198 protein-coding genes, 12 pseudogenes and 1 riboswitch (2 of these 211 cut by a window edge) are annotated in these 225,947 nt (G+C 65.2%); of the genes and pseudogenes, 88 read left to right on the top strand and 122 right to left on the bottom strand.

Annotation, left to right across the window (positions count from 1 at the left end; translation table 11 throughout):
• Positions 1-408: the 5' end (the start) of a LysR family transcriptional regulator gene (locus ABIA45_RS03410; protein ID WP_404651070.1), read on the bottom strand. The gene continues 735 nt to the left of window position 1, outside the view; the window shows 408 of its 1,143 coding nt (coding positions 1-408); it begins with the start codon at positions 406-408; the stop codon falls past the left edge of the window.
• Between ABIA45_RS03410 and ABIA45_RS03405 the strand changes: the two are divergent.
• Positions 344-1,167, top strand: a pseudogene (locus ABIA45_RS03405) (oxaloacetate decarboxylase). The gene ABIA45_RS03410 and the pseudogene ABIA45_RS03405 sit on opposite strands and share 65 nt — an antisense overlap.
• Here the strand turns inward: ABIA45_RS03405 and cynS are convergent.
• The 4 genes and pseudogenes from cynS to ABIA45_RS03385 form a co-directional block, all read right to left on the bottom strand.
• A complete protein-coding gene (gene cynS / locus ABIA45_RS03400; protein ID WP_025037304.1) occupies positions 1,154-1,642 on the bottom strand; it encodes a cyanase in 489 nt (162 codons plus the stop codon). The pseudogene ABIA45_RS03405 and the gene cynS sit on opposite strands and share 14 nt — an antisense overlap.
• Before the next feature lie 12 nt (positions 1,643-1,654).
• Complete coding sequence (locus ABIA45_RS03395) at positions 1,655-2,578, bottom strand: ABC transporter ATP-binding protein (protein WP_404539871.1); 924 nt, start codon at positions 2,576-2,578, stop codon at positions 1,655-1,657.
• Between the two features lie 5 nt (positions 2,579-2,583).
• A pseudogene (gene ntrB, locus ABIA45_RS03390) lies at positions 2,584-3,424 on the bottom strand (nitrate ABC transporter permease).
• 148 nt (positions 3,425-3,572) lie between these two features.
• Positions 3,573-4,952 carry a CmpA/NrtA family ABC transporter substrate-binding protein gene (locus ABIA45_RS03385; RefSeq protein WP_404651069.1) on the bottom strand — a complete coding sequence of 460 codons (1,380 nt, stop codon included), beginning with the start codon at positions 4,950-4,952 and terminating at the stop codon, positions 3,573-3,575.
• A 160-nt stretch (positions 4,953-5,112) separates the two neighbouring features.
• Here ABIA45_RS03385 and ABIA45_RS03380 point away from each other — a divergent pair, with 160 nt between their 5' ends.
• Positions 5,113-7,059 carry a sigma 54-interacting transcriptional regulator gene (locus ABIA45_RS03380; RefSeq protein ID WP_404651068.1) on the top strand — a complete coding sequence of 649 codons (1,947 nt, stop codon included), beginning with the start codon at positions 5,113-5,115 and terminating at the stop codon, positions 7,057-7,059.
• 117 nt (positions 7,060-7,176) lie between these two features.
• On the opposite strand, the gene ABIA45_RS03375 is transcribed toward ABIA45_RS03380, so the two are convergent.
• From ABIA45_RS03375 to ABIA45_RS03365, 3 genes are read right to left on the bottom strand one after another with little or no spacing between them, the layout of a single operon-like run.
• Complete coding sequence (locus ABIA45_RS03375; RefSeq protein ID WP_404651067.1) at positions 7,177-8,055, bottom strand: sulfurtransferase; 879 nt, start codon at positions 8,053-8,055, stop codon at positions 7,177-7,179.
• A gap of 41 nt (positions 8,056-8,096) precedes the next feature.
• Complete coding sequence (locus ABIA45_RS03370; protein WP_404651066.1) at positions 8,097-9,230, bottom strand: acyl-CoA dehydrogenase family protein; 1,134 nt, start codon at positions 9,228-9,230, stop codon at positions 8,097-8,099.
• A gap of 35 nt (positions 9,231-9,265) precedes the next feature.
• On the bottom strand, positions 9,266-9,808 hold the full coding sequence (locus tag ABIA45_RS03365; RefSeq protein WP_027576569.1) for an OsmC family protein: 543 nt from the start codon (positions 9,806-9,808) through the stop codon (positions 9,266-9,268).
• A 247-nt stretch (positions 9,809-10,055) separates the two neighbouring features.
• Between ABIA45_RS03365 and ABIA45_RS03360 the strand changes: the two are divergent.
• Positions 10,056-10,705 (top strand): annotated as a pseudogene (locus tag ABIA45_RS03360) (TetR/AcrR family transcriptional regulator).
• Between the two features lie 191 nt (positions 10,706-10,896).
• Here the strand turns inward: ABIA45_RS03360 and ABIA45_RS03355 are convergent.
• Positions 10,897-12,096: a TrmJ/YjtD family RNA methyltransferase gene (locus ABIA45_RS03355; RefSeq protein WP_404651065.1), complete on the bottom strand. Its 1,200-nt coding sequence runs from the start codon at positions 12,094-12,096 to the stop codon at positions 10,897-10,899.
• A 287-nt stretch (positions 12,097-12,383) separates the two neighbouring features.
• Between ABIA45_RS03355 and ABIA45_RS03350 the strand changes: the two genes are divergently transcribed.
• The 3 genes from ABIA45_RS03350 to ABIA45_RS03340 all read left to right on the top strand — a co-directional run bounded on the left by ABIA45_RS03350 (position 12,384) and on the right by ABIA45_RS03340 (position 14,867).
• Entirely contained in the window at positions 12,384-12,944 is a 561-nt protein-coding gene (locus ABIA45_RS03350; protein ID WP_271544996.1) for a hypothetical protein, read from the top strand.
• Between the two features lie 115 nt (positions 12,945-13,059).
• Entirely contained in the window at positions 13,060-14,274 is a 1,215-nt protein-coding gene (locus ABIA45_RS03345) for an NADP-dependent isocitrate dehydrogenase (protein WP_036043844.1), read from the top strand.
• Positions 14,275-14,372: 98 nt separating this feature from the next.
• Positions 14,373-14,867: a DUF3455 domain-containing protein gene (locus tag ABIA45_RS03340; RefSeq protein ID WP_157280762.1), complete on the top strand. Its 495-nt coding sequence runs from the start codon at positions 14,373-14,375 to the stop codon at positions 14,865-14,867.
• A 66-nt stretch (positions 14,868-14,933) separates the two neighbouring features.
• Here the strand turns inward: ABIA45_RS03340 and alaS are convergent, their stop codons facing one another.
• The gene (gene alaS / locus ABIA45_RS03335; RefSeq protein ID WP_271545002.1) at positions 14,934-17,615 is read right to left on the bottom strand and encodes an alanine--tRNA ligase; all 2,682 of its coding nucleotides are present in this window, start codon (positions 17,613-17,615) and stop codon (positions 14,934-14,936) included.
• 310 nt (positions 17,616-17,925) lie between these two features.
• Positions 17,926-18,017, top strand: a riboswitch (glycine riboswitch).
• Positions 18,018-18,162: 145 nt separating this feature from the next.
• On the opposite strand from alaS, the gene gcvT reads away from it, so the two are divergent.
• From gcvT to gcvP, 3 genes are all read left to right on the top strand, one after another.
• Complete coding sequence (gcvT, locus tag ABIA45_RS03330; RefSeq protein WP_271545004.1) at positions 18,163-19,308, top strand: glycine cleavage system aminomethyltransferase GcvT; 1,146 nt, start codon at positions 18,163-18,165, stop codon at positions 19,306-19,308.
• Positions 19,309-19,317: 9 nt separating this feature from the next.
• Positions 19,318-19,686: a glycine cleavage system protein GcvH gene (gene gcvH, locus ABIA45_RS03325; protein WP_271545006.1), complete on the top strand. Its 369-nt coding sequence runs from the start codon at positions 19,318-19,320 to the stop codon at positions 19,684-19,686.
• Positions 19,687-19,840: 154 nt separating this feature from the next.
• Positions 19,841-22,705, top strand: coding sequence for an aminomethyl-transferring glycine dehydrogenase (gcvP, locus tag ABIA45_RS03320; RefSeq protein WP_404655605.1), 2,865 nt, complete (start codon positions 19,841-19,843; stop codon positions 22,703-22,705).
• 130 nt (positions 22,706-22,835) lie between these two features.
• Here the strand turns inward: gcvP and ABIA45_RS03315 are convergent, their stop codons facing one another.
• Together ABIA45_RS03315 and recA are read right to left on the bottom strand one after the other, a co-directional pair.
• Positions 22,836-23,768: a hypothetical protein gene (locus tag ABIA45_RS03315; RefSeq protein WP_275502172.1), complete on the bottom strand. Its 933-nt coding sequence runs from the start codon at positions 23,766-23,768 to the stop codon at positions 22,836-22,838.
• Between the two features lie 106 nt (positions 23,769-23,874).
• Positions 23,875-24,963: a recombinase RecA gene (gene recA / locus ABIA45_RS03310; protein WP_027577058.1), complete on the bottom strand. Its 1,089-nt coding sequence runs from the start codon at positions 24,961-24,963 to the stop codon at positions 23,875-23,877.
• Between the two features lie 323 nt (positions 24,964-25,286).
• On the opposite strand from recA, the gene ABIA45_RS03305 reads away from it, so the two are divergent.
• Together ABIA45_RS03305 and ABIA45_RS03300 are read left to right on the top strand one after the other, a co-directional pair.
• Positions 25,287-25,487: a hypothetical protein gene (locus ABIA45_RS03305; RefSeq protein ID WP_157280767.1), complete on the top strand. Its 201-nt coding sequence runs from the start codon at positions 25,287-25,289 to the stop codon at positions 25,485-25,487.
• 158 nt (positions 25,488-25,645) lie between these two features.
• Entirely contained in the window at positions 25,646-25,816 is a 171-nt protein-coding gene (locus ABIA45_RS03300) for a hypothetical protein (protein ID WP_404651064.1), read from the top strand.
• A gap of 558 nt (positions 25,817-26,374) precedes the next feature.
• Here ABIA45_RS03300 and ABIA45_RS03295 read toward each other — a convergent pair.
• Positions 26,375-26,627: pseudogene (locus ABIA45_RS03295) on the bottom strand (DUF2798 domain-containing protein).
• A gap of 236 nt (positions 26,628-26,863) precedes the next feature.
• Here ABIA45_RS03295 and ABIA45_RS03290 point away from each other — a divergent pair.
• A complete protein-coding gene (locus tag ABIA45_RS03290) occupies positions 26,864-27,076 on the top strand; it encodes a hypothetical protein (RefSeq protein ID WP_404651063.1) in 213 nt (70 codons plus the stop codon).
• Positions 27,077-27,082: 6 nt separating this feature from the next.
• Here ABIA45_RS03290 and ABIA45_RS03285 read toward each other — a convergent pair whose 3' ends face one another.
• On the bottom strand, positions 27,083-27,337 hold the full coding sequence (locus ABIA45_RS03285; protein ID WP_036013009.1) for a hypothetical protein: 255 nt from the start codon (positions 27,335-27,337) through the stop codon (positions 27,083-27,085).
• A 99-nt stretch (positions 27,338-27,436) separates the two neighbouring features.
• Positions 27,437-27,733 (bottom strand): hypothetical protein, encoded by a 297-nt coding sequence (locus ABIA45_RS03280; protein ID WP_109145724.1) that lies wholly within the window; start codon positions 27,731-27,733, stop codon positions 27,437-27,439.
• A 361-nt stretch (positions 27,734-28,094) separates the two neighbouring features.
• Between ABIA45_RS03280 and ABIA45_RS03275 the strand changes: the two genes are divergently transcribed.
• Positions 28,095-28,559: a PaaI family thioesterase gene (locus ABIA45_RS03275; protein WP_404651062.1), complete on the top strand. Its 465-nt coding sequence runs from the start codon at positions 28,095-28,097 to the stop codon at positions 28,557-28,559.
• Positions 28,560-28,673: 114 nt separating this feature from the next.
• On the opposite strand, the gene ABIA45_RS03270 is transcribed toward ABIA45_RS03275, so the two are convergent.
• Entirely contained in the window at positions 28,674-28,967 is a 294-nt protein-coding gene (locus tag ABIA45_RS03270; protein WP_225128886.1) for an HdeA family protein, read from the bottom strand.
• Positions 28,968-29,168: 201 nt separating this feature from the next.
• Here ABIA45_RS03270 and ABIA45_RS03265 point away from each other — a divergent pair, with 201 nt between their 5' ends.
• The 3 genes from ABIA45_RS03265 to ABIA45_RS03255 all read left to right on the top strand — a co-directional run bounded on the left by ABIA45_RS03265 (position 29,169) and on the right by ABIA45_RS03255 (position 30,745).
• Positions 29,169-29,411, top strand: coding sequence for a PilZ domain-containing protein (locus tag ABIA45_RS03265; protein WP_404539828.1), 243 nt, complete (start codon positions 29,169-29,171; stop codon positions 29,409-29,411).
• Positions 29,412-29,904: 493 nt separating this feature from the next.
• Positions 29,905-30,309, top strand: a complete 405-nt coding sequence (locus ABIA45_RS03260) for a hypothetical protein (protein WP_157280773.1) — start codon at positions 29,905-29,907, stop codon at positions 30,307-30,309.
• A 103-nt stretch (positions 30,310-30,412) separates the two neighbouring features.
• On the top strand, positions 30,413-30,745 hold the full coding sequence (locus tag ABIA45_RS03255; RefSeq protein ID WP_042336798.1) for a hypothetical protein: 333 nt from the start codon (positions 30,413-30,415) through the stop codon (positions 30,743-30,745).
• A 56-nt stretch (positions 30,746-30,801) separates the two neighbouring features.
• Here the strand turns inward: ABIA45_RS03255 and ABIA45_RS03250 are convergent, their stop codons facing one another.
• Positions 30,802-31,269 carry a DUF6691 family protein gene (locus ABIA45_RS03250; protein ID WP_271545026.1) on the bottom strand — a complete coding sequence of 156 codons (468 nt, stop codon included), beginning with the start codon at positions 31,267-31,269 and terminating at the stop codon, positions 30,802-30,804.
• A gap of 5 nt (positions 31,270-31,274) precedes the next feature.
• Positions 31,275-31,703, bottom strand: coding sequence for a YeeE/YedE family protein (locus ABIA45_RS03245; RefSeq protein WP_271545028.1), 429 nt, complete (start codon positions 31,701-31,703; stop codon positions 31,275-31,277).
• 231 nt (positions 31,704-31,934) lie between these two features.
• On the opposite strand from ABIA45_RS03245, the pseudogene ccoG reads away from it, so the two are divergent.
• Both ccoG and ABIA45_RS03235 read left to right on the top strand, forming a co-directional pair.
• Positions 31,935-33,370 (top strand): annotated as a pseudogene (gene ccoG, locus ABIA45_RS03240) (cytochrome c oxidase accessory protein CcoG).
• 153 nt (positions 33,371-33,523) lie between these two features.
• Entirely contained in the window at positions 33,524-34,693 is a 1,170-nt protein-coding gene (locus ABIA45_RS03235; protein ID WP_404651061.1) for a GNAT family N-acetyltransferase, read from the top strand.
• Between the two features lie 6 nt (positions 34,694-34,699).
• Here ABIA45_RS03235 and ABIA45_RS03230 read toward each other — a convergent pair whose 3' ends face one another.
• Positions 34,700-35,365, bottom strand: a complete 666-nt coding sequence (locus tag ABIA45_RS03230) for a DsbA family oxidoreductase (RefSeq protein WP_036043828.1) — start codon at positions 35,363-35,365, stop codon at positions 34,700-34,702.
• Between the two features lie 171 nt (positions 35,366-35,536).
• Between ABIA45_RS03230 and ABIA45_RS03225 the strand changes: the two genes are divergently transcribed.
• Entirely contained in the window at positions 35,537-36,337 is an 801-nt protein-coding gene (locus tag ABIA45_RS03225) for a thioesterase family protein (RefSeq protein ID WP_404651060.1), read from the top strand.
• On the opposite strand, the gene ABIA45_RS03220 is transcribed toward ABIA45_RS03225, so the two are convergent.
• Together ABIA45_RS03220 and ABIA45_RS03215 are read right to left on the bottom strand one after the other, a co-directional pair.
• Entirely contained in the window at positions 36,325-37,149 is an 825-nt protein-coding gene (locus ABIA45_RS03220; RefSeq protein WP_404651059.1) for a helix-turn-helix domain-containing protein, read from the bottom strand. The genes ABIA45_RS03225 and ABIA45_RS03220 overlap by 13 nt on opposite strands.
• A 40-nt stretch (positions 37,150-37,189) precedes the next feature.
• Entirely contained in the window at positions 37,190-38,011 is an 822-nt protein-coding gene (locus ABIA45_RS03215; RefSeq protein ID WP_404651058.1) for a helix-turn-helix domain-containing protein, read from the bottom strand.
• 100 nt (positions 38,012-38,111) lie between these two features.
• On the opposite strand from ABIA45_RS03215, the gene ABIA45_RS03210 reads away from it, so the two are divergent.
• The 3 genes from ABIA45_RS03210 (at position 38,112) to ABIA45_RS03200 (ending at position 39,845) form a co-directional block, all read left to right on the top strand.
• The gene (locus ABIA45_RS03210; protein WP_197424487.1) at positions 38,112-38,342 is read left to right on the top strand and encodes a hypothetical protein; all 231 of its coding nucleotides are present in this window, start codon (positions 38,112-38,114) and stop codon (positions 38,340-38,342) included.
• A gap of 34 nt (positions 38,343-38,376) precedes the next feature.
• Positions 38,377-38,775 (top strand): hypothetical protein, encoded by a 399-nt coding sequence (locus tag ABIA45_RS03205; protein ID WP_157280781.1) that lies wholly within the window; start codon positions 38,377-38,379, stop codon positions 38,773-38,775.
• A gap of 821 nt (positions 38,776-39,596) precedes the next feature.
• The gene (locus ABIA45_RS03200; RefSeq protein ID WP_404651057.1) at positions 39,597-39,845 is read left to right on the top strand and encodes a hypothetical protein; all 249 of its coding nucleotides are present in this window, start codon (positions 39,597-39,599) and stop codon (positions 39,843-39,845) included.
• Between the two features lie 45 nt (positions 39,846-39,890).
• On the opposite strand, the pseudogene ABIA45_RS03195 reads toward ABIA45_RS03200, so the two are convergent.
• Positions 39,891-40,455, bottom strand: a pseudogene (locus ABIA45_RS03195) (SET domain-containing protein).
• 162 nt (positions 40,456-40,617) lie between these two features.
• Between ABIA45_RS03195 and ABIA45_RS03190 the strand changes: the two are divergent.
• A complete protein-coding gene (locus ABIA45_RS03190; protein WP_404651056.1) occupies positions 40,618-41,223 on the top strand; it encodes a hypothetical protein in 606 nt (201 codons plus the stop codon).
• Between the two features lie 10 nt (positions 41,224-41,233).
• Here the strand turns inward: ABIA45_RS03190 and ABIA45_RS03185 are convergent, their stop codons facing one another.
• Positions 41,234-41,965, bottom strand: a complete 732-nt coding sequence (locus ABIA45_RS03185; protein ID WP_404539803.1) for a TetR/AcrR family transcriptional regulator — start codon at positions 41,963-41,965, stop codon at positions 41,234-41,236.
• 106 nt (positions 41,966-42,071) lie between these two features.
• On the opposite strand from ABIA45_RS03185, the gene ABIA45_RS03180 reads away from it, so the two are divergent.
• The 5 genes from ABIA45_RS03180 (at position 42,072) to ABIA45_RS03160 (ending at position 45,926) form a co-directional block, all read left to right on the top strand.
• Positions 42,072-43,469, top strand: coding sequence for a carotenoid oxygenase family protein (locus tag ABIA45_RS03180; protein WP_338122548.1), 1,398 nt, complete (start codon positions 42,072-42,074; stop codon positions 43,467-43,469).
• 56 nt (positions 43,470-43,525) lie between these two features.
• Entirely contained in the window at positions 43,526-43,744 is a 219-nt protein-coding gene (locus tag ABIA45_RS03175; RefSeq protein WP_404651055.1) for a hypothetical protein, read from the top strand.
• 287 nt (positions 43,745-44,031) lie between these two features.
• Positions 44,032-44,586, top strand: a complete 555-nt coding sequence (locus ABIA45_RS03170) for an inner membrane-spanning protein YciB (protein ID WP_157280912.1) — start codon at positions 44,032-44,034, stop codon at positions 44,584-44,586.
• Between the two features lie 105 nt (positions 44,587-44,691).
• The gene (locus ABIA45_RS03165) at positions 44,692-44,988 is read left to right on the top strand and encodes a hypothetical protein (protein ID WP_036013050.1); all 297 of its coding nucleotides are present in this window, start codon (positions 44,692-44,694) and stop codon (positions 44,986-44,988) included.
• 17 nt (positions 44,989-45,005) lie between these two features.
• Positions 45,006-45,926 carry an SH3 domain-containing protein gene (locus ABIA45_RS03160; protein WP_404651054.1) on the top strand — a complete coding sequence of 307 codons (921 nt, stop codon included), beginning with the start codon at positions 45,006-45,008 and terminating at the stop codon, positions 45,924-45,926.
• Positions 45,927-46,074: 148 nt separating this feature from the next.
• Here ABIA45_RS03160 and ABIA45_RS03155 read toward each other — a convergent pair whose 3' ends face one another.
• Entirely contained in the window at positions 46,075-47,730 is a 1,656-nt protein-coding gene (locus ABIA45_RS03155; RefSeq protein ID WP_404539797.1) for a fumarate hydratase, read from the bottom strand.
• A gap of 212 nt (positions 47,731-47,942) precedes the next feature.
• On the opposite strand from ABIA45_RS03155, the gene ABIA45_RS03150 reads away from it, so the two are divergent.
• The 3 genes from ABIA45_RS03150 (at position 47,943) to ABIA45_RS03140 (ending at position 49,689) form a co-directional block, all read left to right on the top strand.
• Positions 47,943-48,416 (top strand): hypothetical protein, encoded by a 474-nt coding sequence (locus ABIA45_RS03150; RefSeq protein ID WP_404539794.1) that lies wholly within the window; start codon positions 47,943-47,945, stop codon positions 48,414-48,416.
• A gap of 308 nt (positions 48,417-48,724) precedes the next feature.
• Complete coding sequence (locus ABIA45_RS03145) at positions 48,725-48,898, top strand: hypothetical protein (protein WP_167361693.1); 174 nt, start codon at positions 48,725-48,727, stop codon at positions 48,896-48,898.
• Between the two features lie 116 nt (positions 48,899-49,014).
• Positions 49,015-49,689: an isoprenylcysteine carboxylmethyltransferase family protein gene (locus ABIA45_RS03140; RefSeq protein ID WP_271545061.1), complete on the top strand. Its 675-nt coding sequence runs from the start codon at positions 49,015-49,017 to the stop codon at positions 49,687-49,689.
• 22 nt (positions 49,690-49,711) lie between these two features.
• Here ABIA45_RS03140 and ABIA45_RS03135 read toward each other — a convergent pair whose 3' ends face one another.
• The 10 genes from ABIA45_RS03135 to flgB form a co-directional block, all read right to left on the bottom strand.
• Positions 49,712-50,419 carry a glutathione S-transferase gene (locus tag ABIA45_RS03135; RefSeq protein WP_057030310.1) on the bottom strand — a complete coding sequence of 236 codons (708 nt, stop codon included), beginning with the start codon at positions 50,417-50,419 and terminating at the stop codon, positions 49,712-49,714.
• A gap of 204 nt (positions 50,420-50,623) precedes the next feature.
• Positions 50,624-51,304 (bottom strand): lectin, encoded by a 681-nt coding sequence (locus ABIA45_RS03130; RefSeq protein ID WP_404651053.1) that lies wholly within the window; start codon positions 51,302-51,304, stop codon positions 50,624-50,626.
• A gap of 145 nt (positions 51,305-51,449) precedes the next feature.
• Entirely contained in the window at positions 51,450-52,451 is a 1,002-nt protein-coding gene (locus tag ABIA45_RS03125; RefSeq protein ID WP_404651052.1) for a Tim44 domain-containing protein, read from the bottom strand.
• A gap of 229 nt (positions 52,452-52,680) precedes the next feature.
• Positions 52,681-55,269 (bottom strand): cell cycle histidine kinase CckA, encoded by a 2,589-nt coding sequence (gene cckA / locus ABIA45_RS03120; RefSeq protein ID WP_404651051.1) that lies wholly within the window; start codon positions 55,267-55,269, stop codon positions 52,681-52,683.
• A 155-nt stretch (positions 55,270-55,424) separates the two neighbouring features.
• A complete protein-coding gene (flhB, locus tag ABIA45_RS03115; protein WP_404651050.1) occupies positions 55,425-56,504 on the bottom strand; it encodes a flagellar biosynthesis protein FlhB in 1,080 nt (359 codons plus the stop codon).
• 13 nt (positions 56,505-56,517) lie between these two features.
• Positions 56,518-57,288, bottom strand: a complete 771-nt coding sequence (fliR, locus tag ABIA45_RS03110; protein ID WP_157280795.1) for a flagellar biosynthetic protein FliR — start codon at positions 57,286-57,288, stop codon at positions 56,518-56,520.
• 17 nt (positions 57,289-57,305) lie between these two features.
• A complete protein-coding gene (gene fliQ, locus ABIA45_RS03105; RefSeq protein WP_025037372.1) occupies positions 57,306-57,569 on the bottom strand; it encodes a flagellar biosynthesis protein FliQ in 264 nt (87 codons plus the stop codon).
• 107 nt (positions 57,570-57,676) lie between these two features.
• Entirely contained in the window at positions 57,677-57,985 is a 309-nt protein-coding gene (gene fliE / locus ABIA45_RS03100; protein WP_036043790.1) for a flagellar hook-basal body complex protein FliE, read from the bottom strand.
• Between the two features lie 16 nt (positions 57,986-58,001).
• Entirely contained in the window at positions 58,002-58,427 is a 426-nt protein-coding gene (flgC, locus tag ABIA45_RS03095; protein WP_036013073.1) for a flagellar basal body rod protein FlgC, read from the bottom strand.
• A 19-nt stretch (positions 58,428-58,446) separates the two neighbouring features.
• A complete protein-coding gene (gene flgB / locus ABIA45_RS03090; protein ID WP_404651049.1) occupies positions 58,447-58,851 on the bottom strand; it encodes a flagellar basal body rod protein FlgB in 405 nt (134 codons plus the stop codon).
• Between the two features lie 351 nt (positions 58,852-59,202).
• On the opposite strand from flgB, the gene ABIA45_RS03085 reads away from it, so the two are divergent.
• Both ABIA45_RS03085 and fliP read left to right on the top strand, forming a co-directional pair.
• Complete coding sequence (locus tag ABIA45_RS03085) at positions 59,203-60,177, top strand: flagellar biosynthetic protein FliO (RefSeq protein WP_157280797.1); 975 nt, start codon at positions 59,203-59,205, stop codon at positions 60,175-60,177.
• The gene (gene fliP / locus ABIA45_RS03080; protein ID WP_036013079.1) at positions 60,174-60,932 is read left to right on the top strand and encodes a flagellar type III secretion system pore protein FliP; all 759 of its coding nucleotides are present in this window, start codon (positions 60,174-60,176) and stop codon (positions 60,930-60,932) included. The genes ABIA45_RS03085 and fliP overlap by 4 nt, the downstream gene beginning before the upstream one ends.
• 189 nt (positions 60,933-61,121) lie before the next feature.
• Here fliP and ABIA45_RS03075 read toward each other — a convergent pair whose 3' ends face one another.
• The 3 genes from ABIA45_RS03075 to ABIA45_RS03065 all read right to left on the bottom strand — a co-directional run bounded on the left by ABIA45_RS03075 (position 61,122) and on the right by ABIA45_RS03065 (position 66,679).
• Positions 61,122-64,844 (bottom strand): tetratricopeptide repeat protein, encoded by a 3,723-nt coding sequence (locus ABIA45_RS03075; RefSeq protein WP_404651048.1) that lies wholly within the window; start codon positions 64,842-64,844, stop codon positions 61,122-61,124.
• A gap of 214 nt (positions 64,845-65,058) precedes the next feature.
• Entirely contained in the window at positions 65,059-65,964 is a 906-nt protein-coding gene (locus ABIA45_RS03070; protein WP_275511341.1) for a tetratricopeptide repeat protein, read from the bottom strand.
• A 64-nt stretch (positions 65,965-66,028) separates the two neighbouring features.
• Positions 66,029-66,679 carry a FecR domain-containing protein gene (locus ABIA45_RS03065; RefSeq protein WP_157280800.1) on the bottom strand — a complete coding sequence of 217 codons (651 nt, stop codon included), beginning with the start codon at positions 66,677-66,679 and terminating at the stop codon, positions 66,029-66,031.
• Positions 66,680-67,048: 369 nt separating this feature from the next.
• On the opposite strand from ABIA45_RS03065, the gene ABIA45_RS03060 reads away from it, so the two are divergent.
• Positions 67,049-71,137: a VCBS domain-containing protein gene (locus ABIA45_RS03060; protein WP_404651047.1), complete on the top strand. Its 4,089-nt coding sequence runs from the start codon at positions 67,049-67,051 to the stop codon at positions 71,135-71,137.
• A 21-nt stretch (positions 71,138-71,158) separates the two neighbouring features.
• Here the strand turns inward: ABIA45_RS03060 and ABIA45_RS03055 are convergent, their stop codons facing one another.
• The 5 genes from ABIA45_RS03055 to fliL all read right to left on the bottom strand — a co-directional run bounded on the left by ABIA45_RS03055 (position 71,159) and on the right by fliL (position 74,887).
• Positions 71,159-71,356, bottom strand: coding sequence for a hypothetical protein (locus tag ABIA45_RS03055; protein WP_157280801.1), 198 nt, complete (start codon positions 71,354-71,356; stop codon positions 71,159-71,161).
• 597 nt (positions 71,357-71,953) lie between these two features.
• Positions 71,954-72,715, bottom strand: coding sequence for a MotE family protein (locus tag ABIA45_RS03050; RefSeq protein WP_036013086.1), 762 nt, complete (start codon positions 72,713-72,715; stop codon positions 71,954-71,956).
• Between the two features lie 9 nt (positions 72,716-72,724).
• Positions 72,725-73,171 (bottom strand): DUF6468 domain-containing protein, encoded by a 447-nt coding sequence (locus tag ABIA45_RS03045; RefSeq protein WP_128264478.1) that lies wholly within the window; start codon positions 73,169-73,171, stop codon positions 72,725-72,727.
• A complete protein-coding gene (gene fliM, locus ABIA45_RS03040) occupies positions 73,168-74,370 on the bottom strand; it encodes a flagellar motor switch protein FliM (RefSeq protein WP_404651046.1) in 1,203 nt (400 codons plus the stop codon). Before fliM ends, ABIA45_RS03045 begins: the two co-directional genes overlap by 4 nt.
• 19 nt (positions 74,371-74,389) lie before the next feature.
• Entirely contained in the window at positions 74,390-74,887 is a 498-nt protein-coding gene (gene fliL, locus ABIA45_RS03035; protein ID WP_157280803.1) for a flagellar basal body-associated protein FliL, read from the bottom strand.
• Positions 74,888-75,269: 382 nt separating this feature from the next.
• Here fliL and flgF point away from each other — a divergent pair, with 382 nt between their 5' ends.
• Genes flgF through flgH form a run of 4 tightly spaced genes read left to right on the top strand, consistent with a single transcriptional unit; the run spans position 75,270 to position 78,746 of the window.
• Positions 75,270-76,031 carry a flagellar basal-body rod protein FlgF gene (gene flgF, locus ABIA45_RS03030; protein ID WP_128264476.1) on the top strand — a complete coding sequence of 254 codons (762 nt, stop codon included), beginning with the start codon at positions 75,270-75,272 and terminating at the stop codon, positions 76,029-76,031.
• 16 nt (positions 76,032-76,047) lie between these two features.
• Positions 76,048-76,836 carry a flagellar basal-body rod protein FlgG gene (flgG, locus tag ABIA45_RS03025; RefSeq protein WP_036013098.1) on the top strand — a complete coding sequence of 263 codons (789 nt, stop codon included), beginning with the start codon at positions 76,048-76,050 and terminating at the stop codon, positions 76,834-76,836.
• A 10-nt stretch (positions 76,837-76,846) separates the two neighbouring features.
• Complete coding sequence (flgA, locus tag ABIA45_RS03020; RefSeq protein WP_404651045.1) at positions 76,847-77,977, top strand: flagellar basal body P-ring formation chaperone FlgA; 1,131 nt, start codon at positions 76,847-76,849, stop codon at positions 77,975-77,977.
• A 4-nt stretch (positions 77,978-77,981) separates the two neighbouring features.
• Entirely contained in the window at positions 77,982-78,746 is a 765-nt protein-coding gene (flgH, locus tag ABIA45_RS03015; protein WP_404651044.1) for a flagellar basal body L-ring protein FlgH, read from the top strand.
• A 134-nt stretch (positions 78,747-78,880) separates the two neighbouring features.
• Here the strand turns inward: flgH and ABIA45_RS03010 are convergent, their stop codons facing one another.
• The 3 genes and pseudogenes from ABIA45_RS03010 to ABIA45_RS03000 all read right to left on the bottom strand — a co-directional run bounded on the left by ABIA45_RS03010 (position 78,881) and on the right by ABIA45_RS03000 (position 82,263).
• The gene (locus tag ABIA45_RS03010) at positions 78,881-80,047 is read right to left on the bottom strand and encodes a PcfJ domain-containing protein (RefSeq protein ID WP_404651043.1); all 1,167 of its coding nucleotides are present in this window, start codon (positions 80,045-80,047) and stop codon (positions 78,881-78,883) included.
• Between the two features lie 322 nt (positions 80,048-80,369).
• Positions 80,370-81,119, bottom strand: coding sequence for a 2-keto-4-pentenoate hydratase (locus tag ABIA45_RS03005; protein ID WP_404655604.1), 750 nt, complete (start codon positions 81,117-81,119; stop codon positions 80,370-80,372).
• A gap of 114 nt (positions 81,120-81,233) precedes the next feature.
• A pseudogene (locus ABIA45_RS03000) lies at positions 81,234-82,263 on the bottom strand (SDR family oxidoreductase).
• A 15-nt stretch (positions 82,264-82,278) separates the two neighbouring features.
• On the opposite strand from ABIA45_RS03000, the pseudogene ABIA45_RS02995 reads away from it, so the two are divergent.
• Positions 82,279-82,553 (top strand): annotated as a pseudogene (locus ABIA45_RS02995) (winged helix-turn-helix transcriptional regulator); the annotation flags it as partial.
• Positions 82,554-82,837: 284 nt separating this feature from the next.
• Here the strand turns inward: ABIA45_RS02995 and dksA are convergent.
• On the bottom strand, positions 82,838-83,203 hold the full coding sequence (gene dksA / locus ABIA45_RS02990) for an RNA polymerase-binding protein DksA (protein ID WP_085966600.1): 366 nt from the start codon (positions 83,201-83,203) through the stop codon (positions 82,838-82,840).
• Between the two features lie 217 nt (positions 83,204-83,420).
• On the bottom strand, positions 83,421-84,032 hold the full coding sequence (locus tag ABIA45_RS02985; RefSeq protein ID WP_404651042.1) for an NAD(P)-dependent oxidoreductase: 612 nt from the start codon (positions 84,030-84,032) through the stop codon (positions 83,421-83,423).
• Between the two features lie 163 nt (positions 84,033-84,195).
• Between ABIA45_RS02985 and ABIA45_RS02980 the strand changes: the two genes are divergently transcribed.
• Complete coding sequence (locus ABIA45_RS02980; protein ID WP_025037390.1) at positions 84,196-84,567, top strand: helix-turn-helix domain-containing protein; 372 nt, start codon at positions 84,196-84,198, stop codon at positions 84,565-84,567.
• Between the two features lie 14 nt (positions 84,568-84,581).
• On the opposite strand, the gene ABIA45_RS02975 is transcribed toward ABIA45_RS02980, so the two are convergent.
• Positions 84,582-84,995, bottom strand: coding sequence for a flagellar assembly protein FliX (locus ABIA45_RS02975; RefSeq protein WP_157280810.1), 414 nt, complete (start codon positions 84,993-84,995; stop codon positions 84,582-84,584).
• A gap of 283 nt (positions 84,996-85,278) precedes the next feature.
• On the opposite strand from ABIA45_RS02975, the gene ABIA45_RS02970 reads away from it, so the two are divergent.
• The 4 genes from ABIA45_RS02970 (at position 85,279) to ABIA45_RS02955 (ending at position 87,798) form a co-directional block, all read left to right on the top strand.
• Complete coding sequence (locus tag ABIA45_RS02970; RefSeq protein ID WP_036027924.1) at positions 85,279-86,403, top strand: flagellar basal body P-ring protein FlgI; 1,125 nt, start codon at positions 85,279-85,281, stop codon at positions 86,401-86,403.
• Positions 86,403-86,771 carry a flagellar assembly peptidoglycan hydrolase FlgJ gene (flgJ, locus tag ABIA45_RS02965; RefSeq protein ID WP_036013115.1) on the top strand — a complete coding sequence of 123 codons (369 nt, stop codon included), beginning with the start codon at positions 86,403-86,405 and terminating at the stop codon, positions 86,769-86,771. The genes ABIA45_RS02970 and flgJ overlap by 1 nt, the downstream gene beginning before the upstream one ends.
• An 11-nt stretch (positions 86,772-86,782) precedes the next feature.
• Complete coding sequence (locus tag ABIA45_RS02960) at positions 86,783-87,280, top strand: hypothetical protein (RefSeq protein ID WP_157280811.1); 498 nt, start codon at positions 86,783-86,785, stop codon at positions 87,278-87,280.
• 158 nt (positions 87,281-87,438) lie between these two features.
• On the top strand, positions 87,439-87,798 hold the full coding sequence (locus ABIA45_RS02955) for a hypothetical protein (RefSeq protein ID WP_036027927.1): 360 nt from the start codon (positions 87,439-87,441) through the stop codon (positions 87,796-87,798).
• 157 nt (positions 87,799-87,955) lie between these two features.
• Here ABIA45_RS02955 and flaF read toward each other — a convergent pair whose 3' ends face one another.
• The 5 genes from flaF to ABIA45_RS02930 form a co-directional block, all read right to left on the bottom strand.
• A complete protein-coding gene (gene flaF, locus ABIA45_RS02950) occupies positions 87,956-88,324 on the bottom strand; it encodes a flagellar biosynthesis regulator FlaF (protein ID WP_018642830.1) in 369 nt (122 codons plus the stop codon).
• A gap of 294 nt (positions 88,325-88,618) precedes the next feature.
• The gene (locus ABIA45_RS02945; RefSeq protein ID WP_157280812.1) at positions 88,619-90,913 is read right to left on the bottom strand and encodes a DUF1522 domain-containing protein; all 2,295 of its coding nucleotides are present in this window, start codon (positions 90,911-90,913) and stop codon (positions 88,619-88,621) included.
• Positions 90,914-91,133: 220 nt separating this feature from the next.
• Entirely contained in the window at positions 91,134-93,413 is a 2,280-nt protein-coding gene (locus ABIA45_RS02940) for a DUF1522 domain-containing protein (protein ID WP_404539741.1), read from the bottom strand.
• A gap of 316 nt (positions 93,414-93,729) precedes the next feature.
• Positions 93,730-96,009, bottom strand: coding sequence for a DUF1522 domain-containing protein (locus ABIA45_RS02935; protein WP_404539738.1), 2,280 nt, complete (start codon positions 96,007-96,009; stop codon positions 93,730-93,732).
• A 357-nt stretch (positions 96,010-96,366) separates the two neighbouring features.
• On the bottom strand, positions 96,367-98,646 hold the full coding sequence (locus ABIA45_RS02930; RefSeq protein WP_404539735.1) for a DUF1522 domain-containing protein: 2,280 nt from the start codon (positions 98,644-98,646) through the stop codon (positions 96,367-96,369).
• Positions 98,647-98,965: 319 nt separating this feature from the next.
• Between ABIA45_RS02930 and flbT the strand changes: the two genes are divergently transcribed.
• Positions 98,966-99,409, top strand: a complete 444-nt coding sequence (flbT, locus tag ABIA45_RS02925) for a flagellar biosynthesis repressor FlbT (protein WP_271540496.1) — start codon at positions 98,966-98,968, stop codon at positions 99,407-99,409.
• A 74-nt stretch (positions 99,410-99,483) separates the two neighbouring features.
• Here flbT and ABIA45_RS02920 read toward each other — a convergent pair whose 3' ends face one another.
• The 9 genes from ABIA45_RS02920 to ABIA45_RS02880 form a co-directional block, all read right to left on the bottom strand.
• Positions 99,484-100,980 (bottom strand): aspartate aminotransferase family protein, encoded by a 1,497-nt coding sequence (locus ABIA45_RS02920; RefSeq protein WP_271540498.1) that lies wholly within the window; start codon positions 100,978-100,980, stop codon positions 99,484-99,486.
• On the bottom strand, positions 100,977-102,230 hold the full coding sequence (locus ABIA45_RS02915; protein WP_404651041.1) for a RimK family alpha-L-glutamate ligase: 1,254 nt from the start codon (positions 102,228-102,230) through the stop codon (positions 100,977-100,979). Before ABIA45_RS02915 ends, ABIA45_RS02920 begins: the two co-directional genes overlap by 4 nt.
• 1 nt (position 102,231) lies before the next feature.
• Positions 102,232-103,860, bottom strand: a complete 1,629-nt coding sequence (locus ABIA45_RS02910) for a hypothetical protein (protein WP_404651040.1) — start codon at positions 103,858-103,860, stop codon at positions 102,232-102,234.
• Between the two features lie 10 nt (positions 103,861-103,870).
• Positions 103,871-104,656 carry a hypothetical protein gene (locus ABIA45_RS02905; protein WP_271540503.1) on the bottom strand — a complete coding sequence of 262 codons (786 nt, stop codon included), beginning with the start codon at positions 104,654-104,656 and terminating at the stop codon, positions 103,871-103,873.
• Positions 104,657-104,729: 73 nt separating this feature from the next.
• Complete coding sequence (locus tag ABIA45_RS02900) at positions 104,730-106,613, bottom strand: flagellar protein (RefSeq protein ID WP_404651039.1); 1,884 nt, start codon at positions 106,611-106,613, stop codon at positions 104,730-104,732.
• Between the two features lie 21 nt (positions 106,614-106,634).
• Positions 106,635-108,518 carry a flagellar hook-associated protein FlgK gene (flgK, locus tag ABIA45_RS02895; RefSeq protein WP_275502469.1) on the bottom strand — a complete coding sequence of 628 codons (1,884 nt, stop codon included), beginning with the start codon at positions 108,516-108,518 and terminating at the stop codon, positions 106,635-106,637.
• Positions 108,519-108,552: 34 nt separating this feature from the next.
• Positions 108,553-110,805 (bottom strand): flagellar hook-basal body complex protein, encoded by a 2,253-nt coding sequence (locus tag ABIA45_RS02890; RefSeq protein WP_157280822.1) that lies wholly within the window; start codon positions 110,803-110,805, stop codon positions 108,553-108,555.
• A 437-nt stretch (positions 110,806-111,242) separates the two neighbouring features.
• Positions 111,243-111,755: a peptide-methionine (R)-S-oxide reductase MsrB gene (gene msrB, locus ABIA45_RS02885; RefSeq protein WP_036015643.1), complete on the bottom strand. Its 513-nt coding sequence runs from the start codon at positions 111,753-111,755 to the stop codon at positions 111,243-111,245.
• 87 nt (positions 111,756-111,842) lie between these two features.
• The gene (locus ABIA45_RS02880) at positions 111,843-113,300 is read right to left on the bottom strand and encodes an NAD(P)/FAD-dependent oxidoreductase (protein WP_404651038.1); all 1,458 of its coding nucleotides are present in this window, start codon (positions 113,298-113,300) and stop codon (positions 111,843-111,845) included.
• 92 nt (positions 113,301-113,392) lie between these two features.
• On the opposite strand from ABIA45_RS02880, the gene ABIA45_RS02875 reads away from it, so the two are divergent.
• Positions 113,393-113,929 (top strand): histidine phosphatase family protein, encoded by a 537-nt coding sequence (locus tag ABIA45_RS02875; RefSeq protein ID WP_157280824.1) that lies wholly within the window; start codon positions 113,393-113,395, stop codon positions 113,927-113,929.
• Positions 113,930-113,985: 56 nt separating this feature from the next.
• The gene (locus ABIA45_RS02870) at positions 113,986-114,411 is read left to right on the top strand and encodes a universal stress protein (RefSeq protein WP_036015633.1); all 426 of its coding nucleotides are present in this window, start codon (positions 113,986-113,988) and stop codon (positions 114,409-114,411) included.
• A 174-nt stretch (positions 114,412-114,585) separates the two neighbouring features.
• On the opposite strand, the gene ABIA45_RS02865 is transcribed toward ABIA45_RS02870, so the two are convergent.
• Complete coding sequence (locus ABIA45_RS02865; RefSeq protein WP_036015631.1) at positions 114,586-114,822, bottom strand: DUF1127 domain-containing protein; 237 nt, start codon at positions 114,820-114,822, stop codon at positions 114,586-114,588.
• Between the two features lie 186 nt (positions 114,823-115,008).
• Between ABIA45_RS02865 and ABIA45_RS02860 the strand changes: the two genes are divergently transcribed.
• Positions 115,009-116,358 carry a PLP-dependent aminotransferase family protein gene (locus tag ABIA45_RS02860; protein WP_404651037.1) on the top strand — a complete coding sequence of 450 codons (1,350 nt, stop codon included), beginning with the start codon at positions 115,009-115,011 and terminating at the stop codon, positions 116,356-116,358.
• 59 nt (positions 116,359-116,417) lie between these two features.
• On the opposite strand, the gene ABIA45_RS02855 is transcribed toward ABIA45_RS02860, so the two are convergent.
• On the bottom strand, positions 116,418-116,999 hold the full coding sequence (locus ABIA45_RS02855) for a hypothetical protein (RefSeq protein WP_036015625.1): 582 nt from the start codon (positions 116,997-116,999) through the stop codon (positions 116,418-116,420).
• 76 nt (positions 117,000-117,075) lie between these two features.
• Between ABIA45_RS02855 and ABIA45_RS02850 the strand changes: the two genes are divergently transcribed.
• Positions 117,076-117,510, top strand: a complete 435-nt coding sequence (locus tag ABIA45_RS02850; protein ID WP_275511895.1) for a hypothetical protein — start codon at positions 117,076-117,078, stop codon at positions 117,508-117,510.
• A 4-nt stretch (positions 117,511-117,514) separates the two neighbouring features.
• Here ABIA45_RS02850 and ABIA45_RS02845 read toward each other — a convergent pair whose 3' ends face one another.
• Positions 117,515-119,914, bottom strand: coding sequence for an EAL domain-containing protein (locus tag ABIA45_RS02845; protein WP_404651036.1), 2,400 nt, complete (start codon positions 119,912-119,914; stop codon positions 117,515-117,517).
• Positions 119,915-120,123: 209 nt separating this feature from the next.
• A complete protein-coding gene (locus ABIA45_RS02840) occupies positions 120,124-120,630 on the bottom strand; it encodes a ferritin-like domain-containing protein (protein ID WP_036015620.1) in 507 nt (168 codons plus the stop codon).
• Between the two features lie 427 nt (positions 120,631-121,057).
• Here ABIA45_RS02840 and ABIA45_RS02835 point away from each other — a divergent pair, with 427 nt between their 5' ends.
• From ABIA45_RS02835 to garD, 7 genes are all read left to right on the top strand, one after another.
• Positions 121,058-122,140, top strand: coding sequence for a YbhN family protein (locus ABIA45_RS02835; protein ID WP_271540529.1), 1,083 nt, complete (start codon positions 121,058-121,060; stop codon positions 122,138-122,140).
• Positions 122,141-122,238: 98 nt separating this feature from the next.
• On the top strand, positions 122,239-124,185 hold the full coding sequence (locus tag ABIA45_RS02830) for a hypothetical protein (protein WP_404651035.1): 1,947 nt from the start codon (positions 122,239-122,241) through the stop codon (positions 124,183-124,185).
• 473 nt (positions 124,186-124,658) lie between these two features.
• A complete protein-coding gene (locus tag ABIA45_RS02825) occupies positions 124,659-125,564 on the top strand; it encodes a LysR substrate-binding domain-containing protein (protein WP_109143167.1) in 906 nt (301 codons plus the stop codon).
• 123 nt (positions 125,565-125,687) lie between these two features.
• Entirely contained in the window at positions 125,688-126,632 is a 945-nt protein-coding gene (gene kdgD / locus ABIA45_RS02820; protein ID WP_404651034.1) for a 5-dehydro-4-deoxyglucarate dehydratase, read from the top strand.
• Between the two features lie 24 nt (positions 126,633-126,656).
• Entirely contained in the window at positions 126,657-128,015 is a 1,359-nt protein-coding gene (gudD, locus tag ABIA45_RS02815) for a glucarate dehydratase (protein WP_157280832.1), read from the top strand.
• A 23-nt stretch (positions 128,016-128,038) separates the two neighbouring features.
• Positions 128,039-129,487: an aldehyde dehydrogenase family protein gene (locus tag ABIA45_RS02810; RefSeq protein WP_404651033.1), complete on the top strand. Its 1,449-nt coding sequence runs from the start codon at positions 128,039-128,041 to the stop codon at positions 129,485-129,487.
• A 144-nt stretch (positions 129,488-129,631) separates the two neighbouring features.
• The gene (gene garD, locus ABIA45_RS02805) at positions 129,632-131,173 is read left to right on the top strand and encodes a galactarate dehydratase (RefSeq protein WP_225150666.1); all 1,542 of its coding nucleotides are present in this window, start codon (positions 129,632-129,634) and stop codon (positions 131,171-131,173) included.
• Positions 131,174-131,215: 42 nt separating this feature from the next.
• Here the strand turns inward: garD and ABIA45_RS02800 are convergent, their stop codons facing one another.
• Complete coding sequence (locus ABIA45_RS02800; RefSeq protein WP_275511902.1) at positions 131,216-131,956, bottom strand: hypothetical protein; 741 nt, start codon at positions 131,954-131,956, stop codon at positions 131,216-131,218.
• A gap of 3 nt (positions 131,957-131,959) precedes the next feature.
• On the bottom strand, positions 131,960-132,847 hold the full coding sequence (locus ABIA45_RS02795; protein ID WP_404651032.1) for a MipA/OmpV family protein: 888 nt from the start codon (positions 132,845-132,847) through the stop codon (positions 131,960-131,962).
• A 355-nt stretch (positions 132,848-133,202) separates the two neighbouring features.
• Here ABIA45_RS02795 and ABIA45_RS02790 point away from each other — a divergent pair, with 355 nt between their 5' ends.
• From ABIA45_RS02790 to ABIA45_RS02780, 3 genes are all read left to right on the top strand, one after another.
• Positions 133,203-133,883, top strand: a complete 681-nt coding sequence (locus tag ABIA45_RS02790; RefSeq protein ID WP_404651031.1) for a response regulator transcription factor — start codon at positions 133,203-133,205, stop codon at positions 133,881-133,883.
• The gene (locus ABIA45_RS02785) at positions 133,880-135,244 is read left to right on the top strand and encodes a sensor histidine kinase (protein WP_404651030.1); all 1,365 of its coding nucleotides are present in this window, start codon (positions 133,880-133,882) and stop codon (positions 135,242-135,244) included. The genes ABIA45_RS02790 and ABIA45_RS02785 overlap by 4 nt, the downstream gene beginning before the upstream one ends.
• A 192-nt stretch (positions 135,245-135,436) precedes the next feature.
• The gene (locus tag ABIA45_RS02780; RefSeq protein WP_271540550.1) at positions 135,437-135,706 is read left to right on the top strand and encodes a hypothetical protein; all 270 of its coding nucleotides are present in this window, start codon (positions 135,437-135,439) and stop codon (positions 135,704-135,706) included.
• 56 nt (positions 135,707-135,762) lie between these two features.
• Here ABIA45_RS02780 and ABIA45_RS02775 read toward each other — a convergent pair whose 3' ends face one another.
• The 3 genes from ABIA45_RS02775 to ABIA45_RS02765 all read right to left on the bottom strand — a co-directional run bounded on the left by ABIA45_RS02775 (position 135,763) and on the right by ABIA45_RS02765 (position 138,169).
• On the bottom strand, positions 135,763-136,116 hold the full coding sequence (locus tag ABIA45_RS02775) for a hypothetical protein (protein WP_271540552.1): 354 nt from the start codon (positions 136,114-136,116) through the stop codon (positions 135,763-135,765).
• A gap of 257 nt (positions 136,117-136,373) precedes the next feature.
• Positions 136,374-136,967 carry a DUF2147 domain-containing protein gene (locus tag ABIA45_RS02770; RefSeq protein WP_157280838.1) on the bottom strand — a complete coding sequence of 198 codons (594 nt, stop codon included), beginning with the start codon at positions 136,965-136,967 and terminating at the stop codon, positions 136,374-136,376.
• A 173-nt stretch (positions 136,968-137,140) separates the two neighbouring features.
• Positions 137,141-138,169, bottom strand: a complete 1,029-nt coding sequence (locus ABIA45_RS02765) for an NAD(P)/FAD-dependent oxidoreductase (protein WP_271540555.1) — start codon at positions 138,167-138,169, stop codon at positions 137,141-137,143.
• A 182-nt stretch (positions 138,170-138,351) separates the two neighbouring features.
• Between ABIA45_RS02765 and ABIA45_RS02760 the strand changes: the two genes are divergently transcribed.
• Positions 138,352-138,819, top strand: coding sequence for a thioesterase family protein (locus ABIA45_RS02760; protein WP_225114188.1), 468 nt, complete (start codon positions 138,352-138,354; stop codon positions 138,817-138,819).
• A 28-nt stretch (positions 138,820-138,847) separates the two neighbouring features.
• Here the strand turns inward: ABIA45_RS02760 and ABIA45_RS02755 are convergent, their stop codons facing one another.
• On the bottom strand, positions 138,848-139,168 hold the full coding sequence (locus ABIA45_RS02755; RefSeq protein ID WP_008143731.1) for a 2Fe-2S iron-sulfur cluster-binding protein: 321 nt from the start codon (positions 139,166-139,168) through the stop codon (positions 138,848-138,850).
• Positions 139,169-139,333: 165 nt separating this feature from the next.
• Positions 139,334-139,678, bottom strand: a complete 345-nt coding sequence (locus ABIA45_RS02750; protein ID WP_404651029.1) for an Hpt domain-containing protein — start codon at positions 139,676-139,678, stop codon at positions 139,334-139,336.
• A 426-nt stretch (positions 139,679-140,104) separates the two neighbouring features.
• Between ABIA45_RS02750 and ABIA45_RS02745 the strand changes: the two genes are divergently transcribed.
• The gene (locus ABIA45_RS02745; protein ID WP_404651028.1) at positions 140,105-145,807 is read left to right on the top strand and encodes a negative regulator of septation ring formation; all 5,703 of its coding nucleotides are present in this window, start codon (positions 140,105-140,107) and stop codon (positions 145,805-145,807) included.
• 143 nt (positions 145,808-145,950) lie between these two features.
• Here ABIA45_RS02745 and ABIA45_RS02740 read toward each other — a convergent pair whose 3' ends face one another.
• The 3 genes from ABIA45_RS02740 to ABIA45_RS02730 are packed head-to-tail and all read right to left on the bottom strand — an operon-like array spanning position 145,951 to position 148,764.
• Positions 145,951-146,817, bottom strand: a complete 867-nt coding sequence (locus tag ABIA45_RS02740) for an MlaD family protein (RefSeq protein ID WP_057028765.1) — start codon at positions 146,815-146,817, stop codon at positions 145,951-145,953.
• A gap of 28 nt (positions 146,818-146,845) precedes the next feature.
• Positions 146,846-147,628 carry an ABC transporter ATP-binding protein gene (locus ABIA45_RS02735; protein ID WP_271537463.1) on the bottom strand — a complete coding sequence of 261 codons (783 nt, stop codon included), beginning with the start codon at positions 147,626-147,628 and terminating at the stop codon, positions 146,846-146,848.
• A 2-nt stretch (positions 147,629-147,630) separates the two neighbouring features.
• On the bottom strand, positions 147,631-148,764 hold the full coding sequence (locus tag ABIA45_RS02730) for an ABC transporter permease (RefSeq protein ID WP_157280843.1): 1,134 nt from the start codon (positions 148,762-148,764) through the stop codon (positions 147,631-147,633).
• Between the two features lie 131 nt (positions 148,765-148,895).
• Here ABIA45_RS02730 and dgcA point away from each other — a divergent pair, with 131 nt between their 5' ends.
• On the top strand, positions 148,896-149,891 hold the full coding sequence (gene dgcA, locus ABIA45_RS02725; RefSeq protein ID WP_271537461.1) for an N-acetyl-D-Glu racemase DgcA: 996 nt from the start codon (positions 148,896-148,898) through the stop codon (positions 149,889-149,891).
• Here dgcA and ABIA45_RS02720 read toward each other — a convergent pair.
• Positions 149,861-151,057 carry an MFS transporter gene (locus tag ABIA45_RS02720; RefSeq protein WP_404651027.1) on the bottom strand — a complete coding sequence of 399 codons (1,197 nt, stop codon included), beginning with the start codon at positions 151,055-151,057 and terminating at the stop codon, positions 149,861-149,863. The genes dgcA and ABIA45_RS02720 overlap by 31 nt on opposite strands.
• A gap of 75 nt (positions 151,058-151,132) precedes the next feature.
• On the opposite strand from ABIA45_RS02720, the gene ABIA45_RS02715 reads away from it, so the two are divergent.
• Positions 151,133-152,557, top strand: coding sequence for a hypothetical protein (locus ABIA45_RS02715; protein WP_271537456.1), 1,425 nt, complete (start codon positions 151,133-151,135; stop codon positions 152,555-152,557).
• A gap of 127 nt (positions 152,558-152,684) precedes the next feature.
• Positions 152,685-153,038, top strand: a complete 354-nt coding sequence (locus tag ABIA45_RS02710) for an ADP-ribosylation/crystallin J1 (RefSeq protein ID WP_271537479.1) — start codon at positions 152,685-152,687, stop codon at positions 153,036-153,038.
• A gap of 12 nt (positions 153,039-153,050) precedes the next feature.
• Here the strand turns inward: ABIA45_RS02710 and ABIA45_RS02705 are convergent, their stop codons facing one another.
• The 3 genes from ABIA45_RS02705 to ABIA45_RS02695 form a co-directional block, all read right to left on the bottom strand.
• Positions 153,051-153,410, bottom strand: a complete 360-nt coding sequence (locus ABIA45_RS02705; RefSeq protein ID WP_271537454.1) for a hypothetical protein — start codon at positions 153,408-153,410, stop codon at positions 153,051-153,053.
• Positions 153,411-153,612: 202 nt separating this feature from the next.
• Positions 153,613-154,146 carry an AAA family ATPase gene (locus ABIA45_RS02700; RefSeq protein WP_404651026.1) on the bottom strand — a complete coding sequence of 178 codons (534 nt, stop codon included), beginning with the start codon at positions 154,144-154,146 and terminating at the stop codon, positions 153,613-153,615.
• Positions 154,147-154,153: 7 nt separating this feature from the next.
• On the bottom strand, positions 154,154-154,597 hold the full coding sequence (locus tag ABIA45_RS02695; protein WP_157280848.1) for an RbsD/FucU family protein: 444 nt from the start codon (positions 154,595-154,597) through the stop codon (positions 154,154-154,156).
• 165 nt (positions 154,598-154,762) lie between these two features.
• On the opposite strand from ABIA45_RS02695, the gene ABIA45_RS02690 reads away from it, so the two are divergent.
• Complete coding sequence (locus ABIA45_RS02690; RefSeq protein WP_404651025.1) at positions 154,763-156,586, top strand: caspase family protein; 1,824 nt, start codon at positions 154,763-154,765, stop codon at positions 156,584-156,586.
• 249 nt (positions 156,587-156,835) lie between these two features.
• On the opposite strand, the gene ABIA45_RS02685 is transcribed toward ABIA45_RS02690, so the two are convergent.
• The 4 genes from ABIA45_RS02685 to thiD all read right to left on the bottom strand — a co-directional run bounded on the left by ABIA45_RS02685 (position 156,836) and on the right by thiD (position 160,835).
• Entirely contained in the window at positions 156,836-157,819 is a 984-nt protein-coding gene (locus ABIA45_RS02685; RefSeq protein WP_404651024.1) for a threonine/serine dehydratase, read from the bottom strand.
• 157 nt (positions 157,820-157,976) lie between these two features.
• Positions 157,977-159,020, bottom strand: coding sequence for a glycosyltransferase family 4 protein (locus tag ABIA45_RS02680; protein WP_404651023.1), 1,044 nt, complete (start codon positions 159,018-159,020; stop codon positions 157,977-157,979).
• A gap of 13 nt (positions 159,021-159,033) precedes the next feature.
• Complete coding sequence (locus tag ABIA45_RS02675; protein WP_128264429.1) at positions 159,034-159,846, bottom strand: UDP-2,3-diacylglucosamine diphosphatase; 813 nt, start codon at positions 159,844-159,846, stop codon at positions 159,034-159,036.
• 188 nt (positions 159,847-160,034) lie between these two features.
• Positions 160,035-160,835 (bottom strand): bifunctional hydroxymethylpyrimidine kinase/phosphomethylpyrimidine kinase, encoded by an 801-nt coding sequence (gene thiD, locus ABIA45_RS02670; protein WP_404651022.1) that lies wholly within the window; start codon positions 160,833-160,835, stop codon positions 160,035-160,037.
• A 357-nt stretch (positions 160,836-161,192) separates the two neighbouring features.
• Between thiD and ABIA45_RS02665 the strand changes: the two genes are divergently transcribed.
• Positions 161,193-163,136: a PAS domain S-box protein gene (locus ABIA45_RS02665; protein ID WP_404651021.1), complete on the top strand. Its 1,944-nt coding sequence runs from the start codon at positions 161,193-161,195 to the stop codon at positions 163,134-163,136.
• Positions 163,137-163,237: 101 nt separating this feature from the next.
• Positions 163,238-163,483 (top strand): Lrp/AsnC family transcriptional regulator, encoded by a 246-nt coding sequence (locus ABIA45_RS02660; RefSeq protein ID WP_018642903.1) that lies wholly within the window; start codon positions 163,238-163,240, stop codon positions 163,481-163,483.
• A gap of 137 nt (positions 163,484-163,620) precedes the next feature.
• On the opposite strand, the gene ABIA45_RS02655 is transcribed toward ABIA45_RS02660, so the two are convergent.
• The gene (locus tag ABIA45_RS02655) at positions 163,621-164,544 is read right to left on the bottom strand and encodes a c-type cytochrome (protein WP_404651020.1); all 924 of its coding nucleotides are present in this window, start codon (positions 164,542-164,544) and stop codon (positions 163,621-163,623) included.
• Between the two features lie 148 nt (positions 164,545-164,692).
• On the opposite strand from ABIA45_RS02655, the gene ABIA45_RS02650 reads away from it, so the two are divergent.
• Entirely contained in the window at positions 164,693-165,112 is a 420-nt protein-coding gene (locus ABIA45_RS02650; RefSeq protein ID WP_157280854.1) for a CHRD domain-containing protein, read from the top strand.
• A 212-nt stretch (positions 165,113-165,324) separates the two neighbouring features.
• Here ABIA45_RS02650 and ABIA45_RS02645 read toward each other — a convergent pair whose 3' ends face one another.
• From ABIA45_RS02645 to ABIA45_RS02630, 4 genes are all read right to left on the bottom strand, one after another.
• A complete protein-coding gene (locus ABIA45_RS02645; protein WP_404651019.1) occupies positions 165,325-166,608 on the bottom strand; it encodes a cystathionine gamma-synthase family protein in 1,284 nt (427 codons plus the stop codon).
• A gap of 225 nt (positions 166,609-166,833) precedes the next feature.
• Positions 166,834-167,283 carry a cytochrome c gene (locus tag ABIA45_RS02640; RefSeq protein ID WP_271537432.1) on the bottom strand — a complete coding sequence of 150 codons (450 nt, stop codon included), beginning with the start codon at positions 167,281-167,283 and terminating at the stop codon, positions 166,834-166,836.
• A 128-nt stretch (positions 167,284-167,411) separates the two neighbouring features.
• Positions 167,412-169,721 (bottom strand): xanthine dehydrogenase family protein molybdopterin-binding subunit, encoded by a 2,310-nt coding sequence (locus tag ABIA45_RS02635; protein ID WP_404651018.1) that lies wholly within the window; start codon positions 169,719-169,721, stop codon positions 167,412-167,414.
• A 181-nt stretch (positions 169,722-169,902) separates the two neighbouring features.
• Entirely contained in the window at positions 169,903-170,184 is a 282-nt protein-coding gene (locus tag ABIA45_RS02630; RefSeq protein ID WP_271537428.1) for a hypothetical protein, read from the bottom strand.
• Positions 170,185-170,452: 268 nt separating this feature from the next.
• Between ABIA45_RS02630 and ABIA45_RS02625 the strand changes: the two genes are divergently transcribed.
• The gene (locus ABIA45_RS02625; RefSeq protein ID WP_271537426.1) at positions 170,453-170,917 is read left to right on the top strand and encodes a hypothetical protein; all 465 of its coding nucleotides are present in this window, start codon (positions 170,453-170,455) and stop codon (positions 170,915-170,917) included.
• Positions 170,918-170,931: 14 nt separating this feature from the next.
• Here ABIA45_RS02625 and ABIA45_RS02620 read toward each other — a convergent pair whose 3' ends face one another.
• The 6 genes from ABIA45_RS02620 to ABIA45_RS02595 all read right to left on the bottom strand — a co-directional run bounded on the left by ABIA45_RS02620 (position 170,932) and on the right by ABIA45_RS02595 (position 178,134).
• Positions 170,932-171,276 carry a hypothetical protein gene (locus ABIA45_RS02620; RefSeq protein ID WP_404651017.1) on the bottom strand — a complete coding sequence of 115 codons (345 nt, stop codon included), beginning with the start codon at positions 171,274-171,276 and terminating at the stop codon, positions 170,932-170,934.
• A 307-nt stretch (positions 171,277-171,583) separates the two neighbouring features.
• Positions 171,584-173,110 (bottom strand): murein biosynthesis integral membrane protein MurJ, encoded by a 1,527-nt coding sequence (gene murJ, locus ABIA45_RS02615; RefSeq protein WP_271537423.1) that lies wholly within the window; start codon positions 173,108-173,110, stop codon positions 171,584-171,586.
• A 225-nt stretch (positions 173,111-173,335) separates the two neighbouring features.
• Positions 173,336-174,487 carry a DegT/DnrJ/EryC1/StrS aminotransferase family protein gene (locus ABIA45_RS02610; RefSeq protein WP_198399622.1) on the bottom strand — a complete coding sequence of 384 codons (1,152 nt, stop codon included), beginning with the start codon at positions 174,485-174,487 and terminating at the stop codon, positions 173,336-173,338.
• Positions 174,488-174,537: 50 nt separating this feature from the next.
• Positions 174,538-175,542 carry a Gfo/Idh/MocA family protein gene (locus ABIA45_RS02605; protein ID WP_157280863.1) on the bottom strand — a complete coding sequence of 335 codons (1,005 nt, stop codon included), beginning with the start codon at positions 175,540-175,542 and terminating at the stop codon, positions 174,538-174,540.
• 182 nt (positions 175,543-175,724) lie between these two features.
• The gene (locus ABIA45_RS02600) at positions 175,725-177,137 is read right to left on the bottom strand and encodes a mannose-1-phosphate guanylyltransferase/mannose-6-phosphate isomerase (protein WP_404539639.1); all 1,413 of its coding nucleotides are present in this window, start codon (positions 177,135-177,137) and stop codon (positions 175,725-175,727) included.
• 7 nt (positions 177,138-177,144) lie between these two features.
• A complete protein-coding gene (locus ABIA45_RS02595; protein WP_271537419.1) occupies positions 177,145-178,134 on the bottom strand; it encodes an SDR family NAD(P)-dependent oxidoreductase in 990 nt (329 codons plus the stop codon).
• A gap of 211 nt (positions 178,135-178,345) precedes the next feature.
• Between ABIA45_RS02595 and ABIA45_RS02590 the strand changes: the two genes are divergently transcribed.
• Both ABIA45_RS02590 and ABIA45_RS02585 read left to right on the top strand, forming a co-directional pair.
• A complete protein-coding gene (locus tag ABIA45_RS02590; RefSeq protein ID WP_404651016.1) occupies positions 178,346-179,305 on the top strand; it encodes a lysylphosphatidylglycerol synthase transmembrane domain-containing protein in 960 nt (319 codons plus the stop codon).
• Positions 179,302-180,321 (top strand): glycosyltransferase family 4 protein, encoded by a 1,020-nt coding sequence (locus ABIA45_RS02585; protein WP_275502418.1) that lies wholly within the window; start codon positions 179,302-179,304, stop codon positions 180,319-180,321. Before ABIA45_RS02590 ends, ABIA45_RS02585 begins: the two co-directional genes overlap by 4 nt.
• Here ABIA45_RS02585 and ABIA45_RS02580 read toward each other — a convergent pair.
• From ABIA45_RS02580 to rfaD, 5 genes are all read right to left on the bottom strand, one after another.
• Entirely contained in the window at positions 180,309-181,256 is a 948-nt protein-coding gene (locus ABIA45_RS02580; protein ID WP_404651015.1) for an NAD-dependent epimerase/dehydratase family protein, read from the bottom strand. The two genes, ABIA45_RS02585 and ABIA45_RS02580, sit on opposite strands and share 13 nt — an antisense overlap.
• Before the next feature lie 35 nt (positions 181,257-181,291).
• Complete coding sequence (locus ABIA45_RS02575) at positions 181,292-183,205, bottom strand: SDR family NAD(P)-dependent oxidoreductase (RefSeq protein ID WP_198400047.1); 1,914 nt, start codon at positions 183,203-183,205, stop codon at positions 181,292-181,294.
• An 84-nt stretch (positions 183,206-183,289) separates the two neighbouring features.
• Positions 183,290-184,576 carry an O-antigen ligase family protein gene (locus ABIA45_RS02570; protein ID WP_404651014.1) on the bottom strand — a complete coding sequence of 429 codons (1,287 nt, stop codon included), beginning with the start codon at positions 184,574-184,576 and terminating at the stop codon, positions 183,290-183,292.
• Positions 184,573-186,057: a D-glycero-beta-D-manno-heptose-7-phosphate kinase gene (gene rfaE1 / locus ABIA45_RS02565; RefSeq protein WP_271537408.1), complete on the bottom strand. Its 1,485-nt coding sequence runs from the start codon at positions 186,055-186,057 to the stop codon at positions 184,573-184,575. Before rfaE1 ends, ABIA45_RS02570 begins: the two co-directional genes overlap by 4 nt.
• Before the next feature lie 13 nt (positions 186,058-186,070).
• The gene (rfaD, locus tag ABIA45_RS02560) at positions 186,071-187,051 is read right to left on the bottom strand and encodes an ADP-glyceromanno-heptose 6-epimerase (protein ID WP_275511930.1); all 981 of its coding nucleotides are present in this window, start codon (positions 187,049-187,051) and stop codon (positions 186,071-186,073) included.
• Positions 187,052-187,210: 159 nt separating this feature from the next.
• On the opposite strand from rfaD, the gene waaF reads away from it, so the two are divergent.
• Complete coding sequence (gene waaF, locus ABIA45_RS02555) at positions 187,211-188,275, top strand: lipopolysaccharide heptosyltransferase II (protein ID WP_404651013.1); 1,065 nt, start codon at positions 187,211-187,213, stop codon at positions 188,273-188,275.
• A 183-nt stretch (positions 188,276-188,458) separates the two neighbouring features.
• On the opposite strand, the gene ABIA45_RS02550 is transcribed toward waaF, so the two are convergent.
• Positions 188,459-189,496, bottom strand: a complete 1,038-nt coding sequence (locus tag ABIA45_RS02550) for a glycosyltransferase family 4 protein (protein WP_404651012.1) — start codon at positions 189,494-189,496, stop codon at positions 188,459-188,461.
• Positions 189,497-189,622: 126 nt separating this feature from the next.
• Between ABIA45_RS02550 and galE the strand changes: the two genes are divergently transcribed.
• The 3 genes and pseudogenes from galE to ABIA45_RS02535 all read left to right on the top strand — a co-directional run bounded on the left by galE (position 189,623) and on the right by ABIA45_RS02535 (position 193,293).
• Complete coding sequence (gene galE / locus ABIA45_RS02545) at positions 189,623-190,636, top strand: UDP-glucose 4-epimerase GalE (RefSeq protein WP_271537404.1); 1,014 nt, start codon at positions 189,623-189,625, stop codon at positions 190,634-190,636.
• A gap of 118 nt (positions 190,637-190,754) precedes the next feature.
• Positions 190,755-192,558: pseudogene (locus ABIA45_RS02540) on the top strand (ABC transporter ATP-binding protein).
• Positions 192,559-192,591: 33 nt separating this feature from the next.
• Entirely contained in the window at positions 192,592-193,293 is a 702-nt protein-coding gene (locus ABIA45_RS02535; RefSeq protein ID WP_157288072.1) for a fumarylacetoacetate hydrolase family protein, read from the top strand.
• A gap of 72 nt (positions 193,294-193,365) precedes the next feature.
• Here ABIA45_RS02535 and ABIA45_RS02530 read toward each other — a convergent pair whose 3' ends face one another.
• The gene (locus ABIA45_RS02530; RefSeq protein WP_404539617.1) at positions 193,366-193,824 is read right to left on the bottom strand and encodes a YybH family protein; all 459 of its coding nucleotides are present in this window, start codon (positions 193,822-193,824) and stop codon (positions 193,366-193,368) included.
• Between the two features lie 165 nt (positions 193,825-193,989).
• Here ABIA45_RS02530 and ABIA45_RS02525 point away from each other — a divergent pair, with 165 nt between their 5' ends.
• Positions 193,990-194,538 (top strand): Spy/CpxP family protein refolding chaperone, encoded by a 549-nt coding sequence (locus tag ABIA45_RS02525; RefSeq protein ID WP_404651011.1) that lies wholly within the window; start codon positions 193,990-193,992, stop codon positions 194,536-194,538.
• 113 nt (positions 194,539-194,651) lie between these two features.
• Here the strand turns inward: ABIA45_RS02525 and ABIA45_RS02520 are convergent.
• The 3 genes and pseudogenes from ABIA45_RS02520 to ABIA45_RS02510 form a co-directional block, all read right to left on the bottom strand.
• Positions 194,652-195,563 (bottom strand): annotated as a pseudogene (locus ABIA45_RS02520) (aspartyl/asparaginyl beta-hydroxylase domain-containing protein); the annotation flags it as partial.
• A 142-nt stretch (positions 195,564-195,705) separates the two neighbouring features.
• Positions 195,706-195,861: a hypothetical protein gene (locus ABIA45_RS02515; protein ID WP_007612486.1), complete on the bottom strand. Its 156-nt coding sequence runs from the start codon at positions 195,859-195,861 to the stop codon at positions 195,706-195,708.
• A gap of 146 nt (positions 195,862-196,007) precedes the next feature.
• Entirely contained in the window at positions 196,008-196,931 is a 924-nt protein-coding gene (locus tag ABIA45_RS02510; RefSeq protein WP_271537400.1) for a LysR family transcriptional regulator, read from the bottom strand.
• 213 nt (positions 196,932-197,144) lie between these two features.
• On the opposite strand from ABIA45_RS02510, the gene ABIA45_RS02505 reads away from it, so the two are divergent.
• From ABIA45_RS02505 to ABIA45_RS02495, 3 genes and pseudogenes are all read left to right on the top strand, one after another.
• Positions 197,145-197,855 carry an SDR family NAD(P)-dependent oxidoreductase gene (locus tag ABIA45_RS02505; RefSeq protein WP_271537399.1) on the top strand — a complete coding sequence of 237 codons (711 nt, stop codon included), beginning with the start codon at positions 197,145-197,147 and terminating at the stop codon, positions 197,853-197,855.
• A 16-nt stretch (positions 197,856-197,871) separates the two neighbouring features.
• Positions 197,872-198,108, top strand: coding sequence for a 4-oxalocrotonate tautomerase family protein (locus tag ABIA45_RS02500; protein WP_404539607.1), 237 nt, complete (start codon positions 197,872-197,874; stop codon positions 198,106-198,108).
• Between the two features lie 29 nt (positions 198,109-198,137).
• Positions 198,138-198,568 (top strand): annotated as a pseudogene (locus tag ABIA45_RS02495) (YbfB/YjiJ family MFS transporter); the annotation flags it as partial.
• A gap of 25 nt (positions 198,569-198,593) precedes the next feature.
• Here the strand turns inward: ABIA45_RS02495 and ABIA45_RS02490 are convergent.
• The 12 genes and pseudogenes from ABIA45_RS02490 to ABIA45_RS02435 all read right to left on the bottom strand — a co-directional run bounded on the left by ABIA45_RS02490 (position 198,594) and on the right by ABIA45_RS02435 (position 212,354).
• Complete coding sequence (locus ABIA45_RS02490) at positions 198,594-199,217, bottom strand: phasin family protein (protein WP_404651010.1); 624 nt, start codon at positions 199,215-199,217, stop codon at positions 198,594-198,596.
• Entirely contained in the window at positions 199,186-199,848 is a 663-nt protein-coding gene (locus ABIA45_RS02485) for an AAA family ATPase (protein WP_404651009.1), read from the bottom strand. Before ABIA45_RS02485 ends, ABIA45_RS02490 begins: the two co-directional genes overlap by 32 nt.
• 142 nt (positions 199,849-199,990) lie before the next feature.
• A complete protein-coding gene (locus ABIA45_RS02480) occupies positions 199,991-201,451 on the bottom strand; it encodes a flavin-containing monooxygenase (RefSeq protein ID WP_404651008.1) in 1,461 nt (486 codons plus the stop codon).
• 159 nt (positions 201,452-201,610) lie between these two features.
• Positions 201,611-203,032 (bottom strand): adenosylhomocysteinase, encoded by a 1,422-nt coding sequence (gene ahcY / locus ABIA45_RS02475; protein WP_157285529.1) that lies wholly within the window; start codon positions 203,030-203,032, stop codon positions 201,611-201,613.
• A 199-nt stretch (positions 203,033-203,231) separates the two neighbouring features.
• Entirely contained in the window at positions 203,232-204,428 is a 1,197-nt protein-coding gene (metK, locus tag ABIA45_RS02470; protein WP_271537390.1) for a methionine adenosyltransferase, read from the bottom strand.
• 60 nt (positions 204,429-204,488) lie between these two features.
• Positions 204,489-205,844 carry a hypothetical protein gene (locus ABIA45_RS02465; protein WP_275511955.1) on the bottom strand — a complete coding sequence of 452 codons (1,356 nt, stop codon included), beginning with the start codon at positions 205,842-205,844 and terminating at the stop codon, positions 204,489-204,491.
• Positions 205,845-206,470: 626 nt separating this feature from the next.
• On the bottom strand, positions 206,471-207,589 hold the full coding sequence (locus ABIA45_RS02460; protein WP_404651007.1) for a cobalamin-independent methionine synthase II family protein: 1,119 nt from the start codon (positions 207,587-207,589) through the stop codon (positions 206,471-206,473).
• 19 nt (positions 207,590-207,608) lie between these two features.
• A complete protein-coding gene (locus tag ABIA45_RS02455) occupies positions 207,609-208,325 on the bottom strand; it encodes an ABC transporter ATP-binding protein (protein WP_404539593.1) in 717 nt (238 codons plus the stop codon).
• Positions 208,318-209,073, bottom strand: coding sequence for an ABC transporter ATP-binding protein (locus ABIA45_RS02450; protein WP_271537381.1), 756 nt, complete (start codon positions 209,071-209,073; stop codon positions 208,318-208,320). Before ABIA45_RS02450 ends, ABIA45_RS02455 begins: the two co-directional genes overlap by 8 nt.
• Positions 209,070-210,098, bottom strand: a complete 1,029-nt coding sequence (locus ABIA45_RS02445; protein ID WP_128266401.1) for a branched-chain amino acid ABC transporter permease — start codon at positions 210,096-210,098, stop codon at positions 209,070-209,072. Before ABIA45_RS02445 ends, ABIA45_RS02450 begins: the two co-directional genes overlap by 4 nt.
• Positions 210,099-210,106: 8 nt before the next feature.
• Positions 210,107-210,977: pseudogene (locus ABIA45_RS02440) on the bottom strand (branched-chain amino acid ABC transporter permease).
• A 198-nt stretch (positions 210,978-211,175) separates the two neighbouring features.
• Positions 211,176-212,354, bottom strand: a complete 1,179-nt coding sequence (locus ABIA45_RS02435; protein WP_271537378.1) for an ABC transporter substrate-binding protein — start codon at positions 212,352-212,354, stop codon at positions 211,176-211,178.
• Positions 212,355-212,930: 576 nt separating this feature from the next.
• On the opposite strand from ABIA45_RS02435, the gene ABIA45_RS02430 reads away from it, so the two are divergent.
• Positions 212,931-213,212, top strand: a complete 282-nt coding sequence (locus ABIA45_RS02430) for a hypothetical protein (RefSeq protein ID WP_271537376.1) — start codon at positions 212,931-212,933, stop codon at positions 213,210-213,212.
• A 76-nt stretch (positions 213,213-213,288) separates the two neighbouring features.
• Here ABIA45_RS02430 and purU read toward each other — a convergent pair whose 3' ends face one another.
• Positions 213,289-214,152, bottom strand: a complete 864-nt coding sequence (gene purU / locus ABIA45_RS02425) for a formyltetrahydrofolate deformylase (RefSeq protein WP_036015720.1) — start codon at positions 214,150-214,152, stop codon at positions 213,289-213,291.
• A 141-nt stretch (positions 214,153-214,293) separates the two neighbouring features.
• Between purU and ABIA45_RS02420 the strand changes: the two genes are divergently transcribed.
• Together ABIA45_RS02420 and ABIA45_RS02415 are read left to right on the top strand one after the other, a co-directional pair.
• Entirely contained in the window at positions 214,294-215,136 is an 843-nt protein-coding gene (locus tag ABIA45_RS02420) for a uroporphyrinogen-III synthase (protein ID WP_404651006.1), read from the top strand.
• Positions 215,137-215,260: 124 nt separating this feature from the next.
• Positions 215,261-216,523, top strand: coding sequence for an MFS transporter (locus tag ABIA45_RS02415; RefSeq protein WP_404651005.1), 1,263 nt, complete (start codon positions 215,261-215,263; stop codon positions 216,521-216,523).
• Positions 216,524-216,542: 19 nt separating this feature from the next.
• Here the strand turns inward: ABIA45_RS02415 and ABIA45_RS02410 are convergent, their stop codons facing one another.
• From ABIA45_RS02410 to ABIA45_RS02395, 4 genes are all read right to left on the bottom strand, one after another.
• Entirely contained in the window at positions 216,543-216,944 is a 402-nt protein-coding gene (locus ABIA45_RS02410) for a DoxX family protein (RefSeq protein WP_404651004.1), read from the bottom strand.
• A gap of 10 nt (positions 216,945-216,954) precedes the next feature.
• Positions 216,955-217,173, bottom strand: a complete 219-nt coding sequence (locus ABIA45_RS02405) for a DUF4287 domain-containing protein (protein WP_036015710.1) — start codon at positions 217,171-217,173, stop codon at positions 216,955-216,957.
• 61 nt (positions 217,174-217,234) lie between these two features.
• A complete protein-coding gene (locus ABIA45_RS02400) occupies positions 217,235-217,981 on the bottom strand; it encodes a helix-turn-helix domain-containing protein (RefSeq protein ID WP_404651003.1) in 747 nt (248 codons plus the stop codon).
• Positions 217,965-218,645, bottom strand: coding sequence for a Crp/Fnr family transcriptional regulator (locus ABIA45_RS02395; protein WP_036015705.1), 681 nt, complete (start codon positions 218,643-218,645; stop codon positions 217,965-217,967). The genes ABIA45_RS02400 and ABIA45_RS02395 overlap by 17 nt, the downstream gene beginning before the upstream one ends.
• Positions 218,646-218,980: 335 nt before the next feature.
• Between ABIA45_RS02395 and ABIA45_RS02390 the strand changes: the two genes are divergently transcribed.
• The 6 genes from ABIA45_RS02390 to ABIA45_RS02365 all read left to right on the top strand — a co-directional run.
• Positions 218,981-219,802 carry an ABC transporter ATP-binding protein gene (locus tag ABIA45_RS02390; protein WP_128266395.1) on the top strand — a complete coding sequence of 274 codons (822 nt, stop codon included), beginning with the start codon at positions 218,981-218,983 and terminating at the stop codon, positions 219,800-219,802.
• Complete coding sequence (locus tag ABIA45_RS02385; protein ID WP_404651002.1) at positions 219,799-221,730, top strand: long-chain fatty acid--CoA ligase; 1,932 nt, start codon at positions 219,799-219,801, stop codon at positions 221,728-221,730. The genes ABIA45_RS02390 and ABIA45_RS02385 overlap by 4 nt, the downstream gene beginning before the upstream one ends.
• Before the next feature lie 118 nt (positions 221,731-221,848).
• Positions 221,849-222,742, top strand: coding sequence for a branched-chain amino acid ABC transporter permease (locus ABIA45_RS02380; protein WP_036029874.1), 894 nt, complete (start codon positions 221,849-221,851; stop codon positions 222,740-222,742).
• Positions 222,743-222,745: 3 nt separating this feature from the next.
• Positions 222,746-223,819: a branched-chain amino acid ABC transporter permease gene (locus ABIA45_RS02375; RefSeq protein ID WP_157285543.1), complete on the top strand. Its 1,074-nt coding sequence runs from the start codon at positions 222,746-222,748 to the stop codon at positions 223,817-223,819.
• A 42-nt stretch (positions 223,820-223,861) separates the two neighbouring features.
• Positions 223,862-225,145, top strand: a complete 1,284-nt coding sequence (locus ABIA45_RS02370; RefSeq protein ID WP_036015698.1) for an ABC transporter substrate-binding protein — start codon at positions 223,862-223,864, stop codon at positions 225,143-225,145.
• A gap of 160 nt (positions 225,146-225,305) precedes the next feature.
• Positions 225,306-225,947: the 5' portion of an ABC transporter ATP-binding protein gene (locus ABIA45_RS02365; protein ID WP_036043328.1), read on the top strand. The gene runs 198 nt beyond the window's last position; only the first 642 of its 840 coding nucleotides appear in the window; its start codon is at positions 225,306-225,308; its stop codon lies off the right edge, out of view.

Raw genomic sequence — 225,947 nt, 5'->3', positions numbered from 1 at the left:
CTGTTCGGCATCCTGCGCCGCGGCCACTGCGCGCTCGGCATAGGGGATCAGCACGCGCCCGGCGTCGCTGAGCCGGGTGCGGCCTGCCACCCGCTCGAACAGGGGAACGCCGAGCTCCTGCTCCAATAGAGCGATGCGGCGCGAAATCGCCGGCTGCGAGCGGTGCAGGAATTTCGCGGCATGCGAAATCCCGCCTCTGCGATGAACCGCCAGGAAGGTGTTGAGGGCGTCACTGTCCATCGCGACCTCATGCAGAAAGCTGATGATATCTGACAGAATAACAAATTTGGCGGATGACGGAAGTGCGCCTAAAGCTCGTTGGGACAGACAATGGAGACGAGCCATGACGAGCCAGTTGGACAAGGCGAGAGCGTTTCGCGCGTTGCACGAGCGGCCCGGTGCCTTCATCATTCCTAATCCTTGGGATGTCGGCACCGCCAAGCTGCTCGCGGCGATGGGCTTCGAAGCCCTGGCCACGACGAGCCTCGGGGTCGCCAATATGTTCGGCAGCAGCGGCGTCAGCCTCGACGTCATCCTCGCCAACGCGCGCGCGATCGTCGAAGCCACCGACCTTCCCGTCAGCGTCGACCTCGAGAATTGCGGCGCACATGAGCCGAGAGGCGCCGCCGAAGCTATTCGGCGTGCCGCAGACACCGGCGCGGTGGGCGGCTCGATCGAGGATTTCAGCGGCGATCGCGATCGCCCGATCTACGACTTCGCCCACGCCGTCGAGCGCGTCCAGGCCGCGGTAGAGGTGGCACGCGCGCTGCCCATTCCGTTCACGCTGACGGCGCGGGCCGAGAACTTCCTGCACGGCCGCAAGGACATCGACGATACGATCCGCCGCTGCAGGCCTTCGAGGCCGCTGGCGCCGACGTCCTCTATGCGCCGGGCCTGTACGATCTCGCCACGATCAGGACGGTGGCGTCCTCGCTGGGCAAGCCGTTCAACCACGTGATGGGCTTTGCCGACCCGACGCTAACCGTCGAGCAATTGTCCGCCGCCGGCGTCAAGCGCATCAGCGTCGGCGGAGCCATGTCGCGCTACGCGCTCGCAGCGTTCCTGAACTGCGCGCGCGAGATGAAGGACAAGGGGTCCTTCACCTACATCCGCGAGATGGCGTCGGTCGGCGAGCTGCGCGCCTTCGCCGCGGTCACTCCTCCTTGAAGCCGTACTCCGGCACGTTGCCGCTGGCGCCGTAATATTTATACGGCAGGAACTTGCCGCTCATGGTGATCTTGACGCGGTCGCCTTTGGGGTTGGCGACGCGTTCGATTCCCATGTCGAAGTCGATCGCCGACATGATGCCGTCGCCGAACTCCTCCTCGATCAGCGCCTTCCAGGCCGGACCGTTCACCATCACCATCTCGTAGAAGCGGTAGATCAGCGGGTCGGTCGGCGGCATCGGCGTGCCGGTGCCGCGCATCGGCACCTCGTTGAGCATCGCAACTTCCGCCTTCGACAGGCCGAACAGCTCGCCGGCATTGGCAGCCTGGGGCTTCGTCAGCTTCATCTGGCCCATGATCGCCCCGACGATCAGCACTTCGGAATAGCCGCCGATCTTTTCGCAGATGTGTTTCCAGCTCCAGCCCTTCTCGCGCTTGATGTCGAGCAGCTTCTCGGTGAGGTCTTCGCGTTTCATTAGGGTCTCCTGTTAGGCGGTGAGTCCGGGACTGGGCCCGGGTATCCAGGTCTGTCTTTGCTCCTCGCCGTTCGAGGCGATCGTCAGTCCGGGCTTGCCGATCTGGATCAGCGGCACGTTGCGCGGATCGTGGCCGGGCGTCTCGGCGGCAAAGGTCTTGCTGCGCGTCACCAGGAAATCGATGATGTGGTTGCGCAGCGCGTAGTACAGCGGATGCCGGTGCAGATCGGTGCGGCCGCGATCCCGCGGCAGCGGGTTCTCGACCACCTCCGCCAGCACCGCGCCGGGACCGTTCGTCATCAGAAAGATCTTGTCGGCGAGATAGATCGCCTCGTCGACGTCGTGGGTGATCATGAACGCGGTCTGCCCGGTCTCCAGGCAAATGCGCCGCACCTCGTCCTGCAGCGTGCCGCGCGTCAGCGCGTCCAGCGCCGAGAACGGCTCGTCCATCAGCATCATCTTCGGCGTGATCGACAGTGCCCGTGCGATGCCAACGCGCTGCTTCATGCCGCCCGACAGCTCCGAGGGACGCTTGTGCTCGGCGCCGGAGAGGCCGACCAGATCGATGAACTTCTGCGCATGCGCCCTTACCTTGGCGCGGTCCCAGCTGCGCCATTTCGAGCTAACGGCATAGGCGACGTTGCCGAGCACCGTGCGCCAGGGCAGCAGCGCATGGCTCTGGAAGATCACGGCGCGGTCGAGGCTGGTGCCCGAGATCGCCTGACCGTCGACGATGACCGCGCCCACGCTCGGCGCATCGAGCCCGGCGAGGATGTTTAGCACCGTGGTCTTGCCGCAGCCGGAATGGCCGATCACGCAAGCGAACTCGCCGCGCGCCATCGAGAGCCAGAGGTTCTCGAAGATGGTGGTCGTCGCGCCGCCCGTGCCGGGATAGCGCTTGGCGATGCCTTCGATCGAGATGAACTTGTCGGTCATCGCCTCTACTCCGGAAACGTGACCATGCGCGTGAAGCGCGCGAGGATCTGGTCGAGCAGCCATGCCGACGATCCCGATCAGGAGGATCGCGATGATGACGTTGGTGATCGACAAATTATTCCACTCGTTCCAGACGAAATAACCGATGCCGGTGCCGCCGACGAGCATCTCGGCGGCGACGATCACCAGCCAGGCGATGCCGATCGAGATGCGCATGCCCGTCAGGATCGTCGGCGCCGCCGCGGGCAGGATCACTGTGAAGGCGCGCCTGACGGTGCCGACCTCGAGCGTCCGCGCAACGTTGATCCATTCCTTGCGCACGGTCGCGACGCCGAACACCGTGTTGAGCAGCATCGGCCAGATCGAGCAGATGAAGATGACGAAGATGGCCGAGACCGAGGAATCCTTGATGGTGTAGAGCGCGAGCGGCATCCAGGCGAGCGGCGAGATCGGCTTCAAGACCTGGATGAACGGATCGAGCGCCTTGCTCAGCAGCGGCGACATGCCGATCAGAAAGCCGAGCGGGATCGCGACCAGCACGGCCAGCAGATAACCGGTGCCGACGCGCGCAATGGAATAGCCGAGCTGGATGCCGAGCCCCTTGTCGTTCGGCCCGTTGTCGTAGAACGGCCGCTTCAGATGCTCCCAGAGCTTTGCGCCGACATCGAGCGGCCCCGGCATCGCCGATTTGCCCTGCGTCGCGGTTAGGCCCATCAGCTTGGCGTATTCGGGGCTCATCGTCGCCACCTGTGCGGTGGAGCGCGTGGCGAGATGCCAGATGCCGAGAAAGGCGGCGAGCAGCACGAGGGAGACGAGGCCCGCGCGAAGGCGGAGGGAGGCGGTCATCATTCAAACCTCACCGGTTGTGTCCCGGACGCGATGCAGCACGTAGTGCTGCTTCGCAGAGCCGGGACCCAGTTGGGCCGCATGGGTCCCGGTTCTGCGTCGCACGGCTTCGCGCTGCGCCGCGCCCGGGACACGAGAGTGCAACTCATCACGACGCCTTCCTGATCTTGAAGCTCGCCAGATAGTCCTCGGGCTTGGCCGGATCGAAATTCTTCCCCATCACCGCGAACGACTTGTAGGCACTCGCCGGCGGCGTGAGGCCCATCTCGGTCATCAGCTTCTTGGTGTCGGTCGCCAGATACACCTGCTCGGCCACCGCCTTGTAGTCGACGTCGCCCTTGATCTGGCCCCAGCGCTTCATCTGCGTCAGCATCCACACCGCAAAGGACTGCCACGGGAACGGATCGAAATCGACGCGCTTGGGATCGGTCTTCACCCCGCCGAGGCCGTCGGCATAGGTGCCGGTCAGGACCTGCTCCAGCACGGTGACAGGCGCGTTGATGTAGTTCGCAGGCGCGATGGCTTCCGCGATCTGCTTGCGGTTCTCCGCCTTCGAGGCGTAGGCGGTGGCATCGACGATCGCCCGCGTCAGCGCCGCGAAGCTGTTCGGCGCCGTCGTGATGAACTCGCGGCTGGCGGCAAAGCTGCAGCAGGGATGGCCGTCCCAGATCTCCTTGGAGAGCAGATGCATGAAGCCGATGCCGTCATAGATCGCGCGCTGGCAGATGTTGTCGGGCGCGAGGAAGCCGTCGATGTTGTCGGCACGCAGATTCGCGACCATCTCCGGCGGGGGCACCGAGCGCAGCTGCACGTCGGTATCGGGATCGAGACCGTGCTCGGCGAGGTAATAGCGCAAGAGGTAATTGTGCATGGAATAGTCGAAGGGGATAGCGAATTTCAGCCCCTTCCAGTCCTTCGGATCGCGCTTGTCCTTGTGCTTGCTCGCCAGCACGATGCCCTGCCCGTTGATGTTCTCGATGGCCGGGACGGTGAACGGAATGGCGTTGGCGCCGAGCCCGAGCGAGATCGCGATCGGCATCGGTGCCAGCATGTGCGCGGCGTCGTATTCCTTGTTGATGGTCTTGTCGCGGATCACGGCCCAGCCGGCGGTCTTCACCACTTCGACGTTGAGGCCGTGCTTGGCATAGAAGCCCATTGGCGCTGCCATGATGATCGGCGTCGCGCAGGTGATCGGGATGAAGCCGACCTTGAGGTCTTTCTTCTCGGGCGCGCCGGCTTGCGCGAACACCTCGGTTGCCGTCTTGATCGGGAAGAATTGCGACAGCGCCGCGAGCGCGGTCGAGGCGCTGACCGACTTCAGGAAAGCGCGCCGCGCCACGTCTTGCGGAAACATCGCGCGCATCAATGCGGAGGCGACCACGCCCTCGTAGCGCTTCTCTTCGCTTGCGACCGGCTCGCAATGCAGCGCCGTGGCCTGCTCGTGCTCAGCCGCGGAACCATGCTGGCCGCAAACACAGCCGGCTCGAAGCTTGCGATCGGGATCAAACGGATTGTCGAACGTGGACATCGGCCCTCCTGCGCGTCAATGCGAGGAGCAATTACGCAAGGAGCATGCCACCGACGAAGAAGCGGGCATTGCCTTGATGACGCAGCATTTTCACCCGCGCTTGGCCGCTACGAAAACTCGTGATAAACGAGATTTCGTAGTTCAATTACGAGATTTCGCAATGGCAACGACGCCAATGCCCGTCCACGACGAGATGGCCCCCGTCATCGACCCGCGCATCGCGGCGTTCGAATCCTCGGTCGAGGCGATGCTGCTGGTCGATCCCTATGGCGACCAGATCGTCGATGCCAATCCCGCCGCCTGCGCCCTGCTCGGTTACGACCGCGCTTTGCTGCGGCAGACCAGGGCCAGCACGCTCCACGCCGGCGAGCTTGCCGCCCTCACCGTCTTCACCCAGGCCGTGCTGCACAAGGGCGCCTACTGGACCACCGCGCTCAATCCCCGCCACGCGACCGGGCAAGATCTCAAGCTCGAATATGCCGGCTGCCTGCTGCCGCATGACGGCCGCTCGCTGCTGCTGCTGACGCTGACCGACCTCGAAGCCCGCCGCCGGCGCAATGTTGATGCCGCCGCCGAAGACCATATGCGCGGCGGCATCTCGACCTGGCAGCGGGTCGAGCGCGTGTTCCAGGACATCGAGCGCGAGAACCAGCTGATCCTGCGCGCCGCCGGCGAAGGGATCTATGGCGTCAACGCCGAAGGCAAGACCACCTTCGTCAACCCTGCGGCCGAGCGCATGCTGGGCTGGACCGCCGAGGAGCTGGTCGGCAAGGAGATCCACCCGATCGTGCACCACACCCACCACGACGGCCGGCACTATCACAATCATGACTGCCCGATCTATGCGGCATTCCGCGACGGCGCCGTGCACCAGGTCGACGGCGAGGTGTTTTGGCGCAAGGACGGCTCGCCCGCCTGGGTCGAATACACATCGACGCCGATCCGCGATCGCGGCGTCGTGGTCGGCGCCGTCGTGGTGTTTCGCGACGTCAGCCAGCGCCGCGAGGCCGCCGAGAAGCTGCACGCGGCGCTTGCCGAGGTCGACCGTCTGCGCGAGCGGCTCGAGCTGGAGAACGCTTATCTCCAGGAGGAAATCCGCATCGAAACCAACCCGCGCGGCATCATCGGGGGCAGCGAGGCGATCCAGAAGACGCTGCGCCAGGTCAAGCTGGTCGCGCCGACCGCCGCGGCGGTGATGATCACCGGCGAATCCGGCACCGGCAAGGAGCTGATCGCGCGCGCCATCCACGAGGATTCCACCCGCAGCGACCGGCCGCTGATCCGCGTCAACTGCGCTGCGATCCCGCGCGAATTGTTCGAAAGCGAGTTCTTCGGCCATGTCCGCGGCGCCTTCACCGGCGCAACGCGCGACCGCATCGGCCGCTTCGAGCTCGCCGACGGCGGCACGCTATTCCTCGACGAGGTCGGCGAGATCCCGCTCGAGCTGCAAGGCAAGCTGCTGCGCGTGCTGCAGGAAGGCCATTTCGAGCGTGTCGGCGAGGCGCGCACCCGCGCCGTCGACGTTCGCGTCATCGCCGCGACCAATCGCGATCTCAAGCAGGAGGTCCAGCGCGGTCGCTTTCGCGAAGACCTCTATTTCCGCCTCAACGTGTTTCCGATCGAGACCGTCCCCTTGCGCGAGCGGCGCGAGGACATTCCCCTGCTTGCCCAGCATTTCCTGACGCGCGAGAGCAAGGCGCTGAAATCGAACCTCCGTCTGTCGGAGGGCGACGCGCGGCGGCTGACCCGCTACGACTGGCCCGGCAACGTCCGCGAACTGCAGAACGTGATCGAGCGCGCTGCGATCCTGTCGCAGAACGGCCGCCTGCGCATCGATCTGCCCGATACTTCAGGCGCACAAGCGCCTAGCGGCGCCACCCGCCAGAGGCCCGACGCGCGCCCCGCAATCATGACGTCGTCGGAAATGCGCGACCACGAGCGCGCCAACATTCTCGCCGCGCTCGAGGCCTGCGCCGGAAAAGTCTTCGGCCCCGGCGGCGCCGCCGAGATCCTCGACATCAAGCCGACCACGCTGGCCTCGCGGATCAAGGCGCTGGGAATCGCGCCTCGTCCGCAAGGGGCCCATCCTTCGAGACGCCCGCTTTAGGCGGGCTCCTCAGGATGAGGTCGGAGTGCGCGGCAACAGTATCAACAGACACCGGTCCCGCTTAGCCTCATCCTGAGGAGACCGCGAAGCGGTCGTCTCGAAGGACGAGGCGCTTGCTCACGCCGCCTTGGTCGTCACGCCAGCCGCCATCGGGAGGCCCTGCTCGATCGGCAAGGACGGATCGCGCGACCATTCGTTCCAGGAGCCGAAATACATCCGCACGTCCTTCACGCCGGCGTTCTTCAGCGCCAGGAACGTGTTCGAAGCGCGCGCGCCCTTGAAGCAATAGAGATAGACCGGCGTGGTCTGCGAGATGCCGACGGTGGCGCATTCGGCCAGAATCTCATCCTTCGATTTGAAGCGCGGGCCTTCGGCGGTCGGCTTCATCATGCGATACCATTCCAGCCACACGGCGCCCGGAATGCGGCCCTTGCGCGGGCAGAAATCCTTGCCGTAAGGGGATGAGCTGTCGCCGATCCACTCGTCGACGTCGCGCACGTCGAGGATCGCGATGCCGGGCTTGCCGACCGCGGCGAGCATGGTCTTGGCGTCGATCAGGATCTCGCCCGCTTCGGGCACGATCGAGAACGAGGCCTTCTCAGGCGCGGGCACATCCTTGGTCACCGGGAAGCCCGCGGCCGACCAGGCGTCGAAGCCGCCATGCAACACCTTCACCTTGGGATAGCCGAGCATGGTGAGCAGGTAATAGCCGCGGCAGGACTGACCGAAGCCGGAGTTCATCGACTGTTCGTAGATCACCGCCGTCTCCTTGCCGGAAAGGCCGGCAGCGCCGAACGCATCGGCGAATTTCGTCTTGAGCTCGGCCATGCCCTCCGGGGTCGAGGTCGCGAGGAACGTAAAGATCTCGTGCACGTTCACCGCGCCCGGCAGATGCCCGGCCGCGTAAGCATCGGGATTGCGGGTGTCGATGACGACACACGGTTCTAGCTTCAAGAGATCGGCGAGTTCGACGGCAGTGATCAGAACGTCAGTCATGGCAGCCTCTCCGTTGAGGTTGGTGGGTGGACTCGTAGAACTCAGAAATCGGCGAGCATCTTGCGCAGCTGCTTGGTGGCGGGCGTGACGATCGCGACGAAATAGGCCTCGCGCAGGCGCCGCTGCGCCCGGTGGCTTTTGAGATAGCCGCGGGCGCCACAATGCAGCATCGCCGCATGCGCCGCCGCGACGCTGGCCTCGCCCGCGCGAAGCCGCAGCGCGATCACCTTGCGCCAGTAGGTCTCCTCCTCGTTGTAGGGATCGCGCGCCAGCGCCATGGTCTCGGCCTCGAGCTCGGCGGCGAGCTCGCGGAAATGCACCGGCTGCTGCGGCAGATAGCGGTTGATATGGCCAAGGGGATTGTCGACCTCGTCCATGATGTTGATGCAGTCCTTGATCACCCCCAGCGCCATGCCGGCCTGCATCAGGATGAAGCCGGCGCGGATCTTCTTGACGAAGGCCGCGGCGGGATCGGCGAGGATCAGCTCATCAGGCACGAAAGCGTCGCGAAACTGCACGCCATAGGTGCCGGTGCCGTCCATCGCGAGGAACGGCTTGCAGGGGGTCAGCGTGATCGCGGGGTCGGAGCAATCGGCCAGGAACATGACAGTGCCGGGCTCGCCACTTGCGATGCCCTGCTCGTCCTCGCGCTCGAAGATCGTGCCGAAGAAGTGATCGGGCCCGAGATTGGAGACCCAGGGCAACGCACCCCGCACGATGTAGCCGCCCTCGACCTTGCGGCCCTTCAGCTTCAGCTTCTCGATGCCGAAAAAGCTCTTCATGGGATTGGAGAGCCCCGTGCCGCCGAGCACGCGACCGGTCGAGAAGGCATCGCCGAAGCGCTTTGCGAGCTTCACATTGGTGGAATTCGCCGCGTACCAGACCAGCGTGTTCTGGCACCAGGCCATGAAGGCCGTCGCACCGCAGACCTCGCCGATCGCCGCCATCGCCTGGATCGCGCAGCGCAGATCGGCGGGGCCTTCGTGCGGTACATGACTGCCCCACGCCCCGACCGCGCCGAACTTGCGCAGCACCTCGGCCGGATAGACCGAACCGTCGTCGATGCCGGCGGCCAGCGGCGCGAGTTCTTGGCGCGCGATCCGCGCCACCTCGTCCGCAATCGACGGTGCGGGCTGATCCAGAACGTCGGCCCGCGATAAAGCCAGTGAACCCATGATCGTCTCCCGCACCCTGTCCTGATTGCCGTCTGCTAGATGCCGACCTCGAGATTGACCGGCCGGGTGAAGGTGTTGGCGACCGGCGACCATTTCTTCACATGGGCGACCAGCGCGTTGATCTCGTCCGGCGAGATGCCCTCGCATTCCATGTCCACCTTGACGCGGACATCGGTGAAGCCGACCGGCTTGTCGGAGGTGTCGCCGGTGCCCCAGACCGCGGTGATGTTGAGATCGCCTTCGAGCTCCAGCTCGAGCTTGTTGACGATCCAGCCGCGATGTACGGCGTTGGCATGCAGGCCGACGGCAAGGCACGAGCCGAGCGCGGCCAGCGAGGCCTCCGACGGATTAGGCGCGGTGTCGTCACCCAAAAGCCCCGGCGGCTCGTCGACGATGTAGGGCGGCAGGTTGCGGATATAGTTGGCGTGGCGGAATTTGCCCTCCGCGACCGTCTTGCATTTCAAGGTCTTGATGACCTTCGGATTTGCCTTGCCGTTGGCAATCAGTTGCTCGAGCCCGTTCTTGTCGATGGGCGCGAGGCACCCCGTCAGCACTGTCTTCTGAACGACGGCAGTCATCAATCTTCTCCCTGGCAGAAGTGGAAATCGGCAGGATACCGAACGGTCTGTTTCCTTGCATGGAGCGTGCCAGAGCCTGCGAAAAACAAAAACCGAGGCTTTGGAGCCGCTTAAGCCTTCATGCCTGCGGATTGAACAGCCGGTCCTTGCTCAAACGCGATGCAGAGCGGCCAGGCTTTGCGAATCTTTTCAGCGCCAAACAGATGCGGCTTGCTGATGCGGCACGGCTGCGAGTAAGTTTGAGTCCATGGCAAAGACGTCATCGAAGAAGAATTCGCCCCACGCCGCTGCTGGCGACGACGAATCCGCACGCGGTCGCCTTCTCAACGCGGCGCGACGCATCTGTTCTGCAAGAACGGCATCAACGCCACCGGCATCGATGCGATCATCGAGGAAGCCGGCACCGCCAAGACCACGCTCTACAAATTGTTCGGCTCCAAGACCAACCTCGTCAACGCGGTGCTGGAGAGCGAAGGCAAGCAATGGCGCGAATGGTTCATCGGCGCCATGGAGCAAGGCGGCGGCGATGCGCAGGCGAAACTCACGCGCATCTTCCCTGCGCTGAAGAGCTGGTTCGCCGAAGAGCGCTTCTACGGCTGCCCCTTCATCAACGCCGTCGGCGAGCACGACAAGGACGCCAAGCAATTCCGCAACATCGCGCTGAAGCACAAGAAGATCGTGCTCGGCCATATCGAGAAGCTCGCCGGCGAGCTCGGCTCCAGCGAGCCCGCCGTGCTGGCGCACCAGCTCGGCCTCATCATCGACGGCGCCATCGTCGCCGCGATGATCTCGCGCGACCCGGGGGTGGCCGATACGGCGGCGCTTACGGCAGGTCCCCTGCTCGGCCAGGCCAAGGCGAAGAAGAAGCGCGCGGCGGATCAGCTGGAGGCGGTGTGATCGCGCCGGTCTCGTAGCCCGCATGCAGCGAAGCGGAATGCGGGGACACCGTCCCGGATTACGCTCCGCTCCATCCGGGCTACGAAGATTTCGTAGGGTGGGCAAAGGCGCAAAGCGCCGTGCCCACCACTCTGTCTCAGCTTCGTTGATTGATGTGGTGGGCACGCTTCGCTTTGCCCACCCTACGGCACCTACGCGCTCTGCTCCACCATCCCCTGCAGCCGCACCAGCTCCGCCTCGAGATCGCGCTCCACATCCACTGCCCGAATGTCGAGCACCCGATAGTCGCGCGCTTCCAGCCACGTCCGCCGCGCCGCGCGATCTGCCGCGATCGCCTCGCCCTCGCCCGGGTTCACCAGCTCGATCGCGATCCGGTGCGGGAAGGAGACGAAATCCGGGATGTGCCGCCCGACCGGGGTCTGGCGCTTGAACCCACCTGCGAAGCGGCGATCACGCGTCAGCGCCTGCCAGAGCAGGCGTTCGGCGTCGGTCGGGTTGCGGCGGAGCAGGCGAGCAAGGCCCCGCACGGTCGAGCCGCTGTCGGGAACACCGCCGCCCTGCCCGTGCTCGGCCAGCAGCGCGCGCAGGCGCGTGGCCTGCTCGCCGTCGAGCACGCCGCCCTTGGCCGGACCCTTGCGCCCCTCGGCGATTGCCATGATCACGCCGTGCAGCGTGTGCATGTCCTGCTTGGTCGGCTCCATCCGGGTGAAGATGTTGCGCAGGTTCACCAGCATGGTGTCGCGCTTCTCGGCCGGACGCAGGAACTCGACCTTGTCGAGCTCGCGCACGAGGTTGTCGAAGAAGGCCTGCATCTGGTGCTGCGAGGCGCGCTCAGATCTTTCAGGCATAGCGTGCGGCAGCGCGCCCGACGTCGCACGCTTGAACCATTCATAGCCGACCAAGAGCACGGCCTGGGCGAGGTTGAGCGAGGCAAAGCCCGGGTTGACCGGGAAGGTGATGATGCGGTTGGAGAGCCCGACCTCCTCGTTGGTCAGCCCCCAGCGCTCGCGGCCGAACAGGATGCCGGCCCTGCCGCCGGTCGCGACGTGACCCGCGATCTCGGCCGCTGCGGCCTCCGGCCCGACCACGGGCTTGGCTTGGTCGTGGGGGCGTGCGGTGGTGGCGAACAGGAGGTCGAGATCGGCAACTGCCTGCTCGACCGTGTCGAACAGCTGCGCCTTCTCCAGGATATGGTCCGCGCCGGCGGCCGCTCGCTGGGCGGCGATGTTTGGCCAGCCGTCGCGCGGGTTGACGATGCGCAATCGGCTCAGGGCAAAATTGCCCATGGCGCGCGCGGCCATGCCGATGTTCTCGCCGAGCTGCGGCTCGACCAGGATCACGATGGGACCGTCGAGGGAAAGGCCGGCCTTGCTCTTGTCAGTCCCCGACATGTCGTTTCACTTTCGCGCTGGTTCTCAAGGCCTAGCCAACCAACTTTCTCGAGCCGGCTGTTCAGGAATGGATTGAGAGGGGGCCGTGAGCCGGCCCGTTTCTGTGTCCTTGCGTTTGCCTGTCCTGTCAGAATTCTCAAGCAAAATAATGAGGTTAAATTCCACTTTTCGCGCAGCTCCGGAGCTGCCTTGAACCCGATCGCGGCTTGTAGCGACGCAAGCGCGTGATGTCCGCAGCGCCGCCAATGTCCCGCTCTCGCTCTCCCTCACCCTCGCGCGCCTCGGTTATGGGACGCCACCGTGCGCACCAGCTTGCTGCCACGAACGTTCCGGCGGCGCTCCAGGCAGCGCGCGGCTGCCCAGATGCCTGGTATCGCGTCCAGGCGCTGGCGTCGGTCGCCGAGCATGCCGACCCGAAGCTCGCTTTGTCGATTCTCGAGGAGGCGGCGCGCGAGGCTCTCGCCTGTCACGATGCCTATGGCACGGTCGCCGTGATGTCGTGGCCGCTGAGCGTGGCGATGGCGCGCGGCTTTCGCGATTTCGTCGAACGCGAGTTGCCCCGATGTCTGGCGCTCGCAGGCCAGGTCACTCCCGCAGCGTCGCAGGCTTATGCGCTGGAGACGCTGTGGACCGCCTGTTTCGCGGTCGACGCCCACTGGGCCAAGCCGGTCTGGACCAGGATCCTGGCACTCTGTCATCCCGACCGGAGCTGGCGTGCCGCCCGACTGTACCTCCATGTCGCCGAGCGCCAGCAGGGCAAAAGCCCTGACGGGGCCGCCCGGGTGGTCCGGGCAATGCCCCAGGGCAAGACGCGTTCGTGGCTGGAGCGACGGTTCTGCCTTGCATAAAGGCCAGTCAATTCCTCCGGCCCATTCGCCTTCCACCCTCTTCACCGCGGTGCTATAGGGCCTGACCGGGACGCGCTGTTCCCTACGACACCCTCAAAGTAAGGCCCCATCCGCCATGGCAAAAATCAAGGTATCCAATCCCGTCGTCGAGCTCGATGGCGACGAGATGACCCGGATCATCTGGCAGTACATCAAGGACAAGCTGATCAACCCGTTCCTGGATGTCGAGCTGCTCTATTTCGACCTGGGCATGGAATACCGCGACCACACCAACGATCAGGTGACGATCGACGCCGCCGAGGCGATCAAGAAGGTCGGCGTCGGCGTCAAATGCGCCACCATCACCCCGGATGAAGCCCGGGTGAAGGAGTTCAATCTCAAGCAGATGTGGAAGTCGCCGAACGGCACCATCCGCAACATCCTCGGCGGCGTGATCTTCCGCGAGCCGATCATCTGCAAGAACGTGCCGCGGCTGGTTCCCGGCTGGACCAAGCCGATCATCATCGGCCGCCACGCCTATGGCGACCAGTACCGCGCCACCGACATCAAGTTCCCGGGCAAGGGCACCCTCTCGCTGAAGTTCGTCGGCGAGGACGGCACCGTGATCGAGAAGGAAGTGTTCAAGGCGCCCGGCGCCGGCGTCGCGATGGAGATGTACAATCTCGACGATTCCATCATCGACTTCGCCCGCGCTTCCTTCAATTACGGCCTGCTGCGCAATTACCCGGTGTACCTGTCGACCAAGAACACGATCCTCAAGGTCTATGACGGGCGCTTCAAGGACATCTTCCAGGACATCTTCGACCGCGAGTTCAAGAAGGAGTTCGACGCCAAGGGCCTGACCTACGAGCACCGCCTGATCGACGACATGGTGGCCTCGGCGCTGAAATGGTCAGGCGGCTATGTCTGGGCCTGTAAGAACTACGACGGCGACGTGCAGTCCGACACGGTCGCGCAGGGCTACGGCTCGCTCGGCCTGATGACCTCGGTGCTGCTCACCCCCGACGGCAAGACCGTCGAGGCGGAAGCTGCCCACGGCACGGTGACCCGCCATTACCGCGAGCACCAGAAGGGCAAGGAGACCTCGACCAACTCGATCGCCTCGATCTTCGCCTGGACGAGAGGCCTGTCGCACCGCGCCAAGCTCGACAACAACCCCGAGCTCGCCAAGTTCGCGGCCACGCTGGAGAAGGTCTGCGTCGACACCGTCGAGGCTGGCTACATGACCAAGGACCTCGCGCTCTTGGTCGGCGCCGACCAGCGCTGGCTCTCGACCACCGGCTTCCTCGACAAGGTCGCAGAGAACCTCACGAAAGAGCTGGCGGCGTAAAACCGGCCGCACTTTCGCCCGACCGGGCCAGACATCATCACGGGCCGCGCGACCAGCGCGGCCCGTTTCTTTTTGAGAGCTTTCGCGGAGATGCGACCATGTCGATCAAGCTTGCCGTGCCGTGCCTGTTGCTGCTCGCCGGACCGGCTGCGGCCGCCGACCCGCTCCCCGACGCCATCGCCGCACCGGGCGAGAGCGTCGTGCTCAGCGTCCACGCCGAGGGCGCGCAGGTCTATGAGTGCAAGGCGGGCACCGAGGGCAAGCTCGCCTGGGCCTTCCGCGAGCCGATCGCAACGCTGCTTTCAGACGGCAAGACGATCGGCCGCCACTATGCCGGCCCGAACTGGGAGCATGCCGACGGCAGCGCCGTGGTCGGCAAGGCCGTCGGCAACGCGCCAGGCGCGTTGGCCGCCGATATTCCCTGGCTGAAGCTGGAAGTCACGGCCCACCGCGGCAACGGCGTGCTCACATCAGTCGCCACGGTCCAGCGCATCAACACAAATGGCGGCAAGCTCGACGGTGTCTGCGACAAGGCCGGCGAATTCAGGAGCGTGCCCTACTCGGCTGACTACGTCTTCCTGAAGAAGGGCTGACCGCTTTACGGGCCGAACGGCGCGGAAAGGCGCCACGCCGTTGCCATTGAAGCCGCGACGCGCACCTTAAGCGCCCGCCATCGCTTTTTCGATCGCGCTCAGGGCCTCGGACGCCTTGGCGCCATCGGGGCCGCCGGCCTGGGCCATGTCGGGCCGGCCGCCGCCGCCCTTGCCGCCGAGCGCCTCGGAGGCGATACGCACGAGATTCACGGCATTGAAGCGCGCGGTGAGGTCCTGCGTGACGCCGACCACAATTCCGGCCTTGCCGTCCCCGGTGACGCCGACGATGGCGACGACGCCCGAGCCGATCTGCTTCTTGCCGTCGTCGGCGAGACTCTTGAGATCCTTCATCTCGATGCCTTCGACCGCACGCGCCATCAGCTTGACGCCGCCGGCCTCGCGCACGCCCGACGCTGCGCCATTATTGCCGGCGGCAGCGCCGCCGCCCATCGCCAGCTTCTTGCGGGCATCGGAGAGCTCGCGCTCGAGCTTCTTGCGCTCCTCCATCAGCGCTGAGATGCGCGCCGGCACGTCGTCGAGCGAGGTGCGCAGCTCGTTCGCCGCAACCTTCGCCAGAGCCATGGTGTCATTGGCATGCTTTCGCGCGTAATTGCCCGTCAGCGCCTCGATCCGGCGCACGCCCGACGCGACCGCGCTCTCGCTCGTGACCGTGATCAGGCCGATATCGCCGGTGCGCTTCACATGAGTGCCGCCGCAGAGCTCGACGGACCAGCCGAGCGCGTTGGCGCCGCGCTCGCGCGCGGTCCTGCCCATCGAGACGACGCGGACCTCGTCGCCATATTTCTCGCCGAACAGCGCGCGCGCCCCGGCCTCGCGGGCCTCGTCGACGCCCATGACGCGCGTGGTGACCTCGTCGTTCTCCAGCACCACGTCGTTGGCGATGTCCTCAACGCGGGCGAGCTCCTCGGCCGTGATCGGCTTCGGATGCACGAAGTCGAAGCGCAGCCGATCCGGCGCGACCATCGAGCCGCGCTGGGCAATGTGATCGCCGAGCACCTGGCGCAGCGCCTCGTGGATGATGTGGGTCGCAGAGTGATGGGCGCGGATGGTCGAGCGCCTGGAATGATCGACCTCGAGCTGCAGCGCCGTGCCGAGCTTCACTTCGCCACTCTCGACCGTGCCGATATGGACGAAGAGATCGCCGAGCTTCTTCTGCGTATCGGTGACGCGGACCTTGATGCCACCCTCGCCCGACAGCACGCCGGTGTCGCCGACCTGGCCGCCGGACTCCGCATAGAACGGCGTCTGGTTCAGCACGATCGCGCCCGTCTCGCCGGCCTTGAGGCTCGCGACCTCGGCGCCGTCCTTGACCAGCGCCGACACCACGCCTTCGGCGCTCTCGGTCTCGTAGCCCAGGAATTCGGTGGCGCCGAGCTTCTCGCGCAGCGGGAACCAGATCGCCTCGGAGGCCGCCTCACCCGAGCCCTTCCAGGACTCGCGCGCCTTGGCCTTCTGACGCTCCATCGCGTCGGTGAACGCCGCCTGGTCGACGCCGATGCCGCGCGACTTCAGCGCGTCCTGGGTCAGGTCGAGCGGGAAGCCGTAGGTGTCGTACAGCGTGAAGGCGACGTCGCCGTCGAACATGTCGCCCTTCTTCAGACCGGCGCTCTTCTCGTCGAGGATGGCAAGGCCGCGCGACAGAGTCTTGCGGAAGCGGGTTTCTTCCAGCCGCAGCGTTTCCTCGATCAGCTTTTCCGCGCGCATCAATTCCGGATAGGCCTGGCCCATCTCGCGCACCAACGCCCAGACCAGCCGATGCATCAACGGCTCCTTGGCGCCGAGCAGTTGCGCATGGCGCATCGCCCGGCGCATGATCCGGCGCAGCACATAGCCGCGGCCCTCGTTGGAAGGCAGCACGCCGTCGGAGACCAGGAAGGCTGAGGAGCGCAAATGGTCGGCGATGACGCGGAACGAAGCCGCGGTGCGCTGGTTCGGCCCGGCGCCGAGCGCGGATGCGGCCGCATCGATCAGGTTGCGGAACAGGTCGGTCTCGAACACGCTCTCGACGCCCTGGAGGATGCAGGCCATGCGCTCCAGGCCCATGCCGGTGTCGATCGAGGGACGCGGCAGACCGACGCGCTCCTCCTTCGTCACCTGCTCGTATTGCATGAACACGAGATTCCAGAATTCGAGGAAGCGGTCGCCGTCCTCTTCCGGCGAGCCGGGCGGACCGCCCCAGATGTGATCGCCGCGGTCGATGAAGATCTCCGAGCACGGGCCGCACGGCCCGGTGTCGCCCATCGCCCAGAAATTGTCCGACGTCGGGATGCGGATGATGCGGTCCTCGGAGAAGCCGGCGATCTTCTTCCACAGGCCGGCCGCCTCGTCGTCGGTGTGGTAGACGGTGACGAGCAGCTTGTCCTTCTTCAGCCCGAACTCGCTCGTGATCAGCTTCCAGGCGAGCTCGATCGCGCGCTCCTTGAAGTAATCGCCGAACGAGAAATTGCCCAGCATCTCGAAGAAGGTGAGATGGCGCGCGGTGTAGCCGACATTGTCGAGGTCGTTGTGCTTGCCGCCGGCGCGCACGCATTTCTGCGAGGTGGTGGCGCGCTGATAGGGCCGCTTCTCGACGCCGGTGAAGACGTTCTTGAACTGCACCATGCCGGCATTGGTGAACATCAACGTCGGGTCGTTGCGCGGCACGAGGGGCGAGGACGGCACGATCTCGTGGCCGTTCTCGGCAAAGAAGTTCAGAAAGGTCGACCTGATCTCGTTGACGCCGCTCATGTTCATCCAATCGGGTGTGCTAGAGCATGATCCGGAAAAGTGCGAAGCGGTTTTCCGGAAAGATCATGCTCAAACAAAGAGCTAAAGCGCGATGACTCATCGTGCTTTAGGGCCCGCTTTTCGCGGTCCAAACCGGACCGTTGAGGCTGATATCTGCGGGCCAAAGCGCTTTTAGACAAGGCCAGCTTCGCTGTCCAGAAACTGTGCAAGGAGATCAGAGGGTTGCCGCAGCCGCGCAATCCCGTTGGATAGGGCGCGCGGACGCGTTGACAGGCTTGGCTCCCCTGTGGTCTCTACCCATCTGTATCGTACGGCCACGTCGGGAGAGACCGGCTACCAGTTAGCCGGCGCCGAAGGAGCAACCGCCCCGGAAACTCTCAGGCAAAAGGACCGCGTGGCTTTGACAGCATCTGGAAAGAGGCGCCGACGGGTGTAGACCCGGACAGCGTCCGCCGACGGGATAATACTCTCAGGCACAGCGACAGATGGGGCTTCGACTGGTGTCCATCGGGGAATCCTCCCCGGGGAACCGCCGAGGGCCCTCAAGATGCTAGCGCACGACCAAGACTCCCTGAAACGCACCCCCCTCTACGACCTCCATGTGTCCCTGGGGGGCAAGATGGTGCCGTTCGCGGGCTATGACATGCCCGTGCAGTACCCCGCGGGCGTCTTGAAGGAGCACGTCCATACCCGCACCAAAGCGGGCCTGTTCGACGTCTCCCACATGGGCCAGCTCGCGCTCCGGCCGAAATCCGGCAATGTGGAGGACGCCGCCCGCGCGCTGGAGCGGCTGGTGCCGCAGGATATCGTGGCGATCGCCGCAGGGCGGCAGCGCTACGCCCAGTTCACCAATGACGACGGCGGCATTCTCGACGACCTCATGGTCGCCAATTTCGGCGATCACCTGTTCCTGGTCGTCAACGCCGCCTGCAAGGCTGAGGACGAGGCGCACCTGCGCGCCAACCTGTCCGACGCCTGCGTGATCGAGCAGCTTGCCGACCGCGCGCTGATCGCGCTGCAGGGCCCGAAGGCCGAAGCTGTGCTGGCGAAATTCTGTGCAGAGGCGCCCGCCATGACATTCATGGACGCCGGCCCGCACGAGGTCGCCGGCATCAAGTGCTTCGTCTCGCGTTCCGGCTACACCGGCGAGGACGGTTTCGAGATCTCGGTTCCATCAGGCGATGCCGAACGCTTGGCAAAAATGCTGCTGGAAAATCCCGACGTGCTCCCGATTGGCCTCGGGGCCCGCGACAGCCTGCGGCTGGAAGCCGGGCTCTGCCTGTACGGCCACGACATCGACACCACCACCACGCCGGTCGAGGCCGCGCTGGAATGGTCGGTGCAGAAAAGCCGCCGCAGCGGCGGTGCACGCGCCGGCGGCTTTCCCGGCGCCGCGAAGATCCTCGCCCATTTCGATAACGGCGCATCCCGCCGCCGCGTCGGACTGCGCGCCGAGGGCCGCGCGCCGGTGCGCGAGGGCGCGCTGCTGTTTGCCGACGCTGCGGGCGGCGAGCCGATCGGACAAGTCACCTCGGGCGGTTTCGGCCCCAGCCTGAACGCGCCGGTTGCCATGGGCTACGTGCCCACAAATCTGAGCGCGCTCGGCACAAAGCTCTTCGCCGAAGTGCGCGGCCAGCGGCTGCCGCTCGCGGTCGCCGCCATGCCCTTCGTGAAAAACACCTACAAACGCTGAGGACGCGACATGACCACGACGCTGTACACTTCCGACCATGAATGGCTCGCCATCGACGGCGATGTCGCGACCGTCGGCATCACCGACTACGCCCAGCAGCAGCTCGGCGACGTCGTGTTCGTCGAGCTGCCCAAGGTCGGCCGGAGCTTGAAGAAGGCCGAAGCCGCCGCGGTCGTCGAATCCGTCAAGGCGGCCTCCGACGTCTACGCGCCGATCTCCGGCGAAGTGCTCGAGACCAATGCCGAGCTCGCGGCCGAGCCGGCGCTGGTCAACTCGGACGCGCAAGGCAAGGCCTGGTTCTTCAAGATCAAGATGGCCGACAGAAGCGAGCTCGGCGGCCTCATGGATGAAGCCGCCTACAAGGCGCATACGGCGTGAGATGACGAGTGTAGCCGCCCAATACTCAGTGTCATCACCCGCGAAGGCGGGTGATCCAGTACGCCGCGGCTTCTCGGCTCTAGCAATACTGCCTGCGTTTACTGGATGCCCCGCCTCCGCGGGGCATGACAGCGAAATCTAGCGAGGACCCATGATGACCGCGCACCGCAAATCCAACGGCGACACCGCCTCCTTCGTTCGCCGCCACATCGGCCCCTCCGCGCGAGACATCACCGCGATGCTGGAGGCCGTCAGCGCCAAAAGCGTGGACGCGCTGATGGCGGAGACACTCCCCGCCTCGATCCGGCAGGCCTCTCCGCTCGATCTCGGCAAGCCGCTCAGCGAGACCGAGGCGATCGCGCACATGGCCGAGCTCGCAGGCCAGAACCAGGTCTTCACCTCGCTGATCGGCCAGGGCTATTCAGGCACCATCCTGCCCGCGGTGATCCAGCGCAACATCCTGGAGAACCCGGCCTGGTACACGGCCTATACGCCGTACCAGCCGGAGATCAGCCAGGGCCGGCTGGAAGCGCTGTTCAACTTCCAGACCATGATCTGCGACCTCACCGGGCTCGACGTCGCCAACGCCTCGCTGCTCGATGAAGCCACCGCCGCGGCCGAAGCCATGGCGCTTGCCGAGCGCCACTCGCAGGTGAAAGCAAAGGCCTTCTTCGTCGACAAGGACGTGCATCCGCAGACGCTTGCGGTGATGCGCACCCGCGCCGAGCCGCTCGGCTGGACTCTGGTCGTCGGCGATCCCCTCGCTGACCTCGACAAATCGGACGTGCTCGGCGCGCTGCTGCAATATCCCGGCTCTTCCGGTGCGGTGCGCGACCTCAGGCCGGCGATCGCGGCGCTGAAGGCCAAGGGCGCACTCGCGATCCTAGCCGCCGACCTCCTCGCGCTGACGCTGCTCGCCTCGCCCGGCGAGCTCGGGGCCGACATCGCCATCGGCTCGGCCCAGCGCTTCGGCGTGCCGATGGGCTATGGCGGGCCGCACGCGGCCTATATGGCCGTGCGCGACGCGCTGAAGCGTTCGCTGCCCGGCCGCATCGTCGGCCTCTCCGTCGATTCCCGCGGGGCGCCGGCCTACCGGCTTGCGCTGCAGACCCGCGAGCAGCACATCCGGCGCGAGAAGGCGACCTCCAACATCTGCACCGCGCAGGTGCTGCTCGCCGTGATCGCCTCGATGTATGCGGTATATCACGGTCCCGAGGGCCTCACCCAGATCGCCCGCAACGTGCATCGCCGCACCGCCGTGCTCGCCAGCGGCCTGCGCAAGCTCGGCTTCGCGCCTGAGAGCGAAAACTTCTTCGACACGCTCAGCGTCGATGCCGGCGGCAAGCGCGCCGAGATCGTCGCGCGCGCGGCAAGCGAGAAGATCAATCTCGGCATCAGCGATACGGCGCTTCGCATCGCGCTCGACGAGACCACGACGCCTGCGACGGTCGAGGCGGTCTGGCGCGCCTTCGGCGGCTCTCTCGCCTATGCCGAGATCGATGCCGAGACGCGCGAGGCGCTGCCGGACGATCTGAAGCGCACCACCGCTTTCCTGACCCACCCCGTGTTCCACGCGCATCGCTCGGAGACCGAGATGCTGCGCTATATGCGCAAGCTCAGCGACCGCGACCTCGCGCTCGACCGCGCCATGATCCCGCTGGGATCCTGCACCATGAAGCTGAACGCGACCACCGAGATGATGCCGCTGACCTGGCCGGAATTCGGCTCGCTGCATCCGTTCGTCCCGCGCGAGCAGGCGGCCGGCTACCACGCGCTGTTCGCGCGGCTGGAAAAATGGCTGTGCGACATCACCGGCTATGACGCGATCTCGCTGCAGCCGAACTCGGGCGCGCAGGGCGAATATGCCGGGCTGCTCGCGATCCGCGGCTATCATGCCGCGCGCGGACAGAGCCATCGCAAGATCTGCCTGATCCCCTCCTCCGCCCACGGCACCAATCCGGCCTCGGCGGCGATGGTCGGCATGGACGTCGTGGTGGTCGCTTGCGAGAAGAACGGCGACGTCGACGTCAATGATCTTCGCGCCAAGGCGGAGAAGCATGCGAACAATCTCGCCGCGGTCATGATCACCTATCCCTCGACCCACGGCGTGTTCGAGGAGCACATCCGCGAGATCTGCGACATCGTGCACGGCCATGGCGGCCAGGTGTATCTGGACGGCGCCAACCTCAATGCGCAGGTTGGCCTCTCGAGGCCCGGCGATTACGGCGCCGACGTCAGCCATCTCAACCTGCACAAGACCTTCTGCATCCCGCATGGCGGCGGCGGCCCCGGCATGGGCCCGATCGGCGTCAAGGCGCATCTCGCGCCCTTCCTTCCGGGCCATCCGACCACCAAGGCCGATGCTCCGGTCGGTCCGGTCTCGGCGGCGCCGTTCGGCTCGGCCTCGATCCTCACCATCTCCTACATCTACATCCTGATGATGGGCGGTGAAGGCCTGAAGCGCGCCACCGAGATCGCGATCCTCAACGCCAACTACATCGCAGCGCGCCTCGATCCGCACTTCCCGGTGCTCTACAAGAACGAGAAGGGCCGCGTCGCGCATGAGTGCATCGTCGATCCGCGTCCGCTGAAGGCGACATCGGGCGTTACGGTCGACGACATCGCAAAGCGCCTGATCGATTACGGCTTCCACGCCCCGACCATGAGCTTCCCGGTGCCGGGCACGCTGATGATCGAGCCGACCGAGTCCGAATCCAAGGCGGAGCTCGATCGCTTCTGCGACGCCATGATCGCGATCCGCAAGGAGATCGCAGAGGTCGAGGCCGGCCGCTTCAAGATCGAGGCCTCGCCCCTGCGCCACGCCCCGCACACCGTGCACGACATCGCCGACGACGATTGGAAGCGCGCCTACACCCGCACCGAGGGTTGCTTTCCCGCCGGCGTCTCGCGCACCGACAAATATTGGTGCCCCGTGGGCCGCGTCGACAACGTCTATGGTGATCGCAATCTGGTGTGCTCCTGCCCGCCGGTGAGCGATTACGCGCAAGCTGCGGAGTGAGGTTTCGTAGGGTGGGTTCGCGGGCGGAGGCGCGAAGCGCTGTCGCCTGCGTAACCCACCACGTCTGCTTTCACCGAGATGAACAGTGGCGGATTACGCCTTCGGTTACCCCACAACAGTGAATGTGTCTCTAGGGCGCAACCAACAACCGGCGTTCGTCATCCCAGCGCCAAAGCCGTTCGTTGGCGAGAAGGGTGCCGCCCCACCAGCGCCGAAGCGGATTATGGCGGCAGAAGTCCTCGTCTCCTGCGAGGATCGCCTTGCCGAGATCCGTGAGCGACAAGCGGGATTGCTTGTATCGTGCATGACGGAGGGCATCATCATGCATGTCGAGCGTGAACGGTCCCTCCTCCAGGCCGGATACGGCCGGCACCGGGCAGCGCGCAAGTCCATCGAGCAACGCCCCCACCTCCCAGTAGTCGAAGACGCGACGCTCGTTAGGCTTCTGATATCCCGGGAAGACGTCATAGGGCTGCACCCCACCCGGCGCGATTGATTCCAGCATCCGCATTTCCGTGGCGCCAAGGCCACTGGTCACGTTTGGAAGCTCTTCGAGCAGGGCGACGACGCAATGCTCGAGCTTCGGAAGCAGGCGCAAGTCCGTTTCGAGCAGGCCGAACCAGGCCTGTGGCGTCGGCGCACGATAAGCTCGCCACGCGCGACCCGCCAGGCCAACGTGATCTTGCGTGAGCCTGACCAGCGGCGGGTTCAGCTTCGCGAGGCCCTCGGGACCGAGACCGCTCACGGCGATGTCCAGCGGACGCATCACGAGTTTGGAGGCTGCCGCTCTATCGCTGCCGCAATGGTCGAGCAGCCAGAGCAAGATCAATTGCGCATTTGGCTCTGGCTCCATCCACAGTTCGACCGTGTCATACTCTAAGAACAGCTCGATCAGCCCGTGAGGGCCCGAGCCTTCGAGGCGCCAGAATGCATCGAGTTCCGCGGTGGACGGCAGCGATCCCCAAACAAGCCGGCGCTCGATCGCCATGACGAGGTCGGCGAGGCCCGCCCGCTGTATCGCGCCGGCGGCGGATGAATCTGTCGTCAAGATCAGCCGCTTCATTGCACCACCCGACGATCATAACGCAAAAGCGAAACGGGCACCGAAGACGTCGGCAACTCAACGTCCTCAGTGCCCGCTCCTCGCGAAAAGCTCTTCGCGTTAAGGCTTACTCGTCCGCCGGCTCCTCGCCGTCGGCGTCGCGCTCCGGCGTGCCGGCGAGAATCTGCTCGGCGATCAGACCGGAATTCTGGCGGATCGCGGTCTCGATCTTGGCGGTGATGTCGGGGTTGCCCTTCAGGAACGCCTTGGCATTCTCGCGGCCCTGGCCGAGGCGCTGGCTGTCATAGGAGAACCAGGCGCCGGACTTCTCGACGATACCGGCCTTGACGCCGAGATCGAGGATCTCGCCCATCTTGGAGACGCCCTCGCCGTACATGATGTCGAACTCGACCTGCTTGAAGGGCGGGGCCAGCTTGTTCTTGACCACCTTGACGCGCGTGGTGTTGCCGACCACCTCGTCGCGCTCCTTGATCGCACCGATGCGGCGGATGTCGAGGCGGACGGAAGCGTAGAATTTCAGCGCATTGCCGCCGGTGGTGGTTTCCGGCGAGCCGTACATCACACCGATCTTCATGCGGATCTGGTTGATGAAGATCACCATGGTGTTGGACTTGTTGATGGAGGCCGTCAGCTTGCGCAGCGCCTGGCTCATCAACCGCGCCTGCAGGCCCGGCAGCGCATCGCCCATCTCGCCCTCGAGCTCGGCCTTCGGCACCAGCGCCGCGACCGAATCGACCACGAGAACGTCGACGGCGCCCGAACGCACCAGGGTGTCGCAGATCTCCAGCGCCTGCTCGCCGGTGTCGGGCTGCGAGATCAGGAGCTCGTCGATGTTGACGCCGAGCTTGCGGGCATAGACCGGATCGAGCGCGTGCTCGGCGTCGATGAAGGCGCAGATGCCGCCCTTCTTCTGCGCTTCCGCCACCGTATGCAGCGCCAGCGTGGTCTTGCCGGAGGATTCCGGCCCGTAGATCTCGACGATGCGTCCCTTGGGCAGACCGCCGATGCCGAGCGCGATATCGAGCCCGAGCGAGCCGGAGGACACCGCCTCGATGTCCATGGAGCGGTCGTTCTTGCCAAGCTTCATCACCGAGCCCTTGCCGAACTGCCGCTCGATCTGGGAGAGCGCGGCGGCCAGAGCTTTACTCTTGTCCATGGAGGATCCTTCGACGATACGCAGGGCAGTTGCGGACATTGGGTCGTGCTCCTTATGGCGAGGATTCGCGTGAGGGACAAACAGTTGCGAGGCAGCTCGGCGATAAAAGCAATGTACCTCATTTGTTCTCAGTTCGCAATATGTTCTTTTGCGGATTTTGTCTTTCTAACTGGACCAGGAGACAACGGAGCTGGTCGAACCTGCCATGCTGGATCGTCACGCCGTCCGCACTGAGTGCACAACTGAACAGACGCGGATCCATTTCTGGATCCTAATGCATCATCACCGCGCGGACCGTGGCCACTTTGGTGATGAGACCGCTGACCTCGCGCTCCCGCCTCCTCGCACGGAAAGAGCGCGCCATGTTGAAGCGACGACGTTTCAAGCAGCAACTGACCCTTCAGGACCGGCTGTCGGCGTGGGTGCAGCAGATCCGCGAGCAGGCCTCCAAGCTTCCGCCCGGGCCGGAGCGGGACGCGCTGCTCAAGAAGGCCCGTCAGGCCGACGTTGCCAATCATCTGAACGATTGGGTCAAATCGCCGGAGCTGCAGCCGCCGAAATAGCCGGGGGCCTCCCCGGGTTCCTCGAAGCGAACATGACCGGGATCAACGACGCGCGACTGGGCCGCCGTCATGTTTCCGTAATCCTGCGGCACCGAACCTTTTGGCGGTCTCGGGCCTTCTGTGGGGATGGGACCGCAACTTTTGGGGATCTCTTGGTCATGACGAACAACGACACGCACCACGACACGCTGAGGCGAAAGCCGCTGCTGGACGCCGCGCACGAGGAGATGGTGAAGTTCGAGCGCAAGGAGAACGAGTTCCGCAAGAAGGACCGCGAAGAGCGCGCCGCCGAGCTGCAGCTGCCGCTGAACGAGATCAAGGTTCATTAGGCACTGCCAGGACCGGCGCCCGGAGCGGGGCCAAGCCCGCCCGCGATGCGGCACTCCGCCCTGGTCCTTGGCCGGAACACCAATCGGCATCGCCCGTCGGGGCGCCGCGACCGCGGACGCGCAAGGTATCTAAATACTACCCGCAACCCATTGGCGAAGCGAGGAAATCGCCAGACCGCCTACTGTGCATGGGGTTGTTTTGCCACTTTTGAGAGGCAAGGCGCGCCGGCACCGTCGATGGGACGGCCCGGCACGTCAATTCCGTCCGCAGCAGCGCGCCTGCTACAGCACCGCCAGCAGAACCAGGCCTATCACCAGCACGACGAAGCCAGCCGCCGTCGCGGCGGCGAATGACCGCTCTACGTTATCCATATGATGCCACCCCGTTTCCGGTGCGCCACGTTTCCCCCATGGCTGCGCCGAACGGATAAAATCTTGCCGACGGGTGTGTCCGCAGTGGTGCGGACGGATGTCGAAATTGGGACCGGTACGGGGCCAGTGTGCGGCCTTTCGCTCGCGCGCCTGCTTTCGCCAGCCAGCCGGCTATGGTTCGCCCGGCTACCGGCCGGCGCGGGGCTCCTGCTCCTCCTGGGTCAGGCGCAGCGAGAAGGCGCGGATCGCGGGCGCCGCCAGCAGCACGACCGGCAGCATCGCGGCCCATGCGATCAACCAGGACACCATCCAGTGCCGCACGAAGAGCATCGGGCTGCCTGCGGGAAAGCTGGCGACCCCCCGCCGCGATCAGCGAGGTCAGGCCGGACTGGATGATGCCGAAGACGAAATGCGAGTAGCGGCGGGGAATGCCGAGCATGAGGCGCCCATGGTTGCTTGCCCGGGGATCACGCAAGCAAGGCACATGCCGTCGAGCGGATCCGGCGCTTCGATTGGAACCGCGCTGCGGGACCGCCGGATGCACCCCGGCCGGCTCCAGGAACTTTGTTCATGGTCGGAGAACCACGGAGGCCGCGGGCGGCATTTTTCTTGCCAGCGGAATATTGCGACGACCAACATGTTTGCAGGCATAAGGGTGAATCGTGGGAGGTGACCATGAATCACAGGGGCGTCGAGTTCACCATCGCCAAGACGGCGATTCCCGGAATCTGGCAGTGGCAGTTCCGCATCGGCGACCGGATCAAGACCGGCAAGACCGAGACCAGGATCGACCTGCTGGCGATCCGGCGCGTGCAGTTGCGCATCGACCGCGAGCTGAAGGCGATCGGGCGAAAGACGGCCCGAACCGTTTCGCCTTCTGCGTCATAGCGCGCGTCAGTCGGCGCTGGGCAGCCGACGCATGGTGAACTCGATATCGCCGCCGGGCAATTCGCGCCAGGTCTCGACCTCGCTCATATAGCCGGCCTTGGGGTAGCGGGCGAAGAAGGCCTGCGCCCGCTCCCGCGCGGCCGCCCGCGGCAGCGTGAAGGTCTCGCGCAGATAGCCGTCGCCGGCGGACTGGCCGGGCTTGCCGGCCGCCTTGCGCCGGCGCGCCATCCGCTCGGCGAGATCCCGCGGACGATCGGCCATGTCCTGCCTTCCTCTGCGCACTACGCTACGGACAATGTAGGGCGCGGGCCGGACCAAGAGGAGTCCTTTCCGAGGAGCGTTGTGCCTCCCCGGAACGGATCAGTTGGCGGCCGTCCCGCTCTTGGTCTTCTTCGGCGCACTGGTTGCGGCCGACGCCTTCGGCGCCGCCGGCTGCTTCGGCTGTTCGGCGCGCATGCCGCCCCAGGGATCGCTGGACGGCTTGGAATCCGGAATCTTCTTCAGCGTTTCCTTGTAGGCCTTCTCACGCTCGGCCTCGATGGCCTTCTCCTCCGGCGACTTGCTCGGGGCATCCTGCATCAAATTGATGTTGGGCATTTGCGCGTAGGCAGGTCCCGCCAGCACGGCCAGCACCGCGGCCAAACGGAAAAGCTTCATCATCCACTCCTTAAGTCTTCCATGAGGCGCGGATCGCTGCGCGCCGTGTCATCCTCGTCAGCCCGGTCACGACCCGGTGGCCGCTAGTGCCGATCCGATCGGCATGATTTGGGCGCCTGCAGCCAATCGTCCCAGATCGGACCGCATTTGGTGCACCCGCTCAGCGCGAGACCGAGCAGGCCCATGCAAAAGACGAGGACACACCGACGCAACATCATCCACCCCTACCCAAGCGAGGCATCATATCGGGCCAAGTCAGGCATTTTCAAGCCGAGGCGGCCGGCGCGAGACCGGGTGACTTTGCCTCGGCGATGCGCACAATGCGGCGAAACATCCGGCAACACAGGAGAGCGCGACAGCAATGCAAATGCAGCCAGAAGCCGAGTTCGGCCCCGCCGACGCCAGTCGCATCCTCGGCGAGGTCTTTGCGCCCTGGGTCCAGGATCTCAACCTTGCGGTCGAGCGCATCGAGCATGTGCCGCCCGCAGACGTCCCCGATTGGCAGCCCGGCGCGCTGCTGCGCATGCCGTTTTCGGAGCGGCTGTGCCGCAATGGCGGCGTGGTCTGCGGCCAGGCCCTGATGGCGCTCGCCGATACCGCGATGGTGATCGCGATCATCGCGGCCAATCGCGGCTACCGTCCCATGACCACGGTCGATCAGACCACGCATTTCATGCGCGCGATCGCCGCGTCCGACGTGCTGGCGGACGCGCGCATGGTGCGGCTCGGGCGCACAATGAGCTTTGGCCGCGTCACGCTTCTCTCGGCCGCCGACGGCAAGCCGGCCGCGATGGTGTCGAGCGCGTTCGCGATGCTGCCGGGGTGAACGCGCCCTGAAAACAAGAGAGCCGCGCGAAGCGCAAGGCTTGGCCCGGCTCTCGATGGAAATCGTGTCGGGACAGCAAGCGCGATCGCGCTTGCCGTCATTGCGCCGGGAATGTCACTTGCCGAGGATCTCGTCGGCCGCAGTGACGACGCTGACGGTCGGATTCTTTCCGCAATAGGCGCCGAACTTCTTGGCATTCTCGATGAAGACGTCGGTGTCGATGATCGCGTTGTCCTCGTCGCCCTTGTACCAGCCGTCCATCCAGGTTAGCACGACGCCGATGTTGTCCTCGCCGCTCTCGAGGAACTGCTTGCAGGTCATGGTCGAGAGGTCCCACTTGACGGCGTGGGCGGGCATCGAGGCCAGCGAGAGCGCTGCGGCGAACAAAATCGAAAGCGAAGTCTTCATCAATATCTCCATCGGCGCGTCGCGCCATAAAGGAAAGGCACTTGTGTGGGCTCTTGGCTCTTTGGGCAGGTTCGTGGGAGCGGCTCGCCGCTCCAACGTCGTAAACAAAGTCTGAAACGCCGTGCAAGTAGCGCCAGTATTGAGTTTAGTTCAACGTAATTTCTCTGCACTACTTCCTACTCATCGGCAGGACTAACGCGGATGATTGAGAAGCGCACATCGCAACGTCACCGTGTTTTCAAGGGTGGAAAGATCACCTTTGAAAACGGCGGCATTGCTTGCACGGTGCGCAACATGTCGGCGGGCGGCGCGGCGATCGACCTCGACACTCCCGTCATGTTGCCGCCATCGGTCACGCTCTCGATCGCGTGCGACGATTTCGTACGGCATTGTCGCACAGTTTGGCGCAGCGACAAGCGCGTCGGCCTCGCTTTCGTGCAATAGCGGGCGCGATGTGAACGAAGGTTCGCATCGCATGCACAACACGATCACGATTGCTTAGATGCGGCGGCGCCGGCCCGCGACTCGCAATCACGAGCCTAGCGACCACGCGCGCGATCGAAGATGAAACCGCAACAGATCGTGTGCGACAGGAGCGACGGCGCCTCGCCGAAACCAAGAGGCAGGTCCGCACCATCCGCTCACGTCATTTCGGCGGCGTCAGCACCAACACGGCGCCCGCGATCACCAATATGCTCACCACAGCAATCCCCCGCCTCTGGGGTAGAAACTAGCCCGCAATCGCGGAATAGCAATGTCGCAGGTTCCAACGCCGTGCGCGCCGTTGCGTCCCGACTTGCCGGAGAAGATGTCCGAGGAGACCGGCATCCTTATCCAGCGTCTCGCGCAGAGTCTTGACTTCAGCAAATCTTGATCGGCCGCGACTTCGTCGGATCGCAATCGTGCCTATCTGTTGGCCCGCAGGGGACCTTCACGGATGTTGCGGATCATTGCTCATGCGGCGCTGCTCGTCGGCGCGCTTGCGCTCGGTGCCTGCGGCTTTGCCGACAGCCGCGCACCGGTGCCGGAGTTCATGCGCATGAAGGAGGCCGAGCAGCCGCCGCCGGAAGCGCCGCCCGACGTCAAGCGCGTGCTGCGCGAACAGATCGACGTCGTCTTTCTCGCAACGTCCTATCCGCGTGAGGTTCACGTCGCCCCGCCGCATCGTGAGCTGCGAGGACCGGGCTGGACGGCGTGCGTCCGCGCGCAGCTCACCTCGGCGACCGGCACGTCGCTCGGCGCCCAGACCTACGTCGTGACGATCAACGCCGGCAAGGTCGTGGACCGCCGGCGCGCCGACGCCGACGACATCTGCGGCACCGAGACTTACGAGCCGATCTAGGAACCCGCCTTAACGACAGGGTTCCGGGAAAAACCAGTACCGCGACCGGGAACGATCACCGCCTCCCCTTCTTGTTACCGCCGAGGGCAGTTTCGAGGAGGACATGATGAGGACGTTGACTATTGCGCTGTTAGCAGGCGTGGGTGCCTTGGCCGCCGCCTCGGGGGCCAAGGCTTCCGATATCTATACGAGCAGCGAATACACCAATCCGGATCTCGTGCAGCAGGTGCGACTCGTCTGCGACGAGGACGGCCGCTGCTATCGCACTCGCGGCGGTTCGCGCGTGATCGTGCGCGATTCCTATAACTACATGCCGCGCGATCGCTATTACGAGCGCCGGACCTATCATCGCCACTACGACGACGGCCCGCGCGCCGGCGTCGGCATTCGCGCGCCCGGCGTCAGCGTCGGCGTCGGTGTGGACGACCGCTGGTAAGCGATGAAGGCTTGATGGTCGGGGACCGGGCGAGACTATTTGCCCGGTCCGTGACTTCAGGTTTCGAGTGGATCGGCCGGCATGACGTAGCGCGTCGATGACGGCAGCTGAGCGATGAAGCGGGCGAGCACCATGCCGGCGCACATCGCCAAGACGAAGATGACGGCGGAGAGCGAGCCAAATCCGAGCGCGGTCAGCGCCGGCCCCGGGCAAAAGCCCACCAAGCCCCAGCCGACACCGAAGATCGCAGGACCTGCGACGATCCTGGGATCGATGTCTCGCCGAGTCGGCAAATAGAAGCGATCAGCGAAGAATGGACGCGGAAGCTTGAGAACGCGGCTGAAGCCGACGAAGGTCACGGCCACCGCGCCCGCCATCACGAAGGCGAGGCTTGCATCCCATGTCCCTGCCGGAATGCCGGCGACGTCCAGGAAGTTCAGCACTTTCGCTGGGTCCGACATGCCGGAGACAATGAGGCCGAGACCGAAGATCAGCCCGATCGCGAATTGAACCAGGATTGCCATCGCCTTCAGCTCCAGTGCCGCATCAAGAACACGGTCGCCATGCCGGCGGCCATGAAGGTGATGGTCGCAACCAGGGAGCGCACCGACAGCCGCGACAGGCCGCAAACGCCGTGGCCCGAGGTGCAGCCGCTGCCCCACACCGAACCGAAACCCGTCAGCATTCCGCCGATGATCAGGAGGGCCGGCCCCGCCGCGATCGTCTGCTCCGGCAGACCTCCGGTGACGAGCCGCACCAGCACGGGCGCAGCAGCGAGACCGGCGACGAAGGCGAGGCGCCCGGCGAATTCGCGATCCTCATAGGGCGGAAACAGCCGCGCAGCGATGCCGCTGACGCCGGCGATCCGCCCCGTTGCCCACATCAGCAGAACGGCCGCGAGGCCAATCATCGCACCGCCAACGAGCGACGCGATCGGCATAAAAGACGTCGTGACCATGACCTCTCCCGAGCGAGAGCGCCCTTGCGTTGGGCGCAAATACCATGGCGGCACTATTCCAGCATCTCGGAAATGATGCGCGCATTGAGCCTGGTCAAACCGAGGCGGGACGGCCGAACGATATACTACAGCATCGCGAGCCAAAGTCCGCGCAGTGCTGGAGGTTTTGTACCGCCTCTTCTGCGCCGCCAGGTGGGACTCTCGCCTTCGCAAGACGCGGGGAGCACTGCCATGACCGACGACACCTTCATCGAGGGACCTCTCTACGAGAAACGGAAGAAGGTCTATCCGCAGTCGGTCCATGGCCCTTTCCGCCGCATCAAATGGGCGATCCTGTGCGTCACGCTCGGAACCATTACCTGCTGCCGTTCGTGCGCTGGAATCGCGGACCCGGCCTGCCCGACCAGGCCGTGCTGATCGACTTCCCGCATCGGCGCTTTTACTTTTTCTTCATCGAGCTGTGGCCGCAGGAGGTCTACTACTTCACCGGTCTCCTCATCATCGCGGCGATGATTCTGTTCCTGATGAACGCGGTCGCGGGGCGGCTGTGGTGCGGCTACATGTGTCCGCAGACGGTGTGGACCGACCTGTTCTACGCGGTCGAGCGTTGGGTCGAGGGCGACCGGCGCGAGCGCATGCAGGGCGACAAGCGCTACTGGACGTTCGACCATCTTAGCAAGGTCGCGCTCAAGCACTTCCTCTGGATCATGATCGCCTGGTGGACCGGCGGCGCCTGGGTGCTCTACTTTTCCGACGCGCCGACGCTGGTGAAGGAGCTCGCGGCCTTCCAGGCCCCGTTCATCGCCTATCTCTGGATCGGCATCCTCACCGCCACGACCTATGTCTTTGCCGGTCATGCCCGCGAGCAGATGTGCATCTACATGTGTCCGTGGCCGCGGATCCAGGCGGCGCTGACCGACGAATGGGCGCTCAACGTCACCTATCGGCATGACCGCGGCGAGCCGCGCATGTCGGTGAAGAAGGCGGATGCCGCGCGCGCCCATGGCGATCCCGCCGGCGACTGCGTCGACTGCCATCAGTGCATCAATGTCTGCCCGACCGGCGTCGACATCCGCCACGGCATCCAGCTCGGCTGCATCCAGTGCGGCCTGTGCATCGACGCCTGCGACAACGTCATGCGCGAGATCGGCCGGCCCCAGGGCCTGATCGGCTACGACACCGACATCAACATGCAGCGCCGACGCGAGGGCAAGCCGCCGATCTACCGCATCATCCGTCCGCGCACGCTGATCTATGCGGCGGCCATCGCCATTGTGGGCAGCATCATGCTGTACACTCTCGCCACTCGCGCGACGATGGACGTCAACGTGCTGCACGAGCGCAATCCCCTCTTCGTCCAGCTTTCGGACGGCGGCGCGCGCAACGACTACACCGTGCGTATCCTCAACAAGAGTGCACAGCGATCGTTTGCGCTCGAAGTCTTCGGTCTGCCGGGCGCGACCTTTCGCGTCGCCGGCATCGAGGCGGAACCCGGCGGCAAGCCCATCATCGAGGTCGGGCAGGATCAGACCCGCGAGGTCAGGCTGTCGGTACAGGTCGGGCCCAGCGACCTGCCGAAGACCTCCCGCGACATCGAGATCACCATCACCGATACCGCCAGCGGCGGCCGCGCGAGCACCCGCGATCATTTCGTGCCGGGAGACTAGCCACGATTCCTCGGGGTCACCCCGGCCGGATGCTGAATGGAATGTTAACACTACCGCTCGAATTGCGGCGGCGTGCCAACGGTATTTTCCAATCTTTGCGCTAAGCATGGCCGGTGGCACGGGCCCAGCTCGTGTGAACGGGGACGACGGGACGTGGTCGACATCGCGCATCAGGCTGCGATCAATCCGGCATCGGCAAGGGATGCCGCGATGGCGCGCGCGCCTGTCCCGCTCGCCGCCGTCGACACCGGCCAATGGCGCGCGCTGGCGCAGCGGGCGATCGAGCCGAACGGATATTACCTGCCCGCCTGGGAGCTCGCCGTCAGCGCAACTGCGCGCGGTCGCACGGATGCCTCGGCACTGTCCGCATTTGACGGCACTTCGGCCCGGCTGATCGGCCTGATGCCGGTGGTCTCACTCTGGCGCGCCGTGAAGATCCCCCTGCCCGCCCTGGTGAGCGCGCATCCCTATGGCACGCTGTGCAGCCCGCTGCTCGACCGCGACGCTCCGCTCGAAGCCGCTGCGCATCTGCTGCAGCAGGCGCGCAAGGCCGGCGCGCATGCGCTCGTGCTGAGCGACGTCGCGCTCGACGGCGCAGCGATAGCATCACTCAAGCAGGTGCTGAAGCGCGACGGTCTAGAGCCGAGAATCCTCAGCTCCTATATCCGCGCCAGCCTCGATGCGACGCAGGATGGAGACGCACTGTTGCGCGAGGCGCTCGGCGCCAAGAAGCTGAAGGAGCTGCGGCGCCAGCGCCACCGTCTCGAGGAGCACGGCTCCGTCGTGTTCGAGATCGCGCGCAGCTCCGACCAGATCGGACGTGCGCTCGAAACCTTCCTGCAGCTCGAAGCCAGCGGCTGGAAGGGCAAGCGCGGCACCGCGCTGGTTCAGCACGCGGGCGACGCAACTTTCATCCGCCGCGCAGTTCCCGCGCTGGCGGAGACCGCGCAGTGCGAGATCGTCACCCTTCGCGCCGGCGCGACGCCGATTGCCGCCGGCATCGTGCTGCGCCACCAGGACCGCGCCTTCTTCTTCAAGCTTGGGATCGACGAGCGCTTTGCAAAATATTCGCCGGGCGTGCAGCTCACGCTGGACCTCACCCGCCATCTCTGCGCCGACCCCGCCGTCGCCAGCGCGGACTCGACGGCGAATGCCGATCACCCCATGATCAACCCGATCTGGCGCGGCCGCCTCGCGATCGGCGATGTGCTGATCCCGCTGCGGCGGCACGATCCGGTCGTGGGGCTCATTCACGGCGCGCTGGTCGGCCTCAACGCCGCGCACGAGGCCGCGCGCGGCGTGGTTCGCCGGCTCCGCAAATGAGCGAGGCTACTCCGCCGCCTGCGCGTTGATCTCCTCGGAGACCTGGCGGATGGCGCGGGCGAGCAGGTTCGGATCCTGCGCGCCGGAGACGGCGTACTTCTGCGCAAAGACATAGGTCGGCACGCCGGAGATGCCCTTGTCGGCGGCTTCCTGCGCATCTGCCGAGACGCGCGCGACGTCCTCGTCGGTGGCGAGGCGCTTGCGCACGTCGTCGGCGTCGAGGCCGATGTCGGCGGCCGCCTGCACCAGCACGTTCACATCGGTGAGATCGCCGCCGTCGCGGAAGTACAACTCCATCAGGCGCTGCTTCATCTCGGGGGCCTTGCCGATCGCTTCCGCCCAGAGGATCAGGCGGTGGCAGTCGGTCGTGTTGGGCTGGCGCGCGACGAGCTCCGGCTTGTAGACGAGGCCCTCCTCGCTCGCGGCCGCGACGACGCGTCCCGCAATGCCCTTATAGGCTTCGACCGAGCCGAACTTCTGGGTGAGATAGGCCTCGCGGCTGATGCCCTCGCGCGGCACCCAGGGATTGAGGAAGAAGGGACGGAAATTGAGCTTGACCGGAACGTCAGGCACCAGCGCCAGCGCGCTCTCGATGCGATGCTTGCCGATATAGCACCAGGGGCAGACCACATCTGAGACGACGTCGATCTGGAGCGGTTTCAGCGTGCTCATGTCAGGCGCCTCCTTCGGGCACTTCGAGGGTCCGCCCGAACATAGGCCGAACCGGGGGCGGCGCAAGGCACCCGTCCTGCATGGCTCACGACTTCACCTCTGCGGTTATTGTGACCGGTTCTCCCCGCCCCGATACTTACGGCCACGATCAAGCCCAAAGGGGAGACCGCGATGAGCGCCATTTTCAAGCCGGACGGCGATCTGTTCCGGGCCACCGAGCATGCCGGCGGGCCGTGGTCGCCGGACATGCTGCAGGGAAGCGCCACCACCGCGCTGATGACCCGCGAGGTCGAGCGCCTCGCCGCCACATCCGGCTTTGCGGTGCGCCGCCTGACCTTCGATCTGTGGCGGCCGGCGGGCCTGCGCCTGTTCAGGCCGGTCAGCGAGCTGCTGCGCGACGGTCGCAAGGCCAAGACCCTGCAGGTGCGGCTGATGGACGGCGAGACCGAGATCGGCCGCTGCACGGCGCTGCTGACGGCGCCGAGCGGCGAGTCGCCCATCGATCCCTTCGCGAGGCCCTTGGCCCCCGACAGTGGTCCCGAGGCCGGCAGCCCGCCGCCCGCCTTCGCCCAGAAATGGAGCCGCTATTTCCAGAACGTGTCGGTGCGCCTCATCGAGGGCGCGCTGGAGAAGCCGGGCCCGGCGGCGGCCTGGATGCGGCTCGATGCGCCGCTGGTCGAGGGCGAGCCGAACACGCCGCTGCTCCAGGCGGTGCAGGCCGCGGACTTCTCCAGCGGCGTCGCGCAGATCGTCGACATGCGCCAATGGACCTTCATCAACCCGGAAATCAGCCTCTATTTCTTCCGTCCGCCCGAGGGCGAATGGATCCTGATCCGCGCCTCGACGCGCGTCGGCGCCCATGGCGCGGGCCTCACCACGGCGACACTGAGTGACCGCAACGGGCCGTTCGCGGAGGTGATGCAGGCCATGAGCTTCGAGCGGCGCGAAGCCGTGCAGGCTCAGGCGTCCTGATCTGCAAGCGCGACCAAGGCGCCTTCCGAGGCGGCATCAACAGGCATGAACATCTCGACGCGAAGCTCCTGCAGCGTCACGTCCTGGGGGGTGCCGAGCGTCAGCACCGCACCGATCAGACCAACGCCGATGTCGCCCTTGCGCAGGCGCACCTCGCACAGCGGCCCCGGGGCGGCATTGTCCTCGGTCGCCGGCGCAGGCAGCTGCGGCAGCCGCATCAATTCGCGCCAGGTCGATTGCAGGGCCTCGTCTAGCGGCGCGGCCATTGCCTCATGCCGCGCCCGCGTCAGCAGCGCGGCCGCAACAATCGGCCAGTTCTCGACGAACGGCTTGAGCTCGTCGGGAGCGAGGAACATGCGCATGTGGTTGAGCGGCCGCTGCATGCGTGCAGGACCAAGCAGCATGGTCATCAGGCGCGAGGCGGCGCGATTGGCCTGCATCACGTTCCAGCGCCAGTCGGTGACGATCGCCGGGAACGGCTCGTGACGGAGAAGCAGAAGATCGATGGCACGCCGCGCCTCGGCAAGCTCCGGCGCCGATAGATCGCGCTCGCCATATTGCCGTGCGAAGCCGCCGGCCTCGAGCAGCGCATTGCGATCGCGCAACGACAGATCGAGCGCGGAGGCGAGCTGCAGCAGGATGTCCCGGCTTGCCGCCGCCTTTCCGGTCTCGACATAGCTCAGATGCTTGACCGAAATGCCGGCCTCGAACGCAAGCTCCGCCTGGCTCAAGGCACGACGGGTGCGCCAGCCGCGCAGGAGATCACCGACGGGATTGGCCGGCCGCAATCGCCGGAACGCGCGTGTGTCCATCCGCCGATTATGCGAGCGCTGCTCCGTCCTGTAAACGGCGCTAGCGCAGCCCGGCCGCCATCTGCTTCAGCCGTTCGGCGGTGCGCTCGTCCGCCGGAAAGAACGTCTCCAGCGCCAGCTCCGACAGGGTGATGTCAACAGGCGTGCCGAACACCATGGTGGTGGAGAAGAAGCTGAGGATCTCCCCGCCATGCCGCAGCTTGAAGGGGATCGCCACGTTGTCGGCTGGCAGCGGCGCCGAGCGCGCCGGAATTGGATAGCTCTTCAGATCATTGTAGAGCTTGATCAGCTCAGGGTCCGCTGTCGCCTCGCACTGCCGGTGCAGCCGTTCCAGAAGATGCCCGCACCATTCGGCGAGATTGACCGTGCGCGGTGCCAACGCCTCGGGATGGAAGGCCAGCCTGAGCACGTTGACGGGCTGGCCAAGCAGATGCTGCGGGATGCCATCGAGCAGCGGCGCCACCATGCGATTGGCAGAGACCAGGTTCCAGTGCCGGTCCACCGCGAGCGCGGGATTGGGCTCATGCGCTTTCAAGACGAGGTCGATCGCCTGACGGGCTGACTTCAAGGCGGGATCCTCCAGCGGGCGCTGCGGAAAGGCCGGCGCGAAACCGGCTGCGACCAGCAGCACGTTGCGTTCGCGCAAGGGCACGTCGAGCCGCTCGGCGAGCCTGAGCACCATGTCGCGCGAGGGCGCGGCGCGACCGGTCTCGACGAAGCTCAAATGCCGCGCCGAGATCTCGGCTTCGCCGGCGAGATCGAGCTGGCTCATGCGGCGGCGCTGCCGCCATTCGCGCAAATGGTCGCCGATATGGACCGGCTGGCTGCGTTCGGTGCGTGCGGTGGAAGCATGTGCGTTCATGGTCAAAAGCTAGCACGTGGATTTAGGCGCTTCCATTACCACCGAGGTAATCGAATTGGGGGACGAGCACGCGCATCTTGGGTCGCAACAGGAGATGACCATGATCGCGTTGCTGCTCTACCGGACCGTCGCAGACCACGTCTTGCCCTGGGCCATGGCGTTCGCAACGCGGATGCTGGCGCGGAGCCTCAACATGCCGGAGCCGCTTCTGCATTCGACCGGCGACTATGTCCTCGCGCAGGTCATCGCCTTCGAGCACGGCGTCGGCAGGAGCCTCTGCCCGTTCCGGCTCGCCCGTCTGCTCCGCGCCTGGTGGCGTGGTCGGCGCTAAAGTTCCACCCCAGCCCAACCAAGGAGACCTTGAGATGATCGATGCATCCACCTTTCTGCGCCGCGCCCTGTTCGCCGACGCCATCTTCAGCGGCGTCGCCGCACTCGGCTTCACCTTCGGCGCGACCGCGTTCGCAGCGCTGTTCAACCTGCCCGAAGCGCTGCTGCGCGAGACCGGCCTGTTCCTGATTGCCTACACCGCCCTGGTGGGCTGGCTCGCCTCGCGGGCCACGGTCGCGAAATCGCTCGTGCTGCTGGTCGTGATCGGCAATGCCGCCTGGACCGTCGGCAGCATCGCGCTGCTGCTCTCGGGCATGGTGTCGCCGAACCTCGCCGGCCAGCTCATGGTGGTCGCGCAAGCCATCGCCACCGGCGTGTTCGCCGAGCTGCAGTATGTGGGCTTGAAGAAGAGCGGGCGCGCCGTGGCGGCGTGATCCTAGCGTGCCAGCTCCGCGGCGCAAACCGGGGAACGCGAAAGCTTCGTCATATCGGATCGTACCCGGATGCATGCATGACCTCGCGTTCTCGCGGCGGATTTCGCCCGAGCTTTGCTTCGTTGCTTGCGCCCTTCGGTTGCCGGAGGGCGCAGGGAAGGCCGGGCGCCGGCGGCACCCGAGTCCGTGTACAAGGAAATGCACACGGGGTGGACTACAGGTGATGCCGGTCGCCCGGCCTTCCCTGCGCGGATGGTTTTAACGGTGTCCTTCGTGCTCTCCTCGGGGAGCGATGCACTATTGCCCCCGTCGCCTTGCGGCTTCTGATGCGCGCACCCGGTCGGGCCACCGCATCACCGCAAGGCTTGACGCACAGACCCCGGGCGTCAGGACCACACGACTTCTCCGTCCGCGGACGATTTGGCCTCAGCGCCCGGGGCTTAGTGTGCGCACCCCAGACCATCGACCAACCGCTGTGACCGCGCCGTGTCGTATGCGCATCGCCTGAGACTCACGGTTGCCCGCCCTGTCCTCAAGCAAATCGCGCCGGCGCTACCGCGTCCACCGCACCCCGGCCCGCATCTCGTGACGATCGCGAAGCGCCCCTCCGGCAGGGCCGGGTTGGCGGACGTATGCCACAAATCCGAAATTCGGAAAAGCGATATATTTTCGCGCGCCGAGATTGACAGATTTTGGGTGTTTTGCCCGACGCCTCGCCGGTAGGCAGCGAGTACGGCGAGCGGCGCGGAAAAGCGATAGGTTTCGCAAGGGCTCAATTCATCCGACGGGGCCAGAGGCGCTCGCGCAGCGAGCCTCGAAGTATGAACGACATGCAAGCGGGCCGCCCCCCTTCGAGGGCCGCCGAAGAGGCGGGCCGCCTCAGGGTGACGGTCAGACATCTGAACGCGCTGTATCAACAGCGTCATTGCGAGCGCAGCGAAGCGATCCAGAGTCTTTCCGCGGTGGGATTCTGGATTGCTTCCGCCTTCGCCAAGGCTTCGGCGGACAAGTCGCTTTCGCTCGCAATGACGGTGCGTGGAGACTCCGCTGCATTTCAGCCGGCAGCCTGAGGATCAATCAGGGGACTCGTGAAAGCCGGCGGCCGCCGCGCGAGGCTACGCCTTGGCGCGGCCGACCTTGCCGGGGAAGTGCTTGCCGTTCAGCTTCTTCTTTTTCGCAGCGGTGGTTTTCGCGGCCGCCTTCTGCGCCTTGCGCTCGGCCCGCGCCTTCACCTTGGCGGCTTCCGCCCGCGCCTCGGCACGCAGCTTCTTGCGCTTCTTCTCGCAGGAATCGCACTTGCAGCCGATCGGCTTCAGATAGGCTTTGAAATAGTCGGTGCCGTAATCGTAGTTGATCTCGTCGCCCGGGCTCGATGTTCCTGATGGCGCGGATGAACACCTTGCGCTCACGCGGGCGGACGTCGGATTCCGCGTTGGGCCGGCAGGAGTGGTTGATGTAGCGCGCGAGGTTCTTGCGCACCGATCCGTCGATGGTCCAGCGCCCGTTGAGCTCGAACAGATATTTGTTCTCGATCTCGTCGTGCTCTGGAATCCGCGAGTCCAGGATCGGTCCGAAGTAGCGGATGATCCGGGTCCCCTTCTTGATCGGCTTGGTGGCGAAGAGGCCGAGCCCGGTCTTGGAGCGGCCGACGCGATAAGGTTTGTTCGAGGTGGCTGGCATGATCGAGAAAATGAGAACGCGAACGAGGCAGGAGGAGCCCAAGCGAAGCCGCTCTTGTAGAACGATTCCGCGCTGCTGTCAGGTATATCCCACCAGGGTTTGAACCTTGCCCACAATCAAGACGTCTGATGGTACGAAGTTCCCACTGCATCGAAGCCGCATATGAACCGCGTTACCAGCATCGGCATGGTTGCCCTGATGACCTGCATCGGCCTGAATTGCGCTGAGGCCCAATCCCTGGGCAGCAGCTACACCTCGACGGCTCCAAAGGATTGCCGGCAAATCGGCAAGCCCAGCGCGCTCGACGGCAGCAGCACGCGGATTTGTCCAGGCAAGGACGGCCTGATCGTGCTGATCGCCGAGGACGACCTTCGCGAGATCGTCTCGGTCGGGCGCAGGCGCAAGGCAGCAGCCGAGGAACCCGCGGCAAAAGTCTGGTTCGGGCCGTTCAATTCATCGGAAACGACCATCGAATGGCGCGCAGCCGGCGCAAAGCCGTTTGCGATCATCCAGCGCTGGCACATCGCCGACAATTCCGATCCCGACAAGCAGGGGCGGCCGAACACCAAGGCCATGCTGGTCGTGACCCGGCTGCCGCCGGGCCCGGTCTGCCACGTCGCCTATGTCGACGCCGCCGCCAACCCGAACGCCAACGAGCTCGCGCGCAAGGCCGCGGACGATCTTGCCCGCGGCTTCGCTTGCGCCAAGGACGAGGTCAAGATCATCGGCACGCCCGGCCGCGCCGTCGAGCTCGCGATCAGGCGCTAGCCTTCGTGGTTCAACAGCCGGGTAGCTTCGGCGTCACTGGCACCGTCAGCATCGTCTCGAGCAGCCGCTCCGCCGTCGTCCCCTCCGGGAGCCGCGCGAGAATGTCCTTCAGCCGTCCGTCAAGCAGCAGCATGGTGAAGCCGTGCACCAGCGACCAGGCCCGCGCGATTGCCGCACCCTGGTTCAGCGTCAGCGCATCGCCGCTGATCTGCTCCTGCCGCATCATGCCGATGGCATTGGCAAGGCCGGCGAAAGACGCCTCGGCCGCCTCGTGCAGCGACGGCCTCGAATAGTCCAGCCGCTCGGTGCGGAACATGATGCCGTACATGCCGGGATGGGCCTGTGCATAGGCGATGTAGGCTTTCGGCCGCGCCAGCGCGGCTTCGAGCGGCGTGGTGGCGGCATCGCACGAAGCGGCCATGACCACGTTGAACTGGCGGAAGCCGACGGCCGCGAGCTCGCTGAGCAGGCCCGTCAGGTCGCCGAAATGATGGGTGGGGGCGGCGTGCGAGACGCCGGCCTCGCGCGCCACTGCACGCAATGTCAGGCCGGCAAGCCCGTCGCGCTCCAGCACCCGTTCGGCGGCCTGGAGCAGCGCTTCGCGGAGCGCGCCGTGATGATACGGCGTCTCGGTCTTGGCGCTTCTGGCGCGCCGCGCGGTGCGCGATGCCGCGGTCGAGGTGGTTTTTCTTAGGGTACGCGGGCTGCGCGCCGCGTCGCCCTTGGTGTCTGTCTTGGCCATTTGCAAGCTATATGACGCAATATTGACAGTGTAAAGATTTCACTTGACGAAAGCTGCGATCGGGTCTATCCAATCTTTACGATGTAAAGATACGGGAGGATTCGCCGTGCAGCACGACGCCATGGCCGAGCGCAGCAACAACATCGCGCCGATCCCGTTCGAGGCCGACGCGCCCTTCCTGAAGATCGTCGGCGAATTGCCGCGCGAGCTGAACGGCACGCTCTATCGCAACGGCCCCAATCCGCAGTTCGATTCGCCCGGCGCGCACTGGTTCGTCGGCGACGGGATGCTGCACGCCTTCCATCTCGAGAACGGGCGCGCCAGCTACCGCAACCGGTGGGTCCGCACGCCGAAATGGCTCGCCGAGCACGACGCCGGCCGCGCGCTGTTCGGCGGCTTCGGCCGCAAGCTGCCGGATGCGCCGGCAAACCTGACCGATGGCGGCGTCGCCAACACCAACATCATCTTCCACGCCGGCAAGCTGCTGGCGCTGGAAGAAGCGCATCTGCCGACGGAGATCGAGCCGGGCACGCTGGCAACGCGCGGCTATCACAACTACCAGGGCCGCGTCGCCGGCAGCTTCACCGCGCATCCCAAGATCGATCCCGTCACCGGCGAGCTGGTGTTCTTCGGCTACAACGCGGCGGGCCCGCTGACGCCTGCCCTCTCCTACGGATCGATCGACGCAACAGGAAAGGCGACGCGCTTCGAGCGGTTCGAGGCGCCCTATGCCAGCATGGTGCACGACTTCATCGTCACCGCGAACCACGTGCTGTTTCCGATCCTGCCGATCACCGGCAGCATGGAGCGCGCGATGAGCGGAAAGCCGCCCTATGCCTGGGAGCCGGACAAGGGCGCCTATGTCGGGGTGATGAAGCGCAGCGGCACGGCCAAGGACATCGTCTGGTTTCGTGCCGAAGCCTGCTACGTCTTCCATGTCATGAATGCGTGGGAGGACGAGAGCCGCATCGTCGCCGACGTCATGCAGTTCGAGGAAGCGCCGCTGTTTCCGCATCCGGATGGCCGCCCCACCGATCCCGAGAAATCGCGCGCCCGCCATTGCCGCTGGACCTTCGATCTCGCAGGCAATACCGACCGCTTCCAGCAGACGTATCTCGACGACCTCACCGGGGAATTCCCGCGCATCGACGATCGCCGCGCCGGCCTGAAGAGTCGTCACGGCTGGTACGCCTGCGCCAATCCGAAGCTGCCGATGTTCGGCGCGCTGTCGGGCATCGTCCATGTCGACGGCAACGGCAGGCGGCTCGGCCAATACCTGCTGCCGGCCGGCGACACCATCTCCGAGCCTGTTTTCGTCGAGCGATCCAGGGATGCCGCCGAAGGCGACGGCTGGCTGCTCGCGGTGGTCTGGCGCGCGCGGGAAAACCGCAGCGACCTCGCCGTATTCAATGCCACCGATATCGAGGCCGGCCCCGCGGCCTTGGTGCAGCTCGGCCACCGCGTTCCCGACGGCTTCCATGGCAATTGGGTCGGCGCGGCGTAGCCCTCGCCAATGGGGACGCGAGGAGATCGCGACCCCGGAATCCACGTGGATATTGCGTGGTCAAAGAAAGCCCGATGCACATGCTCTCGATCACCGCGTATTCCACCGCTGTCATCGCCCCGGCCGGCGCCGTACTTGCATGCTTCGCGATACGGCTGCGCCGGCGCAGCCTCACGTTCTTCGAAGGCGGCGTCCTGCTCGCTGCCGGCCTTCTACTCGCGGCCGCACTCCCGATGGTGTCGCGCCTGCCCTGGACGGGTTGGTCGACGAGATGACCAGCCAGCTCGTTGCAGCACTTCATTTTCTGGAGGTCGTTTACGTCGTCTTGACATTGTAAGAGACGGGTGGTCCGGCGCGGCTCCGTGTCTCGCGTATCGCGCCCTGCTTGTTGCGGTTCCGAATCCCGCGCTGCTGGTCCCGGCCGGGCATTCTGGTCGGGGGGCTGCCATGCGCCATCTCGTACCAGCACGGTTGTCTTCACAAAGTGATATGCCGGGCATCGCCGGATCAAGTAGGGTGCGCCCGTCTGCGCCCTGCCCACGACCGCGAAACAGGAATGACGATGAAGGACGTATTCGCCCGCCTCGCCTCCGACCTCCTCTCCGTTATCATCTTCCTGGCCGTCTATCTCCTCACAGACAACGTGATCCTCGCAACGGCGGTGGCGATTGCTGGCGCGATCGTGCAAGTGGTCTATGCGCGCCTCAAGGGACAGCCGCTCCACTACATGACCTATGCGAGTCTCGCTCTGGTCATCGTGCTCGGCGGTATCACGCTGCTGACCAATGATCCGCGCTTCATGCTGGCAAAACCCTCGATCGCACATTTCGCGATCGGCGCGATCATGCTCAAACGCGGCTGGATGCTGCGCTACATGCCGCCCGTCATCGTCGAGACCGTCCCGGAATATGTCACCATCGCGGGCTATGCTTGGGCGGCGCTGATGTTCGTGATCGGCGCCGGCATGATGGCAGTCGCCGCCACCGGCGATCTGAAGCTCTGGGCGTTCTATCTTATGGTGGTCGCAGGCGGCGCCAAGATCCTGGCTTTTGCCGTGCAGTACTTCGTTCTGCGGCTGATCGTAACCAACCGCCGACGTGCCGCTGCCCGCGCCTAAATGCCCTACCGGAGCGTTAGGCAGGAGCTGCGAGTTGGGCTATAGGCTCGGCCAGGGACGGCCGCGGATCGTCGCGGACCGCCGCAATCTGTTCGGGAGACGGGAATGGCCGTAGACGGCAACTGGAATCTGACCATGACGACGCCGATGGGCGAGCGCCAGGCGACGCTGAGCCTGAAGGCTGCGGGCGGCACGCTCACGGGCACGCAGGGCGCGGAAGGCAATACCACCGAGATCTTCGACGGCACCGTCTCCGGCGACAACGTCTCCTGGAAGGTCTCGATCGACAAGCCGATGCCGCTCACGCTCGAATTCACCGGCACGGTTTCCGGTGACAGCATCAGTGGCGAGATGGGCATCGGCCCGATGGGCAGCTTCCCGTTCACGGGCGCGCGGGCGTAAAGCCACGCGCTGCACCGATGCGTGCGCTCCTCCTCATCGCGGCGGCAGTCCTGTCTGCCGTAGCACAGGCCGCGCGCGCAGGTGACAGCGAACCGGCGTGGCGCGCGAGCGCGCTCGCTCTGGTGCCGGCAGGCTATGTTGCCGGCACCGCTTATCGAACCGAGGGGTCGACCGGCTATCTCGCGGTCTATCCCGCGACATCGAACGATCCGAAGACACCGGCAAGCGCCTTTGCGGCGCGCCAGGCTCTGGTCGTCACGCTGACTGCAGATGCGACGCGGGCGACGTCAGCCGAGCTGCAGCCGCGCACCGGGCCGGCCCCTGATAACGACGACAATGATTTCGCCAGGCTGCACGCTGAGCTCGCCGCCAAGCGCGCAACGCTGCCTGCTGGCACCGAGCCCTGCGATCTCGGCGCCTGGTCCATCGACAAGGATTCCAGCGGCCTCAACGTGCGTGCCGAACCCTCGGTGAAAGCGCGCGTGCTTGGCACCTTGCCGCCGCCTTACCGGCTGAGGCTCGGCGGCGCCGAAAACACGCCCGAGGGCGGCTGGCTCACCGAATTCCGCATCATCGGCTTCAAGGACGGCTGGTTCCTGATCGAAGGCGCGAGGCCGCCCGGCAAGGACTATGAGGACGAGAAGCGATATCCGCGCAACGCGCCGAGGCCCTATGCCGGCCGCGGCTGGGTCGCCTCGAACAAGGTCGGCGCGAACTATGCCAATGGCGCCACGCGCATGGGCGGGCTGTTCCAGGCGCCCTTCACCGATGCCAAATGGATGCCGGCACAGCGCGAGCTCGGCGGTGCGCTCGACACCGACGGCGGCCCGAAGCGCATCTTCGCCTGCAGTGGGCTCTGGGGTCTGGTCGAGAGCCACGACGGCGTCCGCGGCTGGTGGCGCGCGCTGTGCTCCAACCAGGTCACGAATTGCAGCTAGCGAAATAGGCGAGCAAGCGCCGCGCTCGTGTCCCGGACGCGGCGCAGCACGAAGTGATGCGACGCAGAGCCGGGACCCAGGCTCCACGATGGACCCCGGATCAGCAGCGCAGCATTTCATGCTGCGCAGCATCCGGGGGAACGCCGCCTCAGCCCAAATTCAACTCCTTGAAGAAGTCGTTGCCCTTGTCGTCGATGATGATGAACGCGGGGAAATCCACGACCTCGATGCGCCAGATCGCTTCCATGCCGAGCTCGGGATATTCGAGCACCTCGACCTTCTTGATGCAGTGCTCGGCGAGGTTCGCAGCGGCGCCGCCGATCGAGCCGAGATAGAAGCCGCCGTATTTCTTGCAGGCCTCGCGCACGGCTGGCGCGCGGTTGCCCTTGGCCACCATCACCATCGAACCGCCGGCGGCCTGGAACTGGTCGACGAAGGAATCCATACGGCCCGCGGTGGTCGGACCGAACGCGCCGGAGGCGTAGCCCTCGGGCGTCTTGGCGGGGCCGGCATAATAGACCGGGTGGTTCTTGAAATAATCCGGCAGCGGCTCGCCCTTCTCCAGACGCTCGCGCAACTTGGCATGGGCGCTGTCGCGCGCGACGATCATGGTGCCGGTCATCGAGACCCGCGTCTTGATCGGATATTTCGAGAAGGTCGCCAGGATGTCCTTCATCGGCTGGTTGAGGTCGATCTTGACGACCTCACCGCCGAGCGACTCTTCGACCTGCGGCAAATATTGCGCGGGATTGTGCTCGAGCTCCTCGAGATAGACGCCGTCCCTGGTGATCTTGCCGAGCACCTGGCGGTCGGCCGAGCAGGACACGCCAAGCCCGATCGGCAGCGAGGCGCCGTGGCGCGGCATGCGGATCACGCGCACATCGTGGCAGAAATACTTGCCGCCGAACTGCGCCCCGACGCCGAGCGACTGCGTCATCTTGTGGATTTCCTTCTCCATCTCGACGTCGCGGAAGGCGTTGCCGTCGGGCGAGCCGTGCGTCGGCAGCGCATCGAGATAGCGCGCCGAAGCGAGCTTCACCGTCTTCATGCACAGCTCGGCCGAGGTACCGCCGATCACGATGGCGAGGTGATAGGGCGGGCACGCCGCGGTCCCGAGGGTGAGGATCTTTTCCTTCAGGAACGCGAGCAGCCGGTCCTTGGTCAGCACCGAAGGCGTGGCCTGGAACAGGAAGCTCTTGTTGGCGGAGCCACCGCCTTTCGCCATGAACATGAACTTGTAGGCGTCATCGCCCTCGGCGTAGATCTCGCACTGCGCCGGCATGTTGTTGGCGGTGTTCTTCTCCTCGTACATCGAGAGCGGCGCGACCTGCGAGTAGCGCAGATTGCGGCGCAGGTAGGCGTCACGCGCGCCTTCGGACAGCGCCGCCTCGTCGTCACCGTCGGTGATGACGTTGCAGCCCTTCTTGCCCATGATGATCGCGGTGCCGGTGTCCTGGCACATCGGCAGCACGCCGCCGGCCGCGATGTTGGCGTTCTTGAGGAAGTCCAGCGCGACGAACTTGTCGTTGGGGCTGGCCTCGCCGTCCTCCAGGATCGCGCGGAGCTGCTTCAGATGGCCGGGGCGCAGATAATGGTTGATGTCGCCAAAGGCTGCCTCCGACAGCGCCCGCAGCGCCTCGCGCGACACCACCAGCATGTCCTTGCCGAGCACCTTCTCGACCCTGACGCCCTCGGACGAAATCTTCTTGTAGGGCGTCTCGTCCTTGCCCAGCGGGAACAGCGGGGTGTGCTTGTAGGGCGGAACGGGCTTGGACTGGTCGGGGAAGGCGGTGGGAGCGTTCATGGGGCAAATCTCGGGGTTTTGCGGCCCTGGCGGGCCTCTCAGCATAGAAGCGTTCTAAGCGCATTCCAGCCAGAAAAGAAAGGGAGCGGTGCGCATGGGAGGGGTAGGTTCGGCACGGGAAGGCATTGGCACAGCTCGTGGAAATGCCTCTGACCACCCTTGCGATTCGCGTCCGCCGACGCTTGAATGCGTGCCCTAAGGGACTTTTCATCATGACATTGAAACTGAACGTCCGCGGCGCGATCCTGGTCGCCGCCGCCATCACCGGCCTTGTGGCCCTCACTTCGGCTGCCCGCGCCGATCGCTGCGACGACAGCGCCAAGGAGCTGGCGAGCCAGGTCGATCGCCTCAAGGTGAATTTCCGCGCCGCCAACGTCGTCTATCTCACGCACCCGGCGGCCAAGGAGCTGTCCGTGGGTTGCCGCGGCGACAAATACTCCATCGAGCTCTACGCCAAGGGCGATCGCAAGCCGAAGCCGGAATTCTACGCGCTGGTCGGCTCGATGGCGGCGATCGTCTTCACCGTGACCAAGGACGACACCACGACGGGCGCGACGCGCTGCCTGAAGCGGATGGGCCTGCTCCGCGGCGACAAGGTCACCATGCGCTACCGCCGACTCAACATGGAATGCACCCGCACCAAGACGGAAGCGTCGATCGCGATCACGCGCGGCAAGGACGAATAGGGGCGCAGTTGGGCCGCCACGCGGTCGCCACGCACTCCGTCGTTGCGAGCGCAGCGACTTGTCCGCCGAAGCCTTGGCGAAGGCGGAAGCAATCCAGAACTGTATCCGCGGAAGCAGTCTGGATTGCTTCGTCGCAAGCGCTCCTCGCAATGACGGGGAGAGGCCTCGTCGTCTCGGTTTGCACCACGCGGATGCCAGCGTGCACAGCCTTCACCGCGCCAATTCCCTCACATTTTAACGATTGGCTTGAAGGAAATTTCGCTCCTCGCAGGGCAGGCTTGATTGTTTCCATGTGTGAGGATTTGCGGATGAAGGTTTCTACCGTTGCGCCCCCGCCGATCGCGATCGTGGTTCCGAACTACGACACGACCAAGCCGCAGGACGATCAGACCAAGGTCAAGGACGAGAATCCGACCTTCAAGCCGCAGCCGCCGGCGCCGCTGCCGCCGGGTCAGGGCACGCGGATCGACCAGCTCGCCTGATCAGGCGTCCCGAGACCGAAGCGCCCGATCCGGTCGATCGGGCTTTTGGCGTGTCCGGCCGCATCTTTGCCGGATAGCTGCACGAGGATCATGCGCCGTTCACTCGGGACCTGCGCATGTTCGCACGGCTGCTATTGCGGAACACGGTGTTCGTCGTCGGCATGGGCGCGCTGCTGTTCGCGTGCGCCGGGACGCTGCATTGGCCGTCGGCCTGGGCCTTCCTCGCAACCTCCGTCCTGCTCGGCCCACTCTGCGGCTGGTGGCTCTACCGGACCGATCCGGCGCTGCTCGCCGAACGCCTGCGGCCGGTGCTGCAAAAGGATCAGCCCGCCGCCGACAAGATGTTCATGGCGCTGTTCATCGTCGCCATCCTGGCCTGGCTTGCCGTGATGGGGCTCGACCGGCGCGTTCGATCCTCAGACATGCCGACGGCGTTGCAGGTGCTCGGCCTCGGGCTATTCCTGGCCTCGACACTGTTCACCATGTGGGTGTTCCGCGAGAACTCGTTCGCCGCGCCCGTGGTGAAGCTGCAAGCCGAGCGCGCGCAGCACGTGATCTCGACCGGTCCCTACGCCTATGTCCGCCACCCCATGTACAGCGGCATGACCCTGTTCTTCACCGGCGTGCCGCTGCTGCTGGGATCGTGGTGGGGACTTGCGATGATGCCGCTCCTCCTCGCCTTGCTCGCGGTCCGCATCCCGATCGAGGAGCGCACGCTGCGCGAGGGCCTGCCCGGCTATGCCGATTATACGGCGCGGGTGCGCTATCGCCTCATCCCCGGCGTCTGGTGAACGCGCCAACTGCACGAAGCCGCTATCGATCCAGCTCGCGATAGCGGCGGAAGATGCCCTGCTCGTTGAAGGGAATGCGGCGCTCGCTTGCGAGATAGGCTTTGATGTTGGGCCGCGCGGCGATGCGCTCGTGCAGGCCGACGAGGCCCGGGACATCCTTCTCGAACGCCTTCATGCGCTTGGGGAAAGCATAACGCAGCCCATCGACGAGCTGGAACAGCGAGAGGTCGACATAGGTCAGGCGCCGGCCCGTCACGTAAATGCCGCCGCTCCCGGCGAGAAGCCGCTCGAAATAGCCGAGATATTTCGGCACGCGCTCGTCCCAGAAGTCGGCCGTGCGCTTCTTCGCTGGCGCCTTCTGATCCTCATAATAGAGCGAGGGCCCGAGCGGATGATGGGTGTCGTGGATCTCGACGACGAAGTCGGTGATCGTGAGCTGAAGCTGGTGCACCCAAAGCCTGCCGGCTTCCGTCTTCGGCGCAAGCCCATGGCGGGAGCCGAGATAGAGCAGGATGTTGGCGGTCTGGCCGATGACGAGCTTGCCCGCTTTCAGGAACGGCGGCGCAAAGGGCGGCGTGCCCTTCTGCGCATCCATCATCTTCATCATCGCGGCCGATCCGCGCGGACCGCGCGCGACATCGACGTAAGCGGCACCCGCCTCCTCCAGCGCCAGCCGCACATATTCGCCGCGGCCCTGGATCTCGGGCCAGTAGTAGAGCTCGTATTTCATGGGAGAGGTCCGTGAGCGTGGAGGCGATCGGACCAATGTAGCACGTGGCTGAAGGTTCCGTCAGCGTGAGGCAACGGCCGCGCAACCTGCCCGTCATTGCGAGCGCAGCGAAGCAATCCAGACTGCCTCTGCGGAAAGACTCTGGATTGCTTCGTCGCAAGAGCTCCTCGCAATGACGGCTGGAAAGAACTTAGCGCCCCAAACTCAATTCGTCGCGAAGCAGTACAGCAGACCGTCGCCGCCGGTGGTCTTCAGATCGGCCTGCGAGCAGCCGCCGTCGGGCCCGCGCGAGGGGTGAGAGCTGTTCCAGGATTTCGAGGGCTCATCGTCGCGCAGACCCCGGCGATCGAAATGGCCGACCATCGCGGCGCCTTGCGTGCTCGACGTCCAGTTCTTGCAGGTGCGATCGTCCGGCCCTGCGAACGCGGTGCCGTCCGGTTGCGATCCCGTGAGGATGTCGTGCCGGTTCGGCTGGTCGCCGGCACCATTGATGACCTCGCCCTTCTCGCTGAGCGCGGTCTGCTTGGTGAGATTGTTCGTCGCGCCGTGCAGCTCGGCGACGTCCTTGGCGATCACCGTGCCCTTGGCGTTCTGCCACGGCCCCTTGCCGATGCGATCCTTGGCGTTGATGGCCGGCTTGCCGTCGGCGGCCTGCGTCGACAGATAGGCGCGCCAAGTCTTTGTGCCGGCGCCGGCGGCTTGTGCAAGCTTCTGGCATTGCGCGTCGGCTCCTTCGAGACCGCCGAGATCGGCGCCCTTGCCGGGGCCGTTGGAGGTCACGAAGAAGGTCATGTCGGCCGACTGCGCCAGCGCCGATGGGGAAGCAAGCAAGACCATGGCCAGCGCTACACCGGAAATCGTCATGGATCTCTCGATACGGATCATCCTGTCCTCCCAACGTTGTTTTTGTTCGCCGCCTGACTTCAACCCGAGGCGCCCCCCGCTTATTCCGATGCCGTGCTGCGAGAGGCCCAAAAGAAAAGGGCGCCGTGCCGAAGCACGACGCCCTGGTTCCTCATCTCGTCCGCGATCAGTTGGTCTGCTGAATCGCTGACAATTCCCAGCCTGTGCCCGGCCGGCGGGCGAAGGTCCAGATCTCGGTCGCCTCGCCCGGCTGCTCGCTGCCGGCGACGATTGCGCCGGTGTTGCGATCCACCGTCTTGTCGGTGAGCGCGAAGCGCAGCGCCACCGTGGCATAGTCGGTCTCGCCTTCGCGCCAGGCTTCCGCGAGGTCGCCCTGCAACAGCTTCACATCCGTGACCTTGTTGACCACATTGCGGGCGCGGTTCTGGGCGAGGTCCTGCTCGAAATAGGAGACCATTTCCGGCGTCGCGAGCGTGTGCAGCTTGGCCACGTCCTCGTTCGACCAGGCGGCCTGGACGTCGCCGAGCAGGCGCTCGAACGCCTCATAGTCGTCCGGCTTGATCTCGAGCGGCGCGTTGTTGGCGCCGAAGCCGAAGCCGCCGAGGCCGCCACCAAGACCGCTGCGATAGTTCGTCTGCGGTCCGGGCGCTGCGCCGGCCTCAGCATTGGCGTAAGCCGCCCGCGGAGCGTGACGGCGCTGCCACCAGGACATCGCCAGCCGGACCACGAGCACCACCAGCGCGATCTGGATGATCAGGCCGATGATCGAGGACAGGCCGCCGAGGCCGCCGAACAGGCCGCCACCGAACAGCATGCCGAGCAGGCCGGCGCCGAGGAAGCCGGCTGCAAGGCCGCCCATGAAGCCGCCGGCGCGGCCAAACAGGCCGCCGCGCGCCGGCGCGGTCGCCGCCGAGTTCATGCCTGCGCCCGGCTGGGTGTAGGTGCGATTGAACTGCGAGGCCGAGCCGGGTGCGGTCGTGGTCGACGGCGGCGCCGAATAGGAGCGCGTACCGCGCGAACCGGACGACATGCCGCCACCCGCGCGGGCGTCGGCCGACGAGATCGTCAGCGCGGTCGGCAGCGCAAGCGCCAGCACGACGGCGATCGTGTTGAAGAATTTCCGGGAGCGAAGCGAGAAAGTCATGTGCGTTTCCCAAATCCCCGGCATGGGGACGTGCCCCTAAGATGGTCAGACTTCCCGAAAAGTGAAGCCGGTTTCGAAACTTGCGGCTGCGGCCCTCAGTCGCGGGGATGTGGCAAAAGCCCATATATGACAGGGGTTTTACGGGAACCATTGGAGGATGCTTACCGCCGGGTTTACGACCCGATTTCCGCTTTTCCCCGGGTCCGCGAGCCGAGCTGGCCCACAGCCGTCATTGCGAGGAGAGCGGCAGGTCTCACCCCTGCTTCGTCATCGTCTCCTTCACCGCCGCGACGAGCTGGCTGAGCGTGAAGGGCTTTGGCAAGAAGTCGAACTGCTGGCCTTCGGGCAGGCTCTTCTCGAAGGCATCCTCGGCATAGCCGGAGACGAAGATGAACTTGATGTCGGGGTTCTTCTCGCGCATGGCCTTCAACAGCGTCGGGCCGTCCATCTCCGGCATGACGACGTCGGAGACGACGAGATCGATCGCGCCACTTTGCTCGTCCAGCACCTCCATGGCCTCGACGCCGTTCTCGGCCTCGACCACGGTGTAGCCGCGCGAGCGCAGGCCGCGGGCATTGAGCGCGCGCAGGCCCTCCTCGTCCTCGACCAGCAGGATGGTGCCCTGCCCGGTGAGGTCGGTACGCGGCTTCGCCTCTGCCGCCGCCGCGGGCGCGGCTTCCTTCGCGGCGCCGCTGGTCGCGCCGATTGCGGCTGCGGGCTGCTCGACCTGCACCTCCGGTTCGGCGATGTGGCGCGGCAGGAAGATGTGGAACGAGGTGCCCTGCCCCGGCTCGGAATCGACGTAGATGAAGCCGCCGGTCTGCTTGACGATGCCGTAGACGGTGGAGAGCCCGAGGCCCGTGCCCTTGCCAACCTCTTTGGTCGAGAAGAACGGCTCGAAGATCTTGTCGCGGATGTCGGCGGGGATGCCGGTGCCGGTGTCGGCGACCTCGATGCGGACATAATCCGCGGCGGGCATGCCCTTGTAGGCGAGCTTGCCCGCATCGTCACTGGTGACGTTGGCGGTGCGGATGATCAGCTTGCCGCCGTCAGGCATGGCGTCGCGCGCGTTCACCGCGAGGTTGACGATCACCTGCTCGAACTGGGAGACGTCGACCTTCACCGGCCAGAGGTCGCGGCCGTGGACGAGGTCGAGCTTGACCTTCTCGCCGATCAGCCGGCGCAGCAGCATGGTGAGATCGGACAGCGCGTCGCCGAGATCGAGCACCTGCGGCCGCAGCGTCTGCCGCCGCGAGAACGCCAGCAACTGCCGCACCAGGGTGGCGGCGCGCGTTGCGTTCTGCTTGATCTGCATGATGTCCTGGAAGGACGGGTCGGTCGGCTTGTGCGCGTTCAGCAGGAAGTCGTTCGCCATCATGATGGCGGACAGCACGTTGTTGAAGTCGTGGGCGATGCCGCCGGCGAGCTGGCCGACCGTCTCCATCTTCTGCGACTGGTTGATCTGGTTTTCCAGCGCGCGCCGCTCGGTGGTCTCGAGCATGTGCACGATGGCGGCTTCCGCCTCGGTCTCGGCCGAATCGACCGGCGTCACGAAGAACTGGCCCCAGCGCTCCTTGGCCCCTTCCAGCGCCACCTCGACCGGCGCGATATCGGCCTTGCCGTCGGCGGCCTGGTTGATGGCCGCGATCAGGAGGTGCCGGTCGCGCGCATTGACCGCGCGGAAGATCGACTTGGAAGAGGTGTCGAGCCCCAGCGCCTGACTGAGCTTGGCGTAGCGCGCATTGGCGCGCACCACGTTGCCGGCGCGATCGACGGTCGCGATCGCCATCGGCGTGTGGTCGAAGAAGCGCATGAAGCGCACTTCGGCGGCACGATCAGGGTCGCTGCGCTCGTCGCGGGCGCGGCTTATCACGAGCGTGCGCGAGGGCCCCGGCGCGCCGTCGGCGCCGAAGGCGAGCTTGTGATAGAGCCGCACCGGCATGGTCTTGCCGGTGCGCATGCGCAGGTCGATGTCGAACACCTCGGTCTTCACCTCGCCCGGCACCGCCACGATCGAGGTCAAGAGCGATGCGCCGTCGCCGGAGACGATATCGGTGAGCTTCAGGCCGCCGGAGCCGATCTCGGCGAGGTCGTAGTCGAGCCAGTTCGCCAATGTCGCGTTGACATAGGCGAGCTCGCCGGCCGGATTGACCGAGAAGAAGCCGCACGGGGCGTGATCGAGATATTCGATCGCGTGCTGGAGCTCCTGGAACACGTCCTCCTGGCGTTCTCGGTCGCGCGTGATGTCGGCGATCGACCACACCGCGTATTTCGCCTCCCGCTTGCCGGTGCCGAGCGGGCGCACGCGCATGCGCAGCCAGCGGCCCTGATTGCCGTCATGGCCGGAGATGCGCACCTCTTCCTGCTGCCGCTTGCCCTCGCGCGCGGCCTTGAGCAGCCGGAACACGGCTTCCGAGACGTCGGGGTTGCCGATGAAGACGCGCTCGACCGGGCGCACGTCCTGCGGGCCGGTGGCGCCGGTCAGCGTCAGATAGGCGGCATTGGAATAGACCACGTGTCCGCGCGCGTCGGTGACCGCGAGGCCGTCGAAGGCGTGATCGGAGATGCGGCCGATGATGGGGTCGTCGAGATTGCGGTCGGCGAAGCGGATGATGCCGGCGGCGAAGGCGAACAGGTTGAACAGGCCGACCATCGCCAGCACGGCGAGGATACCGAGGATATAGGGCTGCGCCTGGGCGCGCCCGAGCGTCATCAGCCCGACCGCCACGGCGACGAGGCCGGCGGCCACCAGCAGCACCAGCGCAATGCTGCCCGAGCGCGGCGACGGCTCGTGCGCCGCAACGGGCTCGCGTGTGAGGTCGTGGTCGGTCTCGGCGGTCATTCTCGAGCTGGCGCAGCCTGTCGGCAGAGAATCAACGCGCCACGGGGCGCATGGGGTCCTCCCTGCCTGAATCGGACCCTAAGGTGCAAGGGCAGCAGCGGCGAAAGGTACGCTGATTCCCAGATTACGGCCATTTCCGGTACTTTTCGGGCATCTTATCCCCGCCCGGCACTGAATCCGCGCTTCAGGCGCATGACGTAACCGATGACTTCGGCGACGGCATGGTAGTGCTCGGTCGGGATTTCCTGGTCGATGTCCACCGTGGCGTAGAGCGCGCGCGCCAGCGGCACGTTCTCCACGATCGGGATGTCGTGCTCGCGGGCGATCTCCCGGATCTTGAAGGCGAGGTTGTCGACGCCCTTGGCGACGCAGATCGGCGCGGTCATGCCGCGCTCGTAGGACAGCGCCACCGAATAGTGGGTCGGGTTGGTGATGATCACGGAGGCCTTGGGAACCGCCGCCATCATGCGTTTCTTGGCGCGCTGCTGCCGCAGCTGCCTGATCTTGCCCTTGATGTGGGGGTCGCCTTCGGACTGCTTGTACTCTTCCTTGATCTCCTGGAGCGACATCTTCTGCCGCTGGAACCAGCTTCGGTACTGGAAGAAATAGTCGGCGATGGCGACGATCGCGAGCGCGGCGACCACCGCGCCGAGCAGTTGGATGGTCATGCTGGTGCTGGCGCCGAGCATGGCGGCCGGATCGAGCCTGACCATCGCCTCCATGCGGTGCCGCTCCGGCCACAGGATCATGGTCATGACCACGGCCAAGGCGACCAGCTTGCCGATGCCCTTGAGAAAATTGGCCGCCGCCTGTTTGCCGAAGATGCGTTTGAAGCCGGCGCCCGGCGAAATCTTGTTGAATTTGGGCTTGAGGGACTCGGCCGACCAAACCAGCCGGTGCTGCAGCATGTTGCCGGCGATGGCCGCCAGCACCAGCATCAACAGGGGCACGCCGATCGCGGCAAGCACGGCGAACTCGATCTGCTGCATCAGCGCGAGCAGGGCCTTGCCGTCGGTCTTGATCATCCAGGAATTGGCAAGCAGGTTGCGCATCGGCGTCAGCAGCCCGCTGCCGACCGAGCCCGAGAAGGTGGAGACGACGAGCGTGCCGCCCGCCATCATGAACCAGGTGTTGATCTCCTGGCTCTTGGCGACGTCGCCGCGTTCGAGCGCATCGTCGAGGCGCTTTTGCGTCGGGTCTTCTGTTTGACTTTCGGGATCGTTGTCTTCCGCCACCGATCGATCCCCCTCACTTGAGCGGCATCATCTGGTGCATGACACCGATGAAGTAGTCGAGAAAGGTGCCCATCATCGCGGTGAGCACCACGGCAAGCACCAGGAAGCCCGCGAAGATCGACAGCGGCACGCCGACGAAATAGACCTGCATCTGTGGCATCAGCCGCGCCAGCACGCCCAGTCCGATATTGAAGACGAGGCCGAACACCAGGAACGGCCCGGAGAGCTGCAAGCCGAGGCGGAACGCGGCGGAGAAGGCGCGCGTCGCAAGCGAGGCGACGTCGCCGCTCGACACGGTCTCGCCCGGCGAGAAGATCCTGTAGCTGTCGTTCAGCGCCGCGATCACCAGATGATGGCTGTCGGTGGCAAACAGCAGCGTCACGCCCAGCATGGTCAGGAAGTTGCCGACCAGCACGCCCTGCTGGCCCTGCGTCGGATCGACCGAGGTGACGAAGCCGAGCCCCATCTGCTGCGCGATCACGGATCCCGCAACCTGGAGCGCCGACAACGTCACGCGCGCGGTCGCGCCGAGCACGATGCCGATCGCGATCTCATGCAGCATCAGCACCAGCAGCGGGGCCAGCGAGCCCATGTCGACCTGATAGGCGTTGCGATGCAGCGGCAGGATGATCAGCGTGAGCAGCAGCGCGATCGACAGCTTGATCCGCGTCGGGATGTTGGTCTCGCCGAGGCCGGGCAGCAGCATCACCATCGCGCCGACCCGGGCGAAGGCGAGCATGAAGGAAGCGGCGAGCGCCGGCAGCAGCGAGACGTCGATGCGCATAATTCACGCATAGTGCCTCAGCCGCCTATGATTCGCGACGATATCCGCAGCATGTGGGCGTGCATCGAATCGGCCATGAACGGCAGCGCCAACAGCATCGTGGCAAAGATGGCGAGGATCTTCGGCACGTAGATCAGCGTCTGCTCCTGGATCTGCGTCAGCGCCTGGAACAGCGACACGATGACGCCGACCACGAGGCCGACCACCATCAGCGGCGACGACACGATCACGATGGTCCAGATCGCATCGCGCGCGACGTCGAGGGTCTCGGGTCCGGTCATTTGGAGGTTCCGATGGGGTTAGAGGAAGGCGCGAGAAGCGAGTAGCGAATGGCGAGTAGCGGATGGTGGCCAGAGCTGGCCATTCGCCATTCGCCACTCGCTTCAAATCAGATCGGCATCTTCATGATGTCTTCATAGGCCGCGATGACACGGTCGCGGACCGAGACCAGTGTGGACACCGCGACATCGGTGTCTGCGACCGCCGTAACCACGTCCATCACGTTGGCCTTGCCGGAGGCCATTGCCACGGTCTGCGCGTCGGACTTGCGGCCGGATTCCACGACGCTGCCGACGGCGTCCTTCAGCAGCGCGGCGAAGGATTGCCCGTTCGGTTCGCTGCCCTTGCCGGCGCCGGTGTTCTCGAGCACGCGGGCGAGGCTGGCGTAAGCATTGGCGGCGATTGTCGGTGATGCCATGGCTTAAATGTCCTGTTCAGCTCTTGAGGATGTCGAGCGTGCGCTGGATCATCCGGCGCGTCGCACTGATGATGTTGAGGTTGGCCTCGTAGGACCGCTGTGCGTCGCGCATGTCGGTCATCTCGACCACCGAGTTCACGTTGGGATATTTGACGTTGCCGCTGGCATCCGCCGCCGGATTGTTCGGCTCGTATCTGACGCGGAAGGCGGACTGGTCGGGCTTGATCCTGCCGAGGGTGACGACCTGCGCGTCGAGCGTGCGGTCGAGCGCGGATGAGAAAGTCGGCACCTTGCGCCGGTAGGGATCGCCGCCGGCAGTCTGCGCCGTCGAATCCGCATTCGCGATGTTCTCCGAGATCACCCGCATGCGGCCGGCCTGCGCGCGCAGGCCCGAGGTCGCGATTGCCATGGAGCGGGCGAAGTCGCTGCTGTCATTTGCCATGATCCGCCTCCTTTAGGGCCTAACCTTTGCCGATCGCGGTCTTCAGCAGGCGCAGGCTCTTCGAATAGAGCGAGGTCACCGCCGCGTAATCCATCTGGTTGCTGGCGGCCCTCATCATCTCCTCCTCGAGATTGACGGCATTGCCGGCCGGGCGGGTCTCGAAGCCCGCATTCTTGTTCTGGTCGAAGGCGGAAGGGGCCCCCGACGGCGCCAAATGCGAGGCGCTGGTCCGGGTCAGGACCAAGGGCCCCATGGACCCCGTGACGGTGCCGGCCTTGTCGAACTTGGGCTCGACCAGGTCGCGCGGCCGGAATTTCGGCGTGTCGGAATTGGAGACGTTCTCGGACAGGACGCGCTGGCGCTCCTGATGCCACTGCATCTTGGTGCGAAGCACCGACAGTTCCGGAATATCGTTGATGGACATCGTCGCGGCCCCCTCCGCCCCGACGGACCCTAGGGACCGCCGCTAGGCAGAATTTGCCGCCTGTATGGTTAACAGCTGGTTAAGGACCGGTCGTGATGCATGTCCCCAGCCGAAACTGATTCTTGCGCCCCGCCATTCGACGCCGCGAAAAGTGGCATTAACCCAGCCGTTTGGCGAGACGTGCACAGGGCAAGAAGTCGTTTTGGATCGGGCGATTCATGGGTTATTAAGAGTTGGGGACGGCAAAACTTGCCGTGGAACGTTAATAAATCGCAGTTTGGGGCATCGTCCGCCGGTGGTCGATTCGACTGACCATGGGCACGAAAAAAGCGCCATTTGTCGGGGACAAGTATGCAAGGCAGCCCTATCACCTTCATCGTCGCGTTCATCGTCGTTCTGGCGTTGATCGGCGTCGCTGCATGGCTGGTTCGCCGATTCGCCGGAAGCCGCATCGGCGCCAACACCCAGCGCGGCCGGATGCCCCGCCTCGCCGTGATCGACGCCGCCGCGGTCGACGGCCGGCGCCGCCTGGTGCTGGTCCGGCGCGACAATGTCGAGCATCTGCTGATGATCGGCGGCCCGACCGACATCGTCGTCGAGCCCAACATCGTTCGCGCCGCGCCCAGCCGCGACCAGATTCCGCAACGTCCGAGTGCCGCCGAACCGCCGCGCCTTGCCCCCCTGCCCGATGCCGGCGGCTGGGCCGACGACGCGCCGCGGCCCGAGCTGCTCGATCATCCCGAACCGCAAATGCCCGAGCCACCGCCGCGGCCCGCGCGGCCATCCTTCGCCGACGAAGTGCGCCGGCCTGCGCCTGCACTGGCCGAACGCCGCAGCGAGCCGGCTCTTGGCGGCTTTACGCCGGAGCCGATCGCGCCACGTCCCGAGCGCGAACCGAGGCCCGAGCCGCTGCCGCCGCGCATCGCCCGCGGCGAGCCGCCGCTGATGCCGCGTCCGCCGCGCGGCAGTGAGCCGATGAAGATGCCGCCGGTGCGGGCCGAGCGCGCCGCGGCACCACCGCCTCCTCCACCCGTGCCGCAGGCTGCGCCCGTTCCCCCGCCGGCAGCGGCTGCCGCGCCCTCGAGCGCCGAGCAGAATCTCGCCGAAATGGCGCAGCGACTCGAGGCTGCCCTGCGCCGCCCGGCCGGGGAAGCGGTCGCGCCTCCGGTTGCGCCCGAGCCGCCGCCCGCTCCGGCGCGCGCCGCCCGCAGCGAGCCGCCGGCACCGCCCGCTGCGCCGGCGAAGCCGGCTGCGGAAAAGACCAGCTTTGAAAATCTCGAAGACGAGATGGCCTCCCTGCTCGGCCGTCCGAAGCCGTCTTCGTGAGGTTGCCGGCCCTCCCGCGTAGAGTTCTTTTCCTTTCTGTCCTGGTCGGCGCGGCTTCGCTCGCAATGCCGTCGCATGCCCAGGACATCAGCATCAATCTCGGCGGCGGCGCTGGTGGCGGCGGCGTCACCGAGCGCGCGATCCAGCTGATCGCGCTGCTCACGGTGCTCTCAATCGCCCCGTCGATCCTGATCATGATGACGTCGTTCACGCGCATCGTCGTGGTGCTGTCGCTGCTGCGCACCGCGATGGGCACAGCGACCGCCCCGCCGAACTCGGTGATCATCGCGCTCGCGATGTTCCTGACCTTCTTCGTGATGGGCCCCGTGCTGCAGAAATCCTACGACGAGGGCATCCGCCCGCTTGTCGCCAACCAGATCGGCGTCGAGGATGCATTCCAGCGCGCCTCCGTGCCGCTGCGCGGCTTCATGCAGAAGAACGTGCGCGAAAAGGACCTGAAGCTGTTCCTGGATCTCTCCGGCGAGCCGCCGCCGGCCACGCCCGACGATCTCGCACTTCGCATTCTCGTCCCCGCCTTCATGATCTCCGAGCTGAAGCGCGCCTTCGAGATCGGCTTCCTGTTGTTCCTGCCCTTCCTGATCATCGACCTCGTCGTCGCCTCGGTGCTGATGTCGATGGGCATGATGATGCTGCCGCCGGCGACGATCTCGCTGCCGTTCAAGCTGATCTTCTTCGTGCTGGTCGACGGCTGGTCGCTGGTGGCCGGGAGCTTGGTGCAGAGTTACGGGGGGTGAGGGCTTCGTTCGCTGCCGCGTCCTTTCCGCTCTCAGCGGCAGCCCCCGCTCTCTCCTCGTCATTGCGAGGAGCCCTTGCGACGAAGCAATCCAAACTGCCGCCGCGGAGAGACTCTGGATTGCTTCGCTGCGCTCGCAATGACGAGTTTGCGGCGCGGTCACGGGCCGCGCTTCGCGCGGCACCAAGCTCTACCGCGTCATCTTGATCTGCCGCACGACCGGAATCGTGGGGAGGGAGCCGGTGTGGTCGCTCGTATCTTTGGCCTGCGGCGCGCCGGGCGCGCGGGCGGTGGCGTCGGGGAAGCGCTGCTTCATCTCGCGCAGGAAGCCGTCGAGCGTGTCGACGCTGGCAGCGAGCTTGGCGATCTCGGCGAATTCGGCGCTGGAGGCTGCGGCCGGCTTGCTCGCAATGTCGAAGGCGAGACGGTCGGCGCTCTCGCTCATCAGCGGGGCGTACTTCTCGCGGAAGCGCGACAGGCCGATCGAGTCGTCGGCGAGGGCGTAGCCGACGGCAGCGCGGATGATGTCGCTCTTCTCGACCGCATTGAGCGGCTTGAAGTCGCGGAAGCGGTCTCCGTAATAGAGCTCGATCTGCTCGGCGGACTCGCGCCAGCGCCGCGCCGCCCAGAAGATGTCGGAGCGCAGGCGGAGCACTTCCCGCCCGGCGACGTTGGAGACGATGTCGAGCGCAAGATCGTGACGGCCGACGTCGCTCTGCGCACGCGCTTCCAGCAGCAGGCGCTGCTGCCTGAGCTCGCCGGAGAGATCGCTGATGCGGCTCGCGCGCAGCGCGGTGATGGCCAAGTCGGGCTTGCGGTTGGCGAGATAGATCATGGCGAGGCGCGCGGCGACCTGGGCGCGCGCGGCGCCTTCGAGGCGATGATCGATCTGGTATTGCAGGAGCTCGGCGGCCTGGTCGAGCAGATCGATCGAGGCGAGACGGTCGGCGAGACGGCGGATCAGCTCGTCGCCGCGGCGGCCGATCGGCGTCAGCTCGCGGAACTCGTAGAACATCCCGAGCGCCTCGACCGGCGGCAGCTCGTCGCCCTTCGGCCCGAGGAAGAGCTGCGTGAACAGCTCGGAGGCGAGATCCTGCGCCTGACGCGAGGCTTCGGCGTTCGGCTGCAGCCGCGTCGCGGTGCGCGCTGCGGTGAGCGCATCGCGGAAGCGCCCGTTCTCGGCATAGAGGCGCGACAGCATCTGCAGCGTCTTGACCTCGATCGCATCGCCGCGCCAGGTCATCGACAGCGTCTCGAGCTCGCGCAGCGCCTCTTCCTTGCCGATCTCGTCGCGCTTCTGACGCAGCGCGATCTCGAGCTGCTTGGCCTCGGCCGCAGCCGGACGATCATTCGAGGCGACCGCGAGCTTGTAATCGTCGAGCGCATCCTTGTCGTGGCCGAGCGCCTCGGCGAGCCGGCCGCGCAGCACGGCGAAGCCTGGCGCGGCCTCGGGCGGGACACCGACCACCTCGAGCTCGTTGCGGCGCTTGGAGGCGCCGGCATAGTCCTTCACCTCGAGGGATGCGCGCATCGCGTCCATCGTCACGATGCGCTGGATGTCGAGCGGCAGCGAGGCGATGGCGAATTCGACGTTCTTGAACTTTTCGCGCGCATCGGCCCATTTGCCCTGGCGCGCATAGGCGAGCGCCTTCCAAAGCTGGGAATCGTGGCTATTGCCGATCGCAGGATTGGCGAGATCCTTCAGGCCCTGCGCCGGCCGGCCGATCAGGATGTTGGCGATCGCATGCGTGATCAGCGCGCCGCTCTCCTCCTTGTTGAGCGGATCGCTCAGCATCACGTCGGTCACGGCCTTGGCCTCGTGATACATGGCGCGCGACATGTAGAATTGCGCAAGATCGAGCCGCGGCAGCGAACGCAGCGCCGGCTCGACCGCCGAGATCGCCGTCATCAGTTCGCCCTGGCGCGCCATGAAGTTTTCCGACTGGCCCTTGCGCCAGCCTTCGGGACTGAAGATCGGGCGCACGGCGGTCGGCGCCCGCTCGGCCGAGATGTCGACCGGCGACAGGGTCAAACCGCCCTTCTTGCCGAGAATGACCTTGTCGGAGCCGACCTCGACGCCGATCTCGTCGGAGTTCGGCCGGATCGCGATGCCGTGCGCGGATTCCAGCAGCGAGAGATCGACGAGGTCCTGCCGCTTGATGAAGCCGCGCACCGGCCGCAGCGCGGTGACGACATAGAGCGTGTCGCCGGCATCCGGATCGGTGAGCTTGTGCAGCTGGCCTGGATTGGCGAACGGGATCGCGATATTGGCGAGCGCGGGATCGGTGATGTTGCGCGACATCATCAGCGGCAGCGGCGTCGACTGGATCTTGTCGGCGAGCGTCAACATCCAGTTGGTCTCCTTGCCGACCTCCTCGCTCGTCAGCGAATAGACCAGCGGACGTGTGAGACGGATGCGCACCGCCTGTCCCTTGTCGAGCGGGACCCGGCCGACCTCGCCGATCATCGCGCCGCCCTTGGTGCGGATCGCCTCGACATCGACGGGCTTCGGCGTATCGAACACCAGCCACACGGTGTCGCCGCGGCGGAACGCCGCCGCCGGCGTTGCAACCTGAAGCGGGAACGTCACGCGCAAGCCGTCGCTGTCCCGGCGCACATCGACGCTGGCAATCGCGGGCGCGACCGGCACCTCCGCCGGCCCAGCCTTGGCAGCATCCTTGACCGGTTCCTTCGCGACCTCCCTGGGCGCTTCGACGGGCGCAGCCGCAGCCGCCGGCGCCGGCGCCGGCTTCGCAGCTTCCTTAGGCGGTTGGGCCGCTTCGGCCGCGGGAGAGGCTGCCGGTTTCGGCGCTTCGGCGGGCGGCAGCGCGGCGGGCGCTTCCACCTTCACCTCGGGCTTGATGTCGATCCTGGCCTCGCGCGCGATCGTCTCGGAGGTCGGCGGTGGGATCTCGCGATGGGCGTCCTTCTTCTCGGCGGCGGGCTTTTCCGGTGCAGGTGCAGGTGCAGGTGCAGGTGCAGGTGCAGCGGCAGCCGCCGGCCCGCGACCGGCCGGCTTCATCTGCGCGATCGTCGCCTCGGGCGTTGCCGCCAACTTACCCTTGTCGGGCTGGAAGGAGACGTCGACGACGTAGTTCTTCTCGTCGCGGAACGAATGCACGTCGGCATCGCCGATCAGCGCGATCTCGACATTGGTCTGGTCGATATCGGATTTCTGCTTGATCGAGGCGACGTTCGGCGGCGCGGCGAGGACCGCGTCCGCCAGGTCGAAATTGAGATTGGCGTTGAAGACGAGCGTCAGCTTCTGCTCGTTGAGCACGGAGGAGACGCCGACCCCGTCGGGCATCTCGAACACGAAGCGCACGAACGTCGGCTGCACCGAGGCGCGCACGCGGATCGGCGGACGCTTCCTGGACTCCGCGGCGGCACGCTGGGCGCGCAGCGCACGCTCGGCCACGCGTGCCCGCTCGGCAAGCTCCTTGACCACGTCCATGGGCAGGCTCGGCGGCTGCCCCTTCCAGCCCTCGGGCAGCAGGTCGATGAAGGTGCGCTCGCCGGCGTTCATGGTGTTGACGGTGACGCGCCGCGCCAGCGACAGGCGGATGGCGCCGCCGTCAGGGTCGCGACGGGCGGAATTGACGTAATCGGGCGCGCCTTCCGGAATGCGCTCGACGGGAACATCGACGGGCCGGTCGAAGCGGATGACGAGGATCGAGCCCGCGGTCGTCACCTCGGAGGGAACGTCCTCGCCGAGCTTGATGACGAGACGGGCAAAGCCGCCACCGGCTGAAAACGTCGCCTCGCCCCTGATCGGATCGGCCGCCCGGCCGGGCGCCGCAAGGCCAAGCAGGAGACAAGCCGCCAACAAGGCCGCGGCGCGGGCGTGACGCGGCAAGCCCCGCGCCGATGCGCGGGCTCGCGACACAAATCCAGCGGCAGCCTCTCGCGCCATTGGCGGCATTTCTTCCGGTTCGGCGGGCATGCCGGCACTGGCGCCGGCCCGTGCCGTCGACTGTAGGTCTCGCCAATTAAGGACTTGTTAATGCTATGTCTTGATTTGCGGGAACAGCACGCCGTGCCGGATGGAGCGGGGGCCGGTCCGCCAGTTTGAATTTGAGACGCAGGCGGTTAAGCAGTTGTTAACGGCTGCACGACGTCGCGGCCTGTCAGTCCCTTTGCGGCACCCCATAGCGGACAAAGTCTTCGGCGATTCGGGCCTCGATCCTTCTGGCCGCCGAGATATCGCTATTGCCGCCGTCTGTGTCGCCGAGCTTGAATCTGGCGACCCCGCGACCGTACAGCGCGCTCGCCAGCTTGGGGGCGTACCGCAGCGCCGCGTTGTAGTCGTCGATAGCCGCGGAGAGTTGTCCCATTTTCAGATTTATCAGGGCTCGCGAATCGTATGTCGCGGCGTTACCCGCTCCCGATCGAAGCACCATGTCGCAGTCCTCCATCGCAGCCTGCAAGGCGCCAAGGACGGCCCGGGCCCAACAGCGTCCGCTCCAAGCCACCTCCATCTTCGGGTCAAGGCGAATTGCTTCGTCATAGTCCTGCGCTGCACGGTCGTACGCATTCCTCTTCAAGAACGCTGCCGCACGGTTGGCAAAGGCAGTGGCATAGTTGGGGTTGAGCTTCAGCGCCTCCTGAAAAGCGCCAAGGGCGAGGTCGTGCGAGCCCGTCCTCAGATAGGCCACTCCGAGGTTGTTGAAGGCTTTCGCATAATTCGGGTTAAGCCGGGTCGCTGCGACGAAGTCCTTGATCGCGCCTTCGTAGTCGGCTTTGGCGCTATGGGCATTGCCCCTGTTGTTGTGGGCGACGGCGAAGCCGTTTGTGCTCCCCTCGCCCGCATCGATAAAGGCCGTGCAGGCTTCGATCCGAGCTTCGGGCGAGACCCGATCTGACCCGTTACATAGCTCGATATTCTTGAGTGAGCTGCTCTTCTTCGACGTCTGCGCCAAGCCTGACGAACCGGACAGTCCAACGATCAGAATGAGCATCCCTGCCCTGATGACACTGGCCCGTGCGATTTTCACACCAAGCGCCGAACTCCGCGAGCGAAACGAAGCACTCATGTTGCGCCTTTCTGCCGGCCGGACGCTGCGCCGGCATCACGGCGGCTTCGATCGAGCAAACTTCTCAGCATCCCCGACAGATAATGAGCCTGCGATTGGCGCTTCGATCGGGCTCCGGCGCCGCGCCGGCCGGCGGCTTCTTCAGGAGCTTGCTTTTGCCCTCTTCGATCAGCGTCGAAAATTTGGCTGACCCGTCATCAGAAATCTCGATGTGCGGCGTCGTACCTCGGATCCCCAACGTGGCGACGGGCGTATCGACCTTCATATCGCCGGTCTTCGCAACATTGCCCGCAACAAAAGTGAACGTTCCCTTGGCAAGACTGAACAGGGTCGCGTTGGACTTGCCGGCCGGCTCATACACATAGTGATCCAGCACGATACGGGCGTTGCTCGATAGATTGAACGAGCTGCCGTCGCTAAAATTTATTCCGACCCGGCCGTCGTCTCCGGTCAGCACCACGTCACCAAGATATACGGGATCACCCCTCTTGGCCCGGCCGGGCTCACTTGAGACATTCGCTTGAACGATCACTGCGCCCGCATGTTCGATCGTGACGGAGCCTGTGGCCGTCGCCACCTTCCCGATCGGTTTGGAAGACGAGTTGGCGTCGGCGGGCCCGGCGGAATCGACTTGCGCTTGAGCCGCACTCGGCGAGAAATTTAGAAGCGCCAAGACCAGGCCCGCCGCTATTGAGAATATTTTGGTTCTGCACATGATCCCCCCTTTCTCGAGAGACCTTGTCGGCTGTCGGCGGCTCCATTTTTTGAGTCGCGACGCGCAGCAACAACAAACATAATTCTTGTTTAATATGATTAATCGGCCTACTTTATCGCGGCGGTATGAAAACGCCACAAATTAAATACGTCTGGTTTCTCGATTTAATCACTTTGGCGGGAGGAAGGCGCGAATGGCGGCACGCGTTACCGTCGCCGCGCAATGCAACTCTCGATAGCAGATTTGATATTTCGGCGGGCATGCCATCGGCTGCCAGCGCCCAGGATATTTGTCCTTTGGCGAGGGCCGCCCCGAATAGACCACGGCAGCACGCCGAGCCTGAATCGATCACCCAGGCGAGGTCGAGCCATGTCAGCATCCGACATCCAGGTTGGTACCAGGCCCGCAATGGCCTCGCCCGTCCAAATCATCGGACATATTCAGACAGTGATTGGTTGCGGTACGCTTACGCGAGCCAGCGGCATCGCCACACAGGCCGTAGCTGGCGCGCCTGTCTATCGGACTGACGTGATAGAGACCGATGCCGACGGACAGATCACAGTTCGCTTCATCGACGGTACTTCCTTCGACATCTCCTGCGGCACTCGCGTCTCGCTGAGCGCATTCGTGTTCGAAGTCGAAGGCGAGCCATCGACGGCCCTCCTCGACCTGACCCGAAGGAGCTCCACTTCAGCACCAGGCCGGCCGGCAGAAGCCCGGTCTCACCAGACGAACACGTCAATTGCAGGCATTCGTGGCCGGAGTCACGCAGGCGGGTCCGGAATGTTGACGCTTGCAGCATTGACTTTCTCGCTCGGACGAAATGCCGAAGCCGCGGACCCGGACGTCACGCTCCTGGATGACGACTCCATCACTTACAAGGACCTTGCGCATGGTGCATTCGAGCTCGTAACCAAGGAGCGGATCCCGCGGCGCATCATCGTCGAAGATCCCGGCGAGACGATCGTGCTCAGGAAGGTGGGCTCCAGCATCAGTATCAATCAGGTCACGAACACGGCCGCTCGCATGGATGAGTTGCACGCCGCGCAACAGGACGTGCTCGCCAATCTCGAAGGACAGGGGCCGCATGGCTCAAGCACGCCTCCCTTCGTCAAAACCCAGTCGCTGCAGCCGATCAATTTCATTCAGCCGGATGCGCCCGCGCTGCAGAATTTGCTGGCGCCTGTGTCGCCATTCGTCATTCCCGTTTTCGACCCCATACCGCCGACACTCAGCACCGGAGCGGGGCCGACCGAGCTCGATACGGTGGTGTTTGATACATTCACTGCGACGAGCGGAATCTTCGCTGCCAGCAGCACCAGCGGCAGCGCCAAGCTGACCTTTGGCGTCATAGGGGCGACCGCCGGCGAGACGGTCCTCGGCGGGGTGACATACGACCTGTCAAAGCCCGGTCCGTACGGGACGCTCTACGTCAACAGTACGAGCGGCGCCTACACGTTCGTGCCTGACAGCATCGCGATCAACGCGCTGAAGGCGCCCACGACCGACAGTTTCGTCATCACGGTTTCCGATGGCCTCAGTTCTGCGAGTCAGACGTTCACAATCACCATCAACGGTGTCGACGACGCTGCAATCATCTCCGGCACCACGACCGGCTCGATCGTCGAGGCTGGCGGCATTGCCAATGGAACGCCCGGCACGCCGATTGCGACCGGCACGCTTTCCGATACCGACGTCGACGACCCACCAAATACGTTCACGGCCGTGAGTTCGCCAACGACGAGCACCGGCGGCTATGGCACCTTCACGATGACGGCTGCCGGCGTGTGGACCTACACCGTGGACAATTCGAACCTCGCAGTGCAGAGGCTCAATGCCGGCCAAACGCTGACCGACAGCTTCACGGTGACCACGATCGGAGGCACCCCCCAGGTAGTGACGATCACCATCCAGGGAGCCAGTGATGCAGCGGTCATCTCCGGCGACACGACCGGCGACGTCATCGAGGCTAGCGGCGTCGCCAATGCAAACCCCGGCACGCCCATCGCGACCGGCACCCTCTCCGACACCGACGTCGACACGACCGCAAATGCATTCACGGCCGTCGGCTCGCCAACGGCAAGCGCGGCCGGCTACGGCACGTTCACCATGACGGCAGCGGGCGTGTGGACCTACACGCTAGACAACGTCAGCAGTGCGGTGCAGGCCCTCAATGGCGGGCAGACACTGACCGACAGCTTTACGGTGACGACTCTGGACGGAACCGCCCAAGTGGTGACGATCACCATCCACGGCAGCAACGATGCTGCCGTGATTTCCGGCACAACCGCCGGATCGGTGACTGAGGCCGGAGGCGTCGCCAACGCGGCACCCGGCGCGCCGAGCGTAACGGGCTCGCTCGTTGCCGCCGACGTCGACAATGCGTCCAATACGTTCGCAGCGGTGAGTTCGCCCAAGGCAAGCACGGGTGGTTACGGTACCTATACGATCACCGCGGCCGGCGCGTGGACCTACATGCTCGACAATGCGAGCGGCGCGGTGCAGGCGCTGAATGTCGGGGACGCACTCACCGACAGTTTTACTGTCACGACCCTCGACGGCACGCCGCAGGTGGTGACGATCACCATTCACGGCAGCAACGACGCGGCCCTCATTTCCGGCACCACGACCGGCTCAGTGACCGAGGCAGGAACCTTCTCGCCCGGCGCTCCCATCGCGACTGGCACGCTGACCGATACCGACGTCGACAACGCGCCGAATACGTTCACCGCGATCTCTTCACCGACCGCGAGCGACGACGGATACGGCACCTTCACGATGACCGCAGCCGGCGCATGGACGTACACCCTCGACAACAACAACAGCGTGGTTGAGGCTCTCGATTCCGGCGACACCCTGACCGACACATTCACGGTGACCGCGATCGACGGTACCACGCAGACGGTGACCGTCGCCATTCATGGCGCCAGCGATGCTGACCCCAACGATTTTGACAACCTGGCCACCGGATCCGTCGTGATCTCCGATCCCCCGAACGTGTACGGAACTCCGGGGAGCGAAACCATCGCCGGTGGCGGCGACACGGGTCAGGTCATCTATGCGGGAGCCGGCAGTGATACGGTCAATGGGACCGGCAAGACGGACGTTCTCTATGGCGGCTCAGGCAATGACACGATCAAGGGCAACGATGGCAATGATGCCATCTACGGCGGCTCGGGAAACGATACGGTAAACGGCAACAACGGCGCCGATACCATAACCGGCGGATTTGGTGCGGACCAACTCACCGGCAGCAATGGCAACGATCGTTTCGCATATTTGTTCGTCGCCGATTCCCGCGCCGGTCAGTTCGACACCATCACCGACTTCGCATCGGGAGCGGACAGGATCGACCTGACCGCCTTTGGCGCGCTCGGGTTTGCCATCCTGGCGTTGAGCTCAACCAACACGACGGTGCCGCCACATACGATCGCCTGGATCTATGACAGCGCGTCGAACGAAACCATCGTGTACGTCAACTCAACGGACCAGACCCTGCACATCGGCGATTCCAGTCTGCTCGAAATCCATTTGCAGGGGATTGCAACCGTCGATGCCTCGGACTTCATCCTGGCGCCAGCGGCGCCTGTAGTGGCGGTCGCCAGCGAGCTGACCGACCTCACCGCAACCCTGCAGAGTGATGCGGCCGGGGTAATGACGATCACTTCCGAGATCTCGTCCGACTCCGGAAACGGCGACGGCACGCTCCTCGCAGAGAATCCGGACATCCAGTCAAGCGAGCCGCTCCACAACCTGGATACGCCTTCGGACCAGATCGAACTAACTGAATATTCGAGCATCTCCAGTTCGGACCCGATGCAAACGCCCTCGCCCGAAACACTCCGCATTGTTGCGGTAGCTCCTTCGGGCAGCGGACCGTCTACGATGTCGGAATACGTCGCCGCACCGACGGAGGCCAGTTTTGTGTTCGACCACCTGGCCGGTCCCGACACAGCATCCCTGGCCAAAAGTGGCGCGATTGCTGGGAGTGGCCACATGCCTGACATTGCCATCGCCGCGCTGAACTTTGATCAGAATGCCGCCGAGCAGCACGCCGGGCGCGGGCTTGCACCGGGGAACAATGCCGGGAATCACGGCGCCTCGTCTCAAGGAAACGCCGACGAGGCGGCTCATGCCCACGGTCGTGCCAACGATGGAATAGCAGAGACGACGCTCAATCCGAGCCTTCTGAAGTCGTCGAGCGGAGGCGCCAACCATTCACTTGCGAGCGAGACGCAGCAGCTCGGCGACTCATTCAAGTTCAAGGATAACGCTCCGCAGGGCTCACAGCAGAGCGTGGTGCCGGATCATCTAGACCTCGCCGGTCATCCCGGCCACGCTGGAGGATTCCACGGGCTCGAACTGGCGTTCACGCCTGAACCATCTCCGCCCGATGTTGATCCGCCTCACGGCCCAAGTCCGGCTCACGGCCACGGCTTGCACGATCTGGTCTTGTGACGCCCCGAGCCAATGGGCTCTTCAGTGTTGCTTCCCGGCGCCATCGGGCGCCGAGGAGCTCTCTTCGCCAAGAGAAGATTGATCATCGTTGCCGGCCTCGCCATCCGGCGGCGCGGCATGCTGATGGCTTAGCGCGGATGTCCATGCGGATGTCATCGCCGCTATGAGCATCCGGTTGACGGCCTCGATGACGCGTTCTGCTGCGGACGAGTAGTTCATGGCCTCCTCCTGCGCTGCCGACTGCGAATGACCGAAGCGTAGGACGGCGCCTTGAGCACCACTGTACGCCACTTCACACCTGCGCGCGTCAAGTCATCGCAGTCCCGGAGGATGCCGCCTGCCCCGGCTGCATCCGCCACGGGATTCTGATTTCCACCTTGACGAGTTGCTGAGCGCGCGCTCACAACCTTCGGCTCGTTGCGGTTCGCGCGCGACTCTGAATCAGATGTGAATCTCGGCGATGCAAATCGCATTGGTTAGCTCTGGGGGTAATCAATGAGCGGAGAAGCCGGTTGCATTGTGTGTAGCAGAGCAAGAGCGGTCGTCGCGATCGTCCCGATTGCCAGAGGATATGCCCTGAAGACATATGAATGTGCCTGTTGCCACAGCACCCTGCAGCTCGTGACCCGCGTCTCAAAGGCGGCGCTGATCAAGCAGCAGGTCAATATCCTCGCCCAGATGGAGCAGCAGTTGCGCCCGCCTGTTCGCAGGGTGCAACAGGCCTTCGCGAATTAGGCGCACGAGTCATTTCGCTGGGCTTCAGTCGAACGACCGCGCGACAGCGCGCGGATTGAAAGCGCGTTTCTCCTCGAGCCCTCAATTCGGCTTTTGCGTCGGCTTGCCGTCGATCTTGGGCAATTCGCCGGCCGAGGCGGACTGATCGCCGCCGCCATTGGCGCGGCGGGCCATCTCGACGGTCAGCCGCTCGGCGGCTTCCGATGACATCAGACCCAGGATGTCCGACATCTTGCGCGGCGCGATCGCCGAGGCGATCTCGATCAGCACGCCCATTTCGAGCCGGTCGAACACCCGCGCGGCATCCTTGGGCTTCATGCCCTCGTACATGGTCACGAGGCCCTTCATGCGCTGGGCTTCGGCGGCCTTTTGCTCGGCCTGGGTCGCGGAGATGCGGGTTTCCACCGCCTTCATCTCCTCGACCTTGGTCTCGATGCGCTTCTCGGCCGACTTGAGCAGGCTTTCGCGGATGTCGATCTCGCGCTGGCGCGCCTCGATCTCCTGCCGCCGCGCCTGCAACCGTTCCAGGATCGCGCGCTCCGCGGCCGAGACCTGCGGCTGCCCCTCGTCGATCTTGACGACGGTGCCACCCTCCATCTTGGTCTCGGGCGCTGCCGGCTTGGGTGCTTCCTTCGGCGCAGGGGTCGAGCCGGTGATGTCGGGATCCTCGCGGCCGGTCGGGAAATTCAGGTTCTCTTCCGCCCAGGATTTCTTGCCCTGGTTCGGCTTGTAGTCGAAGACATAGCCGCCGTTGATCGCAAGGCCCGCCACCTTCAGCGTGGCGAGGCCGGCGACGGCGACCAGGACGACCGGAATGACGCGGATGTTACGAAAGGATTTCATACCCAGGCTTCATGCGGCAAGGCCGTTGGATCGTCGGCGCTCGGAGAAAGCTTCGGCGGCGGCCGCCACCGCCTTCGCGGACGACGGCATGGGCGCGGGTGCGGCGACCGTCTCCGGATTGGTGACGGGACGCGCGGCGATCGCGATCTTGGACAGGCGCCGCACCACGTTGTCGGCCTCGCCGAGCTGCTTGTAGAGCTGATCCGACATCTGCGTCGCGGCGGCGAGCTGGCTGCCGAGGTTCTCGTTGACGTCGCGCACGGCGAGCTTCAGCCCGCCGATCGCGCGCTCGGCGATCTCGGTCGCGGTGATCAGCTCGGCGATGACGGCCTTCAGCGAATGCTCGTCCGCCTTCAGCCGCCTCAAGCGCTTGTTAAGCGTGACGCAGTAGACGATCGTCAGCATCAGCAGGATAGCCACCAGCGTCTCGATCGCCATTCCCAGGGAGTGGTTCATGGGGCCTCCATCATCTTGTTCTGCTCGTCCACCTTCTCGAACATCGCAAGTGTCGTACTTGGCTTGCGCAAGGGTTTCGTCACCCGGATCGCGACGCGGTCGCCGACCCGGCCCATCCGCCCCTCGGTCAGCGTGACGTTGCCGCAACGCACGGTGACGTTGGCATCGGCGCGCATGTCGAGCGGCAGCGTGTCGCCCACCTTGAGCCGCATCAGCTGCTTGAGCGGAATGTCGGCCTCGTAGAGCACGGCGTCGACCGCGATCTCGGCCTGCACGATCTCGGTGGCGAAGTGGCCCTCCCAGACCGGGTCGCGGCCGAACTTTTCGCCCATGAACATCTGGAGCAGGACGCCCCGGATCGGCTCGATGGTCGCGTAAGGCAGCAGCAGCTCGATGTTGCCGCCGCGGTCTTCCATGTCGATGCGCAGGCGCACCAGGATCGCGGCGTTGGCGGGACGGCTGATCGCGGCGAAACGCGGATTGGTCTCCAGCCGGTCGATCGAGAAGGTCACGGGCGACAGCGGCCGGAACGCCTGCTCGGCGTCGGCCAGCACCACCTCGACCAGCCGCTTGACCAGCTCGGTCTCGATCGTGGTGTAGGGCCGGCCCTCGATGCGCAGCTGGCTGGTGCCGCGGCGGCCGCCGAGCAGCACGTCGATCATCGAATAGATCAGGTTGGAATCGACCGTCGCCATGCCGAAGTTCTCCCACTCCTCGGCCTTGAAGACGGTGAGGACGGCGGGCAGCGGGATCGAGTTCATGTAGTCGCCGAAGCGCACCGAGGTGATGCGGTCGAGCGAGACTTCGACGTTGTCTGAGGTGAAATTGCGCAAGGAGGTCGTCATCAACCGCACCAGGCGGTCGAAGACGATTTCGAGCATCGGCAGGCGCTCGTAGGAGACCATCGCCGAATCGATGATCGCGCGAATGCCGGAATGGTCGTCGAGCGTGACGTCGCCGACGGTGAAGCCGAGGAGATTGTCGATCTCCTCCTGGGACAGCACCCGCTCGCCGGAGTTCTTGCCGGTGCCGAGATCGCGGCTGCCGTCCTCGACCATGGCGGCCCATTGCAGGGCCATGGTCTCCGATAGCTCGTTCTCGGCGGCAGCCTTTGCCGCCTCGGCGGGATCCTCGCTATCGAGCGAGGCCTCCCACTGGGCGGCAATTGCATCCTGGTCGACTTGGTCGTTGCCCGCCATGATCCCTAGCCCGTCATGCTCACTGGACCACGACTTCCTTGAACAGCACGGCGCTGACCTGGATCGGGGCGACCGCCGCGTTGACGCGCTTGGTCAGCTCCTCCTTGAGGCGGAAGATGCCGGCCGAACCGTTGAGGTCGGACGGGCGCAGCTCGCGCACATAGGTCTGGAAGATGTCGGTGACGCGCGGCATCGTCGGCTTGATCGCCTCGATCTGCTTCTCTTCCTTCAGCTCCAGCACGATCTTCAACCGCAGATATTGCACGCGCTCGCCGGGCGAGCCGGCGAGGTTGACCATGAGGTCGGGAACGTCGACGAAAGCCGGCGGCTTCGGCGGCGGCGCGGCCTCGGCATGATGCTCGGCATCGCCATGACGGAAGAAGAAGAACCAGGTCGCAGCACCGCCGCCGAGCACGGCGAGCACACCGACGACCATGATGATGAGCTTGAGCTTGTTCTTCGGCGGAGCGGCTTCCGCGCCCTCGGCGGCTGCGCCGCCTTCCTCATTCTCTGCCATGGTTGCCGCGCCCGGTTATCTCTCAAAGGGGTCGAAAGAGCGAAGCCTCCTGGCAGACAATGACGCGATACGAATGCCCCAGCGCAATGCGCTCCTCTGATGCGCAAACGCTACGGTAATAATGGTTAACGGAATCTTTCGATTGGGCCGCCGCTAGGAAAAATCTGCCGGGCAAACATGGCTAACAGAACCTTTCTGCCGCCTGCTCCCGCCCCTCGAAAGGCGCCAACACATTGAAGTTACGTGATTTTCCTGATTGGCACGGCTTTCGCTGAGAGAGGCCCGAGACCTCACGGCTTGGGAGAGCCCGACGGTCTCGGTCACGGGGTCCGCCAGGCGCTTGGGAGAGCGAAATGGCAGATCCGCTCAGGGGAGATTTCCGATGCAGAACGCGCGTCTGATCGGCTTGTCACGGCAGATGACGTTGGAGCGGCAGATGGATGTCATCGCCAACAACGTCGCCAATGCCAACACCAACGGCTTCAAGTCCGACCATTCGCTGTTCGAGGAATATCTGAACTCGAACGCGCGTGAGGACAATTTCATCGGCCGCGACCGCCGGGTCTCCTATGTCCAGGACCGCGGCACGTTCCGCAACATCAGCCAGGGGCCGCTGGAGCCGACCAACAATCCGCTCGACATGGCGATCAACGGCGGCGCCTATTTCGCGGTGCAGGCCAACGGCGGCGAGTTTTATACCCGCGACGGCAAGTTCTCGCTCAACAGCACCGGCCAGCTCGTCACTGCCGACGGCAATCTCGTGCTCGGCAATGCCGGCCCGATCACCTTTCAGCCGACCGACCACGACATCAACGTCGCGCCCGACGGCACCGTCACGGTGCTCGAGGGCACGGCGCGGACCGACTCGATCCGCGGCAAGATCCGCATGGTCTCGTTCGACGATCCGGCCAAGCTGACCAAGCTCGGCGCCAATCTCTATGCCGCCGGCTCGGCGAACCAGCAGCCCGACACCAAATCCACCCTGCAGCAGGGCTATGTCGAGAAGTCGAACGTGAATGCGGTCGGCGAGATGACCCGCATGGTCGAGGTGATGCGCAGCTACGCCGCGGTTGCCAACCTGCTGCAGCAGCAGAGCGACCTCCACAAATCGGCGATCGAGAAGCTCGCCGACGTTCCGGCCTGATTGAAGGAGAACTGAGATGCAGGCGCTTCACACCGCAGCGACCGGAATGGCGGCACAGGAACTCAACGTTCAGGTGATCTCCAACAACATCGCCAACCTCCGCACCACCGGCTTCAAGAAGCAGACGGCGGCGTTCCAGGACCTGATCTACGAGCACGTCCGCCGCGTCGGCGCCCAGTCGTCGGACCAGGGCACCATCCTGCCTGTCGGCGTCGACATCGGCGGCGGCGTCAAGACCGTCGGCACGCCGCGCAGCATGACGCAAGGCACGCTGTCGCAGACCGGCAACGACCTCGATCTCGCCATCTCGGGCGAGGGCTTCTTCAAGATCCTGATGCCCGACGGCACCTTCCAGTACACCCGCGACGGCACCTTCCAGATGGACAATCAGGGCCGCGTCGTCACCGCGCAGGGCAATCCGGTGCAGCCCACTATCACCATTCCCAACAACGCCTCGGGCATCTCCGTGAGCGAGCAGGGCCAGGTCTCGGTGACGTTGCCGGGCTCAACCACCTCCTCGATCGTCGGCCAGATCGGCGTCACGCGCTTCATCAACAAGGCGGGCCTGCAGCCGGTCGGCAACAACCAGTTCACCGAGACGCCCTCGTCCGGTGCGCCGCAGGACGGCACCGCGAACACAGAAGGTTACGGCAAGCTCACGCAAGGAAGCCTCGAGCAGGCCAATGTCGACGTCGTCTCGGAGATGAGCGACCTGATCGCCGCCCAGCGCGCCTACGAGATGAACGCCAAGGTGATCAGCGCCGCCGACCAGATGATGCAATCGACCACGGCGCTGTTCCGCTGAGGTGATGACGATGATCCGCGCCACCCTCGCCGCCATCTGCACCCTTCTTGCGCTGGCCTTGCCGGCAGCGGCCGCCAACGATTTCATCGCCGCGCCGACGCTGCGCGCAAGCGTCACGGTGACCTCGGACGTGGTGCGGATCGGCGATCTCATCGACAACGCCGGATCGGCTGCGCTGATCCCGGTCTACCGCTCGCCCGATCTCGGCACCACCGGCACCCTGACGGTCGGCCAGGTGCTGTCGGTGCTGCGGGCCAAACAGGTGATCGGCGTCATGACCGGGGACATCAAGGAGGTCCAGGTCACCCGCCTCGCCCGCACGCTCGCGAGCAAGGATATCGAGAACGCGGTCGCCGCGGCGCTCGAGCGCCGCTTCGGCCTCGCAGACGCCGCCAACATCACCATCACGTTCGACCGCAGCGTCGCCGAGATGCGGCTGGACGCCTCCAACAGCGGCGCGCTGCAGCCGGTCGCAACCCGCTATGATGCCCGCAGCGGCCGTTTCGACATCGCCTTCGAGATCGCCAACGACGGCAACGCCGCGCCGACCAAGCTGCGCTTCACGGGCACCGCGATCGAGACGGTGGAGGTGGCCGTGCTGACGCGTGACATCGACCGCACCGAGTTGCTGAAATCCTCCGATCTGTCGTTGGAGCGCCGGCCGAAGGCCGAGGTCGCCGGCGAGCCGGCCTCGCGCGACCGCAGCATCGGCATGCAGCTGCGCCGAGCAACGCGCGCGGGCACGCCGATCCGCGCCGCCGACCTCGTCAAGCCCGACTTCGTGGTGCGCGATCAGGCCGTCACCATCATCTACCAGGTGCCCGGCCTCTATCTCACCACGCGCGGCAAGGCGATCGAGAGCGGCGCCGAGGGCGACACCATCAGCGTGCTCAATCTGCATTCCAAGCGCACGTTGACCGGGGTCATCACCGGCCGCGGCCAGGTGACCGTCCAGGGCGCCAGCCAGTCCGCGCCGATGGCGCCGGTGGTCGAGCAGACCTCGTCGGTCAAGCGCGACGAAGCGCCGGCGGCCGCGGCCCTGGCGCAGAGCCTGGTCCAGGCGCCCGCGTCCGCAGCCGAGATCGCCCAAGCCCGGATTCCGCAAGTTCGTCTCTCGCAAGCTCCAGCCAAGTCAGAGTAGATTCATGTCCACGTTCAGTTCGGCCTCCCGCCTTCGTCGCATCGCGATCTCTGCCCTGCTGCTGGCGAGTTGCACCTTGGCGAGCGGCTGCTCCTCGATCGACCGCCTGTCGCAGATCGGTGAACAGCCGAAGCTGTCGGCCATCGACAATCCGACCGCGCAGCCCGGCTACAAGCCGGTGCAGATGCCGATGCCCAAGCCCGAGGTCGCCTCCTACAATCCGAACTCGCTGTGGCGCAACGGCAGCCGCGCCTTCTTCAAGGACCAGCGCGCCCGCCAGGTAGGCGATCTCCTGACCGTGACCGTGAACATCACCGACAAGGCCAACATCGAGAACGACACCTCGCGCAGCCGCTCCAACAAGGAAGATTCGGGAATCACCAACTTCATTGGCGCCCAAACCATCACCCAGGCCAACAAGATCCTGCCGGGCCGCGTCCTGACCGCCGACTCGACCTCGTCGAGCGAGGGCAAGGGCAGCGTCGACCGCAAGGAAGCCCTGCAGACCAACGTCGCCGCAGTGGTGACGCAGGTGCTGCCGAACGGCAACCTGGTCGTCGAAGGCAAGCAGGAGATCCGCGTCAACTTCGAAATCCGCGAGCTGATCGTCGCCGGCATCGTCCGCCCCGAAGACATCCAGAGCGACAACACCATCGACTCCACCAAGATCGCCCAGGCCCGCATCGCCTATGGCGGCCGCGGCCAGATCACCGACGTGCAGCAGCCGCGCTACGGCCAGCAGGTCATGGACGTGCTGCTGCCCTTCTAAGCCCCTTCAAGAGCTCCCACATCGTGCTCGCGAACTAAAGGCGCGAACGACGATGTACGACGCGGCCCTCGCTAGCTCCCCTGGCGAGGGCCGCATGTATTTTGCCTGCGCCGCCGAAACGGCGCAGGCTTCTCTCACAGCAGCATGATCCCGCGTGCTTGCGCCCATCGCTGGAGGATCTTGCACTCCTCGGCAAGCGGCGGGCGGTTCGCAAACCCGCGAACCTGAACCGCCCTGGAACGGGTATCAAGCTCGATGGTCAGCAGCCGCTGGACGTCACCCGAGGCACGGCGACGGAGCGACCAGATCGAGGCATGCCCGGCAATGCACTTCGTCGCGTAAGTGGCGACGCAGTGACGCATGCTGCGCGTCTCAGCCACGAGATCGGCTGCCGTCCTCAACTGGACCACAACATATTCTTCGCGCTTGGCCCGGTCCTTGGACGACTTGGTCCATGACCAGTCCGCGATCGCTGCACCGAGCCAACGGTCCTCGCTCTGCTCGGGGCCTGCTGCCAGCCCCCGCGCACGGTTTCGCGCCGCCTCGGCGCGACGGCGTGCGGCCTCGATACGAGCAATCGCATCAAGATCGCGATGCCATTCGCGCATCTGCCGCCCAAGGGAGACCAGAGAACGCCCCTTGAGGGTGTACTCGGGATCTCGCCGGTGGCAATCGGCGAGGTAATCATGGAAGTCATCCATGTCCTCGACCGTGGTGGGATGCGCGCAGAAGAAGCGCACCACCTCGCGCCAGAAGCGATGCTGAGCGCGCTGCGTCTGCGTGATCCTGGTGCGCGCGATCCGCATCGCAACAGCGGGATCGGTCGCATAGGAACGCGCAATCGCCTGCCAGATCGCAGCTTCGAAGCCGACCTTCCCGAACGGATTGAGGAAGGCATGGACCTCCTTGCGAGACAGCCATTCGGCCGCACCGGCAGCGTAGAGCGAACCGCCGCCGGCCGCCGCGATGTACCAGCGCTTGCGCAAGTGGATCTCGTCGGCGCCCAGTCCCGCGCCGTCGATCCAGATCTGCTCCAGATGTTCGGCAACGGGATAGCGCGCAAAGAGATAGCGAGCCGCGGCAAGACGAAGACGCGCGGCATCGCGAGTCTTCATTCGCGGCTGCCAGGCCTCGGCATCGCGCACGATGTCTGCCTCGAAGCCACGCCTGGCCTCTTTGATCGCGTTCTCGAAATCCGGTGGAGGACGTGTCCGCTGCGACACATGCCGCAGCGACAGCTCGTAGGCTTCAACCCGCGTGCGCTCGGCCTCCCGCCGGCGCTGAATCAATGACTGTGCCATTGTCGTTCAACATGATTGGATGACTGTCAGCCGGACGCACTGAGAGCGTCGGCACGGAATGTGTCGATCGCCACAACGTACGCACGGCTGGTCTCCTCATTGTTGAACACGCAGGTTGAATGGGACGGGGCTCATAGACCCGATCGCCAGTGGGCGCAAGATGTCTCTGCTGATGGAGCCAGAAGCTGAACATCACGAGCGAAGCTCGCGACATTTTGGCAACGCAGCGACGTCACACGCCGTCATTGCGACGCGCAGCGACTAGCCCGCCGAAGCCTTGGCTGCTCACAATGACGGAGAGTGCCGATGTGCCCCTGCCCCCTCACGTAAACTCCGCCTCCACCACGCCGAGCCCGTCCAGCTCCATCCGCACCTTGTCGCCGGCCTTCAGCCACAGCGTCTTCACCAGGCTGCCGGTGAGCACGAGCTGCCCCGCGTGCAGCCCCTTGTCCTCGGCGGCGAGATGGTTGGCGAGCCAGGCGAGTGCGTTATGGGGATGGCCGAGCACGTCGGCGCCGGTGCCGTGGCTGACCTCCTCGCCGTTGACGATGGCGCGGCCTTTGACCGCCTTCAGGTCCGGCACCGACGAGCGCGGGACCGATGGGCCCAGCACGCAGCCAGCGGCGAAGAAATCGTCGGCGATCAAGGTCGGCGCGCCCATCGTCTCCCATTTCACGTAGCGATCGTCGACGATCTCGATCGCGGGATGATAGGACTCGACCGCCTCGCCGACCCATTCGGCCGTGAACGGCGCCTCGCCGGCGGCAAGGTCCCGCTTCAGCCGCACCGCGATCTCGCATTCGACCCCGACCCGGACATAATTGGAGGCGGCGAGCTTGGCGCCGCTCTCATGGACGCCCTTCTGGAACACGCCGCCGCCGCAGGGGTGCGGGATGCCGATATAGTCCTGCATCACTTGGCTGGTGCAGCCGATCTTGTAGCCGACGAGCGGCCCGACATGCGGCAGCAGCAGATCGTGCAGGGCGCGCTGGACCTGATAACCCTCGGCTTCGTCCGCAGGAGGCCGCTCCAGCGCCGCGAGCGGGGCATGGTTGCGGCGCGCCAGCGCGATCGCCTTTGCGGCTTGGAGAAATCTTGTCCATCGGCGCCGCCTCCCACGCTACGCAGTCGCAGGGCGGCACTTCAGCATCCCCGCTCCGGCCTGACAAGCGCGAGTGGCATGCCCTCACCCCTTGACGAGGCCGAGCCGGATCAGGCCCTCGGCGGTCGCAAGGATCGCCTCCTCGTTGGAGCGGGCCTGCCAGCCGAGCAGCGAGCGCGCCTTGGCGCTGGTGGAATGCCTGACCTTTCCGAGCATCGGCACGACCGCACGCAGCAGCGGAATCTGGCGCGCGGCCAGCCGCACCAGCCAGTCCGGCGCTTGAAGCCGCGGAACCCGGCGCGCCCGGGGCCCGAGTTCCCGCCGCAGCACGCGGGCGATGTCGAGGATCGACATCGTCTCGCCGGCGACCGCGATGAAACGCTCGTTCTTCGCCTCCGGCGCAGTCATCGCCCGCAGGTGCAGCTCCGCGACGTCGCGGACGTCGACCACGCCGAGATAGACCCGCGGCACGGCCGGCATGGCGCCGTCGAGCAGCGATCTGACGATCTCGATCGAGCCGGAAAAGTCCGGTCCCAGCACGGGCCCGAAAATGCCGGCGGGGTTGATCACCGACAGCTCCAGCCCATCCCCCTCGCGCGCGACGAAATCCCAAGCCGCCCGCTCGGCCAGCGTCTTGGACTTGACGTAGGGTTGGCCGTCGACACCAGCGAGATTGGTCCATTCGGTCTCGTCGAACGGCTTGTCGCGCGGCGGATGACCGTAGCCGATCGCGCCCAGCGACGAGGTGACGACGACCCTCCTGACGCCGGCCGCGCGCGCGGCCCGGAGCACCCGGAGCGTTCCGTCGCGGGCCGGGATGATCATCTCGTTCTCGTCCGTCGGGACGGTGGTCGAGAGCGGGGACGCCACGTGGAGAACGTAGTCGCAGCCCGCGACCGCCGCCGCCCAGCCGTCGTCCCGGGTCAGATCGGCGGTGACGAAGGCCACGCTCTCGGGCGTCGCCGCCCCGCCCTCGCGCAGCATGGCGAGCGACATCGGCCTGGCGCTCCGGCCGGCGCACCGTCGTCCGCACGGCATGGCCGGCGGCCAGAAGTTGCAGGACGACATGGATGCCGACGAAGCCAGACCCGCCGGTGACCAGAACAGTGCTCATGACCCGCTTTCCCTCAGGCTGGAGATCCTGTTTGCGCTGATGAACGGCGCGGTTCGTTTCGGCGCCTTGCGGCGTTCGATCGGCGGCATCACCCAGCACATGCTGACCACGCAGCTGCGCGAGCTCGAGCAGGACGGCCTTGTGTCGCGCACTGTCTTCGCGGAAAAGCCGTTGAGGGTCGAGTACGAGTTGACCGATGCGGCCTACGCCTGTTGCCGGCGTTTAAGGAAATATTGAGCTGGTCCGGGCTTTATGGGAATGCCCGTCTCGAGACGTCGCAGCAGGCCTGATTGCAGCGATGCTTGATGCAGCTGGATCAGCGTCTCAACTTCAGAGTCGATCTCGTTGATGCGACTCGCAAAATCTCCCGCACCTGAAGTGAAGGCTGTTTCTCATCCGAACTCACGTGAGCTCGGAGCAATCCAGTCTAGCCCGTTGATCGCGATTTACTTTTCGCGATCGCGCCGTCGCGATGGTGGGCGCGACGGCAAGCGACGGGCAATATACCGAGCACGGCGCGAAACGGCGCGCCTTGCGTCCAAAAACAAAGAGCCGCATCTCTGCGGCTCGGACCTTATTCGTCGCGATAGACCTTCTCGCGTTTCTCGTGGCGCTCCTGCGCTTCCACCGAGAGCGTCGCGATGGGCCGGGCCTCGAGCCGCTTCAACGAGATCGGCTCGCCGGTTTCCTCGCAATAGCCGTAGGTGTTGTCCTCGATACGCTGGAGCGCGGCGTCGATCTTGGCGATCAATTTGCGCTGGCGGTCGCGGGCGCGGAGCTCGATGGCACGGTCGGTTTCGGACGAGGCCCGATCGGCGAGATCGGGGTGGTTCACGTTCTCCTCCTGCAGGGCTTGCAGGGTGAGCTTGGACTCTTTGAGGATCTCATCCTTCCAGGCGAGGAGCTTCAAACGGAAGTACTCCTTCTGCCGGTCGTTCATGAAAGGCTCTTTGTCGGTCGGTCGGTAGTTTTTCAACTTTTCCAAGGGAGGCCTATCTTCTAAAGCAACGACTCGCTGACGGACCGGGGTCCGTTGAGCCGGGCCTTATATAGTGGCCTCCCGTGACAGACAATATTTCCCTCGCCGCCCGGTCCTCGCCCCCAAGCCCTTGCACAGGAAGGTTTATCCTTACGGGCTCGGAGGCGGCTTGCGGACCTTAATAGCCGACCGTGAAGCGCTGCTTCAGGTGGGCCGGCTTTTCGATCTCGTCGGCGAGCGCAATGGCATAGTCGGCGAAGGTGATCCAGCTCTTGCCGTTCGCATCTGCGAGAAGCTGGTCGGTCCCGAGCCGGAACTTAGCCGTCCGCTCCCCCTCCTCGAACAGCGCCGAGGGCGAGATGAAGGTCCAGTTCAGGTCCTTTTCCTGCCGCAGCAGGTCCAGGAAGGCCGAGCCCGCCTCCGCTTCGGCCTTGTATTGGGCCGGAAAATTGGGAGTCGTGACCAGCTTCACGCCCGGGGCAACCTCGAGGCTCCCGGCGCCGCCCACCACGAGGTAGCGACCGACCTTGGAGTCCTTCGCCGCACCGATCAGCTTGAGCGGATCACTGGCCAGGAAGTGCACGGAACTCACGGCGACGTCGTGACCGGCCCACAGCTTGGCGAGGCCCGCTTGGTCGAGCACATCCCCCTTGGTTGGCGTGACGTTCGGCAGGGCCGCAATCTTTTCCGGGTTCCGGGCGATGGCCGTGACCGTGTGGCCGCGGCGGGACAGCTCCTTGGTGATCTCGGACCCTGCCCGGCCCGAGGCGCCGGCGACTGCGATTTTCATGGAAGGCTCCTTTGCTTCTATGGTAACTGACAGAGACTAGATATCGCAAAGAACGCTGGTGTTAAGAGAGCACTTTGTGCTTACCTGATTACGCTGAGGTAACTGATCGCGTACAACCGGCACGCGGATGCCAAGCAACGGTATGGATTTCCGAGAACTGACGATGAAACCCGACGTCTACGCAGCGAACTGCCCCACCCGCCAAATCCTCGATCGCGTCGGCGACAAATGGGCGGTGCTGATCCTCTTGCTCCTGCGCGAGGAGCCGATGCGCTTCAATCAGTTGCGCCGCACGATTGAAGGCATCTCGCAGAAGATGCTGAGCCAGGTGCTCAAGTCGCTCGAACGCGACGGCCTGATCAGGCGCCGCGCCATCGCGACCGTGCCAGTGACGGTGGAATATTCGATCACCCAGCTCGGCCTGACGCTGGCGGCGGCTGTGGATCCGTTACGCGATTGGGCCGAGCAGAATCTGAAGGACGTGCTCGCCGCCCAGCGCCGCTATGATGCGCAGTTGAAGGAAGAGGCGGCGTAAGACAGCCTGCCAGACTACCCCTGCCCGGCCTTTGCCAGCTCGACCTCGACGCGTAGCTCGATCTCGGAGAGCACCGCATCGAGGCCGGCATCGCCGGAGGACGATTTCAGGTTCACCGCGGCATCGCGCAGGCGCATCACGGTTGAAGCGTCGAGATTGCCGGACAACAGGCCCATCTTGAGATCGTCGAGCACGTCCAGCGCAGTCCTGCCGCGGGCGACCGAGCGCTTGCGGCGCTCGACCGGATCCTCCTCGACACCCTGCAACGCCAGCAGTGCATCGATGTTGGCGGCCGCCTTCGGTGCGGCAGCGCTCCGCGTCTCCTGCGCCGATGAGGTGTCGGGCAGAACGAAGCTGCCGGAGCCCGTCCGCTTGGCCTGGCTGGCCGGTGTGCCAAGCGTCGTACCGTTCGGTCCGTAGATGCGCATCGGAAAGAATCCGGGTGATCGATGCCTCACCTTCGCTGTCTTATGGTTAACGGTGCGTAAACGGCCCGGCAAAATCTGCCGACAGGCGGCAGTTTCGCTCCCCAGGGCGAACGAGTGCTGACAGCGGTCGCAACAGATTTATTCAAGCTATTCAGCCACCTACCTCGCCGTCGGGCGTTGGCACAGCGCTCGCAAGGAAAGCGCCGGACCAGCTCGTCATGGGAGTGTCGTGCAAGTCCTGTCCGATTTGAGGAGCCTCTTCTAGGGGTCTTGGGGAGCAGAGATGCCAGGCGTTCGTTGGGTGAGGATTGTTGGGTTGGCCTGCGCCGCGCTGTCGGCGCTGGCGCTGTCGGTCACCTCCGCGGCGGCGACCTCGCGCATCAAGGACCTCGCCAATATCGAGGGCGTGCGGCAGAACCAGCTCATCGGTTATGGCCTCGTCGTCGGCCTCAACGGCACCGGCGACACGCTCAACAACATCCCCTTCACCAAGCAGTCGCTGCAGGCGATGCTCGAACGCATGGGCGTCAACATCCGCGGCGCCACGATCCGCACCGGCAACGTCGCCGCCGTCATGGTCACGGGCAACCTGCCGGCCTTCGCCACCCAGGGCACGCGCATGGACGTCACCGTGTCCGCGCTCGGCGACGCCAAGAACCTCCAGGGCGGCACCCTGCTGGTCACCCCCCTGCTCGGCGCCGACGGCAACGTCTATGCGGTGGCGCAGGGCTCGCTCGCGATCTCCGGCTTCCAGGCCGAGGGCGAGGCCGCCAAGATCGTGCGGGGCGTCCCGACGGTGGGACGCATCGCCAACGGCGCCATCATCGAGCGCGAGATCGAGTTCGCGCTCAACCGGCTGCCGAACGTCCGCCTGGCGCTGCGCAATCCCGACTTCACCACCGCCAAGCGCATCGCGGCCGCAATCAACGACTATCTCGGCGTCAAGACCGCCGAACCGATCGATCCCTCGACGGTGCAGCTGTCGATTCCGCCCGAGTTCAAGGGCAACGTCGTCGCTTTCCTCACCGAGATCGAGCAGCTCCAGGTCGACCCTGATCTCGCCGCCAAGATCGTCATCGACGAACGCAGCGGCATCATCGTGATGGGCCGCGACGTCCGCGTCGCCACCGTCGCGGTGGCGCAGGGCAACCTCACGGTCACCATCTCCGAGAGCCCGCAGGTGAGCCAGCCCAATCCGCTGTCACGCGGCCGCACCGTGGTCGCGCCGCGCAGCAGCGTCACCGTCACCGAGGACGGCAAGAAGCTGGCGCTCGTCAAGGACGGCGTCTCGCTCCAGCAGCTCGTCGACGGCCTCAACGGCCTTGGCATCGGCCCCCGCGACATGATCAGCATCCTCCAGGCGATCAAGGCCGCCGGCGCCATCGAAGCCGACATTGAGGTGATGTGATGCAGACCAGCGCGATCAACACCCCTCGCCTCGCCACCAGTTCGGCCTTCTCGGTCGAGAGCCGGAACGGCCGGCCGGACTTCGAGCTCGCCGCCGCGCTGCAAAAGGTCTCGCCGCAGCAACAGGCCAAGGCGCAGAAGACCGCCACCGACTTCGAGGCAATGTTCCTCAACAGCATGTTCGCGCAGATGACCTCGGGCCTGAAAGGCGAAGGCCCGTTCGGCGACACGCCCGGCACCGGCGTATGGCGCTCGATGCTGACCGAGCAATATTCCAAGAACTTCGCCCAGGCCGGCGGCGTCGGCATCGCCAGCGACGTCTACCGTACCCTCATCCTGCAGCAGGCGAAAACGATCCGCACGGCATAAGGTCAAACGAGATGAACCATTTCAACGCCTCACGTCAGCCGATGCAGGCCCAGCGCCCGGGCAGCGCGCCCGTCAGCAGCGAGGCGCGCAAGCTCGCCGAAGACCTGATGGACGCGATGAGCGCGCTGCTCGGATTGATCGAGCGAGAGACCGAGCTCGTCCGCGCCGGCAAGGTCCGCGAGGCGATGACACTCGAGGGCAAGAAGCAGGAATTGTCGCGCAGCTACGTCAGCGCAGTCGGCCAGCTGAAGGCAAACCAGGACCAGCTCGCGAAGTCCGCGCCGGAGCTGCTCTCGACGCTGCATCGCCACCACGATGCGTTCCGCGCGATGCTCCAGGTCAATCTCACCGTGCTCGCGACCGCGCACGCGGTTTCCGAAAGCGTCGTGCGCGGCGTCAACGCCGAGATCCAGAAGCGCAACGTGCCGAACACCTATACCGCCGCCGGGCGCAGCGCGGCGCCAGGTCCGCGCCATATCACGCCGCTTGCGGTCAGCCGCTCGCTCTGAGCAGCACGAGAGCAACCGACAATTTTAGGAAAAACCGCGCGGCGATGGCGTCGCGCGGTTAGGCACGTTTCCTTACCGAGTGTTCAGTCCTGGTGTTCCATGCTTGCGTGATTAGAGGGGTTGGGATTTGACTCACGTAAGGCAACCAGGAGGCTGCCATGAGTACAGATTTCAGCATCAGGCCGGTGGGGATCCCGGCCCCCGTGCAGATCGTACCGACGTCGAATTCGGCGGCGAACGAGGCTGTGCAAACTGATCTTCCGGTGAGGCAAACGGTCGCCGCGAGCGATACGAGCGCGCCGGTGCGCAATGATTTGCCGAACCACGAGAACATCTCGCGCCAGGTCGTGTTCGACCAGGCGGCCGCGTCTTTCGTCTTTCAGGTCGTCAACGACAAGACCGACACGGTGGTGAACCAGTTCCCTGACGAGGCGATGCTCCGCCGGCGTGCCTATTTCCACGCACTGGACATGAAGTCCGAGCCCTCGCGTCCGCTCAGCACGGATCTCAGCGCCTAGCGATCACGCGATCGATGCCGATGTTTCTGCTCTGCGTCTGGCCGTCATCGGTCAGCGCGGAGTTCGCGTGCCGAGGCAAGACCACTGGCCGTGATCAGCTCCTGCCGAATTGCGAGTTTCGCCGATGTGCTCGTGATGGCGACCATCACGAATTCCGTCACGGCCGTCCGGACAGCCCTGCCGCGATATTGCGGTTGATCTCGATCAGCGGACGGAAGTGATCGAACTGCGGGCTCATCTGCAGCGCGGCGGTCTGGCTCAACACGAACACGCTGATGTTGGCGATCTTCTGCCGGACGTCGATCGGCTGCGGATTGCTGTCGCGCATCGCCTCGCTCAGGAAGATGGTCCAGAGCTTGCGGTTGAACATCAGGGCCTGCATGGTCTGCTCGCTGAGCGGATCGGCGTTGTTCACCGCGTCCTGGAGCTTGTTGGCGGCCTTGAGCAGAGTCTGCGCCTCGATGTCGCGAGGAGATGCGGTGGTGGTTGCAACACGCGCATAAGCCGAGGCAGCGGAATTCGACATCAATCACACCCTGGAGGTTACCTAGCGCGTTGTACGCGCTTAAGGATTTCTTTCCCAACCCTAGGCAGCACCGCTTAAGATTTGCTTACGTATCGTGCTTGGAAGCACTCCGCAGAATTACGGGGCACGGAGTCCTTCGTCGGCGCAACGCTAGATCCACGCACGCACGATGTAAACTCGCCTGGCGTGATGCGCGTCGATCTCGGCTAATCTCGTCTTAGCGATCTTCCTCAAAAGAACGGCGGAGCATCAGCTCCGCCGCGTAATCTCGAATAGCGAAGTTGCGCTGCGGAATTAGCGGAGCAGCTGCAGCACGCTCTGTTGCGACTGGTTGGCCAGCGACAGCGCGGAGACCGCGATCGACTGGCGCGTCGACAGTGCCTGGCTGTTCGCCGCTTCCTCGTTGGTGTCGGCGAGCGTCAGGTTGGCTGAGCCGGTCTGCAGCACGTTGATCAGGTTCTTGGAGAAGTCCTGACGCACCTGCACGATCGACAGGTTCGAACCGAGCGTGGAGCCTTGCGAACGCAACGTGCTCGAGGCCGCGTTCAGGCTGGCCAGCACCCTGTTGGTGGCACCGTTGTCGATGAAATCGACGCCGTTGACCAGATTGCTGAGACCGAGGCCCGCCGCATTGAACACCACGCCGTTGATGCTCAGCGTGGAGCTGCCGGTCTCGTTGAAGACCAGCTTCAGCGTGTCGCCATTGAGCAGGTTGACGCCGTTGAAGGAGGAGTCCTGCGAGGTCGTGTCGATCTGGGCCAGAATGTTGTTGAACTGGTTGACCAGGTTGGAGCGCGCGGTCTGCGCCACGGGATCCTGGACCGGCGGCTGCGCGGTGGTGAAGGCGAGAACGCCGGTGATCGTGCCGCCGACCGCGCCGCCCGCGATCGTCGAGCCGAGCGTCGAAGAGGCGTATTCATTGACGGTGGTCACCGTGAGCACGCCGTTGGCATCGATCGTGGCCGTCAGGTGATTGGCCTGAAGCTGCGCGTTGAGTTGGTCAAGTGTCTTGACGGTGCCGTTGGTGCCGTCGCCGAAGGTGACGTTGACAGGCGTGCCGCCGTTGAAGGAGGTGAAGGTCAGGGTCTTGCCGCTGATGCCGCCGACGCCCGAAGTGCGCGCCGCGGTGAAGGCCGTCGCCGTTCCCGTGTTGCCGCTGAGGCCGAAGGCGCTGAGCGCATTGCCGGTGCCGGTGATCGACAGGTCGGCATTGATGCCGGTCGAGAGCGCAAGCTGACCGCTGCTGTTGACCGACGACGGGATCTGGCCCGCGGTGGTCGAGATGGTTGCCGCGCCGTTGAAGATGCTGGCGGTCTTGACGCCGGTGGCGAGGTCGACCGCGTTGAGCAAATCGGTCAGCGTCGCGCTCTGGATGTAGACCGTCGAGTTACCGTTGCCGTCTGTGACGACGTTGCCGCTGACGCCATAGCCGGTGGCCACGCTCGCTGTCGATTGCGGCGTCTGCGCGTTCTTGAAGGTGATGGTCTTCCCGCCGATGTTCAGCGTCGAGCCGTCCTGGACCAGGGTGCCGAGCGAACCCGCGGTCGTCGAGCGGTTCGCGGTCACGTTCGCATTGCCCGCACCGGTCGCAGAGGTCAGGCCGAGCGCCTTGAGGAAGTCTGCCTTTCCGGTCACGCTGAGATCGGCGCCGGTCGAACTCTTCAGCGTCACCGCGCCGCCGCCCGATATCGACGATGCCACCTGAAGCGTGCCGACAGGGCCGGCCGAGCCGCTGACAGCGAATGTGGCCGCGCCTGCGCTGATGGTTGCGGTCTTGACGCCGCTGGCGAGGTCGATGGCGGTGAGGACGTCGTTGACGGTCGCTAGGGGCGCGGCAGCCGTTCCCTGATAAATGATCGAATTGCCGTTGCCATCGGTGGCGATGTGCCCGCTGGCGTCGAGGCCCCAGCCGGTCGGCTGGGTGCTCGGAGCAGCGCCGGTGCGGAAGGTGATGGTCTTGCCGTTCACCGTGATGGTGTCGCCGTCCGCGGGCGGCGTGCCGAAGGTGGTCGATGCCGTGGTGCCGACCAGCGTCGCCGTGCCGGACAGCGCGGTGGTGCCGTCGGCCGCGAGCGCGGCCGTACCTGTGAAGGTGCCGGCGCTCGAACCGAGCGAGGCGCCGAGTGCGGCAGTTCCCGTGACCGGGGTCACGCCGCCGGCCGCGCCGGTATAGAGCACGTTGCTCTTCGCGGTCGCACTCGCATAGGAGGTCGTGCCGCGCAGGTCGGCCGGGGTCGCGCCGGGAATCGTGGTGGAGACGTTCGACTTGGTGGAATAGCCGACCGTGGTCTGCAGCGCCTGGTTGGCGATCGACTTGGCGCTGTCGATCAGTTTCTGCAGCGAGGTGATGCCTGTGTTGGCGGCCTGCAACACCTGGACGCCGTTATTGATGCCGTCGAGCAGGTTGCTGATGTCGCTCGCCCGGTTGTCCAGCCCCTGCGCCGTGAAGAAGTTGGTGGGATTGTCGAGCGCCGTGTTGACCTTCTTGCCGGTCGACAGCCGCTCCTGCGTCGTGGCCAGCAAGTCGGCCGTCGACTGCAGCGACAACAGGTTCTGGCGAACTGACGCCGAGAGAACGATGTTGGACATTGGCGAGTCTTCCTCTTGAACCGGATACGAATCGGCCGCGCGGACTGGAAAGCCGGCCTTTTGTCCAGTTTTAGGAGGTGTCCTTTAAAGTATGGTTAACGGCGGTTTAAGGGATAGGGTTAACCGCCGATGAACGCCCCTGCCCGCCCCCGGACGCAAAGAAAAAGCGGCGGGGCCAAGGCCCCGCCGCTCGATTTTAGTCAGTGATTTCAGCTGCTTGTTAGCGGAGCAGCTGCAGCACGCTCTGCTGCGACGTGTTGGCCAGCGACAGGGCGGAGACCGCGATCGACTGCCGGGTCGACAGTGCCTGGCTGTTGGCCGCCTCGACGTTGGTGTCGGCCAGGGTCAGGTTGGACGAGCCAGTCTGCAGCACGTTGATCAGGTTCTTGTTGAAGTCCTGCCGGATCTGCACCACCGAGAGGTTCGAGCCGAGGCTCGAGGCCTGCGAGCGCAGCGTGCTCGAGGCGGCGTTCAGGTTGGTCAGCACCCGGTTGGCGGCGGCGTTGTCGATGAAGTCGACGCCGACCGTCAGCGAGGCAAGGCCGAGACCCTTGGAATTATAGGTCACGCCCGTGATGTTCAGGCTCGACTTGGCGGTCTCGTCGAACACCAGCTTGAGCTGGTCTCCATTCAAGAGGTTGACGCCGTTGAACGAGGAGTCCTGCGCGGTGGTGTCGATCTGGTTCAGGATGTTGTTGAACTGAGTCACCAGATTGGCACGCGCCGTCTGGGCAACGCCATCCTGGACGGGCGTGGAAGCGGTCGAGAAGGTCAGGGCCGAGGTGAGCGTGCCGCCGATCGCACCGCCGGCAGCCGTCGAGCCCAGCGTCGAGGACGCATAGTCGTTGGAGGCGGTGATGGTCAGCAGGCCGTTGGCGTCGATCGTCGCGGACAGGTTGTTGGCCTGCAGCTTGGTGTTGAGCTGATCGAGCGTCTTGACCGTGCCGTTGGTGCCGTCGCCGAAGGTGACGTTGACCGCCGTGCCGCCGTTGAAGGAGGTGAAGGTCAGCGTCTTGCCGGCGATGCCGCCGATGCCGGAGGTGCGGGCCGCGGTGAAGGCGGTCGCGCTGCCGGTGTTGCCGGCGAGGCCGAACACGTTGAGCGCATTGCCGCTGCCGGTGATCGACAGGTCGGCATTGATGCCGGTCGAGAGCTTGAGCTGGCCGGACGTGTTGATCGTCGAGTTCGACTGACCGGTGGCGGTCACAAGCGTCGCGGTGCCGTTGGCGGCGATCGTCGCGGTCTGCACGCCGGTGGCGAGGTCGATCGCCTTCAAGACGTCGTTGACCGTGCCGCCCTGCAGATAGACCGTCGAGTTGCCGTTGCCGTCGGTGAGGATGTTACCGCTCGCACCATAACCAGCCGGAACGCTCGGAGCACCGGTCGAGCCCGGGATCGGCGCGTTCTTGAAGGTGATGACGTGACCGTTGACGTTCAGCGTCGAACCGTCGGTGATCGTCGCGCCGAGCGAGGCCGAGGTCGTGGTCCGGTTCACGTTGACGGTGGCATTGCCGCCACCCACCGATGCGCTCAGGCCGAGAGACTTGAGCAGGTCGGCTCTGCCGGTGACGCTGAGATCCGCACCCGTCGAGCTTCTCAGTGTGACGGCACCGCCGCCAACGCTCGAAGCGGTCTGGTTGAAGCTGGTGGCGATTGTCGCGGCGCCGGAGCTGATGGCAACCGTCTTGACGCCGCTGGCGAGATCGATCGCGGTCAAGAGATCGCTGACGTTCGCAGCCGGGGTACCGGCAGTGCCGAGGTAAACGGTAGTGTTGCCGTTGCCGTCGGTGACGAGGTTGCCGCTGACGCCCGAACCAGCCGGAACGCCGGCCGACGTCGGCGCGGCGCCGCTGCGGAAGGTGATGGTCTTGCCGTTGACGGTCAGCGTGTCGCCATCGGCGGGCTGGGCGTTGCCGACGAGGCCGGTGGCGGTCGTGCCGTTGGTGGCGATCAGGGTGATCGTGCCGGTCAGGGCCGTGGTGCCGTCGCCGGCCGTTCCCGCCGTGCCCGTGAAGGCGCCGATGGTGGCGCCGAGCGTCGTCGTGCCGTTCGCAGCGGTCGTGCCGCCGGCCGTGCCGTTATACAGCACGTTGCTGCTCGCGGTCGCGCTGGCGAAGCTCGTCGTGCCGCGCAGGTCGGCCGCGGTCGCACCGGAGATGGTGGTAGAAACGTTGGACTTGGTGGAGTAGCCGACGGTGGTCTGCAGCGCCTGGTTGGCGATCGACTTGGCGCTGTCGATCAGCTTCTGCAGCGAGGTCAGGCCGGTGTTGGCGGCCTGCAGCACCTGCACGCCGTTGGCGATGCCGTCGAGCAGGTTGTTGATGTCGCTGGCGCGGTTGTCGAGCGACTGTGCCGTGAAGAAGTTGGTGGGATTGTCCAGGGCCGAGTTGACGCTCTTGCCGGTCGACAGACGGTTCTGTGTGGTGGCGAGAAGATCGGCGGTGGACTGGAGAGACAGCAGGTTCTGACGAACCGACGCAGAGAGAACAATACCGGACATGACTCTTACCCTTCTGGCTTACGCGTCTTCGTTCGATCGCTTCTGGATCGAGTGACGGGCACAGGGTGCCGTGACATGGCTAATAAAGGGTGAAACGCATGACGCCCGCATAAGCGCCGGTTCACCATAAGCGAGTCGAACGTACGGGCACGGCTCGCAATCCATCTGAAACTATTGGCAATTCCTGACGCTTACGCTCGGTTAACCATAACCGCTGGTTACTTTTCTGCCCTCCTCGAAATCTCCGAGTGCGCAAAAAAGAAACGGCGGGGCCGAAGCCCCGCCGCCGTGATCGTCTTGCGATGTCGTCCGCGCCTTAGCGGAGCAGCTGCAGCACGCTCTGCTGCGACTGGTTGGCCAGCGACAGCGCGGAGACCGCGATCGACTGGCGGGTCGACAGCGCCTGGCTGTTGGCCGCCTCGACGTTGGTGTCGGCCAGGGTCAGGTTGGACGAGCCGGTCTGCAGCACGTTGATCAGGTTCTTGTTGAAGTCCTGACGAACCTGCACGATCGTCAGGTTCGAGCCGAGGCTCGAGGCCTGCGAGCGCAGCGTGCTCGACGCGGCGTTCAGGTTGGTCAGCACCTTGTTGGTGGCAGCGTTGTCGATGAAGTCGACACCGCTGGTCAGTGCGGCGAGGCCCAGACCTTTGGAGTTGTAGGTCACGCCGGTGATGCTGAGGCTCGACTTGGCAGTCTCGTCGAACACCAGCTTGAGCTGGTCGCCGTTCAAGAGGTTGACGCCGTTGAACGAGGAGTCCTGGGCAGTCGAGTCGATCTGCTGGAGGATGTTGTTGAACTGATTGACCAGGTTGGCACGCGAGGTCTGGGCAACCGTATCCTGGACGGGGGTAGAAGCCGTCGAGAAGGTTAGCGACGAGGTCAGCGTGCCGCCGATCGCACCACCCGCGGCGCTCGAACCGATGGTCGAGGACGCATAATCGTTGGTGGTCGAGACCGTCAGCAGGCCGTTGGCGTCGATCGTCGCCGTCAGGTTGTTGGCCTGCAGCTTGGTGTTGAGCTGATCGAGCGTCTTGACCGTGCCGTTGGTGCCGTCGCCGAAGGTGACGTTGACCGCCGTGCCGCCGTTGAAGGAGGTGAAGGTCAAGGTCTTGCCGCTGATGCCGCCGATGCCGGAGGTGCGAGCCGCGGTGAAGGCGGTCGCCGTCCCGGTGTTGCCGGCGAGGCCGAGCGCGTTCAGCGCGTTGCCGGTGCCGGTGACCGACAGATCGGCGTTGACGCCGGTCGAGATCTTGAGCAGGCCCGAGGCGTTGACCGACGAGTTGGTCTGGCCGGAAGCCGTCGCAAGCGTGGCGGTGCCGTTGGCAGCGATCGTCGCGGTCTGCACGCCGGTGGCGAGGTCGATCGCCTTCAAGACGTCGTTGAGCGTGCCGCCCTGCAGATAGACCGTCGAGTTGCCGTTGCCGTCGGTGAGGATGTTACCGTTCGCACCATAACCAGCCGGAACGCTCGGAGCACCGGTCGAGCCCGGGATCGGCGCGTTCTTGAAGGTGATGACGTGACCGTTGACGTTCAGCGTCGAGCCGTCGGTGATCGTCGCACCCAGCGAGGCGGCGCTCGTGGTCCGGTTGACGCTCACGGTGGCGTTGCCGCCGCCGACCGAGCTGGTCAGGCCCAGCGCCTTGAGCAGGTCGGCCTTGCCGGTGACGCTCAGATCCGCGCCCGTCGAGCTCCTCAGCGTGACGGCACCGCCACCAACGCTCGAAGCGGTCTGGTTGACGCTGGTGGCAAACGTCGCAGCACCCGAGCTGATGGAGACCGTCTTGACGCCGCTGGCGAGATCGACCGCGGTCAAGAGATCGTTGACGTTCGCAGCCGGAGTGCCGGCGGTGCCGAGATAGACCGTGGTGTTGCCGTTGCCGTCGGTGACGAGGTTGCCGCTGACGCCCGAGCCGGTCGGAACGGCGGTCGCAGCCGGAGCGGTGCCGCTGCGGAAGGTGATGGTCTTGCCGTTGACGGTCAGCGTGTCGCCGTCGGCGGGCTGGGCGTTGCCGAGCAGGCCGGTTGCGGTCGTGCCGTTGGTGGCGATCAGGGTGATCGTGCCGGTCAGGGCCGTGGTGCCGTCGCCGGCCGTTCCCGCCGTGCCCGTGAACGCCCCGATGGTCGCGCCGAGCGTCGTGGTGCCGGTCGCCGCGGTGGTGCCGCCGGCCGCGCCGCTATACACGACGTTGCTGCTCGCCGTCGCGCTGGCATAGGAGGTCGTGCCGCGCAGGTCGGCCGACGTCGCACCGGAGATGGTGGTGGAGACGTTCGACTTGGTGGAATAGCCGACCGTGGTCTGCAGCGCCTGGTTGGCGATCGACTTCGCAGAGTCGATCAGCTTCTGCAGCGAGGTGATGCCGGTGTTGGCAGCCTGCAGCACCTGCACGCCGTTGGCGATGCCGTCGAGCAGGTTGTTGATGTCGCTGGCGCGGTTGTCGAGCGACTGTGCCGTGAAGAAGTTGGTGGGATTGTCCAGGGCCGAGTTGACGCTTTTGCCGGTCGACAGACGACTCTGTGTGGTGGCGAGGAGGTCAGCGGTGGACTGGAGGGAGAGCAGGTTCTGACGAACCGACGCGGAGAGGACGATACCGGACATTGAGTGTTACCCTTCTGGTACGCAACGCAACAGGACTTCGATTAGGATTAATCGATGTCGGGGACGGTGAACGCGGAGGGCTAACAAAGCATGAAGCGTGTCGCGCCAGTCCTTGCGCGGATTCACCATATGCGCCTTCGAGGCCCAAACGTGCTCACCGATATCATCATGATAGGATGATACTTTTTCGGGCAGCTAGGAGGCATTTGCGACTTGTCAACCATAACTCAGAGTGAGCAATTGGCTGCATTCGAATGCAGCACTCCCTCCGCCGAGCAGCATTCCGATGCCGGCACAAAAGAAAGCGGCGGGGCCGAAGCCCCGCCGCCGTGATCGTCTTGCGATGTCGTCCGCGCCTTAGCGGAGCAGCTGCAGCACGCTCTGCTGCGACTGGTTGGCCAGCGACAGCGCGGAGACCGCGATCGACTGGCGGGTCGACAGTGCCTGGCTGTTGGCCGCCTCGACGTTGGTGTCGGCCAGGGTCAGGTTGGCTGAGCCGGTCTGCAGCACGTTGATCAGGCTCTTGTTGAAATCCTGACGGACCTGCACCACCGAGAGGTTCGAGCCGAGGCTCGAGGCCTGCGAGCGCAGCGTGCTCGAGGCGGCGTTCAGGTTGGTCAGCACCTTGTTGGTGGCGGCGTTGTCGATGAAGTCGACACCGCTGGTCAGCGAGGCGAGGCCCAGACCCTTGGAGTTGTAGGTCACGCCGGTGATGCTGAGGTTCGACTTGCCGGTTTCGTCGAACACCAGCTTGAGCTGGTCGCCGTTCAAGAGGTTGACGCCGTTGAACGAGGAGTCCTGCGCGGTGGTGTCGATCTGGTTCAGGATGTTGTTGAACTGGGACACCAGGTTCGCACGCGCCGTCTGCGCGACGACGTCCTGGACGGGGCTGGAAGCCGTCGAGAACGTGAGCGACGAGGTCAGCGTGCCGCCGATCGCACCACCCGCGGCGCTCGAACCGATGGTCGAGGACGCGTAGTCGTTGGTGGTCGAGATCGTCAGCAGGCCGTTGGCGTCGATCGTCGCCGACAGGTTGTTGGCCTGCAGCTTGGTGTTGAGCTGATCGAGCGTCTTGACCGTGCCGTTGGTGCCGTCGCCGAAGGTGACGTTGACCGCCGTGCCGCCGTTGAAGGAGGTGAAGGTCAAGGTCTTGCCGCTGATGCCGCCGATGCCGGAGGTGCGAGCCGCGGTGAAGGCGGTCGCCGTCCCGGTGTTGCCGGCGAGGCCGAGCGCGTTCAGCGCGTTGCCGGTGCCGGTGACCGACAGATCGGCATTGACGCCAGTGGACAGCTTCAGCTGGCCCGAGGCGTTGACCGACGAGTTGGTCTGGCCGGAAGCCGTCGCAAGCGTGGCGGTGCCGTTGGCAGCGATCGTCGCGGTCTGCACGCCGGTGGCGAGGTCGATCGCCTTCAGCACGTCGTTGAGCGTGCCGCCCTGCAGATAGACCGTCGAGTTGCCGTTGCCGTCGGTGAGGATGTTACCGCTCGCACCAAAACCGGTCGGAATGCTCGGCGCACCGGTCGAGCCCGGGATCGGCGCGTTCTTGAAGGTGATGACGTGACCGTTGACGTTCAGCGTCGAGCCGTCGGTGATCGTCGCACCCAGCGAGGCGGCGCTCGTGGTCCGGTTGACGCTCACGGTGGCGTTGCCGCCGCCGACCGAGCTGGTCAGGCCCAGCGCCTTGAGCAGGTCGGCCTTGCCGGTGACGCTCAGATCCGCGCCCGTCGAGCTCCTCAGCGTGACGGCACCGCCGCCAACGCTCGAAGCGGTCTGGTTGACGCTGGTGGCAAACGTCGCAGCACCCGAGCTGATGGAGACCGTCTTGACGCCGCTGGCGAGATCGACCGCGGTCAAGAGATCGTTGACGTTCGCAGCCGGAGTGCCGGCGGTGCCGAGATAGACCGTGGTGTTGCCGTTGCCGTCGGTGACGAGGTTGCCGCTGACGCCCGAGCCGGTCGGAACGGCGGTCGCAGCCGGAGCGGTGCCGCTGCGGAAGGTGATGGTCTTGCCGTTGACGGTCAGCGTGTCGCCGTCGGCGGGCTGGGCGTTGCCGAGCAGGCCGGTTGCGGTCGTGCCGTTGGTGGCGATCAGGGTGATCGTGCCGGTCAGGGCCGTGGTGCCGTCGCCGGCCGTTCCCGCCGTGCCCGTGAACGCCCCGATGGTCGCGCCGAGCGTCGTGGTGCCGGTCGCCGCGGTGGTGCCGCCGGCCGCGCCGCTATACACGACGTTGCTGCTCGCCGTCGCGCTGGCATAGGAGGTCGTGCCGCGCAGGTCGGCCGCCGTCGCACCGGAGATGGTGGCGGAGACGTTCGACTTGGTGGAGTAGCCGACCGTGGTCTGCAGCGCCTGGTTGGCGATCGACTTCGCAGAGTCGATCAGCTTCTGCAGCGAGGTGATGCCGGTGTTGGCAGCCTGCAGCACCTGCACGCCGTTGGCGATGCCGTCGAGCAGGTTGTTGATGTCGCTGGCGCGGTTGTCGAGCGACTGTGCCGTGAAGAAGTTGGTGGGATTGTCCAGGGCCGAGTTGACGCTCTTGCCGGTCGACAGACGGTTCTGTGTGGTGGCGAGAAGATCAGCGGTGGACTGGAGGGAGAGCAGGTTCTGACGAACCGATGCGGAGAGGACGATACCGGACATGACTCTGTTACCTTTCTGGTAAACGACGCTACTGTTACACGTCTGCTTGGATCGCGATGGACCCAGCGACGGCGGACCGTGGAGCCGAGACCTCTAACGAAACATGAAATGAAAGCGGCGCTTTTGCCCGGCCGCGCGTGATTCGGCCCCGTAAGCGGCGCGCCCAGTCGTACCGCCGCCAAATCCCGCCCTTGAAAGCATTGAGCTTTTTGGCCGGAAGGACCTGAGTTTACAGCTCGTTAACTAGTTGCAAGCGAGAATCAGGGTCTGACAGGCCGCAACGAACGCTCGGTTACGAAAGCGTTGATGGAGAACCGGAATGGCCCTCAAGGTCGAGCTCAAACCGCACGAACGCATCATCGTCGGCAATTCCGTGATCACCAACACGGACCAGCGGGCCCGCCTCCTGATCGACGGCGAGAACGTGCCGATCCTGCGCGAGCGCGACATCCTCACGCCGGAGACCGCTGACACGCCCGCCAAGCTCGTCTATCTGGCGGTCCAGCTCATGTATATCTCCCCGGATCCGCAGACCCAGCACGGCACCTATTTCAACCTCGTGCGGGACATCGTCACCGCCGTGCCGAGCGCCTGGCCGATCATTGAAGGCATCAACAACCACATTCTGAACGGCGATCTCTACCGGGCGCTGAAGGAAGCCCGCAAGCTGATCGCCTACGAGGAGAAGCTGCGCAACCAGTTCGCGGCCACGCATCCCACGGCGGGAGCGGACAAGGACGACGTCAGCACCGCCGCCGCCTGATACAGGCGTTCGCGCCAACGACAACGGCCCCGGATCGTCTCCGGGGCCGTTGTCGTTTTCAGGCGCTCGTCAAGCTATTGCGCTACGAGCGGCGGCGCGTCGACCTCGATCACTCCGCCGCTCCGCTGGTCACCGAACTGCAGCACGGCAGCGACCAGCGCATCGATGTCCGCCTCCTCGGTGCGGTGATTGACGATCGCGGCGCGGATCGCGAACTTACCGTCCAGCGTCGTGCCCGAGGGCGCGGCGATGCCGGACTCATGGACGTCGGCAACGATCTCGCGATTGACCACATCGCCGCTGCGATAGCGGAAACAGACGATGTTGAGATTGACCGGCGCCAGCAATTCCAGCCGCGGTTCGGCCAGCACGCGCGCCTCCAGATATTTGGCGAGCGCGCAGCTTCGCGCGATTGCCCGGCCCAGCCGGTCGGTGCCGAACGTCTTCAGCGTGAACCACGTCTTCAGCGCACGAAAGCCGCGCGACAGATCGGGACCGAGATCGCAGGGCCAGACTGTGCCCGCCGCAAGCCCCCTCGCCTCGCGGCTCAGATAGGCCGCCGGCTGCGCGAAGGCCTGCCGATGCTGCTCGCCGTCGCGCACCAGCAGAAAGCCTGCATCGTACGGCACCTGCCCCCATTTGTGGAAGTCGAGTGCGATGGAATCCGCAAGCTCGATGCCGCCGAGCAGCGGCGCAAGCTCCGGCGACAGGATCGCGAGCGCTCCGAAAGCGCCGTCGACGTGAAACCAGATTCCCTCCTCGCTGCACAGCGCAGCGATCGCCCTGAGGTCGTCGATCGCACCGATATCGACCGTGCCTGCGGATGCGACCACCAGGAAAGGCTTGAAGCCGACCTCGCGATCGGCGGCGATCTGCGCGCGCAATGCGGCAACGTCGATGCGATGATCGGCATCGATTGGGATCTTGCGCAGCGCATCGGTGCCGAACCCGGCAATGTCCATCGCCCTCGATATGCAGCCATGCGCTGCCTGCGACGTATAGGCCGCGAGCAGCGCACCGTCATTGCCGATGCCGTGCTGCCGCGCCAGCGTGCCGAGCGCGGTGGTGCGCGCCACCAGCACGGCCATCAGATTGGCCATCGACGTGCCGGTGACGAAGATGCCGCTCGCGCTCTCGGGAAAGAGGAACAGGCGGCGCATCCAGTCGACGATCTGGCGCTCCACCTCGATCGGCATGTGGTCGCGTCCGCCTAGATTGGCGTTGAGGCCGGCGGCGAGCATCTCCGCGAGCATACCGACGGCGGTGCCGCCGCCATGCACCCAGCCCATGAAGCCGGGATGGACGTTGCCCGTCGCATAGGGCGCGACATGCTCGGAGAATTCGCGACAGACCTCGGCAAGGTCGCTCGCTTCGCGCGGCACGTCCGACCTGAATGCCGCACGAACGTCATCGGGAATCGGCCGCCAGACGGGGCGCGCACGAACGTTGGCGATGCCGTCGATCGTCTCGTCCAGCATGCGGTGGGCCAGCGCGCGAAACTCGCTCCAGTCCTGCGGATCGAGCGGGGCATCCGCAACGGAGCTTTGCGTATTGCGGATGATCTCGTTCATGCTGCGCTCTCCCCGCCCGTCTTCGCATGCCGCAACAGCATCGCCGTGAACGCTGAAAAGATCTTGCGCATCTGCGGCGGCTTGTAAGGAAACACGACCGGCGAATCCATGTTGTGCACGACGGCGGTGTTGTCGGCCTCGAACACCAGAAGCTCGCCGCCCGCGTTCTCGGCGCAATCGACGATGAAATAGTCGAGGCCGACGCGCCGGCTCATCTCCTCGATCGCGTTTCTGTGACGCTCGCCGAAAGCATGATCGAAGTCGCGCATGAAGACGGCTTCCTCGGCCCGCTTCTCTTCGCTGAAGGCCATGTAGGCGTTGAGATACCAGATGTCCCAACGGTCGGCGATCGCCATGTGGCACGCGTACGGCTTGCCGTCGACCATGGCGAGGCGATATTTGCGGTAGAGCCCGTCGGGGCTCACATAATCAACGAAGCGTGCGACGAAGAAGTCCTGCTCTTTCCGTTCGGCGAGATAGGCCGCCAGAGCCGCCGCATCATCGAGCTTTGCGAGCCCGACGCCGGCATGCGAGCCGCGCGGCCGCGCGATCATCGGAAAGTGCAATTCGCTTGCGATGTCCGCGCATGCGATCCGCGCCTGCGCGAGGTCCGACAATTGCGCGCGCGTTGCGTGGATGGTCGCGGGAATGTCGAGGCCGGGCACGTCCATCAGCAGCCGATACAGCTTGTCGCGATCGAGATTGCCGATGCGATCGGGGCGATTGAGCAGCGGCCGCGGCCAGTGCGGCGCGGCCCCTTCGATCAGCGCGAGCGCCTCGCGGCATTCCTCGGAATCGGACGCGACCACGATGGCCACGTCGTGCTCCGGCAAGGTCTCGGGCAACCCGACGCCCTTGATCACATAGAGAGTCAACAGCTCGACATCGGCGCCCTCGAGCAGGAAATCGATCGGCGTGTTGCCGCCCATGTCGATGTCGGCTGCAAGCGCGAGCAGGCGCAGGCCCGGCTTCGGGGCGGCGCTGGGCGTTCGGAACAATTGATGGAAGGCCAGCACCTCGGACTGGATCGCAAGCCCCCGATCCTTCTCACCCAGCAGCTGGGTGATCAACGACAGGTCCAGCCCCTCGCCCGCCAGCGCGGTCCCCGCCGCGATGCGCGCGACGAGCTGATCGCGCAACGGATGCAGATCGACGCCTTCGAAGGCCCGGCGCGTCAGCTGCGCAAAGCCGATGCGGTCGGCATAGTTCGCCGCGGTCAGGCCGATCGGCGCGGAAACCGGATGCTGCATCTCACACCTCGAACGCGGACTTTACCGGCACGGCCGCCGCTGCGCCACCGGCGAGCAGCAGCTCGATCTTCACCAGGACGTGGGCGATCTGGTCGAGAAGGTGCTGCACGTTGCGCTGCGCCTCCCCCCTGTCCGGCGACCAGGCCTCAGTCAGGAGCCGCGCGCCGACGCAGAGGCGCAGCACGGCCTGCGGCGTCTCGTCCTGCCGCTCCAGCCGCACCGGCTGGCCGATCAGGCAGCGCCGCGCGGCGACCTGACGGTCCTCCGTGCTGCCGTTGATCTCTTCGCTGAGGTCACGCGCCAACGCGCGATGAACAGAAGCGGTCTCGGCAACACAAACCGGCTTGCCGTCGCGCAGCAGCGTGAACGGAAAGATGGTGGGTTGCGCGAACTCCTCGTCGTCGATGCTGGCCGCGTGGGTCGCGGCCGAAACAGCGCGCAACGACGGCGACAATGCGATCATGCTGTCGATGCCGGCAGCGACCTCGGCGAGCATCCCGGCGCGGAAGGCCCCGGGCACGCCGTAGTAGCTGCCGATCTCGGCCAGCGCCGCCTCCCAGCGCAGCCATTGACCGAAATTCGGACGGCGCTCGAAGCGCGAACGCAGCGCCGTCCAGGCCATCGGCCAATCGCAGCGGCCGGCGTAATCAAGGATTCCAGATGCGATCCCCTCGACGCGGTCGAGCGATCGCGACAGGCCCTTCGGCACCAGCAGTGCACCGCTGAAGGCAGGTCCGCCGAAGAATTTGGAGCCGGTGATCAGCACCATATAGCCGCGGTCGAGATAGGAGCGCAGCTGCCGGCGACCGAGCCGGGCCTGGCAGGCGTCGACGACGATCTGGACCTTGCGCGGCCAGCGCCGCGCGATCTCGTCGAGGCAGGCCGCGCTCGGCGCACGCCATCCGAGCTTCGAGGAATCCATGATCTGGAGCAGCACAGGCGCGCCTTGCGCGATCGTGGCCTCGACCGCATGCAGCACCGCTTCATCGGCGTCCATGCGCATCGCGATCCCGGCCCCCGCCGCGCGCAGCGGCAGCGAGATGCTGGCGCCGGCCAGCCCCGCGACCGGACCGTCCTTGCGAACCGCGAAGCCGCTCGCCGTCAGGGCGCTGAAATGATGTCCACGCGCGGTATGGACCGTGCCGCTGCCGGTCTGGTCGGCGCCGACCACGATCGTCACCGGCCGCGCGCCGAGCATCGCGCGCGCCAGGAACAGGGCATGGAGCTGGGAGTCCGTGCCGGACGGCGAGAACACCACGTCGACGCGCGGCGAGAGCTGGAGATGACCGCGCAGCTCGTCGCGCATATCTTCGCAGCGTGCATCGAAAGCGAGCTCGACCTCGTCGAGCAGGCACTTGTGCATCAGCTCTTCACGCGCCAACGCGGCGCGGTCATAGGCCGCCTGCGAGATCGTCGACGCGGTCGAGGAGGCGAAATTCCACACCTCCGGCTCCGGCGAAGCCGGGCAGCCATAGGCGTTGGCGCGGCCGGTGGGATCGAGCGCCAGGCGCGGATCTCCGCCGGAAACGAGCAGCGTGTCGAGCGGCGTGAAGAGGTCGCGCAGGCGATAACGCGAGCCGCCGTCGGCGGCGCGTTGCATCTCGGGCCGAGGGGATGGGCCGCCGCTCATCCCGAAAGGCTCACGCCGCGGCATCGGCCGCCGCCGCAGGCACGGCTGCGAATTGCGAGGCGATGTCGCCGTGGAACACCGATGGCCCGACGTGGTCGAGCGGGCTCTGGATGTCGGCCCAGATCTCGCCGCCGATGTCGGTCCAGCGCTTGCAGAAGGCGAAGTCCTCGGACAGATAGGTGCCGGTCGCCGGATCGATCATACATTCGAATAGCGCGAACCGGTTCCGGCTCGCCGCCAGCGCATCATGGGAATGTTCGCGGAAGAACTGGAGGTTCGCGTAGTCGGGGTGGCGGCACATCGCCTCCAGCACGTGACGCCGGATCATCAGGAAGCCGGTGCCGGCATAGCGCACGCGGGTAAATCCGTTGACCACCACGATGCGGTCGGGATCCTCGATCTCGAGCACGTAGTCGAGCGAGGCGGCCGGCACGTCGGCCCGACCCGACTGGATCGCCCGCGCGGCCTTGTCCCAGTTGACCCGCTTGATCGGATAGCAGCCGGCGACGACGTCCGCGCCGCATTCGATCAGGCGGAACACCTGCTCCGGCCGGAAGCCGATATCGGCATCGATGAACAGGAAATGCGTCGCCTTCGGATCGTCCAGGAACATCGCGACCAGGTTGGCCCGCGCACGGGTGATCAGCGCGTCGCCGTCGCGCAGGAGAACCTTGAGCTCGAGATTGGACATGCCGTGCACGGCCCGCTGCAACGCGAAGATCGAGCTCGCATAGATGCTCGACACCTGCCCGCCGAAGCAAGGCGTCGCCACCACCAGCTGCAAATTGTCCGACATCGACCGCTCCGCCCCCGCTTGCAATCCTCACCAAGAGGTAAACAGGCATGGTTAACGGCGTCTTAACGCTTCCTTACAGGAACTTGACGAGCGAGAGCTGCGCCAGGTTCGAGGTCACCTGGTAGGACGCCTGCAGGGCGTTCTGCAGCGCCAGGATCTCGCTCGCGACCTGGTCGGGCGAAGCCGATTCCGCCTGGTCAATGATGGTCTGGAGCTGCGCCTTGGCCTGGGTCTGGCGCGTGCTCGCGTCCTTCATCGTGTTCTGGGCCATCGCGATGTCGGTCTGGATGTCCTCGATGCGCTGCTGTCCGGGCTGCTGGGTCAGCGCCTGGGTCGTGCGCAGGCTCAGCGCCGAGACCTGCCCGCCCGAATATTGCCCGGTCGGCGAGGTCGAGAAGGTGCCGAACACCGCGATCGCCTGCAATTGCCGGCGGATCGCATCCTCATTCGCCTGGGCTCCGTACTGCACCGTCACGGCATCGTCGACCCGCGCCATCGCGGTCGAGCGCGCCGAGCCGGGCCCGTCATTGCCCAAATACCATTTCACCGTATTGGCCGAGCCGTTCACCAGCGTGGTCGCCGAGCTCGCAGGCGAGGAGCCGACGCGCAGCGGCGGCTGCGCGGCGGTCACCGGCGTCGAGCTGAACCCGAGCGCGCTCAGCGCGCCGGTGTTCGACGTCGTGATGTTGAGGCTCGCCGCATCGTCGGTGTTGATCGTGATCGAGCCGCCGTGGACCGTCGAGGGCTTCGACGTGCCCGTGATCGTGTCGATCTTGCTCAGCAAACTCTGGATGCTGTCGGTAACGTTGAGCTGGTTGCCGGTCGCGCCCGAGGCCACGAAGGTCAGCGTGGTCCCGTTGACGGTGATGGTATCGCCCGCGACGAAGCCTGGCGAGATCGAGTCCGAGGGGCTCGCGCCCGACAGCGCCGTCGCGCCGGTGACCGGGGCCGCCGGCGCCGCCTGGTTGTTGACGGGGGTGCCGATCGCGGAGCTCGCGGTGTTGAAGAAGTTGTCGCCCGCAACGATCGCCGATGCCGCCACCAGCGAGGTGTTGGCGAGCTTCTGAATTGCGGTATTCAGCGCCGTGTTGAGATTCGCAGCGGTATTGTTCGGGTTGACGGGCGTGCTCGCATCGATCGCGAAGCTGCCGAGCGGCGTCGGCGTTGCCGAGGACGCCGTCAGGTCGATCTGCTCGGTCGTGCCGTCCGGCAGGGTGAACTGAATGCTGAGCTTGTCGCCGTTGTTCGGATTGACGCCGTTGAGATCGACCGAGAATGACACCGGCGAGCCGCTCGGGCCGGTGACGGTCGCCCCGTTCAGCGTCGAGGACACCGCCTTAATCTTGAGGCCGAACGGCGATCCGGCGACGTCCTCCGACACCTGCACGGAGCTCGCCGTCGGCTGCGTCTGCACCAGGCGGCCCATGCCGCTGGCCCCCAAGTCCGCGGCCTGGCGCTCGGCCATGACGGTCTTGAAGCCGGCCTGCGTCGTGGTGCCGTTAATGATGTCGCCGGCATCGGCGACCGACTGGGTATTGACGGCCGTTCCGGAGAACAGATAGCGGCTGCCGGTCTGCGTGTTGAGGACACCGACCATCGAGCCGAACTGGGCGGCGGCGGTGTTCTGGGCAATCGTCTGGCCGTTGACGTTGAGGTCCTGCGCGGTAGAGGCCGAGCCGGTCTGCACCGTGCTGCGGATCTTGGTCAGCGATTGCAGCGCGGTGTTGGCGAGGTTGATGCTGACATTGACGTTGGTGATCGTGTCGGTATAGCCGGCGATGTTGGAGAGCTGCGCGCGCCCGGCGATCGCAAAGCCCTCGTTCGTCCCCATGCCGGCATAGTTCTGCGACAGCTTGCCGGTCGAGAGCTGCGTCGAGAGGTCGGTGAGCTGCTGATTGATGTTGCGGATCTGCGCGCCCAGGATCGACGAAGAATAGTTGATGCTGCTGATCGCCATCTTTCGGAGCCCTGTTACTGTTTACAGTTGAGCCTGGATCAACGTGTTCATCATGGTCTGCACCACCGACATGACATGGGCGTTGGCGGCATAGGCATTCTGAAGCTGGATCAGGTTCGACATCTCCGAGTCCAGGTTGACCTTGGAGGTCGAGTCGAACTTGGCCTGGAGCGTCGAGACCACGACGCTCTGGCCTTGCTGGAGCTGGGTCGCCTGGGTCGCGGCGTTGGCCTGCACGCTCAGGAACTGCTGGAGGAAGTTCGAGACGCTGCCGGTGAAGGGCTGACTCGCCGAGCCGAGGCCGCTCTGCGGCGAATAGGAAAACACTGCACTGGTGAGCTGCGAGTAGAGATAGTCCGAACGCGTGGTGTCGCCTGCGGGCGTCACCGGCGAGGTATTGTAGACCGACATCCGGGTGGGATCGGTCACGAGCTGCGTGTTCACGGCGATGCGCCCGGCAAGACCGGTCATCTGCGAGCCCGACGCCGTGATTGCGCCGGTGTAGAGCGCCTGCCCGCCGTCGGTGAACAGCGGCAGCTGCGGATTGCCCGAGGTCAGCGACGAGATCGTCTTGGTGGTCGAGGCCGAACCGACCTTGGCAAGCCCGGTGTTGTCGTCGGTCACCCTCAGTGTCGTGGCGGTCGCGGGCGACGGGGCGGCGGAGAACGACAGATGCGTGCCCGACAGCGCGGTGTTCAGCGCAGAGGCGATCGCGCCCATGCCGCCGGCGAAGTCGACGCCAATCCGCATCGGGTTGGCGTTGGTCGCGTTCTGGAGCGGCAGCGCGGCTGGGTCGGTCACGTTGACGAGCGTGATCTGGCGCTGCGTGTTGGTCGCCGTGTCCGTATAGGTGATGTTGACCGTGTTGCCCGGCAGCGCACCGGCGAGCTCGAGATCGAAGCCGGCCGGCGGGCCGGTGACCGTGCTGCCCGCCGTTGTCTTATCGGACAGCGCGCTCGCCATCGTGGCGGCGAGCTGGTCGATCTGGTTCTGCGCCTGCACCAAAATGTCGTCGCGCAGCTTCAGATCGGCCGCGATCTGGCCGGACGACACCACGTTGTTGGCGACGACGTCGACTTGCGAGCCGTTCGGCAGCTTGATGTTGAACGCGCCGACGCCGGACTTGGCAGGGTCGATGTTGTAGAGGGACGTTGCCGACAGCGCGCCGGCGGAGGCAAAGGAGAATTCGGAGGCGAGCCCGGCGCCGACCAGCTGAATGCCGGTCGTGGTGTAGATGTTGGCCTGGTTCGAATTGTCGGTGGTGACGCGGACGTCGACATATTTCGACAGCGTGTTGATGGCTTGGTCGCGCTGGTCCATCAGCGTTGCGGCCGAGGGATCGTTGGCCGACAGGCCCTGGAGCCTGGTGTTGATGTCGGCGATCTGCTTCATGGCCGCATTGGCGGCCTGCGCCGAGTTGCCGAGATCCTGCTCGACGTTGGATCGCAGCGACTGGATGCCCTTGGTGGTGACGTTGAGCTGCGTCGCGAGCGCCTGGGCCGCCCCGAGCGCGACGGTCTGCGCCGACGACGCACCCGAGCTGGTCGACAGCGCCTGCAGCGCCGTCGTGAACTTGTTCAGCGCGCTTTCGAGCGTGCCGGAATTGCCGGGCGTGCCGTAGACATTCTGAAGCTGCTTCAGGATGTTGGCCATCTGGTCGGCGTAGCCGCCGCCGCCGGTCTCGGTCCGTAGCTGGTTCTGCACATAGGTGTCGAGCAGGCGGCTGACGCCGGTCGTCATCGCCGTCGCGCCGAACTCGCCGGTGGTGACCTCGATCTGGTTCGGCGTCTGGACGACGTAACCCGGCGTCTGCGCATTGGCGACGTTCGAGGAGACGATCGAGAGCGCGGCCTGGTTGGCACGCAGACCGCTCATCGCACTGGCGAGGGCTGAACTCAAACCCATATCACTGGCCCGCCTTTGTTACGTCACGCGCCGATCAGCGCAACACGTTGAGGAGATCCTGCACCATCGAGTTTGCCGTCGTGATCACCTTGGTGTTGGCCGAATAGGCCTGCTGGGTCACGATCAGCTTGGTGAATTCGTCGGCGATGTCGGTGTTGGATCCCTCCAGCGACGAGCCGCTGATGGTGCCCGAAGCGCCGTCGATGGCGTCACCCGATTGTTCGGTCGCGGCATAGGCGCCGCCGTCCATCGCCTTCAGATAATTGGTGCCGTTGAAATGCGACAGCTGCACCTGCGCGAGGTTGAGGTTCTGGCCGTTGGAGAAGGTGCCGACCACCACGCCGTTGTTGTTGACGGCGACCGAGCGGAGCTGACCGGCGGCGTAGCCGTTCTGGGTGATGGTGTTGATCGTCACTGCGCCGCTGGTGCTGGCATATTGCGTCAGCCCTCCGGAGGAGATGTTGAAGGCGACGGAGCCGAGCGACTGGCCGCTGACGGTGACGTTGTTGATGGTGATGCCCGAGCCGCTCGGCGAGGTCAGCGAGCCGTCGGCGGCAAAGGTGAAGGTCTGGCCGGTATTGACCCATCCGACCGTCGTGCCGGTCGCGTTCGGGTCGGTCTGGTAGAACAGGTTCCAGCTGTCGGAATGACCTGCGCCCAGCGAGGCGCTGTCGGTCTTGGCCCAGCGCAATTGCAGGTTCACCGGCGTACCGGCGGCATTGTAGGCGGTCACCGCGCCGCCGCTGATCGATTCCTTGGTGAAGGTGGCGATGTCGTTGCCGATCACGCCGCCGGTGCCGGCCGTGCCGCCACCCTCGCGATTCCTGGTGATGGTCGAGGTGAAGCCGAGCGCGGAGAAGGCCGCGCTGTTGGAGCTGGAGACCGTCAGGTTGGAGACCGTGCCGGTGTTCAGCGTGATCACGCCGCCGCTGCTGACCGACGATCCCGAGGCGCCGGAGAGCGCATCGATCTTGCCGAGCAGGGTCGTGACGTTGTCGGTGACGTTGATCTGGTTCGGGCCCGAGGCGCCGGAGTTCATGAAGGTCAGGGTCTGACCATTGACGGTGATGGTGTCGCCGGCGGAGAAGCCGGATGTGAGCACCTGGGCGCCGCCGGCCGTCGCGCTGCCGCTCAACACGGTCGCGCCGGAGATCGCCGGCGACGACAGCACGTTGCCGCCGCGTGTCACGCTGCTGATGCCGAGCGCGGTGGCGGCCGTGCCGCTGCCGATCGCAACGTCCGTGCCGGTGCCGGTCGCGATCTGGATATTGCCGCTGACCGAGAGCGAGGCCGTGACGCCGGCGCCGCCGGCGGTCTGGATCGCATTCAGAATGTCGGCCACTGTCGCCGTGGTGCCCGCACCGAGACCGATCGTGGTGTTGCTGCCGACGGTCGAGACCGTGGTGCCGCCGTTGAACGTGATGGTGTTGCCGTTGATGGTCAGCGTCTGGCCGCTCAACGCGGTCAGAATGCTGGAGGCGAGATGCGTGCCGGCGGCATTGTCGAGCGAGGTGGTGGTCGAGGCGACTGCCGAGGAATTGTTCTGGAGCGCAACTGTGCCCGTGGCCGTCGTCGAAGAATAGGCCGAGCGGATGTTGCCGGTTGCGGCCGCGCCCGAGACCGTCGCGTTGGCATAGGGCGCCGGCGGCGTGCCGACCGGCAGCGGGTTGGCGGCGAAATCGGACGGGTTCAGGCCGCCGGCGGCGAGCAAGGTGCCGGTCGATGCCGTGGTTTTTGCCACCGTGTTCGGCTGGGTCGGCAGGTTCGCCGCGTACTGGATCGAGGTGGTCGCCTGCGCCGGAATGAAGTTGTTCTGGAATTGCAGGACGTTTGCCACGCTGCCGGTCGGGTTGCCGGTCTTCGGGTCGACGGTGACGCCCATCAAATAATAGCCGGCGCCGTTGACCAGGTTGCCGTTGGCATTGAGCTGGAAGTCGCCGCGCCGCGTGTAGTAGGTCACCCCGGTGAAGACAGGCACGTTGTCAACGACGCCGCTCGCCTTCTGGATCGAGAAGAAGCCGTCGCCGGTGATCGCCATGTTGGTGGCGACGCTGGAGGACGAGATCGTGCCCTGCGTCGTGATGGTGGCCTTGGCGTTGGCCTGCACGCCGCCTGCCACCTGCTTGCTCGGGACCGAGGAGTCCGGAATGAGGTCGACGAAGCTGGTGCCGATGCCCTTGTAACCGGTGGTGGATGAGTTCGCGATGTTGCCGGAAATGTTCTGCAGCGCGAAGGACTGCGCCTGCAGGCCACCCACCGAGGTGTTCATTGCATCGAAGATACCCATAACTTTGTCTCCAAATCCGATCTCGGCGGCCGGTCGACCATGGCCGCAATCGGAAAGAGACGTCGCAAGGCCTATGCCAATGCGGGTATCTTCAGCAAATCAATGACTTAATGAAAAAGCCCCGGTCTGACGACCGGGGCACATTTGCCGGGACCGGCAACAATTGCCGGGGCGATCGGTCATTCCGGTGCCACCGGTGCTGTTAGCCTGCAGCCAGATTAGGATTTGTTGGTGTCCTGATTTTCGGATGACCTCTTGCGGGTAGTTAGCAGCCACGCGGCAAGGCCCAAGATCGTTACCCACAATGCGATCCGAATGGTTTTTGTCTCGCCATCATCAGTGAGGCCGTCGAGCGAGAGCAAAACATAGACAACAAGGCATCCGGACAGCGTCCACTTCAAAGCCGTCCTGCTCACCTTAAGCTCCCAATGACCGCCTTACGTCGCCGACGCCGCGGCCGGGTGGAAGACCAAGCCGAAACCGTCGATGCAATAGCGCAATCCGGTCGGCTTCGGGCCGTCGTCGAAGACATGGCCGAGATGGCCGCCGCAGCGCCGGCAATGCACCTCGGTGCGGACCATGCCGTAGCTGCGGTCTTCGGTCTTGCCGACATTGCCTTCGATCGGCGCATAGAAGCTCGGCCAGCCGGTGCCGCTCTCGAACTTGGTCTCCGACGTAAACAGCGGCAGGTCGCAGCCGGCGCAGGCGAAGATGCCCTTGCGCTTCTCCTTCAGCAGCGGGCTGGAGCCGGGCCGCTCGGTGCCATGGTTGCGCAGGATCTCATATTGCTGCGGCGTGAGCTGGGCGCGCCATTCGGCCTCCGTCTTGGTGATCTCGAACTTCTGCGCGGCCTTCTCGCCGGCCTCGGCAGGTGTTCCTCTCAGCCAGCGCAAGGCCGAAAGGCCGAACAGGCCGGCGACAGTCGTGAGCAGGATGCGGCGGTCAAGCATGTCATTCTCCGTGCGCGGGAAGTCCACGCCCTGAGATACGGGCTTCTGCCGGCCCAAGTTACACGTCGGAGCGGAATTTCGCTCAACTTATTGCGAGACGCGGTCCTCGTGCACGACCGGTTCCGCAGCGCCGACCGCGGCTTTCGGCGGTGGCGCCGGCCGGGGTCGCACGCCGGGCGGCGCTCGGCGCGGACCGGTGCCGGCGGCGCGGTTGGCTTCGGCGAGGCGGGCCTCGCGTTGCCTGTCCTTGACCCTGGCGCGCTCGCGGTAGCGGGCGAGCGCACCTGCGGCGGCGGAGCTCGCCCTGCCCCAGATCCCGACCAGCTGGCCGGCGACGCGCCCAGTGGCGCCGCCCGCCCAGACCAGCTCGAACGGCGAGAACAGCTTCCAGCGCTCATCGCCCCACAAAATGCTGCGCGCGATCATCTGTCCGGCCATGGCGGAGGTGTTCATGCCCTGGCGGCCGAAGCCGCTCGCCACCCACAAGCCTTTGCGCAGCTGGCCGATCTGCGGCATGCCGTGCACGGTCTGGCCGGTGGCGCCGCCGAAGATGTCGGTGATCTCGACATTGTCGAGCTCGGGAAAGATCGTCCGGATCCGCCGCTTGATGGCGCCGGCGAAGCGCTGCGGACGCGCGGCCCAGGTGGTCTCCGGGCTCTCCCACATCAGCCGGTCGCCGTCGACGACCCGGAAATGGTCGACGCCGTCGGAATCCATCACCGATCCCTTGAAGGCGATGATTTCGTGCACACGCTCGCCGAGCGGCGCGGTCACGCCGGCATAGCGCCAGACCGGAAGCAGCGTCTCCGACAGGCGCTTGGAGGGGGCGCCGAGATGAATGTTGCCGGCGAGCACGATGTGGCTCGCCCGCAGCCGCGCCGAGGGCGTGACGATGCGCTTGCGGATGCCGGAATGATCGATGCTGACGACCGGCGTGTCCTCGAAGATGCGGGCGCCTGCCCGCCGTGCCAGCGCCGCAAGGCCGTGCACATATTTCCGGCCGTCGACCTGGAACGCTCTAGGATAATACACGCCGTGGAAGTAATGATCGGTCTTGAGCGCCTCGCGCACGCGATCGACCTGCCAGCCTTCGACCTCGGTATCGAAATCCTCGTTCAGCATCTGCAGCCGGCTGATCAGCCGGTCGCCTGCATCGACATTGGAGACCTCCAGCACGCCGTCGCTGAGGCCGATCCCCGGCATGCTCTCTTCGCTGGCGTTGGCCCGGACGAACGCGGCGCCCTGCTTCGACAGGGTCCACAATTCGCGGGCGTCCTCCAAGCCGATGCGCTCGATCAGGTCCGTGAGCGGCAGCGCAAAGCCCGGCATCACGGTGCCGAGCTGGTTGCCGGAGGCGTTCCAGCCGATATGCCGACCCTCGAGCACCGCGACGCTGGCCCCGAGCCGGGCCGCCTCCAGCGCCACGGTAAGCCCAGCCAGGCCCGCCCCGATCACACAAATGTCGGCATCGAGATCGAACGACAGCCGCACGCGGTCGCGAAAGCCGGCTTCTTCCTGGGACACGCTTGTGAAAGTCTCGCTCATAGCGTTTCTTAAGATACCAACCGGGCGCCTGTCACCTTGTCCTCAACCGGCGCCTGTAGATTATCGTGGACGTGGAACGATTCGAGAATGCCATGCGCCGTTTGATGCTGCTGCGTCACGCCAAGACCGAGACCGACGCACCGAGCGGCCGTGACCAGGACCGCCGGCTCGACGACCGCGGTCACAAGGATGCCGCGCGGATGGGAGACTGGATCGCGGCCCATCCGCCCTTCCCCGATACCGTATTGGTCTCCCACGCCGTGAGGGCCCGTCAGACCTGGGACATCGCCTGGGAGGCGATGAAGGACCGCGTCCCGGCGCCGCAGGTCGAGGTCCTGCCGGAACTCTATGGCGCCGATCCCGCGCAGATCCTGGACACCATTCGCACCGCAACCGCCCCCGCCGATCCGAAGCGGCTGCTGCTGATCGGCCACAATCCCGGCATGCATGAGGTCGCCCTGATGCTGATCGGCGGCGGCGATCCCGATGGCGCCAAGGCACTCGGCGACAACCTGCCCACAGCGGGGCTTGCGATCTTCGACTTTGACGTCAAGGATTGGGGTGACGTGGCTTACCGCCGCGGCAAGCTGGTGCTGTTCGTCAGCCCCAAGCTGCTTCGATCGAGCTAGAGACGCGCGGGCGCCGTCTCGACCGGTTGTTCAGCTTGGTCTTCAGGGAGGCGCAGATGTTCAAGTCCATCCTCGTGCCCATCGACCTCGCCGACACCGATCTCGCCAAGCCGGCGATCGCGACCGCGGCGACTTTGTCGCAGACCTGGAGCGGCACCGTGCGCCTGCTCAACGTGCTGCCGATGACGCCGGTGATGCTGGCCGAGTACGTCCCGGCCGATTTCGACGAGCAGCAGCGCCAGACCTCGGAAGAGGCGCTTGCCATCGTCGCGCGGGAATCCGGCATCGAGCCGTCCCGCATCTCCAGCGTGGTGCGCCAGGGCGGCATCTATCACGAGATCCTGGAGGAAGCCGTGCACGTGAAGGCCGATTTGATAGTGATGACCTCGCATCGCCCGGCGATGCGCACCTATTTCCTCGGCTCCAACGCCGGCCACGTCGTGCGCTACGCCAAGTGCTCGGTGCTGGTGGTCAGGCATTGAGGGGCGGCAGACTCCGTCATTGCGAGCCACACTCGCGCTTCCGTGCCCCGGACGCTGCGCAGCACGAAGTGATGCGCTGCAGAGCCGGGGCCCATGCGTCAGCGAGTGCGATCCGCTGGGTCCCGGCTCTGCGCAGCAGCGTTTCCCGCTGCAGCGCTTCTGGACACGCGAGTATCACAGATACCGCGACAGCTCGGTCTTGAACTGCCCGTACACGGCATCCTCGATCTGGCTGCGTGTGATGCCGATGTCGCGCAGGGCGCGGTCGTCGAGCTCGTTCAGGGTCTTGACGGCGGAGCGGCGCTCCAGGCGGTCGAACAGCGCGGTGAGGCGCAGGGCTAGGGCACTGAAAAATCCGCCCGATGAGGATGGGCGTAAAGTCCGCCCGGCAGTTTGCGAGATCGTGGTCATTCTTCTTCTCCGGCCTATTGTCCCGCGCGGCGAAGCAGGTGCCGTTGGCGCGGACGCTAGTGGGCGCCTGCACCTCATTTGCCGCCGGATTGCTCTCGCTCTCCTCGGCTCAATCGCGGAACTTGATGGAACTTAAATGCTCCAGTACACTCCTCGGAGCAAGCAAAACATTGCTCTCGGTGCAATATGTCCAAGTTCGAGTATGTGAAGCTGGCCGACGCCATTGCGGCCGATATCACTAACGGCACGTTAAGGCCCGGCGACCGGCTGCCGCCGCAGCGCAATTTTGCCTATGACCGCGGCATCGCGGTCTCGACCGCGAGCCGGGTCTATACTGAATTGCTCCGCCGTGGCCTCGTGGTCGGCGAGGTCGGGCGCGGCACGTTCATCTCCGGCGACGTCAGGCGTGAAGTCGAGACCATGCGCGAGCCGGCCGACGCGCGCATCAATCTCGAGGTCAATTACCCGCTATTGCCGCAGCAATGGGCGATGATCGCCAAGAGCCTCGCGGGGCTCGAGCGCATCGACGCGCTCGAATCCGCACTGCGCGTTTCGACCAGCACCGGCACCAAGAGCGCCCGCGTTGCCGCGGCTGCCTATCTCGCACGCAAGGATTTTTCGCCGCAGCCCGAGCAGATCTTCTTCACCGCCAACGGCAAGCAATCGCTGGCGGCCGCACTTGCCGCGCTGGTGCCCACCGGCGGCCGCTGCGGCGTCGAGGCGCTGACCTACCCTTACGTCAAGAGCATCGCCGCGCGGCTCGGTGTGACGCTGGTCCCGATCCCCATGGACGAGTTCGGCGCGCGGCCCGACGCCATCGCCATCCAGAAGGCCCATCGCGAGGCGCATCTGTCGGCGCTGTATCTGCAGCCCATCATCCAGAACCCGCTCGGCGTCACCATGAACGCGACGCGGCGCGCCGACATCATGCGCGTCGCCGAGAAGCTCGATCTGACCATCATCGAGGACATCGTCTACGGCTTCCTCGCCGACGACACGCCGCTGGCCGCGCTCGGGCCCGACCGCTGCATCGTGCTCGACAGCCTGTCCAAGAAGGTCGCGCCGGGGCTCGCGCTCGGCATCCTCGTCGCGCCGCCGCATCTGCGCGAGAGTGTGATGAGCGCGGTGCGGACCGGCGGCTGGATCGCCTCCGGCCATGCGCTCGCGGCCGGGCAGCGGCTGATGGCCGACGGCACCGTCGCCGAGCTGACCCGACTGAAACGCATCGATGCCGCGCGCCGACAGCAGACCGCCGCTAGGCTGCTCTCCGGCTACCAGCTCGCCGCCGATCCGCGCTCCTATCATCTCTGGCTGACGCTGCCGCCGCACTGGCGCTCGCAGACCTTCGTCGCCGCAGCAGCAAGGCGCGGCATCGCGCTGACGCCGTCCTCGACCTTTGCAATCGCGCACGGTCATGCGCCGAACGCGGTGCGGCTCGCGCTGGCCCCGCCCTCGCCCGAGCAGCTCGATTCCGGCCTGCGCACCATCGTCTCGCTGCTCGGCACCAAGGAGGACGATTTCGATTCGACGGAGTAGGGCTCTCATTTGACGCGTTTTCTTCACGCGAACCGGACCTCACTTCGCTCGCAAACGCTTTAGGGCAGCAGGGCCTTCGGCACGCGATCGAAACTGTAGCTCTGCGGCCGGTTGCGCCGCACGAAGCCGCCGACCTGCCAGGCGAACAGCGCGGCGAAGCCGAGGATGAACAGCACGCCGGCGAGTTCGCCGGTCAGAAGCGCGCGGATCAACAGCCCCGCCATTGCCACGGCGAGCACGGCCAGGAACGCCAGCACCGCCGCATAGGTCTTGCGGCCGAGGCCCGCGGTCAATTCGGCGCGGCTGCCGGCTTTGGCCATCCGCGCATGCAGCTCGATCAGGAAATCGCGAAAGCCGTTGTCCTGCGGCGCCATCAGCGCCGCGGTCTGCCAGCTCGTCGACAGGATCGCGATGCGGCCGCCGCCAGTGCGGCTGATATCGGCGCGGAAGCGGTGCTGCTGCATCGACACCGGGCGGAACGACAGCCGGATCGCCGAGATCTCGTCATAGCGCCACAGGCCGGAGCGGCCGGCGATGTGCCAGGACAGCCCCTGCTCCGTCAGCTCGAAGCGATGCGCCGAGCCGATCAGCGAGGCCTTGTAGGCATAGCTCGTGGTCGAACCCGCTTCCGCTCCCGGCATGTCGTCAACGAACCCATGGGCGATCGCTTGGGCGATCGGCTTGCGCGATCGCCCCCGGCCATCCTACAAGCGAGACATGGCTGAGACGACCTTTTTTCCGCGCCGCCTGATTCTCGGCGCCGCGATGATCTCCGGTGTGTTGCTGGCGCTCGCGGTGCACATGCTGGGCGCGCGCTACGGTCTCGATCTCGGCCGCCTCTGGCGCTCCGACACGCATGAGTTCATTCCGGCGGGCGCCGCCATCGCCTGGTGGCTGATCGCCACCGTCGGATTCTCCGGCGGCTATTTCACGGCGAGCCTGATGCAGAGCGCCGTCTCCGGACAGATCCCGCAGCGGATGCGGCAATTCCTGATCGCGGTCGGCGTGCTGCTGCTTGCGGGAGCGGGTCAGGCGGCGTCGGCGCCGAGCCCGGTCCCGACCGTCTCGGGCGTGCTCGCCGGGCTTGCAGCCCTGTGTCTCGGCGCCGTGATGGCGTTCTGCGGCGCGCATTTCGCGCTGCGCCGAAGCTGACCTCTCAAGCCGACGCGCGCAGCCGCGGCCGATCCAGCATGATCGCGACATCCGAGGCGGGCCGCGGCTTGCTGAACAGATAACCCTGCGCCTGGGTGCAGCCCTCGCGCCGGAGCAGCTCGAGCTGCGTATTGTTCTCGACGCCCTCCGCCGTGGTGACGATGCCGAGGCTGCGGCCAAGGCCCGTAACGGCGCGGATGATTGCCATGGAATCCTCGCGTGTCGCCAGCTCCGATACGAAGGAACGGTCGATCTTGATCTTGTCGAATGGGAAGCTGCGCAGATAGCTCAGCGACGAATAACCGGTGCCGAAATCATCGAGCGAGATCCGCACGCCCATGGCACGCAGCTCGTGCAAGGTCGTCAGCGTCGCCTCGCTGTTCTGGAGCAGGACGGATTCGGTGATCTCGAGCTCGAGGCGGCGCGCACCGAGTCCCGATATGGCCAACGCCTCGGTCACCGCCGCGATCAGGTTCGGGCTCTTGAACTGCACCGGCGACAAATTGACGGCGACGTCGACATCGTCGGGCCAGGTGGCCGCGTCGGTGCAGGCGGAGCGCAGCACGAACTCGCCGAGCTGAACGATGAGCCCGGTCTCCTCCGCAAGCGGAATGAAGCTGATGGGCGCGATCAGCCCGCGTTGCGGATGGTTCCAGCGCAGCAGCGCCTCGAAGGCGACGACGCGACCGCTGGCGACCTCGCGGATCGGCTGGTAATAGACCTGAAACTCGTCGCGCTGCAGCGCCGCGCGCAGATCCATTTCCAGAAGGCGCCGCGCCTGCGCACGCGCATCCATGCCGGTCTCGAAGAAGCGATAGGTGCCGCGGCCGTCCGCCTTGGCGCGATAGAGCGCAAGGTCCGCGTTCTTGAGCAGCTCGTCCGGATTGCTGCCGTCCTGCGGCGACAGCGAGATGCCGATCGAGACGCCGATCACGATCTGATGATCGTCGATCTGGTAAGGCGCCGAGATCACCTCGACGAGGCGTCCGGCAAGCGCTCGCGCGGCGATCTCCTCGGAGCGTCCGATCTGGACCACCGCGAACTCGTCGCCGCCGAGCCGCGCCACGGTGTCCTGTTCGCCGACGGTGGCCTCGAGCCTGCGGCCGACCTCCTTGAGCAGCGCATCGCCGATGGGATGGCCGAGCGAGTCGTTGATGTCCTTGAAGTGATCGAGATCGAGGCAAAGCACTGCGAGCTGGTCGCCCGACTTGGTCTGGCGCAGTCCCTGCTCGAGCTGTTCGTGGAACAGAACCCGGTTCGGCAGGCTGGTCAGCGCGTCATGGCGCGCCATGTGCGAGATCTTGGCCTGCGCCTCCAGCCATTCGGTGATGTCCTCGAAGGTCGCGACCCAGCCGCCGCCCTGCATCGGCTGGTTGACGACCCGGATGGAGCGGCCGAACCGGTTGACGACGTCGGTCGTGGTGCGGCCCTCGCGCGCGTCGGCGACGAGGCGGGCGAAGAATTCATCGGCGTCGCCCTGCCACTGGCCCTTGGCCTGCTCTTCCCTGAGCACGTCGACCAGCAAGCGGCCGGTGAGCGGCACGTCGGTTCGACGGAGCATCGCGGCATAGCGCTCGTTGAACAGGATGATCTTGCCGTCGGCGTCGAACATGCACAGCCCCTGCGACATGTTCTCCAGCGCGCTGTCCAGCACGATCTGCTGGCGGCCCAGTTCGCCCTTGGCGCGGCGGTCGAGCAGCGCGGCCACGAGCGCAATCGCGATGATCGCGACGGCGGCACTGGCAGTCAGGAACGACAGTGAGGCCGGCGGGACCGAGAGCCCGCTGATCGCGATCGTCGGATCCGGCGTCAGCAGCACCGCGCCCATCGCGGTGAAGTGATGGGCAACGATCGCCAGCGTCAACAGAGCAGTCGCGCTCAGCGCATGCCGAATCCCGTCACCTCGCGCGGCGACGAACAGCGCGAGCGCTGCGAAGACGATTCCGAACAGCACCGAGGCGGCAACCGTGCTCCCGATCCAATCCAGCCGTGCCGGCATCTCCAGCGCCGCCATGCCGGTGTAATGCATCGCCGCGACACCAAGGCCGACGATGGCGCCGCCGACGGCGATCCACACCGGGCGCGAGGACGCCACGGCGATGCTGAGGCCCACGAAGGTCAAGGAGATCGCAAGCATCAGCGACAGAATTGTCACCGGGATGTTGTAGGCGCCGGCGCTCCCGGGGCCATAGGCGAGCATCGCGATGAAATGCGTCGCCCAGATGCCGCATCCGCTGACGGCCGCATCCAGGGCGATCCAGGCCAGACGCCCGGCTCCGTGCGTCGCGCGTGCGCGCTGAAACAGGCTGATCGCCGCGGCGCTGGCGAGCAGGCACACCGCGCCCCCAAGGGCCACCAGTCGCCAGTCATGCTCGTCGGTGAGACAGTAGAGAACTTGATACATTGCCGGCCCCTATCGACCCGCATTTGAGCCGACAGTGGTGGACGATCGGTAACCGGCTACAAATCTGCTCCGGAAGTGGTGAATGGAAGATGAGCGATTTCGCTCACATTGCTGATCCTGACGGCGCACCGAAGCAGCACCACGGCAGCGGGAAGCGAACAAGCAAAGCGCCGCGCGGAGCGTCGCGCGGCGCTCGTAGTTTCCTCTTCTCAGCTCGCCGCGCGCAGATTCACCTTGCTCTCGGCGAGCGTCGTCAGCTTCTGGTCGGTCGCCTTCTCCTCCTCGAGCGTCTTGGCGAGCACCGCTGCACAATCGTTGCGGCCGAGCTGCTTGGCCCAGGCGATCAGGCTGCCGTAGCGGACGATCTCGTAGTGCTCCGCGGCCTGCGCCGCATTGATCAGGGCCGCGTCGAGCACCGCCTTGTCGGCGACTTCGCCGGCGGTCTCGTCGGCTTCCTCGATGATGCCATCGATCGCCGGGCAGTCGACCGCCTTCACGGGGACGCCGTGCATCTTGAAGACCTCCTCGAGCCGCGCAACGTGCTGCTTGGTTTCCTCGAGGTGCGTCAAAAAGCCCTGTTTCAGCTGCGGATCAGTGGCCTTGGTCGCCATCTTCGGCAGCGCCTTGGTGAGCTGCTGCTCGGCGTAATAGATGTCCTGGAGCTGATGCACGAACAGGTCGTTCATGGTCTTGATGTCTTTTGTGAACAGTCCCATCGTTCCGATCCTCGGGTGTTGGGAACACGGAGGCGCCGGCTCGTGCGAAAATGCCGCGTATTCCGCCATGTTCGATTGCTGATGGAGCCTAACGACCACGCGACATCGACGTTCCAAAAACGTCGATGCGGCCTGCGCTGGAACAATGCGGACGGCGCCGGGATTTGAGATCGTGCCGGCACGGTGAGCGCGCGGACGGAGCCGGGTTTCGCGACTCATATGCTTAACGGGCCGCCGATATGAACCGCGTATGACAAAGTTGCTCGCCGAACGCAGAACCTATTGTTGTCAAGGGCTGCACAAGCCGCTGATTTTGCCTTAAATGAGCTGGATCATGCCTAGCGATCGATGCCTTCCTTTTGGCCGTGATCGCACCCGACCGGCCAATGCCTGGCCCGGTCGATCTTGCCCCCCGCCGGGAGGATGAATGCACGGACTGCTGCCCGCGCTGAAGCGCGGCTTCAAGAGATGGATCGGCTGGCGACGGCTCGGAGTTGCCGCGAGCATCTTCATCATCGCCTTTGCGATCACCACGCTGGTGCGAACCCTCAAGGGCATCGATACCGGGGTCATCCTGACCGCGTTGACGGAGATTCCCCGCGGCAACATTGGGCTGGCGGCGATCTGCGTCGTCTTCGCGTTCTGTACGCTGACCTTCTACGACTATTTTGCACTGCGAACGATCGGCAAGAAGCACGTGCCCTATCGCATCGCGGCGCTATCCAGCTTCACGTCCTATTCGATCGGCCACAACATCGGCGCCACGGTCTTCACCGGCGGCGCGATCCGTTTCCGGATCTATTCGGACTACGGATTGAACGCGATCGACGTCGCGAAGATCTGCTTCCTGTCGGGCCTGACCTTCTGGCTCGGTAACATCTTCGTGCTCTCGATCGGCATGGCCGTCCATCCGGATGCGGCCTCCTCGATGGATCAGCTCCCCTCTTCGCTCAATCGGTTGATCGCCCTCGGCGGCCTCGCATCGATCGGCGCCTATCTGGTCTGGCTCTGCATGGGCGAGAAGCGCCGCGAGCTCGGCCAGAAAGGCTGGAAGGTGGTGCTGCCCTCGGCACCGCTGACCTTGGTGCAGATCCTGATCGGCGTCGTCGATCTCGGCTTCTGCGCCACCGCAATGTACCTCCTAATGCCGGCTAACCCGCCGATCGACTTCATGTCGCTCGCGGTCGTGTTCATCCTGGCGACCCTGATCGGCTTTGCCAGCCACGCCCCCGGCTCGATCGGCGTGTTCGATGCCGCCATGCTGGTGGCGCTGCCCCAGTTCGGCCGCGAGGAGCTTCTGGCCACGCTGCTGGTGTTCCGCATTCTCTATTTCGTGATCCCGTTCGGCCTCGCCATCTCCATCATGGGCATGCGCGAGCTCTGGATGAATGTGGTCGCACCGTGGCAGGAGCGGCGGCGGCTGGCGGAAGCCTGCGCGCAGGCCAACCTGCCGAAGGAGGTGACGCCGATGGAGCGCGAACGGCTGCTGCGGCAGGCCGGCAAGCGCTGAGCCGCCGAAGGCACCTCGGAATCATCGGACAAAGGTTGCGGGCCGGCGCGCAATCCTCTCTTATTTCCGCCTCAACTTTGCCGTTGAAGACGCGGGCCATGATTTCCGTATTCCTTCGCACCCTTTCGGCAGGCGCCGTGCTGCTTACCAGCCTCCTCGCTTTGCCCGAGCGTGCCGCCGCGCAGGACGCCGGCACCATGCAGATCAGCTGGGAGGTGCGTAACCGCTTCCGGCTATTCCGCGAGGAGCGTGATTTCCTGCTCCATGTCGAGAACGCGCGTAACCGCAGCATTCTGGCCGCCGAGCAGTCGCTGGAGCTCCAGAGCGAGGGCCGCGGCTGGGCCCGCAACATGGTCAACCGGCTGTGCATCGATCTGCAGGGGCGGGTCAACCAGCCCTGCACCCGCGACAATGTCAAAGAGAACTACATCACGCCGATCGACCATCCGGTGACGGTGCGCCTGACCGGTGCGGTGCCGGTCGGCGCCACCTGCGCCTGGTCGTTCGATGACGGCGACGGGCCGCAGAGCTCGACCTTCGACTGCGCCGAGCCGATCAATTTGCGCGTCCGCTACGGCAAGCAGACGGTCGCGACCGTCGATGTCTCGGCCGGCTCCGATCCGACCCAGCGGGTCCAGACCGAGATCCAGGTCCGCGACATCTTCATCGCAGGTCTAGGCGACAGCATCGCCTCGGGCGAAGGCAACCCGGACCGGCCACTGGCGCTGTCGGACGAAGGTTTTTGCTTCCGCTCCTATCTCGGCACCGCCGGCGAGCAGTACTATCGGCCGAGCCGCCACGGCTTCAAGGGCGGCCGCGCCTGCGAGGCGCCGGATACGCTCGCCAACTGGCAGCGCTACAGCGCGCTCTGGTTCAATGCGCCGTGCCATCGATCGCTCTACAGCTATCAGGCGCGCACCGCGCTGGCACTCGCGGTGCGCTACACCCACATCGCCGTGACCTTCCTGCCGCTCGCCTGCACTGGCGCCAGCATCGTCGACGGGCTGCTCGGCTCGCAGCGCGCCCGCGAATGCCCGCCCGGCAAGACCGGCGTCTGCAACACCAGCGTGAACGCGCAAGTCGCCGAGCTGCGGGAAGCCGTCACCGCGGCGAAGAAGCGCCAGCCCGATCGCACGCTCGATCTCGTGCTGCTCTCGGTCGGCGCCAACGACGTCTATTTCTCCGGCCTGGTCGCCGACGTCATCGTCGAAACCGCCACCGAGCGCGCGCTGTTCCGCCGCTCCGGCGTGATGGCAAGCGTCGACGATTCCCGCGATGCGCTCCAACGCGAGCTGCCGCAGGCTTTCGTCAAGCTGCGCGAGGCGTTGAAGCCGCTGGTCGGCGGCGACCTCTCGCACGTGGTCTATGTCTCCTATGCCAATCCTGCGCTCGCCGACGGCGGCGCGCCCTGCCGCGGCGGCCGGGCCGGCTTCGACATCCACCCGTCCTTCAATGCCGATCCGCAGCGCCTTTCCCGCGTCTCCGCCTTCGTCGACAGCGAATTCCTGCCGCAGCTGAAGGGGCTCGCCACCTGCACCCGCGGTGCGCTGTGCCGCGATCCCGAAGCCGACCGCATGACCTTCGTCGATGCGCACCAGGCCGCGTTCGCCGAGCACGGCTTCTGCGCCCGTTCCGGCAACGATCCCGAATTCGACCGCAGCTGCTTTGCCGCGAACGGCCAGAGCTTCGATCCCGACATCGTCAGCGCGGCGAGCCAGCCGATGCTGTGCGGCCGCGGCGCCTCGGAATACCGCGCCTACCTGCCCCGCGCGCGCTGGATCCGCGACGCCAATGACAGCTATTTCGCCGCGATGACCTATCCGCAAGGCCTGCCGGCGGCGAGCCAGCCGACCGACATCCACGATGCGGCCTGGGGCGTGCTCTCCGCCGTCTATGGCGGCGCGGTGCATCCGAGCGCCGAGGGCCATGCCGCGATGGCCGACGCGGCGCTGCCGGCCGCGAGCGCCGTGCTCGGTCTCGACGCCGTGCCGCCGAACGTGACGCGCGGACTGCTGCCGCAGTTGCTGCCCAGCGCGCAGCAATAGCGTGCTGTCTCCACACACTCACTGTCATCGCCCGGCTTGACCGGGCGATCCAGTACTTCCGTGACAGCAGTGATTGAATCGAGACGCCGCTGCGTACTGGATTCCCCGCCTTCGCGGGGAATGACAGCGGTGGTTTGATAGGGTTTCCCAACAGCGATCATCCCCCACTTCGCCGTTCCATCGATCCAAAAACAGCATCGATCGATACTGCCTTGAACTTGGACACTTCGCCGCGCGCACCTCTAGGACTCGTGTCGGGCAAACGGCCGAGGCCTGAGAGAGGCGCGTGATGAGCGCAGTGGCGTCCGCAGCGGACGTGAGGCGGTCTCGCATCAGCCTGTTCCTCCTGAGGGCTCCCATGGGAGCTTGACCAGGCAACTCAACGGCGGCCCACAAGGCCGCCGTCTTTGTTTTGGGGGTGATCGATGCTAGAAGTGCCGGGGAAACGCCTTATTCATCTAAGGCATGTATCGATGTTCGACCTCAACCAGCTCCGCTGTTTCGTCACGGTGGCGGAGGAATTGCATTTCGGCCGCGCCGCCGTGCGGCTCAACATGACGCAGCCGCCGCTGTCCCGGCAGATCCAGGTGCTCGAGCACATCATCGACGCGCCGCTCTTGGAGCGCACCAGCCGCTCGGTACGCCTCACCCCGGCCGGGCGCAGCTTCCTGCCGGAGGCGCGGCGCATTCTCAAGCTTGCGGAAAGCGCTTCACAGGTGGCCCGCCGCATTGCGCTCGGCAAGACCGGCTCGCTGAAGGTCGGCTTCACCGCGGCCGCGGCCTATGGCTTTCTGCCCGAGCTCATCGCCGCCTGCCGCGCCAAATTGCCGGAGGTCGATTTCTCTCTGAAGGAGATGGTATCGGGCGACCAGTTCGAGGCGCTGACCTCGGGCCAGATCGATGCCGGCCTGCTGCGGCCGCCGATCGCGCGGCCCGAGCTTGCCAGCCGCCGCGTCGTCGCCGAGCCGCTGCTCGCGGCGATCCCGAAGAAGCATCCGCTGGCGAATGCCGACGGCATCACCATCAAGGATTTCGACGACCAGCCCTTCGTGATGTACTCGCCCTACGAGAGCCGCTACTTTCACGACCTCCTGGTGGCGCTGTTCACCCGCGCCGACGTGCTGCCGCGCTACGTCCAGCATCTCAGCCAGATCCACTCGATCCTCGCGATGGTGCGCGCCGGCCTCGGCCTCGCCATCGTACCGGCGGCAGCGGCGAGCCTGAAGATCTCCGACGTCCGCCTGCGTCCGCTGAAGCTGCGCACGCGCGTTCCGGTCGAGCTGTTCATGGTGTGGCGGCGCGAGGACGAGAACCCGTTGCTGTCGGCCCTGGTCAAGATCGCCGGCGAATTGTCCTCCGCGGAGCTGGCGGAGGATTGATACTCAATCCGCATCGGTCGATATAGGCTTTGGCTTGGACGCGCATCGAACGGTCTCCTAAACCACGGCGCATGGACGTGCGGCCTCTGCTTGCGTCCTCCGCAACACGAGAAGGGAGCGCCCATGAGCAAGATGACCCCGCAGGAAATGGCCCAGAAGATCGGATCGGGCCTCCTGTCCTTCCCCGTCACGCCGTTCAGGGCGGACTATTCCTTCGACGAGGCGACCTATCGCGCCAACATGGACTGGTTGTGCGGTTATGACGTCGCAGGTCTCTTCGCCGCCGGCGGCACCGGCGAGTTCTTCTCGCTGACGCCATCAGAGGTTCCGCAGGTCGTGAAGGTCGCCGTCGACGAGACCAAGGGCCGCGTGCCCGTGCTCGCCGGCACCGGCTACGGCACCGCGATTGCCCGCGAGATCGCCATCGGTGCGGAAAAGGCAGGCGCCGACGGCCTCCTGCTGCTGCCGCCCTACCTCACCCATTCCGAGCAGGAAGGCCTTGCCGCCCATGTCGAGGCGGTCTGCGCCGCCGTGAAGATCGGCGTCATCGTCTATAACCGCGACAACGCCATCCTCCAGCCCGACACGCTCGCGCGCCTTGCTGAGCGCTGCCCGAACCTCGTCGGCTACAAGGACGGCATCGGCGACATCGAGCTGATGACCCGCGTCTACACCAAGCTCGGCGACCGCCTCACCTATGTCGGCGGCCTGCCGACCGCCGAGACCTTCGCGCTGCCCTATCTCGACATGGGCGTGACGACCTATTCCTCGGCCGTGTTCAACTTCGTGCCGGAATTCGCCACCAACTTCTACGCCGCGGTGCGAAAGCGCGACCACGCCACTATCCAGGCCGGCCTGAAGGATTTCATCCTGCCGCTGATCGCGATCCGGAACCGCAAGAAGGGTTACGCGGTCTCGATCATCAAGGCCGGCATGAAAGTGATCGGCCGCGATTCCGGCCCGGTCCGTCCGCCGCTGACTGATCTCACCGAGCAGGAGATGGCGGAGCTGACCGCGCTGGTGCAGAAGCTGCCCGCCGTACGATCGTCACAACAGGCTGCAGAATAGTAAGACGACACGGAGGAGCCTGCGATGGCCCAGACTGAGATTTCCGGCGCGTCAGTCGCCGGAGCACCTGTTATCACGGCGATGCAGGTGATCCCGGTCGCGGGCCGCGACGGCATGCTCCTCAACCTGAGCGGCGCGCATGCGCCGTTCTTCACCCGCAACATCGTCATCCTCACCGACAATGCCGGCCACACCGGCGTCGGCGAGGTGCCGGGCGGGCAGAAGATCTGGCAGACGCTCCAGGACGCCCGCGACCTCGTGATCGGAAAGACGGTCGGCGCGATGAACAACATCCTCGCCGATATCCGTACCGCCTTCGCCGACCGCGACGTCGGCGGACGCGGCAAGCAGACCTTTGATCTTCGCGTGATGATCCATGCGGTCACCGCGATCGAATCCGCGCTGCTCGACCTGCTCGGCCAGCATCTCGGACTGCCCGTCGCAGCACTGCTTGGCGAAGGCCAGCAGCGCACCAGCGTCGAGACGCTCGGCTATCTCTTCTTCGTTGGCGACCGTCGTAAGTCGAAGCTCGACTACGTCACGGGCGAGACCGGAAAGGCGGAATGGTTCAATCTCCGCCACCAGGAGGCGATGACGCCCGAGGCCGTGGTGCGGCTCGCGGAGGCGACCCACGACCATTACGGCTTCGCCGACTTCAAGCTCAAGGGCGGCGTGCTCCGCGGCGAGCAGGAGATCGAGGCGGTTACCGCAATCGCAAAACGCTTCCCCAGCGCGCGCGTCACGCTGGACCCCAACGGCGCCTGGTCGCTGGATGAGGCGATCAGCCTCTGCAAGGGCATGCATGGCATCCTCGCCTATGCCGAGGACCCCTGCGGCGCCGAGGCCGGCTTCTCCGGCCGCGAGATCATGGCCGAGTTCCGCCGCGCCACCGGCCTGCCGACCGCCACCAACATGATCGCGACCGATTGGCGGCAACTCTCCCATGCGCTGCGGCTCGGGGCGGTGGACATCCCGCTGGCCGATCCCCATTTCTGGACGATGCAAGGCTCGGTGCGCGTGGCGCAGACCTGCCGTGACAACGGCCTGACCTGGGGCTCGCACTCCAACAACCATTTCGACATTTCGCTTGCCATGTTCACCCATGTCGGCGCCGCCGCCCCCGGCAAGGTCACCGCGATCGACACCCACTGGATCTGGCAGGACGGTCAGGCGCTGACAAAGGAGCCGCTCCAGATCAAGGGTGGCAAGATCGCCGTTCCGGACCGCCCGGGCCTCGGCATCGAGATCGACCGCCCCGCCATCGAGGCCGCGCACGAGCTTTATAAGAAGCATGGACTCGGCGGGCGGGATGACGCTATGGCCATGCAGGACTTGATCCCCGGCTGGACGTTTGACGACAAGCGTCCCTGCCTCGTGCGTTAGAAGCGTTCCCCTGGAGGAAAAAGATGACAGCGATCCTGAAGAACTTCATCGGCGGCGAATGGGTCGACGGCTCCGGCGTCACCAGGAACATCAACCCCTCCAACACCAATGATCTCGTCGGCGAATATGCCAAGGCCGACAAGGCGCAGACCGAGAAGGCGATCGCCGCCGCCAAGGCCGCCTTCCCCGCCTGGGCACAGTCGACCCCGCAGGCGCGCTACGACGCGCTCAACAAGATCTCGACTGAAATCCTCGCCCGTAAGGAAGAGCTCGGCCGCCTGCTCGCGCGCGAGGAAGGCAAGACCCTCCCCGAAGGCGTCGGCGAGGTCGCCCGCGCCGGCCAGATCTTCGCGTTCTTCGCCGGCGAAGCGCTGCGCCTGATCGGCGAGAAGGGCGCCTCGGTGCGTCCCGGCCTCGACGTCGAGCTCACCCGTGAGCCGGTCGGCGTCGTCGGCATGATCACGCCCTGGAATTTCCCGATCGCAATCCCTGCCTGGAAGATCGCGCCGGCGCTTTGCTACGGCAACACCGTGGTGTTCAAGCCGGCCGAGCTGGTGCCCGGCTCGGCGCATGCGCTGTCCGAGATCATCACCCGCTCCGGCATTCCCGCGGGCGTGTTCAACCTCGTCGTCGGCTCCGGCTCGGTCGTCGGCCAGACCCTGCTCGAGCATCCGGACGTCGCCGCGATCTCCTTCACCGGCTCGGTGCAGACGGGACGCAAGATCGCGCAGGCCTGCGTGCTCTCGAACCCCATGAAGAAGTTTCAGCTCGAGATGGGCGGCAAGAATCCGCTGGTCGTGCTCGACGACGCCGACCTCAAGACCGCCGTCGAGGTCGCGGTCAACGGCGCTTATTTCTCGACCGGCCAGCGCTGCACCGCCTCGTCCCGCCTGATCGTCACCGAGGGCATCCACGACCGCTTCGTCGCCGCCATGGCCGAGCGTCTGAACAGCCTGTCGGTGGACGATGCGCTCAAGGCCGGCGTGCATATCGGTCCCGTGGTGGACCAGAACCAGCTCGACCAGGACCTGCGCTACATCAAGATCGGCCAGGACGAAGGCGCCAAGCTCGCCTTCGGCGGCGAGCTGCTGAAGCGCGAGAATCCCGGCCACTATTTGCAGCCGGCGCTGTTCACCGAAGCCAACAACAACATGCGCATCGCGCGTGAGGAGATCTTTGGCCCGGTCGCCGCCGTCATTCGTGCGAAGAATTACGAAGAGGCGCTCGCCATCTCCAACGATACCGAGTTCGGCCTCGCCTCCGGCATCTGCACCACCAGCCTGAAATACGCCTCGCACTACAAGCGCAACAGCGAGTCCGGCATGGTGATGGTCAATCTGCCGACCGCCGGCGTCGACTATCACGTGCCGTTCGGCGGCCGGAAGGGCTCGAGCTACGGCGCCCGCGAGCAGGGCTCCTACGCGCGCGAGTTCTACACCACGGTGAAGACGGCTTATACGTTCCCGGGCTGAGATATCGTTGAGATTGTAGGGTGGGTTAGCGCAGCGTAACCCACCTCTTCTGCTTTCCGCAGATACAGACATTGGTGGGTTACGCCGAGTGATTGCGCTCCGCGCAATCACGGGGCTAACCCACCCTACACTTCGGAGTCCTCGATGGACCAGGACGTCGCCGCGAAAGAGCAGCCCCGCTACATCAAGCTCAACGAGCGCGACAATGTCGCGATCGTTGTCAATGATTTCGGGCTCCCCGCCGGCGCGCGGTTTGCCAGCGGCCTGACGTTGCGCGCCTTCGTGCCGCAGGGACACAAGACCGCGCTGGTCGACATCGCGGAAGGCGAACCGATCGTCCGCTATGGCGAGATCATCGGCTACGCGCTGTCGCCGATCCTGGCCGGCGAATGGGTCGACGAGGCGCGCATCCGCATGCCGGAGGCCCCTGCCCTCGACAAGCTCGAGATCTCGACCGCCGTCCCCGCACCGCTGCCGCCGCTCGAAGGCTTCACCTTCGAGGGCTACCGCAATCCGGACGGTTCGGTCGGCACCAAGAACATCCTCGGCATCTCCTCCTCCGTGCAATGCGTCAAGGGCACGATGGAATATGCGGTCAAGCGCATCCGCGCCGAGCTGCTGCCGAAATATCCGAACGTGGATGACGTCGTGCCGCTGACGCACGCCTATGGCTGCGGCGTCGCCATCACCGCGCCCGACGCGGTGGTGCCGATCCGCACTCTGCAGAACCTCGCGCTCAACCCGAATTTCGGCGGCGAGATCCTCGTTGTCGGCCTCGGCTGCGAGAAGCTCGCACCCGAACGCCTGGTGCCGGAAGGCGTGGGTGACGCGATCATCCGCATGCAGGATGAGGCTTTCGACGGCTTTGGTGCGATCGTCGAGGCGATCATGACCCAGGCCGAGGCGCGGCTGAAGGTGCTCAACACGCGCAAGCGCGAGACCTGTCCGGCGTCCGACCTCGTGATCGGGCTGCAATGCGGCGGCAGCGATGCCTTCTCCGGCGTCACCGCCAATCCCGCCGTCGGCTTCGCCGCGGACCTCCTGGTGCGCGCCGGCGCGACCGTGATGTTCTCGGAAGTGACTGAAGTGCGCGACGCGATCCAGCTGCTCACTCGCCGCGCCATCAACGAGGACGTCGGCCGCGCGCTGGTGCGCGAGATGGCTTGGTACGATTCCTATCTCGCCCGCGGCGGCGCCGACCGCAGCGCCAACACCACGCCCGGCAACAAGAAGGGGGGCCTTGCCAACATCGTCGAGAAGTCGCTCGGCTCCATCGTCAAGTCCGGCTCGAGCGCCATCACCGGCGTGCTCTCGCCCGGCGAGAAGGCGACGCAGAAGGGCATGCTGTTCGCCGCGACACCCGCCTCCGACTTCATCTGCGGCACGCTGCAGCTCGCCTCAGGCATGACGTTGCAAGTGTTCACCACCGGCCGCGGCACGCCCTATGGCCTTGCTGCAGCACCGGTGATCAAGGTCGCGACGCGCAGCGAGCTGGCGCGGCGCTGGAAAGACCTGATCGACTTCGACGCCGGCAAGATCGCAACCGGCGAGAAGACCATCGAGGAGACCGGCTGGGACCTGTTCCGCCTGATCCTCGATGTCGCCAGCGGCCGAACCAAACCCTGGTCGGACCGCTGGGGCATCCACAACGACCTCACGCTGTTCAATCCCGCGCCGGTGACCTAAAGCGTTCCGAGCGAAGTGGGTCCCGGTTCGCGTCAAGAACCGTCACTGCCCCTCGATCAAGTGCATGTCGCCCAGCGTGAGCGGCAGGCTTCGGACGATGAGGTTCGCGATCGCCGCACGCAGCCGTTCGCTCGAACCCGCCTCCTCGAACGTCGCTTCGATCGGTCCGCTCGGGCCGGCGATCCGCACCGTTCCAGTGTTGTCGAGCGGCGCGGCCGCCCTCTTCTCGATCACATCGAACGACTTGCCCTCGATGATGCGAACCTCGTACAACGCGTGGATCAGTCCGTAATCCGCAAGCAACGTCCGATATTCGGCGAACCCGACGCCCTCGACGTTGCGGCCGTTTCCAAGCTTCGATCTCGCCCGGGTGATGACGATATACGCGTCCAGTCCCTGCGGCGTGACATCGCTGCGAACCAGCTCCTTGAACGGGTCGCTCCGCAGCAGATTGACCGGGGCGACCGCCGAATCCCTGATCGCGGCGAAGGCCGCGCGCCGGTAGCTCACCGGCTGCACATGAAACCGTCCGCTCAGCAGCTTCGTCGCCTGCTGGACGATCAGCTCGTCCAGCCCCCATGCGCCGATCGAGGCGGTCTGCGCGGCGTTGTCGAGCCCGGTCAGGCCGGCTCGCGTCAGGCTGATCTCCTCGCCGATCGCCGAGATGATGCCGACGGTCTTGATCGCCTGGAGCCGGCTCGCACGCGTCTCGAACGCCGCGGCGGCACCGAGCGCGACGCTGGCGATCGCGCAGGCGAGAGTTAGGATGATCTTGCCGCGCATGGTCTATCGGATCCTGAAATCGAACGAATAGGACGCACCGAGACCGATGGTGGTCTGGTTCGAGGATCCCCGCAGCTTCACCAGTGGGCTGTCCGCGACATCGCCGAGCAGCTTCTGGTACTCGACATAGGCGTGGACTTCCCACTGCGGGTTGATGCGGTAGGAGATCTGGCTGCCGAAACCGACCGAGTGCGCACCGCCCCTGGCATCGTATCTCGGAAGCCCCGATGCCAGTGCCTGCGTGTCGGTGACGCCGAAATATGGCGCAGTGGCATTGGCGCTCTTCCAGGTGAAGCGCGGGCCGGCCGAGATCGTCAGCCTTTGAATCAGCGGCACGATGACGTCGGCAGACACATCCGCGACGGTGCCGGTATGGCCGCCCATGCCCTGGCGCAACTCGCTGCGCAGGCGCAGCCAGTCGACCGGATAATACTCCACGAAGCCGCCGAGCTCATAGGCGGCGTCGACATTGCCAAGGCCGGTCAGCTCGGCATATTTGTCGGCCTTCCTTGAGGCGACGTATTTGAACGCGGGGCCGGCGCGAAAATTGCCGACGTCGAGCAGCGCGATGCTGGCGCTGTCGCGCGGTCCGCGAAACTGGTCGATCGATCCGGCGCGGCGGATGGAGAAGATCGGGATCGGAAGAAACTTCCCGTTGTTCGATCCGACGAACTCGGGCTTGTACTCACCGCCGATGCCGACCATGACGGTCCAGTTTCCCGACGGCGAGGGCAACATCGGCAGCTCCAATGGCGGCGCTGGCAGCGTGAAGGCGGTCTGCGCCGAGACTGATGGCGCAGTTGCCATGATCGCACCGAGTGCGGCGAGACAGGCGGTCGTCCGCCGCACAATCGCCGTGAGGCGGAGAGCGGCTTCTTCGAAATCATTCATTGCGGGGCCCCGGACCGGCCTTGCAGGCCGAGTCGACTGTTGTGGTTAGGAGCCACAGCATCTGGTCCGGCAAAATTGCCCCAAGATTGCAAGGTGCGATCGGATGCTCCCCAGAGCCATGTCCGGCGCTGGCAGGCACGCCCGCCGGATCAACATTGCCCCAACATTGCACCACCGCGATCACGCCCTCAAAAACGTGACGAGCCGTGCCCGCGAGCTCACTCGGTCCTGCCTTTTATTCGCCAAGCTCGCCGCCTTTATGGGAACCCTCGCGCACGAGCCGAAGCGCCAGACTTCGGCCAGGGAGCGTCACGGTCAGGGTTTTGTTGCCCCAGCAGAGTCAAGGACGACCCGCGTGCGCTCCCTCGTGATCGAAGACGAACCACAGATCGGCGCCTATGTCAGCCGGCTGCTCGGGCAATTGCACGGCATCGTCGACCTCGTCGGCTCGATCGCCGATGCCCGCCAGGCACTGAACAATTTCAAGTATGATCTGGCGATCGTCGACCGGATGCTACCCGACGGAGATGCGCTCCAGGTGGTCACGGCGCTGAGCCAATCAGCGGAGCGGCCCGCAATCATCATGCTGACGTCCAAGGACGCCAAGGAGGATGTCGTCGAAGGGCTCAACGGCGGGGCCGACGATTATCTCGGCAAGCCGTTCGAGCCGCAGGAGCTGCTTGCGCGCGTGCGCGCGGTGCTGCGCCGGCCTCGGCTGCTGGCCCCATCGGTGCTGTCGCTCGGCAACGTCGAGCTGCACCTCGGCAGCAACGAGGCGGTAGTCGCCGACACCAGGATCCTGCTGCGCCGGCGCGAGGCGCTGATCCTGGGGGCGCTGCTGATGCGGCGCGACCGCGTCATCACCCGCGCCGCCCTGATCGAGGAGATCTACGGCTTCGACGACGAGATCGAGTCCAACACGCTCGAGGCGCAGGTCTCGCGCTTGCGCAAGAAACTGGCCGAACTCGGCGGCGACGTCGAGATCCGCAGCATGCGGGGCATCGGCTACATCGTGCGGCTGGCAACGCCGCGATGAAGTCAATCGCCCGAACCTTTGCGTTCTCGCTCGGTATCGCCGCCACCACGATCTTCCTGATCATGCTTGGCCTCTTCATATGGCGTTACCCGACGGAGGAGCGCGAGTTCAGGGCGTGCCAGGTCGTAGCGGCCGTTCTCGATCGCGCGACGGTGATCGAAGGGCAAAGACTGATAGTACGCTCGACTCCTGCGCTCGAGGAATTGAAGCTGGACAGCCCAAACCTCTGGTACGTGGTGTCCGCGGGTGACCTGCTCAGCGAGTACGGCAGCGAACACCGGCCTCCCCTTCCCTTCGTGCTGCCCTACCACGGGCCCATCGGCTCGTCCGTTTTCAGCACGCTCGACCAGAAGAGCACCTTCTGTCTTTCCGCCGTGCAACGGGGCCCGTTGCGGCTCGCGATGATGGTCGGCGAGCCTCAGGTTCGCTTTGGCCGGATTGCAAGGACTTTCCTCCTCCGCAGGGTCTTTTCGATCGCCCTGGTGGCGCTGGCCTTTGCCGCGACCGTCGCCATCGGTTCAGCGCTTGCCGCACGTTTCGTCTCTCGCAGCATCGAGCGGGTGGCGCGTCGCGCGCTCGCGATCGACCCCTCGGCGCCGCAAGGTTTGATATCGCTGTCGGAGGTCCCTCGCGAGTTGAAGCCGCTGGTCGAGGCGCTGAACCGCGCTTTCGGCGAGATCGACGCCTATATCAGGATGCAGCGCCGCTTCCTCGGCAATGCCGCCCATCAGCTTCGCACGCCGCTGACGCTGCTGCGCGCCAAGATCGAGGACGTGCCCGAGCCGGCCCTGAAGGCCGAGCTGGTGCGCGACGTCCGCCGGCTGACCTCGCTGGTCTCCGCGATGCTGGACCTGGCGCGATTGCAAAATCATGCGATCGAGAAGCGGCCGATCGATCTTGCCCAAATCACGCTGGACGTGCTGGCCGATTTCAGCCCGTCGGCGCTGGACGCCGGCATCGAGCTTGCGCTGGAGCACGATGGAAGAGGTCCCTTCGTGGTGCAGGGCGTAGACGCTGCGATCCGAAGTGCACTTGCCAATCTCGTCGGCAATGCGCTCATCCACGCCCATGGCGCGCGGCGCATCGTCGCCACGATCGGCTGCGATGGCGTGGCTATTCACGATGATGGGGCGGGCCTGCCCGATGGCGCCGAACACAGGCTGACCGAGCCGTTTCAGACCGGCAACGCCGCAGGTGCAGGCGCCGGTCTCGGCCTGTCGATCGTCCGCGAGATCATGGCGGCGCATGGCGGGGAGCTGGTCGTCGCTTCCGCGCCCGGCTACGGCACGACGATGCGCCTGCGCTTTGCCGCGGCCGCCGCGCCGGCGAGATCTGCGCAGCTCGATCTGCAAGAGCATTGAGCGGGCGCATCGGCGCTTTTCGCGAAACCGTCCGGAAACATTGACGCGGAAAACGTCTTCCGCGTTTCGTCCCTTCGCATCACGCAATCAATATCTGCGCCGAAGACAACGGGAATGTTCCCGCCCGGGCGAACCTGTTCCGCCATCGCGGCGACCAAACCTCCGATTGACATCTTCCACGGAGATTTTCCAATGCGTGTTCTCTCGATGATTGCCGTTGCCGGCGCCATGATTGCGAGCTCTGCCGCCGCGTTCGCCAGCGAGCTTCCCTCCTACGAAGTGACGTCGTTTCCGATCACGACAACGCAAGTGCAGGTGCTCGGCGGCGCCGGCGTCCAGGAGCAGTCTGCGAGCCCCGCGATGATCGTCGCCGCCATGCCGGCCTCGCCCGTGCAGGTCGCCGTGCTGTCGCCGCGGATCAAGCAGCTCGCGAGCGCGGATTCGAACAACCAGGCGCGCTAAGCCTGGCGTTGTCGTTCCGGCTCGGCGCTCCGCGCCGGCCGGAATGGCACGCGCGTCTACGTCATGCTGCCCGGCATGAAGCAGCGCACGCGCGGATGGCCGTCGATATAGTGCTTCCACACCATGGTGCGGCCGATCTTGTTCGGCACGGTGATCACGGCGCCGTCGGGCACCACGACCCACTCGTCGTCGATGCGCACGCGGTAGCGACCGCGATCGGACTCCCAATCGACGTCGGCGATGACGTAGCCGTCGGCATCCGAGCAGCATTGCCCGAACTCGCTACGCAGACTCTCGAACCAGGGTTTCAGGGGCGAGTTGGCGAAGCGGCCGTCGTCGCGCGCCAGCGCCGAATGCGTCACAACCGCCAGCCCCAGCAGCACGGCGGCACACTGTCTTGCAGGTTTCATGTGGTCTCCGCGGTCGAAGTGATCACCGCGGGGCAAACGCTGCCGTCCGCCTTCCGCATGGTGCGCGGCAGGCGTGGAGACGGCGACTCGCTCCCCCAGCAGCTTTGCCGACAGCTATGCAAATCCGGCGCCAGCGCGCATTCCGGGGAACTACTGGAGGGCGCCCGAGGCACGTTCGTCCTTCGGCGAAGGTGCCCGCACAGGCTGGAGACCCTGCGCTAGGGCCATTGAGACCGCGCGGCGCGCGGCTTGCGCCTTTACTGCTTTGCCGGCGCCATCATCGCGCCGCCCTTCTTCGCCGCGGGCGCCGGTTGCTTGGCGGCTGCAGCCTGCGCGGGCAAGTATTTTGCGACGATGGCCGGATCGACCTGCGCGATGTTGGCATCAGGCAGGCGCGTCCAGGTCTCGTCCTTGCCGAGCAGCGCGATGCCGAGATAGCCGCGCAACGTCAGGGTCTGACCGTCGGGGCTGACCCGCATGTTGGCCTTCCAGATCTGGCCGTCGCGCGGATTGAGCACGTTGCCGCCCTCGTACTTCAATCCTTCGCGCTTCATGTCGCGGACGAAGGAAATGCCGAGCACCCGAGCGTTCTTGCGATCGTCGGTGCACTTGGAGCAGACCTCATTCGGGTCGTCGGTTGGCCGCGGGAAGGTCTTGGCGATCACGCCTTCGAAGACGCCGTTGCGATCGACGAAGAGGAACCATCCGACCGTCCTGCCGTCTTCGACCTTCTGCCAGAGGCCCGCCGCCGTGGGCTCGGCGGTCTGCGCCGCGCACGGCGTCACGATCGCGAGCGACAATGCGAGCGCCAGGAAGGAGAGCAGCCGAAAGCTGGAAACGAGAGTCCGCATTATGATCACCTTGCTGAGCCAATCACCTTTGCTGAGCCAAGACTTCGCAGAGCCAAACTGTGCTAAGCCAAAAACCTGGCCAAGCCTATGACCGGAATGGCCGCAGACTACGGCGATTTCACGAACGGTTCCAGCACCAGAAACATGGGGCATCGCCGCCCCGAAGGCTTCCGTCAGTTGACACCGAGCTTCTTTTGCAGGCTGGAGGACGAGGTCGTGTACTGGAACACCAGCCGCTTCTCCGGATAGACATAACGATGGGCTTTTTGCGACATCAGCGCGCCCTCGTGGAAGCCGCACAGGATCAACTTGATCTTGCCGGGGTAGGTGTTGATGTCGCCGATCGCGAAGATGCCCGGCACATTGGTCTCGAACGCGGACGTCTCGACCGGCACCAGATTGTTCTCCAGCGCGATGCCCCAATTCGCGACCGGGCCGAGCTTCATGGTCAGCCCGAAGAACGGCAGCATGGTGTCGCAGGCGATTTCGGTGACGCTGTTGTCGTTGCCCTTGACGGTCGCGCCGGTGAGCTTTCCGTCAGCCCCGGAGAGCGCGGTGACCTGGCCGAGCCGCAGATCCATCTTGCCGCCGGCAACCAGCGCGCGCATCTGCTCGACACTATGGGGCGCGGCGCGAAACTCGTCGCGCCGATGCAGCAGCGTGATGCGCTTCGCAATCGGATGCAGATTGAGCGTCCAGTCGAGCGCGGAATCACCGCCGCCGACGATCAGCACGCTCTTGTCGCGGAACGTCTCCATCTTGCGCACGGCGTAATGCACCGAGGTGCCTTCATAGGCCTCGATACCCGGTACCGGCGGGCGCTTGGGCTGGAACGAGCCGCCGCCGGCCGCGATCACCACCACCTTGCATTCGAACACCTTGCCGGCATCCGTGGTGCAGCGAAACAAGGGATCGCCGATCTTCTCCACGGTCTCGATCATCTCGCCAAGATGGAAGGTCGGATGAAACGGCTTGATCTGCTCCATCAGCGCGTCGGTCAGCCCCTGCCCCGAAACCTGGGGAATGCCGGGAATGTCGTAAATCGGCTTTTCCGGATAGAGCTCGGCACACTGGCCGCCGACCTTGTCGAGGATGTCGACGAAATGCGCCTTCATGTCGAGAAGGCCGAGCTCGAAGGCGGCGAACAGACCACAGGGCCCGGCCCCAATAATCAGCACATCGGTTTTGATCACGTCGCTCATGTCGTCTCTTTATCGATCGTTATCGGTTGGACGGCGCCCGTTGGGCAGAGGTGACCCTGCCTGTCTAGCCAACGGGGATGGAACAGGAAAGGCATAAAAGCGGGATCGCCCCGCAGCCGCGCCCACTTGCCGGGCCAAAATAACTGGGCTGTAACGAGGATGGATATGACGGAGATCAATCGGTGAACGCGCCAGCCCGCCTCGACACGACCCCGCGCCTTGAGGACTTTCCGTTTCGCCTCAGCGACAACGTCCGGTTCGGCGACCTAGACCCGAACCAGCACGTCAACAACGCGGTCTATGCCACATATTTCGAGACCGGTCGTGTCACGCTGATGAAGCTTCCCGAATACGGGCTGACCCCGCCGGGGCTCGCCTGGATCATGGTGCGGCTCGACATGCATTTTCGCGCCGAGCTGCACTGGCCCGGCTCGATCGAGCTCGGCCTCGGCGTGGTCAAGCTCGGGCGAACGTCGGTGACATTCGAGCAGGTCGTGTTCTCGAACGGCACGTGCATTGCGTCGGCGACGTCGGTCGGCGTCCTGCTCGACGAGGCGACGCGGCGACCGGCGCCGCTGACCGCAGAGGTGATCGAGAAGCTCAGACCCTGGCACAAGCGCGGCATCGAGGTCGCGCCGCCGAGCACCTAGTCGACTTGGACAGTCTGCTTGGAGACGATCAGGCCTGGCGCTCGGGCGTCGCCACGACGAGGCCGTCGAGCTCGTCGGAGACCTTGATTTGGCAAGACAGGCGCGAATTCGGGCGCACGTCGAAGCCGAAGTCGAGCATGTCCTCTTCCATCGGCGTCGGGCTGCCGACCTTCTCGCGCCAGGCTTCGTCGACATAGACATGGCAGGTTGCGCAGGCGCAGGCGCCGCCGCATTCGGCCTCGATGCCGGGAATGCTGTTGCGGATCGCAGCTTCCATCACGGTTGCGCCGTTCTCGATTTCCACCGTGCGGGTTTCGCCCTTGTGGTCGACAAAGTGAATCTTGGCCATGTGTGCTCGTGCTGCCGCGGTGCTTTGAATGAAGGAGGGTCCCGGCTGTCCTATAACGGGTCGGTCAGCCCGGCGCCATAGCGTTTTGAAGCCAAATGATTCCCGCTTTGCGGGAAGAAAACGCGTCAAAACAAGCGACTAGAGCCCGGCTCCGGTCGTATCGGCTCAACGCTTCAGCATCGCAGCGATGGCAGCGCGGGCCTCGGCCACCGCCTCTTTCAGCGCGGCAAAGGCGTGGGGCCGGCCATGGCCTGTCCGGATCGCAGTCTCCAGGCTCGCAGCGGCATCAGCGACCGCAAAGGCGCCGATCCCGCGCGCCGAGCCCTTGAGCTTGTGCGCAAGCGAGCCGGTCTCGGCCGGCAATGCCGTCATCGCCGCGAGCAGACGGGCCGCCTGCTCCGCGAACATGGCCAGCACTTCCTGCTCCAGCTCAGCGTCGCCGAGCGTCATTCGGGAGAGGTGATCGAGGTCGAGCGGGCTGTCGATGGGCGCAAGCGGGGGCGAAGGCATCCAGTCCATCCCTTGCAGTTCAGGCGTCATGGCGCAGGCCCCGGCTTCGCGCGACGGCCGCCGGTCCGGCGGTCAGATTCCCCTCACCCAAGCATGGAAATGGTTAACGAAATGTTTGGGGGATTTGACGCAGATCCGCCGGTTTATTGACGAAAAGTTGCCGCAATTGGCCGAGTCCGGTTGAGAATTGCGTTGATTGCTAAGGCGTTACGGCGCGATCCTGTTAACGATGATTAAGAATGTCTTAATCGCGGGCATTTCATTCGCGACGCTCTGCCAATAGGATGTTGCAGAAATTGGCGGACAAGCCGTCCGGGTGGGGACGGCTCGGAGATCCGCGCAAGCGGCATGATCCGGTCTGTGGGCTTGCGCCGCGCGCAGGGCTCGCGGGGGGACGCGTACAAGTAACGAGGGCTCGGACTGAACATGGCGAACACTCCGAAAAAGGTCAAAGACCCTACAGAAGTTGCGCTTTCTGCAATCCAGGAAGCTCTGAACATCAGCGACACGGCGGCCGATACCAGCCGCAACGCCGCAATGCGCAATGAAACGGCGCCCCCGGTGCCGCCGGCCGCGCCGCCGGTCTTCGACGAGCCGAGCTTCGAGCCGCGCCCCGCCGCCAACGAGCGCTCGACCGTGTTCGACCCGGTCGAGGAGCCGCGCGCCGCGCGCCGCGCTGCCAACGACGATCGCGAGACCATCGGCCAGTTGCTCCAGGCGCTGCAGAAGGGCCGCCCTGCGCGCAGCGTCTACACCTTCGCCACCATCTTCGCCGGCATCTGGCTCGCCGCCTGCGCCGCGCTGACCTTCGGCTTCCTGCCCTCGATCCAGGCCGCGATGGGCCAGAGCGGCGGCGTGCTCGTGATCGCCGGCCTCGTCGCGATGTTCTTCGCGCCAGTCATGCTGTTCTACTTCCTCGCGAGCCTCGTCTGGCGTGGCCAGGAAATGCGCATGATCGCGCAGGCGATGGCGCAGGTCGCGATCCGCTTCTCCGAGCCGGAAGGCTCGGCCTCCGATTCCATGGTCACCGTCGGCCAGGCCATCCGCCGCGAGGTCGCGGCGATGGGCGACGGCATCGAGCGTGCGATCGCGCGCGCCGGTGAGCTCGAGACGCTGGTCGCCAACGAGGTCGCCGCGCTCGAACGCGCCTATTCCGACAACGAGGTGCGCATCCGCGCTTTGCTCCAGGACATCGCGCATCAGCGCGACAACCTGGTCGGCCAGGCCGAGCAGGTTCGCAGCGCCATTTCCGGCGTGCAGATCGACCTGCGCCATGACATCGCGCTGATCTCGGACGCGATCGCCTCCCGCGTCGACGAAGTGGCCAAGTCGATCACCGGCGCTCTGGAAGAGCGCGGCGCCCACATCACTCAGGCGCTGAGCAATGCCGGCGACAACATGATCCTGGCGCTCGGCGAGCGCGGCGGCGACCTGCTCGACCGTCTCGAGGAGGCCAGCAACGAGACCACGCGCGCCGTGCTCGACGCCAGCGAGCGGCTGACCACCAGCCTCAACTTCAAGACCGGCCACGTCCACGACGAGTTCGTCGACCTCGCCGACCGCGTTCACGAGATGCTGAACGAGCGCATCGACCGCATCACCGGCGAGTTCGAGCAGCGTTCCGCCGCGATCGTCGACGGCATCTCCGAGCGCACCGAGCAGGTGCACGATTCCTTGAAGAACTCGTCGGACTCCCTGCTGCTCGAGCTCGAGCTGCGGTCCAACGACATCTCCGCCAAGATCGACGACGCCGGCAACCGCCTCGCCGGCCAGATCATGACGAGCGGTGACAAGGCCAGCGAGGCGCTCGACGCCACCGTCAACGCCCTGGTCGCCAAGGTCGTCAGCCAGACCGAGACCGCGCACGATTCGCTGTCGCTGCAGATGAGCGCGTTCGACGAGCTGGTGAGGAACCAGGGCACCGAGCTGGTCGAGAAGTTCGCCCGCGACTCCGGCACGCTGGGCGCGCTGATCACCCGCCACATCTCCGAATTCGACCGCACCGTGAAGACCTTTGGCGGCGAGATCGTCGAGCGCATGGGCCAGCGCACGCAGGATATCGCCGAAACGCTGAAGACCTATGTCGACGATTTCGACACCCGCTTCACCTCGAACGGCGGCCAGATCACGGCGGTGCTCGACCAGCGCCTCGCGCAGTTCGAGACCACGATCGGCGAACGTGTCGGCAATATCGATGCCTCGCTGAACGGCAAGATCGCCAGCCTCGACGGCACCATCCAAGGCCACATCAGGACCTTCGACGAGCAGCTCGTCGGCCGCGTCGCCGCGCTCGAGCTGTCGTTCGACAGCCGCGCGAAGTCGATGACCGAGACCATCGACGGACGCATCAACACGCTGGCGAACTCGCTGACCGACGGTGCCGCGCAGGCGATCCAGTCGATCGACTCCCGCCTCACCTACCTCACGACGACGCTCACTGGCGGCGCAACGCAGGCCATCGAAACCATCGATGCGCGCCTCAACCACCTCACGAGCTCGCTGACCGACGGTGCATCGCAGACCATCCAGACGATCGATACCCGCCTGACGCATCTCACGACGACGCTCAGCGGCGGCGCGACGCAGGCGCTCGAATCCATCGATTCCCGCCTCACCTACCTGACCACCGCGGTAACGAACGGCGCCTCGCAGGCGGTGCAGTCGATCGATACGCGGCTGACCCTCCTCACCTCGACCCTCACCGACGGCACCGCGCAGGCGATCGAGGCGGTCGATCGCCGCATTACCGGGGTTGCCGAGATCATCGACGGCCGCAGCACGCATCTGACCGACACGGTCACCGCGCGTTTCCAGGAGATCCAGCAGGCCATCGAGACCAAGGTCGGCTCGGTCGCCAGCGACATCGACGTGCGCGTGGCACAGTTCGAAGACCTGCTCGGCTCGCGCGTCGAGGCCGTCGCCGGCCGCATCGAAAGCAGCGGACGCCAGGCCAGCGAGGACATGATGTCCCGCGCCGAGATGATCTCGACCGCGATCCGCTCGCATGTCGAGGACGCCGAGCGCTCGCTCACCAACCTCGTCGTCAACACCAGCGAGACCATCCAGACCGGCGCGCGCACCGCCCAGCAGTCGCTGCTGACGGTCTCCTCCGATGTCAACGCCCAGCTCAAGATGACCTCTGCCGAGGTCGAGCAGGCGCTGACCGCAGTCGGCACCGGTGCGGCGAACTCGATCCTGACCAGCGCACGCGAAGCGCAGTCGACGCTGGTTGCGGCCTCGGGCGAAGCCTCCAACCAGATCAAGGGGCTGGCGGCCGACGTCGAGCGCACGCTGTCGGCGGCGGGCTCCGCCACCGCGGCCTCGATCCTGGCCGGCGCCCGCGAGGTGCAGACCACGCTGGTCACGGCGTCCTCGGATGCGGCGAGCCAGGTCAAGACGCTCACCGCCGACGTGCAGCGCTCGCTGTCGATGGCCGGCACCGCCACGGCGGAGTCGATCACCGCCGGCGCCCGCGATGCGCAGAGCACGCTGATCGCGGCCTCGACCGAGACCGCAAACCAGATCAAGGCGCTGTCCTCGGACGTGCAGCGCTCGCTGACGATGGCGGGCACCTCGACGGCCGAGACCATCATGAGCGGCGCCCGCGAGGCTCAGAGCACGCTGGTGACGGCGTCCTCGGACGCGGCGAGCCAGGTCAAGTCGCTCGCGGCCGAAGTGCATCGCTCGCTCTCGCAGGTCGGCCAGACCACCGCCGAGACGATCACCACCAGCGCCCGCGACGCCCAGAGCACCCTTCTTGCTGTCTCCGCAGAACAAACCAGCCAGGTCCGTTCGCTCGCGGCCGAGATGCAGCGCGCGCTGGCGACCGCCGGCGGCGCCACCATCGAGGCGCTGACCAGCGGCGTGCGCGAGGCCCAGGGTACGCTGATCTCCGCGTCGACCGATGCGGCGGGCCAGATCAAGTCGCTGACGGCGGACATCGAGCGCACGCTGACCGCGGTCGGCGCCGACACCGCCTCGACCATCCTCAACAGCGCGCGTGAAGCCCAGATCTCGCTGACCTCGACCTCGGCCGATGCCGCGAGCCAGATCCGCACGATCTCGACCGAGATCGAGCGCACGCTGAGCGCGGCCACCGCCAACGCGACCAACGACATCCAGACCAGCGCGCTCAACGCCCAGAACGCGCTGATCTCCGCCTCCAACGAGGCGAGCTCGCGCGTCAAGTCGAGCTCGGCCGACGTCGAGCGCTCGGTGCTCGCCGCCAGCTCCAGCTTCGGCCAGGCCATGACCGGCAAGACCGACGAGATCGTCACCTACGTGCAGCAGCAGGCCGACCGCCTGTCGAACATGATCGACGCCAAGCGCGGCGCACTGGTCGACGCGATCGGCTCCAAGACCAGCCAGCTCACGCTCGACATTGACCGCGTCACCTCCGACGCGCTGAAGTCGATCGAGACGCGCGGCCAGGCCTTCTCGCAGACCATGATGGGCAACGGCTCGGAAGTCGCCCGCACCATCAACGCGGCGAGCGAGGTTGCCACCAGCGCCGTCGGCAAGTCGCTCAAGGACCTCGAGCAGGCCTCGCGTTCGGCGATCGACCAGTCGCGCCAGGTCTCGATCGCGGCCGTCACGGAGATGCAGGAGACCAGCAAAATCCTGCGCACCGACACGGTCGCCCTGTTCGAGCGCCTGCGCGAAGGCAACATCCTGCTCCAGGAGGTGCTGACCGGTGCGCACGACAACCTCAACTCGCTCGAGCGGGCGCTGGTGACCCGCGTCGCCGACTTCGTCTCGGCAATGAACGACGTCACCTCGCGCAACGGCGCTGCGACGCAGAACCTGGAAGAGCAGCTCAACGTCTTCAACAGCAAGACCACGAAGGCGCTGCAGGATCTCGGCGAGCTGTCGACCCAGTTCGACAAGCATGGCCAGGCGCTGGTCGAGGCCGCGCAGGTCGTCGAGCAGAGCAACAAGAACACCACCGCCTCGCTCGCCGAACGCAAGCAGGCGCTGGAATCGCTCGTCACCACGATCGACCTGCGCACGGCCGATCTCGACCAGCGGCTGTCGCGCTTCACCGGCCTGCTCGATGAATCGCTTGCCGCGGCCGAAGAGCGCGCCCGCGACATCGCCCGCGTCGTCGCCGAGACCGCTGGCGCCGGCTCGGCCGCGATCACCCGCCAGTTCGAGGCGGTGCGCGCGGCGTCCGAAGAGGAGCACCGGCAGACCATCGAGGCCATGCACGACATCTACCGCCAGACCACGGACGAGGCGGATACGATGTTCAAGCAGTCGACCGAGAAGTTCACCAACCTCGTCGCCAGCATGAAGCAGATGGCTCTCGAGATGCACAACGAACTCGAAGCCACCCGCAACGAGCTGCGCCGCGGCGTACTCGAGATGCCGCAGGAGGCCGCCGAGAGCACGGCGCAGATGCGCAAGGTGATCGTCGACCAGATCGAGGCGCTCGCCGAGCTCAACCGCATCGTGGCCCAGCACGGCCGCGGGCTCGACGTCACCACGGCGGGCCGCGCCAGCGTGCAGCGCCAGGAAGAGCCGGTGCTGGCCGCCGTCGGCGGCCGGGCTCCCGAGACCCGCATGCGCGACATCGGCAGCGCCTCGACGCTGCCGCCGCCGGACCTCGGCGTGCCGGCCGCGCGCCGCACCGAAGCGCCGCCGGTCGCGCCCGGTGGCAACGACCAGGGCCGTGACGGCTGGCTGTCGGACCTGCTCAACCGCACCGACGCCAACCAGGGCGCGCCGGCCGGCCAGGCTCCGCGTGGCCGCGCGGCACCCGTGCCGCAGCCGCAGGCGCCGCAGGCCAGCAGCAATCCGCTGGAATCGCTGTCGCTCGACATCGGCCGGCTGATGGACCGCAACCTCGCCGCCGAAATGTGGGACCGCTACCAGCGCGGCGAGAACAAGGCCTTCACCAAGCGCCTGTACACGCCCGCCGGCCAGAAGGCCTTCGACGAGGTCGCCCGCAAGTACCGCGCCGACCGCAACTTCAAGGGCACGGTCGACCGCTACGTCGCCGAGTTCGAGCGCCTGCTCGACGAAGTCGCCCGCGACGGCCGCGGCCCGCAGGAGCTGCGCAGCCACCTGATCTCGGAGACGGGCCTGGTGTACACCCTGCTCGCGCACGCGGCGGGCCGGCTGGGGTGAGCGGAAGCTCGCCGATTACGAATTGCGAATAGCGAATGAAAACGGAGCCCTCGCGGGCTCCGTTTTTGTTTGGGATCGATCCGTGAGGAACGCTGTATACGCTACTCGCTACTCGCCACTCCCCATTCGCGCTTCCCTACCGCCTACCGCCTCGGCGCTGCCGCAGGCTTCGGCGGCTCGGGCGGCGGAGCGGGCTGCGACGAATTGCTGGCGCCGAACAGGACGCGGGTCGGGTTGCGATCGAAATTGTTCACGGCCCGGCTGATGTCGCCGAGGGTGCGGCGGCCGTCGGCCATCAAGGCACCCGAGCGCTTGTCGAAATCCTCGGCGAGCTCGCGGATCGACTTCACCGCCTGGAACAGCTCGCCGCCATCCTTGCCGCCGGCCAGCGTGTTGAGGCCGAGCATGAGATTGTCGGCCTTGAGCATGACGCCGTCGACCTTGGCCATCACGGCGTCGATCTTCTCGGAATTGCGCGCCAGCGAATTGGTGAAGGTCTCGAGGTTCTTCAGCGAGTTCTTCACCGATTCCTGATTGTCGGCGACGATCTTGTTGACGTTCTGCAGCGTGGCGCGGATCGCCTCGGTGACGTCCTGGAGCTTGTTGGGGTCGGCCGTGAGCGTCGGGATGCCGTCCTGGTCGAGCGGCGGCGGGGCCGCAGCCTCCTCGCCACCCTTGAGCGAGATCGCGGCAACACCGGTGAGGCCCTGGAATTCGAGGCCGACGAGCGTGTCCTTGCGGATCGGGGCGTTGTTCTCGATCATCGCGAGTGCGACAACCCGCCGCGGGTTGTCCAGCTTCACCGAGACCACCTCGCCCACCCTGATACCGTTGAAATTGACGCTGCCGCCGTTGCGCAGGCCCGCCGCCGGGCCCTCGAACACGACGCGCAAGGGGCTGCGCTGCTTGGTCGTGTGCAGCGACTGAAACCACAGCACGAAGCCGATCGCGGCGGCGATCACCGCCAGCGTGAACGAGCCGATCAAAATGTAGTTCGCCCGCGTTTCCATCAGGTGCTCCGGCTACTCAACCCAGCTCTCAACCCATGACCGCGCGGGCGCGCTTGCCATGAAAATACTGCCTCAGCCAGGGATGCTGCGAGGCCTGCATGTCGGCGATCGACCCTGCCGCAATGATCTTACCGTTCCCTAAAACGGCGATGCGGTCACATGCTGTGTATAGGCTGTCGAGGTCGTGGGTTACCATGAAAACCGTCAGCCCCAAAGTGCGCTGGAGTGTCCTCACCAACTCGTCGAAGTCGCCGGCACCGATCGGGTCGAGGCCCGACGTCGGCTCGTCCAGGAAGACGAGGTCGGGATCGAGCGACAGCGCGCGCGCCAGCGCCACACGCTTGATCATGCCGCCGGAGAGCTCGGACGGGAAACGCTCGGCGACCTCGGGCTTGAGGCCGACCATGGTGAGCTTGGCCATGGTGATCTCGTCCATCAGCCGCTGCGAGACGCGCAGATATTCGCGCATCGGAAACTGAATGTTCTGCCGCACGGTCAGCGAGGAGAACAGCGCGCCCTGCTGGAACAGGACGCCCCAGCGCCGCTCGACGTTGCGCCGCTGCGACGCGCTCGAGGAATCGAGATCGACGCCGAACACTTCGATGGAGCCCGCGACCTTCGGCACGAGGCCGATGATGGTGCGCGTCAAAACGGACTTGCCTGCGCCCGAGGGGCCGACAAATCCCAAAATCTCGCCGCGCTTGACGTCGAGGTTGAGCCCGTCCAGCACGCGCGTGGCGCCGAACTGCACGGTGATGCCGCGGACGCGGATGATCGGGTCCTGGATCTCGCTTTGAGTTTCTCTTGCCATCGTCACATCCCGATCGAGGCGAAGAAGATGGCGAAGATGCCGTCCATGACGATGACGAAGAAGATGCCCTTCACCACCGACGCGGTGGTGTGCTGACCCAGCGATTCCGCGCTGCCCTGCACGGCGAGCCCTTCGACGCAGGCGACGATGCCGATCACGGCAGCCATCACCGGCGCCTTGACGATGCCGACGATGAAATGGTCGATCGAGATGGCGTCGCGCAGGCGCAGCAGGAAGGCCTCGGGCTGAACGCCGCCATAGAGCCAGGCCACCAGACCGCCGCCATAGAGCGCAGCCATGGCGCCGAGGAATGCGAGGATCGGCAGCGCCAGCACCAGCGCCATCATGCGCGGCAGCACCAGGACCTCGATCGGATCGAACCCCATGGTGCGCAGCGCGTCGATCTCCTCGCGCATCTTCATCGAGCCGAGCTCGGCGGTGTAGGCGCTGCCGGAGCGACCGGCGACCATGATCGCGACCAGGAGCACGCCGATCTCGCGCAGCACCAGCACGCCGAGCATGTCGACGACGAAGATATCGGCGCCGAAGCGGCGGAAATGGAAGATGCCTTGCTGCGCGATGATGCAGCCGATCAGGAAGGTGATCAGCACGATGATCGGCACCGCGCGCCAGCAGACCTGCTCCATGTGATGCACGGTCGAGGTCAGGCGGAACGAGCGCGGATGAATCAGGACGCGAAACCACGCCGCGAGCACGGCGCCCAGCATGTCGACGAGGCCTGCCACCGTACCGGCGACGCCGGCCACGGTCCGGCCGATCTGCTCCAGCATGCCGGAGATGGTGATCGGGTCGCTGTCGACCACGGCCGCCCCCCTGACCCGCCGCACCTCGTCCACGAGGCTGGAATAATTGGCGGAGAGCCCTGCGATCTGCGCCTCGACGGCCCCCTGGGTCAGGCTGCGGCGCAGCCGCTCGATCAGCCAGGCGCCGAACGTGTCGAGCTTGGCGACCTCGGAGACGTCGATGAAGATGCTTTGCGGGGTGCCTGCGAGCTTCTCGGCCTCAGTCACCATCCGCTCCAGGACCGGCGCAAAGCTCGCGGTCCAGGTGCCGGTGGCGCACAGTGCCAGGGCGTTGCCCTTGGCAATCCGTTCCAGCTTCGGATCGCCACTCATGTCCGCTCCCGCGCCGGGGCGGAGAAAATCAGATGGTTGCGCACGCGCCCTTACCCAGAGAAGGTATCCCCAAGGGGTTAATGTTAGTTGCTAGAGGTAACTAGCAGGTTCAGATTTCGCCAGAGTTCAAAATGACTTCCATGAAATTTGCAGCTCTGGCGACGCGAATCGAGCGCTTCCCGATCGCCGGCAGCTTTACCATCAGCCGGGGCGCCAAAACCGAGGCCGTCACGGTCGTGGCGGAGGTCAGCCGGGGCGGCCTGACCGGCCGCGGCGAGTGCGTGCCCTATCCCCGCTACGGCGAGACGCCGGAGGCGACGCTGGCTGCGATCCAGGCCATGCAGGAGGCCGTCGCGGGCGGGCTGACGCGAGAGACCCTCCAGGCCGCAATGCCATCAGGTGCGGCCCGCAACGCCCTGGATTGCGCCCTGATCGACCTCGAGGCCAAGGCGGCGGGCTTGCGCGCCTGGAACCTACTGGACCGCCCGGCGCCGAAGGAGCGCACCACGGCTTACACGATCTCGTTAGCAACCCCCGAGGCGATGGCCGCGGCGACCGCCAAAGCGGCGCACCGCCCGCTGCTCAAGATCAAGCTCGGCGGCGGCGGCGATCCGGAGCGTATCGCGGCCGTGCGCAAGGCCGCCCCTGAGGCCGAGCTGATCGTCGATGCCAATGAGGCCTGGACCGAGGCCGATCTGGAAGCCAATCTCGCCGCCTGCGCCGCCGCCGGCGTCACCCTGGTGGAGCAGCCGCTGCCGGCAGGCCGCGACGAAGCGCTGGCGCGCATCAAGCGCCCCCTCGCCGTCTGCGCCGACGAGAGCGTGCATGACCGCGCTTCGCTTGCGCCCTTGCGCGAGCGCTACGACGCCGTGAACATCAAGCTCGACAAGACCGGTGGCCTCACCGAGGCGCTGGCCATGGCCGATGCTGCCCGGGCGCTCGGCTTCGAGATCATGATCGGCTGCATGGTCGCGACCTCGCTGTCGATGGCGCCTGCGATGCTGGTGACGCCGCAGGCGCGCTTCGTCGATCTCGACGGCCCTTTGCTGCTGGCGCGCGACCGCGAGCACGGCCTGCGCTATGACGGCAGCCTGGTCTACCCGCCGGACGCTTCGCTCTGGGGCTGAGCCGTGAGGCGATGCCGCGCCGACCAGATCAGGATGGCACCGGCAGCGGCCATCGCCGCCATGACGTAATAGACATTGTCGCCGATGCGGGCGTAGATCGCGCCTGATGCGATCGACGTCGCCGCCCCCAGGAGCCCGTTGCACGCGGCGTAATAGCCCTGCCCGCGCGCGATCTGATGCGAAGACACGCGCTGCGCCAAAAGGTTCATGGTGCCGACGATGGTCAGGCCGAAGCTGAAGCCGTGGCCGAGCTGGGCGATCGCGAGCAGCACGAGCGGCGGCTCGCTCGCGGTGACGATCCAGCGCAGCACGGCGATCACGCCGCCGATGGCTATCAGCGTGGACGGCTGCAGCGAGAAGCGCGGCGACAGCGCGAACACGACGATCTCAGCCATGATGCCCAGCGTCCACAGCACCGCGATGGTCAGCCCGCTGATGCCTTGGAGCTGCCAGTTGATGGCCGAGAAGGTGTAGAAGGCGATGTGACTGCTCTGGATCAGCGCCGCCGACGCGATCACGGCCCAGAAGGCTGCATCGCGCAGCAGCGGCTTGCCGGCATGCCGCTCCGGCGTCCTCCGCCTGAGATCGTCGAGCGGCTGCAGCAGCAGGCTGGCTGCTACCGCGACGACGGCCCAGGCGACGATGACCCAGATCAGGTCGCGCGGAGCGATGATGTCGACGAGATAGCCGCAGGCGAGCGAGCCGGCGGCAAACGCCGCCGACCCCCACAGCCGCAAGGGTCCGTAATCGAGCCCGTAGCGGGCGACGCCGCGCAGCGCATAGGCATCGGTCAGCGGCATCGTCGGCGTCCACATCATGCAGGTCAGCGCGTAGACCAGGAACAGCGCCAGCGGCTGCTGCTGCAGGCCGACCGCCGTAAATCCGATCGCAGTGGCCAGCGCCGACACCATGATGGCGGCGCGAATCGCCTGCCGCTTTTCGGCAAAGGCGGTCACTTGCGGCAGCGTGGTGAAGCGCGTGATCGCCGGCAGCGCGGCGATGATGCCGATCCAGACAGCGTCGATGCCGATCGCCTTCAGCCAGACCGGGAAGAACGGCACATGCGTGCCCAGAACCGCAAAGAAGGCCGAATAGAACACGGCGAGGCTCACGGCGAATCGCCGCTTCGTCGCTGCCGCGATGGGGATTTGTGATTCGGACTGCATCAAACCAATTGCGATTCGGTCGATATCGTGGTGATCGTTACAGTAACGCGCACTGATTTGCGCGACGAGATTGTCATGGCCAACGAAGCATTCGCCCTCTCGCCCATGTCTGCCCGCGCGGCCGCGCCGAACGAGCAGGATTACGAAGCGATCCGCGAAGCCTTCATGGAGACCGCGCGCGGCCGCTGGTTCCTCGGCGAATATGCCAAGCGCAACCGCAACGCCGACACGCGCATGGTGCTGGATGCGGTCGCGAAAATCGAGGAAACCCTTGCGGCACAGCGGCAACCGGTCGTCGAGGACCGCCTGCCCGAGGCGCTGGTCGAGATCCGCCGCGCCATCCGCGAGGCCGAGACGATCGCGCTCGCCGCGGTCGATCCCGGCGCGATCGAGGCGAGTCTCGCGCCGATCCCGCGCGGGGTCCGCATCATCAAGGAGATCTCCTGGCGCTGGCGCGAGATCGGCGCCGACGGGCGAATCTGCGACCTCATTGATTCGCAGCTCGCCTCGATCGAGGCCGCCTGCGGGCAGATCTCGACCCTCGATCCCCGCATCGAGCTCAAGGCTGCGTTCGATCTGCTGAAGGACCGCGTCGAGCAGCTCGACGGCGACGCAACGCCGCGGGCCGCTCCGGCCCAGGAGGCGGCTTCATCGGTCGCAGAAGCCTCGCCCGTCGAGACGGCGCCTGCGGCGATGGCCGGCGACGCACCCGTGGCTTTTACGGAGACGCGCGAAGAGATCGCAGCAGCTCCGGAACTCGATGCGGCCGTCGAAGCAACGGCGGCCGCTGAAACCGCCGCCATGGCCGAGCAGGCCATGGACGCCGCTGCCGCCGAGGGGATCGCGGCCGACAGCCGGATCCCTGCCGAAAGCGCGGCGCTCGAAAACGTCGCGCCTGATGATGCCGAGCTCGAAGCCGTCGCGTTTGAAGAGCCGGCCGCTCAGCCTGAGGCCTTGACGGAAGTCAGCGAGGAGTTCGCGCTCGACGCCGCAGCCGAGGCCGAGGACGAAGCCATCCTCGAGGCCATCGCGATGGAGATGGCCGCGCCCGATCCCGACTTCGACGAGATCATCGAGCCGGTGGAGATGGCAGCCGCGACGCCGGAGCCGGCGCTCTCGGATCTCGTGGCGCCCATTGCCACCGAACAGCCGGAGCCGGTCGCAGCCGAGCCTGTCCTCGCAGCCATCGCCGAAGAGCCCGCCGCAGACGCGCCGATCGCGCTGGACTCGCTCGCGCGCCTCACCGACGCCATTGCGGAAGCCGCCGCCGAAGTGATGGAGCAGCAGGCGCCGGCCATGGCGGCCACCGCATCAATGGCGGCAGCCCCGACCGCGACGCTGCCGATGCCCTCGCCCCTGCCCGCGTCCATGTCCGACGCCTCGCTCGGCGCCACCATCCTCGCCAGCGGCATCCTGCAAAAACCCCGCGCACCGGCCAACGACCCGCTCGCCCCGATCCGCCGCATGACCCAGGCCGAGAAGATCGCGTTCTTTTCGTAAGAGAGCGCGCACTCCCCAACCCCGTCATTGCGAGCGCAGCGAAGCAATCCAGGCTGTCTCCGCGGAAGGATTCCGGATTGCTTCGCTGCGCTCGCAACGACGACGCTCGATCTTGGACCTCACGCCCATGTCCCCCACCGAAGATACTCTCACCCTCTGGCGGCCCGTCGGTCCAAAAGAGCTGGAATTGATCCAGCAATCCGGCATGCGCGCGTTTCCGCCGCGCCTGCCTGACCAGCCGATCTTTTATCCGGTGCTGACCGAAGACTACGCCATCAAGATCGCGCGGGACTGGAATGTCCCGGCGAGCGGATCGGGCTTCGTGACCCGTTTCACAGTCAAGCGCAGCTTCATCGAAAAATACGATGTGCAGGAAGCGGGCGGACGTTCACATCTGGAGTACTGGATTCCGGCTGAGGAGCTCGATGCGTTCAATGCGGCAATCGTCGGCTTGATCGAGGTCGTCCGTAGCTTTCCCTAACCGCCGCGCGCCTCACCCGCAATTCCAGATCGGACCGATCGGCGTGCGCGTCCAGCACGGACCAAAGCTGCCGCCGTTGTAGCGGCCGCCGTTGAATCCGGGGCGGCCGAAATAGTGCCACTCGCCGTCCCAGCGATAAAATTGCGGAACCGGGTCGATGTACCAATGGCGCCGGTCGGCGCGCGACAGACGGCGCATCGCGTCTTTCTGCTTGTAGAGCGGGATGCTGTTGCTGAGCGGCTGCCGATAGCCCGGCAGGAAGCCGTAGCCCTTCCAGACCGGCTTGGGGCGCTTTTGCACGGGCTCGGCGGGTGCGACGGCGGGCAGCAGCGACAGGACGACAGCAACGAAGAGACACAGAAGGCGAGACATGAATCACGATAGACAGGCGGATGCGAGAAGGCCACTCAAATTCGAGTGCGAGGTGCACTCCCTCTCCCGCTTGCGGGAGAGGGCTGGGGAGAGGGTGTTTCCGCAATGGGATAGCCCCCTAGAGGAGAAAGCCCTCACCCGCGCCTTCGGCGCGACCTCTCCCGCAAGCGGGAGAGGTTGCACCGAGCCCGTGGCAATCGATTCAACCTAAAGCCATTCTGCTGTAGCCCATCTTGTCGCGCACATGCGCTTCAACGCGGTCCAGGACATGATCGAGCGAACTCTCGGCCGTATCGAGCACCAAGTGCTCCCGATCCCACGGTTCGAAAGTCAGGCTCACGACGTCATCCCAGGTTGGAACCTTGTGACCGTCAATGTCGGGCAGCCGGTTTTCCACGCGCTGCCGGTGTAACGGTTCGCTGCAAATCACTTCAATCTCGACGATGCCTGCGCCGGTTCGCAAGGCGGTCTGCCGCCATCCGGCGCGGCTTGCCAGCACGGGATTGACGCAGTCCGCGATGACGATGCGCCCGAGCTTGAGGTTTTCGGCGGCGAGCGTGTTGGCAACGGCATAGCCGGCCGCGCCGACGATGAGGCCTGCGTCCCGCAATGGCTGCTCGATCGCATCGATACGAAGATAGGTCGCCGCCAGCCTGGCGGTGAGTTCGCGAGCGATCGTCGTCTTACCGGTACCTGGAAGGCCGCCGAACACGATCAGTGAGGATGGATGCTTCATGATATTCCTAACCGATCACGCCCTTGCGGATCAGGAAGCAGCCATAGCCCCTGCTGTCACCGACCTGCACGACGCCAAAGCCTGCCGCTGCCGCGCAATAGAAATCGGGACGCGCGAGCTTGCCGGGCGTGACCGGCCGGCCAGCCGCACGTGCGATCTCCGCGAGCACCGCGCGCTGCACCTCGGGCACGCGGTCGGGATCGTCGACCGGCATCATCACACGCACCGGATCGGGATCGAAATTGTCGAGCGGATAGACCGACATGATGGCCCGGATGGCAGTTTCCATCGTCATGCCCGGCAATTGGATCAGGCGCTGCGACGAGGTGCTCTGCGCGATCCGGGTGGCGGGGTGATTGGCGTCGACGAACACGAGGTCGTCGCCATGGCCCATCGCGGCGAGCAGCCAGAGCAAATCGGGGGTGAGGATCGGATCGATCGATTTCAGCATGTGGCGGAGTTCCTCCCAATCGATCGCTAACCATAACAGGTTCCGAGCGTGATTCAGATCACGGAGGCGAGCATGGTGACTGGGATCACGGACCGCAAGGCTCGAACGCAGCCAAGCTTGGCCGCAACCAATCTCGCATCGAGATGAGTGCCAAAGGAGCACGCCATGTTCCGCCTAAAGCCCTTTTTCATGACGGCGAGCCTGTTGGGAAGCCTGTTCGGCTTCGCCTGCGGGCCCGTTTCCGCGCAAGTCGCCCCGGTGCAGCCTGCCCCCACCGGGCTGCAAGGCCCGGAGCAGCGGGTGGCGCTGGTGATCGGCAATGCCAACTACCAGAACGCGCCGCAGCTTGCGAACCCCGACGATGACGCCCAGTCGATGGCGCAGTTCCTGAACTCCGCCGGGTTCGAAGTGGTCGCCGCGACCGACTTGACCCAGAACGACATGCTCCGCGTCGTCCAGGACTTCTCCGCCAAGGTCGCCTCGCGCGGTCCGAACACGGTGGCCATGGTCTATTACGCCGGTCACGGCGTGCAGCTCGCCGGCGAGAACTATCTCGTTCCGGTCGACGCCAAGGTTTCCAGCCCGACCGAGCTGGTCAACAATTCGCTGCGCCTCGTCGACGTGATGTCGACGCTGGAGACGATCCCGAGCCGCATGCGCATCGTCATCCTCGATGCCTGCCGCAACAACCCGTTCCCTGAAATCAACGACGCCGGCCGCGGCTTGGCAATCGTCGATGCGCCGAACGGCTCGATCGTCGGCTACTCGACCGCGCCAGGCGCCGAGGCGCTCGACGGCACCAATGGCCACAGCCCGTACACACAGGCGTTCCTGAACGTCGCGCGCGAGCCCAACGTGCCGATCGAGCAGCTGTTCAAGCGCGTGCGTCTGCAGGTCAACCAGACCACCAGCGGTGCACAGATTCCGTGGGAGAGCTCGTCATTGACGAGCGACTTCACCTTCTTCGGTGACACCGCCGTTGCCGCCAACCGCGCGCCGGTGAAAGCGCCGGTCGTGCAGATGGCTTCCAATTTGCCGAGCCGCTCCACCCGCCAGGCCTATGACTACGTCGTGTCCGAGGGCCGGCCGGAGTACTATCAGGAGTTCATCCGCATGTACCCGCACGACCCGCTGTGCGACCACATCCGCTGGCTGCTCAACAACATCCTGATCTCGCAGGCCTGGCACAAGGCGGTGCTCGCCAATTCCCCGCTTGCCTACAAGAGCTTCTATGACAGCTACGGCAACAGCCCCTATGCGCAGGTCGCGCTGAAGCTGCAGACGCAGCCGAAGCAGATCCCCCTGATGCAGGCGACCAAGTTCCTGGCGCCGCAGAACATTGCTCCGACGATCAAGATCGGCAATCTCGGCCAGCCCAAATACATGCCGCTGATGCAGCAGGGCAATGGCGCGCAGGTGAACGGCAATCTGCCGGTCGTGCAGAAGCCGCTCGACGGCAATGTCGTCGGCAAGCTCGGCAATGGCGGCCAGATCGTCACCCTGCCTGCCGGCAACAACCAGCCGAGCCCGCAGAACGGCACGCCGCCGCAGACCCCGAGCAAGATCGTCACGCTGCCTGCGCCGACCAACACGATCAACGGCAAGGTCGGCATCGGCAAGATCGTGACCCTGCCTGCGACCAACAAGCCGCAGAACGGCGGCAACAATGCCGGCAACGGCTCTCCGCCCAAGATCGTGAGCATGCCGGTGAATGTCGGCAAAGGCGGCACCAAGATCGACGTGAGGCCGGTCAACGTTCAGACGCAGAACCAGCCGATCCGCGTCAACAACGGCAACACCGGCATCGTGAGGCCCAACATTAGCCCGGTCAACAAGGTGCAGGTGCAGACCAACGTGCAGACCAACCGTCCGCAGCTCAACACGGTGCCGAACCGCATGGTCAGCAGCAACAACAACTTCCGACAGTCAATGAACCAGGCGCCAAGCATGAACAATGGCGGCAACCGTCGCGGCGGCTTCACGCACTGATTGGGCAAGAAGGAAGGTGCGCTCCCTCCCCCGCTTGCGGGGGAGGGCTATCGCAATGAGATTTGGGCCATGGGCACCAACTCTCTCTACGTCGTCATGGCCGGGCTTGTCCCGGCCATCCACGTCTTTCTACGCAGCACAAAGAACGTGGATGCCCGGGACAAGCCCGGGCATGACGGCCTCTCGAAAATTCAAATGCGATTGCCCTGCCCACGCGGTGGGCTGCGGCTCACACCGTTTCAGCCAAAGTCAGGCCACCAGCTCCGCGAACAGATCCGCATCGACATTGCCGCCTGACAGCACGATGACGACGTTCTTGCCGGCCACATCAAGGCGGCCCGCGAGTAGCGCAGCAAGCCCCACCGCGCCGCCGGGTTCCACCACCAGCTTCAGCTCGCGATAGGCAAAGGCGACCGCCGCGCCGACTTCCTTGTCCGACGCCGTGACGCCGCGCGCCAAGAGCTTGCTGTTGATCGCAAACGTCATCTCGCCCGGCATCAGCGCCATCAGCGCATCGCAGATGGTGCGGCCGGCCGGCGGATGCGGCTCGCGATGGCCTGAGCTGAGTGAAATGCCGTGATCGTCGAAGGCCTCGGGCTCGGCGACCACGATCTCGGCTTGCGGATAGCGCGCCTTCACAGCGGTCGCGACACCCGCGATCAGACCGCCGCCGGAGGCCGGCGCCACTACGATGTCGGGACTGAGCCCGAGCGTTGCCATGTCCTCGGCGATCTCGCGGCCGGCGGTGCCCTGCCCTGCGATCACGAAGGGATCGTCATAGGGTTTGACCAGAGTCGCGCCGCGCTTCTCGGCGATGCCGCGCGAGATCGCCTCGCGGTCCTCGTTATAGCGATCATACAGCACGACCTCGGCGCCGTAGGATTTGGTGCGCTCGCGCTTGGACAGCGGGGCGTCCGCCGGCATCACGATGGTGGCCTGCATGTCGAGGATCTTTGCCGCCGCCGCCACGCCTTGGGCGTGGTTGCCGGAGGAGAACGCGACGACGCCGCCGGCGCGCTTGTCCTGCGGGATCGAGAACACCTTGTTGAAGGCACCGCGAAACTTGAACGAGCCGGTGCGCTGAAGCATCTCCGGCTTCAGGAACACTTTCGCACCGACGCGCTCGTTGAGCACCGGGCAGGACAACAGCGGGGTGCGGATGGCGTAAGGCGCGATCACGCGCGCTGCGGCATCGATGTCGGCAGGGCCGACCGGAAGGGCCTGTTCGGTCATGGCGGAATGTTATCGCGGCCGATCAGGCCCGGGCAAGACACCTCAGCGAGAGGATTTCCCCATAGCGTTTTCGAGCGAAGTGGATCCCGGTTCGCGTGAAGAAAACGCGTCAAAACAAGAATCTAGAGCTATTTCGATCCATCGGATCGAGATAGCTCTAGGCGACTTGGCGCGGCTGTTCCGCGGCGGTCCGGCCGGGCAGCACCGCCCCGACCGCCAAAATGCTGTCGATAAAGACCGTTGCCGAGGCCTCCCAGGTGTAATTGGCGGCAAAGGCGACGCAGTCCTGCCGGGAGATATCGAGCGCGGCGAAGCAGGCATCGCGCAGATCGTGATCGAGCGCGCCGACCGACGCATCGCCAATCACGTCGCGGGGCCCCTTCACTGGGAAGGCCGCGACCGGCAGGCCGCTCGCAAGCGCCTCCAGCAGGACCAGGCCGAAGGTGTCGGTCTTGCTCGGGAACACGAACACGTCGGCGGCCGCGTAGATATCCGCCAGTTCGTCGCCGTGCTTCTCGCCGAGGAAGATCGCATCGGGGTAGGCCTCTTCCAGCGAGGCGCGCGCCGGGCCGTCGCCGACGACCACCTTGGTGCCAGGTAGGTCGAGGTCCAGGAACGCCTCGAGATTCTTCTCGACTGCGACGCGGCCGACCGACAGGAACACGGGTGCCGGCAGGCAGAGATCGATGACGCGCGGGTGGAACAACGTGGTGTCCACGCCGCGCGGCCACAGCACGACATTGTCGAAGCCGCGCTCGGTCAGTTCGCGCGCGAGCGCCGGCGTCGCCGCCATCACGGCGCGGCTGGCGCTGTGGAAGCGCCGCAGCGCCCGCCAGATCAGCGAGCCCGGCACTGGCACGCGGGCGCGGACATATTCGGGAAAGCGGGTATGGAAGCTGGTCGTGAACGGCAGCTTGCGCTGGCGGCAATAGCGGCGGACCATCAGGCCGATCGGCCCTTCGGTCGCGATGTGGATGCTGTCCGGGCGCGCCTCCTCGATCAGCCTTGCGATCCGGGCCGGGCGCGGCATGGCGAGGCGCACGTCGCGATAGCTCGGCATCGCAAAGGTGCGGAACGATTGCGGCGTCAGGAACGTGAACTCGACGCCGAGCGCCTTTGCAGCATCAGCGAGCTTGGTCAGCGTCCGAACCACACCGTTGACTTGCGGGTGCCAGGCGTCGGTCGCGACCAGGATGCGCATCAAGTGGTCCTTGTTATGCAGCTCTGGCTGCGACCTGTGGCACCTGCTCCGGCTTCCGCAACTGATCCGCCCAGGTGATGATCTCGAAATGGCCGTCGTCATGCTCCACCAGGGCGGTGCAACTCTCCACCCAGTCGCCGCAATTCATGTAGCGGATGCCGCCCTCGTCGCGGATCACGGCGTAGTGGATGTGGCCGCAGATCACGCCGTCGGCCTGGTGACGCCGCGCCTCGGCGGCGAGCGCCTGCTCGAACGCGCCGATATAGTTGACGGCGTTCTTGACCTTCTGCTTGGCCCATTGCGAGAGCGACCAATAGGGCACGCCGAACAGCCGGCGGAAGAAGTTGACCAGGCGGTTCATCTGGATCGCAAAATCGTAGGCCTTGTCGCCGAGATGGGCGAGCCAGCGCGCGTTCTGCACCACGAGATCGAAGATGTCGCCGTGAATGACGAGATAGCGCTTGCCGTCGGCGCCGGTATGAACCGTGTTCTCGACCACGTCGATGCCGCCGAAATGCGTGCCGTAATAGTTGCGCAGGAACTCGTCGTGATTGCCGGGAATGTAGATGACCTTGGCGCCCTTGCGCGCCTTGCGCAAAAGCTTCTGGACCAGGTCGTTATGCGATTGTGGCCAGTGCCAGCTCGATTTCAGCGCCCAGCCGTCGACGATGTCGCCGACGAGATAGATCGTATCGGCATCATGGTAGCGCAGGAAGTCGAGCAGAAGATCGGCTTGTGAACCGCGGGCTCCGAGATGGACGTCGGAGATGAACAACGTGCGAAAGCGCCGCTCCGGGCTCTCGTCACTCACATCGTAACTTCCCATGCGCCAGCCTGTAACAATGTCCCGTGACAGGGGGATGACCGATTGAACCCTCGAGGCACCTTCAAATACGAATCACGCCTTGCCTCGCCCTCCCCGCGAATATCAGTCGCATGCGACAATCAGGCGACATGCAGGGTAAGTGCGCTCCCTCCCCGCTTGGCTTGCGGGAGAGGCGAAGCAAGCCCGCCTCAGTAGAACTTGTGGAAATGATGGATCGGCCCGTGGCCGTGGCCGACGCTGAAGCAGTCGGCGGCCGCGATCGCGGCGCTGATCCAGGTCTTGGCGTTGCGCACGGCGGCCTCGAGGTCCTCGCCCCTGGCCAGCCCCGCTGCGATGGCGGAGGACAGCGAGCAGCCGGTGCCATGGGTGTTGCGGGTGGCCACACGCGGCGCGGCAAGCGCGATCGCGGTCTCGGCAGTGACGAGATAGTCGGTGCTCTCGGCGCCCTCCCCGTGCCCGCCCTTGATCAGGACGGCGCGGCAGCCCAGCGCCAGCAGGCGGCGTCCCTGGCTTTCGATCTCGGCCTCGCTCGCCGCCACCGGCGCATCGAGCAGGGCCGCAGCCTCCGGCAGGTTCGGCGTGATCACGGCAGCCAGCGGCATCAGCCTGGTGCGCAGGGCGTCGACGGCCTCCGCGGCGAGCAGGCGGTCGCCGGAGGTCGCCACCATGACGGGATCGAGCACGACATGCCGCGGCGCCCAGCGCAACAGCGCGGCCGCGATGGCATCGATGCTGGCGGCCTGGGCCACCATGCCGATCTTCACCGCACCGATGTCGAGGTCGGAGAACACCGCGTCGATCTGCTCGGTGACGAACCCGGCCGGCACCGCGTGAATGCCGGTCACGCCGCGCGTGTTCTGCGCCGTCAGCGCCGTGATCACGGAGGCACCATAGACGCCGAGCGCGGCAAAGGTCTTCAGGTCCGCCTGGATGCCGGCACCGCCGCTCGAATCGGAACCGGCGATGGTGAGTGCGACCGGGGTCGTCATCGCAGGAGACATGTGCTTGAGGAGGCCGCCATGGCCTCTCGTAGCGCGACCGTGGAACGTCAGCAAGCGCGCCGGGCCGCCGCCAGGCGTGATTCGCGAACCGATTGCGTGCCTTGCGAATCAGTCGGACACCGCGCGGACCAAGGCCCGCAATGGTGCGGACTTGAAAATGCAACGGCGCCGGACCCTTGCTATAGTCGCGTACCTTAGCGTGCTTCGCCGGTGACGCGAGACGTCAGGTGGTGGAACCGTCCAGCGCCCCCATGTTGCGGGCCGCCCGGCCGCGCAAGCCACCTGAACAAGACTCCTTGGGGTGGAACGATGTGGGCCTTCTTCGAACGTCTCCTCGACTCGTCCATGCTGTCGCCGCACGGCATCTGCCTGTTGTGGGAGCCTGAGCTGATCTGGCTTCACGTCGTTTCCGACGCCAGCATTGCCGCCGCCTATTTCTCGATCCCGTTCGTCCTCGCCATCCTCGTCACCAAGCGGCGCGACCTCAAATTCGGCTGGGTCTATTGGGCGTTCGCGATCTTCATCATGGCGTGCGGCCTGACCCACGTGCTGTCGATCTACACGCTCTGGGTTCCGATCTATGGCATCGAGGGCATAGTCAAGGCCGCCACGGCGGTCGCGTCGGTCTTCACCGCCGCCGCGCTCTGGCCGCTGCTGCCGAAGATCCTGACGATCCCCTCGCCGTTCGAGCTGCGACAGGTCCAGGCCGCGCTCGAGGAGGAGGAAATCAAGAGCCGCGACGCCGCGCTGCTGCTGCAGCAGGTCCGCGACGCCCAACGCGCGATGCGCGAGAGCGTGGCGCGCCTCACAGCGATCGTCGAGACCGCGGTCGACGGAGTCATCCTGCTCGATGCGCAGGACCGGATCCTGCTGTTCAATCCGGCCTGCGAGCGCTTGTTCGGCTACCGTGCCGACGAGGTGATGAACCGCAACGTCGGCATGCTGATGCCCGAAGCGGATGCGGCGCCCGACCGCCAGGCGCGGCATTTCGCGACCAGCGGCGAGGCCGTCGGCCTGCGCAAGGACGGCACGACGTTTCCGATGGACCTGTCGGTCGGCCAGGCGCGGCAGGACGGCGAATTGATCTTCGTCGGCATCGTCCACGACCTCACCGCGCGCAAGCTGACCGAGCAGCAGCTTCAGCAGGCGCAGAAGATGGAGACGGTCGGTCAGCTCTCCGGCGGCATCGCGCACGACTTCAACAACCTGCTGACCGTGATCATCGGCAATGCCGAGCACCTGAGCGAGCAGCTCAAGGCGAGGCCCGACCTCGGGCGCTTTGCCGACGACATCTGCCAATCGGGCGAACGGGGCGCCGAGCTGACGCAGCGCCTGCTCGCCTTCAGCCGCCGCCAATTGCTGCGGCCTCAGACGATCGATTGCCGGAGCCTGCTCGATTCCATGTTCAAGCTGCTCAAGCGCACCTTGCGCGAAGATATCGAGATCAGGACGACCTCCGGGCCCGGCACGATCCTGGCCTTTGCCGACCGCGCCCAGCTCGAATCCGCCGTGCTCAATCTCGCGCTCAACGCGCAGGATGCCATGCCATCGGGAGGCCACCTCACGCTGGCCACGGAGCTGGTCACGATCGAGGATGATGACGGTGCCGTTCACCGGGAGGTCGCACCCGGCAGCTACGTCCTGATCGCGGTCACCGATGACGGCGAAGGCATGACGCCCGAGGTCGCCGCACGCGCGTTCGAGCCGTTCTTCACCACCAAGGAGGTCGGCAAGGGCTCGGGCCTCGGCCTCAGCATGGTCTACGGCTTTGCCAAGCAATCAGGCGGCCATGTCTCGATCTACAGCGAGGCTGGCCTTGGGACCACGGCCAGGATCTACCTGCCGCGCGCGAGCACCGGTAGGTCGCAAGCCGATCTTCCCGACGGCGAGGACACGGCGCCGCGAGGCTACGAGACGGTCCTGATCGTCGAGGACGATCCGTTCGTCCGCTCCTCCGTCATTCGCAGGGTGGAAGCGCTCGGATATCGCGTCGTCGCTGCGGTCAACGGCAAGGATGCCTTGCACCAGTTGCAGGGCGATCCCGGCATCGACTTGCTGTTCACCGATATCGTGATGCCGGGCGGCATGAGCGGCTGGGAGCTCGCCGATCAGGCGCGGCGTGTGCGTCCCGGCCTGCCGGTCCTGTTCACCTCGGGCTACGCGCTGGAGGCCCTGGTCGAGCAGGGCCGCGCGCAGGCGCGAGCGGTCGTGCTGACCAAGCCGTACCGCAAGGGCGAGCTCGCCCAGCGGCTGAGGGATGCATTGGCCGCCACAGCGGTCCCATCCTAGCATCGCGCCCGAAGCGCCTCGAATGATCCAGCAAGTTCGCTTGCTAAATCCAGCCGGTTTTGGCCTATTAGCCGGAAGAATACGCTTTCGGAGTGCCCGCGATGGTTCCTTTTTTCGTTCAGATCAAGTGCAAGCTCGGCCAGTCCTATACGGTGGCCAATGCGCTTGCCGAAGCCGAGATCGCCTCCGAGATCTACTCCACGGCCGGCCAATACGACCTCTTGGTGAAGTTCTACGTCGACAAGGACACCGACATCGGCCATTTCGTGAATGAGAAGGTGCAGGTGCTGCCGGGCATCCAGGACACTCTCACCATCATCACCTTCAAGGCGTTCGGCACCGGCTAAAGCATGATCCGGAAAAGTGCGAAGCGGTTTTCCGGAAAGATCATGCGTAAACAACAACCTAAAGCGCGATGATGATTCATCCCAATCTCATCGCGCTTTAGACCACGCGCAAAACAACGGCCGAAGTGCCGGCAGCGCTAGCCGCCCTCCTTGCGCTTGGGCGGTGTCGGTCCCTGCACCGGCGGCAGCGACTTCAGATAGGCGGCCATCGCGGCGCGGTCTTCCGCGGTCAGTTGCGCAAGGTTCTTGATCACCGGCCGCATCGCACCCGAAGCGCTGTCGCCCTCGGGCATGTCGCCGGTCTCGAGAAAATCCGCGATATCCTTCTCGCTCCAGCTGCCGATGCCCTGTTGCGTGATGTTGGGCACCCAGCCCTCCCCTTCCGGATTGGGCCCACCGGCAAAGCGCTGGCCGGCGATGATGCCGCCGAGCGCATTGCGCGGGCTGTGGCATTCGGCGCAATGGCCGAAAGCGTTCACCAGATAGGCTCCGCGATTCCATTGCGGCGAGCGCGCGGCGTCCGCGACGAACGGCGCAGTGTCCATGAACAGCAGCTTCCAGATGCCGACATTGCGGCGGATGTTGAACGGAAACGGCAGCGCGTGGTCGCCCACTGTGCCGGACACCGGCGGAAGCGTCTTCAGATAGGCAAAGAGATCGCGGACGTCGTCGACGCTGGCCAGACGATAGGACGTGTAGGGAAACGCGGGGAAATAGTGCGTGCCCGCGGGCGATATGCCGCGCATCACGGCGTTGACGAAATCGGCCTCGCTCCAGCGGCCGATCCCGTAGGCCGGATCGGGGGAAATATTGGGGACGTAGAATGTCCCGAACGGCGAGCCCAGCGCCAGCCCGCCGCCGAGCCGCAGGCGATCGGGCTGATTGGGGGTGGCATGACAGGACGAACAGCCGCCAGCGTTGAACAGCTCCTGCCCGTTGGCGAAATCGAGGTTGCGTGTCGGCGCCGGCACGGCCAGCACGGCCGGGGCGGTCAACCACCAATAGAGGGCGAACGCCGCGACGGCGGCGATTAGGGCGGCAAAAAGCGTTCGTCGCAACATTCGATCATTCCATCGTGAACGCGCGAACTTAAGGGTCATGTCGCGCCCGATCCAACACACGAATATTTTAGACGGTCCGGCTGTAATGCCGGAATAAACCGCATGACGCACTGTTTGAAAAGCAATCAGGCGTCAACAGGAGAGACCCATGACCAAAGCCGTTTTTGCCACACTGGTACTCGGAGCTGCCGTTGCGTTCGCCGCCCCGGCCGGCGCGGAGAAACTGAAGGCGACGCTGGACGGCAAATCCGAAGTCCCCGCCAACACCAGCAGCGCGACCGGAACGGCGGATCTGGACTACGACGCTGCCAGCAAGAAGCTGTCCTGGACCGTCACTTATTCCGGTCTCTCGGGCCCCGCCACCGCCGCACATTTCCACGGGCCTGCCGAAGCCGGCAAGAACGCCGGCGTCGCGGTCCCGATCCCGAATGCAGCCTCGAGCCCGGTCAAGGGCGAAGCCACGCTCACCGACGCGCAGGCCGCCGATCTGCTCGGCGGCAAGTACTACATCAACATCCACACGGCCGCGAACCCGGGCGGCGAGATCCGCGGTCAGGTGACGAAGTAAAGCGAAAACGCGGGCTTCGTCGCGGAAAGGCCGGACGCAAGGAGGGAGCGTCCGGCCTTTTCGATTCCAAGCAACTTCGTAGCCCGGATGGAGCCAACGGTCGGCGCAAAGTGCCGACCGTTGGTGCAATCCGGGAGCCCTGCGCGTTGCGGACAGGTCCCCCGATTTCGCTGCGCTCCATCCAGGCTACGACGCTACGACTCTGACCGTGCTCAAGCCGCGTTCAGCGCCTGCGCGAGGTCGGCGATCAGGTCCGATGAATTCTCGATGCCGATCGACAGCCGGATCGTGGAATCGAGCACGCCGATCTTTTGGCGGATGTCGGCGGGAACGCCGGAATGGGTCATCGTCGCCGGCAGGCTTGCGAGCGATTCCGTGCCGCCAAGGCTCACCGCCAGCTTGAGGATCTGCAGCGCGTTGAGGAATTTCACCGCCGCCTCCTTGCCGCCGACGATGTCGAACGAGAACGTCGAGCCCGCACCCAGGCATTGCCGCGCAAACACACGGCCGGACAGCGAACCCTGCTCGTGGTGACCGAGATAGTGCACCCTGGCGACCTTCGGGTGGTCGCGCAGGAAGTCCGCCACGAGCCGCGCATTCGCATCGGCCTTCTCCATCCGCAGGCTGAGCGTCTCGAGCGAACGGTTGATCATCCAGCAGGAATGCGGATCGAGCTGGGTGCCGATGGCGCCGCGCAGCGCCTTGATGCCCTTCATGATCGCCTTCGATCCGAGCGCGGCGCCCGCGATCAGGTCGGAATGACCGCCGACATATTTCGTCAGCGAATACAGCGACAGATCCGCGCCGTGCTCGATCGGCCGCTGAAACACCGGCCCGAGCAGCGTGTTGTCGCAGGCGATGACCGGCGTGTGTCCCTGCGCCTTGCCGATGGAATCGGCGATGCGGCGGATCATTGCGATGTCGACGAGGCCGTTGGTCGGATTGGCGGGCGTCTCGATCAGGATCATCGACACCCGTCCCTTGCCCATGGCCTCCTCCGAAGCCTGCTGGACTGCCGTCTCGTCGATGCCGTCGGCAAAGCCGACGGCGCCGATCGACAGGCGCGCGAGCGTGTTCGTCAGCAGCGTCTCCGTCCCGCCATAGAGCGGCTGCGAGTGCAGGATGACATCACCGGGGCGAACAAAGGCCAGGATCGTGGTTGCGATGGCCGCCATGCCGGACGAGAACAGCGCGCAACTCTCCGTGCGCTCGTAGATCGCGAGCCTGTCCTCGACGATCTCGCTGTTGGGATGATTGAAGCGCGAATAGACCAGGCCCGCGCCCATGCCTTCCGGCGGCTCGCGCCGGCCGGCGACGTAGTCGAAGAAGTCCTGCCCGTCCTCGGCGGTCTTGAACACGAAGGTGGAGGTCAGGAACACCGGCGGCTTGATGGCGCCCTCCGACAATTGCGGATCATAGCCATAGGTCAGCATCAAGGTTTCCGGATGCAGCATATGATTGCCGATATGGGTCTTGGACGGGAACGGTTTTGCCATGGCCTGTCTCGCTGTTGATCGAGGTGCTCGCCGCGCGTTGGGAAACCCGACGTGAGGATGCCGGGAGGAGACTCGTGTGAGCGCACGGCCGCTGGCACAAAGATAGCCGCTCTCGCGGCAATCCGTCAGGCCTTGCGGACAGAAGTTCCTGCGGGCCCGCGGTCATGAAAAAGGGCGGTTGCTTTCGCAACCGCCCTTTCTGAAGTCCTTGGTAGCTCCGCCCCGCTATTTCAATTTCACGCGATAGGTTTCGTGACAATCATTGCAGCGGTCGTTGATCGTCGTGTAGGCCGCCTTCAGACCCGCGACATCGGTGATCTTGCCTTTGGCGTCGGCGATCGCCTTCTGCACCGGCGGGATCTTGGCATCGAAATCGGCCTTGTTCTGCCAGACCTTCGGCGAGGAGCCATACGTCGCATTGACGACATCCTGCTTGGGATTGATCTCGAAGGTCTTGGCGATCTTGGCGACATCGGCCTCGATGGCGGCGATGGCCTGATCGGCCGCTTTCTTGTCGAAGGGCATATCGCCCTTGCTCATCTTCTGGAGGACGCCGTACTGGTTCTTGGCGATCGATTTCATCAGATTGTCCTGCTGGACGGCAATCTCCTGTTGCGCCATGACGGCGCCCGCGCCCAGCACGAGGGCGCCCGCGACAATCATCGTCCGTTTCATTGGTTCGTTTCTCCGGCTCTCGAGACGTTCAGGGAATGAGACGTCACCGGCTTCTGGTGAAGCCGGGACCCATCATGGGTAGAACCCCGCGCGGCGCGTTTATTCCCGTGCGCGCGGGAAGCGCGGCTTCACAAGCTGTGACGGCGGTGATGCTCGCTGATCGCAACCCACACCCGCTCGGGCGTTGCCGGCATGTCGATGTGGTCGATCTTGTACTCGCGCCAGAGCGCATCGACGATGGCGTTGACGACGGCCGGACAAGAGCCGATCGCGCCAGCCTCGCCGGCCCCCTTCACGCCCATCGGATTGGTTTTGCAAGGGACGTTGTGGGTCTCGAATACGAAGGCCGGCCCATCCGCCGCGCGCGGCAGCGCATAGTCCATGAAGGTTGCGGTGATGAGCTGGCCGTCGGTCGGTCCATAGACAACCCGCTCCATCAAGGCTTGGCCGATGCCCTGCATGGCGCCGCCATGGACCTGGCCCGCCAGAAGCAGCGGATTGAGCGTCTTGCCGAAATCGTCGACGATCACGTAGTTGACGATTTTGATGATGCCGGTCGCCGGATCGATCTCGACCTCCGCTATATGGGTGCCGTTGGGATAAGTGCCGTCGGCGCTGGCAAAGGTCGCGCTGCCGTTCAGCTTCGACGGATCGACGCCGGGCCGCTTGGCGAGATCGGCAAACGAGATCGAGCGGTCGGTGCCGGCGATCCGCACCACGCCTTCGGAGATTTCGAGGTCGCCCGCGCTGGCTTCCAGCGCCTGCGCCGCGATCTCCTTCAGCCTCGAACCGAGCTCGCGCGTGGCGCGTTCGACACTGACGCCGCCGGAGGGGATCGAGGCCGAGCCGCCGGTGCCGAGGCCGGTTGCGATCTCGTCGGTGTCGCCCTGGCGAACATGCACGCGCTCGGGCGCGACGCCGAACTGCTCGGCGACGATCTGCGCATAGGCGGTCTGATGGCCCTGCCCGCTCGATTGCGTGCCGATCAGCACCGTGACGTCGCCATTGGCATCGAGACGTACGTTGGCCGTCTCTTCACCCATCACGCCGCAAATCTCGACGTAGCTCGCAAGCCCGATGCCGCGGATGAGGCCGCCCTTCTTGGCCACCTTGGCGCGCTTGGGAAATTCTTTCCATTCCGCGATCTCCATCGCGCGCTTCAGATGCGCGGCGAAGTCGCCGGAATCGTAGACCTTGCCGGTTGCGGTCTTGTAGGGCAGCGCCTTCGGCGGGATGAAATTCTTGCGGCGGATGGCATCCGGCGTCATGTCGAGCTTCCGCGCGCAGGCATCGACGAGGCGCTCGATGACATAGGCGGCTTCGGGCCGGCCCGCGCCGCGATAAGCATCGACCGGCACGCTGTGGGTGAAGATCGTGCGCACCCGGCAATGGAAGGCCTGGATGTCGTAGAGGCCCGGCAGCATGCCGGCGCCGCCATGCGGGATGTAGGGCCCGAAGGTCGACAGATACGCGCCCATGTCGCCCATGAGGTCGCAATCCATCGCGAGGAACTTGCCGTCTTCAGCCAGCGCCATCTTGGCGGTGGTGACGTTGTCGCGGCCCTGCGCATCGCCCATGAAATGCTCGGAGCGGTCGGCCGCCCACTTCACCGCCTTCTTCAGTTTGCGCGCAGCGACCGCCATCAGGGCATATTCCCGATACGGAAACAGTTTTGTGCCGAACCCGCCGCCGACGTCGGGGCAGATCACCCGCATCTTGTCGGTGGGAATGTTGAGCACGTTCTGGCAGAGGATGTCGCGCAGGCGGTGGCTGCCCTGGCTGCCGACCGTCAGCGTCAGATGGTCGCGCTTGGAATCGTATTCGCAGACCGCCGCGCGGGTCTCCAAGAAGCTCGCAACCACGCGCGGATTGACGATGGAGATTTCGGCCACCGCATGCGCTTTCGCGAAGGCAGCTTCCGTCGCCGCTTTGTCGCCGATCGAGACGTCGAACAGCACGTTGCCCGGCTTGTCGGGCCAGACCAAGGCTGCGCCTTTCTTCACGGCGTTAACGACGCCGGTCACCGCGGGCAGCGGCGACCATTTGACCTCGATCGCCTCGATCGCGTCGCGAGCCTGGTCGATGGTCTCGGCGACCACGAAGGCGATGGCGTCGCCGACATGGCGCACCTCGTCCTTGGCCAGGATCGGGTAAGGCGGGCCGGTGAACGGATCGGTCTCGAGGTTGAACAGGCAGGGCAGATTGCCGAGATCCCCGACGTCGTCCGCCGTCAGGATCAGCGCAATGCCCGGCAGGCCGCGCGCGCGGCTCGCATCGATGGTGTATTTGGCATGCGCATGCGGCGAGCGCAGCACGAGGCAGCGGAGCGCGGCCTGCGGCGCGTAATCGTCGGTATAGCGGCCCTTGCCGCGGATGAGCGCGTCATCCTCCTTGCGCAGCACGCTTTGGCCAACGCCGAACTTGATGGGAGCCGCCATGTTATCTTCCCGTTCTCATGGTTGTTTTGTGGGCATATTGCCGTGGAAAAACTGGCAACGCAAACGGGTTTAGCCGGGCGCAGGGGTCGCAGCTTCAAAAGCGCCACGCGTGCCTCACTGGGATGCTCGGCAGGTCCCAGCGTGATGTGTGACGCTGACGGCGAGAGCCAAGCGCTCACACTTAGCTGTTCTCTTGCTCACCCCGAGCTTCAAACAGCTGATGAGCATCGGAGGCCGTGAGCGTCAGCCCGTACAAATCCTTCAGCGTCGAAATGCGTTGCAGCGTCGCAGGCTCAAACGGAGTCTTGCCTTCGAACGAATGCAGGAGAACGCCCTCCAGCAAATCACCGAGGCTCATATCCAGGTATTCGGCGAGGCCCTTCGCGACCTTGAGAATGCGCTTCTCGATCCGAACTCCCGTCTGTACGCGTTGGACTGAATGCTTGTGGCTTTCTGAACTCATGATGTGTGACCTTGATCGGAAGGCGGGGTTTAATCGCATCATGCCATTGCCGGACTTGCTCGGGCATCGGTCTCCAGCCCTGCAACTCGCGTCCCTCAGAGATCAGGTGAATCCCGCATTCGTCCGGACGCCTGCGGGGGTCGGCGCTCTGACCGCGAAACGGCTGTTGCCACACAGGCAGAGCCTGGGCGGCCGTTCGACCGATTCCCAATTTGCCTTTCCCGCACCAGAATGTTACCTTGGTACCAAGGTAACATAGGACGCCGCCATGAGCAACAGATGTAGCTGCACGGATGCTGCAGAAGTCTCCGAACTGAGCGAGGGCTTTCTCGCGCGTACACTTCCGGGGGCACGTTTCAGCCATCGTGAACATCTGATCGTGACGAGCTACTTGCTCGCCACTGATCCGACTCGGGACTGGCGGGTCGAGCTCCCCGAGATGATCCGCGCCTACAATGTTGCCGCTGGCGGCGTGAACGACGATGTGCGTGGCTACCACCACACGATTACGCTGGCCTTCTTGATGATCATCGAAGCAATTCTTGCGGAGGTCGGCCGCCACGACATTGTCGCCGCCTGCAACGCGGTGCTGGCGTCCCCGGCAATCGAAAAGGACGTACTCTTACGTTTCTGGAGCCGCGACGCGCTGTTCTCGCGGGAGGCGCGGCACGGCTGGATTGAGCCAGACCTTGCCGAGTTCAACCCGCGCGCGGCGGGTCATATGCCGGCGTGAGGATCGTCGATCACTCACATTCCGCGGCTCAACAGATACCTCGCACTATCTCTGAGCGCATCGATCTCCCGCCCAGGTGCGAGATAGTTGATCTCCGCGCGCGTCAGGCCGATGTCCATCAGCTCCCTGTCGCTCAGATCCAGCAAACTGCCCCGCGGGTGCAGGCGCCACTTCCCAAGAGCAGACCAATATCGCTTGAGCAGGCCCAGGAGGCTTTGCGCCGGCGCGGCTGCGGCAGCTTCTCTCCCCGACAAGGCTTGGCCCGGCGTTGCAACGGACACGTTGAGACGAGCCGCTGCCGCCAGAACCTCGTCCATGGCCTGCTTCGCGAGCGCAATGGATTGGTCGAGGCGAAGCACCGCCGCATCGTGCTCGGCCTCGGATGAAATGTTCGTCAGTTGTGGTGGCATCGGACGCTCCTGCTGTTGAGCCGGCAGGGAGCGTGGCCAAACAAAAGGCCCCGTCCGATGCCGGCGGGGCCTGGTGGAAAAGATGTCGTCGAAATCCTAGCGCACGACTCCTCCCACCGCCCAGCCGAAGCGGGTGATGTGATTGCGGGAGACTTTGCGCGACGATTTGATCATGACGCGCTGATATCACGGCAACCGCGCAAAATCAAGAGATGTGGGAGTACCGGTTGCAGCCTGGAGGCGAACGCCGTGCTTACTAGCCGCGCACCAGCGAGACCAGCCACTTGCGTCCGAACAACACGAGGATCGCGAGCGCGTAGACGATCGTGCCGCCGACGGCGAGCAGGATCAGCATCAATTCATCCCGGAAGTGCATCGCGCCCAGCCAAGGGCTGCTGAAGTGCGCAATCAGCCAGAACGCGGCGGCGAGGATCAATCCGGCCAGCAGAAATTTGGCGAGCGACAACAGCCAGCCGCGATCGAGCACGAGAAAGCCGCGCCGCACGGCGAAGTACAGCACGAGGAGCAGATTGGTCCAGACGCCGACGGCGGTGGCCAGAGCGAGGCCGATCTGGGCCAGCGATCCCATTAAGGCGACCTTCAGCGCGACATTGACCGCGATACCAGTCAGCGACGCCCGCACTGGCGTTGCGGTGTCCTTGCGGGCATAGAAGGTCGCAACCGCGCTGCGGATCAGCACGAACGGGATGAGGCCAATGGCATAGGCCGCGAGAGTCGCACCGGCGGCCGCTGCATCGGCCTTGGAGAACGCACCGCGCGCGAACAGCGCGCGCATGATCGCATCGGGCACGGTGAGGAAGGCCGCGACGAACGGGATCGAGAACAGCAGCGTGAAATCGAAGGCGCGGCGCTGCGCCCTCAGCGCGCCATCGTGGTCGTTTGCAGTGATCCGCCGCGACATCTCCGGCAGCAGCACGGTGCCGATGGCGATGCCGATGACGCCGATCGGGAGCTGGTTGAGCCGGTCGGCGTAATAGAGCGCCGACAGCGCGCCGGCGGGCAGGAAGGTCGCGATGATGGTGTCGGCGAACAGCGCGACCTGCGTTCCCATCGAGCCCAATGTCGCCGGCCCCAGTGCCTTGAAGAAACCACGGACGTCCTCATCAAGCTTCAAGGGCGCAAAGCGCGGCAGGCCGCCATGGCGGGCGAGATCGCCTGCGAGCAGGAAATATTGCAGGAAGCCGGAGATCAGCACGCCCCAGGCCGCGGCATGGCCCGCGGTCGGAAACCAGACGGCAACCGCCAGCGTCATCATCATGGCGACGTTGAGGAAGATCGAGGCGGCCGCGGCGCTGGCAAAGCGCTGCATCACGTTGAGCATGCCGCCGTAGAGCGTCACCAGCGTGATCAAGAGCAGATAGGGAAAGGTGATCCGGGTCAGCTCGATCGCGAGCTTGCGCTGCTCGGCATCCTCACCGAAGCCTGGCGCCAAGATGCTCATGGCCTGCGGCATGAACAGCCAGGCCGCGATCAGCAGCATCACCTGCGAGGCCAAAAGCAGCGTGAAGATGCGATCGGCGAATAGCTTTGCCGCCGCCTCCCCCTTCTCGCCATGGACATGGGCATAGGCCGGCACCCAGGCGGCGTTGAAGGCGCCCTCGGCGAAGATCGCGCGGAAATGGTTGGGCAGCCGCAGCGCCACGAAAAAGGCATCGGCCACCGGACCGGCGCCCAGGATCGCCGCGAGCATGATGTCGCGGGCAAACCCCGTCAGCCGCGAGAGCAGCGTGTAGCCACCGACCGTGAAGATGCGTCCGAGCATGCGGACTCTTCTAGAGGCTTATCGGGCAGCCGATAAGGCTTTGAACGATGGTGGGATCAAAAAAGAGGCTCGCTCGGTGTGTCCACCTCTCCCCGGCGGGGAGAGGCCGGATTGCGCAGCAATCCGGGTGAGGGGCCGCAGCATTCCGTGGGGCCGTAACCCCCTCACCCGGATCGCATCTGCGATGCGATCCGACCTCTCCCGCAAGCGGGAGAGGTGAAGAACTCACCCCGCCAGTGCGCCGCGGACAGCGGCGATGATTCGCTCCTGGTCGGCCTCGGTCAAATAGGCATGCATCGGCAGGCTGATGACGTCCTGCGACAGGCTCTCGCAACCCGGCAATCCGCCCTCGGCGACCGGGTACTGTTTGTAGGCGGTCTGCTGGTGCATCGACTTGCCGTAATAGATCGCGGTCGGCACGCCCTGGGCTTTTAGCGCGGCAGCGAAACCGTCGCGGTCGGTACCTTCAGGCAGGCGGATCGTGTACTGCGCCCAGACCGAGGTATTGCCGGGCGCGAGGCGCGGCACGGTGACGACATTGGACAGGCCGCGCGCATAGCGCTCCGCGACCTTGTTGCGGGCGGCGATCTCATCGTCAAAAATCTTCAGCTTCTCGATCAGGACCGCGGCCTGCATGGTGTCGAGCCGGCCGGTGAGGCCGAGGCGGACGTTGTCGTATTTGTCGACGCCCTGCCCGTGCACGCGGATGCTGCGCAAGGTGGCGGCGAGCTCGTCGTCATCGGTGAAGATCGCTCCGCCGTCGCCGAAGCAGCCGAGCGGCTTTGCCGGGAAGAAGCTGGTCGCGGTCGCGTGCCCAAGCGTGCCGAGCTTGCGCCCCTTGTAGCTCGCGCCAAAGCCTTGCGCGGCGTCGTCGAGCACGAACAGGCCTTCGGCCCTGGCGATCTCGGCGATGGCGTCGTGATCGGCGGGCTGGCCGAACAAATCGACCGGAATCACCGCGACGGGCTTGAGGCCGGCCTTGCGAGCGGTGGCGATGCCGCGCTTGAGCGATTCCGGGCTCATGTTGAAGGTTGTCTCGTCGACGTCGACATAGACAGGCGTCGCGCCGGTCCGCGCCACCGGCGAGGCCGTCGCGATGAAGGTGAAGGACGGACACAGCACGGCATCGCCGGGCCCGACATTCCTGGCCATCATCACCATCAGGATGGCGTCGGTGCCGCTGGCGCAGCCGATCACGTGCTTGGCGCCTGAGTAGGCCGCAAGCTGCTTCTCGAGCTCGAAGACTTCGGGGCCGTTGACGAATTGGCAATGGTCCATCACGCGCTTCACGGCCGCATCGAGCGAGGCGCCGAGCCGGCGGCGCTGCGACGCGACGTCGATGAAGGGAATGGGTTCGGAACGTAAGTGCTGGTTCATGACCTGATTCTTGGCGCCTTGTGACGTTTGAGCGGTCGACATGGACGGGATCAGCCGGCGACGCGGCGCGGCGCCTTGCGCGCGGGTGACGTCGCCGCAGGACGCGAGGGCGTCTCCAGGCATTGCGTGGCGATCTCGAGGCTGGCGACGCCCTCGTCGCCCGTCACCGCCGGCGTCTCGCCGTTGCGCACCGCCTTGAGGAATGCGATCAGCTCGGCGCGGAGCGGCTCGTCATGGCCGACCGGCAGATGCCGCATCGAGTAGCTGCCGTCCGGCTTGAAGCCGAAGCATTCGGTGACCTGGCGCGTCAAGAGATCGCCCATCACGTATTTGCCGCGCGTTGCGACCGTGACGCTGCGCGCCTTGAACGGCGTCAGCCAGTTGGTGTTGATGTGGGCGAGCACGCCGCTCTCGGTGCGGAACTGCAAGAGCGCGATGTCCTCGCGCTCGGCGACCGCGCTCGACAATTGCGGCTGCACCTCGACGATGTCGGATTCGGTGAACCAGCGGATCAAATCGATGTCGTGCACGGCAAGGTCGATGACGACGCCGACATTGGACATGCGCGGCGGGAACGGGCCGACGCGGGTGATCGCGATGGAGAGAATGTCCTCGCCCGCGATCGCCTGCTTGACCGCGGCGACCGCCGGATTGAAGCGCTCGACATGGCCGATCATCAGCGTGACGCCGGCCTTATGCGCGGCGGCGACGATCTCGCGGCCCTCTGCCACCGTGGATGCGATCGGCTTCTCGACCAGCACGTGGATGTTCTTGGCGATGCAGGCGAGCGCGATCTCGTGATGCAGATGGGTCGGCGCTGCGATGGTGACGGCATCGACACCGGCGCTGAGCAGTTGGTCGAGCGTCTCGAAGCTTTCGCAATTGGCGAGTTCGGTTGCCCGCGCGCGATGCGCCGGCGAGGGATCGACGACGCCGACGAGGCTGACGCCGGGCAGGCCGCTCAGCACGCGCGCATGGTTGCTGCCCATCACGCCGGCGCCAATGACACCGACGCGCAAGCCGGCCTTTGCCGGTGCAGACCCTTTGGAAGTCATCTGAGCAAACCCCGATTCAACGCAAATCCCCGGGCCGCTTCTAGCACGGACGCCACATTTGTGGCGAATGCCGCCCTGACGGGCCGGACACGATTTGATTCAAAAAGTTACACGTTCCCCGGGCCTTAGGCCGAAAATGATACCGCTTCTTGGCCCGGGTCGCGTGATTCGGAGTTTGCTGGTTACGACCTTTGATAGTCGTCTTCAATCCGGATGATGTCGTCTTCCCCCAGATAGCTTCCAGTCTGGACCTCGATCAGCTCCAGCTGGATCTTGCCGGGATTCTCCATCCGGTGGACGGCGCCCATCGGGATGTAGATCGACTCGTTCTCATGCACCGTCTTCACCGTCTCGTTGACGGTCACCTGCGCCGTGCCGCGGACCACGATCCAGTGCTCGGCACGATGATGGTGCTTCTGCAGCGACAGCCGCCCGCCCGGCTTCACCACGATGCGCTTGACCTGGTGGCGCTCGCCATTGTCGACCGATTGATAGCTGCCCCAGGGCCGGTGCACCTTGAGATGCTCCTCGGTGACCTTCGGCGCGACCGATTTCAATTTCGTCACCAGGCGCTTCAGCCCGTTGGCATCCTTCTGCCGCGAGACCAGCACCGCGTCCGCGGTCGCGACCACGACGAGATCGTCGACGCCTTCGAGCGCGACCAACGCGGAGTCCGTGGTGACGTTGCAGTTGCGGGAATCCTCGAACACGGCGGTGCCGTGCGCGGCATTGCCCTGCGCGTCCTTCTCCGACAGCTCCCACACCGCATGCCAGGAGCCGACGTCGGACCAGCCGCACGACACCGGCACGACGGCGGCGCGCGAGGTCTTCTCCATCACCGCATAGTCGATCGAGATCGCCTTGGCCGCGCCGAACGCCTCGGGCTCCAGCGTGACGAAGCCGAGATCGCGGCCGGCATTGTTGACTGCATTGGTGACGGCCTCGACGCTTGCCGCATCGACCTTGCGATATTCGTCCAGCAGCACGCTCGCCGGGAACATGAAGTTGCCGCTGTTCCAGAGATAGCCCGAATTGACGTAGTCGGAGGCCTTCACCGCATCCGGCTTCTCGACGAAGCGCGCAACCGCCTGCACCTCGCCCGCGATCACCTCGCCCGGATTGATGTAGCCATATTCGGTCGCCGGCCGCTCCGGCTTGACGCCGAAGGTGACGATGCGCCCGGCATTCGCGGCGGTGAGGCCCTCGCGACAGGCGGCGACGAAGGCGGCATTATCCTGCACGACGTGATCGGCGGCGAGCGCGAGCACGATCGCCTCGCTGGCGCGGTTCTGCGCGAACACCGCGCCGGCCGCGATGGCAGGGCCGGAATCGCGCCGCATCGGCTCGAGGATCACGTCGGCCTCGATGCCGATCTCGGCGAGCTGCTCCAGCACCATGAAGCGGTAGGAGGCGTTGGTGATGACGATCGGCCGGTCGAACAGAGAGGGATCGGACACGCGCAGCAGCGTGTCCTGGAACGTCGAGCGCGTGCCGAACAGCGGCAAGAACTGCTTGGGCCGAACCTCGCGCGAAGCGGGCCACAGCCGCGTGCCGGCACCGCCGCACATGATCAGGGGGATTATGCGTTTGTCCATCGTGATCTCAAACCTTGAAATGGTCCCGATACCAGGTGACGAAGTTATGAACCCCATGCTCGATCGGCGTTGACGGTGCAAAGCCGGTGTCGCGCGAGAGATCCTCGACATCCGCGAACGTTTCCAGCACATCTCCCGGCTGCATCGGCAGCAATTCTTTGATCGCCGTCCGGCCCAGCTCCCGCTCCAGAAGACCGACGACGTGCATCAGTTCCTCCGGATGATGATTGCCGACATTGTAGAGCTTTGACGGCGCATTTGCGGCAGCCGGATCGTCCGCAGGCACGAGATCGATCAGCTTGGACACGACGCGCGTCACATCGTCGATATAGGTGAAATCGCGGCGCATTTTGCCATGGTTGAAGAGCCGGATCGGCTTGCCGGCCATGATGGCGCTCGCGAACAGAAACATGGCCATGTCGGGGCGACCCCATGGCCCGTAGATGGTGAAGAACCGCAGCCCCGTGACCGGTAGGCGATAGAGATGGCTGTAGGACTGCGCCATCACCTCGTTCGCCTTCTTGGTCGCGGCGTAGAAGCTGACCGGATGGTCGGTGCGGTCCGCAACCGCAAATGGCAGTTTTGTGTTGGCGCCGTAAACGGAGGATGACGAGGCGTAGACCAGATGACCGCAGCCATTGTTGCGGCAGCCCTCCAGCACGTTGAGAAAGCCGACGAGATTGGAATCGGCGTAGGTCTGCGGCTGCTCGATCGAGTAGCGCACGCCGGCCTGCGCGGCCAGATGCACGACTTTGGCAAAACGATGTTGCGCGAACAGCGCCGCCATGGTCTTGCGGTCGGCGAGATCGGCCTCGACGAACGAAAAGCGCGGCTGATCCCGGAGCAGAGCAAGGCGCGCTTTCTTCAGCGCCGGATCGTAATAGCTGTTGAGATTGTCGAGCCCGACGACGGCGCGACCTTCGCCCAGGAGCTGCCGGGCGACGTGGAAGCCGATGAAGCCGGCCGCACCCGTGACCAAAATCGCCTGATCCGTCATCCTGTTCCCTGGGTGATCCCTCGCCCGATCCTGTCTAGCCGCCACCTCGACGGGGTCGCAATAGGCTCCCCGCTCCTTCACGCGGTCTCCTCATGGCGTCCTTAACGACGGCTATTGCAAGATCGGCGCCAAAACCATACCAAAGCGGCCGAATTCGGCGCCTCGCGTCGGGTTGCCTCCAATCTTAGCAAACCCTGTTCATGCGGACGAGATGCGCCGAATCCTGTTGTCGACGGCCAAGATCCTGATTTCCGCGGCGCTGCTCTATCTGGCGCTGCGCAAGGTCGACCTGTCCGAGCTGTTTTCCCGATTCACCCTGACCAGCCTGTTCTGGCTCGGTGCGGCGATCGCGGTCACGTTCCTGCAGATCTTCGTCGGCGTGCTGCGCTGGCGCGAGATCAGCGCCGCCTGCGGCGCGCCGCTCGAGCTCGGCCGCGCCATGCGATACAACGTGATCGGCTCGTTCTTCAACCAGACGCTGCCGTCGGCGATCGGCGGCGATGCGGTGCGCCTGTGGCTGGTCGCCCGCGCCGGCGCCGGCTGGCGCACGGCGACCTACTCGATCTTTGTCGACCGCGCCATTGGCCTGATCGCGCTCGCGATCTTGATCGTCGCCAGCCTGCCCTGGAGCTACACCCTCATCACCGATCCGCACGGTCGCTCGGCGCTGCTGCTCATCGACCTCCTGGCGCTCGCCGGCGGCCTCGGCTTCCTGATCTTCGGCGCGCTGAAATGGCGCTGGCTGAAGACCTGGTGGGCAACGCATCACATCCACGCCTGCGCCGTCATCGCCAACCGCGTGATCTTCGGCGGCACAAGCGGCGCCATCGTCGCGATCCTGTCGATCCTCGTTCACGTGCTCGCCGTCGTCATCGCCTGGTGCGTCGTGCAGTCGATTGGGGCGCCGGTTCGCTTCAGCGATGTCTTTCTGCTCGTGCCGCCGGTGATGCTGATCACGATGATGCCGATCTCGATCGCCGGCTGGGGCGTGCGTGAGGCCACGATGAGCCTTGCGTTCGGCTTCGCGGGACTTTCCGCCAACGAGGGCGTCAACGTCTCGCTGCTGTTCGGCGCCGTGTTCTTCCTGGTCGGGGCGGTCGGCGGCCTGGTCTGGATCCTCAGCGCCGAGAAAGCCGCGCAAGGGTCGGCCGCGATCGGAGTGCCGGAGTGAATTCGGCTGCCGATGCGCTCGCCGGCGCGGTCCTGCTGCTTGCCGTTGCGGCCGCCGCGCTGATCTCGGCGCTCGTGACCTGGACCAGCCGCCCCCTGCTGCAGCGCTACGCGCTGGCGCGGCCGAACGCGCGGTCCTCCCATCGCGTCCCGACCCCGCAGGGCGCCGGCATCGCGGTGATCGCCGCGACGCTGATCGTTGCCTCGCTGTGGGGGATCTCCGCCAATGTCGCGATCCCGCCGGCGCTGGTCGCTGCGACAATCGTGATCGCGCTGGTCGGCTTCGTCGACGACATCGTGTCGCTGCCCGTGCTGGTGCGCCTGGTGCTGCAGGCCGCCTGCGTCGGCGCCGTGGTGTTCACCGCCCCCGACACCGCGCGCATCGTGCCGGCGCTGCCGCTCGCGCTGGAGCGCGGCCTCATCGTCCTTGCCGGCGTCTGGTTCGTGAACCTCGTCAACTTCATGGACGGGCTCGACCTGATGACGGTGGCGGAAGTCGTTCCGGTCACCGCTGCGCTGCTGCTGCTGGGAATGCTCGGGGATCTCCCATGGCCGGCCGTGCTGATCGCCACCGCGCTGTGCGGCGCCATGCTCGGCTTCGCGCCGTTCAACCGTCCTGTCGCAAAAGTCTTCCTGGGCGATGTCGGCAGCCTGCCGATCGGCCTCCTGCTCGGCTGGTGCCTGCTCGAGCTCGCCTGGCATGGACAAGCGGCTGCGGCGCTGCTGCTGCCGGCCTACTACCTCGCCGATGCCACCATCACACTGTTTCGGCGCATCGCGCGCCGCGAGCCGTTCTGGTCGGCGCACCGTTCGCATTTCTATCAGCGCGCGACCGACAACGGTTTCTCGGTGTCCCGGGTGAGCGGCGAAGTCTTCCTGCTTAACCTCGTGCTCGCAGGGCTGGCGATCCTCGCCGTTCGCGCCGCGACGGTGGCCGTCACGCTGCCCGCGCTGATCGCCGGCGCGATCGCGGTCGCCCTCCTGCTGCGCCGCTTCTCCCGCCCTCAGGCGTCCTGAGCCGACACGGCGAGCCGCAGCCCCTCGTCGAGCGAAACCTCCGGCCGCCAGCCCGTCGCGAGCGCCTTGGAGACGTCGAGTTCGAGCGAGCCGATCAGGCTATCATGCATGTCCTGCCGGCCGATCATTCGGAAAAGCGCGCTGAGCAGGCCCGGCGGCACGCCGAACAGTCGCGGCCGCTTGCCGGACGCCTTCGCCAGACGCGCGATGAATTCGGGCGTCGAGAACTGCTCGCTGTCGGCGAGCAGGAATATCTCGAATTGGCCGGCCACATCTGGATGAGCGAGCCGGTGCAGGATGAAGGACGACAGGTTCTGCACGGCAAGGAAGGCGCGGCGATTGCGGATCGCGGCGAACGGCAACGGCACCCCAAGGTGCATCGCGCGCATCAACAGGGCGAAACTTCCCTTGGCTCTCGCGCCATAGACCATGGGCGGCCTGATCACGGAGATCTTCATGTCGCTCTCGCGCGCGAGCGTCCTCAGGCCCGCCTCGGCCGCGGCCTTGGACGTACCGTAGAGGCCGCGCGGCGTCGGGACGTCGGTCTCGCTGAACGGGGCCCTGCCCTCGTTGCTGCGGCCATGCACCAGCACGGTGCTGATGAAGATGAAATGGCGCACGCCCGCCTTCGCCGCGGCGCGCGCCAGGTGCACCGTGCCGGCGGCGTTGACGTCCTGGTAGAGCTGGGCTGCATGCTCCTCGCGCCTGTGATGCACGCGCGCGGCAAGGTGGACGACCGCCTCCACCCCCTCGAGCGCGGCCCGCCAATCGGTGTCGGGGCCGATCGATTCGATCACGACCTCGCCGTCGATGCCCTGACGCTTGCGGACCACGGGGCGGACCGACCATCCCTCGCACGCCAGCGCCTGCCCGAGATGACGGCCGATGAAGCCGCTCGCTCCCGTCACCAGCACGACTGGCTTACGTTCGCTCATCGTCGCTCCCCGAGCGCTGGATTGCGCAACAATGGTCAGGCCGCCGTGGATCCAAATTCCGGCACGGCATCCTTCAGGATGGTCCTGATGGTGGCGCGATCGTCGCGCGCGATCGCCTGCTCAAGCGCCGCATTCCATTTGCGCAGCGTCTGCATCGGCGGCTCGTTCGGCTGCGCGGCCATGATGCCGGGCACGCCGATCTCGCGGGTCGGCTCCTCCGAGGCAAACAGGATCTCGTGCAGGCGCTCGCCCGGCCGCATGCCGGTGAACACGATCTCGATGTCGTAGCCCGGCTGCAGCCCGGACAGGCGGATCATGCGCTCGGCGAGATCGACGATCTTCACCGGCTGGCCCATGTTGAGCACGTAGACCGAGACGTCGGGACGCTGCGTCCCAAGCGCATGCGTCGCCGCGGTGATGACGAGATCGCAGGCCTCGCGGATGGTCATGAAGTAACGGACCATGTCGGGGTGAGTTACCGTCACCGGCCCGCCGGCCTCGATCTGGGCCTTGAACTTCGGCACCACCGACCCGTTCGAGGCCAGCACGTTGCCAAACCGGACCGAGATCAGCCGCATCGGCGGCTTGCTGCCGTTCGCTCCGGCTGCGAGGTCGCGATCGAGCGCCTGGCAGTACATTTCGGCAAAGCGCTTGGTGAGGCCGAGCATCGACACCGGCTCGATTGCCTTGTCGGTAGAGATCATCACCATCGCCTCGGCGCCGGCGGCAACGGCGGCGTCCGCGACGTTGATGGAACCGAAGATGTTGGTTTTGACGCCCTCACTCCAATCGCGCTCGAGGATCGGCACGTGCTTGAGCGCCGCGGCATGGAAGACGATGTCGGGCTTGAACTCGGCCATCAGGCGCATGACGCGCTCGCGGTCGCGAATGTCGGCAATCCGGCCTTCGATCTGTGCGGTGGCACCACGCGCGGCCAGCGCCTCGGTGACCGCGTAGAGAGCCGGCTCGGAATTTTCCACGATCAAGAGACGCGCCGCGCCGAAGGCGACCACACGCTCGCAGATCTCGGATCCGATCGAGCCGCCGCCGCCGGTGACGATCACGGCCTTGCTCCTGATCAAGGCCTCCAGGCGCGCATAGTCGATCTTCTCGCTCGGACGCAGCAGGAGGTCCTCGACCGCAACCGCCGTGAGCCTTGGCGTATCGCCGCTCTCCAGCGAGGGCATCCGGCTCACGATCACACCCAGTTTGCGCGCCCGCATCAGGATCGATTCCGGATGCGACTCCGGCTCGAAAGCCGATGGTGTCATGATGAGGCGCGCGATGGGCTTGTCGCGCTTGGCGAAATCCGAGATCACATCCTCGACGTCGTCGATGCCGCCCAGCACCGGCACGTTGCGAATGAGCTGGCCCCGATCGGCAGGCGATGGTGACAAGACGCCGATCGGCCAGATGCGCTTGATCGCTCCGCTCTCGATGCCGCGCAGCAGCACTTCGGCATCCGCGGCGCGGCCGATCAGCAGCGTCGGCGCGGCCTCCCCGCCCCTCGCGTGACGCCGCACCCGCGTATAGCGGAAGTAGCGGTACGCCATGCGCAGCGCGCTGAGGAAGAAGATCTCGAGAAACCAGTAGAGGACAATCGTCACCTTGCCGAGAAAGAAGGCGCCGCGAACGTTGGGGGCAACGAGGATGTAGTCGAGCACGAGCAGCGCAACCGTGAGCACGGTCGCCGCGCGAATGATGTTCAGCGCGTCAGGCAGCGAGATGAAACGCCATTTCGTCGTGGTCAGATTGCAGAGGAAGAACACGACCACGCTGAAGGCGAGGAAGTAGGGCAGGATCTGGAACAGCAGCGGCAATCGAGCGTAGAAATCGTCGCCACCCTCGAATCGCAGATAGAAGGCGGCAAAAAGCGCCGCCGTGGTCGCCAGCAGGTCGTGGAGCGCGATCAGGAAATTGCGCGAGGTGAGATGCGAAAGTCGCGTCATCCGCCGACCGATGAAAACCCAGTTAAATGCAACTTGACCGCGCTGATAGCCCATCTCGACAAGTCTTGCCAGCCGCGTGGCCCCTCAGGAACCGGCTTCCCTCATCTTAGCCCCGAGCTGTTGTTCCCGGATCACCATTCCGCCGGCGACGCCGACGCCAATGACGTACATCCAGCCCTCGTGGAAGTCGAACAAATGCGAGTTGAACAGCGAGGTGAAGACGTTCTGCACCACCACCAGCAGCCCGATCCAGTTGGCAAGCCCGTCGCCGCGAAACAACCGGAGATGCAATATCCAGATCGCGTAGAGAATGGCGACGCCGATCGCGCCCCATTGCACCGCAACGTTCAGCGTCTGGTTGTGCGGGTTGCCGACCACCTCGGCCGACGCCCGCCGCTGACCGGCGGGCGTAGCGACGCGTTCGAACAACCCGCGGGTCGAACCGGTGCCGTGCCCCAGAACCGGCGCCTCCGCGAAGAAGCCGAACGACTTCCGCCAGAACTCGAGCCGCATGCCCATGGAGGTTGCCTCGCCCCGTTCCACATAGCCGGCGTAATCGGTGGTAAACCTCTCGGCGGTGTGGCGCAATTGCGGCGAGGCCTGCCAGGCGAGAACGGCGCCGACGAGCAGCGCGCCTGAGATGATGGCGATGCTGCGCCATTTGAGGTGAAGCAGTGCAAACACGCCGAACATGATCGGAATGGTGACGAGCGCGGTGCGCGACACCACCACGAAGGTCATGTTGATGAAGAAGCTCAGCGCCAGCGCCGTCAGCAGCGCGGCGAACCAGTACCGCTTCTCGCGCAACAGCATCACGATCGGATAGGCCAGCGCAACCGCGCAAAGCGCGAATTCCTGGCTCTGGTCGATGTAGTTCTTGACGAAGATGCCGCGTTCGGGCGGGTCGGTCTTGAGCGCGAGGTTCGGGTAAAAGGCGACCAGCCAGGACATCACCGACAACAAGGCGCAAGACACCAGGAAGGCGACGAAGACCCAGCGGCCGCGCGGTGAGCGCTCGAAATGATAGAGCAGGACCGGCAGCACGAGCAGCTTGACGGTCGGATTGACCGCGTAGAGGCGCGCACCCCAGGCCGCGTCCGACCATAGCGTCCCCAGCAGCGCGAGAAAGACGAGCGCGATCGGCGCAATGCAGATCGGACGCTTCAGGGACTGCAGGAAGTCGCGTAGATCGAGGAACGGCACCATGCAGAGCAGCATCAGCGCGTTGAATATCCCCGCAAGCGAAGTCGACCAGGGCAGCGAGGCCGCGGTCAGGATCGCAAACAGATCGACCGTTTCACGCCAGGCCGCCGGACTGCGCAGGCGCCGCCGCAACATCTGGCCGGGGGTCTCGCGTGCGAGCGCCGTCACTTGCCCCCTCCCCGGGCGCGATGAACCAGCGCCGTCGTGCTGAAGCCTTGGAGGATGTCGACCAGCACGACTGCCCCGCCCGCGGCCTCGACCACCTCATGGCCGACGACCTGTTCGCGTGTGTAGTCGCCGCCCTTCACCAGCACGCCGGGCTTGATCCTGGTGATCAGGTCGATCGGCGTGTCCTCCGTGAAGATGACGACGAGATCGACGGCCTCCAGTGCGGCGAGCACCTCGGCACGCGCGCGCTCGTCCTGGACCGGACGATCGGCACCCTTCAGGCGCCGCACCGAGGCGTCGCTGTTGAGCCCCACGATCAGGCGATCGCAGGCGGCGCGCGCCGCGGTCAGCACCTTGACGTGGCCGGGATGGAGAATGTCGAAACAGCCGTTGGTGAAGCCGACGCGCAGGCCCTGCCTGTTCCATTCGGCAACCTGCGCGTCGAGTGCGGCCGGATCGAGCACGATCTTCTCCTCGGCGGCGAGCGTTGCATGCGGCAGGATCTTGCGTCGCAGCTCGGCCGCGCTGACGCTGGCGGTGCCCTGCTTGCCGACCGCGACGGCGGCGGCGGCGTTGGCCATGCGCAGTGCCGTGTCCCAGTCCGCGCCGGCCGCGAGCGACACCGCAACCGCAGCGGCGACGGTGTCACCGGCGCCGGAGACGTCGCGCACCTTCACCGTGACGGCCGGCACGTGGACGGCCCCGCCATTCCGGGGCACCAAGGTCATGCCGTGCTCGCCCTGGGTGACCAGGATCGCCTCGCAGTCGGCGAGCCGCATCACGTCCTCGCTGGCCTCGACGATGCTCTGCACCGTGTCGGCGCGGCTGCGGGTCGCTTCCGAGAATTCCTTGCGGTTGGGGGTGAGCAGCGTGGCGCCGCGATAGATCGCCCAGTTCAGGCTCTTGGGATCGACGATGACGGGCTTGCCGAGCTTGCGCGCGGCATCGATGGTGTGGCGGATCACGCGCGCCGTCAGCACGCCCTTGGCATAGTCGGACAGCAGCACGATATCGGCGCGCGCGATCTGCGGCAGGATCGCGTCGATCAACTTCGTTTCGACCTCGTCGGACGCAGCCAGCGCCTGCTCCCAATCCGCGCGCAGCATGTGCGTGGAAAAATGTTCGGAGACGAAGCGGACCTTTCGCGTGGTCGGCCGCGAGGCGTCGCGCACCAGCACGCTCTCGATGCCGGCTTGATCATTGAGCGCGGCCTCGAGCCGCGTACCGGCGTCGTCCTCGCCGACGAGGCCTACGAAGATGCAGCGCGCGCCGAGCGAAGCGACGTTGCGCGCGACGTTGCCGGCGCCGCCGACGTGGATCTCGCTGCGCTGGGCGGCGATGACGGGCGCCGGCGCTTCCGGCGAGATCCGCGACACCTCGCCGTAGACGAACTCGTCCAGCATGATGTCGCCGATGCACAGCACCGTACGGCCTGAGATGGCTTGCGCGAGGGCATCGAAATCGAGAATGGGCGTCGGCATGGTCGAAAGGGCCTCAGCGAAAGCGGTCGGGCCGGTCGAGATAATCCCCGACATAGGCCTTCACCGCGTCCTCGAGCGTCGTGAAGCCACCGTTATAGCCGGCGCGGAGCAGACGATCGACCTCGCTCTGGGTGAAATACTGGTAGCTGTCCCGGATCTGCTCGGGCATGTCGATGTATTCGATGTTGGGCCTGGTGCCGAGCGCCGCATAGGCAGCCAGCATGAGGTCCTTGAAGCTGCGCGCCTTGCCGGTGCCGACGTTGAACAGGCCGGACACCGACGGCGTCGCGAGCAGCCAAAGGACCACGCGCACGACATCGTCGACATAGATGAAATCGCGACGCTGATCGCCGTCCTCGATGCCCTCGCGATGCGACTTGAACAGCTGCACGACGCGGCCTGCCCTGACGTCGTCGAAGCGCCGCGCCAGCACGCTCATCATCGAGCCTTTGTGATATTCGTTCGGCCCGAACACGTTGAAGAATTTCAGGCCGGCCCATTGTGGCGGGAGCCGATCGCCGCGCGCCACACGTTCGGCGACAGCGAGATCAAACAGGTGCTTGCTCCAGCCGTAGAGATTCATCGGCCGCAACTTCTTCAGCGCCGGCAGCGAAGAAGCGTCGTCGAAGCCTTCCGTGCCGTCGCCATAGGTCGCCGCCGAGGACGCGTAGATGAACGGCACCGCATTCATCGTGCACCAGTCCAGAAGGCGCATCGACAGGCGGAAATTGGTCTCGACAACGAGATCACCGTCGGTCGCCGTGGTCGCGGAAATCGCCCCAAGATGGATCATAGCCTCCAGCTTGCGGCCCTTCAGCCAGTCCATCAGCTCGGTCGGGGGAACGATATCCACAAGCTGCCGCTTGGCGAGGTTGCGCCATTTGCCTTCTGTTCCGAGGAGATCGCAGATCACGACGTCGCTGCGACCGGCCTCGTTCAGCGCGGCCACGACATTCGATCCGATAAAACCGGCCCCGCCGGTCACCAGCAACATTCCACCTACCTGCCCGAATTTTAGATGCCCGATCCTGCCCTAGCGCATGATCCGCCAAAGTGTAAGCTGTTTTGGGATTGCTCTTCTGCCGCCTTTACCTGCCGGCCCGGAGCGGCTAACCGAGCCGCCATATCGGCACGTGTTCGGCCCTCATAACGAATGAATATTGATTCGCAACTTGGTAGTGATGCAGACCGGAGCGACACACGCCCGATCCTGATCGTCCCCTACATGTGGATCGGCGATTTCGTGCGGAATCACACCGTCGTGCGGGTCCTGAAGGAGCGCTGGCCGAACCGGCCGGTCGACCTCCTCACCACCTCCCTGTGCGCCCCGCTGGTGGACTACATGCCCGGGGTGCGCGCCGGCATCGTCTGGGACATGCCGCGCAGCCGGTTGGCCATCGCCCGCCAGTTCGGCCTGGCAGGGCTGCTGCGGAAACAGAACTACGGCACCGCCCTGGTGCTGCCCCGGACCTGGAAGGCGGCCATCGCGCCGGCACTGGCCGGTATTCCTGAACGGATCGGCTTCGTCGGCGAGTTCCGGTTCGGCCTGCTCAACCGCTGGCGCTGGGGTGAAAAAAAGCTGCCCCGCTTCATCGACAAGAACGCCGCCCTCGCCCAGCCCGACGGCGCGCCCCTGCCGGCGGAATGGCCGGTGCCGCAACTGCGCGTCCCGGCCGAGGAGATCGCCCGCTGGCGCGAGGCCAATGGTCTCGGTGCCGGCGCTGCGGTGGCGCTCGCCCCGGGCTCGGTCGGCGTCTCCAAGCGCTGGACCAATTATCCGGAAGCCGCCCGCCTGCTGGTCGAGCGCGGCCTCGAGGTCTGGGTGGTCGGCGGCCCCGCTGAAAAGGGCCTCGCCCAGGAGATCGTCGCCGCCGGCGGCCCGGGCGTCCGCGATCTCACCGGCACGGACTTGCGCAACGGCGTCCTCGCCATGGCCGCGGCCGGCGTTGCGATCTCGAACGATTCCGGCCTGATGCACATCGCAGCCGCCCTGGGCACGCCGACCATGGGCATCTTCGGTCCCACCAGCCCCTACCTCTGGGCCCCGCTGAACGGCCTCGCCGCGACACTGGTGCAGGACAAGGAAAAGCTGTCGTGCCAGCCCTGCCAGAGCACGGTCTGCAAGATCAACGATCACCGCTGCATGCGGAATATTGCGGCGAGCGAGGTGGTGGGGATCGCGGAGAGGGTGCTGGGGGAGGCTGGGGCGCGGACTTAGATCTAAGGCGATCGCGGCTCGCGCCGATGATGACATCCTGCCACTGTTTTGCCCGACGAGTCAAAATTCGTTCGAAAAATCCGCAATCTCTCGAACCCTCCGCCAACTCCTTGATTTTGCTGACCCCGGCTACTGTGCATGGGGTTGTTTTCGCGGTTTTGTTTGCGACAGGCGAAAACGGCCTCAGAGCAGCGGCCGATAGACTGCGCCGATCCGCGCCGCTTCGGCATCGAGGCTGAAGTTCTCTAGCACCCGCGCCCGCCCGCGCTCGCCCATCGCGGTTGCCGCAGCCACCTCGCGCATCAATGGCTCGAGCGCTGCTGCCAGCGCGGCGGCATCGCCCGTCGGGATCAGCACGCCGGTGACACCATCCTCGACGACGAGCTCGGCCGCGCCGGCACGCGCGGCAACCAGCGCGCTGCCCGCCGCCATCGCCTCGATCAGCGTCAGCCCAAAGCCTTCGTTGCGCGAGGTGAAGGCGTAGATGGTCAACCGCTGATACCAGCGCTGCACTGCTTCGATCGGCAGCTCGCCGGTGATGACGATGCGCGATTGCAGGCCGGCTGCCTCGATGCGCTTCTTCAGGTCGTTGGCAAAGGGCGTCTGCTCGGCCGTGACCTGTCCGACGATGACAGCAGTGAAATCCGGATAGTGCGGCAGCAAGCGGCACATCGCATCGACGAACAGATCGGTGCCCTTCTGCGCCCGCACGCGGCCGAAGCAACCGATGGCATAGCGGCCCGGCAGGCCGCTTTCGGCAAAGGCCGCGGCGCGGTCCTGCGGCGGCGCATAGACGTCGGTGTCGACACCATGCGGGATCACCGTCGCCCTCACCTTCAGGAACGAGGCCGAGAGATCTGATGTCGCGATGATCGCGTCCATGCGCCGGATCAGCCAGCGCGTGATCCAGCTGTGGTGCCGCTGCGCCGCCGAGGTGAACACGAGCCTGAGCGGCCAGCCGAGCGCGCGCAAGCCAACGCCCGCGATCATCTCGTTGTTGCGGCGCGCATGCCAGATCATAGGCCGCTTGCGGCGCCAGAGCTTGAGGAAATCTCCGATGCTCAGGCGCGCGATCCCCGCCGGCGCGTCGGATCCGAACCAGGCGGCGCGGTACAGTTTCGCCAGCCGCGGCGCCACCATCCGGTTGGTCGCGGTGACCCCGGAATAGCGCCTGTGCAGATTTGGCACGATCACTTCGAGATCGCCGGGGGAATTCGCCACGTCACACTCCGTTTCGCAAAGTCCCTATACGCAACATTAAGCATAGTGACCAGTTCAGCACCGCCGATACCCCCTCTTCACCACGCAAGCGCTAGCCTTGCGCGTTGATCGAAGACGGGTGAGATCATGACTGTGCTAGTCACCGGCGGCGCCGGCTATATCGGAAGTCACACGGTCCTGGCGCTGGCGGAAGCCGGCGAGGACGTCGTCGTGATCGACGATCTCTCCACCGGCTTCTCGGCCTACCTGCCCGAAGGCGTGCCGCTGTTCATCGGCGATGCCGGCGACGAGAACCTGCTCGAAGGCGTGATCGCCCAGCACGACATCGAGAGCATCATCCATTTCGCAGGCTCGGTCGTCGTGCCGGATTCGATGCGCGATCCGCTCGGCTATTACCGCAACAACTTCACCACCGCGCGTAACCTGCTCAACGTCGCGGTCAAGCGCGGCATTGGCCGCTTCATCTTTTCCTCGACCGCCGCGGTCTACGGCAATCCGGACCAGGTGCCGGTGCCCGAGCACGCGCCGACGCGGCCGCTGTCGCCTTACGGCTCCTCGAAGCTGATGACCGAGATCATGCTGCACGACGTCGCTGCCGCCTACGGCATGCAATACGTGACCTTGCGTTATTTCAACGTCGCCGGCGCCGATCCGCAGGCGCGCATCGGGCTAGCCACCGTCGGCGCCACGCACCTGCTCAAGATCGCGGTTGAAGCCGCCACCGGCCAGCGCGCCAAGATCGACGTGTTCGGCACCGACTATCCGACCCCGGACGGCAGCTGCATCCGCGACTTCATCCACGTCACGGACCTGTCGCAGGCGCATCGCTCGGCCCTCGCTTATCTGCGCAATGGCGGCGCCTCGACCACGCTGAATTGCGGCTATGGCCGCGGCTATTCGGTGCTGGAGACCATCGACGCGGTGCGCCGGGTTTCGGGCCGCAGCTTCGCCGTGCAATACGCCCCGCGCCGGCCCGGCGACATCATGACCATGGTCGCCGACACCAGCCGCATCCGCAGCCTGCTCGACTGGCAGCCGCAATACGACGACCTCGAGACCATCGCGGCCCATGCGCTGGCCTGGGAGGACAAGCTGTTCCGCGAGCGCCACGGCGAGCTTCGCCACGCCGCCTCCGCCTAGAATCATCCCAAGCGCAAGCCCTTAATTGGGCTTGAAAAACCTGGCTTGAGCGGGCACAGAGGCCCATCGATCCCTGACGCGCGGGCAGGCTTTGTCCTGCGCCGTCAATGGACACCGGATGGCCCAGTTTCCAAAGAAAATCACCGACGATCCCTACGCGGCAGCGGTCCTGATTCGCCGCCTGATCACGGAACAGGGAATCGTCTACTGGCGACGCTACCTCGTCGCCTTCGCGCTGATGGCGCTCGCGGCCGGTTCGACCGCTGCTGCGACCTACGTCCTCGGCCAGGTCATCAACCAGGCCTATGTCGACAAGAACATCCCGGGCATCGCGATGTTCTCGGCCATCACGGTCGCTCTGCTGTTCGTCAAGGGTGTGGCAACCTACGGCCACATGGTGATCCTGACCAAGATCAGCAACGCGATCCTCGCCACCAACCAGCGCCAGCTGTTCGCAAAATTGATGCGCGAAAGCGTCGGCTTCTTCTCCGAGCGGCACTCCTCTGAATTCCTCGCGCGGCTGACCGCCGGCGCCAAGTCGATCACCGACGTGCTCAACATGCTGGTCAACGCCATCGGGCGCGATCTCTTGATGCTGCTCGCCATGATCGGGGTGATGGTCTGGCAGGACCCGCTGATGTCCTTCATCGGCCTCGTCGCGGTGCCGCCGGCGATGCTGGTGCTGCGCAAGCTGGTCAAGCGCATCAAGGGCCTCGCCTTCAACCAGTTCACCGGCACCGCCGACATCATGGAGACGATGCAGGAATCGCTGCAGGGTATCCGCACCGTCAAGGCGTTCACGCTCGAAGAGACCATGCAGAAGCGCATCGACGAGAACATCGCGGTCGTCGAGCGCAACGCCAACAAGATGGCCCGCGTCGCCAACCGCTCCAACCCGCTGATGGAGATGCTGGGCGGCTTCGCCGTCGCGGGCTGCCTGATGTACGGCGGCTATGCCGTGGTCGCGCTCAACGCCACGCCCGGCGCGTTCTTCTCCTTCATGACCGCATTCCTGATGGCGACCGAGCCGGCCAAGCGGCTGGCCCGGCTCAACATCGATCTCAACAGCCAGCTGGTCGGCGCCCGCATGCTGCTCGAGGTCGTCGACAGCCCCGCGAGTGAGCAGTCCGACGATGACAAGCCGGCGCTGAAGCTGAAAGATGCCCGCATCGAGCTGCGCGACGTCAGCTTCTCCTACCGCTCGGGCGAGACCGTGCTCAACCGCATGAGCTTCGTCGCCGAGCCCGGCAAGGTGACTGCGCTGGTCGGCCCCTCCGGCGGCGGCAAGTCGACGGTGCTGGGGCTGCTCCTGCGCTTCTACGAGGTGACGCAGGGCGACATCGTGATCGACGGCCAGTCGATCTCGTCGGTCTCGCGCAAATCGTTGCGCGCCCAGACCGCCTATGTCGGCCAGGACGTCTACCTGTTCCGCGACACCATTCGCAACAACATCGCCTTCGGCAAGCCGGGCGCCAGCGAGGACGAGATCGTCGAGGCGGCGAAGGCGGCCTTGCGCGCACGACTTCATCACGGGCTTTCCGCTCGGCTACGACACGCCCGTCGGCGAGCACGGCACCCAGCTCTCGGGCGGACAGCGCCAGCGCATTGCGGTTGCGCGCGCGCTGCTCAAGAACGCGCCGATCATCCTCTTGGACGAAGCCACCGCAGCCCTCGATTCCGAATCCGAGCGGCAGGTGCAGGAGGCGATCGAGCATCTCTGCCAGAACCGCACCACCATCGTGATCGCGCACCGCCTGCACACCATCATGCACGCAGACAGCATCCTGGTGATCGAAGGCGGCGAGATCGTCGAGCAGGGCTGCCATGACGAGCTGCTCCGTCGCGGCGGCCGCTACGCCTCGTTCTTCCGCCTGCAACATCACGACGCCGGCGCTCTGGCGCCGATCAGCGCAACCGCATAGAGTTCGTTTCACCTCAAGAGCAGCGAGACCCGCATGAACGCCGCCTCCTACGTCATCCCGCTTCCGCCCCAGGCTTCGCTTCCCGTCGTCGGCGAGAGCGGCCGTTATCCGGTGCGCCGCATCTGGTGCGTCGGCCGCAACTATCTCGAGCACATTCGCGAGATGGGCAATGACGAGCGCGCCCCGCCGTTCTTCTTCGCCAAGCATGCCGACATGCTGGTGCCCGACGGCGCCACCATTCCCTATCCGCCTCTGACCAAGGATCTGCATCACGAGGTCGAGCTGGTCGTCGCGATGAAGAGCGGTGGACTGAACATTCCCGCCGACAAGGCTCTGGACCACGTCTACGGCTACGCCGTCGGCATCGATCTCACCCGCCGCGACCTCCAACTCGCCTCGCGCAAGAAGGAGCGCCCGTGGGAGATCGGCAAGTCGTTCGACTATTCGGCGCCCTGCTCCGCGCTGCAGCCGGCCTCGAAGATCGGCCATCCTTCCAAGGGCAAGATCTGGCTGACGGTCAACGGCAAGGAAGCGCAGAAGGGCGACCTCACCGAATTGATCTGGAACGTGCCCGAGATCATCTGGCAGCTCTCCCAGCAGGTGAAGCTCGCCGCCGGCGACATCATCATGACCGGCACGCCCGCCGGCGTGTCGCAGCTCCAGCCTGGCGACAAGCTCGAATGCGGCGTCGACGGCATCGGCACGCTGAAGGTCAGCATCGGCCAGCCGGAGTAAGGCTCGCTGCAGCTCGAACTCAAAAGGCCCCGGAATGGGGCCTTTTGCATGTCGATCGTGCACGCGGTCGAGCTACCAGGCCTTCACCGGCCGATTGGCGTGGCTCGCCTGCGGCACACCGCGATTGAGCGACATGTGCGAATGCACGCACAGCCAGCCATCGCCGTTCCTCGAAAACACCATCGTCGCGCGGCCCGGGCGTGCGAACGTGCTGCCATCGGGATGATAGCCCGTGCTCGTCCACGGCGCGACGACGGTTGCCATCATGCCGTCCGGTGATGCCAGAACGGACGCCTGATCGAGGACGAAGCGGAAGTCGGTCGTCTTCGGCCAAACGTTATCCCATTGGGTTTTGACCCATTGATCGAGGCCGGGGATGACGTCGTTATGGGTTCCGAAGGCGAGCACGTCGGGATGGATGAGCGGCCTCGCCGAGGCGTAATCGACGTCGCGGACATAACTCGCGAAGGTGTCCAGCCATCGGCGGAAGAACTGCATGATCTCAGCATTCGCGGTCGGCAACGAGGCCATCACCTGCTCCAATTCGGCAACTCAATCGCGGCGATCTTTGTTGCCACGGGCCGGACTATCCAGCAAGATTTGCGCGCCGGGATCACTCGATCGCTACAGGGGTAACGTCACAGCCGGGTTCGATGCTTCGACATCGGCCGGCTCCATTTTGTGGGAGCCAGATTCATGAACCGCGTCCTTCTGCTCGCAGCCTCCCTCCTCCTCACCAACAGCGCGGCCGGCGCACAGTCCAGTCAACCCTATGTCGGCCTCGAGAAGCGCCCCATCAAGGCGCTGTCACAGCAACAAATCGACGATCTCCGCGCCGGACGCGGGATGGGCCTGGCTCTTGCTGCGGAGCTCAATGGATATCCCGGTCCCAGCCACGTACTCGAGCTCAGTGATCGTCTCGACCTGACCGCCGATCAGCGCGCCGAGGTTCAACGGCTGTTCGATGCCATGAAACAGGAAGCCGTTCCGCTGGGTAACAAGCTCGTCGAGCAAGAGAGAGCGCTGGTACACCTCTTCTCGTCCCGTGCGATCACATCGGAAGCGCTCAAGACCAGCATCGGGGCCATTGCCGAAACTCAGGGGCAGCTCCGCGAGAGCCACCTCAAATACCACCTATCAACCGCTGTCTTGCTCGATCAGAGCCAGATGCAGCGGTATGCAGAGTTACGAGGCTATCAGCGTCCCGACGGCTCCGCAGGGCACAAGCACAAGCACCATCACTAGACAATGCCGACCGAGATCAGACGATCGCGCCAGGGCGGATCGAGATGAGGCATGGCGGACCAAGCTTCGCTGATCCGCGCCCCGTGCATTTGCCTCAATTCAGTGCCGTAATACACGATCAGCCCGAGGATCAGCGCCGTCAGCGAGTATTTCAGCGTGTAGTAGACGTTGCGGTTCCACTCCTTCACCTTGCGGCTGGCGAGGTGGATTTCGTAGAGCTTGCCGAACACCTTGTTGAGCACGCCGACGTGCTCACCATCGACATTCTGCGTCGCCGACGCCTTGACGATGTGATGGCTGACCCAGCGGTTGATCGCGGTCATGAAGCCGTACTTCATCGGGCGCTCGACGTCGCAGAACAGGATGATGCGGTTGACGTCGGTCGCATTCTCGGCACTGTGGATGAAGGTCTCGTCGAACATGAAGGCCTCGCCATCGCGCCAGACGCATTCGACGCCATCGACGAGGATCCGGCACTTGTTCGAGTTCGGCGTGACCAGGCCGAGGTGATAGCGCAGAGAGCCGGCGAAGGGATCACGGTGAGCGCCGAGCTTGCCGCCGGGCGGCAGTATCGCGAACATCGCGCCATGCACGCTCGGGATCGATTTGAGCAGCTCCACCGTCTTCGGGCACAGCGTGTTCGCCGACGGCAGAAAGTCGTCGTACCATTTCAGGTAAAACCGCTTCCAGCCGCTCTTGAAGAACGAGTAGAAGCCCCAGTCGTTGTTCTTCGCCGCCGCGCGGATAAAACCTTCATCGAACAGGCACACGGCTTCGTCGCGGATGGTCTCCCAGTTCTCGCTGAGGGGCTTCAGCTCCGGAAACTGATCGACCGAGATCACCGGCTTGTTCGGCACCGCCGAGCCCGCATACATCAGCACATTATAAGGTGCGAGATAGGTCGAGTGATCGCCAAGCTGGCGCGCGAAGCGCAGCCGCTCCTTGCCGCGGAAGTGGACGTAAATCGTCGAGGCCGCAAGCACGTACAAAATGACGAGCTGCGGCGCAAAAAGCTGTTTCAACATTTCCCCAATCCCCAAGTGACCCAGCCGGGGTGTCGTGTAGGCCGACCCGGCCGGAGCGGCAAGATATTCACCGCTGGGTTGCAATCACGCCGGGGAGAGCAAGGGGATGGACTGGGGTCCAAACTGGCCGAAACGAGCCGAATCAAGCCCGCGACAGCGCCTGCAGGCCCTTGAAGGTCAGGCGCTTAGGGTCGGTGACGCCGGCGAGATAGAGGCGGCGGATGAAGGCGATGACGGCGTCGCGGTCGCAATCGGTCAGCGCGACGACGGCGTCGACCGCTATTCTCTGGGCTTCCATTGGGCTCACCTCGGCCTTGCGAGTAACCCCGGCCGAGACAGGGTAGGACTCATCCGTTAAATCGGCGTTAACCGTTCCGGAACCATCGCCGATTCAGCCGCCCCGCCGTATACGCGAAAACGCGCATTGCGGAGGCATGAAGCGGCTCAGCGCGCCTTGATGCTCTGCTTCAGCAGCGCAAACTGCTTCTTCAGCCGGGGCACGGCGAAGTCGGTGAAGGCGCGCACCTTGGGCAGCGAAAGCCGGCCCTGCGGGCAGATCAGATGCGCCGGCATCTCCGGATCCTCGTCGTCCGCCAGCACGATCTCGAGCTCGCGGCGCGCGACCTGCTCGGCCACTTGATACGAATACATCCGCGCCACGCCGCGCCCGGCCACAGTGGAGGCCACTGCCGCATAGGTGCTGTTGACGACGAGCCGCGGGGTGAACTGCACGGTGCGCGGTGCCGATGAGCCCCGCTGCGGCGCAAAGGTCCAGGAATTGGGCAGATGCGCCATCGCGACGATCTGGTGTTTGGCGAGATCGCCCGGCTCGGTGATGCGCGGATGCTGTTTCAGGTAGCGGGGAGCTGCCACCACGACGCGGCTGATCCCGCCGACCCGCATCGCCACCATCGCCGAATCCGCCAGCGGACCGATGCGAAGCGCGATATCGACGCCTTCCTCGATCAGATTGACGGCACGGTCGAACAGCAGGAGTTTTGCCGACACGGTCGGATAGGCGTCGAGAAACGCGTCGAGGATCGGCCGCAGTACCATCTCGCCCGAGACCACCGAAGCAGTGATCGTGAGCAGACCACGCGGAGCCGTGCGCGGTCCGGCCGCGATGGCCTCGGCCTCCTCCAGATCGGTGAGCACGCGGCGGCAGATCGCGACATAACGCTCGCCTTCCTCGCTCAGCTTGATCGAACGTGTCGTCCGGTGCAGCAGCTCGGCGCCGACCCGATGCTCCAGAAAGGCGATGGCGCGGCTCACCGCCGCCGGCGAGCGGCCGAGCTTGCGTCCTGCGGCAGCCAAACTGCCCTCGTCCACCGCAAGGACAAACACCTTCATCGCGTCCAAACGATCCATGCGCTCGCCGCACCCCCCCTGAGATTTCGGCTGAAAGCTAGGCGTTTGCGCCGGCTGCGACAACCTCCGCAAAGATCGATCCGGCATTCGTTCGCGCCGCGAAAGAGTGTCTGCCGGGCAGCGGATATTCGCAAGCAAGCCGCCGCAGCGTACCTCAACGCCCAAGCCAGCCGCCGCTGGCGCAGGTTTTCAAGCCAACAACAGGAGCCCGTCATGGGTATCGAGCAGAAGGTCGCCATCATCACCGGTGCATCGCAGGGTATCGGCGCCGCCCTGGTCCAGGGTTTTCGCGACCGCAACTATCGCGTCGCCGCAACGGCGCGCTCCATCAAGCCGTCGGGTGACGACGACGTCCTCGCCGTTGCAGGCGACATCGCCGACCGGTCCACCGCAGAGCGCGTGGTGTCGCAAGCGATCGCCCGCTTCGGCCGGATCGACACGCTGGTCAACAACGCGGGCATCTTCGTCGCAAAACCGTTCACGCAGTACACGGCCAAGGACTATGCCGCAGTGATGGGCACCAATGTCGCGGGCTTCTTCAACATCACGCAGCTCGCCATCGCCGAAATGGAGAAGCAGGGGTCTGGCCACCTCGTCCAGATCACGACGACGCTGGTCGATCAGGCCAATTCGAATGTGCCCTCGGTGCTGGCCTCGCTGAGCAAGGGCGGGCTGAACGCCGCGACCAAGTCGCTCGCGATCGAATACGCCAGGCGCGGCATCCGCGTGAATGCGGTGTCGCCCGGCATCATCAAGTCGCCGATGCATCCGGTCGCGACGCACGCGCAGCTCGACGCGCTGCACCCGGTCGGCCACATGGGCGAGATGTCCGACATCGTCGATGCCGTGCTCTATCTCGAACGTGCCTCCTTCGTCACCGGCGAGATCCTGCATGTCGACGGCGGCCAGAGCGCCGGCCACTGAGCGGAGGAGAACGACAATGCCCATCGTCACCATTCAAGTGACCCGCGAGGGAACGGCGCCGGGTGCGGCGTCGCTCACGGCGGAGGAGAAGGCCGCACTGATCAAGGGCTCGAGCGAGCTGCTGCGCGATGTGCTCGGCAAGCCGCTCGAGTCCACCTTCGTCGTGATCGAGGAAGTCGACACCGACAATTGGGGCTGGGGCGGCCTGCCCGTGCAGGAATTCCGCCGTCACCGCGCCACCCAGGCAGGATGATCTGCACGCCGTCGCGCGCAAGAGGATGACATGATCTCGGCGCGATCGTCGGCCCGCTCGTCGCCGACCATCTCGGCGACCGCTCGGGTTTTGGTCCCGCCCTTCGCGCGGCATTCCTGATCGAGGCCGCGGCCGTGCTGTTGCGACCGTCAGCACCGCGCCGCTGTCGCTGATCATGTTGAGCGTGGTGGTCGGCGGCTTCACGCCGGTCATCGTGACGCTGGTGCTCGGACGCATCCACGAGTTCGTGCCTAATTCGACCGAACAGCAGCGCACGACCTGGAGCTACGCCACCACAAGCTTTGCGCTGTTTCAGGCGGCCGCCGCTTACGGCTTCTCCTGGATCGATGCGCAAACCGGCGGAGACTATCTCGTCCTGTTCGGCCTCGGCGGCGGTGCGGTGGTGCTGGCACTGGCAATCGATCTCGGCCGCGCCCTGATCGTCTCGCGCAGATCCTGAGTGCGATGATGGCAGGCGAGCTGCATCACCTGGCACTGGACTTTGTCATGCTTTGAGCAAGCGATCTCAGCAACTCGGTTTGCTTCAGGACCAACTCACATTGCTTTCGCGCATGCGTGCCCGACAGCTCAACCAACTCCGCCAGTGTTTTTGCACGCCCTAGCTCCCGCGCATACTCCAAGGTCGCGCCCGCATTGACCTTCATCAGTTCGAGCACGACGGTGCGACACTCGGCTGCCGTTCCAATCGCGTCGATGAGATTGCTTTCCGCGACGATGGTTTCATTGGCCTCTGATGTCACACTGGCCAGCCGTGACTTTGCGAGATCGTTGGCGTAGTTGAGCGTAGCGCTCATGCCGTCCAAAACGCGGGCTTGATACTCCTTGGCCATGTCCACGATGAGATCAGTGCTGCTCGGAGGTTCAGGTGTTGCAACGATGACGCTGGCCGCTTCTTGTACCGGAACAGTCATCGGAGCAGGTGCTTCTTGCGCGATCTGCGGCGCATCCTGGGGGAAGACGACGACTGGGCCCGGCGGCATGGCCAAGCCCTCGTCGACCGCACGGCTCACTTCCGCCGCCAGTTCCAGCAGCGAGCGACGTCCGGTGCGTGCAACGTCAGCAGGCAGCTTTGAGCGCGCCTTTCCCATAATCGTTCGACTCCTCGGCCAAGTGCGCCGTGATCCAACCCCACAAACTTCCAATTTCGTCCGAAGCTTTGCCCGTCGGTGCGAACTCCGTCACGCCCAACCCTGCTCCGAGTGCATCCTGGTGATCGTTACGCTGCGCAATAAACGGGAGCGCAAGCACGCCGAGCGAGCTTAGCGATGTGGCAGCTTCGCTCAACCGGCACCCCCGCGTCGGCGTCTGATTGAGGATGAAGGCAAATCGGCGGTTGAGCCTGCGAATAGCGATCAGTGTAGGAATTGCGGCTTCGATGTCGGCCGGGCTCGGACGCGCCGGGATGAGACAGAGATCGGCGCAGGCGATGACGCGCATCGCCAGGCTGTTGGTCGTGGCAGCTGTATCGATGATGGCAAGCCAGACGCCTTCGGCCTTCAGCCGCGCGATCAACGGTTCGATCTCGGCAGGATCGGCAACGCGCTCGACGCGGGGATAGGGATGATCGCGGCGCTCTTTCCATTTCGAGATCGTACCTTGCGCGTCCGCTTCAATGAGAACGACGCGCTCAGCGCGCTCCATTGCTGCCACCGCCAGTCCAACGGACAGCGTACTCTTGCCGCTTCCGCCTTTTTGCGTGACCAGGGCAAGGACGTGCATGTCCTGCGCTCCCCTTAAGACGGCGACTACGCGGAACTCAGACGTTGTCGGAACTAAACTTCTTGCAGCGCAAAAATACTACCGCAAGTCGCGATTCGTCTCAAGCGAACGCAAGGCTATCGCGGTATCCTACGTGGCAAGATCAGGAATACTGCATCACGCCGTCGTCGATCCGGCCGAAGCGCAACGAGACGATGTCGAGCGCGTAGTTCTGGTGGAGCCGCCAGGGCCGCTTCGAGCCCTGCTTCGGCATCTTGGCGATCGAGCGCTGCACGTAACCCGAGGTGAAATCGAGCGAAGGCTGCGCGGTGATGGTGGGATCATCGTTGTGCGGCATGCACTGGCGGAAATTGTGCCGGTCCATGTAATTGATGAGGCGGCAGACATATTCGCAGGTGAGGTCGCATTTCAGCGTCCAGGACGCATTGGTGTAGCCGAAGGCCGAGGCCATGTTCGGCACGTCGGCATACATCATGCCCTTGTAGGTCAGCGTGTTGGCGAAATCGACGGAGCGGCCGTCGACGCTGACCTCGAGGCCACCGGCGACCTGGAGCACCAGCCCGGTCGCCGTCACGATGATGTCGGCCGCCAGCTCGCGGCCGTCCTTCAGGCGGATGCCGTCATGCGTGAAGGTGTCGATCTCGCTGGTGACTACGCTGGCGCGCTGCTCGCGGATCGCCTTGAAGAGGTCGCCATCGGGCACGAGGCACAGCCGCTGGTCCCAGGGATTGTAGCGCGGCGTGAAGTGGGTCGCGACGTCATAGTCCGGGCCGAGCGCGATTCTCACGCCCTTGAGGATGAGATCCTTCACCTTCGCCGGCCTGCGCCGGCTGAGCTGGAAGAAGAACATCCCCCACATCACGTTGCGCCAGCGGATCAGGTGATAGGCGAACTTCGCCGGCAGGTTGCGGCGCAGCTTGTTGGCGACTGGATCCTGCGCCGGCCGCGACACCACATAGGTCGGCGAGCGCTGCAGCATGGTGACCTGCGCCGCCTTCTTGGCGAGCTCCGGCACCAGCGTCACCGCTGTCGCGCCCGAGCCGATCACGACGACACGTTTGCCCGCGTAGTCGATGTCCTCGGTCCATTTCTGCGGATGCACGATGCGGCCGGCGAAATCAGCGGCGCCCTTGAACTCCGGCGTGTAGCCCGCCTCGTATTTGTAATAGCCCGAGCACATAAACAGGAAGTTGCAGGTGAAGCGCACCACCTCGGTCGCGCCCTCGCTCGTGATGTGCTCGGCTTCGACGGTCCAACGAGCATCCGGCGTCGACCACGCCGCGCGCTTGACGCGATGGTGGAAGCGGATGTGCTTGTCGATGCCGTTCTCGCTAGCAGTCTCGCGCACATAGTTCAGGATCTGCGGCCCGTCGGCGATCGCCTTCGGATCGGTCCACGGCTTGAACGAATAGCCGAGGGTGAACATGTCGCTGTCGGAGCGGATGCCGGGATAGCGGAAGAGGTCCCAAGTGCCGCCGATGCAATCGCGTCTCTCGAGGATGACGTAGCTCTTGGCCGGACACTTGGTCTGCAGATGATAGCCGGCGCCGATGCCTGATAGCCCGGCGCCGACGATCAGCACGTCGAAATGTTCTTGTTGCATGGTTTCCTCCGCCGGCGCGGATTGTCCGCCTGCCGCTGCTGGCCGTCAATCGGCAATCAACGTGCCGCAACTGCAAAGCGAGTTGAATTCCATGCCCCGAAACAACAAAGCCCCGGATCGCTCCGGGGCTTTGCGTCGATGGTTGGTCGAACCGGCGGATCAATACCGGTAATGATCGCTCTTGTACGGGCCTTCCGGCTTCACGCCGATATAGTCGGCCTGGTCCTTGCGGAGCTCGGTGAGCTTGACGCCGATCTTGGAGAGGTGCAGGCGGGCGACCTTCTCGTCGAGCGTCTTGGGCAGCACGTAGACCTTCTTCTCGTACTTGCCGTCCTTGTTGTTGGCGAACAGCTCGATCTGCGCCAGCGTCTGGTTGGTGAAGGACGCCGACATCACGAAGGACGGATGGCCCATCGCGTTGCCGAGGTTCACGAGGCGGCCCTCCGACAGCAGGATGATGCGGTGCTTGTCGGGGAACTCGATCTCGTCGACCTGCGGCTTGATGTTGGTCCACTTCAGATTGCGCAGAGACGCGATCTGGATCTCGTTGTCGAAGTGGCCGATGTTGCAGACGATGGCGCGATCCTTCATCGCGCGCATGTGCTCGATGGTGATGATGTCCTTGTTGCCGGTGGCGGTGACGAAGATGTCGGCCCGCGGCGCGGCGTCTTCCATGGTCACGACCTCGTAGCCTTCCATCGCCGCCTGCAGCGCGCAGATCGGATCGACCTCGGAGACCATGACGCGGCAGCCGGCCTGGCGCAGCGAGGCGGCCGAGCCCTTGCCGACGTCGCCGAAGCCGGCGACCATCGCGACCTTGCCCGACAGCATCACGTCGGTGCCGCGGCGGATGCCGTCGACCAGCGATTCACGGCAGCCATAGAGGTTGTCGAACTTCGACTTGGTGACACTGTCGTTGACGTTGATGGCCGGCCACAGCAGCGTGCCTGCCTTCTGCATGTCATAGAGACGATGCACGCCCGTCGTGGTCTCCTCGGAAACGCCCTTGATGCTGTTGGCGATCCCGGCGAAGTAGCCCTTCGGCTTTTCCTTGAGCTGCTTCTTCAGAAGCGCGAAGAACACTTCCTCTTCCTCGGAGCCGGGCTTGTCGAGGAAGGCGGTGTCGCCGTTCTCGGCGCGCAGACCGAGATGGACATACATGGTGGCGTCGCCGCCGTCATCGAGGATCATGTTCGGGTGACCGCCGCCGTGCCAGTCGAACAGCTTGGCGGTGTAGTCCCAGTACTCGGTCAGCGTCTCGCCCTTGACGGCAAAGACGGGAATGCCGGCGGCGGCGATCGCAGCGGCAGCGTGATCCTGCGTCGAATAGATGTTGCAGGAGACCCAGCGGATGTCGGCGCCGAGCGCGGCGAGCGTCTCGATCAACACGCCGGTCTGGATCGTCATGTGCAGCGAGCCGGCGATGCGCGCGCCCTTCAGCGGCTGCTTCGGGCCGTACTCCTCGCGGGTGGCCATCAGGCCGGGCATCTCGGTCTCGGCCAGCGAGAGCTCCTTGCGGCCGAAATCGGCGAGCGAAATGTCCTTGACGATGTAATCGGTGAAGCCGGGCTTCGCGTTCATGTCTGTTTCCTAATCAGTGAGGCTGGCGTGTCAGTAGCAAGGCAAGCTGAACGCTATGTGGCACCATTCTCCCTCTCCCCGTTCTTACGGGGAGAGGGCCGGGGTGAGGGGCTCTATCCAAGCACCGAGCTTGCGGAGAGTCCCCCTCACCCGCCGCTTCGCGGCGACCTCTCCCCGCAAGCGGGGCGAGGTAAGAGCGTTAGAGAGCGCGCTTGAGCTGCTCGACGAGATCGGTCTTCTCCCAGGAGAAGCCGCCCTCGTTGTCGGGCGTGCGGCCGAAATGGCCGTAGGCCGAGGTGCGCGCGTAGATCGGCCGGTTGAGATCGAGATGAGTGCGGATGCCGCGCGGGGTGAGGTCCATCGCCTTGGCGGCGGCCTTCTCGAGCTGGTCTTCCGAAACCTTACCGGTGCCGTGGGTGTCGATGTAGATCGACAGCGGGCGCGCCACGCCGATGGCGTAGGCGAGCTGCAGCGTGCAGCGGTCGGCAAGACCGGCGGCGACGATGTTCTTGGCGACGTAGCGCGCGGCATAGGCCGCGGAGCGGTCGACCTTGGTCGGATCCTTGCCGGAGAACGCGCCGCCGCCATGCGGGGCCGCGCCGCCATAGGTGTCGACGATGATCTTGCGGCCGGTCAGGCCGGAATCGCCGTCGGGACCGCCGATGTAGAACTTGCCGGTGGGGTTGATGTGCCAGATCGTCTTCGGCGTGATCCAGTCTTTCGGCAGCGCCTCGCGCACATAGGGCTCGACGATGTCACGAATCTGCTTGGACGAGATGTCCTCGACCAGGTGCTGGTGGGAGACCACGATCTCGCGCACGCCGACCGGCTTGCCGTTCTCGTACTGCACGGTCACCTGGCTCTTGGAGTCCGGACCCAGCACCTTTTCCTTGCCGGAGTGACGGGCTTCGGAGATGAGGCGGAGGATCTTGTGGGCGTAGAAGATCGGCGCCGGCATCAGATCGGGCGTCTCGTTGGTGGCGTAGCCGAACATGATGCCTTGGTCGCCCGCGCCTTCTTCCTTGACCTCGCCCGGCTGCAGCGCATCGACGCCCTGGGCGATGTCGGCCGATTGCGGGTGCAGGAGGATCTCGATGTCGCAGGTCTTCCAGTGGAAGCCTTCCTGCTCGTAGCCGATGTCCTTGATCGCGCCGCGCACGACGCCCTCGATCTGCTCGTTGGTCACCGACTTCGGGCCGCGGGTCTCGCCGGCGATCACCACCTTGTTGGTGGTCGCGAGCGTCTCGCAGGCGGCGCGGATCTGCCAGGGGTCGATGCCCGCCTTCGGCCCTTCACGGTAGAACAGGTCGACGATCTCATCGGAGATCCGGTCACAGACCTTGTCCGGATGGCCCTCGGACACGGACTCGCTGGTGAAGAGATAGGACGCGCGCATCAGTAACCCCTTGTTCCGCCGCTAGCCGGCGGGCGTTTGCGATGTTTACTTTTGATGATGTCAATCACGCCGGCGCGAGATGACGTAGGATTCGTCGAGAAACCAGAGCCCGTTGTACTTCCGCAGCACATCCCTGGCGGCATCCAGAGTGCGGCCGCTTTGAGTCATTTCTGTCAATCGGTCGTCCTCAATCTGAGCGACATACACCGCCGCATTCCACGCTGCAAAGGCCGTCGAGGTTCCGATGGTGCCGGTGACCTCGTTGGGCAGAGCTTCCATATCATACCTGAAGATCGAACGATTGTCCGCGTATGCATTAAAATTTAAGTCGCGGCCCACCGATCCAAGTTCATACTTAACGGCACGCAGTAGCTCATGACGGCTGACTGAGAAAGGGTTTTCTCCCGGCCAGATCGCCTGGATCATTTCCATGCCTGGATCCTGCCCATGGGAGTGGATTCCGATCAGCCTGCCGCCCGGCCGCAGCGCCCGCGCCAGAGGTGCAATGATCCGCTTGGCCCGGAAATTGACCGATGACAGGGCCCGGTAGGGCTGGGATGCGATGACGAGGTCGAAATTAGCCTCAGTCTGGCCCGGCCGCGGAATGGTCGAATCCAGCAGGAACCTGTGGTCCTCGCGATAGAGCACGAGAACGACAGGCCGCTCGTAGAGCGGCATGGCCGTGCGTGGGCTGATCGCAGCGCGCCAGTTCTGCTCCAGAAACGGCCTCAGCTCCGCGATCTGCTGCTCGAACTCGCCCGACGAAGCGCCGCGGAGCGGCACCTCGTGCCAGACGGTGGCAGCGGCTGCAGCAGGCGATGCTGGGGTCAGCCAGGGCGCCTCGGCGTAGAACATGTTGGTGAACACGAACACCGATGCCGGGTGCTCGAAAATGCGGTCCGGCACCTTCTCCAGCGTCAGGCGCAAATCCTCCAGGCTGAGCTCCTTGCCCGCGACGTAGAACGGCATGTGCGGAAAGCGCTGGTGCGTGGCGCGCAGCACCCGCGCCAGCACCGTTCCGTCGCCGACGCCGGCGTCGAACAGACGCAGCGCCGGCGGGCGCGGATGGATGGAGGCAAGCTCGAGCGCGACGCGGTCCGCGATCACCCGCTTTTCGCTGCAGGTGTGGACGAACAGCAGGTATTTCTGACGGTTCTCGAAGAAGCGGAAATTGCCGCGCGGATCGCGCTTCTCGGGCGGCACTTGAAGTCCCCGCGGCGGCGGCACGCCGCCGGCCATCGACGCCGCCATATAGGCCTGGATCCGCTCCAGCGTGTCGATGGTGATGCGCTTTCCCTCGCGCAGGCGGTGCACCAGCTTCCCATCGTTCACCGCACGCCGGCCGAACGTCGATTCCGCCATGTCCGCCTTGCGGCAGAAGTCGGTGATCTGGCTCAGGATTTCGTCGTTCTTCATGAGTGGGAAATCGGTGGGCAGACGGATTGGGACCAATCTCCTAGCAAAATCTGCCCACTGAGGGAATAGCGGATCCAAGCGCCTCCTTCACAGTTTGCTCCGGCCGCGAGCCGCGCCCCACTCTGGCCCCGCCGAGCAACAGCTGGCGCTTCTCCTCTGATCGCGTCCTTACCGTGCGCGCCTGCCCGGTCGCCCTGCTCGCCGCGATCCTGTGGTCCGCCCGCGGTCGGGCAGGCACGCACAATCAGCTCGAGCCGAGCTGCACGGCGGACACGACGCCGGCGGACAAGATGATCAATGCCTGCGAAGGAATCATCGCGTGGGAGGTGCAGGGGCACGGCCCGCCGAGCGGCACGAGCTCAATCGCGGCAAAGCCAGGCGAGGCAAGGTGATCTCGACCACGAAGAACAAGCACGTGCCCATGGTCGAACTCCTCTCTGTTGGGTCTATCTGGCGGAGAAAGTGACTCGTGCCCGGACGCAGCGCAGCGCTTCTCAGCGGTTCGCTGCAGAGCTGAGGCCTATAGCTCCGCGCAGCAAGTCGAGCAGCATGGATCCCGGCTCTGCGCAGCAACGCTGGAGCGTTGCTGCGCGTCCGGGACACGGGTGAGCCTTAACGGCGGAGCCTTACTGCCCCCACACTTCCTTCGCGATCTCGACCGCGAGGCTGAGCTTGGCCCACTGCTCCTCCTCGGAGAGGATGTTGCCCTCTTCCGTCGAGGCAAAGCCGCATTGCGGCGACAGCGCGAGCTGCTCCAGCGGGGCGAACTTGGCGGCTTCTTCCAGGCGGCGCTTGATGTCGTCCTTCTTCTCGAGCTCGCCGAACTTCGAGGTGATGACGCCGACCACGACGACCTTGTTACCCTTGGGCAGGAAGCGCAGCGGCTCGAAACCGCCGGCGCGGTCGGAGTCGTACTCCAGGAAATAGCCGTCGTAATTGGTGCCGGCGAGCATGGTCTCGGCCACCGGCTCGTAGCCACCCGAAGAAATCCATGTCGAACGGAAATTGCCGCGGCAGACGTGGGTCGTCACCACCATGTCGGCCGGCTTCTCCGCCAGCGCGTAGTTGATGATGCGCGCATAGATCTGTTGCAGCCCATCCGGATTATCGCCGCGCTCGCGTGCCTTCTGCAATTCGTCCTGCGAGCAGAGATAGGCCCAGACGGTGTCGTCGAACTGGAGATAGCGGCAACCGGCGTCGTAGAACGCCTTCACGGCCTTGCGGTAGGTCTTGCCGAGATCTTCGTAGAAGGCGTCGAGATCGGGATAAACCTCCTTGGAGATCGACTTGCGCCCGCCGCGGAAGTGGAGCACCGCCGGCGAGGGAATCGTCATCTTGGCGGTGACGTGGGCCTGGTCCGCGACGTTCTTCAGAAAGCGGAAGTGGTCCAGCATCGGGTGGCTGTCGGGAAAGTCGAGCTTGCCGATGACGCGGACCGCATCGTGACGGGTCTGCACGCCCGTGAACTGGATGCCGGTGTCGGGGTGAAACAGCTCGCAGCCGGTGAGCTTGGCCAGGAAGTCGAAATGCCACCAGGAGCGGCGGAATTCGCCGTCGGTCGCGAGCTTCAGCCCGATCGAGGCCTGCTTGTGCACGACCTTCTCGATCTCCGCGTCCTCGATCTTGCGCAGATCGTCGGCCGAGATCTCGCCCTTTTCCAGCCGGCTACGGGCTTCCTTGATCTTGGGCGGACGCAGGAGGCTGCCGACCTCGTCGGCGCGGAAGGGGGCTTTGGTTCGCTGCATGTGTCACTCCCTGGACATCTTAGTGGGCCGCCGCCCCGGCGACGCCGAGATGGCGCTCCAGGACAGAGGGGTCGGTCTTCAGCGCGGCGCTCGGAGCGTCGTGGACGATCGTTCCGCGCTCCAATATCACAACGCGATCGGCGAGCCCCAAGATCTTTTGGGCATTCTGCTCGACGATGATCGAGCAGATACCTCCGGACCGGGTGATGGTCCCGATCGCCTTCAAGAGTTCCTCGACGATGATGGGCGCAAGGCCCTCGGTCGGCTCGTCCAGCAGCAGGACTTTCGGATTGAGGGTAAGTGCGCGGCCGATCGCCAGCATCTGCTGCTCGCCGCCGGAGAGTTGGTTGCCGAAATTGCTCCGTCGCTCCTTCAGCCGCGGGAACATCTCGTAGACCTTCTCGACCGTCCAGGGACCGGGCTGCGCTACGGCGGTCATGTTCTCTTCCACCGTCAGCGAGCGGAAGATGTTACGCTCCTGCGGCACCCAGCCGATGCCGGCGCGCGCCCGCTGGTCGGGCCGCATCGCCGTGACATCGGTGCCGGCCAGCGCAATGGAGCCTGCGAAGCGGCGCGTGACGCCGACGATGGAGTTGATCAGCGTGGTCTTGCCGGTGCCGTTGCGCCCGAGCAGCGCCAGCACCTGTCCTTCGGCGAGACGGAGCGTCATCTTCGGCAGCACCACCGCCTCGCCGTAGCCGGCGCGAAGCGAATCGATCGCGAGCAGGTCAGACATCGACCGCCTCCTCGCCGAGATAGACCGCCTTCACCTGCGGATCGCGCGCGACCTCTTCGGGCGGGCCTTCGGTCAGCAGCGCGCCCGAGACCAGCACCGAGATGCGATCAGCAAAGGAGAACACGAGGTCCATGTCGTGCTCGATCAGGAGCACGGTGACGTCCCGCGGCAGGCTGCCCACAACGGCGAGAATGTCGTGGCGCTCGCTCTCGGGCACGCCGGCGGCGGGCTCGTCGAGAAGCAGCACGCGCGGCTTGGCCGCAATGGCCACCGCGATCTCGAGCAGGCGCTGCTTGCCGTAGGGCAGCGTCACGGTCTCTTCGTTCATGACGTCGAGCAGATGGAAGCGGGAGAGCAGATCGGCGGTCTCGCCATTGACGTCGTTGCGCGTGCCCATCCGTCGCCACCAGTCGCCGCCATGGCCGAGGCGCTCGGAGACCGCGAGCCCGATGGTCTCGAGCGGCGTGAGATCAGGATAGAGCTGATTGATCTGGAAGGTGCGCGACAGTCCGCGCAGCACGCGCTTGTGCACCGGCAGATCGGTGATGTCCTGACCTTCGAGCAGGATGCGGCCCGAGTTCGGCTTCAGCACGCCCGTGAGCTGGTTGATGACCGTGGTCTTGCCGGCACCGTTCGGGCCGATCAGCGCGTGGCGGGCGCCCTGCTCGACCTTCAAGGACAGATCGCGGGTGACGCGGAGGCCGCCGAACTGCTTCTCGAGATTTTGGGTTTCGAGCGCGATGGTCATGAATCGCTCTCCGGCACGGCAACGATCGCATTGCGCCCCGCAATCCGCCCGATGATCAGGTTCGGCACATACAGCACCCAGCGATGCAGGCGCTGGCGGCCGACCAGCACGATCACGACCAGCACGAGGCCGATCCAGAACTGCCAGTATTGCGGCGTGATGGTCGAGAACAATTCCTGGAGCAAGCGGAAGATCACCGCGCCGATCAGCCCGCCATAGAGATAGCCGGTGCCGCCGATGACCAGCACCAGCATCAGGTCCGCGGAGCGCTCCATAGAAAACACGTCCAGCGAGGCGATCGCGGTCGTCTGGGTGAACAGCGCCCCGGCAATGCCGGCATAGAACGCAGCCAGCGTATAGATCGCGACCAGGCGACGGTTGACCGGAATGCCAATGGCGGCGGCCCGGAGGGGATTGTTCTTGATGGCGCGCAGCGACAGGCCGAACGGGGAATGCACGACGCGGCGGGCGAACAGGAACAGCAGGAACAGCACGGCCAGCGAATAGAAGAAGCCGGCCTTGCCGAACATGTCGAACGGGATCTCGCCGAAGATCGGCTGCATCTCGATGCCCTGCAGGCCGTCGGTTCCGCCGGTGATATTGGAGAAGCGCTCGGCGAGCGCTTCCAGCAGCAACGCAATGCCGAGCGTCACCATCAGGCGCGTCAGGTCGACGCCGCGGATCACCAGAAAGCTGGTGGCAAAGCCGAGCACCATGGCGGCAAGGCCGGCGACGATCAGCGCCAGCACGGGCTCCTTGACGATGCCGTGCAGCGCCAGCAGCCCCGCGGCATAGGCGCCGACGCCGAAGAAGGCGGCATGGCCCAGCGAAACGATGCCGGCATAGCCGAGGATGAGATCGAGCGACATCGCGAACAGCGCGAGGCGCAGGATGTCGGTCATGATCAGATAGCGCGAGGGAAATGCGAAGCCGCAGGCCAGCACGATCAGCCAGAAGGCGATTTCGCCGTAGTGCCAGCGCGCCTTGCGCTGGGCATGATGGCCGACGTCGGAAGCAGCGCTCATCGGCGCACTCAACGCGCGGCCGTGCGGCCGAACAGGCCGTTCGGGCGCCAGATCAGGATCACGATCATGATGGTGTAGATCACGAAGGGGCCCATCTTCGGCACGTAATATTTGCCGGCGACGTCGCCGATGCCGAGCAGCAGCGAGGCGAGGAACGGGCCCGTTATCGAGGAGGAGCCGCCGACGGTGACCACGATCAGGAAGTAGATCATGAACTTCAGCGGGAAATACGGATCGAGGCCGAGGATCTCGGCGCTGAGCGCGCCGCCGAGGCCGGCGAGCCCGCAACCGAAGGCAAAGGTGAAGGCGAATACCTGCGGCACGTTGATGCCGAGACCGCTCGCGGCGCGGGGGTCATCGACCGCCGCCCGCAGGCGGCTGCCGAAACGCGTCTTCGCCAGAACCATTTGAAGCGCGATGGTCAGCAGACCGCAGATCACGATGATCATCAGCCGGTAGCGGCCGATACCGACGCCGAACAGATCGAACTGGCCTTGGAGCGCGGCGGGCAAATTGATGAAGACCCGCGAGGATCCCTGGATGTAATTCGACGGCTGCCACCGACATGAAGGTCAGTCCGATCGTGAACAGCACCTGGTCGAGATGGCTGCGGGCGTAGAGATGACGGTACAGCGTCCGTTCGAGCGCGATGCCGATTGCAGCCGAGGAGACGAAAGCGAGCGGCAAAGCGGCAAAGAACGGCCAACCCATCCGGTTGACCAGCACCATGCAGATATAGCCGCCGGCCATGGCAAAGGCGCCATGGGCGAGATTGACGAAGTTCATCAGGCCGAGCGTGACCGCGAGCCCGCAGGCGAGCACGAACAGCAGCATGCCGTAAGCGACGCCATCGAACAGGTTGGTGAGGATTGCGGTCATCGGCAGTCGAGGGTCATCTCAAGTGTGGCCAAGGGCCGTGCTGCACTCCCTCTCCCGCTTGCGGGAGAGGGTTGGGGAGAGGGTCTTTCCACTTGGAGGACTCCCGACGAGGAGAGAACCCTCACCCGGCGCTCCGCGCTCACCTCTCCCGCAAGCGGGAGAGGTGAGGAGAGCCCCGGGATGACGCGCTTTCGCGCGTCACTTCTTGGTCTTGCCGAGATCTTTGACAGCCTCGAAGGTCGCGAACTCGACGTTGTAGAGTTCGCCATCCACTTTCTCGACCTTGCGGATGTAGATGTTCTGCACGATGTCGCGGGTCTCGGGGTCGATCGAGATCGGACCGCGCGGGCTCTCCCACTTCTGGCCCTTCATGGCCTCGATCAGCTTGTCGCCGTTGGTGTCGCCACCTGTCTTCTTCAGCGCCTCGTAGATCAGGTGGATGCCGTCATAGCCGCCCACGGCCATGAAGCCCGGACGGTTGCCGAAGGCCTTCTTGTAGGCCGCGACGAAGTCCTTGTTCATCTGCGAGGGGTGCGCCGCGGAATAGAGATGCGCGGTGACCGTGCCGAGCACGGCGTCGCCCATGTTGTTGAGCAAATCGTCGTCGGTGACGTCGCCCGGCCCGATCACCTTGATGCCGGCCTTGTCGAGGCCACGCTCGGCATATTGCTTCATGAAGTTGCCGCCCTGGCCCGCCGGCACGAACACGAAGATCGCGTCCGGCTTTGCGTCCTTCATGCGCTGCAGGAACGGAGCGAAGTCGGGATTCTGCAGCGGCACCTTGACTTCTTCGACCACCTCACCGCCGCCGGCCGTGAAATGCTGCTTGAAGAAGTTGAGCGCGTCATTGCCCGGCGCGTAGTCCGAGGTGAGCGTCGCGACCTTCTTGATGCCGTTCTTCACCGCCCAATCGCCGATGATGGTCGAGGACTGCGCCAGCGTGAAGCTGGTGCGCACGATATAGGGAGAACGTTCGGTGATAATGGAGGTGCCGGCCGCCATCACGACTTCAGGAATCTTGGCCTGGGTGGCCAGCGGCGCGGCGGCGAGCGCGGCCGGCGTCACGCCGAAGCCGGCGATGAAGTTGACCTTGTCGTTGACGATCAGCTCCTGCGCGGCAGTCTTGGTCTTATCCGGGATCGCCGCGTCGTCCTTGACGATGATTTCGATCTTCTTGCCGGCGACGGTGTCGCCCTTCTGCTGCATGTAGAGCTTGATCGCGTTCTCGATCTGCTTGCCGGTCGAGGCCTGGCCGCCGGTCATCGGCAGGATCAGCCCGATCTTGACCGTGTCTTGCGCCTTGGCAGGCGCGACGGCCGCGAGGCCCGCGCTCGCAACGACCGCTGCGGTGCGTAAAAAAATCCTGCGTTCGAACATCAGATGTCCCTCCCCTTCATTCCCTCACCTCTTGTGCGCCGGACCGAGTACCCGGTCCTTGCCGCGCTTCACTCACGGACAAGCCATGCCGTGCGGCCACATGGCGTCCTCTGCAACCCCGTTGTCAATCGAACGTTGGGCGACCATTCGGCGCAAGCCGCGCAATCTGCCTCAACAACGGCGGAGAGCTATTTGTACGATTGTACAAATGAAATGGTCCTGTCAACGAAAAAGCCCTGTGACACTGGGCCGGAGGGCGATGGCTTTGCCAGCCTACGAGGGCCGCACCACACCGGGGATGGAGGATTCAGTCTCTCATTTGCAGAATCCGGACATCTCAAGTGCGTCCGTGGCATTCCCCGTCCTACGATCCGTCCAATGACAAATACCCGGTGTATACCGTATCAACTGCCGCGACCTCATCAAGTGCAAAATATGCCTATTATAATACCTTCTCTGTATACAGCTTTACCTCCCTCGAATAGGCCAATTTTACGTATTGAGAGATATGGTTGCCGCTGACGCCTATGGCGCTCCACCATCCGCGCCCCGTCGGGGGCACGACCAGAGATATTCATGCGTTCTCTCTCGCTTTCGATCGCCGCCGCACTCGCCCTGCTCAATCTCGCAGGCTGCGGGACGGTCAACGAGAAGCTCTCCGCCGGGATGGGCGACTACGTCCCGCAATGGGCCGGCGGCCTGCCCGCCGATGCGCCGCCGCGGCCCGGCACCCCGCAATACGATGCCTACATGAAGGAGCGCGAGCGCAAGCGGCTGATGCCGGCGGCCGATCGCGAGAAGGAAGAACAGGCCCAGAAGGGCGCGACGGGGACAACGTCGTCTGGCGCGGGACGCTGAGGAAGCGAATGGCGAATAGGGAGTAGCGAATAGGGCGCTCTCCCGCTTCCACTCACTATTCGCCACTCTCCATTCGCTAATCCACGAACACCACGGTCTTGCGGCCGTTGAGAATGACGCGGTCGTCGAGATGGTAGCGGATGGCCCGGGCCAGCACGCGGCGCTCAATGTCACGGCCTTTGCGGACCAGATCTTCCGGCGTGTCACGATGGCTGATGCGTTCGACGTCCTGGTCGATGATGGGGCCCTCGTCGAGATCGCGCGTGACGTAATGCGCGGTGGCGCCGATCAGCTTGACGCCGCGCTCATGGGCTTGGTGATAGGGCTTGGCGCCCTTGAAACCCGGCAGGAACGAGTGGTGGATGTTGATGCAGCGCCCCGACAGCTTTGCCGAGAGATCGTCGGACAGGATCTGCATGTAGCGGGCGAGCACCACCAGATCGGTCTTCGTCTTGCCGACGAGGTCCATGATCTGTGTCTCCTGCTCGCGCTTGGTCTCCTTGGTGACGGGCAAATGGTGGAAGGGGATGCCGCCGAAATCGAGCCCGGCATAGACCTCGCGTGGGTGGTTGGAGACGATCGCGGTCGGAATCATCGGCAATTCGCCGGTTCGCCAGCGATAGAGGATGTCGACCAGGCAGTGATCGGACTTCGACACCAGCAGCATCACCTTGCGATGCGCAGCGCGGTCGCGCATCTGCCATTCCATGCCGAAACGCTCGGCGATCGCGGCGAAGCCGGTCTGCAGCGCCGCGAGTTCCACGGCAAGATCGGCCGCTGTGAACACCACCCGCATGAAGAATTTCTTGGTCTCGACGTCGTCGAACTGCTGGGCGTCGAGGATGTTCTGTCCGTTATGAGCGAGAAACGTCGAGACCGCCGAGACGATGCCTGGGCGATCCGGACAGGACAGGGTCAGGACATATTGATGGTCGGGCAAGGCTCGGCTCTTGATGAAGGTTTGTGCAGCGGAACGATCCAGCGGATTGCGCCCTGCTCTAGCACCGACCCGCCCTTGCGCCAATCCCAGCCGCGGAGTCAGGATGAACGGACAATTGCGAATTCTCAACGGAGCATACCCATGGCCGACCGCTTGAACGGCTACCGCATCCTGATCCTGGAAACGCGCGAGGAGGCGCAGTTTTCCAAGCTTCTGGCCGAGCAAGGCGCCGAGGTCGTGCAATGCCCGATGTTCACCATCCATGATGCGCCGGATCCGGCTCCAGTCGAGGCCTGGATCCGCCGCGCCATCGACAAGCCCTTTGACGATCTCGTGCTGATGACCGGCGAAGGCCTGCGCCGCATCATGAAGCTCGCCCGTGCCCGCGGGCTCGACGCCGCCCTTGTCGCGGTGCTCGCCAAAGCGCAAAAATTCACCCGCGGCCCGAAGCCGGGCAAGGCACTGCGCGAGATCGGCCTCGAGGCGCAGCAGACCACGGAGAAGCCGACCACCGAAGGCGTGATCGAGATGCTGGCCAGACTCGACCTGAAGGGGCGGCGCCTCGGTCTCCAGCTCTATCCCGACAAGGATCACAGCGCGCTGACCGGCGCGCTGGCTGCGCAAGGCGCCGACGTCGATACGGTGCTGCCCTACGTCTACGATTCCAAGGCTGCCGATGCCAACATCGTCGCCGCCATTGACGACATGGCAGAGGGACGCATCGACTCGATCGCCCTGACCAATCTCGGCCAGGTCCGCCGGCTGATCGAGATTGCCAAGGCGCGTGGCAGCGAGACGAAGCTGCGCGCAGGTCTCGAACGCACGCTGATCGCATCGGTCGGCCCGGCCGTTTCCGGCGAGCTCGCAGCGCATGGCTTGCGCACGGACGTCTCACCCGCCGACGAAGCCTACTTCATGCGTCCTCTGATCTCGGCCATGGCAACTGCGTTGGCCGACAGGAAAGCGGCCAGCGCAGCGAGGTAAGAGCCGAGCGCGGGGGCGGCCTGCGGCGGCTGCAATTGACACCGGCATCGCCAGCGTTAGGTTGCGCCACAGCAAGAAGAAACAACAAGGTTAAGGAAATCGCCGTGACACGCGTCATCGCGTTGTGAGCGCCACTGCACGACCTTCGGCGCTCGCGCCATTCCGCATCCGCAACTACCGCTTCCAGTGGCCGTCCGATCTGCTCACCTCCTGGGCCTTCGAGGTCGAGACGCTGGTGCTCGGCTGGTACGTCATCGTCGAGACCGGCTCGGTGCTGCTGCTCACGCTGCTGGCTTCACTCCAGTTCGTCGGAACATTGGTCGCGCCCGTGTTCGGCATGATCGGCGACCGGATCGGCCATCGCGATCTCCTGGTTGTCATGCGCCTTGCCTATACGGCGCTGTCGTCGACCATCATGGTCCTGGCGCTGAGCGGTCATCTGTCTCCGCTGAGCGTCATGATCATCGTCACGATCATGGGCTTGATCCGCCCCTCCGATCTCGGCGTTCGCGGCGCGCTGCTCGCCGATATCATGCCGGCCGAGCAGCTGGTGGGCGCCATCAGCGTTGCGCGCACGACCCAGGACAGCGCGCGCATTGCCGGAGCGTTGACAGGGGCCGGGCTGTTCGCCGTGCTCGGTATCGGCCTCGTTTATATGGCGATCGCCTGCCTTTACTTCACGGCAGCGCTTCTCATGCTCTGCCTGACTCGGCCGAAAAGGACCGTCATCACGAGCGATCTTCCCGCAAGCAGCCACACCGTTTCGCGGCTGCTTGGCGACCTCAAAGAGGGGATCGTTTATGCCTGGAACGGGCCGGCAATGCGCGCGGCGCTGTGCGTCGCTTTTCTGGCGAATCTCACCGCATTTCCTTTCACGGGCGGATTGTTGCCCTACATCGCGCGGGAGATCTTTCACACCGACCAGACCGGCCTCGGATATCTCTCGGCGAGCTTCGCCGTCGGCTCGCTGATCGGCTCCATCACGCTCAGCCTGGTCGGTGGCGTACGCATTGCCCGGCTTCTGATCGGCGCAACGCTGGCCTGGTACGCCATGCTGCTGGTGTTCGTCGAGGTCAGGACGATGCCGGTGGCGATGGCCTGCCTCGTCCTCGCCGGTATCACCCAGAGCATGTCGATGATCTCGGCTGCCGTCATCCTGATGCGCACCGCGAGTGCACATCTGCGCGGCCGTGTCATGGGCGTGCGCATGATGGTGATCTATGGCTTGCCGATCGGACTGCTCGCGGCCGGCAGCCTGATCGACGTCATCGGCTATTCCGCGACGGGCGCGCTCTATGCCGGCGCAGGATTCGTCGCGATGCTGGCAATCGCGATCCGCTGGCGCGCCGATCTGTGGCCGGCGCACGCGCCGGCCAATGCGCGATGACGGCGTCCCCGCAACGACGTCAGACCTCCTCCGGCGGCGATCTCAGTGGAAGCAACGCCGCCACCCGCGAATCGCGCAAATAGAGACCGCCCCAGGCAAGACCAGCAAGATAGACGCCGAACAGCATATGGCTGAAGAGCGGGTTGCCGACCCGCAAGTGAACAGCCACGGTGCCGCCCATATAGGCGGTCAGCAGGATCGCACCGAGCACGGCCGTTCGCGGGAGGGCGTAGAGCGCGGTGCAGGCCAGCGCCACCACGCCCAGCGCGCGCGCCAGATCGGCCGACGGGGGATAGCCGAGCTCGGCGGTCGCGTTGATCACGACGTCCAGGGGGACGAGCTTCATCCCGGCATCAAACAACATGAAGGCAATCACGAGCCCGCTCATGACGGAGCCGGCCACATGTCTCGACGTGGACATCGTCATCACCCTACGACGCCTTCCCCTTGAGAAGCGCGACGATGGCCATCGCATGGCCATGGCCAAGGCCGAACTCGTCCTTGAGCGCGGCCACGATGGCACCCGCTTTCACGCCGGCGGCCAATCCCGCCCCGGTCGAAAAACCCCGGTCCTTGCCCCATTTGCGAAACTGGTCCGGGCTCTTGCCGGTCTTGGCCTGGATATTGTCGAGATAGGCCTTGAAACTCACCGCAGCGCTCCTCCGATGTTCGCTCCACCAGCGCGGCCGGAGCGATCCAGGCATATTGCGGTCAGGACGCGGTCGTCTTGTATGAAAACGACAATTGCGGCCGCTCGCGCGAGAGGCGCGCAGGCGTCATGCCGATCAGTTGCCTGACCGAGCGGGTAAGATGGGCCTGATCAAAATAGCCGGCGCCCGATGTCGCGTCGAGAACGGAGCTGCCGCTCACCAGCAAGGCCGCGGCGCGACGCGCCCGCTGGATCTGCTGATGGCTGCTGAACGTCATGCCCGTAACGCGACGAAAGTGGCGCTGAACCGAACGCCGGCTCATCCAGTCGACGTCGCCGTCGATCGCCGCATCGGTCGCGTGGCTGCGTGCGATGACACCCGCGCGCGCCATGCGAGCGACGAGACTTTCCGCATCGTCGTAGCCTGGAATGTCCCAGCTCAGACGCGAAAACAGAAAACGGCCGTTGGGCAGCACCGGCAACTGCATGTTTTGATGGTCGATCAGTGCGCTCGTCGGCATCTGCGGCAGGTAGGTTCCCAGCCGAAACCGGATCGCGAGCCATTCGCCGTTCGCGGGACATTCGACGAGTGTCCCGCGGGTGACCGGCCCTCGGAGCGTCACCGCCAGAAGCTCCGGGAGCCTGGTGACCACAAGCTCAATATTTCCCTCGGCCATCGACAGGAACGAGCCGCCACGCCGGCTCCGGCTGCGCCATACCCGCTCGACGTAAGGCGAGTCCGACGCGCGATCGTCGAACTCTATGAGCACGGAAGCACCGGGAATGCGCAGATCATCGTTCCTCCCCATAGCTCCCGAGCCGCGCGATATCGAGAATCGTGACCCCGCCATATTCGAGCCGCAGCAGCCCCTCCTTCTCCAGCCGGTTCAGCGCGCGGTTGGCGTTCTGGCGGGACATGCCGGAGAGCGCTCCGATCTCCTCCTGGGTGATCTCCAGATGCGCGGTCGATTCCGGATAGAGGATCGGGTTGAACAGCGAGGCGATGCTGCGGGCGAGGCGCGCGGTGGCATCGAGCGTGCGGTTGACCTCGAGCATGCCGATGAACTGGCCGAGCCGCTCGTTCAGCTGGCGCACCAGGAAGCGGTTGAAGCCGACGCTGTTCTCGAACAGCCACATGAAGGCGCTGCGTTCCATCAGCGCGATGCGGCTGTCGCGCAGCGCGACCACGTCGTAGCGGCGCGGCTCGTTCTTGAGCACGCTGCCCTCGCCGAACCAGGCCCCTGCCGTCAGCCCGGCAAGGCTGGTCTCCTTGCCGTCGCGCGAGACCCCGCCCATGCGGGCAAGGCCGCCCACCATGCCGGCCCAATAGGCAAAGATATCACCGCGCATGAACACGCTCTCGCCGGTGCCGTAGGACCGTTCCGTGATTCCGGCGCGCGCAACCTCGATCTCGGCTGGTGTGAGCTCACGCGACCAGGCGGCAATGCGCTTCAGATGATCCTCTGAAATCATGATCTCGAAGCCAGCCGCACCGTTCTGTCACCCCTTGCTCCTGTTGCACTGCAACAGAATCGCTTCGGCCCATCCATCCGACGAAAGATGAAGACCCGCTCGGGCCGACAAACTTTGTCGCAGAATTGTCAGGCCGGAGACATTTCAAAATAGCGCTTTCCCCTATTGAGGACCACCTCGGGCGATGCGGCTTTTGATCCCTCACGGGAACGAAGGTGGCGCCGGTCCGGTCGAGACCAATAGCTGCATGGTCTGGCCGGCACGACCGTACTAGGATCGCCTGGCAGGAACGGAAGAGCGCCAATCAAGCGCCATCACCGGGAGGGATTCGTTTGGTGGCTACCAGTCTCGAAGTGCGCGGCGTGTCCTTACGATTCGGCGGCGTCCGTGCGCTGACCGACGTCAGCTTCGCTATCAGGGATGGCGAGCTGTTCTCGATCATCGGCCCCAACGGCGCCGGCAAGACCTCGATCGTGAACTGTATTTCCGGCCGCTACAAGCCGACCGAAGGCCAGCTGTTCTATCAGGACCGCGACATCACGGGCTTGACGCCGAATGCCCGCGCCTCACTCGGCATCGGCCGCACCTTCCAGAATCTCGCGCTATTCCACCACATGAGCGTGCTCGACAACATCATGGTCGGCCGCCATCACCTGCTGAGGAACAATTTCCTCACAGGCTCGCTGTACTGGCTCACCGGCGCGCGCAAGGAGGAGCTCGAGCACCGTCGCAAGGTGGAAGAGATCATCGACTTCCTCGATCTGCAGTCGGTGCGGAAGGCCACCGCCGGCACCCTCTCCTACGGCCTGCGCAAGCGCGTGGAGCTCGCCCGCGCCATGGCGCTGGAGCCGCGCCTGATCCTCCTCGACGAGCCCATGGCCGGCATGAATTTCGAGGAGAAGGAGGACATGGCCCGCTACATCGTCGATCTCAACGAGGAGTTCGGGATGACGGTGGTGATGATCGAGCACGACATGGGCGTGGTGATGGATATCTCCCACCGCGTCATGGTGCTGGATTTCGGCAAGAAGATCGCCGAGGGCGATCCGGCGACCGTGCTCGCCGATCCGCACGTCAGGCGCGCCTATCTCGGCGAAGAGGACGAGGTGCTGGTCGATCCCGATGATGCCTCTCCGGCGCAGGAGAGCGCGGCATGATGGATTATGCGGGCCGCGTCGCGCAGGCCGACACCTATCCGAAGATGCTCCGGCTCAATGCCAGGGAGCACGGCAACGAGATCGCAATGCGCGAGAAGGATCTCGGGCTCTGGCGCATCTTCACCTGGAACGACTATCAGTCGCGCGTGCGCGATTTCGCGCTCGGCCTCATCGAGCTCGGCCTGGGCCGCGGTGACGTCATCGGCATCATCGGCGACAACCGGCCCGACTGGGTCGCGGCAGAAGTTGCGACGCATGCCATTGGCGGCCTCAGCCTCGGGCTCTATCGCGACGTGCTGGACGAGGAAGCTTCCTATCTCCTCAACTATGGCGAGGCGCAGCTGGTCTTCGCCGAGGACGAGGAGCAGGTCGACAAGCTGCTCATCCTTGCCGAGCGCGTGCCGAAGCTGAAGCACATCATCTATTCCGATCCGCGCGGGATGCGGAAATACGACGACCCGCGCCTGATGCCGGCGGAGAAGTTCGCCGAGCTCGGCCGCGCCCGCGCTGCACGCGAGCCGGAGCTCTACGACAGGCTGGTCGATGCCACGAGGGGCGAGGACGTCGCGATCCTGTGCACCACGTCCGGCACCACCTCGCATCCGAAGCTCGCGATGCTCGCCGCCGGCCGCGTACTCGGCCATTGCGCCACCTATCTCGCCTTCGACCCCAAGGGTCCCGACGATGAATATGTCTCGGTGCTGCCGCTGCCCTGGATCATGGAACAGGTCTACGTGCTCGGCAAAGGTCTGCTCTGCCGGATGAAGATCAACTTCGTCGAAGAGCCGGACACGATGATGAACGATCTGCGCGAGATCGCACCGACCTTCGTGCTGTTCGCGCCCCGCGTCTGGGAATCGATTGCCGCCGACGTCCGTGCCAAGGTGATGGACGCAACGCCCTTCAAGCAGCGCCTGTTCGACATCGGTATGAAGTCGGGCCTTGCCGCGCTCGAACAGGGCAAGAGCTCCGGCTTTGCCGACGCGATCCTGTTCCGCGCGCTGCGCGATCGCCTCGGCTTCACCCGGTTGCGCTCGGCCGCGACCGGCGGTGCGGCGCTCGGGCCTGACACCTTCAAGTTCTTCCAGGCCATGGGCGTGCCGCTGCGCACGCTCTACGGTCAGACCGAGCTGCTCGGGGCCTACACGCTGCATCCCGAGGGCAAGGTCGATCCTGATACCACCGGCGTACCGATGGCCGATAATGTCGAGATCCGTATCGACAATGCCGACGTCCACGGCGTCGGCGAGATCGTCGTGCGGCACCCCAACATGTTCCTCGGCTACTATAAGAACCCCGAGGCCAGCGTCGCCGACATCAAGGACGGCTGGATGTGCTCGGGCGACGCCGGCTATTTCAACGCCAACAACCAGCTCGTCGTCATCGACCGCATCAAGGATCTCGCCGAAACCTCGCGCGGCGAGCGCTTCTCGCCGCAGTTCATCGAGAACAAGCTGAAATTCTCGCCCTATATCGCCGAAGCCGTGGTGCTTGGGGCCGGCCGTGACGCGCTCGCGGCAATGATCTGCATCCGCTACTCCATCATCTCGAAATGGGCGGAGAAGAACCGGCTCTCCTTCACGACCTACAGCGACCTCGCCTCACGGCCGGAGGTCTACGCCCTGCTGCAGAAGGAGGTCGAGACCGTCAACGGCACGCTGCCGCCGGCCCAGCGCATCTCGCGCTTCCTGCTGCTCTACAAGGAGCTCGACGCCGACGACGGCGAGCTCACCCGGACGCGAAAGGTGCGCCGCGGCGTCATCAACGAGAAATACGCCGGCATCATCGATGCCATCTACCGCGGCGATTCCGACATCCCCGTCGACACCGTGATCCGCTTCCAGGACGGCACCACGCAGCGGGTGCGAACGACGCTGCGGGTGGTGGACCTCGGCGGGCACGGGCACATGGCGGAGGCTGCGGAGTGATACAGATCCTCGTTATGCGCGGGCTTGACCCGCGCATCCATCCTCTTCCGAACAGCCTTCCTTCCGCATCGATGGACTGCCGGGTCAGGCCCGGCAATGACGGGCCGAGTCACCCAACATGAACACCGCCTTCCTCATCCAGCTCCTGGTCAACGGCCTCGTGGTCGGCACGCTCTATGGCGTGGTCGCGATGTCGTTCGTGCTGATCTACAAGGCGACGCAAGTCGTCAACTTCGCGCAAGGTGAATTGCTGCTGGTCGGCGCCTGGGTGTGCTGGGCCTTGCTTGCGAAATACCAGGTGCCGTTCTGGATCGGCATGCCGATCACGCTGGTGTTCATGTTCGTGTTCGGCATCGCGGTGCAGGTGCTGATCCTGCGGCCGATGATCGGCGAGCCCATCATCTCGGTGATCATGGTGACGATCGGCCTCTCCACCGTGCTGCAGGCGACGCTGAAATGGATGTTCGGCGTCAATCCGCAGCCGTTTCCGCGCGTGTTCGAGAGCCAGTCGGTCGACCTGTTCGGACTGCAGATCCAGACCGTCTACGTCATGAGCCTCGTGGTGTCGGTTGCGATGATGATCGGCATGGCCTGGTTCTTCCGCGCCTCGAAATACGGCCTTGCGATGCGCGCCACCGCGTTCAACCAGCAGGTCGCGCAGTCGCTCGGCATTTCCGTCAAGAGCGTGTTCGCGATGGCCTGGGCGATCTCGGCGACGGTGTCGGCGGTCGCGGGCGTCGTCGTCGCCGTGGTCAATGGCGTGTCCTCGGGCCTTGCTGCCTACGGCATCAAGGTGTTTCCGGCGGCGATCCTCGGCGGGCTGGATTCGGTTGGCGGCGCCGTGCTTGGCGGCATCATCATCGGGCTTTTGGAGAACGTCGCCCAATATGTCGACAGCGAGTATCTGCACTGGGGCAATCTCTACGAGATTGCGCCGTTCTACGTCCTCATCATCGTGCTGATGATCAAGCCCTACGGCCTGTTCGGCACCCACGACATCGAGCGGATCTGACCCATGGCCGGCCCTGCCCTCATCCCCGCTGGTGATTTCCGCACCACTTACGCCGCGGACACCACGATCTTTCCGACCACCACCAGCCGCAACTTCGCAATTCTGGGCGTCGCACTGCTCTGCCTCGCGCCGCAATTCTTCAGCGGCTACTGGCTCAGCATCTTGATCCAGATAGGCATCTTCTCGATCGCGGCGCTCGGCCTCAACATCCTGGTCGGCTTCACCGGCCAGATCTCGATCGGACACGCGGCCTTCTTCCTGCTCGGCGCCTTCACCTCGGCCTACATCTCGAACAACGCGCCGATCCCGGTGTTCTTTGCGATCCCGCTCGCGGGGCTCGTCACCGCGCTGGTCGGACTGGTCTTCGGCATCCCCGCGGCGCGGCTGAAAGGACTCTACCTCGTCATCGCGACGCTCGCCGCACAATACATCCTGCTCGACTTCTTCTCGCGCGCCGAGTGGTTCTCAGGCGGATCGGTGCCGGCAAGCGCCGAGCCGTTCTCGATCTTCGGCTACACGCTGCGGGGCGACCGGCAATATTTCTATGTCGTGCTGGCCTACGTGCTCTTGAGCTACATCCTCGTCACCAACCTGATGCGCACGCGCGATGGCCGCGCGCTGGTGGCGATCCGCGACCATTATCTCTCCGCCGAGATCATGGGCATCAACCTCACCAGGTACCGCACGCTGTCGTTCGGTCTCGCCGCCTTCTTCGCCGGCATCGCGGGCGCGCTCTACGCGCACTATCAGCTCGTGGTCTCCCAGGAAGGCTTCGGCATCGAGCGCTCAATACTGTTCCTGGCCATGATCATCATCGGCGGCACCGGCTCGATCATGGGCACGCTGATGGGCACCGCCTTCGTGGTGCTGCTGCCCGAGGCGATGGAGTTCATCAGCCATCATTTGAAGGGCGGCGCGATCGACAAGGCGCTCTCGCTTAACACCAACATCACCTTTCTGCGCGAGATCGCGATCGGGGTGATCATCATCGCATTCCTGATGTTCGAGCCCGATGGGCTCGCGCATCGCTGGCGACAGATCAAGGCGTATTGGAAACTCTACCCGTTCTCGCATTGAGCACGGCTACTTCACTTAAACGATAACAGGAGGAACCAACCCATGAAGACCAAATCGCTTTTAAGCACCGCGTCGCTCGCATTTGCGATCGCTGGTTTTGCGGCCAGTGCGCAGGCCCAGATCGCCGTCGGCCATCTCGCCGACTACTCCGGTGCGACGTCGGACGTTGGCACGCCCTACGGCCAGGCCGTCGCCGACACCTTTGCCTGGATCAACAAGAACGGCGGTATCGGCGGCAAGCAGGTCAACCTCGATACCAACGACTACGGCTATCAGGTGCCGCGCGCGATCGCGCTCTACAAGAAGTGGTCGGCGCCGGATGGCAAGGTTGCAACGATCATGGGCTGGGGTACCGCCGATACCGAAGCGCTGACCGGCTTTGTCGCGCAGGACAAGATTCCCTATATCTCCGCCTCCTACGCGGCGGCGCTGACCGATCCGGAAGGCGTGAGCGGCAAGGCCAAACCCGCGCCCTACAACTTCTTCTACGGTCCGAGCTATTCGGACGCGATGCGGGCATTGGTGACCTGGGCAGCGGAAGACTGGAAGGCCAAGGGCAAGAGCGGTAAGCCGAAATTCGTCCATATGGGCGGCAATCATCCGTACCCGAACGCGCCGAAGGCCGCCGGCGAGGCGATCGCCAATGAGCTCGGCTTCGAAGTGCTGCCGCCGATCGTGTTCGCGCTGACGCCCGGCGATTACTCCGCGCAATGCCTCAGCCTGAAGAGCTCCGGCGCCAACTACGCCTATCTCGGCAACACCGCAGCCTCGAACATCTCCGTGCTCAAGGCCTGCAAGACCGCCGGCGTGGACGTGCAGTTCCTCGGCAATGTCTGGGGCATGGACGAGAACGCCGCCAAGACCGCGGCTGACGCCGCCGACGGCGTCGTCTTCCCGCTACGCACGGCCGTAACCTGGGGCGGCAACGCGCCAGGCATGAAGACGGTGATGGAAATCTCGAAAATATCGGATGCAAGCGGCAAGGCCTATCGCCCGGTGCACTATATCGCAGGCGTCTGTAGCGCTCTCTACGCCAGGGAAGCGCTCGACTGGGCCGCCAAGAACGGAGGTGCCACCGGTGAGAACGTCGCCAAGGGCTTCTACCAGAAGAAGGACTGGGTGCCGGCCGGCATGGACGGCGTCTGCAATCCCTCGACCTGGACCAACAAGGACCATCGCGGCACCCTCAAGGTCGATCTCTATCGCACCAAGGTCTCCGGTTCGACCAATGCCGACCTGAACGACCTGATGGCCAACGGCACGATCAAGCTCGAGAAGGTCAAGACCGTCGAGCTGCCGCGCAAGCCGGAATGGCTGGGGTGGTGAGCCCGGCTTTCACCACGCGAACACTGTCATCCCTCGCGTTGTGCGCAATTGCGCACCCGGGCGGGGGATCCAGTACGCTGCGGCTTCTCGATGAATCTCAGGCGCCTCTGGAATACTGGGTCGCCCGGTCAAGCCGGGCGACGACAGCGGAGTTTGAAGCATGACCGACACCCTCGAAGCATCCCGCGCCAAGCCAACCGCCGTGGCGTCCGCTCCCCTCCTCGCCGTGCGCAACATCGAGGTCGTCTATGACGATGTGATCCTGGTGCTGCGCGGCCTCAGCCTCGACGTGCCCAAGGGCGCGATCGTGGCGCTGCTCGGGGCCAACGGCGCCGGCAAGTCCACGACGCTCAAGGCGATCTCGGGGCTGCTCAAGACCGAGGACGGCGAGGTGACGCGCGGCGAGATCCTGTTCGAGGGCGAGCGGATCAACGGCATCGATCCCGACAAGATCGTCCGCCGCGGCATCTTCCAGGTGATGGAGGGCCGGCGCATCGTCGCCGACATGACCTCGCTCGAGAATCTCAAGCTCGGCGCCTTCACGCGCCGGGACCGCGAGGTCGATGCCGATCTCGACATGGTCTTCAGCTATTTCCCGCGCTTGAAGGAGCGCACCGGCCTTGCCGGTTATCTCTCCGGTGGTGAGCAGCAAATGCTCGCAATCGGCCGCGCGCTGATGGCGCGCCCGAAGATGATCCTGATGGACGAGCCTTCGATGGGCCTGTCGCCGCTGCTGGTGAAAGAGGTGTTCTCGATCATCCAGAAGATCAACCGCGATCTCGGCGTCACCATCCTGCTGGTC

The organism is Bradyrhizobium sp. USDA 336, assembly GCF_044908355.1.
GTDB classification, from domain to species: Bacteria; Pseudomonadota; Alphaproteobacteria; order Rhizobiales; family Xanthobacteraceae; genus Bradyrhizobium; species Bradyrhizobium yuanmingense.
Note: the sequence above shows the minus strand (reverse complement) of the source record. Positions and strands in the feature narration are given on the sequence as shown.

What these genes read in the sequence shown, in the direction of transcription:
- cynS (WP_025037304.1), bottom strand. Translation starts at nt 1,642, where the DNA reads ATGAAACGCGAAGACCTCACCGAGAAGCTGCTCGACATCAAGCGCGAG.
- ABIA45_RS03395 (WP_404539871.1), bottom strand. Translation starts at nt 2,578, where the DNA reads ATGACCGACAAGTTCATCTCGATCGAAGGCATCGCCAAGCGCTATCCC.
- ABIA45_RS03385 (WP_404651069.1), bottom strand. Translation starts at nt 4,952, where the DNA reads ATGTCCACGTTCGACAATCCGTTTGATCCCGATCGCAAGCTTCGAGCC.
- ABIA45_RS03380 (WP_404651068.1), top strand. Translation starts at nt 5,113, where the DNA reads ATGGCAACGACGCCAATGCCCGTCCACGACGAGATGGCCCCCGTCATC.
- ABIA45_RS03375 (WP_404651067.1), bottom strand. Translation starts at nt 8,055, where the DNA reads ATGACTGACGTTCTGATCACTGCCGTCGAACTCGCCGATCTCTTGAAG.
- ABIA45_RS03370 (WP_404651066.1), bottom strand. Translation starts at nt 9,230, where the DNA reads ATGGGTTCACTGGCTTTATCGCGGGCCGACGTTCTGGATCAGCCCGCA.
- ABIA45_RS03365 (WP_027576569.1), bottom strand. Translation starts at nt 9,808, where the DNA reads ATGACTGCCGTCGTTCAGAAGACAGTGCTGACGGGGTGCCTCGCGCCC.
- ABIA45_RS03355 (WP_404651065.1), bottom strand. Translation starts at nt 12,096, where the DNA reads ATGTCGGGGACTGACAAGAGCAAGGCCGGCCTTTCCCTCGACGGTCCC.
- ABIA45_RS03350 (WP_271544996.1), top strand. Translation starts at nt 12,384, where the DNA reads ATGGGACGCCACCGTGCGCACCAGCTTGCTGCCACGAACGTTCCGGCG.
- ABIA45_RS03345 (WP_036043844.1), top strand. Translation starts at nt 13,060, where the DNA reads ATGGCAAAAATCAAGGTATCCAATCCCGTCGTCGAGCTCGATGGCGAC.
- ABIA45_RS03340 (WP_157280762.1), top strand. Translation starts at nt 14,373, where the DNA reads ATGTCGATCAAGCTTGCCGTGCCGTGCCTGTTGCTGCTCGCCGGACCG.
- alaS (WP_271545002.1), bottom strand. Translation starts at nt 17,615, where the DNA reads ATGAGCGGCGTCAACGAGATCAGGTCGACCTTTCTGAACTTCTTTGCC.
- gcvT (WP_271545004.1), top strand. Translation starts at nt 18,163, where the DNA reads ATGCTAGCGCACGACCAAGACTCCCTGAAACGCACCCCCCTCTACGAC.
- gcvH (WP_271545006.1), top strand. Translation starts at nt 19,318, where the DNA reads ATGACCACGACGCTGTACACTTCCGACCATGAATGGCTCGCCATCGAC.
- gcvP (WP_404655605.1), top strand. Translation starts at nt 19,841, where the DNA reads ATGACCGCGCACCGCAAATCCAACGGCGACACCGCCTCCTTCGTTCGC.
- ABIA45_RS03315 (WP_275502172.1), bottom strand. Translation starts at nt 23,768, where the DNA reads ATGAAGCGGCTGATCTTGACGACAGATTCATCCGCCGCCGGCGCGATA.
- recA (WP_027577058.1), bottom strand. Translation starts at nt 24,963, where the DNA reads ATGTCCGCAACTGCCCTGCGTATCGTCGAAGGATCCTCCATGGACAAG.
- ABIA45_RS03305 (WP_157280767.1), top strand. Translation starts at nt 25,287, where the DNA reads ATGTTGAAGCGACGACGTTTCAAGCAGCAACTGACCCTTCAGGACCGG.
- ABIA45_RS03300 (WP_404651064.1), top strand. Translation starts at nt 25,646, where the DNA reads ATGACGAACAACGACACGCACCACGACACGCTGAGGCGAAAGCCGCTG.
- ABIA45_RS03290 (WP_404651063.1), top strand. Translation starts at nt 26,864, where the DNA reads ATGAATCACAGGGGCGTCGAGTTCACCATCGCCAAGACGGCGATTCCC.
- ABIA45_RS03285 (WP_036013009.1), bottom strand. Translation starts at nt 27,337, where the DNA reads ATGGCCGATCGTCCGCGGGATCTCGCCGAGCGGATGGCGCGCCGGCGC.
- ABIA45_RS03280 (WP_109145724.1), bottom strand. Translation starts at nt 27,733, where the DNA reads ATGAAGCTTTTCCGTTTGGCCGCGGTGCTGGCCGTGCTGGCGGGACCT.
- ABIA45_RS03275 (WP_404651062.1), top strand. Translation starts at nt 28,095, where the DNA reads ATGCAAATGCAGCCAGAAGCCGAGTTCGGCCCCGCCGACGCCAGTCGC.
- ABIA45_RS03270 (WP_225128886.1), bottom strand. Translation starts at nt 28,967, where the DNA reads ATGAAGACTTCGCTTTCGATTTTGTTCGCCGCAGCGCTCTCGCTGGCC.
- ABIA45_RS03265 (WP_404539828.1), top strand. Translation starts at nt 29,169, where the DNA reads ATGATTGAGAAGCGCACATCGCAACGTCACCGTGTTTTCAAGGGTGGA.
- ABIA45_RS03260 (WP_157280773.1), top strand. Translation starts at nt 29,905, where the DNA reads ATGTTGCGGATCATTGCTCATGCGGCGCTGCTCGTCGGCGCGCTTGCG.
- ABIA45_RS03255 (WP_042336798.1), top strand. Translation starts at nt 30,413, where the DNA reads ATGATGAGGACGTTGACTATTGCGCTGTTAGCAGGCGTGGGTGCCTTG.
- ABIA45_RS03250 (WP_271545026.1), bottom strand. Translation starts at nt 31,269, where the DNA reads ATGGCAATCCTGGTTCAATTCGCGATCGGGCTGATCTTCGGTCTCGGC.
- ABIA45_RS03245 (WP_271545028.1), bottom strand. Translation starts at nt 31,703, where the DNA reads ATGGTCACGACGTCTTTTATGCCGATCGCGTCGCTCGTTGGCGGTGCG.
- ABIA45_RS03230 (WP_036043828.1), bottom strand. Translation starts at nt 35,365, where the DNA reads ATGAGCACGCTGAAACCGCTCCAGATCGACGTCGTCTCAGATGTGGTC.
- ABIA45_RS03225 (WP_404651060.1), top strand. Translation starts at nt 35,537, where the DNA reads ATGAGCGCCATTTTCAAGCCGGACGGCGATCTGTTCCGGGCCACCGAG.
- ABIA45_RS03220 (WP_404651059.1), bottom strand. Translation starts at nt 37,149, where the DNA reads ATGGACACACGCGCGTTCCGGCGATTGCGGCCGGCCAATCCCGTCGGT.
- ABIA45_RS03215 (WP_404651058.1), bottom strand. Translation starts at nt 38,011, where the DNA reads ATGAACGCACATGCTTCCACCGCACGCACCGAACGCAGCCAGCCGGTC.
- ABIA45_RS03210 (WP_197424487.1), top strand. Translation starts at nt 38,112, where the DNA reads ATGATCGCGTTGCTGCTCTACCGGACCGTCGCAGACCACGTCTTGCCC.
- ABIA45_RS03205 (WP_157280781.1), top strand. Translation starts at nt 38,377, where the DNA reads ATGATCGATGCATCCACCTTTCTGCGCCGCGCCCTGTTCGCCGACGCC.
- ABIA45_RS03200 (WP_404651057.1), top strand. Translation starts at nt 39,597, where the DNA reads ATGAACGACATGCAAGCGGGCCGCCCCCCTTCGAGGGCCGCCGAAGAG.
- ABIA45_RS03190 (WP_404651056.1), top strand. Translation starts at nt 40,618, where the DNA reads ATGAACCGCGTTACCAGCATCGGCATGGTTGCCCTGATGACCTGCATC.
- ABIA45_RS03185 (WP_404539803.1), bottom strand. Translation starts at nt 41,965, where the DNA reads ATGGCCAAGACAGACACCAAGGGCGACGCGGCGCGCAGCCCGCGTACC.
- ABIA45_RS03170 (WP_157280912.1), top strand. Translation starts at nt 44,032, where the DNA reads ATGAAGGACGTATTCGCCCGCCTCGCCTCCGACCTCCTCTCCGTTATC.
- ABIA45_RS03165 (WP_036013050.1), top strand. Translation starts at nt 44,692, where the DNA reads ATGGCCGTAGACGGCAACTGGAATCTGACCATGACGACGCCGATGGGC.
- ABIA45_RS03160 (WP_404651054.1), top strand. Translation starts at nt 45,006, where the DNA reads ATGCGTGCGCTCCTCCTCATCGCGGCGGCAGTCCTGTCTGCCGTAGCA.
- ABIA45_RS03155 (WP_404539797.1), bottom strand. Translation starts at nt 47,730, where the DNA reads ATGAACGCTCCCACCGCCTTCCCCGACCAGTCCAAGCCCGTTCCGCCC.
- ABIA45_RS03150 (WP_404539794.1), top strand. Translation starts at nt 47,943, where the DNA reads ATGACATTGAAACTGAACGTCCGCGGCGCGATCCTGGTCGCCGCCGCC.
- ABIA45_RS03145 (WP_167361693.1), top strand. Translation starts at nt 48,725, where the DNA reads ATGAAGGTTTCTACCGTTGCGCCCCCGCCGATCGCGATCGTGGTTCCG.
- ABIA45_RS03140 (WP_271545061.1), top strand. Translation starts at nt 49,015, where the DNA reads ATGTTCGCACGGCTGCTATTGCGGAACACGGTGTTCGTCGTCGGCATG.
- ABIA45_RS03135 (WP_057030310.1), bottom strand. Translation starts at nt 50,419, where the DNA reads ATGAAATACGAGCTCTACTACTGGCCCGAGATCCAGGGCCGCGGCGAA.
- ABIA45_RS03130 (WP_404651053.1), bottom strand. Translation starts at nt 51,304, where the DNA reads ATGATCCGTATCGAGAGATCCATGACGATTTCCGGTGTAGCGCTGGCC.
- ABIA45_RS03125 (WP_404651052.1), bottom strand. Translation starts at nt 52,451, where the DNA reads ATGCCGGGGATTTGGGAAACGCACATGACTTTCTCGCTTCGCTCCCGG.
- cckA (WP_404651051.1), bottom strand. Translation starts at nt 55,269, where the DNA reads ATGACCGCCGAGACCGACCACGACCTCACACGCGAGCCCGTTGCGGCG.
- fliR (WP_157280795.1), bottom strand. Translation starts at nt 57,288, where the DNA reads ATGCGCATCGACGTCTCGCTGCTGCCGGCGCTCGCCGCTTCCTTCATG.
- fliQ (WP_025037372.1), bottom strand. Translation starts at nt 57,569, where the DNA reads ATGACCGGACCCGAGACCCTCGACGTCGCGCGCGATGCGATCTGGACC.
- fliE (WP_036043790.1), bottom strand. Translation starts at nt 57,985, where the DNA reads ATGGCATCACCGACAATCGCCGCCAATGCTTACGCCAGCCTCGCCCGC.
- flgC (WP_036013073.1), bottom strand. Translation starts at nt 58,427, where the DNA reads ATGGCAAATGACAGCAGCGACTTCGCCCGCTCCATGGCAATCGCGACC.
- flgB (WP_404651049.1), bottom strand. Translation starts at nt 58,851, where the DNA reads ATGTCCATCAACGATATTCCGGAACTGTCGGTGCTTCGCACCAAGATG.
- ABIA45_RS03085 (WP_157280797.1), top strand. Translation starts at nt 59,203, where the DNA reads ATGCAAGGCAGCCCTATCACCTTCATCGTCGCGTTCATCGTCGTTCTG.
- ABIA45_RS03075 (WP_404651048.1), bottom strand. Translation starts at nt 64,844, where the DNA reads ATGGCGCGAGAGGCTGCCGCTGGATTTGTGTCGCGAGCCCGCGCATCG.
- ABIA45_RS03070 (WP_275511341.1), bottom strand. Translation starts at nt 65,964, where the DNA reads ATGAGTGCTTCGTTTCGCTCGCGGAGTTCGGCGCTTGGTGTGAAAATC.
- ABIA45_RS03065 (WP_157280800.1), bottom strand. Translation starts at nt 66,679, where the DNA reads ATGTGCAGAACCAAAATATTCTCAATAGCGGCGGGCCTGGTCTTGGCG.
- ABIA45_RS03060 (WP_404651047.1), top strand. Translation starts at nt 67,049, where the DNA reads ATGTCAGCATCCGACATCCAGGTTGGTACCAGGCCCGCAATGGCCTCG.
- ABIA45_RS03055 (WP_157280801.1), bottom strand. Translation starts at nt 71,356, where the DNA reads ATGAACTACTCGTCCGCAGCAGAACGCGTCATCGAGGCCGTCAACCGG.
- ABIA45_RS03050 (WP_036013086.1), bottom strand. Translation starts at nt 72,715, where the DNA reads ATGAAATCCTTTCGTAACATCCGCGTCATTCCGGTCGTCCTGGTCGCC.
- ABIA45_RS03045 (WP_128264478.1), bottom strand. Translation starts at nt 73,171, where the DNA reads ATGAACCACTCCCTGGGAATGGCGATCGAGACGCTGGTGGCTATCCTG.
- fliM (WP_404651046.1), bottom strand. Translation starts at nt 74,370, where the DNA reads ATGGCGGGCAACGACCAAGTCGACCAGGATGCAATTGCCGCCCAGTGG.
- fliL (WP_157280803.1), bottom strand. Translation starts at nt 74,887, where the DNA reads ATGGCAGAGAATGAGGAAGGCGGCGCAGCCGCCGAGGGCGCGGAAGCC.
- flgF (WP_128264476.1), top strand. Translation starts at nt 75,270, where the DNA reads ATGCAGAACGCGCGTCTGATCGGCTTGTCACGGCAGATGACGTTGGAG.
- flgG (WP_036013098.1), top strand. Translation starts at nt 76,048, where the DNA reads ATGCAGGCGCTTCACACCGCAGCGACCGGAATGGCGGCACAGGAACTC.
- flgA (WP_404651045.1), top strand. Translation starts at nt 76,847, where the DNA reads ATGATCCGCGCCACCCTCGCCGCCATCTGCACCCTTCTTGCGCTGGCC.
- flgH (WP_404651044.1), top strand. Translation starts at nt 77,982, where the DNA reads ATGTCCACGTTCAGTTCGGCCTCCCGCCTTCGTCGCATCGCGATCTCT.
- ABIA45_RS03010 (WP_404651043.1), bottom strand. Translation starts at nt 80,047, where the DNA reads ATGGCACAGTCATTGATTCAGCGCCGGCGGGAGGCCGAGCGCACGCGG.
- dksA (WP_085966600.1), bottom strand. Translation starts at nt 83,203, where the DNA reads ATGAACGACCGGCAGAAGGAGTACTTCCGTTTGAAGCTCCTCGCCTGG.
- ABIA45_RS02985 (WP_404651042.1), bottom strand. Translation starts at nt 84,032, where the DNA reads ATGAAAATCGCAGTCGCCGGCGCCTCGGGCCGGGCAGGGTCCGAGATC.
- ABIA45_RS02980 (WP_025037390.1), top strand. Translation starts at nt 84,196, where the DNA reads ATGAAACCCGACGTCTACGCAGCGAACTGCCCCACCCGCCAAATCCTC.
- ABIA45_RS02975 (WP_157280810.1), bottom strand. Translation starts at nt 84,995, where the DNA reads ATGCGCATCTACGGACCGAACGGTACGACGCTTGGCACACCGGCCAGC.
- ABIA45_RS02970 (WP_036027924.1), top strand. Translation starts at nt 85,279, where the DNA reads ATGCCAGGCGTTCGTTGGGTGAGGATTGTTGGGTTGGCCTGCGCCGCG.
- flgJ (WP_036013115.1), top strand. Translation starts at nt 86,403, where the DNA reads ATGCAGACCAGCGCGATCAACACCCCTCGCCTCGCCACCAGTTCGGCC.
- ABIA45_RS02960 (WP_157280811.1), top strand. Translation starts at nt 86,783, where the DNA reads ATGAACCATTTCAACGCCTCACGTCAGCCGATGCAGGCCCAGCGCCCG.
- ABIA45_RS02955 (WP_036027927.1), top strand. Translation starts at nt 87,439, where the DNA reads ATGAGTACAGATTTCAGCATCAGGCCGGTGGGGATCCCGGCCCCCGTG.
- flaF (WP_018642830.1), bottom strand. Translation starts at nt 88,324, where the DNA reads ATGTCGAATTCCGCTGCCTCGGCTTATGCGCGTGTTGCAACCACCACC.
- ABIA45_RS02945 (WP_157280812.1), bottom strand. Translation starts at nt 90,913, where the DNA reads ATGTCCAACATCGTTCTCTCGGCGTCAGTTCGCCAGAACCTGTTGTCG.
- ABIA45_RS02940 (WP_404539741.1), bottom strand. Translation starts at nt 93,413, where the DNA reads ATGTCCGGTATTGTTCTCTCTGCGTCGGTTCGTCAGAACCTGCTGTCT.
- ABIA45_RS02935 (WP_404539738.1), bottom strand. Translation starts at nt 96,009, where the DNA reads ATGTCCGGTATCGTCCTCTCCGCGTCGGTTCGTCAGAACCTGCTCTCC.
- ABIA45_RS02930 (WP_404539735.1), bottom strand. Translation starts at nt 98,646, where the DNA reads ATGTCCGGTATCGTCCTCTCCGCATCGGTTCGTCAGAACCTGCTCTCC.
- flbT (WP_271540496.1), top strand. Translation starts at nt 98,966, where the DNA reads ATGGCCCTCAAGGTCGAGCTCAAACCGCACGAACGCATCATCGTCGGC.
- ABIA45_RS02920 (WP_271540498.1), bottom strand. Translation starts at nt 100,980, where the DNA reads ATGAACGAGATCATCCGCAATACGCAAAGCTCCGTTGCGGATGCCCCG.
- ABIA45_RS02915 (WP_404651041.1), bottom strand. Translation starts at nt 102,230, where the DNA reads ATGCAGCATCCGGTTTCCGCGCCGATCGGCCTGACCGCGGCGAACTAT.
- ABIA45_RS02910 (WP_404651040.1), bottom strand. Translation starts at nt 103,860, where the DNA reads ATGAGCGGCGGCCCATCCCCTCGGCCCGAGATGCAACGCGCCGCCGAC.
- ABIA45_RS02905 (WP_271540503.1), bottom strand. Translation starts at nt 104,656, where the DNA reads ATGTCGGACAATTTGCAGCTGGTGGTGGCGACGCCTTGCTTCGGCGGG.
- ABIA45_RS02900 (WP_404651039.1), bottom strand. Translation starts at nt 106,613, where the DNA reads ATGGCGATCAGCAGCATCAACTATTCTTCGTCGATCCTGGGCGCGCAG.
- flgK (WP_275502469.1), bottom strand. Translation starts at nt 108,518, where the DNA reads ATGGGTTTGAGTTCAGCCCTCGCCAGTGCGATGAGCGGTCTGCGTGCC.
- ABIA45_RS02890 (WP_157280822.1), bottom strand. Translation starts at nt 110,805, where the DNA reads ATGGGTATCTTCGATGCAATGAACACCTCGGTGGGTGGCCTGCAGGCG.
- msrB (WP_036015643.1), bottom strand. Translation starts at nt 111,755, where the DNA reads ATGCTTGACCGCCGCATCCTGCTCACGACTGTCGCCGGCCTGTTCGGC.
- ABIA45_RS02880 (WP_404651038.1), bottom strand. Translation starts at nt 113,300, where the DNA reads ATGAGCGAGACTTTCACAAGCGTGTCCCAGGAAGAAGCCGGCTTTCGC.
- ABIA45_RS02875 (WP_157280824.1), top strand. Translation starts at nt 113,393, where the DNA reads ATGCGCCGTTTGATGCTGCTGCGTCACGCCAAGACCGAGACCGACGCA.
- ABIA45_RS02870 (WP_036015633.1), top strand. Translation starts at nt 113,986, where the DNA reads ATGTTCAAGTCCATCCTCGTGCCCATCGACCTCGCCGACACCGATCTC.
- ABIA45_RS02865 (WP_036015631.1), bottom strand. Translation starts at nt 114,822, where the DNA reads ATGACCACGATCTCGCAAACTGCCGGGCGGACTTTACGCCCATCCTCA.
- ABIA45_RS02860 (WP_404651037.1), top strand. Translation starts at nt 115,009, where the DNA reads ATGTCCAAGTTCGAGTATGTGAAGCTGGCCGACGCCATTGCGGCCGAT.
- ABIA45_RS02855 (WP_036015625.1), bottom strand. Translation starts at nt 116,999, where the DNA reads ATGCCGGGAGCGGAAGCGGGTTCGACCACGAGCTATGCCTACAAGGCC.
- ABIA45_RS02850 (WP_275511895.1), top strand. Translation starts at nt 117,076, where the DNA reads ATGGCTGAGACGACCTTTTTTCCGCGCCGCCTGATTCTCGGCGCCGCG.
- ABIA45_RS02845 (WP_404651036.1), bottom strand. Translation starts at nt 119,914, where the DNA reads ATGTATCAAGTTCTCTACTGTCTCACCGACGAGCATGACTGGCGACTG.
- ABIA45_RS02840 (WP_036015620.1), bottom strand. Translation starts at nt 120,630, where the DNA reads ATGGGACTGTTCACAAAAGACATCAAGACCATGAACGACCTGTTCGTG.
- ABIA45_RS02835 (WP_271540529.1), top strand. Translation starts at nt 121,058, where the DNA reads ATGCACGGACTGCTGCCCGCGCTGAAGCGCGGCTTCAAGAGATGGATC.
- ABIA45_RS02830 (WP_404651035.1), top strand. Translation starts at nt 122,239, where the DNA reads ATGATTTCCGTATTCCTTCGCACCCTTTCGGCAGGCGCCGTGCTGCTT.
- ABIA45_RS02825 (WP_109143167.1), top strand. Translation starts at nt 124,659, where the DNA reads ATGTTCGACCTCAACCAGCTCCGCTGTTTCGTCACGGTGGCGGAGGAA.
- kdgD (WP_404651034.1), top strand. Translation starts at nt 125,688, where the DNA reads ATGAGCAAGATGACCCCGCAGGAAATGGCCCAGAAGATCGGATCGGGC.
- gudD (WP_157280832.1), top strand. Translation starts at nt 126,657, where the DNA reads ATGGCCCAGACTGAGATTTCCGGCGCGTCAGTCGCCGGAGCACCTGTT.
- ABIA45_RS02810 (WP_404651033.1), top strand. Translation starts at nt 128,039, where the DNA reads ATGACAGCGATCCTGAAGAACTTCATCGGCGGCGAATGGGTCGACGGC.
- garD (WP_225150666.1), top strand. Translation starts at nt 129,632, where the DNA reads ATGGACCAGGACGTCGCCGCGAAAGAGCAGCCCCGCTACATCAAGCTC.
- ABIA45_RS02800 (WP_275511902.1), bottom strand. Translation starts at nt 131,956, where the DNA reads ATGCGCGGCAAGATCATCCTAACTCTCGCCTGCGCGATCGCCAGCGTC.
- ABIA45_RS02795 (WP_404651032.1), bottom strand. Translation starts at nt 132,847, where the DNA reads ATGAATGATTTCGAAGAAGCCGCTCTCCGCCTCACGGCGATTGTGCGG.
- ABIA45_RS02785 (WP_404651030.1), top strand. Translation starts at nt 133,880, where the DNA reads ATGAAGTCAATCGCCCGAACCTTTGCGTTCTCGCTCGGTATCGCCGCC.
- ABIA45_RS02780 (WP_271540550.1), top strand. Translation starts at nt 135,437, where the DNA reads ATGCGTGTTCTCTCGATGATTGCCGTTGCCGGCGCCATGATTGCGAGC.
- ABIA45_RS02775 (WP_271540552.1), bottom strand. Translation starts at nt 136,116, where the DNA reads ATGAAACCTGCAAGACAGTGTGCCGCCGTGCTGCTGGGGCTGGCGGTT.
- ABIA45_RS02770 (WP_157280838.1), bottom strand. Translation starts at nt 136,967, where the DNA reads ATGCGGACTCTCGTTTCCAGCTTTCGGCTGCTCTCCTTCCTGGCGCTC.
- ABIA45_RS02765 (WP_271540555.1), bottom strand. Translation starts at nt 138,169, where the DNA reads ATGAGCGACGTGATCAAAACCGATGTGCTGATTATTGGGGCCGGGCCC.
- ABIA45_RS02755 (WP_008143731.1), bottom strand. Translation starts at nt 139,168, where the DNA reads ATGGCCAAGATTCACTTTGTCGACCACAAGGGCGAAACCCGCACGGTG.
- ABIA45_RS02750 (WP_404651029.1), bottom strand. Translation starts at nt 139,678, where the DNA reads ATGCCTTCGCCCCCGCTTGCGCCCATCGACAGCCCGCTCGACCTCGAT.
- ABIA45_RS02745 (WP_404651028.1), top strand. Translation starts at nt 140,105, where the DNA reads ATGGCGAACACTCCGAAAAAGGTCAAAGACCCTACAGAAGTTGCGCTT.
- ABIA45_RS02740 (WP_057028765.1), bottom strand. Translation starts at nt 146,817, where the DNA reads ATGGAAACGCGGGCGAACTACATTTTGATCGGCTCGTTCACGCTGGCG.
- ABIA45_RS02735 (WP_271537463.1), bottom strand. Translation starts at nt 147,628, where the DNA reads ATGGCAAGAGAAACTCAAAGCGAGATCCAGGACCCGATCATCCGCGTC.
- ABIA45_RS02730 (WP_157280843.1), bottom strand. Translation starts at nt 148,764, where the DNA reads ATGAGTGGCGATCCGAAGCTGGAACGGATTGCCAAGGGCAACGCCCTG.
- dgcA (WP_271537461.1), top strand. Translation starts at nt 148,896, where the DNA reads ATGACTTCCATGAAATTTGCAGCTCTGGCGACGCGAATCGAGCGCTTC.
- ABIA45_RS02720 (WP_404651027.1), bottom strand. Translation starts at nt 151,057, where the DNA reads ATGCAGTCCGAATCACAAATCCCCATCGCGGCAGCGACGAAGCGGCGA.
- ABIA45_RS02715 (WP_271537456.1), top strand. Translation starts at nt 151,133, where the DNA reads ATGGCCAACGAAGCATTCGCCCTCTCGCCCATGTCTGCCCGCGCGGCC.
- ABIA45_RS02710 (WP_271537479.1), top strand. Translation starts at nt 152,685, where the DNA reads ATGTCCCCCACCGAAGATACTCTCACCCTCTGGCGGCCCGTCGGTCCA.
- ABIA45_RS02705 (WP_271537454.1), bottom strand. Translation starts at nt 153,410, where the DNA reads ATGTCTCGCCTTCTGTGTCTCTTCGTTGCTGTCGTCCTGTCGCTGCTG.
- ABIA45_RS02700 (WP_404651026.1), bottom strand. Translation starts at nt 154,146, where the DNA reads ATGAAGCATCCATCCTCACTGATCGTGTTCGGCGGCCTTCCAGGTACC.
- ABIA45_RS02695 (WP_157280848.1), bottom strand. Translation starts at nt 154,597, where the DNA reads ATGCTGAAATCGATCGATCCGATCCTCACCCCCGATTTGCTCTGGCTG.
- ABIA45_RS02690 (WP_404651025.1), top strand. Translation starts at nt 154,763, where the DNA reads ATGTTCCGCCTAAAGCCCTTTTTCATGACGGCGAGCCTGTTGGGAAGC.
- ABIA45_RS02685 (WP_404651024.1), bottom strand. Translation starts at nt 157,819, where the DNA reads ATGACCGAACAGGCCCTTCCGGTCGGCCCTGCCGACATCGATGCCGCA.
- ABIA45_RS02680 (WP_404651023.1), bottom strand. Translation starts at nt 159,020, where the DNA reads ATGCGCATCCTGGTCGCGACCGACGCCTGGCACCCGCAAGTCAACGGT.
- ABIA45_RS02675 (WP_128264429.1), bottom strand. Translation starts at nt 159,846, where the DNA reads ATGGGAAGTTACGATGTGAGTGACGAGAGCCCGGAGCGGCGCTTTCGC.
- thiD (WP_404651022.1), bottom strand. Translation starts at nt 160,835, where the DNA reads ATGACGACCCCGGTCGCACTCACCATCGCCGGTTCCGATTCGAGCGGC.
- ABIA45_RS02665 (WP_404651021.1), top strand. Translation starts at nt 161,193, where the DNA reads ATGCTGTCGCCGCACGGCATCTGCCTGTTGTGGGAGCCTGAGCTGATC.
- ABIA45_RS02660 (WP_018642903.1), top strand. Translation starts at nt 163,238, where the DNA reads ATGGTTCCTTTTTTCGTTCAGATCAAGTGCAAGCTCGGCCAGTCCTAT.
- ABIA45_RS02655 (WP_404651020.1), bottom strand. Translation starts at nt 164,544, where the DNA reads ATGTTGCGACGAACGCTTTTTGCCGCCCTAATCGCCGCCGTCGCGGCG.
- ABIA45_RS02650 (WP_157280854.1), top strand. Translation starts at nt 164,693, where the DNA reads ATGACCAAAGCCGTTTTTGCCACACTGGTACTCGGAGCTGCCGTTGCG.
- ABIA45_RS02645 (WP_404651019.1), bottom strand. Translation starts at nt 166,608, where the DNA reads ATGGCAAAACCGTTCCCGTCCAAGACCCATATCGGCAATCATATGCTG.
- ABIA45_RS02640 (WP_271537432.1), bottom strand. Translation starts at nt 167,283, where the DNA reads ATGAAACGGACGATGATTGTCGCGGGCGCCCTCGTGCTGGGCGCGGGC.
- ABIA45_RS02635 (WP_404651018.1), bottom strand. Translation starts at nt 169,721, where the DNA reads ATGGCGGCTCCCATCAAGTTCGGCGTTGGCCAAAGCGTGCTGCGCAAG.
- ABIA45_RS02630 (WP_271537428.1), bottom strand. Translation starts at nt 170,184, where the DNA reads ATGAGTTCAGAAAGCCACAAGCATTCAGTCCAACGCGTACAGACGGGA.
- ABIA45_RS02625 (WP_271537426.1), top strand. Translation starts at nt 170,453, where the DNA reads ATGAGCAACAGATGTAGCTGCACGGATGCTGCAGAAGTCTCCGAACTG.
- murJ (WP_271537423.1), bottom strand. Translation starts at nt 173,110, where the DNA reads ATGCTCGGACGCATCTTCACGGTCGGTGGCTACACGCTGCTCTCGCGG.
- ABIA45_RS02610 (WP_198399622.1), bottom strand. Translation starts at nt 174,487, where the DNA reads ATGAACCAGCACTTACGTTCCGAACCCATTCCCTTCATCGACGTCGCG.
- ABIA45_RS02605 (WP_157280863.1), bottom strand. Translation starts at nt 175,542, where the DNA reads ATGACTTCCAAAGGGTCTGCACCGGCAAAGGCCGGCTTGCGCGTCGGT.
- ABIA45_RS02600 (WP_404539639.1), bottom strand. Translation starts at nt 177,137, where the DNA reads ATGGACAAACGCATAATCCCCCTGATCATGTGCGGCGGTGCCGGCACG.
- ABIA45_RS02595 (WP_271537419.1), bottom strand. Translation starts at nt 178,134, where the DNA reads ATGACGGATCAGGCGATTTTGGTCACGGGTGCGGCCGGCTTCATCGGC.
- ABIA45_RS02590 (WP_404651016.1), top strand. Translation starts at nt 178,346, where the DNA reads ATGCGCCGAATCCTGTTGTCGACGGCCAAGATCCTGATTTCCGCGGCG.
- ABIA45_RS02580 (WP_404651015.1), bottom strand. Translation starts at nt 181,256, where the DNA reads ATGAGCGAACGTAAGCCAGTCGTGCTGGTGACGGGAGCGAGCGGCTTC.
- ABIA45_RS02575 (WP_198400047.1), bottom strand. Translation starts at nt 183,205, where the DNA reads ATGACGCGACTTTCGCATCTCACCTCGCGCAATTTCCTGATCGCGCTC.
- rfaE1 (WP_271537408.1), bottom strand. Translation starts at nt 186,057, where the DNA reads ATGCCGACGCCCATTCTCGATTTCGATGCCCTCGCGCAAGCCATCTCA.
- rfaD (WP_275511930.1), bottom strand. Translation starts at nt 187,051, where the DNA reads ATGTTGCTGGTGACCGGCGGGGCCGGTTTTATCGGATCGAATGTCGTG.
- waaF (WP_404651013.1), top strand. Translation starts at nt 187,211, where the DNA reads ATGAATATTGATTCGCAACTTGGTAGTGATGCAGACCGGAGCGACACA.
- galE (WP_271537404.1), top strand. Translation starts at nt 189,623, where the DNA reads ATGACTGTGCTAGTCACCGGCGGCGCCGGCTATATCGGAAGTCACACG.
- ABIA45_RS02535 (WP_157288072.1), top strand. Translation starts at nt 192,592, where the DNA reads ATGAACGCCGCCTCCTACGTCATCCCGCTTCCGCCCCAGGCTTCGCTT.
- ABIA45_RS02530 (WP_404539617.1), bottom strand. Translation starts at nt 193,824, where the DNA reads ATGGCCTCGTTGCCGACCGCGAATGCTGAGATCATGCAGTTCTTCCGC.
- ABIA45_RS02525 (WP_404651011.1), top strand. Translation starts at nt 193,990, where the DNA reads ATGAACCGCGTCCTTCTGCTCGCAGCCTCCCTCCTCCTCACCAACAGC.
- ABIA45_RS02515 (WP_007612486.1), bottom strand. Translation starts at nt 195,861, where the DNA reads ATGGAAGCCCAGAGAATAGCGGTCGACGCCGTCGTCGCGCTGACCGAT.
- ABIA45_RS02510 (WP_271537400.1), bottom strand. Translation starts at nt 196,931, where the DNA reads ATGGATCGTTTGGACGCGATGAAGGTGTTTGTCCTTGCGGTGGACGAG.
- ABIA45_RS02505 (WP_271537399.1), top strand. Translation starts at nt 197,145, where the DNA reads ATGGGTATCGAGCAGAAGGTCGCCATCATCACCGGTGCATCGCAGGGT.
- ABIA45_RS02500 (WP_404539607.1), top strand. Translation starts at nt 197,872, where the DNA reads ATGCCCATCGTCACCATTCAAGTGACCCGCGAGGGAACGGCGCCGGGT.
- ABIA45_RS02490 (WP_404651010.1), bottom strand. Translation starts at nt 199,217, where the DNA reads ATGGGAAAGGCGCGCTCAAAGCTGCCTGCTGACGTTGCACGCACCGGA.
- ABIA45_RS02485 (WP_404651009.1), bottom strand. Translation starts at nt 199,848, where the DNA reads ATGCACGTCCTTGCCCTGGTCACGCAAAAAGGCGGAAGCGGCAAGAGT.
- ABIA45_RS02480 (WP_404651008.1), bottom strand. Translation starts at nt 201,451, where the DNA reads ATGCAACAAGAACATTTCGACGTGCTGATCGTCGGCGCCGGGCTATCA.
- ahcY (WP_157285529.1), bottom strand. Translation starts at nt 203,032, where the DNA reads ATGAACGCGAAGCCCGGCTTCACCGATTACATCGTCAAGGACATTTCG.
- metK (WP_271537390.1), bottom strand. Translation starts at nt 204,428, where the DNA reads ATGCGCGCGTCCTATCTCTTCACCAGCGAGTCCGTGTCCGAGGGCCAT.
- ABIA45_RS02465 (WP_275511955.1), bottom strand. Translation starts at nt 205,844, where the DNA reads ATGAAGAACGACGAAATCCTGAGCCAGATCACCGACTTCTGCCGCAAG.
- ABIA45_RS02460 (WP_404651007.1), bottom strand. Translation starts at nt 207,589, where the DNA reads ATGCAGCGAACCAAAGCCCCCTTCCGCGCCGACGAGGTCGGCAGCCTC.
- ABIA45_RS02455 (WP_404539593.1), bottom strand. Translation starts at nt 208,325, where the DNA reads ATGTCTGACCTGCTCGCGATCGATTCGCTTCGCGCCGGCTACGGCGAG.
- ABIA45_RS02450 (WP_271537381.1), bottom strand. Translation starts at nt 209,073, where the DNA reads ATGACCATCGCGCTCGAAACCCAAAATCTCGAGAAGCAGTTCGGCGGC.
- ABIA45_RS02445 (WP_128266401.1), bottom strand. Translation starts at nt 210,098, where the DNA reads ATGAGCGCTGCTTCCGACGTCGGCCATCATGCCCAGCGCAAGGCGCGC.
- ABIA45_RS02435 (WP_271537378.1), bottom strand. Translation starts at nt 212,354, where the DNA reads ATGTTCGAACGCAGGATTTTTTTACGCACCGCAGCGGTCGTTGCGAGC.
- ABIA45_RS02430 (WP_271537376.1), top strand. Translation starts at nt 212,931, where the DNA reads ATGCGTTCTCTCTCGCTTTCGATCGCCGCCGCACTCGCCCTGCTCAAT.
- ABIA45_RS02420 (WP_404651006.1), top strand. Translation starts at nt 214,294, where the DNA reads ATGGCCGACCGCTTGAACGGCTACCGCATCCTGATCCTGGAAACGCGC.
- ABIA45_RS02410 (WP_404651004.1), bottom strand. Translation starts at nt 216,944, where the DNA reads ATGTCCACGTCGAGACATGTGGCCGGCTCCGTCATGAGCGGGCTCGTG.
- ABIA45_RS02400 (WP_404651003.1), bottom strand. Translation starts at nt 217,981, where the DNA reads ATGGGGAGGAACGATGATCTGCGCATTCCCGGTGCTTCCGTGCTCATA.
- ABIA45_RS02395 (WP_036015705.1), bottom strand. Translation starts at nt 218,645, where the DNA reads ATGATTTCAGAGGATCATCTGAAGCGCATTGCCGCCTGGTCGCGTGAG.
- ABIA45_RS02385 (WP_404651002.1), top strand. Translation starts at nt 219,799, where the DNA reads ATGATGGATTATGCGGGCCGCGTCGCGCAGGCCGACACCTATCCGAAG.
- ABIA45_RS02380 (WP_036029874.1), top strand. Translation starts at nt 221,849, where the DNA reads ATGAACACCGCCTTCCTCATCCAGCTCCTGGTCAACGGCCTCGTGGTC.
- ABIA45_RS02375 (WP_157285543.1), top strand. Translation starts at nt 222,746, where the DNA reads ATGGCCGGCCCTGCCCTCATCCCCGCTGGTGATTTCCGCACCACTTAC.
- ABIA45_RS02370 (WP_036015698.1), top strand. Translation starts at nt 223,862, where the DNA reads ATGAAGACCAAATCGCTTTTAAGCACCGCGTCGCTCGCATTTGCGATC.